At 70.2% G+C, this 230,686-nt stretch carries 210 protein-coding genes, 4 tRNA genes, 1 pseudogene and 1 riboswitch (1 of these 216 cut by a window edge); of the genes and pseudogenes, 138 read left to right on the forward strand and 77 right to left on the reverse strand.

All coding sequences use genetic code 11. The features are described from left to right. From H036_RS22390 to H036_RS0109860, 3 genes are all read right to left on the reverse strand, one after another. On the reverse strand, positions 1–485 hold a 485-nt coding region (locus tag H036_RS22390), incomplete at its 3' end, for a radical SAM protein (RefSeq protein WP_036488051.1). 149 nt (positions 486–634) lie between these two features. Beyond that, positions 635–2,239: an Ig-like domain repeat protein gene (locus H036_RS0109855; RefSeq protein ID WP_017934620.1), complete on the reverse strand. Its 1,605-nt coding sequence runs from the start codon at positions 2,237–2,239 to the stop codon at positions 635–637. Positions 2,240–2,404: 165 nt separating this feature from the next. Further along, entirely contained in the window at positions 2,405–4,387 is a 1,983-nt protein-coding gene (locus H036_RS0109860; RefSeq protein WP_017934621.1) for an Ig-like domain repeat protein, read from the reverse strand. 150 nt (positions 4,388–4,537) lie between these two features. Between H036_RS0109860 and H036_RS0109865 the strand changes: the two genes are divergently transcribed. Next, on the forward strand, positions 4,538–5,488 hold the full coding sequence (locus tag H036_RS0109865) for a hypothetical protein (RefSeq protein WP_017934622.1): 951 nt from the start codon (positions 4,538–4,540) through the stop codon (positions 5,486–5,488). A 9-nt stretch (positions 5,489–5,497) separates the two neighbouring features. Here H036_RS0109865 and H036_RS0109870 read toward each other — a convergent pair whose 3' ends face one another. After that, positions 5,498–6,529, reverse strand: coding sequence for an LLM class F420-dependent oxidoreductase (locus H036_RS0109870; RefSeq protein WP_017934623.1), 1,032 nt, complete (start codon positions 6,527–6,529; stop codon positions 5,498–5,500). A 39-nt stretch (positions 6,530–6,568) separates the two neighbouring features. Further along, a complete protein-coding gene (locus tag H036_RS0109875; protein ID WP_017934624.1) occupies positions 6,569–7,183 on the reverse strand; it encodes a DUF6328 family protein in 615 nt (204 codons plus the stop codon). Between H036_RS0109875 and H036_RS0109880 the strand changes: the two genes are divergently transcribed. Both H036_RS0109880 and H036_RS22395 read left to right on the forward strand, forming a co-directional pair. Next, positions 7,182–7,919 (forward strand): acyltransferase, encoded by a 738-nt coding sequence (locus H036_RS0109880; protein WP_017934625.1) that lies wholly within the window; start codon positions 7,182–7,184, stop codon positions 7,917–7,919. The genes H036_RS0109875 and H036_RS0109880 overlap by 2 nt on opposite strands. Before the next feature lie 73 nt (positions 7,920–7,992). Beyond that, positions 7,993–8,835 (forward strand): glycerophosphodiester phosphodiesterase family protein, encoded by an 843-nt coding sequence (locus H036_RS22395; RefSeq protein ID WP_017934626.1) that lies wholly within the window; start codon positions 7,993–7,995, stop codon positions 8,833–8,835. 77 nt (positions 8,836–8,912) lie between these two features. Here H036_RS22395 and H036_RS0109890 read toward each other — a convergent pair whose 3' ends face one another. The 3 genes from H036_RS0109890 to H036_RS0109900 are packed head-to-tail and all read right to left on the reverse strand — an operon-like array spanning position 8,913 to position 10,532. Then, positions 8,913–9,242 carry a hypothetical protein gene (locus H036_RS0109890; RefSeq protein ID WP_017934627.1) on the reverse strand — a complete coding sequence of 110 codons (330 nt, stop codon included), beginning with the start codon at positions 9,240–9,242 and terminating at the stop codon, positions 8,913–8,915. After that, positions 9,235–9,927 carry a hypothetical protein gene (locus H036_RS0109895; protein ID WP_017934628.1) on the reverse strand — a complete coding sequence of 231 codons (693 nt, stop codon included), beginning with the start codon at positions 9,925–9,927 and terminating at the stop codon, positions 9,235–9,237. Before H036_RS0109895 ends, H036_RS0109890 begins: the two co-directional genes overlap by 8 nt. Beyond that, entirely contained in the window at positions 9,918–10,532 is a 615-nt protein-coding gene (locus tag H036_RS0109900) for a PspC domain-containing protein (RefSeq protein ID WP_017934629.1), read from the reverse strand. The genes H036_RS0109895 and H036_RS0109900 overlap by 10 nt, the downstream gene beginning before the upstream one ends. A gap of 132 nt (positions 10,533–10,664) precedes the next feature. Between H036_RS0109900 and H036_RS22400 the strand changes: the two genes are divergently transcribed. Beyond that, positions 10,665–11,921 carry an ATP-binding protein gene (locus tag H036_RS22400; protein WP_017934630.1) on the forward strand — a complete coding sequence of 419 codons (1,257 nt, stop codon included), beginning with the start codon at positions 10,665–10,667 and terminating at the stop codon, positions 11,919–11,921. A gap of 28 nt (positions 11,922–11,949) precedes the next feature. After that, positions 11,950–12,594: a LuxR C-terminal-related transcriptional regulator gene (locus tag H036_RS0109910; protein WP_017934631.1), complete on the forward strand. Its 645-nt coding sequence runs from the start codon at positions 11,950–11,952 to the stop codon at positions 12,592–12,594. Positions 12,595–12,681: 87 nt separating this feature from the next. Here the strand turns inward: H036_RS0109910 and H036_RS0109915 are convergent, their stop codons facing one another. Then, positions 12,682–13,200 carry a MarR family winged helix-turn-helix transcriptional regulator gene (locus H036_RS0109915; protein ID WP_017934632.1) on the reverse strand — a complete coding sequence of 173 codons (519 nt, stop codon included), beginning with the start codon at positions 13,198–13,200 and terminating at the stop codon, positions 12,682–12,684. Positions 13,201–13,256: 56 nt separating this feature from the next. On the opposite strand from H036_RS0109915, the gene H036_RS0109920 reads away from it, so the two are divergent. Continuing rightward, a complete protein-coding gene (locus tag H036_RS0109920) occupies positions 13,257–14,474 on the forward strand; it encodes an MFS transporter (RefSeq protein WP_017934633.1) in 1,218 nt (405 codons plus the stop codon). A 50-nt stretch (positions 14,475–14,524) separates the two neighbouring features. Continuing rightward, a complete protein-coding gene (gene pcrA / locus H036_RS0109925; RefSeq protein ID WP_017934634.1) occupies positions 14,525–16,954 on the forward strand; it encodes a DNA helicase PcrA in 2,430 nt (809 codons plus the stop codon). A gap of 183 nt (positions 16,955–17,137) precedes the next feature. Here the strand turns inward: pcrA and H036_RS0109930 are convergent, their stop codons facing one another. From H036_RS0109930 to H036_RS24370, 3 genes are all read right to left on the reverse strand, one after another. After that, positions 17,138–17,941, reverse strand: a complete 804-nt coding sequence (locus tag H036_RS0109930) for a dolichyl-phosphate beta-glucosyltransferase (RefSeq protein WP_017934635.1) — start codon at positions 17,939–17,941, stop codon at positions 17,138–17,140. Continuing rightward, the gene (locus tag H036_RS0109935; protein WP_017934636.1) at positions 17,938–20,028 is read right to left on the reverse strand and encodes a glycosyltransferase family 39 protein; all 2,091 of its coding nucleotides are present in this window, start codon (positions 20,026–20,028) and stop codon (positions 17,938–17,940) included. The genes H036_RS0109930 and H036_RS0109935 overlap by 4 nt, the downstream gene beginning before the upstream one ends. A 97-nt stretch (positions 20,029–20,125) precedes the next feature. Continuing rightward, entirely contained in the window at positions 20,126–21,412 is a 1,287-nt protein-coding gene (locus H036_RS24370) for a M23 family metallopeptidase (RefSeq protein ID WP_051068656.1), read from the reverse strand. Between the two features lie 264 nt (positions 21,413–21,676). Here H036_RS24370 and sucC point away from each other — a divergent pair, with 264 nt between their 5' ends. Next, the gene (gene sucC, locus H036_RS0109945) at positions 21,677–22,843 is read left to right on the forward strand and encodes an ADP-forming succinate--CoA ligase subunit beta (protein WP_026145932.1); all 1,167 of its coding nucleotides are present in this window, start codon (positions 21,677–21,679) and stop codon (positions 22,841–22,843) included. 16 nt (positions 22,844–22,859) lie between these two features. Continuing rightward, entirely contained in the window at positions 22,860–23,756 is an 897-nt protein-coding gene (gene sucD / locus H036_RS0109950) for a succinate--CoA ligase subunit alpha (RefSeq protein WP_017934638.1), read from the forward strand. A 588-nt stretch (positions 23,757–24,344) separates the two neighbouring features. On the opposite strand, the gene H036_RS0109955 is transcribed toward sucD, so the two are convergent. Continuing rightward, a complete protein-coding gene (locus tag H036_RS0109955; RefSeq protein ID WP_017934639.1) occupies positions 24,345–26,183 on the reverse strand; it encodes a sigma-70 family RNA polymerase sigma factor in 1,839 nt (612 codons plus the stop codon). Positions 26,184–26,288: 105 nt separating this feature from the next. Between H036_RS0109955 and H036_RS22410 the strand changes: the two genes are divergently transcribed. The 6 genes from H036_RS22410 (at position 26,289) to H036_RS0109985 (ending at position 32,050) form a co-directional block, all read left to right on the forward strand. Then, positions 26,289–27,629, forward strand: coding sequence for a cell division protein PerM (locus H036_RS22410; RefSeq protein ID WP_017934640.1), 1,341 nt, complete (start codon positions 26,289–26,291; stop codon positions 27,627–27,629). 21 nt (positions 27,630–27,650) lie between these two features. Continuing rightward, positions 27,651–28,259, forward strand: a complete 609-nt coding sequence (gene purN / locus H036_RS0109965) for a phosphoribosylglycinamide formyltransferase (RefSeq protein WP_017934641.1) — start codon at positions 27,651–27,653, stop codon at positions 28,257–28,259. Between the two features lie 12 nt (positions 28,260–28,271). After that, a riboswitch (ZMP/ZTP riboswitch) is annotated at positions 28,272–28,349 on the forward strand. Positions 28,350–28,373: 24 nt separating this feature from the next. Then, the gene (gene purH, locus H036_RS0109970) at positions 28,374–29,960 is read left to right on the forward strand and encodes a bifunctional phosphoribosylaminoimidazolecarboxamide formyltransferase/IMP cyclohydrolase (protein WP_017934642.1); all 1,587 of its coding nucleotides are present in this window, start codon (positions 28,374–28,376) and stop codon (positions 29,958–29,960) included. Positions 29,961–30,091: 131 nt separating this feature from the next. Beyond that, the gene (locus H036_RS0109975) at positions 30,092–30,943 is read left to right on the forward strand and encodes a bifunctional methylenetetrahydrofolate dehydrogenase/methenyltetrahydrofolate cyclohydrolase (protein ID WP_017934643.1); all 852 of its coding nucleotides are present in this window, start codon (positions 30,092–30,094) and stop codon (positions 30,941–30,943) included. 10 nt (positions 30,944–30,953) lie between these two features. Further along, positions 30,954–31,361, forward strand: coding sequence for a DUF3017 domain-containing protein (locus H036_RS0109980; RefSeq protein ID WP_232421843.1), 408 nt, complete (start codon positions 30,954–30,956; stop codon positions 31,359–31,361). A 2-nt stretch (positions 31,362–31,363) separates the two neighbouring features. After that, positions 31,364–32,050 (forward strand): hypothetical protein, encoded by a 687-nt coding sequence (locus H036_RS0109985; protein WP_157417238.1) that lies wholly within the window; start codon positions 31,364–31,366, stop codon positions 32,048–32,050. 78 nt (positions 32,051–32,128) lie between these two features. Here the strand turns inward: H036_RS0109985 and H036_RS22415 are convergent, their stop codons facing one another. Further along, on the reverse strand, positions 32,129–33,232 hold the full coding sequence (locus H036_RS22415; protein ID WP_017934646.1) for an MIP/aquaporin family protein: 1,104 nt from the start codon (positions 33,230–33,232) through the stop codon (positions 32,129–32,131). Between the two features lie 170 nt (positions 33,233–33,402). Here H036_RS22415 and H036_RS0109995 point away from each other — a divergent pair, with 170 nt between their 5' ends. After that, positions 33,403–35,604, forward strand: coding sequence for an NADP-dependent isocitrate dehydrogenase (locus H036_RS0109995; protein ID WP_017934647.1), 2,202 nt, complete (start codon positions 33,403–33,405; stop codon positions 35,602–35,604). A 61-nt stretch (positions 35,605–35,665) separates the two neighbouring features. Here H036_RS0109995 and H036_RS0110000 read toward each other — a convergent pair whose 3' ends face one another. After that, entirely contained in the window at positions 35,666–36,289 is a 624-nt protein-coding gene (locus tag H036_RS0110000; protein WP_017934648.1) for a TetR/AcrR family transcriptional regulator, read from the reverse strand. A gap of 119 nt (positions 36,290–36,408) precedes the next feature. Between H036_RS0110000 and H036_RS0110005 the strand changes: the two genes are divergently transcribed. From H036_RS0110005 to H036_RS0110045, 9 genes are all read left to right on the forward strand, one after another. Then, a complete protein-coding gene (locus H036_RS0110005) occupies positions 36,409–37,830 on the forward strand; it encodes a cytochrome P450 (RefSeq protein ID WP_081615511.1) in 1,422 nt (473 codons plus the stop codon). A gap of 9 nt (positions 37,831–37,839) precedes the next feature. Then, on the forward strand, positions 37,840–39,432 hold the full coding sequence (locus H036_RS0110010; protein WP_017934650.1) for a succinic semialdehyde dehydrogenase: 1,593 nt from the start codon (positions 37,840–37,842) through the stop codon (positions 39,430–39,432). Positions 39,433–39,549: 117 nt separating this feature from the next. Continuing rightward, positions 39,550–41,076, forward strand: coding sequence for a class I adenylate-forming enzyme family protein (locus tag H036_RS0110015; RefSeq protein ID WP_232421844.1), 1,527 nt, complete (start codon positions 39,550–39,552; stop codon positions 41,074–41,076). Between the two features lie 157 nt (positions 41,077–41,233). After that, the gene (locus H036_RS0110020; RefSeq protein ID WP_017934652.1) at positions 41,234–44,821 is read left to right on the forward strand and encodes an ATP-binding cassette domain-containing protein; all 3,588 of its coding nucleotides are present in this window, start codon (positions 41,234–41,236) and stop codon (positions 44,819–44,821) included. Between the two features lie 161 nt (positions 44,822–44,982). Continuing rightward, positions 44,983–46,200 (forward strand): MFS transporter, encoded by a 1,218-nt coding sequence (locus H036_RS0110025; RefSeq protein ID WP_026145933.1) that lies wholly within the window; start codon positions 44,983–44,985, stop codon positions 46,198–46,200. 58 nt (positions 46,201–46,258) lie between these two features. Continuing rightward, a complete protein-coding gene (gene trpS / locus H036_RS0110030) occupies positions 46,259–47,287 on the forward strand; it encodes a tryptophan--tRNA ligase (protein WP_017934654.1) in 1,029 nt (342 codons plus the stop codon). Between the two features lie 9 nt (positions 47,288–47,296). Continuing rightward, a complete protein-coding gene (locus H036_RS0110035) occupies positions 47,297–47,821 on the forward strand; it encodes a 2'-5' RNA ligase family protein (protein WP_017934655.1) in 525 nt (174 codons plus the stop codon). Further along, the gene (locus H036_RS22420; protein ID WP_017934656.1) at positions 47,821–48,858 is read left to right on the forward strand and encodes a YihY/virulence factor BrkB family protein; all 1,038 of its coding nucleotides are present in this window, start codon (positions 47,821–47,823) and stop codon (positions 48,856–48,858) included. The genes H036_RS0110035 and H036_RS22420 overlap by 1 nt, the downstream gene beginning before the upstream one ends. Next, positions 48,855–49,076, forward strand: coding sequence for an SCO4848 family membrane protein (locus H036_RS0110045; RefSeq protein WP_017934657.1), 222 nt, complete (start codon positions 48,855–48,857; stop codon positions 49,074–49,076). Before H036_RS22420 ends, H036_RS0110045 begins: the two co-directional genes overlap by 4 nt. A 236-nt stretch (positions 49,077–49,312) precedes the next feature. Here H036_RS0110045 and H036_RS0110050 read toward each other — a convergent pair whose 3' ends face one another. Genes H036_RS0110050 through H036_RS0110060 form a run of 3 tightly spaced genes read right to left on the reverse strand, consistent with a single transcriptional unit; the run spans position 49,313 to position 52,832 of the window. Beyond that, positions 49,313–50,056, reverse strand: coding sequence for a succinate dehydrogenase/fumarate reductase iron-sulfur subunit (locus H036_RS0110050; protein ID WP_017934658.1), 744 nt, complete (start codon positions 50,054–50,056; stop codon positions 49,313–49,315). Beyond that, positions 50,053–52,116, reverse strand: coding sequence for a fumarate reductase/succinate dehydrogenase flavoprotein subunit (locus H036_RS0110055; protein ID WP_017934659.1), 2,064 nt, complete (start codon positions 52,114–52,116; stop codon positions 50,053–50,055). Before H036_RS0110055 ends, H036_RS0110050 begins: the two co-directional genes overlap by 4 nt. An 8-nt stretch (positions 52,117–52,124) precedes the next feature. Further along, the gene (locus H036_RS0110060; RefSeq protein WP_017934660.1) at positions 52,125–52,832 is read right to left on the reverse strand and encodes a succinate dehydrogenase cytochrome b subunit; all 708 of its coding nucleotides are present in this window, start codon (positions 52,830–52,832) and stop codon (positions 52,125–52,127) included. 192 nt (positions 52,833–53,024) lie between these two features. Here H036_RS0110060 and H036_RS0110065 point away from each other — a divergent pair, with 192 nt between their 5' ends. Beyond that, positions 53,025–53,909, forward strand: a complete 885-nt coding sequence (locus tag H036_RS0110065) for a LysR family transcriptional regulator (protein ID WP_017934661.1) — start codon at positions 53,025–53,027, stop codon at positions 53,907–53,909. Between the two features lies 1 nt (position 53,910). On the opposite strand, the gene H036_RS0110070 is transcribed toward H036_RS0110065, so the two are convergent. Beyond that, the gene (locus H036_RS0110070; RefSeq protein ID WP_017934662.1) at positions 53,911–54,951 is read right to left on the reverse strand and encodes a glycosyltransferase; all 1,041 of its coding nucleotides are present in this window, start codon (positions 54,949–54,951) and stop codon (positions 53,911–53,913) included. 75 nt (positions 54,952–55,026) lie between these two features. After that, a complete protein-coding gene (locus H036_RS22425) occupies positions 55,027–56,040 on the reverse strand; it encodes an SPFH domain-containing protein (protein ID WP_017934663.1) in 1,014 nt (337 codons plus the stop codon). Positions 56,041–56,191: 151 nt separating this feature from the next. On the opposite strand from H036_RS22425, the gene H036_RS0110080 reads away from it, so the two are divergent. From H036_RS0110080 to H036_RS0110125, 10 genes and pseudogenes are all read left to right on the forward strand, one after another. Continuing rightward, positions 56,192–57,955 carry a methylmalonyl-CoA mutase family protein gene (locus tag H036_RS0110080; protein WP_017934664.1) on the forward strand — a complete coding sequence of 588 codons (1,764 nt, stop codon included), beginning with the start codon at positions 56,192–56,194 and terminating at the stop codon, positions 57,953–57,955. Then, positions 57,952–60,120, forward strand: coding sequence for a methylmalonyl-CoA mutase (gene scpA, locus H036_RS0110085; RefSeq protein ID WP_017934665.1), 2,169 nt, complete (start codon positions 57,952–57,954; stop codon positions 60,118–60,120). The genes H036_RS0110080 and scpA overlap by 4 nt, the downstream gene beginning before the upstream one ends. A 278-nt stretch (positions 60,121–60,398) precedes the next feature. After that, positions 60,399–60,671: pseudogene (locus H036_RS26165) on the forward strand (hypothetical protein); the annotation flags it as partial. Between the two features lie 82 nt (positions 60,672–60,753). After that, positions 60,754–61,764, forward strand: a complete 1,011-nt coding sequence (gene meaB, locus H036_RS0110095; RefSeq protein ID WP_017934666.1) for a methylmalonyl Co-A mutase-associated GTPase MeaB — start codon at positions 60,754–60,756, stop codon at positions 61,762–61,764. A 145-nt stretch (positions 61,765–61,909) separates the two neighbouring features. Next, entirely contained in the window at positions 61,910–63,007 is a 1,098-nt protein-coding gene (locus tag H036_RS0110100) for a BMP family lipoprotein (RefSeq protein ID WP_017934667.1), read from the forward strand. 98 nt (positions 63,008–63,105) lie between these two features. Continuing rightward, positions 63,106–64,689: an ABC transporter ATP-binding protein gene (locus tag H036_RS22430; RefSeq protein ID WP_017934668.1), complete on the forward strand. Its 1,584-nt coding sequence runs from the start codon at positions 63,106–63,108 to the stop codon at positions 64,687–64,689. After that, entirely contained in the window at positions 64,686–65,921 is a 1,236-nt protein-coding gene (locus H036_RS0110110) for an ABC transporter permease (protein WP_017934669.1), read from the forward strand. The genes H036_RS22430 and H036_RS0110110 overlap by 4 nt, the downstream gene beginning before the upstream one ends. 64 nt (positions 65,922–65,985) lie before the next feature. Then, complete coding sequence (locus H036_RS0110115; RefSeq protein ID WP_017934670.1) at positions 65,986–67,263, forward strand: ABC transporter permease; 1,278 nt, start codon at positions 65,986–65,988, stop codon at positions 67,261–67,263. Further along, a complete protein-coding gene (locus tag H036_RS0110120; RefSeq protein WP_017934671.1) occupies positions 67,250–67,654 on the forward strand; it encodes a cytidine deaminase in 405 nt (134 codons plus the stop codon). The genes H036_RS0110115 and H036_RS0110120 overlap by 14 nt, the downstream gene beginning before the upstream one ends. Then, positions 67,651–68,946, forward strand: coding sequence for a thymidine phosphorylase (locus H036_RS0110125; RefSeq protein ID WP_017934672.1), 1,296 nt, complete (start codon positions 67,651–67,653; stop codon positions 68,944–68,946). Before H036_RS0110120 ends, H036_RS0110125 begins: the two co-directional genes overlap by 4 nt. A gap of 280 nt (positions 68,947–69,226) precedes the next feature. Here the strand turns inward: H036_RS0110125 and H036_RS0110130 are convergent, their stop codons facing one another. Beyond that, on the reverse strand, positions 69,227–69,682 hold the full coding sequence (locus H036_RS0110130; protein WP_017934673.1) for a MaoC family dehydratase: 456 nt from the start codon (positions 69,680–69,682) through the stop codon (positions 69,227–69,229). A gap of 25 nt (positions 69,683–69,707) precedes the next feature. Here H036_RS0110130 and H036_RS0110135 point away from each other — a divergent pair, with 25 nt between their 5' ends. After that, positions 69,708–70,787 (forward strand): adenosine deaminase, encoded by a 1,080-nt coding sequence (locus H036_RS0110135; protein ID WP_017934674.1) that lies wholly within the window; start codon positions 69,708–69,710, stop codon positions 70,785–70,787. Positions 70,788–70,807: 20 nt separating this feature from the next. Here H036_RS0110135 and H036_RS25675 read toward each other — a convergent pair whose 3' ends face one another. Together H036_RS25675 and H036_RS25680 are read right to left on the reverse strand one after the other, a co-directional pair. Beyond that, on the reverse strand, positions 70,808–71,161 hold the full coding sequence (locus tag H036_RS25675) for a VOC family protein (RefSeq protein WP_017934675.1): 354 nt from the start codon (positions 71,159–71,161) through the stop codon (positions 70,808–70,810). Between the two features lie 21 nt (positions 71,162–71,182). Beyond that, complete coding sequence (locus H036_RS25680) at positions 71,183–71,713, reverse strand: VOC family protein (protein ID WP_017934676.1); 531 nt, start codon at positions 71,711–71,713, stop codon at positions 71,183–71,185. A gap of 156 nt (positions 71,714–71,869) precedes the next feature. Here H036_RS25680 and H036_RS0110145 point away from each other — a divergent pair, with 156 nt between their 5' ends. Next, the gene (locus H036_RS0110145) at positions 71,870–72,433 is read left to right on the forward strand and encodes a Uma2 family endonuclease (protein WP_157417242.1); all 564 of its coding nucleotides are present in this window, start codon (positions 71,870–71,872) and stop codon (positions 72,431–72,433) included. Positions 72,434–72,461: 28 nt separating this feature from the next. Here H036_RS0110145 and H036_RS25905 read toward each other — a convergent pair whose 3' ends face one another. Continuing rightward, positions 72,462–73,538, reverse strand: coding sequence for a hypothetical protein (locus H036_RS25905; protein ID WP_017934678.1), 1,077 nt, complete (start codon positions 73,536–73,538; stop codon positions 72,462–72,464). Positions 73,539–73,602: 64 nt separating this feature from the next. Continuing rightward, positions 73,603–74,274 (reverse strand): deoxyribose-phosphate aldolase, encoded by a 672-nt coding sequence (deoC, locus tag H036_RS0110155; protein WP_017934679.1) that lies wholly within the window; start codon positions 74,272–74,274, stop codon positions 73,603–73,605. Positions 74,275–74,299: 25 nt separating this feature from the next. On the opposite strand from deoC, the gene H036_RS0110160 reads away from it, so the two are divergent. Next, a complete protein-coding gene (locus H036_RS0110160) occupies positions 74,300–74,887 on the forward strand; it encodes a hypothetical protein (protein WP_017934680.1) in 588 nt (195 codons plus the stop codon). A 75-nt stretch (positions 74,888–74,962) separates the two neighbouring features. After that, the gene (locus H036_RS22445) at positions 74,963–76,693 is read left to right on the forward strand and encodes a putative bifunctional diguanylate cyclase/phosphodiesterase (protein ID WP_017934681.1); all 1,731 of its coding nucleotides are present in this window, start codon (positions 74,963–74,965) and stop codon (positions 76,691–76,693) included. 79 nt (positions 76,694–76,772) lie between these two features. Here H036_RS22445 and H036_RS0110170 read toward each other — a convergent pair whose 3' ends face one another. Then, positions 76,773–78,446: a phospho-sugar mutase gene (locus H036_RS0110170; protein WP_017934682.1), complete on the reverse strand. Its 1,674-nt coding sequence runs from the start codon at positions 78,444–78,446 to the stop codon at positions 76,773–76,775. 30 nt (positions 78,447–78,476) lie between these two features. Here H036_RS0110170 and H036_RS0110175 point away from each other — a divergent pair, with 30 nt between their 5' ends. After that, a complete protein-coding gene (locus H036_RS0110175; RefSeq protein ID WP_017934683.1) occupies positions 78,477–78,944 on the forward strand; it encodes an SRPBCC family protein in 468 nt (155 codons plus the stop codon). A 28-nt stretch (positions 78,945–78,972) separates the two neighbouring features. On the opposite strand, the gene H036_RS0110180 is transcribed toward H036_RS0110175, so the two are convergent. Continuing rightward, positions 78,973–79,773, reverse strand: a complete 801-nt coding sequence (locus tag H036_RS0110180; RefSeq protein WP_017934684.1) for a purine-nucleoside phosphorylase — start codon at positions 79,771–79,773, stop codon at positions 78,973–78,975. Between the two features lie 233 nt (positions 79,774–80,006). Here H036_RS0110180 and H036_RS24375 point away from each other — a divergent pair, with 233 nt between their 5' ends. Next, positions 80,007–80,414, forward strand: a complete 408-nt coding sequence (locus H036_RS24375) for a hypothetical protein (RefSeq protein ID WP_017934685.1) — start codon at positions 80,007–80,009, stop codon at positions 80,412–80,414. Positions 80,415–80,468: 54 nt separating this feature from the next. Next, a complete protein-coding gene (locus tag H036_RS0110190) occupies positions 80,469–81,518 on the forward strand; it encodes an ABC transporter permease (protein WP_017934686.1) in 1,050 nt (349 codons plus the stop codon). A 1-nt stretch (position 81,519) separates the two neighbouring features. On the opposite strand, the gene H036_RS0110195 is transcribed toward H036_RS0110190, so the two are convergent. Continuing rightward, on the reverse strand, positions 81,520–81,972 hold the full coding sequence (locus H036_RS0110195; protein WP_017934687.1) for a gamma-glutamylcyclotransferase: 453 nt from the start codon (positions 81,970–81,972) through the stop codon (positions 81,520–81,522). Positions 81,973–82,042: 70 nt separating this feature from the next. Between H036_RS0110195 and lpdA the strand changes: the two genes are divergently transcribed. Continuing rightward, the gene (lpdA, locus tag H036_RS0110200) at positions 82,043–83,443 is read left to right on the forward strand and encodes a dihydrolipoyl dehydrogenase (protein WP_017934688.1); all 1,401 of its coding nucleotides are present in this window, start codon (positions 82,043–82,045) and stop codon (positions 83,441–83,443) included. Between the two features lie 113 nt (positions 83,444–83,556). Beyond that, the gene (locus H036_RS0110205) at positions 83,557–84,966 is read left to right on the forward strand and encodes an NAD(P)H-quinone dehydrogenase (protein ID WP_017934689.1); all 1,410 of its coding nucleotides are present in this window, start codon (positions 83,557–83,559) and stop codon (positions 84,964–84,966) included. Positions 84,967–85,082: 116 nt separating this feature from the next. On the opposite strand, the gene H036_RS0110210 is transcribed toward H036_RS0110205, so the two are convergent. Continuing rightward, positions 85,083–85,373, reverse strand: coding sequence for a DUF1540 domain-containing protein (locus tag H036_RS0110210; RefSeq protein WP_017934690.1), 291 nt, complete (start codon positions 85,371–85,373; stop codon positions 85,083–85,085). Positions 85,374–85,546: 173 nt separating this feature from the next. Between H036_RS0110210 and H036_RS22455 the strand changes: the two genes are divergently transcribed. Beyond that, positions 85,547–86,809, forward strand: a complete 1,263-nt coding sequence (locus tag H036_RS22455; RefSeq protein WP_017934691.1) for a SpoIID/LytB domain-containing protein — start codon at positions 85,547–85,549, stop codon at positions 86,807–86,809. A gap of 59 nt (positions 86,810–86,868) precedes the next feature. Here H036_RS22455 and H036_RS0110220 read toward each other — a convergent pair whose 3' ends face one another. Both H036_RS0110220 and H036_RS0110225 read right to left on the reverse strand, forming a co-directional pair. Beyond that, the gene (locus H036_RS0110220) at positions 86,869–90,279 is read right to left on the reverse strand and encodes a pyruvate carboxylase (protein ID WP_017934692.1); all 3,411 of its coding nucleotides are present in this window, start codon (positions 90,277–90,279) and stop codon (positions 86,869–86,871) included. 150 nt (positions 90,280–90,429) lie between these two features. Then, positions 90,430–92,220: an acetyl/propionyl/methylcrotonyl-CoA carboxylase subunit alpha gene (locus H036_RS0110225; protein WP_017934693.1), complete on the reverse strand. Its 1,791-nt coding sequence runs from the start codon at positions 92,218–92,220 to the stop codon at positions 90,430–90,432. 113 nt (positions 92,221–92,333) lie between these two features. On the opposite strand from H036_RS0110225, the gene H036_RS0110230 reads away from it, so the two are divergent. The 3 genes from H036_RS0110230 (at position 92,334) to H036_RS0110240 (ending at position 95,501) form a co-directional block, all read left to right on the forward strand. After that, positions 92,334–92,900 carry a GtrA family protein gene (locus H036_RS0110230; RefSeq protein WP_157417244.1) on the forward strand — a complete coding sequence of 189 codons (567 nt, stop codon included), beginning with the start codon at positions 92,334–92,336 and terminating at the stop codon, positions 92,898–92,900. A 49-nt stretch (positions 92,901–92,949) separates the two neighbouring features. Further along, positions 92,950–93,984 carry an Lrp/AsnC family transcriptional regulator gene (locus H036_RS0110235; RefSeq protein WP_017934695.1) on the forward strand — a complete coding sequence of 345 codons (1,035 nt, stop codon included), beginning with the start codon at positions 92,950–92,952 and terminating at the stop codon, positions 93,982–93,984. Between the two features lie 260 nt (positions 93,985–94,244). Beyond that, entirely contained in the window at positions 94,245–95,501 is a 1,257-nt protein-coding gene (locus tag H036_RS0110240) for an amidohydrolase (protein WP_017934696.1), read from the forward strand. A 32-nt stretch (positions 95,502–95,533) separates the two neighbouring features. Here H036_RS0110240 and H036_RS0110245 read toward each other — a convergent pair whose 3' ends face one another. Both H036_RS0110245 and H036_RS0110250 read right to left on the reverse strand, forming a co-directional pair. Next, positions 95,534–96,151, reverse strand: coding sequence for a Maf family protein (locus tag H036_RS0110245; RefSeq protein WP_017934697.1), 618 nt, complete (start codon positions 96,149–96,151; stop codon positions 95,534–95,536). Positions 96,152–96,186: 35 nt separating this feature from the next. Further along, positions 96,187–96,609, reverse strand: a complete 423-nt coding sequence (locus H036_RS0110250; RefSeq protein WP_017934698.1) for a hypothetical protein — start codon at positions 96,607–96,609, stop codon at positions 96,187–96,189. Positions 96,610–96,712: 103 nt separating this feature from the next. Here H036_RS0110250 and H036_RS0110255 point away from each other — a divergent pair. Both H036_RS0110255 and H036_RS0110260 read left to right on the forward strand, forming a co-directional pair. Beyond that, positions 96,713–96,786, forward strand: a tRNA-Leu gene (locus H036_RS0110255). A 70-nt stretch (positions 96,787–96,856) separates the two neighbouring features. Further along, the gene (locus tag H036_RS0110260) at positions 96,857–99,745 is read left to right on the forward strand and encodes an aminotransferase (protein ID WP_017934699.1); all 2,889 of its coding nucleotides are present in this window, start codon (positions 96,857–96,859) and stop codon (positions 99,743–99,745) included. A 49-nt stretch (positions 99,746–99,794) separates the two neighbouring features. Here H036_RS0110260 and H036_RS25350 read toward each other — a convergent pair whose 3' ends face one another. After that, the gene (locus H036_RS25350) at positions 99,795–99,947 is read right to left on the reverse strand and encodes a hypothetical protein (RefSeq protein WP_017934700.1); all 153 of its coding nucleotides are present in this window, start codon (positions 99,945–99,947) and stop codon (positions 99,795–99,797) included. 116 nt (positions 99,948–100,063) lie between these two features. Between H036_RS25350 and H036_RS0110270 the strand changes: the two genes are divergently transcribed. Next, positions 100,064–100,732 carry a TetR/AcrR family transcriptional regulator gene (locus tag H036_RS0110270; protein WP_157417246.1) on the forward strand — a complete coding sequence of 223 codons (669 nt, stop codon included), beginning with the start codon at positions 100,064–100,066 and terminating at the stop codon, positions 100,730–100,732. Between the two features lie 10 nt (positions 100,733–100,742). Here H036_RS0110270 and bcp read toward each other — a convergent pair whose 3' ends face one another. Then, positions 100,743–101,210 carry a thioredoxin-dependent thiol peroxidase gene (gene bcp / locus H036_RS0110275; RefSeq protein WP_017934702.1) on the reverse strand — a complete coding sequence of 156 codons (468 nt, stop codon included), beginning with the start codon at positions 101,208–101,210 and terminating at the stop codon, positions 100,743–100,745. A 35-nt stretch (positions 101,211–101,245) separates the two neighbouring features. Here bcp and H036_RS0110280 point away from each other — a divergent pair, with 35 nt between their 5' ends. Beyond that, positions 101,246–101,506, forward strand: a complete 261-nt coding sequence (locus H036_RS0110280; protein WP_017934703.1) for a DUF3618 domain-containing protein — start codon at positions 101,246–101,248, stop codon at positions 101,504–101,506. Continuing rightward, positions 101,503–101,829 carry a chaperonin gene (locus H036_RS0110285; protein ID WP_017934704.1) on the forward strand — a complete coding sequence of 109 codons (327 nt, stop codon included), beginning with the start codon at positions 101,503–101,505 and terminating at the stop codon, positions 101,827–101,829. Before H036_RS0110280 ends, H036_RS0110285 begins: the two co-directional genes overlap by 4 nt. Before the next feature lie 13 nt (positions 101,830–101,842). On the opposite strand, the gene H036_RS0110290 is transcribed toward H036_RS0110285, so the two are convergent. Beyond that, positions 101,843–102,265, reverse strand: coding sequence for a PPOX class F420-dependent oxidoreductase (locus H036_RS0110290; protein ID WP_017934705.1), 423 nt, complete (start codon positions 102,263–102,265; stop codon positions 101,843–101,845). Positions 102,266–102,435: 170 nt separating this feature from the next. Here H036_RS0110290 and H036_RS0110295 point away from each other — a divergent pair, with 170 nt between their 5' ends. After that, on the forward strand, positions 102,436–102,810 hold the full coding sequence (locus H036_RS0110295) for a YciI family protein (protein WP_036488128.1): 375 nt from the start codon (positions 102,436–102,438) through the stop codon (positions 102,808–102,810). A gap of 23 nt (positions 102,811–102,833) precedes the next feature. Next, a complete protein-coding gene (locus tag H036_RS0110300) occupies positions 102,834–104,126 on the forward strand; it encodes an RNA polymerase sigma factor (protein WP_017934707.1) in 1,293 nt (430 codons plus the stop codon). 31 nt (positions 104,127–104,157) lie between these two features. Here H036_RS0110300 and H036_RS0110305 read toward each other — a convergent pair whose 3' ends face one another. Beyond that, positions 104,158–104,508, reverse strand: a complete 351-nt coding sequence (locus tag H036_RS0110305; RefSeq protein WP_026145937.1) for a UBP-type zinc finger domain-containing protein — start codon at positions 104,506–104,508, stop codon at positions 104,158–104,160. A 119-nt stretch (positions 104,509–104,627) separates the two neighbouring features. On the opposite strand from H036_RS0110305, the gene H036_RS22460 reads away from it, so the two are divergent. The 3 genes from H036_RS22460 to H036_RS22465 all read left to right on the forward strand — a co-directional run bounded on the left by H036_RS22460 (position 104,628) and on the right by H036_RS22465 (position 108,357). After that, positions 104,628–106,337, forward strand: a complete 1,710-nt coding sequence (locus tag H036_RS22460) for an FAD-dependent oxidoreductase (protein ID WP_017934709.1) — start codon at positions 104,628–104,630, stop codon at positions 106,335–106,337. Positions 106,338–106,417: 80 nt separating this feature from the next. Beyond that, a complete protein-coding gene (locus tag H036_RS0110315; RefSeq protein WP_017934710.1) occupies positions 106,418–107,215 on the forward strand; it encodes an alpha/beta fold hydrolase in 798 nt (265 codons plus the stop codon). 5 nt (positions 107,216–107,220) lie between these two features. Then, positions 107,221–108,357: a PP2C family protein-serine/threonine phosphatase gene (locus H036_RS22465; protein ID WP_017934711.1), complete on the forward strand. Its 1,137-nt coding sequence runs from the start codon at positions 107,221–107,223 to the stop codon at positions 108,355–108,357. A gap of 60 nt (positions 108,358–108,417) precedes the next feature. Here the strand turns inward: H036_RS22465 and H036_RS22470 are convergent, their stop codons facing one another. After that, complete coding sequence (locus H036_RS22470) at positions 108,418–109,593, reverse strand: ROK family transcriptional regulator (RefSeq protein ID WP_017934712.1); 1,176 nt, start codon at positions 109,591–109,593, stop codon at positions 108,418–108,420. Between the two features lie 197 nt (positions 109,594–109,790). On the opposite strand from H036_RS22470, the gene H036_RS0110330 reads away from it, so the two are divergent. The 5 genes from H036_RS0110330 to H036_RS0110350 all read left to right on the forward strand — a co-directional run bounded on the left by H036_RS0110330 (position 109,791) and on the right by H036_RS0110350 (position 118,028). Continuing rightward, positions 109,791–112,847 (forward strand): glycoside hydrolase family 3 C-terminal domain-containing protein, encoded by a 3,057-nt coding sequence (locus H036_RS0110330; protein ID WP_017934713.1) that lies wholly within the window; start codon positions 109,791–109,793, stop codon positions 112,845–112,847. A 252-nt stretch (positions 112,848–113,099) separates the two neighbouring features. Beyond that, complete coding sequence (locus H036_RS0110335; protein ID WP_017934714.1) at positions 113,100–114,296, forward strand: CaiB/BaiF CoA transferase family protein; 1,197 nt, start codon at positions 113,100–113,102, stop codon at positions 114,294–114,296. Continuing rightward, the gene (locus tag H036_RS0110340; RefSeq protein ID WP_017934715.1) at positions 114,293–115,105 is read left to right on the forward strand and encodes a cyclase family protein; all 813 of its coding nucleotides are present in this window, start codon (positions 114,293–114,295) and stop codon (positions 115,103–115,105) included. The genes H036_RS0110335 and H036_RS0110340 overlap by 4 nt, the downstream gene beginning before the upstream one ends. Then, on the forward strand, positions 115,102–116,553 hold the full coding sequence (locus H036_RS0110345; protein ID WP_017934716.1) for an MmgE/PrpD family protein: 1,452 nt from the start codon (positions 115,102–115,104) through the stop codon (positions 116,551–116,553). The genes H036_RS0110340 and H036_RS0110345 overlap by 4 nt, the downstream gene beginning before the upstream one ends. A gap of 5 nt (positions 116,554–116,558) precedes the next feature. Beyond that, entirely contained in the window at positions 116,559–118,028 is a 1,470-nt protein-coding gene (locus H036_RS0110350) for a dihydroorotase (protein WP_017934717.1), read from the forward strand. A gap of 114 nt (positions 118,029–118,142) precedes the next feature. Here H036_RS0110350 and H036_RS0110355 read toward each other — a convergent pair whose 3' ends face one another. The 3 genes from H036_RS0110355 to H036_RS24380 all read right to left on the reverse strand — a co-directional run bounded on the left by H036_RS0110355 (position 118,143) and on the right by H036_RS24380 (position 121,429). Further along, positions 118,143–118,985, reverse strand: coding sequence for an HpcH/HpaI aldolase/citrate lyase family protein (locus tag H036_RS0110355; RefSeq protein WP_017934718.1), 843 nt, complete (start codon positions 118,983–118,985; stop codon positions 118,143–118,145). A 27-nt stretch (positions 118,986–119,012) separates the two neighbouring features. Continuing rightward, entirely contained in the window at positions 119,013–119,792 is a 780-nt protein-coding gene (locus H036_RS22475; protein WP_017934719.1) for an IclR family transcriptional regulator, read from the reverse strand. A 179-nt stretch (positions 119,793–119,971) separates the two neighbouring features. Then, positions 119,972–121,429, reverse strand: coding sequence for an MmgE/PrpD family protein (locus H036_RS24380; RefSeq protein ID WP_081615514.1), 1,458 nt, complete (start codon positions 121,427–121,429; stop codon positions 119,972–119,974). A 271-nt stretch (positions 121,430–121,700) separates the two neighbouring features. Between H036_RS24380 and H036_RS0110370 the strand changes: the two genes are divergently transcribed. Genes H036_RS0110370 through H036_RS0110430 form a run of 13 tightly spaced genes read left to right on the forward strand, consistent with a single transcriptional unit; the run spans position 121,701 to position 133,972 of the window. Continuing rightward, positions 121,701–122,927 (forward strand): ABC transporter substrate-binding protein, encoded by a 1,227-nt coding sequence (locus H036_RS0110370; RefSeq protein ID WP_017934721.1) that lies wholly within the window; start codon positions 121,701–121,703, stop codon positions 122,925–122,927. Positions 122,928–122,980: 53 nt separating this feature from the next. Beyond that, positions 122,981–123,952, forward strand: a complete 972-nt coding sequence (locus tag H036_RS0110375) for a branched-chain amino acid ABC transporter permease (RefSeq protein ID WP_017934722.1) — start codon at positions 122,981–122,983, stop codon at positions 123,950–123,952. Then, entirely contained in the window at positions 123,949–124,995 is a 1,047-nt protein-coding gene (locus tag H036_RS0110380) for a branched-chain amino acid ABC transporter permease (protein ID WP_017934723.1), read from the forward strand. Before H036_RS0110375 ends, H036_RS0110380 begins: the two co-directional genes overlap by 4 nt. After that, positions 124,977–125,723: an ABC transporter ATP-binding protein gene (locus H036_RS0110385; protein WP_198289948.1), complete on the forward strand. Its 747-nt coding sequence runs from the start codon at positions 124,977–124,979 to the stop codon at positions 125,721–125,723. The genes H036_RS0110380 and H036_RS0110385 overlap by 19 nt, the downstream gene beginning before the upstream one ends. Then, positions 125,716–126,417, forward strand: coding sequence for an ABC transporter ATP-binding protein (locus H036_RS0110390; protein WP_017934725.1), 702 nt, complete (start codon positions 125,716–125,718; stop codon positions 126,415–126,417). The genes H036_RS0110385 and H036_RS0110390 overlap by 8 nt, the downstream gene beginning before the upstream one ends. Positions 126,418–126,431: 14 nt before the next feature. Then, entirely contained in the window at positions 126,432–127,817 is a 1,386-nt protein-coding gene (locus H036_RS0110395; RefSeq protein ID WP_157417248.1) for an MmgE/PrpD family protein, read from the forward strand. Positions 127,818–127,843: 26 nt separating this feature from the next. After that, positions 127,844–128,476: an aspartate/glutamate racemase family protein gene (locus H036_RS0110400; RefSeq protein WP_017934727.1), complete on the forward strand. Its 633-nt coding sequence runs from the start codon at positions 127,844–127,846 to the stop codon at positions 128,474–128,476. Continuing rightward, positions 128,473–129,861 carry an FAD-dependent oxidoreductase gene (locus tag H036_RS0110405; protein WP_017934728.1) on the forward strand — a complete coding sequence of 463 codons (1,389 nt, stop codon included), beginning with the start codon at positions 128,473–128,475 and terminating at the stop codon, positions 129,859–129,861. The genes H036_RS0110400 and H036_RS0110405 overlap by 4 nt, the downstream gene beginning before the upstream one ends. Beyond that, positions 129,858–130,376 carry a hypothetical protein gene (locus tag H036_RS0110410; RefSeq protein WP_017934729.1) on the forward strand — a complete coding sequence of 173 codons (519 nt, stop codon included), beginning with the start codon at positions 129,858–129,860 and terminating at the stop codon, positions 130,374–130,376. The genes H036_RS0110405 and H036_RS0110410 overlap by 4 nt, the downstream gene beginning before the upstream one ends. A 41-nt stretch (positions 130,377–130,417) precedes the next feature. After that, positions 130,418–130,777, forward strand: a complete 360-nt coding sequence (locus tag H036_RS0110415) for a hypothetical protein (RefSeq protein WP_017934730.1) — start codon at positions 130,418–130,420, stop codon at positions 130,775–130,777. Next, entirely contained in the window at positions 130,774–131,532 is a 759-nt protein-coding gene (locus tag H036_RS0110420) for a hypothetical protein (RefSeq protein ID WP_017934731.1), read from the forward strand. The genes H036_RS0110415 and H036_RS0110420 overlap by 4 nt, the downstream gene beginning before the upstream one ends. Beyond that, positions 131,529–132,515: an LLM class flavin-dependent oxidoreductase gene (locus H036_RS0110425; protein ID WP_017934732.1), complete on the forward strand. Its 987-nt coding sequence runs from the start codon at positions 131,529–131,531 to the stop codon at positions 132,513–132,515. Before H036_RS0110420 ends, H036_RS0110425 begins: the two co-directional genes overlap by 4 nt. 8 nt (positions 132,516–132,523) lie before the next feature. Further along, positions 132,524–133,972: an MmgE/PrpD family protein gene (locus tag H036_RS0110430; protein ID WP_017934733.1), complete on the forward strand. Its 1,449-nt coding sequence runs from the start codon at positions 132,524–132,526 to the stop codon at positions 133,970–133,972. Positions 133,973–134,114: 142 nt separating this feature from the next. Here the strand turns inward: H036_RS0110430 and H036_RS0110435 are convergent, their stop codons facing one another. The 3 genes from H036_RS0110435 to H036_RS0110445 all read right to left on the reverse strand — a co-directional run bounded on the left by H036_RS0110435 (position 134,115) and on the right by H036_RS0110445 (position 136,765). Further along, a complete protein-coding gene (locus H036_RS0110435) occupies positions 134,115–134,465 on the reverse strand; it encodes a VOC family protein (protein ID WP_017934734.1) in 351 nt (116 codons plus the stop codon). A 146-nt stretch (positions 134,466–134,611) separates the two neighbouring features. After that, positions 134,612–136,276: an APC family permease gene (locus H036_RS0110440; RefSeq protein ID WP_017934735.1), complete on the reverse strand. Its 1,665-nt coding sequence runs from the start codon at positions 136,274–136,276 to the stop codon at positions 134,612–134,614. Positions 136,277–136,312: 36 nt separating this feature from the next. Next, positions 136,313–136,765, reverse strand: a complete 453-nt coding sequence (locus tag H036_RS0110445; protein ID WP_017934736.1) for a hypothetical protein — start codon at positions 136,763–136,765, stop codon at positions 136,313–136,315. Positions 136,766–136,978: 213 nt separating this feature from the next. Between H036_RS0110445 and H036_RS0110450 the strand changes: the two genes are divergently transcribed. Together H036_RS0110450 and H036_RS0110455 are read left to right on the forward strand one after the other, a co-directional pair. Further along, positions 136,979–137,446 (forward strand): hypothetical protein, encoded by a 468-nt coding sequence (locus tag H036_RS0110450; protein ID WP_232421845.1) that lies wholly within the window; start codon positions 136,979–136,981, stop codon positions 137,444–137,446. Positions 137,447–137,708: 262 nt separating this feature from the next. Further along, positions 137,709–138,122 (forward strand): hypothetical protein, encoded by a 414-nt coding sequence (locus H036_RS0110455; RefSeq protein ID WP_157417250.1) that lies wholly within the window; start codon positions 137,709–137,711, stop codon positions 138,120–138,122. A gap of 57 nt (positions 138,123–138,179) precedes the next feature. On the opposite strand, the gene H036_RS0110460 is transcribed toward H036_RS0110455, so the two are convergent. The 9 genes from H036_RS0110460 to H036_RS24385 form a co-directional block, all read right to left on the reverse strand. Beyond that, positions 138,180–138,255: transfer RNA gene (locus H036_RS0110460), tRNA-Lys, on the reverse strand. 78 nt (positions 138,256–138,333) lie between these two features. Beyond that, on the reverse strand, positions 138,334–139,899 hold the full coding sequence (locus tag H036_RS0110465; RefSeq protein ID WP_017934739.1) for a phytoene desaturase family protein: 1,566 nt from the start codon (positions 139,897–139,899) through the stop codon (positions 138,334–138,336). Positions 139,900–139,950: 51 nt separating this feature from the next. Then, complete coding sequence (locus H036_RS0110470) at positions 139,951–140,394, reverse strand: hypothetical protein (protein ID WP_017934740.1); 444 nt, start codon at positions 140,392–140,394, stop codon at positions 139,951–139,953. A 231-nt stretch (positions 140,395–140,625) separates the two neighbouring features. Continuing rightward, a complete protein-coding gene (locus H036_RS0110475) occupies positions 140,626–141,123 on the reverse strand; it encodes a GNAT family N-acetyltransferase (protein ID WP_017934741.1) in 498 nt (165 codons plus the stop codon). Positions 141,124–141,137: 14 nt separating this feature from the next. Next, entirely contained in the window at positions 141,138–141,824 is a 687-nt protein-coding gene (locus H036_RS0110480) for an N-acyl homoserine lactonase family protein (protein ID WP_017934742.1), read from the reverse strand. A gap of 69 nt (positions 141,825–141,893) precedes the next feature. Continuing rightward, positions 141,894–141,969: transfer RNA gene (locus H036_RS0110485), tRNA-His, on the reverse strand. A gap of 45 nt (positions 141,970–142,014) precedes the next feature. Further along, positions 142,015–142,659: an oligoribonuclease gene (orn, locus tag H036_RS0110490; protein WP_017934743.1), complete on the reverse strand. Its 645-nt coding sequence runs from the start codon at positions 142,657–142,659 to the stop codon at positions 142,015–142,017. Positions 142,660–142,684: 25 nt separating this feature from the next. Next, complete coding sequence (locus tag H036_RS22490) at positions 142,685–143,380, reverse strand: vitamin K epoxide reductase family protein (protein WP_017934744.1); 696 nt, start codon at positions 143,378–143,380, stop codon at positions 142,685–142,687. A 74-nt stretch (positions 143,381–143,454) separates the two neighbouring features. Then, a complete protein-coding gene (locus H036_RS24385) occupies positions 143,455–144,396 on the reverse strand; it encodes a DUF929 family protein (RefSeq protein ID WP_051068658.1) in 942 nt (313 codons plus the stop codon). Positions 144,397–144,561: 165 nt separating this feature from the next. On the opposite strand from H036_RS24385, the gene H036_RS0110505 reads away from it, so the two are divergent. From H036_RS0110505 to H036_RS0110550, 10 genes are all read left to right on the forward strand, one after another. Further along, positions 144,562–145,293 carry a DsbA family protein gene (locus tag H036_RS0110505; protein ID WP_017934746.1) on the forward strand — a complete coding sequence of 244 codons (732 nt, stop codon included), beginning with the start codon at positions 144,562–144,564 and terminating at the stop codon, positions 145,291–145,293. Between the two features lie 41 nt (positions 145,294–145,334). Next, positions 145,335–145,607 (forward strand): hypothetical protein, encoded by a 273-nt coding sequence (locus H036_RS0110510; RefSeq protein WP_017934747.1) that lies wholly within the window; start codon positions 145,335–145,337, stop codon positions 145,605–145,607. Next, positions 145,604–146,608 carry an adenosine deaminase gene (locus tag H036_RS0110515; protein WP_017934748.1) on the forward strand — a complete coding sequence of 335 codons (1,005 nt, stop codon included), beginning with the start codon at positions 145,604–145,606 and terminating at the stop codon, positions 146,606–146,608. Before H036_RS0110510 ends, H036_RS0110515 begins: the two co-directional genes overlap by 4 nt. Positions 146,609–146,674: 66 nt before the next feature. Next, positions 146,675–148,081 (forward strand): ferredoxin reductase family protein, encoded by a 1,407-nt coding sequence (locus H036_RS0110520; RefSeq protein WP_017934749.1) that lies wholly within the window; start codon positions 146,675–146,677, stop codon positions 148,079–148,081. Beyond that, positions 148,075–148,554 (forward strand): FMN-binding protein, encoded by a 480-nt coding sequence (locus tag H036_RS0110525; RefSeq protein WP_017934750.1) that lies wholly within the window; start codon positions 148,075–148,077, stop codon positions 148,552–148,554. The genes H036_RS0110520 and H036_RS0110525 overlap by 7 nt, the downstream gene beginning before the upstream one ends. Continuing rightward, positions 148,551–149,333 (forward strand): FAD:protein FMN transferase, encoded by a 783-nt coding sequence (locus H036_RS0110530; protein ID WP_017934751.1) that lies wholly within the window; start codon positions 148,551–148,553, stop codon positions 149,331–149,333. The genes H036_RS0110525 and H036_RS0110530 overlap by 4 nt, the downstream gene beginning before the upstream one ends. A 61-nt stretch (positions 149,334–149,394) precedes the next feature. After that, positions 149,395–149,838, forward strand: coding sequence for a MarR family winged helix-turn-helix transcriptional regulator (locus H036_RS0110535; protein ID WP_017934752.1), 444 nt, complete (start codon positions 149,395–149,397; stop codon positions 149,836–149,838). A 10-nt stretch (positions 149,839–149,848) separates the two neighbouring features. Then, the gene (locus tag H036_RS0110540) at positions 149,849–151,540 is read left to right on the forward strand and encodes an MFS transporter (RefSeq protein ID WP_017934753.1); all 1,692 of its coding nucleotides are present in this window, start codon (positions 149,849–149,851) and stop codon (positions 151,538–151,540) included. A gap of 67 nt (positions 151,541–151,607) precedes the next feature. Then, on the forward strand, positions 151,608–152,153 hold the full coding sequence (locus tag H036_RS0110545) for an isochorismatase family protein (RefSeq protein WP_017934754.1): 546 nt from the start codon (positions 151,608–151,610) through the stop codon (positions 152,151–152,153). Then, positions 152,153–152,707: an isochorismatase family protein gene (locus tag H036_RS0110550; protein WP_017934755.1), complete on the forward strand. Its 555-nt coding sequence runs from the start codon at positions 152,153–152,155 to the stop codon at positions 152,705–152,707. The genes H036_RS0110545 and H036_RS0110550 overlap by 1 nt, the downstream gene beginning before the upstream one ends. A gap of 107 nt (positions 152,708–152,814) precedes the next feature. Here the strand turns inward: H036_RS0110550 and H036_RS22500 are convergent, their stop codons facing one another. Further along, a complete protein-coding gene (locus tag H036_RS22500; RefSeq protein ID WP_157417252.1) occupies positions 152,815–153,957 on the reverse strand; it encodes a CDP-glycerol glycerophosphotransferase family protein in 1,143 nt (380 codons plus the stop codon). Between the two features lie 178 nt (positions 153,958–154,135). Further along, positions 154,136–154,208 (reverse strand) — tRNA-Arg (locus H036_RS0110560). Positions 154,209–154,270: 62 nt separating this feature from the next. On the opposite strand from H036_RS0110560, the gene H036_RS0110565 reads away from it, so the two are divergent. Both H036_RS0110565 and H036_RS24390 read left to right on the forward strand, forming a co-directional pair. Next, positions 154,271–155,122: an EAL domain-containing protein gene (locus H036_RS0110565; RefSeq protein ID WP_017934757.1), complete on the forward strand. Its 852-nt coding sequence runs from the start codon at positions 154,271–154,273 to the stop codon at positions 155,120–155,122. Positions 155,123–155,174: 52 nt separating this feature from the next. Next, on the forward strand, positions 155,175–156,041 hold the full coding sequence (locus H036_RS24390; protein WP_051068659.1) for a zinc ribbon domain-containing protein: 867 nt from the start codon (positions 155,175–155,177) through the stop codon (positions 156,039–156,041). Position 156,042: 1 nt separating this feature from the next. Here H036_RS24390 and H036_RS0110575 read toward each other — a convergent pair whose 3' ends face one another. Further along, positions 156,043–157,512, reverse strand: coding sequence for an aminopeptidase P family protein (locus H036_RS0110575; RefSeq protein ID WP_017934758.1), 1,470 nt, complete (start codon positions 157,510–157,512; stop codon positions 156,043–156,045). A gap of 57 nt (positions 157,513–157,569) precedes the next feature. Between H036_RS0110575 and H036_RS0110580 the strand changes: the two genes are divergently transcribed. The 10 genes from H036_RS0110580 to ettA all read left to right on the forward strand — a co-directional run bounded on the left by H036_RS0110580 (position 157,570) and on the right by ettA (position 168,818). Beyond that, on the forward strand, positions 157,570–158,691 hold the full coding sequence (locus H036_RS0110580) for a PrsW family intramembrane metalloprotease (RefSeq protein WP_017934759.1): 1,122 nt from the start codon (positions 157,570–157,572) through the stop codon (positions 158,689–158,691). Further along, entirely contained in the window at positions 158,688–160,418 is a 1,731-nt protein-coding gene (locus H036_RS22510) for a dynamin family protein (protein ID WP_036488074.1), read from the forward strand. The genes H036_RS0110580 and H036_RS22510 overlap by 4 nt, the downstream gene beginning before the upstream one ends. A 123-nt stretch (positions 160,419–160,541) precedes the next feature. Then, positions 160,542–162,185 carry a YfjP family GTPase gene (locus tag H036_RS22515; RefSeq protein ID WP_017934761.1) on the forward strand — a complete coding sequence of 548 codons (1,644 nt, stop codon included), beginning with the start codon at positions 160,542–160,544 and terminating at the stop codon, positions 162,183–162,185. Between the two features lie 63 nt (positions 162,186–162,248). After that, positions 162,249–163,190 (forward strand): rhodanese-like domain-containing protein, encoded by a 942-nt coding sequence (locus tag H036_RS25910; protein ID WP_017934762.1) that lies wholly within the window; start codon positions 162,249–162,251, stop codon positions 163,188–163,190. Positions 163,191–163,197: 7 nt separating this feature from the next. Next, the gene (locus tag H036_RS0110605; protein WP_017934763.1) at positions 163,198–164,007 is read left to right on the forward strand and encodes an ABC transporter ATP-binding protein; all 810 of its coding nucleotides are present in this window, start codon (positions 163,198–163,200) and stop codon (positions 164,005–164,007) included. Beyond that, on the forward strand, positions 164,004–164,648 hold the full coding sequence (locus tag H036_RS0110610; protein ID WP_017934764.1) for an ABC transporter permease: 645 nt from the start codon (positions 164,004–164,006) through the stop codon (positions 164,646–164,648). Before H036_RS0110605 ends, H036_RS0110610 begins: the two co-directional genes overlap by 4 nt. Beyond that, positions 164,645–165,298: an ABC transporter permease gene (locus H036_RS0110615; protein ID WP_017934765.1), complete on the forward strand. Its 654-nt coding sequence runs from the start codon at positions 164,645–164,647 to the stop codon at positions 165,296–165,298. The genes H036_RS0110610 and H036_RS0110615 overlap by 4 nt, the downstream gene beginning before the upstream one ends. Positions 165,299–165,312: 14 nt before the next feature. Beyond that, positions 165,313–166,260 carry an ABC transporter substrate-binding protein gene (locus H036_RS0110620; RefSeq protein WP_017934766.1) on the forward strand — a complete coding sequence of 316 codons (948 nt, stop codon included), beginning with the start codon at positions 165,313–165,315 and terminating at the stop codon, positions 166,258–166,260. Positions 166,261–166,484: 224 nt separating this feature from the next. Then, the gene (locus H036_RS25690; protein WP_017934767.1) at positions 166,485–167,057 is read left to right on the forward strand and encodes a single-stranded DNA-binding protein; all 573 of its coding nucleotides are present in this window, start codon (positions 166,485–166,487) and stop codon (positions 167,055–167,057) included. Positions 167,058–167,135: 78 nt separating this feature from the next. Beyond that, positions 167,136–168,818: an energy-dependent translational throttle protein EttA gene (gene ettA, locus H036_RS0110630; protein ID WP_017934768.1), complete on the forward strand. Its 1,683-nt coding sequence runs from the start codon at positions 167,136–167,138 to the stop codon at positions 168,816–168,818. 117 nt (positions 168,819–168,935) lie between these two features. Here the strand turns inward: ettA and H036_RS24400 are convergent, their stop codons facing one another. The 3 genes from H036_RS24400 to H036_RS0110645 form a co-directional block, all read right to left on the reverse strand. Then, complete coding sequence (locus H036_RS24400) at positions 168,936–170,249, reverse strand: ScyD/ScyE family protein (protein ID WP_017934769.1); 1,314 nt, start codon at positions 170,247–170,249, stop codon at positions 168,936–168,938. Between the two features lie 107 nt (positions 170,250–170,356). After that, positions 170,357–170,836: a MarR family winged helix-turn-helix transcriptional regulator gene (locus H036_RS0110640; protein ID WP_017934770.1), complete on the reverse strand. Its 480-nt coding sequence runs from the start codon at positions 170,834–170,836 to the stop codon at positions 170,357–170,359. Positions 170,837–170,923: 87 nt separating this feature from the next. Beyond that, the gene (locus tag H036_RS0110645; RefSeq protein ID WP_017934771.1) at positions 170,924–172,147 is read right to left on the reverse strand and encodes an acetyl-CoA C-acetyltransferase; all 1,224 of its coding nucleotides are present in this window, start codon (positions 172,145–172,147) and stop codon (positions 170,924–170,926) included. Between the two features lie 106 nt (positions 172,148–172,253). Here H036_RS0110645 and H036_RS0110650 point away from each other — a divergent pair, with 106 nt between their 5' ends. The 7 genes from H036_RS0110650 to H036_RS0110680 all read left to right on the forward strand — a co-directional run bounded on the left by H036_RS0110650 (position 172,254) and on the right by H036_RS0110680 (position 181,023). Continuing rightward, positions 172,254–173,159 carry an acyl-CoA thioesterase gene (locus H036_RS0110650; RefSeq protein WP_026145943.1) on the forward strand — a complete coding sequence of 302 codons (906 nt, stop codon included), beginning with the start codon at positions 172,254–172,256 and terminating at the stop codon, positions 173,157–173,159. Between the two features lie 102 nt (positions 173,160–173,261). Then, positions 173,262–173,468: a hypothetical protein gene (locus tag H036_RS0110655; RefSeq protein WP_017934773.1), complete on the forward strand. Its 207-nt coding sequence runs from the start codon at positions 173,262–173,264 to the stop codon at positions 173,466–173,468. Continuing rightward, entirely contained in the window at positions 173,465–175,129 is a 1,665-nt protein-coding gene (kdpA, locus tag H036_RS0110660) for a potassium-transporting ATPase subunit KdpA (RefSeq protein ID WP_017934774.1), read from the forward strand. The genes H036_RS0110655 and kdpA overlap by 4 nt, the downstream gene beginning before the upstream one ends. After that, a complete protein-coding gene (gene kdpB / locus H036_RS0110665; protein ID WP_017934775.1) occupies positions 175,126–177,171 on the forward strand; it encodes a potassium-transporting ATPase subunit KdpB in 2,046 nt (681 codons plus the stop codon). The genes kdpA and kdpB overlap by 4 nt, the downstream gene beginning before the upstream one ends. Positions 177,172–177,176: 5 nt before the next feature. Continuing rightward, positions 177,177–177,788, forward strand: coding sequence for a K(+)-transporting ATPase subunit C (kdpC, locus tag H036_RS0110670; RefSeq protein WP_026145944.1), 612 nt, complete (start codon positions 177,177–177,179; stop codon positions 177,786–177,788). A gap of 5 nt (positions 177,789–177,793) precedes the next feature. Further along, the gene (locus tag H036_RS0110675) at positions 177,794–180,346 is read left to right on the forward strand and encodes an ATP-binding protein (RefSeq protein WP_017934777.1); all 2,553 of its coding nucleotides are present in this window, start codon (positions 177,794–177,796) and stop codon (positions 180,344–180,346) included. Next, entirely contained in the window at positions 180,343–181,023 is a 681-nt protein-coding gene (locus H036_RS0110680; protein ID WP_017934778.1) for a response regulator transcription factor, read from the forward strand. Before H036_RS0110675 ends, H036_RS0110680 begins: the two co-directional genes overlap by 4 nt. Here H036_RS0110680 and H036_RS0110685 read toward each other — a convergent pair. Beyond that, positions 181,005–181,376, reverse strand: a complete 372-nt coding sequence (locus tag H036_RS0110685) for a hypothetical protein (protein ID WP_017934779.1) — start codon at positions 181,374–181,376, stop codon at positions 181,005–181,007. The genes H036_RS0110680 and H036_RS0110685 overlap by 19 nt on opposite strands. Before the next feature lie 146 nt (positions 181,377–181,522). On the opposite strand from H036_RS0110685, the gene H036_RS0110690 reads away from it, so the two are divergent. Beyond that, positions 181,523–183,415, forward strand: coding sequence for a hypothetical protein (locus tag H036_RS0110690; protein ID WP_017934780.1), 1,893 nt, complete (start codon positions 181,523–181,525; stop codon positions 183,413–183,415). 52 nt (positions 183,416–183,467) lie between these two features. Here H036_RS0110690 and H036_RS0110695 read toward each other — a convergent pair whose 3' ends face one another. Next, positions 183,468–183,833: a globin gene (locus tag H036_RS0110695; protein ID WP_017934781.1), complete on the reverse strand. Its 366-nt coding sequence runs from the start codon at positions 183,831–183,833 to the stop codon at positions 183,468–183,470. A gap of 58 nt (positions 183,834–183,891) precedes the next feature. Here H036_RS0110695 and H036_RS0110700 point away from each other — a divergent pair, with 58 nt between their 5' ends. Continuing rightward, positions 183,892–184,317: an OsmC family protein gene (locus H036_RS0110700; protein WP_017934782.1), complete on the forward strand. Its 426-nt coding sequence runs from the start codon at positions 183,892–183,894 to the stop codon at positions 184,315–184,317. Positions 184,318–184,387: 70 nt separating this feature from the next. Here the strand turns inward: H036_RS0110700 and H036_RS22540 are convergent, their stop codons facing one another. Further along, positions 184,388–185,344 (reverse strand): mechanosensitive ion channel family protein, encoded by a 957-nt coding sequence (locus H036_RS22540; RefSeq protein ID WP_017934783.1) that lies wholly within the window; start codon positions 185,342–185,344, stop codon positions 184,388–184,390. Between the two features lie 44 nt (positions 185,345–185,388). Between H036_RS22540 and H036_RS0110710 the strand changes: the two genes are divergently transcribed. Next, positions 185,389–185,673 (forward strand): hypothetical protein, encoded by a 285-nt coding sequence (locus H036_RS0110710; protein ID WP_017934784.1) that lies wholly within the window; start codon positions 185,389–185,391, stop codon positions 185,671–185,673. Positions 185,674–185,796: 123 nt separating this feature from the next. Here the strand turns inward: H036_RS0110710 and H036_RS0110715 are convergent, their stop codons facing one another. Both H036_RS0110715 and pepN read right to left on the reverse strand, forming a co-directional pair. Beyond that, a complete protein-coding gene (locus H036_RS0110715) occupies positions 185,797–186,528 on the reverse strand; it encodes a hypothetical protein (protein WP_017934785.1) in 732 nt (243 codons plus the stop codon). A 179-nt stretch (positions 186,529–186,707) separates the two neighbouring features. Continuing rightward, a complete protein-coding gene (gene pepN / locus H036_RS0110720; protein ID WP_017934786.1) occupies positions 186,708–189,272 on the reverse strand; it encodes an aminopeptidase N in 2,565 nt (854 codons plus the stop codon). 148 nt (positions 189,273–189,420) lie between these two features. Here pepN and H036_RS26080 point away from each other — a divergent pair, with 148 nt between their 5' ends. The 4 genes from H036_RS26080 (at position 189,421) to metG (ending at position 194,330) form a co-directional block, all read left to right on the forward strand. After that, positions 189,421–191,172 carry a CHAP domain-containing protein gene (locus H036_RS26080; RefSeq protein WP_157417256.1) on the forward strand — a complete coding sequence of 584 codons (1,752 nt, stop codon included), beginning with the start codon at positions 189,421–189,423 and terminating at the stop codon, positions 191,170–191,172. Between the two features lie 57 nt (positions 191,173–191,229). Beyond that, positions 191,230–191,835, forward strand: coding sequence for a DsbA family protein (locus tag H036_RS0110730; protein ID WP_017934788.1), 606 nt, complete (start codon positions 191,230–191,232; stop codon positions 191,833–191,835). Continuing rightward, positions 191,835–192,374 carry a maleylpyruvate isomerase family mycothiol-dependent enzyme gene (locus tag H036_RS0110735; RefSeq protein ID WP_017934789.1) on the forward strand — a complete coding sequence of 180 codons (540 nt, stop codon included), beginning with the start codon at positions 191,835–191,837 and terminating at the stop codon, positions 192,372–192,374. Before H036_RS0110730 ends, H036_RS0110735 begins: the two co-directional genes overlap by 1 nt. 135 nt (positions 192,375–192,509) lie before the next feature. Then, positions 192,510–194,330, forward strand: coding sequence for a methionine--tRNA ligase (metG, locus tag H036_RS0110740; protein ID WP_017934790.1), 1,821 nt, complete (start codon positions 192,510–192,512; stop codon positions 194,328–194,330). Positions 194,331–194,458: 128 nt separating this feature from the next. Here metG and H036_RS0110745 read toward each other — a convergent pair whose 3' ends face one another. Further along, positions 194,459–196,132 (reverse strand): DUF885 domain-containing protein, encoded by a 1,674-nt coding sequence (locus H036_RS0110745; RefSeq protein WP_017934791.1) that lies wholly within the window; start codon positions 196,130–196,132, stop codon positions 194,459–194,461. Between the two features lie 10 nt (positions 196,133–196,142). Further along, complete coding sequence (locus H036_RS0110750; protein WP_017934792.1) at positions 196,143–197,087, reverse strand: helix-turn-helix transcriptional regulator; 945 nt, start codon at positions 197,085–197,087, stop codon at positions 196,143–196,145. An 85-nt stretch (positions 197,088–197,172) separates the two neighbouring features. Between H036_RS0110750 and H036_RS0110755 the strand changes: the two genes are divergently transcribed. Then, the gene (locus H036_RS0110755) at positions 197,173–198,300 is read left to right on the forward strand and encodes an epoxide hydrolase family protein (protein ID WP_017934793.1); all 1,128 of its coding nucleotides are present in this window, start codon (positions 197,173–197,175) and stop codon (positions 198,298–198,300) included. A 63-nt stretch (positions 198,301–198,363) separates the two neighbouring features. Here the strand turns inward: H036_RS0110755 and H036_RS0110760 are convergent, their stop codons facing one another. Then, positions 198,364–198,615 (reverse strand): acyl-CoA carboxylase subunit epsilon, encoded by a 252-nt coding sequence (locus H036_RS0110760; protein WP_017934794.1) that lies wholly within the window; start codon positions 198,613–198,615, stop codon positions 198,364–198,366. Next, positions 198,612–200,234 carry an acyl-CoA carboxylase subunit beta gene (locus H036_RS0110765; protein WP_017934795.1) on the reverse strand — a complete coding sequence of 541 codons (1,623 nt, stop codon included), beginning with the start codon at positions 200,232–200,234 and terminating at the stop codon, positions 198,612–198,614. The genes H036_RS0110760 and H036_RS0110765 overlap by 4 nt, the downstream gene beginning before the upstream one ends. 52 nt (positions 200,235–200,286) lie before the next feature. Between H036_RS0110765 and H036_RS0110770 the strand changes: the two genes are divergently transcribed. From H036_RS0110770 to H036_RS25360, 8 genes are all read left to right on the forward strand, one after another. Continuing rightward, complete coding sequence (locus H036_RS0110770) at positions 200,287–201,081, forward strand: biotin--[acetyl-CoA-carboxylase] ligase (RefSeq protein WP_036488079.1); 795 nt, start codon at positions 200,287–200,289, stop codon at positions 201,079–201,081. Positions 201,082–201,102: 21 nt separating this feature from the next. After that, on the forward strand, positions 201,103–201,606 hold the full coding sequence (locus tag H036_RS0110775) for a PH domain-containing protein (RefSeq protein ID WP_017934797.1): 504 nt from the start codon (positions 201,103–201,105) through the stop codon (positions 201,604–201,606). Between the two features lies 1 nt (position 201,607). After that, positions 201,608–202,600 (forward strand): adenylate/guanylate cyclase domain-containing protein, encoded by a 993-nt coding sequence (locus H036_RS0110780; RefSeq protein ID WP_017934798.1) that lies wholly within the window; start codon positions 201,608–201,610, stop codon positions 202,598–202,600. Positions 202,601–202,743: 143 nt separating this feature from the next. Further along, positions 202,744–203,043 carry a winged helix-turn-helix domain-containing protein gene (locus tag H036_RS0110785; protein WP_017934799.1) on the forward strand — a complete coding sequence of 100 codons (300 nt, stop codon included), beginning with the start codon at positions 202,744–202,746 and terminating at the stop codon, positions 203,041–203,043. A gap of 111 nt (positions 203,044–203,154) precedes the next feature. Then, positions 203,155–204,402, forward strand: a complete 1,248-nt coding sequence (locus tag H036_RS0110790; RefSeq protein WP_017934800.1) for a fibronectin type III domain-containing protein — start codon at positions 203,155–203,157, stop codon at positions 204,400–204,402. An 18-nt stretch (positions 204,403–204,420) separates the two neighbouring features. After that, positions 204,421–205,581: a 5-(carboxyamino)imidazole ribonucleotide synthase gene (locus H036_RS0110795; RefSeq protein ID WP_017934801.1), complete on the forward strand. Its 1,161-nt coding sequence runs from the start codon at positions 204,421–204,423 to the stop codon at positions 205,579–205,581. A gap of 69 nt (positions 205,582–205,650) precedes the next feature. After that, the gene (purE, locus tag H036_RS0110800) at positions 205,651–206,142 is read left to right on the forward strand and encodes a 5-(carboxyamino)imidazole ribonucleotide mutase (RefSeq protein WP_017934802.1); all 492 of its coding nucleotides are present in this window, start codon (positions 205,651–205,653) and stop codon (positions 206,140–206,142) included. 31 nt (positions 206,143–206,173) lie between these two features. After that, positions 206,174–206,335, forward strand: coding sequence for a hypothetical protein (locus tag H036_RS25360; protein WP_017934803.1), 162 nt, complete (start codon positions 206,174–206,176; stop codon positions 206,333–206,335). A gap of 15 nt (positions 206,336–206,350) precedes the next feature. On the opposite strand, the gene H036_RS0110810 is transcribed toward H036_RS25360, so the two are convergent. Further along, positions 206,351–206,776 carry a CoA-binding protein gene (locus tag H036_RS0110810; protein ID WP_017934804.1) on the reverse strand — a complete coding sequence of 142 codons (426 nt, stop codon included), beginning with the start codon at positions 206,774–206,776 and terminating at the stop codon, positions 206,351–206,353. A 125-nt stretch (positions 206,777–206,901) separates the two neighbouring features. Here H036_RS0110810 and H036_RS0110815 point away from each other — a divergent pair, with 125 nt between their 5' ends. Both H036_RS0110815 and H036_RS0110820 read left to right on the forward strand, forming a co-directional pair. Beyond that, positions 206,902–207,726 (forward strand): DUF6801 domain-containing protein, encoded by an 825-nt coding sequence (locus H036_RS0110815; RefSeq protein WP_017934805.1) that lies wholly within the window; start codon positions 206,902–206,904, stop codon positions 207,724–207,726. Positions 207,727–208,056: 330 nt separating this feature from the next. Then, positions 208,057–208,815, forward strand: coding sequence for a dienelactone hydrolase family protein (locus H036_RS0110820; RefSeq protein WP_017934806.1), 759 nt, complete (start codon positions 208,057–208,059; stop codon positions 208,813–208,815). On the opposite strand, the gene H036_RS0110825 is transcribed toward H036_RS0110820, so the two are convergent. Beyond that, positions 208,812–209,540, reverse strand: a complete 729-nt coding sequence (locus H036_RS0110825; RefSeq protein ID WP_017934807.1) for a FadR/GntR family transcriptional regulator — start codon at positions 209,538–209,540, stop codon at positions 208,812–208,814. The two genes, H036_RS0110820 and H036_RS0110825, sit on opposite strands and share 4 nt — an antisense overlap. Positions 209,541–209,683: 143 nt before the next feature. Between H036_RS0110825 and H036_RS0110830 the strand changes: the two genes are divergently transcribed. Continuing rightward, on the forward strand, positions 209,684–210,181 hold the full coding sequence (locus H036_RS0110830) for a gluconokinase (protein WP_017934808.1): 498 nt from the start codon (positions 209,684–209,686) through the stop codon (positions 210,179–210,181). A gap of 1 nt (position 210,182) precedes the next feature. Next, positions 210,183–211,574, forward strand: coding sequence for a GntP family permease (locus H036_RS0110835; protein WP_017934809.1), 1,392 nt, complete (start codon positions 210,183–210,185; stop codon positions 211,572–211,574). 57 nt (positions 211,575–211,631) lie between these two features. Here H036_RS0110835 and H036_RS25365 read toward each other — a convergent pair whose 3' ends face one another. Genes H036_RS25365 through H036_RS22550 form a run of 3 tightly spaced genes read right to left on the reverse strand, consistent with a single transcriptional unit; the run spans position 211,632 to position 213,949 of the window. Then, positions 211,632–211,775, reverse strand: coding sequence for a hypothetical protein (locus H036_RS25365; RefSeq protein WP_017934810.1), 144 nt, complete (start codon positions 211,773–211,775; stop codon positions 211,632–211,634). 36 nt (positions 211,776–211,811) lie between these two features. After that, the gene (locus H036_RS0110845; protein WP_017934811.1) at positions 211,812–212,687 is read right to left on the reverse strand and encodes a crotonase/enoyl-CoA hydratase family protein; all 876 of its coding nucleotides are present in this window, start codon (positions 212,685–212,687) and stop codon (positions 211,812–211,814) included. Then, positions 212,684–213,949, reverse strand: a complete 1,266-nt coding sequence (locus H036_RS22550; protein WP_157417260.1) for an LCP family protein — start codon at positions 213,947–213,949, stop codon at positions 212,684–212,686. Before H036_RS22550 ends, H036_RS0110845 begins: the two co-directional genes overlap by 4 nt. 233 nt (positions 213,950–214,182) lie before the next feature. On the opposite strand from H036_RS22550, the gene H036_RS0110855 reads away from it, so the two are divergent. From H036_RS0110855 to H036_RS0110890, 8 genes are all read left to right on the forward strand, one after another. Next, positions 214,183–215,652: an LCP family protein gene (locus tag H036_RS0110855; RefSeq protein WP_017934813.1), complete on the forward strand. Its 1,470-nt coding sequence runs from the start codon at positions 214,183–214,185 to the stop codon at positions 215,650–215,652. Positions 215,653–215,713: 61 nt separating this feature from the next. Continuing rightward, positions 215,714–216,679, forward strand: coding sequence for a glycosyltransferase family 2 protein (locus H036_RS0110860; RefSeq protein ID WP_017934814.1), 966 nt, complete (start codon positions 215,714–215,716; stop codon positions 216,677–216,679). Next, positions 216,676–217,623, forward strand: coding sequence for a glycosyltransferase family 2 protein (locus tag H036_RS0110865; protein ID WP_017934815.1), 948 nt, complete (start codon positions 216,676–216,678; stop codon positions 217,621–217,623). Before H036_RS0110860 ends, H036_RS0110865 begins: the two co-directional genes overlap by 4 nt. A 6-nt stretch (positions 217,624–217,629) precedes the next feature. Continuing rightward, complete coding sequence (glf, locus tag H036_RS0110870; protein WP_017934816.1) at positions 217,630–218,835, forward strand: UDP-galactopyranose mutase; 1,206 nt, start codon at positions 217,630–217,632, stop codon at positions 218,833–218,835. Beyond that, positions 218,835–220,865, forward strand: a complete 2,031-nt coding sequence (locus H036_RS0110875; RefSeq protein WP_017934817.1) for a glycosyltransferase — start codon at positions 218,835–218,837, stop codon at positions 220,863–220,865. The genes glf and H036_RS0110875 overlap by 1 nt, the downstream gene beginning before the upstream one ends. Then, positions 220,858–221,739 carry an ABC transporter permease gene (locus H036_RS0110880; RefSeq protein ID WP_017934818.1) on the forward strand — a complete coding sequence of 294 codons (882 nt, stop codon included), beginning with the start codon at positions 220,858–220,860 and terminating at the stop codon, positions 221,737–221,739. The genes H036_RS0110875 and H036_RS0110880 overlap by 8 nt, the downstream gene beginning before the upstream one ends. Continuing rightward, entirely contained in the window at positions 221,739–222,518 is a 780-nt protein-coding gene (locus tag H036_RS22555) for an ABC transporter ATP-binding protein (RefSeq protein ID WP_017934819.1), read from the forward strand. The genes H036_RS0110880 and H036_RS22555 overlap by 1 nt, the downstream gene beginning before the upstream one ends. 226 nt (positions 222,519–222,744) lie before the next feature. Then, entirely contained in the window at positions 222,745–225,540 is a 2,796-nt protein-coding gene (locus tag H036_RS0110890) for an FG-GAP-like repeat-containing protein (protein ID WP_157417264.1), read from the forward strand. A gap of 13 nt (positions 225,541–225,553) precedes the next feature. On the opposite strand, the gene H036_RS0110895 is transcribed toward H036_RS0110890, so the two are convergent. Continuing rightward, a complete protein-coding gene (locus H036_RS0110895) occupies positions 225,554–226,303 on the reverse strand; it encodes a TIGR03089 family protein (protein ID WP_017934821.1) in 750 nt (249 codons plus the stop codon). A gap of 50 nt (positions 226,304–226,353) precedes the next feature. On the opposite strand from H036_RS0110895, the gene H036_RS0110900 reads away from it, so the two are divergent. Both H036_RS0110900 and dinB read left to right on the forward strand, forming a co-directional pair. Next, entirely contained in the window at positions 226,354–227,466 is a 1,113-nt protein-coding gene (locus H036_RS0110900) for a mannose-1-phosphate guanylyltransferase (RefSeq protein ID WP_017934822.1), read from the forward strand. Positions 227,467–227,533: 67 nt separating this feature from the next. Next, positions 227,534–228,751, forward strand: coding sequence for a DNA polymerase IV (dinB, locus tag H036_RS0110905; RefSeq protein WP_017934823.1), 1,218 nt, complete (start codon positions 227,534–227,536; stop codon positions 228,749–228,751). A gap of 61 nt (positions 228,752–228,812) precedes the next feature. On the opposite strand, the gene H036_RS0110910 is transcribed toward dinB, so the two are convergent. The 3 genes in view from H036_RS0110910 to cofD are tightly spaced (at most 40 nt apart) and all read right to left on the reverse strand, a layout consistent with a single transcriptional unit that may run on beyond the window. Next, complete coding sequence (locus H036_RS0110910) at positions 228,813–229,568, reverse strand: DUF3105 domain-containing protein (protein ID WP_017934824.1); 756 nt, start codon at positions 229,566–229,568, stop codon at positions 228,813–228,815. A gap of 40 nt (positions 229,569–229,608) precedes the next feature. Beyond that, positions 229,609–230,631: a coenzyme F420-0:L-glutamate ligase gene (locus tag H036_RS22560; protein ID WP_232421847.1), complete on the reverse strand. Its 1,023-nt coding sequence runs from the start codon at positions 230,629–230,631 to the stop codon at positions 229,609–229,611. Further along, a protein-coding gene (cofD, locus tag H036_RS22565; protein ID WP_036488085.1) for a 2-phospho-L-lactate transferase crosses the window boundary here: on the reverse strand, positions 230,628–230,686 show its end. 952 nt of this gene lie beyond the right edge of the window; the window shows 59 of its 1,011 coding nt (coding positions 953–1,011); the start codon falls outside the window, past its right edge; it ends in the stop codon at positions 230,628–230,630. The genes H036_RS22560 and cofD overlap by 4 nt, the downstream gene beginning before the upstream one ends.

The following is a 230,686-nucleotide window of genomic DNA, read 5'->3' on the forward strand; positions in this document are numbered from 1 at the left end:
AACACCCGGATCGCCATCGCGCGCACGTAGGACAACGTCGAGTCATAGCCCCGAGACTCCAACCACGCCGCGGCCTCGGGCCAGCGGTCCTCGGGCCGATCCCCCAGGGTGAACAGCGCCTCCAGGCAGCCCAACTGCGCGCCCTGGGCCGCGATCGCGAGGATCTCATCAGGGGAGAGGAACGGCTCGCGGCCCTCGCGTGCCGCCTGCGCCGGGGTCTCCACGAACGTGCAGTAGTGGCACCGATCCCGGCACAACCGCGTGATCGGGATGAACACCTTGGGCGAGTAGGTCACCACCCCCGGGCGGCCGGCCGCGACCAGGCCGGCATCACGGACCTTCGCCGCGGCGGCACACAACCGGTCGAGATCCTCACCCCTAACAGCCAGCAACACCGTCGCTTCGGCTACGTCGAGGGCGGCGCCACGCTCGGCGCGCGCAAGCGCCCGGCGTACCTGCTGGGGAGTGGGGGCTGGCTGCGACATCTCTGCCAGGCTAGCGTCCTGCGGAACCCGTCCGGGTAGCCCGGTCCAAATGGCTGAGGGGTCCGGAGCCCCCACACGGCTCCGGACCCCTCAGCGGGACCAAGTAAACGCGCTGATCCTGTCCTGTTCCGGACACCGTCAGCGATCGGTCACTTGACCTTGACCTTGACGGTCTTGGTGAACTTGGCGACGGTGGCCGACCCGGCGTACTTCGCCGTGATCGTGTGGGTGCCCTTGGTGAGCCTCTTCTTGAGCTTGAGGACGATCCTGCCGTTCTCCACCGTCGCGGAGCCGATCAGCTTCTTGCCGTCGTAGACCTTCACCTTGCCCGGAACCGCGCTGGCGCCGCTCAGGGTGAGGATCAGCTTCTTGGAGCGGGTGGTGAGCGCCGCGGCCTTGATCGAACGCACCTTGGCGGCCTGTGCGGCGAGCGTTCCGCGGGCTGCCACGCTGCTGAGGATGCCGTTGATCGCGGTGACGGTGATCGTGTACGCGTCACCGGCGACCAGGGGCACGTCGTCGTACCCGAGCATGACGTCGGTGGGATCGGTCTCGTCGTCGGTGACCAGGTCAGGCCGCGCCGGGTGGGTGGTGTCGTGCAGGGCGACGGTGTAGGTGATCAGGTCGTCCACATCGGCGGGCCAGGCCGAGGACCCGGTGACGGCCGGCGGGGTGAACGCGACGTCAGCGGTGGTGGCGTCCCGCTGCGCCGTGACGTGCGAGGGCGCGCTGGGGGCGGTGATGCGGTCGATCACCGGAGCCGAGTCGTCCGAGGGCGTCTCGACGGCCGTCAGGGCCCCGCGGTCGAGGGTCACGGCGAGGCCGTCGACATCGGGCGTGTACGCCGGAGCCGGGTGCTCGTCGTCGTCATAGCGGCCGAGCGAGGCGACGGCGTAGGCAGTGATCTCGCTGTCGCCGGCGGCATAGACCGTGCGGCCGTCGAGCGAGACGGTCAGGCCGTCGGCGCCGTCGATCGGCTGCGCGGCGCGGCGGGTGCCGCCCCTGACCGCGTAGAGGGTGGGGTCGTCGCCAGTGGTGGCGACGTAGCTCGTGCCGTCGGCCGCCACCGCCAGCGCGGTCGGCGGCGTGTCCACGTCGCCCGGTCCGAGCGAGACCGTCGTCGGCGTCGTCGCCGCGGCGTGCGAGCCGATCGACCAGAGCCGGGAGGTGCCGTCGGACGAGGTGCCGGAGAACTCGAAGGTGCCGCCCGTCGGGTCGAAAGCCGCCGAGCCGACGTTGGCCAGCGTCGTCACCGGCGTGGTGGCCGTGGGGACCGTGGCGTCGCCGAGACCCGCGACCGGGTAGACAGCGGCCTCGGCGGAGCCGACCACGCCCAACTCGGTGCTGTCGGCGGAGATGGCGAGGGCCACCGGCTCGGTGGCATCGCCCGGCAGGGCCGTGGTGACGACGGTACCGTCGTCACCGATGGTCCACAGCGTCGCGACGTCGTCGCCGTCCTCGTCGGGCAGCGTGCCGACGACGTATGCGGTGGTGCCCTTGACGGCGAGGTCGGCCAGGCTCGCATCCTCGCCGAGGTCGACCAGGCTCGGCGTGCCACCCGTGACCCGGACGAGATCCGCGTTGCCGTCGCCGTCCTCGCCGGCGACGAAGAGAGCGCCGCTGGTGGTCGCTGTCACCTTCAGCGGCGTGAAGCCGGCGGGCCACGCCGAGACGGCGTGGACCGGAGGGACGGAGCAGGCGATGGTGGTGGCCGCGAGAGCGGCGGCGGCGATGCCGGCGGACAGCTTCCTCATCCGGGTCTTCCTCCCTGGTGCCGGCTCGCGCTGAGCCGCCTCATCGCACGTGATCGGCACCGTGGGAGGGCGGCTGAGGAGACTGCCGGGCGACGAACAGCGCCGGCGCCCGTCGAGACGGACACCGGCGCTGCTTCGCAAGGAACGTGACCAGGGGTCAGGCGGTTACTTGACCTTCACCTTGACGGTCTTGCTGAACTTGGCGACGGTGGCCGAGCCGGCGTACTTCACCGTGAGCTTGTGCTTGCCCTTGGCGAGCTTCTTCTTGAGCTTGACGACGACCTTGCCGTTCTTCACCGTGGCGGTGCCGATCAGCTTCTTGCCGTCGTAGACCTTGACCTTGCCGGGCACGGTGGTGACGCCGGCCAGGGTCAGGGTCAGCTTCTTGGAGCTGGACTTGACCGGCGCGACCTTGACCTTCGTGACCTTCACCGGCTGGGCGGCCGCCCTCACTGCGACGACGTTCGACCTGACGGTCGCCGGGGTGTACCCGCCGAGGTCGGCGGTGACGATCACGCCCACCTTGAGGCCGACCAGGTCGGCCGTGGGCGAGAACGTCGCCTTGGTCGCGCCCTCGACCGCGCCACCGAACTCGCCGCCGGTGTAGAACCACTGGTAGCTCAGCTTGGCCCCGGTCTTGAAGGTGTTGTTGCTGACGGCTGCGGTAAGCGTGGAGCCGACGACGGCATTGCCCGTCACGGTGACGGTGGCGCTTCCGGGAACGACCGCCTGCGGGGCCGCGATCGTGCCGGTCGCCGCCTCGCTGGTGAACAGGCCATTGGTCGCGGTGACAGCGACCGTGTAGGCGTCGGTGGCGACCAGCGGGGTGTCATACCCGACCGTGATGTCCGTGGACGAGGTGTCCTGCACGATGTCGTGGGCGGCCGGGTTCGTGGTGTCGTGCAGGGTGATCGTGTAGGTCACCAGGTCCTGGAGGGCGTCCGGCTGCGCCGAGGAGCCCGTCGAGCCCGCAGCGGTGAAGGAGACGTCGGCCGTGGTCTCCTCGCGGTCCGTGGCCGTCACATGGGACGGCGCGCTCGGGGCGGTCACCACGTCGATCTTCTGATCGGTGACGGTGCTGGTCTCGGTGGCGTCGTCATAGCTCTGCTGGCTCTCGGCGATCACGACGTCACCGTCGGCATCGAGGGCCACCGCGTCAGCGCTGTCGTCCCCGGTGCCGTAGTCGGCGTTGGGGTTGTCGCCGTAGGTCCCCAGAGCGTCGGTGGCGAGGGCGATGATGCCACCGAAGAGGGTGACGTACGCGGTCGAGCCATCGGCAGTGAGCGCCAGTCCCTGGGCGCCACCCAGCGCCTGGAAGACGGGCGCGCCGTCGCCAACCGCATAGAGGCCGCCCCCGTCACCGTTGACCGTGGTGACGTAGGCGGTGCCGTCGGGGCCCATCGCGATGCCGCTCGCAGAGGAGTTGCCGTCCGCAGTCTCGACGACCTGCGAAGCCACGTCGCCGAAGGCGACGTCACCGCCATCGGTGTCGAGCGACCAGAGGTCGACGGCGCCGGCATAGGTGGAGGCGGCGACGTCCAGGGTGTCGCCGCTCGGTGTGAAGGCGATGCCGCCGATGCCGCTGATGCCGACCGGCTCGTCCGTGTCCTCGTCCACCCCGCCGGTGGGCATCGTGGCGGTCGGGTCGAGGTCGCCGTCCAGCACGACCACACTGTCCCAGCCGGCGACGGCGATGCGGTCGCCGTCGGAGGAGACCGCGACGGCCTGAGGCGTTCCCGTGTCGGGAAGGGTCTCGGCGGCGCTGGCGGTGCCGCCGGTGACGGTCCACAACTCGGCATCGCCGGTCAGGTCGTCGGTGCCAACGACGAACACGGTGTTGTCGTGCACGGCAAGTGCGGTCGGGTCGGCGTTGGAGCCGAGGTCGAGCGTCGTCACTGCGCCGTCCACTACCTCGACGAGCGCGCCCGCGGTCGCCTCCCAGGTGTCGCCGCTGTCGTCGGACTGCTGGACTCCGGTGTCGTAGGTTCCGACCAGGAACACTGCGCCGTCGGTCGTGGTGACGAGATGGCTCGCGTGGAACTGGTCCGGCCATGGTGACGGCGTTGTCGCGCTGGCAGCGCCGCCCGAGCAGACGATCCCGGTCGTGACCAGGGCAGCGGCCGCAATGCCGCCGTACAACTTCTTCATCAATCCTCCAGCTATGGGTCTCGACCTGAGACCACACATCATCGATCGGGCCGTGACCCGCGGGCGGCAGGAGAACCTGTGGCCGGGGCCGGACATGGCCGAGATCGGACGATGCGCATGCCCGACGCCCTTGCGTGAAACCATCACGGCATGCCACCTCGCCATCTGGAGCTGCTCGCGATCGCGCTGCGGGCCAGGCCCCGCACTGTCGCCGCGCTCAGCGAGGTGGCGATGCGCGACGAGCGGACGGTGCGAGACCAGTTGTCCGAGCTGGCAGCCGAGGGTTATCTCGCCGTGCACGGCGAGGACATCCACTACCTCGCTCCCGACGAGGCCGTCGCCGAGGTCGTACGCCGCCGGTCGCACGAGGTCAGCCAGGAGGTGAGCAGCCGTCTGGAGGAGCTGGTCGATCTGGTCGCCAAGCTCCCGGCGCTGGCCCGCGACTGGGAGATCGGTGGGGCCAGCCACGGCATCCTCGACGTCGAGGTGTTCCACGGCTGGTCCGCTGTCACCGACCTGTGGCACCAGGTCATCCAGAAGCAGGACCTGCGGCGTACAGACATCGTGCTGCCGGACGCGTCTCGGCTCTATGTCGCCGATCCCGAGATGCAGACGGTGTGGCACAACGTCGTCGGCCGCGAGGGCAACCGTGCCCGCATCATCGGCAACCTGGCCGACACCGCACGCCCCGAGGCGGCCGACCGGATCGGTCAGGAGCTCAGTGCGGGGGTGGAGATCCGCATCACCGCGGAGCCGATCAGCTGGTTCTGGGTCGCCGACGGGGAGGTGGTGGCGCTCCCACTGAAGTGGGGCGAGGGGTGGCCGACCTCGACGATCGCCATCCGCAGCCCCGCGGTGGCGGGGTTGGCCCAATGGGTCTTCGACGAGATGTGGGCCGAAGCCGTACCCGTGCGCGAGGAGCCCGCCAGCTGGGATCCGCTGCTGCGGCTCATGTCCCGTGGCGCCACCCTGGAGGCGGCGTCACGGGCGCTCGGCATCTCCGATCGGACCGGCCGCCGCCGGGTTGCCGACGCCATGGACCACCACCGGGTCTCGAACCTCTTCGCGCTCGGCGCGGCCTGGAGCCGCAAGCGCGGCTAGGCATCAGAGCTAGGAGAGCCACTCCTTGACCTGGCCGACGGCGGCGAGGGCGTCGGTGCCGGCCGCGGGCGTGACCTGCAGGCTGGTGATGCCGGCCTCGTCGAACGCGGCGATCCGCTCCTTGATGTAGGACGCGGGGCCGACCAGGTTGCCCGCCTCCAGCCACTCCATCGGCACCAGCGCCTCCGCGTCGCGCTTGTGACCGTCCAGGTAGAGGTCCTGGATCTGCTTGGCCTCCTTCTCGAAGCCGAACTGGCAGGCCATGTCGTAGTAGAAGTTCTTGCCGCGCGCACCCATGCCGCCGACGTAGAGCGCGTAGATCGGGCGCATCTGGTCCAGCAGGCCCTTGACGTCCTCGCCGATGGCGAGCAGGCCCCCTGCGCTGATCTGGAGCGGACCCAGCTCGGTGCTGCGCTTGGCCTTGCCGGCGGCGAGTGCGTGGCCCCAGACCGTCTGGACCTTCTCCGGGTAGACCATCAGCGGCAGCCAGCCATCCGCGACCTCCGCGGTCATCTCCACGTTCTTATTGCCGAGGGCCGCCACCCACAGGGGTACGTCGGAGCGCTCGGGCCGGTTGAGCAGCTTGAGCGGCTTGGCCAACCCGGTGCCCTGGCCCTCCGGCAGCGGCAGCTTGTAGAGGCCGTCGCTGGTCAGCGTCTCGCGGCGCAGGCCGCGGCGCAGGATGTCGATGATCTCGCGGGTGCGTGCCAGCGGGCGGTCGTAGGGAACACCGTGGAAGCCCTCGATCACCTGGGGGCCGCTGGCACCCAGCCCGATGATCGCGCGCCGCCCGGAGACGTTGTCGAGACCGGCAGCGGTCTGCAGCAGCGCGGCGGGGGTGCGGGAGAAGATGTTGAGGATGCCGGCGCCGAGCTCGACCCGCTCGGTCTTGGCCGCCAGGTAGCCGAGCAGCGAGACCGCGTCGAAGCCGTAGGCCTCCGCCACCCACAGCTGGTCCAGGCCCGCCTTCTCCAGGCCGACCACCTGATCGGCGGCCTCGCGCGGGTTGCCGGAGTAGGCCAGTTGCGTCGAGAGCTTCATGACAGCGATTCTGTCAGGTTGCCGGAGTGCCGGCCGCGCCTACCGCGGTGAACGGTCGGTGTTGCGCAGCAGCCACTGCGGCAGCACGCCCAGCAGTCCGACCAGCGCCAGGGCGAGGACCCCGGCACTCACCCACGCCCAGGTGCGGTCGCCGACCACGTCCACCACGAAGAACCCGATGCCCGTCACCAGCAGCGCGAGCGTGACCAGCACGGCCGCGATCAGGCGGCGTCCTGCCACCACGACGCGATCCTTCAACAGGCGGCCCGAGAGGCGTTGGTGCACCGCGACCGCCGACATCACCAACGAGGTGGTGAGCAGGGAGAGCGCGACCAGGATCAGGTAGGTGACCCGCTGGGTGGTGTCGAGGGTCGCGAACCGGCTCTGGAACGGCAGCGTGAGCAGGAAGCCGGAGGTGAGCTGGGCACCGGTCTGCATCACCCGCAGCTCTTGGAGCAGGTCGTCGAAGAGCCGGTCCATCCGCTCCGCGTGCGTCTCCTCGCGGCCGTCGGCCCGGTCGTCATGTGCGTCCTCACGGCGCGCCTGCCCCGGCACGCCGGGCTCGCCGCGCTCCGGGTGGTGGTCCGGGTCGTGCTCCGCCGACGTGTCCATCCCCTCCGGGTTGCCCAGTCCGGGGTGGTAGAAACCCCGCATGTCTACTGCCACCGCGTGGAGCCGGGGCGAGGCCCTCAGCGCGCCTCATCGGCACCGGCTGCTGGGCGCCGGCGTCGACCCGGACATCCTCGGCGTACTCGACCTGCGGCGGGTGTTGGACCCGATGCCGGCGTGGTGGCACGAGGGCGGCAACGCGCTCTACCTCAGCGACGAGGCCGTGCTGGCACCCGCGCTGGTCGAGAGGCTGGCGCTCTATCCCTTCGCCGACGTCGTGCTCGTGGTCGCCGCGGATCTGACCAACCTGGTCTCGCTGTTGGTCGGCGGCGACGGGGCCACCGTGTTCTTCGGCCCGCGCACCGAGCTGACCGCCGGCGACGTCTACTGCGGCGCCCGCTCCTCGGTGATCCTCAACGGCGAGGTCGTCGCGACCCGGTGCGCGGTGATCGACGCCCGCAACGGCGGCGGCATCGTCGCCGAGACCGACCAGCTGTGGGCGGCCGACGTCTATGTCGCCACCGACGACATGCACCGGCTCGAGGACGTGCTGACGGGGGAGCGGATCAACCCGTACGGCGCCACCATCCGACTGGGCCGGCACGTCTGGCTGGGCCGTGACGTGGTGCTGACCGGCCACGTGGAGATCGGCGACGGTGCGGTCGTCGGCGCACGCAGCCTCGTGCGCGGTCAGAAGGTGCCGGCACAGACGGCCGTGGCCGGTACGCCGGCCCGGATCATCCGCGAAGGGGTCACCTGGCGCGCCGACGACGCCCCCTGATGGTCACCAACGGTTAACACTCCATCGTCCGGGGAGCGTTCCGCGCTTCAACCCGGCTCGGGACCGTGGTGGCATGCCTCTCGTGATCGGCCACCGCGGTGCCCCGGGTCACCTCCCCGAGCACTCCCTGGAGTCCTACCGCCTCGCCATCCGGATGGGTGCCGACGCGGTCGAGACCGACATCGTGATGAGCAGCGACGGCGTCCTCGTCGTACGTCACGAGAACGAGCTCTCCCGCACCACCGACGTGGCGTCGCGGCCGGAGTTCGCCGAGCGCCGTACGGTCCGGCACGTCGGCGACAAGGTGCGCGGCGGCTGGTTCACCGAGGACTTCACCTTCGCCGAGCTGCGCACCCTGCATGCCCCGACGGTGCACGAGCCGATCATCAGCCTTGATGAGCTGCTGCTCCTCGTCGCCGAGGAGTCGGCTCGCGCGGGCCGCCGGATCGGGCTGCACATCGAGGTCAAGCACCCTGCCTACTTCGCCGCCGCGGGCCTCCCCATGGTCCAGCCGCTGCTGCAGACGCTGCGTGACCACGGCGTCGATCTGCCCGGCAAGCGAGTCTGGATCCAGTCCTTCGACCCGGAGTTCGTCCGGCGGATGGATCCGCTCACCTCGCTGCCGCTCGTCCAACTGGTCGATGAGACCTGGAGCCGGATCGACTGCCATGCGATCGCCGCGTACGCCGACGCGATCGGACCGCGTCGCACGATGGTCCTCGGCGCCGACGGCGCGGTGCGGCCGCTGCTCGCCGAGGCGCACCGTGCCGGACTCAAGGTCTTCGTCTGGACGCTGCGCGGCCCGGTCAGCGCACACCGCGCCATGCTCGCCGCCGGCGTGGACGGGGTCTTCACCGACTATGCCGACCGTGCCGTCGAGGCGCTGGCACGCAGTGTGGTCGGCGAGCCCGCCTAGCAGTCGAGAAGTCACATTCTGCGGGTTGAGTGTCCACCATCGTGGACACTCAACCCGCAGAATGTGACCTCTCGACATCAGCGGCCCACGCCGTGGCGGCGAAGGCCCGAGACCGCCACCGCGATCAGGCCGACCCCGCCGCCGATCACCCACGGCAGCGGCAACAGCCAGCGGATGTCGGTCCCGGTCACGGTGTCGCTCTGCACCAGCGCCCAGCCGCCGACGATCGCGAGGAAGACCAGGCCCATCACGAGGTGGCCGACGTTGACCGGGTGCGAGCCCGTACGCCGCGCACCCTCGTCGTACCGAGGCTGTTCTGTGGGCTCGACCTCGACCGCCTCCTCGAGCAGCTCGGTGTGCTCCGGCTGCTCCGGCTCGCCGGGCAGGAATCGGGTCTCGTCACTCATCGCTGGTCTCCACGGTGATCTGGCCGACGTTGAGGTTGGCGTGGATGTACAGGGGAACGGTGGTCAGGCTGCCGGTGACCGAGCCGCTGTTGCGCGGGTGGATGCCACCGTGGCCCTCGCCGAAGATCTCGACCTGGCCCGGCCCCTTGACCACGCCGTCGGCCGTGGTCGAGATCTGCGGTGGGACGACGATCTCGATGCTGCCGACGTGCCCGGTCACGGAGATGGACCGACCAGCCAGAGCAGTGGGGTCGCTCACCTGGGACAGGTCGAGCCGGAGCTCGCCGGTGGCGAGGCGGTAGTCGGTGCGAAGGGCCGCCGTCGAGGTGGGGGCGTAGTGCACGCTGCGCCCGTGTCCGTCGAGCTGCCACTTGTCCGCGGCCAGGCTGCCAACGAGCACGAAGCTGGCCAGGAAGCCGAGCAGGATCAGGCCGCCTGCCCGGCCCCAGAACGCGCCCAGGACCAGCATCAGGCCGATGATCCCGACCGCGAGCGCCGGGTACGCCGGACCGGCGACCGAGGCGCCAGCCAGGTCGACGATCCCGAGCACGCCCTCCGCCAGCGCGATCAGCGCGATGGTGAACCAGAACAGGATCGGACCGCGCTTGCGGGGATTGACCGGAGCGGTCGGTACGCCGATGGGCGCGGCGCCGGTCGCCGAAGGCTGCAGCTGTGTCAGCGCCACCGGGTCGGTCGAGCGCAGCTGCGTCTGCTCCGGGGCCCACGGCGTCTGCTGTGCGGCGGCATAGGCCCGGGACGAAGGCTCGGGGCGATCCCCGAGCCGGCACCGGGAGCGGTGGCACCGGGCGCCGGGGCGCCGGTGGCGCTGACCGGCTCCCGACGCCCCGGCAGCCGGAGCTCGCCGCGGCGCTCGCCGATGATGAGCAGCGCGATCACCGCGATGACGAAGACGGGCCACGGTGCGTGCAGGTGCCCGGCCGTCTCGCCGAGCAGGGCGAGTGCGGCCAGGCCCGCGACGAGGTAGAGCAGGAACGACCGGCTGCGCTCGTCCAGCCGCACGATCGCCGAGGCCTTGCCCTCCTCGGGCACCAACAGCCAGACGCCGATGTAGAGGATCAGGCCGGCTCCGCCGAAGAAGATCAGCACCACCAGGGCGACCCGGACGATGATCGGGTCGATGCGGAAGTGCTGGGCCAGGCCGCCGCCGACTCCGGCGATGTGCCGGTCGCCGACACTGCGGCGCAGGGCGCCGAGGTGGTGCGGTTCGGGTGCCCCGGGTGGTGTGCCCGGACCTGGCTCGTGCGGAGCATCGGTCGGAGTCGTGGTCATGGCTCAAGCCTCCCGGGACCGCCGCCGTACCGCTATCGGGGAGTCCCCTGATCCGTGCGGGGGGCCCTGAGACGCGCATCAGGGACCTTCCGCATGGAACCGCGTGCGCGCGCGTGTGACGATGGCACCACGATGAGCGAGCTCCCGATGCCCCCCAAGGCCTATCGCGACACCGAGACGGGGATCGTCGGCGGGGTGGCTGCAGGCCTGGCCGACCACCTGCGGGTGTCGGTGATGTGGGTGCGCGTCTTCTTCGTCGCGGCCGCGCTGCTCAGCGGGCTGGGCGTGTTGCTCTATGCGGGGCTGTGGCTCTTCCTGCCGGCCGCGCCGACCCACGAGCCCAACACCCCCGGTGCGGAGAGCGCCACCCGCGGCGGCCGCCGGCCGGGCCGGATGCGCCGGCTCACCGACGCCGGTCCCGCGATCGCGCTGGCCGTGCTGGGCTTCGGCGCGGTGCTGCTGGTGGAGTCGGCGCTCGGCATCGGGACGCTGTTCTGGCCGGTGGCCATCGCGGTGGCAGGGGTCGCGCTGCTGTGGCGTCAGGCCGACGAGGCGCAGCGGGAGCGCTGGCTGGACGCGGGGGAGCGGCTCGACCCGGCCGCGCTGGTCTTCGGCCGCGGCGGCTGGGCCTCCTACCTCCGGGTCGCGGCGGGCGTGCTGCTGGTGCTGGTGGCGTTCGCGCTGTTCTCGCTGCGCGGTGGCTCGGTCGGCGATGCCGGTCAGCTCCTGGTGGCGTTCCTGCTCGGCTTCGCCGGCATCGGCGTCATCGTCGGCCCGTGGGCGCTGCGACTGGTCTCCGACCTCGGCGCCGAGCGGGCCGAGCGGGTCCGTACCCAGGAGCGCGCCGACGTCGCTGCCCACCTGCACGACTCGGTGCTGCAGACGCTGGCGCTGATCCAGAAGAACGCCGAGGACCCCGCGACCGTCGCGCGCCTCGCCCGCTCCCAGGAGCGCGACCTACGGTCATGGCTGTACGCCGACGTGGTCTCGCCCGATGCCAGCATCGCCGCTGCGCTGCGGCAGGTCGCGGCCGAGGTGGAGGACGTGCACGGGGTCGCCGTGGACGTGGTGGCGGTGGGGGACGGTCCGCTGACGGCGAGGCTGCAGCCGCTCGTCGCGGCGACGCGTGAGGCCCTCACCAATGCGGCCAAGCACGCGGGCGTGGCGCGGGTGGACGTCTACGCCGAGGTGAACCCCGGCACGGTCGAGGTGTTCGTCCGTGACCGAGGTGTGGGCTTCGTGCTCGACGAGGTCTCCGAGGACCGTCACGGCGTACGCGACTCGATCCGGGCGCGGATGGAGCGGCACGGGGGCAGCGCCCAGGTCAGGACGGGGCCCGGCGAGGGCACCGAGGTGCGGCTGCAGATGCCGTGCGAGGAGGAGCAGTGAGCGAACCGATCGTCAGGAGCCGGGTGTCATGAGCGTACGAGTGCTGGTCGTCGACGACCACGCGATGTTCCGCAGCGGCGTGCGGGCCGAGCTCGCCCAGCAACCGGGCATCGAGGTGGTGGCCGAGGCCGAGGACGTCGACACCGCGGTCAAGGCGGTGGCGGCGCACCAGCCCGAGGTGGTGCTGCTCGACGTACATCTGCCCGGTGGGGGCGGCGTCGAGGTGATGCGACGGGCACCCAGCATCGAGGGCCGGCCGCGCTACCTGGCGCTGTCGGTCAGCGACGCCGCCGAGGACGTGATCGGCACCATCCGTGGTGGTGCGCGGGGCTATGTGACCAAGACGATCACCGGGCCAGAGCTGGCCGCCGCCATCGAGCGGGTGGCCGGGGGAGACGCGGTCTTCTCGCCGCGGCTGGCGGGCTTCGTGCTGGACGCCTTCTCCGGCGTCATCGAGGTGGCCGCCGTCGACGAGGACCTCGATCGGCTCACCGAGCGAGAGCGCGAGGTGATGCGGCTGATCGCGCGCGGCTACTCCTACAAGGAGGTCGCCAAGGAGCTGTTCATCTCGATCAAGACGGTCGAGACCCACATGTCCAGCGTGCTGCGCAAGCTGCAGCTCTCCTCGCGCCACGAGCTGACCCGCTGGGCCAACGACCGGCGGCTGCTCTGATGCCGAGTCGTCCCATCTAGAGGGTTGAGAGGTCACTTTCGGCGGGTCGAGTGGCCGCGCGACCCGGCCGGTCGCAGGCTGCTTCGCTCAGCCCTCCTCGATCCTCAGGGTCAGCTCCTTGAGCAGAGCTGCCAGCGTGTGCCTCTGATCGGGGGTCAGTACGCCGAACAGCTCGTCCTCGGCGCGGCCTCGCAGCCGCATCGCCCGGCGCCAGATGTCGCGGCCCGCCGCGGTCGCCTCGACGTGCACCCGACGGCGGTCGGCGGGGTCGGTACGGCGCTGCACCCAGCCGGACCGCTCCAGGATGTCGAGGCGGCCGGTCATGCCCGCGTTGCTGATGTCGAGGTCCTCGGCGAGCTCCGAGGGGCCCGCCTTGCCAGGGGTGTCGCGGATCATCAGGGCGTGCAGGGTGTCGTACTCGAAGTCCTGCAGTCCGACCTCGGTGACCGCCTGCTGCTTGGCGCGCTGCAGGTGCTTGCGCACCCGCAGCAGCCTGACCGTGATGGCCTCGACGTCGTCGTCGAAGTCGATGTCGATCCAGTGGTCGCGCCAGCGCTCGACGTGCCGATCGGCCCAGTCCTCGCGCGCATCGCTCTGGCTTCCCATGGCGAGGATAATAGTTCGGTAGCGAATATTTCGTTAGCGAACTAATATCTGTCGCCGTGACCACCGTTGCCATCGAGCGTGCCGGCGTCCTGCGCCACCGGGAGTTCCGGCTCCTGGTCAGTGGCAGCACCGTCAGCTCGTTCGGCAACGGCATCACGCCGGTGGCGCTGGCCTTCGCCGTCCTCGACCTCGGCGGGAGTGCAGCGGAGCTGGGTCTGGTGGAGGCCGCCTTCAGCGCCGCGGAGGTGCTCACCACGCTGCTCGGCGGCGTGCTGGGCGACCGAGTCTCGCGCCGCATCATGATGCAGGGCTCCTCGCTGGGCAGCGCGCTCGTGCAGGCGGTGCTCGCGCTCACGCTGGTGCTGCACCACGCCTCGATCGGCAGCCTCACCGTGCTCGGCTCGGTGGCCGGCGTGCTCTCTGCGCTCAGCGGACCGGCGTCCAAGGCGGTGACCCGGATGACGGTGCCGGAGGCGGATCTGGCCGGGGCCGTCGCCACGCGGGCACTGCTGCAGCAGCTCGCCATGACGATCGGGTACGCCGTCGGCGGGATCCTCGTGGCTCTCGTCGACGCAGGCTGGGCGATCATGATCGACGCGGCGACCTTCGCGGTCGCGGCGGCCTGCTTCTCCCGGCTGCGGATCCCCGAGGTGACCGCCAGCCCGCGCGGCACCGTGCTGGCCGAGCTGGGCGACGGCGCCCGCGAGGTGCTGCGGCACGCCTGGTTGTGGATCCTGATCGGCCAGGCGATGCTCTACCACCTGTTCTACGGCGGCGCACAGAACGTCCTGGGGCCAGTCGTGGTCGGCCAGCAGATGGGCCGGGCCGCCTGGGGTGCGGCGCTGGCCTGGCTGATGGTGGGCTTCGTGGTGGGTGGCCTGGTCTGCCTGCGCTGGCGTCCGCGCCGTTCACTCTTCGCCGGTACGGCCCTGCTCGCCACGACCGCGCTGCTCCCGCTCGCGATGGCGTTCGCGTCCTCGCCGCCGCTGGTCTGGGCCGGTGCGCTGCTGCACGGGATCGGGCTCTCCATCTTCTCGGTCTTCTGGGACCTCGCGATCCAGCAGAACGTCCCCGACGACAAGCTCTCGCGGGTCTACTCCTTCGACATGGTCGGCTCGTTCGTGGCCCGGCCGCTGGGGCTGGCGCTGACCGGTCCGATCGCCGAGGCGGTCGGCTTCGACCGGTGGCTGGTGGTCGTCGCAGCGGTCATCGGCGGGTCGAGCCTGCTGGCGCTGCTCTCCCGCGACGTACGCCGGCTCGAGCTGACTCGCTGACCCCCGCCGGGGCCGCTTCTGTCGGTGGCTCGACATAGGGTTGTTGCAGCATGAGACCACCCCAAACGCCTGCCACCGACGCCGCCGCTCTGTTCGCCCTGCCCGAGGAGCGCCCTGCCCGTCGCGGCCCGAGCCGCGAGGAGCTGCTCGCCGGGCTCAACGAGCCGCAGCGCGCCGCCGTCACCCACGAGGGTGTGCCGCTGCTGGTGGTCGCCGGTGCGGGATCCGGCAAGACCCGCGTGCTCACCCGCCGGATCGCCTGGCTGATCAGCGAGCGCGGCGCCCACCCGGGCTCGATCCTGGCCATCACCTTCACCAACAAGGCCGCGGCCGAGATGAAGGAGCGCGTCGAGAACCTGGTCGGCCGGCGTGCGCGGATCATGTGGGTGAGCACGTTCCACAGCGCCTGCGTGCGGATCCTGCGCAAGGAGATCGACAAGCTCGGCTACAAGTCCAACTTCACGATCTACGACGCCCAGGACCAGAAACGGCTGATGGGCCTGGTGGTCGGCGATCTCGACCTCGACCCCCGGCGCTACCAGCCGGCGCAGGTGCTCAACTGGGTCAGCGACCAGAAGAACGAGCTGCGCGACGCCGAGGACGCCGCCAAGGATGCGAAGAACCAGCTCGAGGAGAGCTACGCCGCGGCGTACAAGCTCTATCAGAGGCGCCTGCGCGAGGCGAACGCCCTGGACTTCGACGACCTGATCATGACCACGGTGCACCTGTTCCGGCAGTTCCCGGACGTGCGCGAGACCTATCGGCGACGGTTCCGGCACGTGCTGGTGGACGAGTATCAGGACACCAACCACGCGCAGTACGCGCTGATCCACGAGCTGTGCGCCGACAGCCCCGACCCGGGAGGGTTGGTCGAGCCTGTCGAGACCTCGCCCCGGACCGCACCCGCCGAGCTGATGGTGGTCGGCGATGCGGATCAGTCGATCTACGCGTTCCGCGGCGCCAACATCCGCAACATCCTCGACTTCGAGCAGGACTTCCCCAACGCCACCTCGGTCCTCCTGGAGCAGAACTATCGCTCCACCCAGACGATCCTGACGGCCGCCAACGCCGTCATCACGCACAACAAGGGCCGCAAGGAGAAGCGGCTGTGGAGCGAGGCCGGCGACGGCGAGCGGATCGTCGGCTACGTCGCCGACGACGAGCGCGACGAGGCCCGCTTCGTCAGCGACGAGATCGACAAGCTGGTCGACGGCGGTCACAAGGCCAGCGACGTCGCCGTCTTCTACCGCACCAACGCCCAGAGCCGGGTCTTCGAAGAGGTCTTCATCCGCACCGGCCAGCCCTACAAGGTCGTCGGCGGCGTGCGGTTCTACGAGCGTCGCGAGGTGCGCGACGCGCTCGCCTACCTGCGCACGCTGGCCAACCCGGCCGACCAGGTGTCGCTGCGGCGGATCCTCAACACCCCCAAGCGCGGCATCGGCGATCGTGCGGTGGAGTGCGTCGACGCGCTCGCCCAGCGCGAGGGCCTGACGTTCTGGGAGGCCCTCCAGCGCGCCGACGACGCGCCCGGCCTGGCCACGCGGAGCGCCACCAACATCCGGGGCTTCGTCGCCATGATCACCGAGCTGCAGTCGATGGTCGAGGGCGGCGAGCGCGCCGACGTCATCCTCGAGTCGACCTTGGCCCGGTCGGGCTATCTCGAAGAGCTCGAGGCCAGCGACGACCCGCAGGACGCCACCCGAGTGGAGAACCTCGCCGAGCTGGTCGCCGTCGCCCGTGAGTTCTCCGACGACCCGGTGGCGGGGCCGAGCGCGGATCCCGCCGATGTCGACGCCGGCATCCTCTCGCCGGGCCTGACCGACTTCCTCGAGCGGGTCGCGCTGGTCGCTGACTCCGACTCGATCCCGGAGGGCGAGGACGGCGTCGTCACGCTGATGACGCTGCACACCGCCAAGGGGCTGGAGTTCCCGGTGGTCTTCCTCACCGGCATGGAGGACGGCGTGTTCCCGCACTCGCGCGCGCTCGGCGACACCGCCGAGCTCGAGGAGGAGCGCCGCCTCGCCTACGTCGGCATCACCCGCGCCCGCGAGCGCCTCTACATCTCCCGTGCCGTGGTGCGGTCGGCCTGGGGCGCGCCCGCGCACAACCCTGCGAGCCGCTTCCTCGACGAGCTCCCGGTCGACCTGGTCGACTGGCGGCGTACTGAGGCGGCGATGACGAAGTGGGGCAGGCCCGACCTGGGTGGCGAGCGGTTCGGCAGCGGTCTCGGCAGCATCACCGGCACCGGCCGCCGCAACTTCTCCTCGGCCGCCATCCGCGCAGACGCCGCGGCCAAGTCCAAGCCGGCCCGCGAGGTGCCCTCGCTGGCACCCGGTGATCGGGTCACGCACGACACGTTCGGCCTCGGCAGCGTGGTCACCATCGAAGGCGTCGCGGAGAAGACCGTCGCCTCGATCGACTTCGGCACCCAGGGGGTCAAGCGACTTCTTCTCCGCTACGCCCCGGTGCAGAAGCTCTGAGCATCGCCGGCCGACCCGGCTGAGCATCCCTCCAGGTGTCGGGTCGGGGTGAGCGGAGGGCGCCGCCGGAGCGCTGCCGGACGACGCGCCGGCGAGGAACGAGCCGCCGCGCGGCGGGAGGCCTGCTCCAAGGTGCCACTCCGCTCACCCCGACCCGACACGCGGCGGCACTCAGACCGAGCCTCAGCCGGCCAGGCTCTGCACCCAGCTGGAGGCCGGCGGATCGGTACGACGCAGCCGGTGGATGCCGCGCAGATCCTCCAGCACGGTGGACACGATGTCGACGCGGGAGTCGGGGTCGTCAGTCCAGAGCACCGGTACCTCGTGGATCCGAAGGCCGGAGCGCTGAGCGAGCACCAGCAGCTCGGTGTCGAAGAACCAGCCGTCGTCCTGCACGCGGGGGAGCAGCTGCTCGGCCGCCTCCCGACGGATCGCCTTGAAGCCGCACTGCGCGTCCGCGAATCGCGCGCCGAGCCGCCAGCGCAGCAGTCGGTTGTAGCCGCGGGAGAGCAGCTCGCGCCTCGGGCCACGGCGTACCCGACTCTCGGGATGCAAGCGTGAGCCGATCGCCAGGTCGGCCTGGCCGTTGAACAACGGCGTGACGAGCGGCAGGAACGAGCGCAGGTCGGTCGAGAGGTCGACGTCCATGTAGCAGAGAACGTGGGCGTCGGACACCGACCAGGCTGCCTTGAGAGCGCGGCCGCGGCCCTTCTCCGCCAGCCGGACAGCTGTCACGCTGTCCAGCTCCTCGACCAGCTCCTGCGCGACGGCCCAGGTGTGGTCGGTGCTGGCGTTGTCCACCACCACGATCCGGTAGTGGGAGGAGAGCCCGCCGAGGAAGGCGTTGACGCGGCGTACGGACGCGGCCAGCTGCAGCTGTTCGTTGTAGACCGGGATCACGACCTCGAGAGCGGGCGCGACCATGCTTCCCACGAGTGCTGCATGCAGGTGCGCGCTGGTGCCTTCGGGCCTCTCGAGGGTGCTCACGTGTTGTCTCCCGTCGTGGTGGTGGAGTCGGTGGTCCCGGTACTGCTGCTGGGCTGGGTGAGGTCGTAGACGGTGGTGCTGCCGACCGTCTGCGCGGTGTAGTGCGAGCTGACCCACTGCTCGATCGAGGAGCTGGAGCCGCTGCTGCCGGTGCCGCCGGCGCGGCCTGCGAAGCCGCCGCCGAAGCCGCTGCTGCTGGCGACGTAGTAGTGGATCTTGCCCTCGGAGACCCACGCCTCGAACTGCGCCAGCGTCGGGCCGTCGGCGGTGCCGTTGAATCCGCCGATCGCGATCACCGAGGTGCCGGTCGCCAGCTCGTAGCTCGCCGCGTTCTGGGAGCCGCTCACGGCCGCACTCCACGTGTACGACGAGGCGTCCTTGGTCAGCAGGCTCTTCAGCTCGCTGCTCACCGACGCGCCCTCGAGCAGGCCGCCGCCACCAGCACCGCCACCACCAGCGGCCCCGCGGCCGCCGAAGCCGCCTGCGCCGGGGAGGCTGTTCTGGCCGGTCGTGCCACCTTGGGCACCACCCGGGGCACCGCCCGGGAAGCCGTTGCCGAAGCTCGGCCGGCCGCCGGCCCGGCCGCCCGGCGCGCCGCCCGGACGACCGCCGGGTCCGCCCATCCCGCCGAAGCCTGTCGAGGAGACCGGGCCGGCCGTCACGATGGAGCCGGTGTGCGGGGTCCGCACCGTGTCGATCGTGTACGCCGCCGGCCCGACGAACATCCCCAGCACGGCCCCGACCAGCACCGCGTTGGTCAGGCGGCGGCGCCACGGGAGCAGGAGTGCCGCAGTGCCGGCCAGGCCGAGGATGAGCGCTACCCAGCGCAGCGCGTCGTACGGCTGCTCGTGCGCCTGGTGCAACAGCACGAACGCCCAGACGGCGCTACCGCCGAGAGCGATCGCGAGCGCGGCCCGCGCCTGCCAGGCGGTACGGCGCTGCCACAGGATCGCGGCGCCGATGGTTGCGGTCATCGCGATCCACGGGGCCAGTGCGACGGTGTAGTAGTCGTGGTAGATGCCGGCCATGTAGGAGAAGACCAGGCCGGTGGCCAGTATCGAGATGCCGGTCATCAGCAGCGCCGCGCGCGGCAGGTCCGTGCGTGGCGCCCGACCCCGCGCGATTACGCCGGCGACCAGCACGATCAGTGCCCCCGGCAGCAGCCAGGCGACCATGCCGCCCGAGACGCCCTCGAAGAGACGCAGCAGACCGACGCCGCTGCTGAAGCCGGCGTTGCCGTGGCCGCCGGTCTCGTTGCCGTTGAGTCGGCCGAGGCCGTTGTAGCCGAACGCGAGCTGGAGGATCGAGTTGTCGGTGGAGCCGTCGACGTAGGGCCGCGACGACGCCGGCACCAGCTCCACGATCGCCACCCACCAGCCCAGGCTCACGACCATCGCGGCGAAGCCGCCGAGGAGGTGGAGGATCCGCTTGCGCAGCGTCGTCGGGGCAGCCAGCAGGTAGATCAGGCCGAACGCGGGCAGCACGAGGAACGCCTGCAGCATCTTGGTCAGGAACCCGAAGCCGAGGAGTACGCCGGCGAGCAGCACGAGCCGACCCGAGGCCTTCTCGGTGGCGCGCAGCACGACGTACCCGGCGGCGGTGAGCAGGAAGAGCAGCATCGCGTCCGGGTTGTTGAACCGGAACATCAGGGCCGCGGCAGGGGTCAGCGCTGTCGCCGCACCGGCGATGATGCCGGCGGTGTGACCGTTGACCCGACGAACGGTCAAGAAGACCAGGTAGACGCAGCCCACGCCCAGCAGCGCCTGCGGCACCAGGATGCTCCACGAGCTCATCCCGAAGATCCGCGCCGAGAGGCCCATCAGCCACAGCGAAGCGGGCGGCTTGTCCACCGTGATCGCGTTGCCGGCGTCGAGCGAACCGAAGAACCAGGCCTTCCAGCTCTGCGAACCGGCCTGGGCGGCGGCGGCGTAGAAGGAGTTGGCGTAGCCCGACTCCGAGAGGGTCCACAGGTAGGTGAGCGCGGTGCCCGCCAGGAGCGCGAGGAGCGAGCCTCCACGCCAGCCGAGCAGGCGGCTGCGGGTCGTGGCGGGTGCGACCGGCGTGATGGGAGGGGCGAAGGTCGTCATGCCTCCACGGTGACAACCAGGCCTGATATCCGGGTGAGCCGTTCCTGAAGGCTGCCCTCGAATAGCGTCAAGTCTTCGTCAAGGACGAAGGCCCGACTCAGCTCTGGTTGGCGTCGGGGTCGATGCCGTGTGCCTTGAGCGCGGGGTCCGGGTCGACCGGGTCGCCGCCGCCGGGGCGGACCTCGAGGTGGACGTGCGGGCCCGTCGTGTTGCCGGTGGAGCCGACGAACCCGATGGTCTCGCCCTCGGTGACCTTCTCGCCGACGGTCGCGCCGAAGCGGACCTGGTGGGCGTACCAGAGCTCGGTGCCGTCGGGGAGGGTCTCCACGGTGCGGTTGCCGTAGGCCCCTGCCCAGCCGACCTCGGTGATGGTGCCGCCGGCCACGGCATGGATCGGGGTGCCGGTGGGGCAGGCGAAGTCGAGCCCGGTGTGGACGGTGGCCCAGAGTCCGCTGACGTCGTCGAAGCGGCCGGTGAGGTGGTAGCCGCCCGCCGTGATCGGCAGGCCCCACTGGTTGGCGGCCTTCCACTTGTCCTGCGAGGCGGCCTTGTCGTTGATCTGGTTCAGCGCCTCATTGCGCTCCTGGACCGCCTGGTTGGCCTGGGCGGTGACCGTGCGGTCGAAGCTGCGCGAGACGGTGGCGTTGCGCTGGGCGGAGGTGCCGACCTGACCGACGTCGCTGGCGCCGGCCAGCGCGCTGGCCGCGACGAAGCGGCCGCTGTCGCCGGCGTGGGCGGGAGCGTGGGCAGCGGTGACAGCACCACCGACCGCGATCGCGAGCGAGGCCACCCCGAGGGCGAGCGGCGCCGAGGGAAGCCGCTTGATCAGCGGGTTGCCGGTGCGCGTGGCGGTGCCTGCGCCGGCACGGCGCTTGCCGGTGGCGATGACCGGGATGTGCGAGGTCGTCTCGGTGCTGAAGTCGGTGGCGTAGGCGGCCGTCTCCTCGAAGGGCGGCAGCGAGCCGGTGTCGATCCGCAGGTCGCGCCAGGCGGTCTCGAGCGTGGTCTCGACGGCTGCCTCGGCGAGGTGCTCCAGCGGCTTCTCGACATCGATATCGAGGATGGCGATGGCGGTAGGCAGCTGCGCCTCGGCCACCCGCCGCGGCATCGGTACGCCGAGGGCGGGGGCGGCTGCCGCAGCGGCGACGGCCGTCGGACCGGCGGGATGCGCTGCCGGGGGCTGCGCCTCGATCGGCTGCTCGTCGACGGCAACCGCCGCGCGGCGCTTGCCGACGTAGGGCTTGGGCTCGGGAGTTTGAGGCTCTACCTGGGCGGGAACCTCGAGCGCCGGAGCGGCACGGCGCTTCCCGACGTACGAGATCGGCTCAGGGGTCGCTTCCGAGGGTTGGCTGTCGACGACGACATCCGCTCGGTGGTTACCCATGTATTCATCGCTCCGCTGCTCGGGGTTCAGACGGCGAGCCATGACTCTAACGGACCGGTCTGGACCGTCAAGAATCGCCTCACCCGAGAATCGGCAGCACGCGCTTAGATCTGACCGTATGGCGTGCGTCACGTCAAGCACCCCAGGGCTCGTCGCTGGCGCTGAGCAGGACTAGTGTGCCGGAGGATCACCGAGCGACCGCGCCCGCCTTTGCGCGCCCGCTGCTCGCCCGACGTACAACCGACATAGAGACATGGTGGATCAGTGGATCTGATGGAGTACCAGGCGAAGGAGCTCTTCGCTAAGCACGGTGTCGCAACCACCCTCGGTGTGGTCGTGGAGACCGCCGAGGACGCCAAGGCCGCCGCCGAGCAGATCGGCGGCGTCACCGTCATCAAGGCGCAGGTCAAGGCCGGCGGCCGCGGCAAGGCTGGCGGCGTCAAGCTCGCCAAGACCCCCGATGAGGCCTTCGAGCACGCCAGCAACATCCTCGGCATGGAGATCAAGGGCCTGCGCGTCAACCGCGTCCTGGTCACGCCGGCGACCCCGCCCCAGGAGGAGTACTACTTCTCCTTCCTGCTGGACCGGTCGAACCGCCAGTACCTGTGCATCGCCTCGGTCGAGGGCGGCGTGGAGATCGAGGAGGTCGCCAAGACCAACCCCGACGCCGTCAAGCAGATCGGCATCGACCCCGGCAAGGGTGTCGATGCGGCCAAGGCCCGTGAGATCGCCACGATCGCGGCGTTCCCCGAGCCCGTCTTCGAGCAGGCCGTGGAGCTGATCCAGGCGCTCTACAAGACGTTCGTCGAGGAGGACGCCACCCTCGTCGAGGTCAACCCGCTGGCCCGTCTCGAGGGCGACAAGCTCGAGGCGCTCGACGGCAAGGTGTCGCTGGACGACAACGCCTCCGAGGTGCGTCACCCCGACCACGAGCAGTTCGAGATCCGGGAGGAGGCCGACCCGCTCGAGGCGAAGGCCAAGGACCTCGGCCTCAACTACGTGAAGCTCGACGGCCAGGTCGGCATCATCGGCAACGGCGCTGGCCTCGTCATGAGCACCCTCGACGTCGTCGCCTACGCCGGCGAGGCACACGGCGGCGTCAAGCCCGCCAACTTCCTCGACATCGGCGGTGGCGCGAACGCCCAGGTGATGGCCAACGGTCTCGACGTCATCCTCAACGACGCGCAGGTCAAGGCCGTGTTCGTCAACGTCTTCGGCGGCATCACCGCCTGTGACGAGGTGGCCAACGGCATCAAGGGCGCGCTGGAGCTGCTCGGCGAGAAGGCGACCAAGCCGCTCGTGGTCCGTCTCGACGGCAACAACGTCGACCTCGGCCGTCAGATCCTGACCGACCTCAACCACCCGCTCGTGACCGTCGTCGACACCATGGACGGCGGTGCCGACAAGGCCGCCGAGCTGGCGAACGCCTGAGACGGGGAGAAGAAGAATGAGCATCTACCTCAACAAGGACAGCAAGGTCATCGTCCAGGGCATCACCGGCGGCATGGGTGCCAAGCACACCGCCCTGATGCTCGACTCCGGTGCCCAGATCGTCGGCGGTGTCAACGCTCGCAAGGCCGGCACCACCGTCACCCACAAGGACGCCAACGGCGCTGACGTCGAGTTGCCGGTCTTCGGCACCGTTGCGGAGGCCATCAAGGAGACCGGCGCGAACGTGTCGGTGCTCTTCGTGCCGCCGGCCTTCACCAAGGCCGCCGCCATCGAGGCGATCGACGCCGAGATGCCGCTGATCGTCGTCATCACCGAGGGCGTTCCGGTCCAGGACAGCGCCGAGGTGTGGAGCTACCTCCAGGGCAAGAAGACCCGCATGATCGGTCCGAACTGCCCCGGCATCATCACCCCGGGTGAGTCGCTGGCCGGCATCACGCCGCACACCATCACCGGCAAGGGCCCGATCGGTCTCGTCTCCAAGTCGGGCACGCTGACCTACCAGATGATGTACGAGCTGAAGGACTACGGTTTCTCGACCGCCATCGGCATCGGCGGCGACCCGATCGTCGGTACGACGCACATCGACGCCCTCCAGGCCTTCCAGGACGACCCGGAGACCAAGGCGATCGTGATGATCGGCGAGATCGGCGGCGACGCCGAGGAGCGCGCCGCGGCGTACATCAAGGAGCACATCACCAAGCCGGTCGTCGGCTACGTGGCGGGCTTCACCGCGCCGGAGGGCAAGACCATGGGTCACGCCGGCGCGATCGTGTCCGGCTCGGCCGGCACGGCTGCCGCGAAGAAGGAGGCCCTCGAGGCCGTCGGCGTCAAGGTCGGCAAGACGCCGTCGGAGACCGCTGACCTCATGCGGGAGATCATGAAGAACCTCTGAGCCTCGGCTCGGTGCAGGGCGCCTCGGCTGCTTCGGCGGCCGGGGCGCTCTTCATTTTCTGGGGTGTGGCTGTGCTGGGTGTGGCTGCGCTGGGTGCTGGGCCGGTGTACGAGGAGCGCCCCGGGGCAGGCCTTCCGCCGCGCGCGGCTCGTTCCTCGCCGGCGCGTCGTCCGGCAGCGCCCCTCTGCGGCGCCCCTCGTACACCGGCCTGCGTTCGCGCGCCGCGACTCGCCCTGACCGCCCCGGGGTGTCTGGTGGCGTGACAGATCGCGCATGTGCGTGGGTGTGCTGGCTGGAAGCCGGGTTGGGGCGTACCAGATCCCACACGTGCGTGGTCTGACACGTGTCGTTGCGGATCCGGCTGCGCTGGGTGGGGGCGGTGACGTCCCCGGTGACGTCCCGGGGCTGCGCCGGGTGTGGGGCGGGAATCGGGGCCGGGTCCTCGAAGCAGGCCTCGCTCCGCACCCGCTCGTCCCTCACGGGCGCTCCGGCTGCGGCAGCGCCTCCGAGGACCTCGCCCCGATCCCCGCCGCGCGTCGGCCCCGCCGACGACCGTAGATAGCCGGGCAGCCAGGCGGACGGGGGACGTTACTTGAGGTAGGTGAGCCGCTCGGCGGCGCGGTGGGCGAGGGCGGTGAAGTCGGCGTCGGTCATGGTGACCTTGCCGGAGGGGACGAAACCGACCTGGGTGACACCTGTGCGGTTGCGCACGATGGCCATCAGGTAGACGACCGAGGCGGTCTGGGAGGTCTCCACGCGCACCCGCCAAGCGGTGATGTCGGTGGTGGCCGACGACGTGGTGGTGAGCTGGGTGACGTGGCTGCCGAGGTCGGTCTTCGGGCAGGTGGTCAGCTTCTTGCGGATGCCGTCGACGAACGTCGAGGCGGCCTTCGCGGTGCCGAAGTCGCCGAGCGTCTGGGTGAGGCCGAACTGCGGGGCCAGTCCCTGCGCGGTGGGGATCACGAAGGAGCGCGTGATCGCGTGCGAGATGCCGGCGCCGGTGAAGCTCGCCTCGTCGCAGCGGGTCGCGGCCACGTTCGAGGTGGCCGGGGCGGGGTTGGTGCCGACCCAGGGCTGGTCGACGCCGGTGACGGGCGGGAGGTCGACCTCGTTCATCAGCGCCGGCTCGGTGCCGGACGCCGGTGCCGGCGCGGCGACGGCGGAGACGGGCTGCGTCGTACAGGCTCCTGCTCCAGGGAGGTGGCACAGCTGTTGGACGGCGGTGCCCAGCAGCGAGGTCACTCCCGACCTGGCTGGGGCGTCGCTCTTGCCCGGCGGGATGGTCCCGGCGACAGCCGTGGTCAGCACGCCGGTGCGGGCGACGCCCACCGCGATGGTGCGCTCGGGGGAGGTCCAGTTGTGCAGCAGCAGCACGGTGGCCTGGTCGCCGATGCCGCCGACGGTGGCGGTCGACAGGAGCTGCACCCGGCTGTCGCGACAGCCGCCGTACCAGCTCAAGGTCTTGGTGTAGGCCGACTGCGCCGCGGTGGAGCTGCCTGAGGCCAGCGTCGTCTGCGCGGCGGTGATCGTCTTCTTGTCCCCGACGAACGTGCGCGCCAACGCGGCCCGCGGGTGCGGGTCGGCCAGGGCGCCGCGCTGGCACGGGAGCGCGAGGGTGCCGTTGTCGTCGTCGGAGGTCAGCGTGGTCATCCAGGCGCCACCGAGGGCGGCGCCGATCTGCTCCGGACTGAGCAGGGTGTCGGTGCTGAGGTGATAGCTCTCCGCGGCGGCGCTGGTGGCGCTGTCGCGGTGGTGCAGGGAGAGGTTGCCCAGGCTCGGCCGGTCGCCCGCCGCGTCGGTCACGGCGAAGCCCGAGCCGGCGAAGGCCGCCACCGCCAGGACCAGCCCCACCGCGGTGTGGGTACGCCGCCGCGCGGCCCCGGCGCGGGTCAGGATCGTGGGCCGCGGCCAGCGCACCGCCTCGACGGTCGTGACCAGCGACTCGAAGCTCGGCTGCACGTCTGCCGGCAGCGCACTGCGGGCGAGCATGAAGTCGCCGGTGGCGGCGCGCAGCGCCTGCTCGGCGCGGAGCTGGGTGATGCCGACCTCGCGGGCGAGCACGTCCTCGCTGATCGTGGTCAGGTGTGCGAGCAGCAGCACCTTGCGCTGCTCGAGGGGGAGTCGACTCAGCGCCTCGAGGGTCGCCTGGGCGTCCTCGTCGCCGTCCTTGCTGCGGTGGAAGTGCGGCACCGAGTGCCGCCGCAGCGCGTGCCGCCAGGCGATCGGGCGCACCCAGTTCTCCCGCTCGACGGGGTCGAGCCGGCCGATCTTGCGCCAGTGGTGCCAGCCGATGATCAGGGCGTCCTGGACGGCCTTGCGGCCGGCGGTCAGGTCCCCGGTCAGCGCCCAGGTCTGGAGCAGCAGACGGCTTCGGACGTCCTTGTAGAACGTCTCGAACTCGGTGGCGTGGCGCTGCTTGGTGCTCATGGGCAGGGGACACGTTAGCCGCGGCCCGGTGACGGCGCCCCATCGGTGAAGGTCGTGCGGCGAGTCTCCCCGGCCGGGTCCCACGCTCGGGCGAGGATGGTCGCGATGTCCTCCTTGCTCACCCCGTCCACCCGCCGACGTACCGATGCGGAGCTGCGCGCCGACCTGCGGCTGCGCCGTCCGCTGGCGCTGGTGGCGACCTTCGGAGGCATCGCGGCAGCCGTCTCCACCCTGCTGGTCTGCCTCGCCGTCGGCGTGGTGGGCTGGTTCCTCACCGACGCCGGCGCGCACGGGACTCCGTCGGGAGCGCTGCGTGTCGGCGCGCTCGGATGGCTGGCCGGGCACGGCTCGGGCGTGGTGGTGCAGGGCGTGCGGCTCACCGCCGTACCGCTGGGTCTGACCCTGCTCTTCGCCTGGACGACGTGGCGCTTCGGCCTGCGGGTGGGTGACTCGGTCGCCGAGCACGGCCCCGACCACCACGGCCTCGGCGACGGCGAGCGGGACTGGACGGTGCCTGCCGCCACCGGCCTGTTCACGCTCGGGTACGTCGTGACAGCACTCGTGGTCGCCACCTTCGCCGGCTCCGCGGCCACCGCTCCGGCGGACAGCCACGTGGTGCTCTGGTCGCTGCTGCTGTGCGTGCTCGCCGGCGGCAGCGGGATCGCGGTCGGCTCCGGCCGGGCGGCCGTCCGGATGGCGCTGATGCCGCCGGTGGTCCGCTCGACGTTCGCGATGGTGCGGATGCTGCTGGTGGTCTGGCTGGGCGTCTCCGCGCTGGTCTTCGCGATCGCCTTCCTGCTCGACGGCGACACCGCGCTCAACGTCATGTCGCAGCTGCACCTCGGCGCCGGGCCGGGAGTGCTCTACGTCGGCCTGATGATCCTGGTGCTGCCCAACGCGACGCTGTTCTCCAGCTCCTACCTGCTCGGGCCCGGCTTCACCGTCGGCACGCACACGCTGGTCACCCCGACGGTGGTGAGCCTCGGGCCGGTGCCGATGTTCCCGCTGCTGGCCGCCCTGCCCGACAACGGCCCCACGCCGGCGTGGACTCCCTACCTGCTGGCGCTGGGGCCGATCGCCGCGATCGTCGCGGTGGTGCTGGTGCAGCGTCGGCAGCCGACGCTGCGCTGGGACCACGGTGCGGTGCGCGGTCTGGCCGCAGGCGTGCTGAGCGGCATCGTGATCGGGATCCTGGCCGGCCTGGCCGGGGGAGCGGTCGGACCGGGCCGGATGGCCGATGTCGGACCGCTCGCCTTCGACACCCTCGTGCACGGCGTCACCTCCTTCGGCATCGGCGGCCTGCTCGCCGGTACGGCGATGACCTGGTGGCAGCGCCGTCGCGCCAAGGTCGGCGCCGACGGCCTCGCCGACGAAGCCGCCGGCGAAGGCGTCGCCATGGACTCCGCTGCGGTCACCGGACCGAGCGGGGACTCCGCCGAGGCGTGAGCCCGGCTCTAGACTCCCGGCGTGACCGCACGCCTCGTCGTCCTCGTCTCCGGTTCCGGGACCAACCTCCAGGCTCTCCTCGACGCCTGCGCCGACCCGGCGTACGGCGCTCAGGTGGTGGCCGTCGGCGCCGACCGTGACGGCATCCTCGCTCTCGAGCGTGCCGAGCAGTCGGGCGTGCCGAGTTTCGTCACGCGGGTCAAGGACTTCACCGACCGCGAACGCTGGGACGAGGCACTGGCCGACAAGGTCGCTGCCTTCGAGCCCGACCTGGTCGTCTCGGCCGGCTTCATGAAGCTGCTCGGCCCGGCGTTCCTGGCCCGCTTCGGCGGACGCACGATCAACACCCACCCGGCGCTGTCGCCGTCGTTCCCCGGCATCAGCGGGCCCGCAGACGCCCTGGAGTACGGCGTCAAGGTCACCGGCTGCACCCTGTTCGTGGTCGACGAGGGCGTGGACACCGGTGCGATCGTCGCGCAGACGGCGGTGCCGGTGGAGCCGGACGACACCGTCGACGTACTCCACGAGCGGATCAAGGTCGCCGAGCGCGCGATGCTGGTCGACACCGTCGGCCGGATGTCCCGGGAAGGCTTCACCGTCGACGGGCGACGGGTTCGCTTCGGGGGTTGAGCCCTCGCTAAGATGCAGGCACACGACTGGCGCGGGTGGGTCAACCACCAGGGAGTGTGCGAGCCGGCATCGTCCGCCTGGGTGCCGTCCTTCATCGACTAACAGGAGTCAGTGATGGCCGGACAGCAGGACAGAATCTCCATCAAGCGGGCACTCGTGTCCGTCTTCGACAAGACCGGGCTGGACGACCTCGTCCGCGGTCTGCACGAGGCCGGCGTCGAGCTGGTCTCCACCGGGGGCTCGGCAGCCCTCATCACCTCCCTCGGCCTGCCCGTCACCAAGGTCGAGGACCTGACCGGCTTCCCGGAGTGCCTCGACGGCCGGGTCAAGACGCTGCACCCGCGCGTCCACGCCGGCATCCTGGCCGACCGTCGCCTGGACGACCACGTGCGGCAGCTCGCCGATCTCGGTGTTGAGCCGTTCGACCTGGTCGTGGTGAACCTCTACCCGTTCGCGGCGACTGTCGCGGCCGGCGGCACGGTCGAGGAGATCATCGAGAAGATCGACATCGGCGGCCCCTCGATGGTCCGCGCTGCGGCCAAGAACCATCCCTCCGTCGCGATCGTCACCGACGGCGCCGACTACGCCCGGGCACTCGAGGCCGCCCAGGGCGAGGGCTTCACCTACGAGGAGCGCAAGGCCCTGGCCGCCAAGGCGTTCGTGCACACCGCCTCCTACGACGTGCACGTGGCCTCGTGGATGGGCTCGGTGCTGGTCGACTCCTCGGAGGGCAGCGGCTTCCCGGCCTGGATCGGCGCCACGTGGGACAAGCAGTCGGTCCTGCGGTACGGCGAGAACCCGCACCAGAAGGCCGCGCTCTACGTCAACGGCAGCGGTGCCACCGGGCTGGCCCAGGCCGAGCAGCTGCACGGCAAGGAGATGTCCTACAACAACTACGTCGACACCGACGCCGCCCGTCGCGCCGCGAACGACTTCGCCGGGCCGGCGGTGGCGATCATCAAGCACGCCAACCCGTGCGGCATCGCTGTCGGTGCCGACATCGCCGAAGCGCACCGCAAGGCGAACGCCTGCGACCCGGTCAGCGCCTTCGGCGGCGTGATCGCCTCGAACCGGCCGGTCTCGGTCGCGATGGCGCAGCAGGTGGCCGAGGTCTTCACCGAGGTGATCGTGGCTCCGGCGTACGAGGACGGTGCGGTGGAGATCCTCCAGGGCAAGAAGAACATCCGGATCCTCGTCGCACCGGTCGACGCTGGCGCCGCGGCGGAGACCCGCTCGATCTCCGGCGGCCTGCTGGTCCAGGAGGTCGACCACGTCGACGCCGACGGCGACGATGTCTCCAGCTGGACCCTCGCGACAGGTGAGCCGGCCGACGAGCAGACCCTCGCCGACCTGGCCTTCGCCTGGAAGGCCTGTCGGGCGGCCAAGTCCAACGCCATCCTGCTCGCCAGGGACGGTGGCAGCGTCGGCATCGGCATGGGCCAGGTCAACCGGGTCGACTCCTGCAAGCTCGCGGTCGAGCGCGCGAACTCGCTCGCCGGCGACGACGCCCGCGCCGAGGGCGCTGTCGCGGCCTCCGACGCGTTCTTCCCCTTCGAGGACGGCCCGCAGATCCTGATCGACGCCAAGGTGCGGGCGATCGTCCAGCCGGGCGGCTCGGTGCGCGACGAGCTCACCATCGAGGCGTGCAAGAAGGCCGGCGTGACCATGTATTTTACCGGCACCCGCCACTTCTTCCACTGACGAGAGCCGTCGGGCGGGCGCCTCGCTGCGTTCTCCTCGGTCGCGGGTCGCTCCGCTCCCCAGACCCGCTCCCTCGTCGGCCTTGCGATGCATCCCGCCCGGCGACTCTCGTACGATCCCTAGGAGATGACATGACTGCACAGAAGCTCGACGGCACCGCCACCGCCAAGGCGATCAAGCAGGAGCTGGTTGAGCGGGTGGCCGCTCTGCACGCCCGCGGGATCAGGCCCGGGCTCGGCACCATCCTGGTCGGCAACGACCCCGGCTCGACGTGGTACGTCAACGGCAAGCACAAGGATTGCGCCGAGGTCGGCATCGAGTCGATCCGGATCGACCTGCCCGAGACGGCCAGCCAGGACGAGATCGAGGCGGCGGTCCAGACCCTCAACGACGATCCGGCCTGCACCGGCTACATCGTCCAGCTGCCGCTGCCCAAGGGCATCGACGAGAACCGCGTCCTCGGTCTGATCGACCCGGCCAAGGATGCCGACGGCCTGCACCCGACCAACCTCGGCTGGCTGGTGCTCGGCCACGAGGCGCCGCTCCCGTGCACGCCCTTCGGCATCGTCGAGCTGCTGCGCCGCCACGGCGTCGAGCTGAACGGGGCCGAGGTCGTGGTGGTCGGCCGCGGCGTCACCGTCGGTCGCCCGCTCGGCCTTCTGCTGACGCGGCGCAGCGAGAACGCCACGGTCACGTTGTGCCACACCGGCACCCGCGACCTGGCGTTCCACACGCGCAAGGCGGACATCGTGGTGGCTGCCGCCGGCGTGCCGGGGATCATCACAGGTGAGATGGTCAAGCCGGGTGCCGCGCTGCTCGATGTCGGGGTCTCCCGCGTAGACGGCAAGATCGCCGGCGACCTGGCCGCGGACGTCTGGGACGTCGCCGGCTGGGTCTCGCCCAACCCCGGCGGTGTCGGCCCGATGACGCGTGCGATGCTGCTCTCGAACGTGGTGCTCAACGCGGAGAAGGCGAACGCGTAACTTGGCTTCTGTGACTCCTCTCTCCGACGGCTCGGCGCACGAGCCCCGGCCGGCGGTGCGCGAAGGTGCGCCGTCCGGGACCGGGGACGGCGCCGCGGCTGGGGCGGCCGTGCCGCCGCAGCTCGCGCTCGTCGAGGAGGACTCGCGACGTTATCCCTCCACCATCGGAGGGCTGTTCTACCTCGGCATCCTCAGCCTCACCGTGCTCGCCCTCGTCGTCGTCGGCCTCGGCCACTGGCGCGGTGGTGTGCACATCCTGGCCGCGGCGATGGTCGCGGCATCGGCGCTGCGGGCGGTGCTGCCCCGTCGCGACACCGGGATGCTGGCGGTGCGCAGCCGCTGGTTCGACGTCTCGCTGCTCGGCGCGGTCGGGATCGCGCTGTGGGTGCTGGCCAGCACCATCCCCGCCCAGGGCTAGGCGTGCGGCTCAGGCGCCCCGCAGCGGGCCGGGGGAGGACCGCTCTGTCCGCGTGCCTGGCCGCCGGCGTGCTGGCGGTCGCGCTCGCCGGCTGCGGCACCGGCGCCAAGCCCTATCCGCCGACCGGCGTCGACGAGCTGGTCATCCCGACCCCGTCGCCGCGGGCGCAGGACTTCGTCGACCGGATCGACAACGCCTGGCTGCCACTCCGACCCGGCCGCACCTGGGTGTACGACGTGACGCGCACCGGACACCCGAACGCCGTACGGACGGTGAGCGTTCTGCGTGCTCCGGTGATGGTCGACGGAGTCAGCACGACCGCGGTGCGGACCGTCGTGACCCGACCGGGCGAGTCGGCCGCGAGCCGGACGGACTTCTACGCCCAGGACACGCGCGGCAACGTGTGGTGGTTCGGCCAGGACGGCCTGTGGCGGGCGGGCCAGGGGGGTGCCGAAGCGGGCCTGGTCATCACCGCGACGCCGCGGCTGGGCGACGGCTACCGCGCCGGGTATCGCAAGGGTGTGGTCGAGGACGTCGTCACGGTCGTCCAGGCCAAGCCGGTGGTGGCGTTGGAGTGGACCTCGGCGCTGAGCCCCAACGCCTCGGTCTGGGACACCTACCGCAGGGGCGTCGGGCTGATCGACCGCCTGGACAACGGCACGGGGGAGCACGACACGCTGCGGCAGTAGCCCTGGTCGACCTGCAAGCGAAGCGAGCCTCGAGGCCACCGGTTCAGGTGGGCTCGAGGCTCGCTCGGTGCGACTGCGTCAGGCCTGCGGCGGGTCGTTCTTGATCACCGTCTTGCCCTCGGGCTCGTCCGCCGGAGCGGCTGGCGGCTCGATCGGACGCCACTGCTGGGCGGCGTAGTCCCAGCGCCAGCCGTCCTGCTCGATCACCGGAAGGTCGCCGGGTGCCTGCGGCTGGCCGGTCGCCTGGCCGGTCGCCTGCCCAGCCACCTGGCCGGTCGTCTGCCCGGTCGTCTGGCCGGGCCCGGGCTGGCCCCAGCCCTGCTGGCCCCAACCCGCCGACTCGGGCGCCGTACCGGCAGCCGTCTTGGGCGGCAGGATCAGGCCCGAGCCGGGGACCGGGTCGCTGGCCCGGCCGAAGACGATCGGGTAGGTGATGCCGGCGATGGCGCCACCGATGAGCGGCGCGAGGATGAACAGCCACAGCTGGCCGATCGCGTGTGTGCCGGCGAAGAGCGCCGGGCCGATCGAGCGTGCCGGGTTGACCGAGGTGCCGGTCGCCGGGATGGCGACGAAGTGGATCGCGGTGAGCGTCAGGCCGATCGCCAACGGCGCTGCCGCGGAGTAGGGGTTGCGCTCATCGGTGGTGCTGAGAATGACGTAGACGAACACCGCGGTCAGCACCATCTCGAGCACGAACGCTGCCCACCAGGCGTAGCCACCGGTGCCGCCGAAGCTGTTCTGCCCGATGCCGATGACGGAGTGGGACGCGTAGCCGTCGTACCCGTGGGCGAAGATCCACAGCACCAGCGCGCCCACGATCGCGCCCACGATCTGGGCCACGGCGTAGAAGCCGGCGGTGATCCAGGCGATCCGCCCGCTGATCGCGGCGCCGAGCGAGACCGCGGGGTTGAAGTGTCCGCCGGAGACCCGCCCGAAGGCGTAGACCGAGACCACGATCGCGAGCCCGAAGGTGAACCCGACGGTGGTGATGAAGGCGACGCCTGTCGGCTCCCGCTGCTGGAGGGCGAAGATCTTGGCGAAGACCACCGCGCCGCAGCCGAACAGGACAAGGATGAAGGTGCCGAGGGTCTCGGCGGCGAGCTTCTGCGTCAGCGTCGGCTCGGTGGTGGTGTCACTCACGATCTCTGCTGCGGTGGTGTTGGCGCCGCTGTCAGCGGTCATGTCCGAGCCCCCTCGTCGATACAGATGGATCCGATGTCTTGGCTCAGCCCTTAGCCGAGCATTTGGCACTCTAGTACTTCCAGTCCCCCGCGTTCGGATGCGAAGGTGGGCGGCGAGCAGGCGTCAGGTATCTTGACGTCGAGAAAGAGTTCCGAGCCGAAGCAGGAGCCATGGCTGCAGACAACGCCAAGATCATCTACACCTACACCGACGAGGCGCCGCTGCTGGCGACGTACTCCTTCCTCCCGATCGTCGAGGCGTACGCCGCGAAGGCCGGCGTGGAGGTCGAGACGCGCGACATCTCCGTCGCCGCGCGCATCCTGGCGCAGTTCGGCCTGGCCGACGACGCGCTGAGCGAGCTCGGTGAGTTGGCCAAGACGCCGGCCGCCAACATCATCAAGCTGCCCAACATCTCCGCCTCGATCCCGCAGCTCAAGGCCGCGATCAAGGAGCTGCAGGAGAAGGGCTACGCCGTTCCCGACTACCCGGACGCGCCTGCCACCGACGAGGAGCGGGAGATCCGCGCCAAGTTCGACAAGGTCAAGGGCTCGGCGGTCAACCCGGTCCTGCGCGAGGGCAACTCCGACCGCCGCGCGCCGCAGTCGGTGAAGAACTACGCGAAGACCCACCCGCACCGCAACAAGCCCTTCGCCGACGGGTCCAAGACCAACGTGGCCACCATGGGCGAGCACGACTTCAAGTCCAACGAGAAGTCCGTGACCATCGCCGCCGACGACACCCTCTCGATCGTGCTCGAGACGGAGTCCGGTGAGACCAAGGTGCTCAAGGACGGCCTTGCGGTGCTGGCCGGCGAGATCGTCGACGCCACCAAGATGCAGGCCTCCCACCTGCAGGCCTTCCTGGTCAACGCGATCGCCGAGGCCAAGGCGCAGGACGTGCTCTTCTCGGTGCACCTCAAGGCGACCATGATGAAGGTCTCCGACCCGATCATCTTCGGCCACGTGGTGAAGGCCTTCTTCAAGGACGTCTTCGCCCAGTACGGCGACGATCTGGCCGCCGCCGGCCTCTCCGCCAACGACGGCCTCGGCTCGATCCTGGCCGGTCTGGACAAGCTGCCCAACGGCTCGGAGATCAAGGCCGCCTTCGACGCGGCCCTGGCCAACGGCCCGCGGCTCTCCTACGTCAACTCCGACAAGGGCATCACCAACCTGCACGTCCCCTCCGACGTCATCGTCGACGCCTCGATGCCGGCGCTGGTCCGCAACGGCGGCAAGCTGTGGGGGGCCGATGGCGGCGAGGACGACACCCTGGCCGTCATCCCGGACAGCTCCTACGCCGGCGTCTACCAGACGGTGATCGAGGACGTGAAGGCCCACGGCCCGCTCGACCCGGCCACGATCGGCTCCGTGCCGAACGTCGGTCTGATGGCGCAGGCGGCCGAGGAGTACGGCAGCCACGACAAAACCTTCGAGATCCCGGTCGACGGCACCGTGCGCGTGCTCGCCGCCAACGGCGACGTGCTGATCGAGCACGACGTCGAGGCCGGCGACATCTGGCGCGCCTGCCAGACTAAGGACATCCCGATCCAGGACTGGGTGAAGCTGGCCGTCGACCGCGCCCGCGCCTCGCAGACCCCGGCCATCTTCTGGCTGGACGAGACCCGGGCCCACGACGCCGAGCTGATCAAGAAGGTGCTCTCCTACCTGCCGCTGCACGAGACCGACGGCCTGGAGATCAAGATCCTGGCCCCGTCGCTGGCCACGGCGTACTCGCTGGAGCGGATCCGCAAGGGCGAGGACACCATCTCGGTGACCGGCAACGTGCTTCGCGACTACAACACCGACCTCTTCCCGATCCTCGAGGTCGGCACGTCGGCCAAGATGCTCTCGATCGTCCCGCTGATCGCCGGCGGTGGCCTCTTCGAGACCGGTGCCGGCGGCTCGGCGCCCAAGCACGTGCAGCAGCTGGTCGAGGAGAACTACCTGCGCTGGGACTCCCTGGGCGAGTTCTTCGCCCTGGTCCCCTCGCTGGAGAAGTACGCCGAGCAGGCCGGCAAGCCGGCCGCGAAGGTGCTCGCCGACACCCTCGACCGTGCCACCGGCACCTTCCTCAACGAGGACCGCTCGCCGGGGCGCAAGCTGGGCACGATCGACAACCGCGGCTCGCACTTCTACCTGGGCCTCTACTGGGCCCAGGAGCTGGCGGAGCAGACCGAGGACGCCGACCTGGCGGCCACGTTCAAGCCGCTCGCGGAGAAGCTGAGCGCCGCCGAGAGCGCGATCGTCGAGGAGCTTCTCGCCGTGCAGGGCAAGCCGGCCGACATCGGCGGCTACTACTTCCCTGACGCCGAGAAGACGTCCGCGGTGATGCGGCCCTCGGCCACGCTCAACGAGGCCATCGACTCGTTCTGAGTCTGAAGCTCCACCCCGATGCCCCGGTCGCCAAGCGGCCGGGGCATCGGCCATTCTCGCCTCAGCCGTAGACGCCGAGGAAGCAGTGCGCGGCGGCCTCGACGATCTCGTCGGCCGTCGCCTCCAGCACGCCGTCGAGCCAGGCCGTGATCAGCTCGGCCATGCCGCCGATGAAGAGCAGGCCGGAGAACTCGTCCGCACGCTCGCCGCGGGCGGGTAGCAGTCCCAGGTGGGTGCGGGCCTCCTCGGCGGAGCGGTGTGCGAGATGCCGCAGGAGATCCGTACGCCGCTGGCGCAGGGCGGGGATGCTCGCGGCCTCGATGATCGCGACACGCCCCTTGCGGGGATCGTCGACCAGCAGCTGCACGAATGCACGGACGGTGGCGTAGACCCGGGCCGCCGGATGCTCGCCGGCCGCATCGGCGGCGTCCGCGGCGGCCAGCGTGATCTGCTCGATCTCCTCCGCGACACCGTCGAGCACCGCGGTCAGGGCGTCGTCCAGACCGGTGAAGCTCTCGTAGAAGTAGCGCTCGGTGAGCCCGGCCTCGGCGCAGACGGCCGTCATCGTGGTCCGGGTCTCGGGGTCGGCCCACACCGCCAGGGTCGCGTCCAGGAGCCGCTGGCGTCGCTCCGCGACGCGCTCCTCGGTGCTCATCCCGCGGTAGACGCCCGACTGCACTGCCATGGTCCCAGCCTGTCAGCCGATCCGGGCCGGGACAAGGTTGACAGGGCGTCCTTCCTGAATCAGGCTGAGCATGACGCAGGTCACATCCAGTCCCAGGCGCAGCCAGCGAGGTGCAGGCGATGACGATCCAGTCCACCCGAACGAACGACCCGGCAGATCCGGCCGCAGGGGCGGCCCCAGAGAGGGACGCCGGCCGGGGCGCAGCGTCGCGGCGTACGACCGAGGTGCACGAGCTGCCGCCGATCGTCTCCTCGGACAAGGGTCTGCCGGTGCTGGGTCGCATCCTGGTCTACGCCAAGGACCCGGTGGCGTTGATGCGGCACCAGTGGGAGACCTACGGCGCCGTCTCTCCGTTCAACTCCCTGGGCGAGACCGGCGCGATGGTGCTCGGCCCGGATGCCTGCGCCGAGGTGCTGCAGAACAAGGACAAGGCGTTCGCGAACGGCTGGCGCAAGATCGTCGGACCGTTCTTCAACGGCGGCCTGATGCTGATCGACTTCGACGAGCACCACGCGCACCGGCGGATCATGCAGGAGGCGTTCACCCGGCCGCGGCTGGAGAGCTACGCCGATCACATGCAGCCGGCGATCGCCAAGGGGATGGCCGACTGGGGCGACGATGCGTCGTTCAAGTCCTACTGGCGGCTCAAGCAGCTGACCCTCGACATCGCCGCCGACATCTTCATGGGCGGTGCGGCCGACACCAGCCGGGCCGAGATGGACCGGGTCAACAAGGCGTTCATCGCCTGTGTGCAGGCCGCATCGGGCATCGTGCGCGCCGACGTACCGATGACCCGGTGGGGGCGGGCGTTCCGCGGCCGCAAGGTGCTCGAGGAGTTCCTGCGGCACTACCTGCCGGCCAAGCGCGCCACCGCCACCGACGACATCTTCTCGGTGCTGTGCCACATCGAGACCGACGATGGCGAGCGGTTCAGCGACCAGGACGTCGTCAACCACATGATCTTCCTGATGATGGCCGCGCACGACACCTCCACCATCACCACCTCCACGATGATCCAGCTGCTCGGCCAGCACCCGGAGTGGCAGGAGCGCTGCCGGGCGGAGTCCGAGCAGTTCGGCGACGCCCCGACGATGACCGAGCTGGAGGGCCTGACCTCGCTCGACCTGGTGATGCGGGAGGCGCTGCGGCTGCACGCGCCGGTGCCGGTGCTGATGCGCCACGCCGTCAAGGACGTCGTCGTGCAGGGCGTGCGGATCCCCGCCGGATCCGACACCATCGTCGGCGTCCAGTTCTCCCACCTGATGGAGGAGTACTGGACCAACCCGACCGTCTTCGACCCCGAGCGCTTCTCCGAGGAGCGCCGCGAGGACCGGTCCCACCGGTTCGCGTGGGAGCCCTTCGGCGGCGGCGTGCACAAGTGCATCGGGCTCTACTTCGGCGGCCTGGAGGTCAAGTCGATCATGCATCGGCTGCTGCGGACCTATCACTGGACCGTCGTGCCGGGCTACCGACCGCCGATGGACAACCACTCCCTGCCGTTCCCCAAGGACGGTCAACCGATCAAGCTCGTCCGGAACTGAGGTCCCGACATGACATCGACGCTCCCGCAGGCTGCCTCCGGGCTGCGCCCCGCCTGGGTCACCGGTGCACGGGTCGCCTCGTGGCTGCGCTGGGTGCACACCTCCGTGTCGGGCGGCACCGAGACCCGGACCGCGCTGGCGCCGTACGACGCGTTGCCGACGGTGCCGGTGCCAGTGAGCACCGTGGCCGACCTGCAGGCGGCCGTGGTGGCGGCGCGGGACGCCCAGCCGGCCTGGTCGGCCCTGCCCTACGGCGCCCGCGCCGAGGTGATGCTGCGCTTCCACGACCTGCTGCTGGAGCGGCAGGACGAGGTGATGGACCTGATCCAGTGGGAGATGGGCAAGGCCCGCTTCCATGCGTGGCAGGAGGTGCTGCAGGTCGCCAACCTGGCCCGGCACTACTCCCGGCACGGCGAGACCTACCTCAAGACCCGCAAGGTCCGCGGCGTGATCCCGGTGGTGACCAGCGCCAAGGAGGTGCGGGTGCCCAAGGGCGTCGTCGGCTTCATCTCGCCGTGGAACTACCCCTTCTACCTGGGCGTCGGCGACCTCATCCCGGCGCTGCTGGCCGGGAACACAGCCGTCGGCAAGGCTGACCCGCAGACGCCGCTGACCCTGTTGTGGGCGCGGGCGCTGCTGGCCGAGGCCGGCCTGCCCGAACACGTCTGGGAGGTCGTCGCCGGCGACGGTCCGACGCTGGGCCAGGCGCTGATCGAGGAGGTCGACTACCTCTGCTTCACCGGCTCCACCGCCACCGGCCGGATCGTCGCGCAGCGGGCGGCGCGGCGGCTGATCGGTGCCTCGCTCGAGCTAGGCGGCAAGAACCCACTCATCGTCCGAGCCGATGCCAAGCTCGACGTGGCGGCGCGCGGCGCCGTCGAGGCGGCGTTCGCGAACACCGGCCAGATGTGCATCCACATCGAACGGGTGATCGTCCATCAAGACGTCTACGACGACTTCGTGGCGGTGTTGCTGGCTGCCACCGGCGCGCAGCGGATCGGGCAGTCGTTCGACTTCGGCCACGACGTCGGGTCGCTCGCCTCGCAGGCCCAGCTGGAGAAGGTCGTCGCGCACGTCGACGATGCGGTCGCCAAGGGCGCCAGCGTGCTCGCCGGCGGCAGGGCCCGCCCCGACCTGGGTCCGTACGTCTACGAGCCGACCGTGCTCGCCGATGTCACCGAGGAGATGGACCTGTGCCTGGGGGAGACGTTCGGGCCGGTGGTCGCCCTCTACCGCGCCGCCGATGACGAGGACGCGATCGCGATGGCCAACCGAGGCCGGCAGGGCCTGTCGGCGAGCATCTTCAGCAAGGACATCGCCGCGGCCGAGGCCCTGGCGCCACGCATCCGCGCCGGCTCGGTGAACATCAACGACGGCGCGTCGCTGGCAGCCGGCACGGTCGAGGCCGGAATGGGCGGGATGGGCGAGAGCGGCCTGGGGCGACGACACGGCGCGGAGGGCATCAAGCGGTTCACCGAGTCCCAGACGGTGGTCTCCTCCAAGATCGGTCCGGTCGGGCCACCGCCGGGGATGTCGGTGGAGAGGTTCATCGCGCTGGGCAACGGCCAGCTCAAGCTGTTGCGTCGGCTCCGGGCCAGGTGAGCGCGGAGCGGCGCGCCAGGTCGACCGTTCGCATCTCAGGGACGACGTGGCAGCCTTCGACGAGGTAGCACGTATCGCAAGGCACACATCTCACGACGAAGAGACGGCGGTGGCGCAGTGACGGCAGTGACCGAGGGCCCGGGGGAGCACAACCTGGCCCTGCTGGCCGAGCAGAGCTTCGAGCGGTTGGGCGACTACGACTCGCTCCACTTCGAAGGCAGGTGGCACACCTCAGGCCAGATCCACGACCGGTCCACCCGGGTGGCCGAAGGACTGCGGGCGCTCGGCATCGGACCCGGCGACCGCGTGCTGGTGCTGACGATGAACACCCCCGAGGTCTTCGTCTCCTACCGGGCCATCTGGCGCGCGGGCGCGGTGGTCACCCCGGTGATCTTCCTGCAGACCCCACCTGAGCTGCGCCACATCCTGGAGGACTCCGGCGCCAAGGCCGCGATCCTCACCCCCGAGCTGCTGCCGCTGTTCCACGGCGCCAGTGCGGGGCTCGACATCGCGGCCATCGTGGTGGACGGGGACGGCGCGGGCGGGACGACGCCGTACGCGGAGCTCGAGCACGCGGACCCGGGGCAGATCGTGCCGCGCGCCGACGACGACCTGGCCGCGCTCCTCTACACCGGCGGTACGACGGGGCGTGCCAAGGGCGTCATGCTCTCCCATCGCAACCTATGGGAGGCGGGCCGCGGGATGGAGGCGGTGGCGCGCTCGACCGGCTCGACCCGGTCGCTGCTGCCGCTGCCGCTCTCGCACGCCTTCGGCCTCAACGTCCTCGTCGCCGGCCTGCACTCGGACGAGCGTCAGGTCTCGGTCATGCAGCGCTGGTTCGACCCGGCGGGCTGGCTGGAGCTGGTCCAGGAACACCGCCTGGAGAGCAGCCCGGTGGTGCCCTCGATGATGCAGATGCTGCTCGACCAGCCCTACCAGGACTACGACCTCGGCTCGTTGGTCTCCTTCGGCTGCGGGGGCGCGCCGCTGCTGCCGGCGCTGCGCGACAAGGTCGAGAAGGCGTTCGGCGTCGCGATCCTGGAGGGCTACGGCTGCACCGAGACCAGCGCCATCGTGACCGCCTCGACCGTCGATGCGAGCCGGCCCGGAAGCGTCGGGCGCCCGACACCGCACGCCGAGGTGGCGATCATGTCGCCCGAGGGAACGCCGCTGCCGGTGGGCGAGGAGGGCGAGATCTGCGTGCGCGGTACCGGTGTGATGCTCGGCTACTGGCACGCCCCCGAGCTCACCGCACAGACGATCCGTGACGGCTGGCTGCACACCGGCGATGTCGGCCGCCTCGACGCGGACGGCTACCTCTACGTGGTCGACCGGGTCAAGGACCTGATCATCCGTGGCGGCTTCAACGTCTATCCGCGCGACGTCGAGGACGTCCTGGTCGAGCATCCCGCGGTGGCGTCGGCGGCGTGCGTCGGCAAGCCGGACGCGGAGCGCGGCGAGGAGGTTGTCGCGGTGGTACAGCTCCGCCCGGGCATGACGGCGACCTCGCAGGAGCTGATCGACTTCGCCAAGGAGCGGATGGCCAAGTACAAGTACCCCCGCGAGGTGCTGGTGGTGGACGCGGTACCGCTGACGAGCGTCGGGAAGATCAACCGCAAGGCGGTGCGCGACCTCGTCCGTTGATTCGGGGAATTTGCAGGCTCGAGTCCGGAAGTAGCTCCGGACTCGAGCCTGCGGAATCCACGACTCGACGAGGACGCGAGTGACGTTCGGCGCTTTTGCGGCGATGGCCAATATCGAGAGGAAAATTGTCGGCTGTCGGGCCTAGGGTCGACCTGACATGACCGAGACGATCATCGCCCCCATCACCCGGGCCTCAGGGCCGGTTCCTCCCTCCGACGACCCTGCCCGCCACGTCGATTGGCGCCGGATGCGCACGCCCGTGGCCGGTGCCTCACTGGTTGCGCTCGCGATCGCCGCGCTGGGCCAGGCGCTCGGCACCGTCGTCGCCGGGCGCCTGGCCGAGGGGCCGACCGGCCGGCTGGTCGGGCTGCTGGCGATGTTCGTGGTCGGCGGAGCGCTGCTGGACACCGCCGGGCGGGTCGCCTGGGCGGGCGTGGTCGACCGGGCCGAGGGTCGCTTGCGGGGTGACCTCCTCGACGCGGCGCTGCACCAGCCGCTCGCGGAGCTCACCGAGCAGGCGGTGGGGGAGATCCTCGACCGGGTCGACGACGACACCCACGAGGTCGGCACCCTGCTGCGGATGCAGCTGTGGATGGCAATGCGCACGGCCTTCGGCATCGTGCCGATGTGGATCGTGGCCGGGCTGAGCTGGTGGCCGGCCTGGCTGCTCTTCCCCGCCATGGGAGTGGTCGTGGTGGTCGTGATGCGGCCGTTCCTCATCGAGATCGCCCGCCGCAAGGTGGTCGAGGAGGCCGCCTGGACCGATCACGCGGCCGTCCTCGAGGAGGGCATCGCCGGGCGCGACGACCTGCGCACCAGCCTCGGGCAGGCCTTCGCCGTACGGCGCCTCGCGCAGCTCTCGGCGAGAGTGCACGCCCGGTTCTGGGAGGTCGTCTCGGTGGAGGCGCGGCTGGCCACCCGCGCCGGGCTGCTGCTCAACGGCCTGCTCATCATCATCGCGGTCTGGGGCGTCGCGCTGGTCGGCGGCGGTCACCTCGACGTCGCGCGTCTGGTCACGCTGTTCCTGGTCACCACCAGCTTCGTCGGCCAGATCAACCAGCTCGCCCACCAGCTGCCCGACATCCAGGCCGGCCTCGGTGCTGTCATCCGGCTGCGCCAGATGCTCGCCGTCGAGGCGGAGCCGCGCGGCGGCGAGCCGGTCCCGTCGGGGCGGCTCGACCTGTCGATCCGCCACCTCGACTTCTCCTACGCCGAGGGCACCTTCGGGCTGCGCGACGTCGACCTCGAGGTGGAGGCCGGGCACACCATCGCGCTGGTGGGCCGCACCGGCTCCGGGAAGTCCACCCTCGCCTCGCTGCTCTCCCGGGCCGTCGAGCCTCCGGCCGGCACGGTCTTCCTCGGTGGCGCCGACATCACCACCCTCGACCTGCACGAGCTGCGCGCTCGCGTCGGCGTGGTCACCCAGCGCACCGAGATCCTGGCCGGCACGCTCGCCGAGAACATCACCCTCTTCGCTGCCACCCCGCGTGCCGAGATCGAGGCGGCCATAGCCGAGCTCGGCCTGACCGACTGGGTCACTGGCCTGCCTCAGGGTCTCGACACCCTGCTCGGCCCCGGTGGCACCAGCCTGTCGGCCGGCGAGGAGCAGCTGGTCGCCTTCGCCCGGCTGCTGGTGCGCCACGTCCAGGTGGTGGTGCTCGACGAGGCCACCGCGCGGATGGACCCGCTCACCGAGAGCCGTGTGGTGGCGGCCGCCGACCGGCTGCTGGCACACCGCACCGGGGTGCTGGTCGCCCACCGGCTCTCCACCATCGAGCGCGCCGAGATGGTCGCTGTGCTCGACCACGGTCGGGTCATCCAGCAGGGCCTGCGGGACGAGCTCGCTGCGGTCGAGGGACCGTTCCGGAGGCTGTTGGTGGCCAGCGCGACCGAGGAGTTCGACGCCGCTGCCGAGATCGCGGAGCTGGAGGAGCTCGAGGAGGCGGTCGCGCAGACGGCTCAGCAGGGAGGGGACGACGCCGGAGCGGCTGCCGCGCTCGTCGGGGTCGGCGGCCGCCGGCGTACGGGCGAGCCTCCGCAGCGTCCCGAGATCGCACCCGGCCTCTCGCTGGCGCGCGGCACCTGGCGCGCCATGATCATCAAGCCCTGGTGGGGGCTGTTCTCGGTGGTCGAGTTCCTGCTCGGCACCATCTTCGCCCCGCTCGGCGCGCTCACCGGCTTCGTCTGGGGCCGGATGGTGCAGGACCTGACGGACGGGCGCACTCCGACCGGCCTGACGGTGATCCTGGTGATCATGCTGCTGTTCGCGCCGGTCGTGCTCGCCGATGCGTTCCGCCGCTACCCGCGCTGGTGGATCGAGGTGATGCTGCGCGTCCGGATGGCGGTCCTGGTGGGCCAGATCCGTCCGCGTCGGCTGCCCCGCACGCCTCCGGGAGAGGTGGTCGCACGCACGATGGACGCCGACCGCCTGGCCCGCTACTCCGACCGTTGGATCGACTTCGCCAACGGCGTGCTGATCTCCCTGGTCACCATGGTCGCCGGCGGCACCTGGCTGGCGGGCGCCATCCTGCTCGCCGTGATGGCCAGCAGCGCGCTCGCCTCCTCGATCGGCCGTCCGATCGCCGGCCGGTCCGCGGCCAGGTCGTCCACCGCTCGCGCACGCTTCGGCCGTGCGGTGGTCTCCGCGGTGGAGTCTGCGCGCACCGTCAAGCTCGCCGGCCGCACGCCGGAGGTGCACGCCCACCTGCAGGAGGTGGACTCGGGCCGCGTCGACGCCGCCGTCTTCGAGCACCGCATCCAGACCCTCCTCGACGGCATCCCGATCGTGCTGGTCCAGGTCGGCGTCGTGGTCGCCTGGGCGTGCTTCCTCGGCGATGTGTGGGGGCTGGCGACGGCGCTGCTGGTGTCCAACGCCGTCAACGGCTTCGACTGGTTCGGCCGGGTCGCCGGTGCCGTGGTCACCGAGGCGCCGGGTGTGGCCGCCTGGCAGCGGGCGACCAGCAGATTCGCCGGGGGCGGCGACATGATGCAGCTCTCGCCGGGGGTCGATCTGGTGACGGGCGAGGCCCCGGACCCGGTCCGCCCCGAGCGCGAGCCGCTGGACGAGCTGCACGTGCGCGACCTGACCGTCGTGCACGACGACGGCACCATCGGGGTCAGCAATGTCGACCTCACCGTCACCCGCGGCGAGCTGGTGCTGCTGCTCGGCCAGGTCGGCTCGGGCAAGTCCAGCCTGCTCTCAGCGCTGGCGGGCCTGCTCAGCCACACCGGCGAGATCCGGTGGAACGACGCGACGGTGACCGAGACCGAGACCTTCCTGCGGCCGGCACAGGTCGCCCACGTCGCCCAGGTGCCGCGGGTGCTGTCGGGGACGTTCCGCGACAACGTGGTGCTCGGCTTCGACAGCGATCGCGATCTCGACCGGCCGGTAGCCGATGCGCGGCTCTGCAGCGACGTGGAGGAGGCCGGTGGGCCTGACGCACTGGTCGGGCACCGCGGCGTACGCCTCTCCGGCGGGCAGATCCAGCGCCTGGCCCTGGCCCGTGCGCTCGCGGCCGACAGCGAGCTGCTGCTCGCCGACGACGTTTCCAGCGCGCTCGACGCGGCCACCGAGATCGAGCTGTGGCAGGCGTTGCGTGAGCGGCACACCACCGTCATCGGCGCCACCTCCAAGCGGGCGGCGCTGGCACAGGCCGACCGGGTCGTGGTCCTCGTCGACGGTGAGGTGGCCGATGTGGGACCGTGGCAGGAGATCGCGACGCAGTGGGCCCATCTCGCCGGCTGATCCGCGAGAGGTCACCTTTCGTCGGCCGATGAGTCACTTTCCGCACCTTGAGGGGTCAACTTCCGCCCCGTGAGTGGCTCGACCCGGACAGCGGCGGAATAGTCGCCGACCCGGCCCGGGTTACAGACTGCTGTCCCCTGATCACGTGAGAAAGCGAGCCCATGACCGCCACCGCACCGTTAGAGGCGGTAGAGCCGAGGACCCGCGACTACCGGTTGGCCATCCTGGCGCTGGCTATCGGCGGCTTTGCGATCGGCACCACGGAGTTCCAGACGATGGGCATCCTGCCCCAGGTCGCCGACGGCGTCGGCGTCTCGGTGCCGCAGGCCGGCCACGTCATCTCGGCGTACGCGCTGGGGGTGGTGGTGGGCGTGCCGATCCTGGGGATGTTCGGCGCGACGCTGCCCCGCAAGGGGCTGCTGCTGGGCCTGATGGGCGCGTACGGCGTGTTCAACCTGCTCAGCGCTCTTGCCTCCTCCTACGGGCTGCTGATGCTGGCTCGGTTCCTCGACGGCCTGCCGCACGGCGCCTACTTCGGCGTCGCGTCGCTGGTTGCCGCCGAGCTGGCCGACCCGCGCCACCGCGGCCGCGCGATCGCCCGGGTGATGCTCGGCCTCTCGATCGCCAACGTCGTCGGCGTGCCGGCCAGCACCTGGCTGGGCGAGCACGGCGGCTGGCGGGCGTCGTACGTCGTCTCGGCGCTTCTCGCGGCCCTGACCGTGGGGATGATCTGGCGCTTCGTGCCCAAGATCGCGCCGCGGGAGGGCTCCAGCGCGCGCAACGAGGCGAGCTCGTTCTTCACCAACAAGCAGGTCTGGCTGACGATGGTGGCCGGGGCGCTGGGCTTCGGCGGCCTGTTCGCGACCTACTCCTACATCGCCAAGACCGTCACCACTGTCGCGCACCTGTCCTCGGACTGGACGCCCGTCTTCGTGCTCGGCTACGGGCTGGGCATGGTCGTCGGCACCTGGCTGGCCGGCGAGCTGGTGCGCTGGTCGGTGCTGCGCACGCTGGTGCTGTTCAGCATGGCGAGCATCGTGATGATGCTGATCTTCTGGCTGGCGGCACCGGTCGGATGGCTGCTGTGGCCGGTCGCCTTCCTGGTCGCCCTGGTCGGCTCGGTGGTCGCGACCTCGATGCAGGTCCGGCTGATGGACGTGGCCGGCGATGCTGTCACGCTCGGCGCCGCGATGATGCACGCCGCGCTCAACGTCGCCAACGCGCTCGGTGCCTGGATCGGCGGCGTGGTGATCGACGCCGGCTACAGCTACCGCGCACCGGCGCTGGCCGGTGCGGGCCTGGCCATCGTGGGGGTCGCCATCTTGATGGCGAGCGTGTCGCTGCACCGCGCCACCGCCGGCGCGGCCGTCCCCGACTGACCCCAACGGCCTGAGCCGGGTTCGGGGCGAGCCCCGTCGTACTGTCACAATGGACGGCATGTCCGACAGCACCGCCCCCGCCACGCGGCCGCGGGTCCTCTCCGGGATCCAGCCGACCGCGGACAGCTATCACCTCGGCAACTACCTCGGTGCCGTGCGCAACTGGGCGGATCTGCAGGAGGGCTACGAGCCGTTCTTCTTCATCGCCGACCTGCACGCACTGACGGTCGAGCAGGATCCGAAGGTGCTGCACCGGCGTACCCGCGTGGCGGCCGCGCAGCTGCTCGCCGCTGGTGTCGACCCGGAGCGCAGCGCGATCTTCGTGCAGTCGCACCTGCCCGAGCACGCTGAGCTGGGCTGGATCATGCAGTGCATCACCGGCTTCGGCGAGGCCCGCCGGATGACCCAGTTCAAGGACAAGTCCGCCAAGGGCGGCGAGGGTGCGGCAAGCGTCGGACTGTTCGCCTACCCGATGCTGATGGCGGCCGACATCCTGCTCTACCGGCCGGCCTACGTCCCGGTCGGCGAGGACCAGCGCCAGCACCTGGAGCTGACCCGCGACCTCGCGCAGCGGTTCAACAGCCGCTACAAGAAAACGTTCCGCGTGCCGGAGCCGTACATCCTCAAGGAGACGGCCAAGATCTACGACCTGCAGGACCCGACCAGCAAGATGTCGAAGTCCGCATCAAGCCCCGGCGGCCTGATCGAGATGCTCGACGACCCGTCGGCGAGCGCCAAGAAGATCCGCTCGGCCGTGACCGATTCGGGCACGGAGGTGCGCTTCGACGAGACCGAGAAGCCCGGTGTCTCCAACCTGCTGCGGATCTACTCCGCTCTGACCGGCACGGAGATCGCCACCCTGGAGGAGAAGTACGCCGGACGCGGCTACGGCGACTTCAAGAAGGACCTTGCCGACGTCGTGGTCGACTTCGTCACGCCGTTCCGCAGCCGCACCCACGAGCTGCTCGAGGACAACACCTACCTCGACCAGGTCCTCGCTCAGGGCGCCGAGCGCGCCCGGGCGGTCGCGTCGCGGACCTTGGCCGACGTGTACGAGCGGGTGGGCCTCGTACCCGCCGGTCGCTAAGGTCGACTCGTGCGCACGATCGGCGTAGCCATCCCGATCCCGGAGCCGTGGGGCAGCCAGCTCCAGCGCTACCGGGAGTCGATCGGCGACCCGATGGCCGAGCACATCCCGCCGCACATCACGCTGGTGCCGCCGGTCGACCTGGCGCCCGCCGTGGCGACCGAGGTCGAGCGACACCTGCGCGAGGCGGCGCAGGCGGTGACCCCCTTCACCGTGCACCTGCGCGGTACGGCGACGTTCCGGCCGCTGTCGCCGGTCGTCTTCGTCGCCCTGGCCGAGGGCATCTCGGGCTGCGAGAGCCTCGAGCAGGCGGTGCGTAGCGGCCCGCTCGGCGTGGACCTCAACTACCCCTACCACCCGCACGTGACGATCGCGCACGGTGTCGACGAGGCGGTCCTCGACCGGGCCTTCAGCGATCTTGCCGACTTCGAGGCCCGCTTCGAGGTGGACTCCTTCACGCTCTACGTGCACGACGACGTCGACGGCTGGGTCCCCGGCCACACCTTCGAGCTTCGAGCCGTCGTCGCGCGCTGATGGCCCTCAAGGACCGGATCAGCGCGCGGATCGAGCGTGTCCGCGCGCGCCGGCCCTGGGTGGACCACCTGGTCCGGATGCAGGAGCACTACGGCCGGGTCGGGGCATCCCAGCAGGCCGGCGCCGCGACGTACTTCGCCTTCTTGTCGTTCTTCCCGATCATGGCGCTGGCGTTCTTCGTCGTCGGCCGGGTGGCTCAGGTCTACCCGGAGGCCAGGCACGCGCTGCACCAGGCGATCAACGACGTGCTTCCGGGCCTCATCGGCGGGGGAGACGGACAGATCTCGATGGCCCAGCTGGAGGGCGCCGCCAACGCGCTGGGGATCTTCGGCCTGGTCGGTGTGCTGTACGCCGGGCTCGGGTGGCTCTCCTCGCTGCAGTCGGCGCTGCTGATCGTGTTCGAGACCCCGGCCCAGGAGCGACCCAACTTCGTCATCGGCAAGGTGCGCGACCTGGCCGCCCTGGTCGTGCTCGGCATCGTGATGCTGATCGCCGTGGCCGCCACCGGGTTCGTCCGCGGCTTCTCCTCCGACGTACTCGACTGGATGGGGGTCTCCGCGGAGCTGGGCTGGCTGCTGACCTTGCTCACCATCGTGGTCGGTCTGGCCGCCAACGCGCTGCTGTTCTTCGCCATGTTCACCCTGCTGGCCCGCCCCGATCTGCGGCAGCGCTCCCTGTGGCGGGGCGCGCTGCTGGGCGCCGTCGGCTTCGAGGCGCTCAAGCAGCTCTCCGGGCTGCTGCTGGGCGCCATCCAGGGCCAGCCCGCATTCCAGGTCTTCGGCATCGCGCTGATCCTGCTGGTGTGGATCAACTACTTCTCCCGGCTGACCCTCTACGCCGCCGCCTACGCCGTGACGGCCGAGCCGCCGCCGACGGTCATCGCGCCACCGGTGCAGGGCCCGTCCTCACCGCCGGCCGAGTTCCTGCCCGCCCTCGCCCGTACGGCGACGCCCTCCCCGGTCCGTTCCTTCGCCGCGGGGGCTGCGACGATGGCAGCACTCGCCGGCATGTTCGCGATCCTGAGGAGGAAGAAGTGAAGCTCGAGAAGCGCCACGGCGCGCTGCTGCTCGTCATCGGCATCTGGAACCTGGTGACCTGGTCCAACTTCGCCAAGAACCTGGCCAAGACGGCTCAGGACCCCGAGCAGCACCGCCCTCGGCCGTACTACGTCGCCCACGCCGTACTGATCGTGGTCAATGCGGTCATCGGGGGAGTGCTCGGCAGCCTCGGCCTGAAGGCTCTGCGCTCCCGCTGACCCGTCGAGAGGTCGGTTCCGACGGACCGAGAGGTCGGTTTCGACGGACCGAGAGGTCACTTCCTCGGCGTGCAGCCACGCCGTCGCCTGGGCGGTCAACTCGCCTCAGACAGCAGTGCCCCCGCCCGGAGGCGGGGGCACTGTTGTTGAACTGACTATTCAACCCGCGAAAGGTGACCCATCAACCCGCGAAAGGTGACCCATCAACCCGCGAAAGGTGACCTCTCAACGCAGGCTCAGTGGCCCTGCTTGATAGCGGTACGCAGGTCCTTGTTGAGCTGCGAGATCACGTCGAGCGGGATCTCCTTGGGGCAGGCAGCGGCGCACTCACCGATGTTGGTGCAACCGCCGAAGCCCTCGTGGTCGTGCTGGGCGACCATCGTGGAGACGCGCGAGTAGCGCTCCGGCTGACCCTGCGGCAGCTCACCCAGGTGGGTGATCTTGGCGCCGAGGAACAGCGAGGCCGAGCCGTTGGGGCACGCCGCGACACACGCGCCACAGCCGATGCAGGTGGCGACGTTGAAGGCGCGCATGGCCTTGTCACGCGGCGCCGGCACCGAGTTGGCCTCGGGGGCCGAGCCGGTGTTCGCCGAGATGTAGCCGCCGTTCTGGATGATCCGGTCGAACGCGGAGCGGTCGACGATCAGGTCCTTGACGACCGGGAATGGGTCGGCGCGCCACGGCTCGATGGTGATCGTGTCGCCATCGGAGAAGGAGCGCATGTGCAGCTGGCAGGTCGTGGTGACCTCCGGGCCGTGCGCCTGGCCGTTGATCATCAGCGAGCACATGCCGCAGATGCCCTCGCGACAGTCGGAGTCGAACGCGACCGGCTCCTCGCCGTGGGTGACCAGCTTCTCGTTGAGCAGATCGAGCATCTCGAGGAAGCTCATGTCCTCCGAGACGCCCTCGAGAGGGTAGGTGTGCATCGCACCGGCGGAGGTCGCGTCGGCCTGTCGCCAGATCTTCAGGGTCAGGTTCACTTGTAGCTCCGCTGCTTCATCTCGATAGCCGTGTAGATCAGGTCTTCCTTGTGCAGGACAGGCTTGGCGCCCTCGAGCGAGTCGCCGCCCCACTCCCAGGCCGCGACGTAGGCGAACTCCTCGTCGTGGCGCAGCGCCTCACCCTCGGGGGTCTGCGACTCGCCACGGAAGTGGCCACCGCAGGACTCGCGACGGTTCAGCGCGTCGATGCACATGAGCTCGCCCAGCTCGATGAAGTCGGCCACCCGGCCGGCCTTCTCGAGATCCTGGTTGAGGGAGTCGGCCGAGCCGAGGACCTTGACGTTGGTCCAGAACTCCTTCTTGAGGTCGCGGATCTTGGCGATGGCCTCGGTGAGGCCCTCCTTGGTCCGCTCCATGCCGCAGTACTCCCACATGATCTGGCCGAGCTCCTTGTGGATGGACTCGACCGAGCGGGTGCCGTTGATCGACAGGAACTTGTCGATCTGGGCCTGCACGCCGGCGCGGGCCTCCACGACTGCCGGGTGGTTCTCGTCGATCTTCTCGAACGGGCCGTCGGCGAGGTAGTCGCGGATGGTGTTCGGGAGCACGAAGTAGCCGTCGGAGAGGCCCTGCATCAGCGCGGAGGCACCGAGACGGTTGGCACCGTGGTCGGAGAAGTTCGCCTCGCCGGTGCAGAACAGGCCGTCGATGTTGGTCTGCAGGTCGTAGCCGACCCACAGGCCGCCCATGACGTAGTGCACGGCCGGGTAGATACGCATCGGGACCTGGTAGGGGTCCTCACCGGTGATGCGGGCGTACATGTCGAGGAGGTTGTCGTACTTCTCCTCGATCGCCTCCTTGCCCAGCCGGGCGATGGCGGCGGTCAGGTCGAGGTAGACGCCACGGCGGCGCTTGACCGGGGTGCCGTCCGTGCCCGTCTCGTCGACCTCGGGGCCGACGCCGCGGCCCTCGTCGCACATGTACTTGGCCGCACGCGAGGCGATGTCGCGGGGGACCAGGTTGCCGAAGGAGGGGTAGATCCGCTCCAGGAAGTAGTCGCGGTCCTCCTCCGGGATGTCACGCGGGTCCTTGGCGCAGTCGGCGGCGTTCTTCGGCACCCACATCCGGCCGTCGTTGCGCAGCGACTCCGACATCAGGGTCAGCTTGGACTGGTGCGCGCCCGTCACCGGGATGCAGGTCGGGTGGATCTGCGTGTAGCAGGGGTTGGCCATGTAGGCGCCCTTGCGGTGCGCACGCCACGCGGCGGTGACGTTGGAGCCCATCGCGTTGGTCGAGAGGTAGTAGACGTTGCCGTAGCCGCCGGTGGCGAGCACGACCGCGTCGGCGAGGTGGGTCTCGATCTCGCCGGTGACCATGTCGCGGGCGATGATGCCGCGGGCCTTGCCGTCGACGAGGACCACGTCGAGCATCTCGTGACGGCTGTACGGCGTCACCGTGCCGGCGGCGACCTGACGCTCCAGCGCCTGGTAGGCACCGAGCAGCAGCTGCTGGCCGGTCTGGCCGCGGGCGTAGAACGTGCGCGAGACCTGGACGCCGCCGAAGGAGCGGTTGTCCAGGAGGCCGCCGTACTCGCGGGCGAACGGGACGCCCTGCGCGACGCACTGGTCGATGATGTTGGCCGAGACCTCGGCCAGGCGGTAGACGTTCGACTCGCGCGAGCGGTAGTCGCCGCCCTTGACCGTGTCGTAGAAGAGCCGGTAGACCGAGTCGCCGTCCTCCTTGTAGTTCTTCGCCGCGTTGATGCCGCCCTGAGCAGCGATCGAGTGCGCGCGGCGCGGGGAGTCCTGGTAGAAGAACGACTTGACGTTGTAACCGGCCTCGCCGAGGGTCGCGGCCGCGGCGCCACCGGCGAGGCCGGTGCCGACGATGATCACCTCGAGCTTGCGGCGGTTGGCCGGGTTGACCAGGCGGTTTTCGAACTTGCGGTTGGTCCAGCGGGTGGCGATCGGACCGGTGGGGGCCTTCGGGTCGACGAGCTTCTCGCCGAGCACGTAGAAGCCGGCCGCGTCGTCGGAGACCTGCACGGACGCCTCGTTGTGGGCGACCAGGCCGGAGAGATCTGCAGTGGAGGATGCCATGGGATGCCTTACTTCGTGATGACGCCGAAGATGGTGAACAGGGGGACCAGCGAGAAGCCACCGGCGATCACGATCGCGACGACCCAGCCGGCGATGCGGGCTCGCGCACGGGACGCAGCGCTGTTGGTCAGACCCAGGGTCTGGCACGCGCTGAAGGTGCCGTGGTGGAGGTGGAAGCCGAGGCACAGCATCGCGATCAGGTAGATGACGCCCATCCACCACGAGGTGCCCGAGAAGCTGTCCACGAGCAGGTTGTAGGGGTCGTTGGTCGCGCCGCCGGAGATGTTGATCTTGCCGATGGTGAACTCGAGCAGGTGCCAGATGACGAAGAGCAGCAGCGTCACGCCGCCCCAGCGCATGGTGCGGCTGGAGAGCGAGGAAGCGACGTTCTTCTTCACCTGGTACTTGGTGCTGCGGGCGGCACTGGCGCGCTTCCACAGAGCCACGGCCGAGCCGACGTGCACGACGAGCGAGAGGATCAGGACGACGCGGATCACCCAGAGGGCGCCGCTACGGGGCAGCATCGGTGTGCCCAGCGTCCGCAGGTGCTCTGCATATGTGTTGTAGGCATCGTGGCCGGAGAAGGCCTTGAGGTTGCCGTACATGTGCAGTAGCACGAAGAGGATGAAGATGATCCCGCTGGTGGCCATGGCCAGCTTCAGCGCGATCGTCGAGCGCGTCGCGCGCACTCCCTTGACGAGTTCGGTCGTTGCCACGGGACGACACCGTACTCTTTGTGACGCTCGTCGCGATGCGGGGGGCAGTGTGAGATACGCCCGGTTACCCGCGGGTAGTCGCGCCGGGGCTTGCTCGGGGCGCCGGCGATCATCAGCGGGGATCGTGGTGAGCAGTCTGCTGTGCCTGCATTCGTTCCGTCCAATGAACGATCAGGTCAGTATGATCCGAACATGGATCGATGGTCGCCGAAGCTCGCTCCGCACGTCGCGGCGCTGGTCGCCCTGGCGGAGAACGAGTGCCACATGACGCGCGCCGCCTCGGCGCTCGGCATCCCCCAGTCCTCGATGAGCCGCCGCATCCATGCCCTGGAGGAGGAGCTCGGGCTCCCGCTGCTGATCCACGATGGTCGGATCGTCCGACTCACCCCTGCAGCCCAGCAGTTCGCCCGTCAGGCCCGTGAGCCGTTGCGCGATCTCGAACGGTTGGTCGGGGCGATCACCGGCGCGGCGGATCCCGACACCGGGACGGTCCGGTTCGGCTTCCCGCTGACGATGGGCTCGGGGCTCGTTCCCGACCTGCTCGTGGAATTCCGGCGGCGCTTTCCCGGCATCCGGGTCGCGCTCAAGCAGGCGCACGGTGCGCAGCTGGCTGCCGACCTGCTCGCGGGCAGCCTCGACCTGGCTCTCACCATCCCGGCACCCGACCGCCTGCAGCACACGGTCGTCGGCACGCAGGAGATCCACGTGCTCCTGCCGGAGGACCACCGCTTCGCCGAGGAGGATGAGATCCGGCTCGAGGATCTTCGGGACGAGACCTTCATCGCCAACCCGGCCAGCTACAACCTGCGCCAGCTCACGGAGTCCTGGTGCCGCAAGGCCGGGTTCAGACCCGATGTCGCGCTCGAGGTCACCGAGTTCGCCACCATCCGCGAGCTCATCAGCCGAGGGCTCGGGATCGCGCTGCTGCCCCACGACGAGCGCACCCCGCCGGGGATCGTCGAGCGACCGCTGGTCGGCGAGGGCCATCACCGCGACATCGCGCTCGTGTGGGGTGCCGCGGTCGAGGCACCAGCCACGCGGCGGCTCTCCACGTTCCTCCGCGGGGAGCTCGCCTGACCTACGCCGGCGTGAGCGCGTACGGCGCGACCAGCTCGTCGACCGCGTCACGCCACGTGCGCTCCAGCGCCAGCTCGCGTCCGCGCTCACCCAGCAGCCGGCGGCGTGGGTCCGCTGCGACGGCCGCGACCGCGTCGGCGAGGCCGCCCTCGTCGGAGGGGTCGTAGAGCAGACCGGTCTCCAGGTGGCGCGCCACGCCGACGGCGCCACCCGATCGCGGTGCCACCACCGGCAGCCCGGAGGCGGCCGCCTCGCGCAGCGCGTGGCTGCAGGTCTCCTCGGTGCCCGGGTGGACGAGTACGTCGAGCGAGGCCAGCGCGGTGGCCAGGTCGCCGCAGGTCAAGGGGCCGGTGAAGCGGGCCTCGGGCAGCCGCTGCTCCAGCCAGCCGCGCTGGGCCCCGTCGCCGATGATCACCGGCCGGATGCCGGGCACGGTCCGCAGCGCCGCGAGCTGCCGTACGCCGTGGCGTTTGGCGAGCGCTCCGACGTACCCGACGACGATCCGGGGCCCGTCGGGGCGGCGGGCGCGCGACCACTTCTCCGCGAGCCACTGGTCGCGCAGGGCGGGGGAGAAGGCCGCACCGTCGACGCCGGGCAGCCACAGCTCGGCCTCGACGTCGAGCTCGGCGAGCCTCTCGACCATCCAGCGGGCGGTGACGACGAGCCGGTCGGCGCGATCAGCGACGCGGGAGCGCCAGTACTCGATGAGAGGGTCCGGCACCGGCGACTGCTGCACCACCACGGTGCGCACGCCGAGCGCGCGGGCGTGCTTGAGCGCCTTGCGGCCCAGCCGGCCGGGATTGGCGACATGGACGAGGTCGGGCTCGAACTGCGCCAGCGCCGCCCGCACCTGTCCGCCCGGCTTCGCGACGGGGTTCACTCGGACCACCCGGCTGCGGTTGTAGCTGCTCAGTCCCGGACCTGGGGCGATGAAGCGCACCTCGTGGCCGGTCTCGATGAGTCGATCGGCGATCGCCTTCAACGTCGTGGTGGCGCCGTCGGTCGCGGGATAGAACGTGTCGGTGACCAGCGCGATCCTCATGTGAACGACGGTGGCCCGATGAGGTGGCGGTACGGCGAGCAGCGGGTGGATGTCGCCTGAACTCCTCGGCCGCCCTCACTTCGTGGAGCTGCTCGACTTGTCCGCGGAGCCGGACGCCGACGTGCCCAGGACGAGGTTGCTGCCGCTGCCGGGCCAGCACGAGAACCCGGCCGGGATCGTCTGGCCCGCCTTCACGATCTCCTCCAGCGTGTCCAGGCACTTGCTGACCAGGACGTTCGGGTCGTGCGACACCGACGCCGCCAGGGCCTGGTTGGCGGCGGCCTCGGCAGTCGCGGTCTTCTGCCGCTGCTCGGCGATCCGGGTGTTTCCGACCTCGGCCTGGTAGGCATTGATCTTGGCCTGGGTCGAGTCGGCCAGCCGCAGGAACGACAGGGTGACCGAGTCGATCAGGATCTGGCTCGTGCCGTGGTTCATCGAGGCCAGACGCTGGTTCATCTGGTCCTCGATCTGCTGGCTGAACTTGTCGAGGTTCGGAGCGGCACTGATCTGCGTGTTGTCCTGGCTCGAGTTGGCGGCGGTGTTGACGTTGGCGAGCGGGTTGAAGGTGCCGAGCACGTCGTTGACCGCGCCCTTGAGCTGGGTGACGACGAGGCTGTCGCGGATCGTCTGGTTGACGTCGTTGCTGCGGTAGTTCTGGAACAGCGTGCTCGCCTCGTCCGGGGCGATGTGCCAGCGGATGGTCAGGTCGGCACACGCGGTCGAGGAGTCGCCGATCCGGACCTGGATGCACGAGTTGCCGGCGAACTCGTCCGGCTGGATGGCTGCATCCATCTCGGTGACCTTCTGCCACGGTGCCTTGAGGTGGACGCCGTTGGAGAGGTCCCGGCCGGTCGGCTTGCCGAAGGAGGTCACCACGCCGACGTCCTTGGTCCCGACGGTCGTGACGCAGTCGGCGACCACCCACACCACCGCCAGCACGACGATGGCCGCCAGGCCGATGCCGATCACCCTGCCGGTGCGGAGCGGGGCGGCCGGCCTGCCGCCGCTGCGCTTGGCCTGCCCGCGGGTGCGCTCCCAGACCAGGTAGCCGGCGACGGCGAGGACGACGAGGAGGATCAGGATGCCCACGGGGACCCTTTCGAAAAGTGTGCGGATGGATGTTCGCGGCGACGAGCGCTCAGGATGCCGGATCGCGGGCCGGGCCGTGGCCGATGTCCTCGACAGGTCGGGAACGTCACACTCTGTGGCGCAGGCCACTAGCCCTGCCTAATGTGCGCGCATGACCTCCATCGAGCTCACGCAGCCCGAGGACGCTCACACCCGCGAGGAGTGGGAGCAGGGCGCCGCCGGCGTCCTGCGCAAGAGCGGCCGCATCGGCGAGGGCGACCCCGACAGCCTGGTCTGGGCGAAGCTCACCAGGACCACTCTCGACGGCATCGGGGTGACCCCGCTCGGCATCCCCGGCGGCGACAGCGTCTCGGTCCGTCCCGCACGGGTCGGTGCCTGGGACATCCGTTCGCTGATCGCCGACCCCGACGCCAAACGGGCCAACGAGGCCGCACTGGTCGATCTCGACGGTGGTGTGACCAGTCTCTGGGTCAGCGCCGATGCGCAGACCGACCTGGCCGCGACGCTCGACGGCGTACTGCTGGACCTGGCGCCGGTCGTGCTCGACGCGCCGGCCGCGCCGCTGGCTCTCGCCCAGGCGTTCCTCGCGTACGCCGATGAGCGCGGGGTCGACCCCCATCCGGGCAGCAACCTCGGCGCCGACCCGATCGGGGCCGCACTGCGGGCCTCGGCTGTTGGGCAGGATCGGGCCTCGACAAGTTCGGCCGACGACGCTGTCTCGTTCACCGGCGCTGTTTCGTTCACCGAGCTTGTCGAGGTGGCACGACTCGCCCACGGCCACGGCATCCTCGGCGTGGTCGCCGACGCCACCGCCGCCCACGACCTCGGTGCCAGCGACGCCCAGGAGCTGGGCTACGGGATCTATGTCGCCACCCAGTACCTTCGTGCGCTGGCTGGGGCCGGGCTCTCCATCGAGGAGGCTGCCGGGCTGATCGAGTTCCGCTTCGCCGCCACCGACGAGCAGTTCCCGACGATCGCCAAGCTGCGCGCGGCGCGCCAGCTCTGGACGCGCGTGCTGGAGCTGTCGGGGGTCTCGACCGGCGTCGACACCCGGATCCACGCTTGCACCTCGCGGCCGATGCTGAGCAAGTACGACCCCTACGTGAACATGCTGCGCGGCACGGTCGCCGCCTTCGCTGCCGGCGTCGGGGGAGCGGACGCCGTCACCGTGTTGCCGTTCGACTCGGCCAACGGCCGACCCGAGGGCTTCGGCCGCCGGATCGCCCGCAACGTCAGCCACCTGCTCATCGACGAGTCGCACGTCGCCGCCGTCACCGACCCTGCCGGAGGTGCGTACGCCGTCGAGCAGCTCACCTCCGACGTAGCCACTGCCGGTTGGGCGCAGTTCCAGCTGCTGGAGCGCGAGGGTCTGGAGCCGTTCAGGGGCCGCGTCGCCGAGATCGTCGCCAAGCGCGAGCTCGAGATCGCCAAGCGCAAGCGCCCGATCACCGGCGTCTCGGAGTTCCCCAACCTTGCCGAGACGCTGCCCGAGCGGGCGGCGGACCCCCTCAACGACCGCGTACGCCGCTACGCAGGCTCCTTCGAGCAGTTGCGCGACAACCCGCCGGCCGGGCACGTCTTCCTGGCCACGCTGGGCCCGGTCGCTCAGCACACCGCCCGGGCGACCTTCGCCAGCAACCTGTTCGCCGCCGGCGGGGTCGGCGTCGACGTCGCCGGCGCGACCGCCTCGCCGGCCGAGCTGGTCGCGGCCTACCAGGGACAGCCGGTCGTCTGTCTCGCCGGCGCCGATCCGGCCTACGCTGAATGGGGCCAGGCTGCGGCCGAAGCACTCCGAGGCGCCGGCGCGACGTACGTGATCGTGGCGGGGCGGCCGGTGGACTACACCGACGACTCCTGCGCCGTGGGCGCGGACGCCCTTGCCTTCCTCCACCGAGTCCGGGAGAAGCTGTCGTGACGATTCCTGATTCCTTCGCCGACCTGCCGCTGCAGGGCCCCTCGACGGACGCCGAGCCTGTCGAGGCGCCGATCGCGAGCCCCTCGACAAGCTCGGGGAACGTGTGGCAGAGCCCCGAGGGCATCGACGTACGTCCGCTCTACACCGCTGCCGACCTCGAGGGCCTCGACGGCCTCGACACCTGGCCCGGCCTCTCGCCGTTCCTGCGCGGCCCCTATCCGACGATGTACACCAGCCAGCCGTGGACCATCCGGCAGTACGCCGGCTTCTCCACCGCGGAGGAGTCCAACGCCTTCTACCGGCGCAACCTGGCGGCCGGGCAGAAGGGCCTCTCGGTCGCGTTCGACCTGGCCACCCACCGCGGCTACGACTCCGATCACCCGCGGGTGCGGGGCGACGTCGGCATGGCAGGGGTCGCGATCGACTCGATCTACGACACCCGCACGCTGTTCGACGGCATCCCGCTGGACCAGATGTCGGTCTCGATGACGATGAACGGCGCGGTCCTGCCGGTGATGGCGCTCTACATCGTGGCCGCCGAGGAGCAGGGTGTGAAGCCCGAGCAGCTCGCCGGGACGATCCAGAACGACGTGCTCAAGGAGTTCATGGTCCGCAACACCTACATCTACCCGCCGGCCGGGTCGATGCGGATCATCGGCGACATCTTCGGCTACACCGCCCAGCACATGCCGCGGTTCAACTCGATCTCCATCTCCGGCTACCACATGCAGGAGGCTGGGGCGACCGCCGATCTGGAGCTCGCCTACACGCTGGCGGACGGCGTCGAGTACATCCGGACCGGTCTCGCAGCAGGCCTCGACATCGACGCGTTCGCCCCCCGGCTCTCGTTCTTCTGGGCGATCGGGATGAACTTCTTCATGGAGGTCGCCAAGCTGCGCGCGGCCCGGGCGCTGTGGTCGCGACTGGTGCGTGAGTTCGACCCGAAGAGCGCCAAGTCGCTCTCGCTGCGCACCCACAGCCAGACGTCCGGCTGGTCACTGACCGCGCAGGACGTCTTCAACAACGTCGGGCGTACGGCGATCGAGGCGATGGCGGCGACCCAGGGTCACACCCAGTCGCTGCACACCAACGCGCTCGACGAGGCGATCGCGCTGCCGACCGACTTCTCGGCCCGGATCGCGCGCAACACCCAGCTCCTGTTGCAGCAGGAGAGCGGCACGACCGGCACCATCGACCCGTGGGGCGGCTCCTACTACGTGGAGCGGCTGACCCACGACCTGGCCGAGCGCGCCTGGGCGCACATCCAGGAGGCCGAGGCCGCTGGCGGCATGGCCAAGGCGATCGAGCAGGGCATCCCGAAGATGCGCATCGAGGAGGCCGCCGCCCGCACCCAGGCACGGATCGACGCAGGGACGCAGAAGGTGATCGGCGTCAACACCTACCGGCTCCCGGTCGAGGACCCGCTCGAGGTGCTCAAGGTGGACAACGACGAGGTCTACCGCCAGCAGGTCGCCAAGCTGGAGCGGCTGCGCGCCGAGCGCAACGGCGAGGATGTCGAGCGCACCCTCGCCGCGCTGACGAAGAGCGCCGAGACGGGCCAGGGCAACCTGCTCGAGCTCGCTGTCGACGCAGCCCGGGCCAAGGCCACGGTCGGCGAGATCAGCGACGCGATGGAGAAGGTGTGGGGTCGCCACCAGGCGGTGATCCGTACGATCTCCGGCGTGTACCGCGACGAGGCCGGTGAGGCAGGCAACGTGAAGGCAGTGCTCGACGCCACCGCCGACTTCGAGGAGGCGGAGGGCCGTCGTCCTCGCATCCTGGTCGCCAAGATGGGGCAGGACGGTCACGACCGCGGTCAGAAGGTCGTCGTCTCCGCCTTCGCCGACCTCGGCTTCGACGTCGACGTAGGCCCGCTGTTCAGCACCCCCGAGGAGGTCGCCCAGCAGGCGGTGGACGCCGATGTCCACATCGTGGGGGTCTCCTCGCTCGCGGCCGGACACCTGACGCTGCTGCCCGCGCTGAAGCAGGCGCTGGCGGACCAGGGCCGGCCGGACATCATGATCGTCATCGGCGGCGTGATCCCGCCCGACGACGTACCGACCCTGAAGGAGATGGGTGCGGCCGAGGTGTTCCTGCCCGGCACGGTCATCGCCGACTCTGCCCTCGACCTGCTCGAGCGGTTGCGCGGCCAGCTCGACCACTGATCCTCAGCACCTCCTCCTACGCCCTGGCTGCCCCGGCAGCCGGGGCGTAGGACGTATCTGCGGGCCCTGATCTCGGGCCGAGAGGTCGGGACTCAGGTCTTTCCGGGCCTCGTTCACCAAACGGACGGCTGTAGTCCGCCGAGGTGAATCTTTACTTTTCGCGATCGGACGCCGGTCGTTCATTCCCGGTCCTTAGCGTCGGCGCGGCTCCTTGGAGCGCCCCACGTGAGATCGAGGAAAGCAGCCGCATGCCCACATCACCGCACCGAGGCACCCACATGCCTCGACTGGTCCGACCACTCCTCGCCGCGACCGCTCTGGTCACCGTCGGCGGACTCGCCCTGACACCGTTGGCCGCCCAGGCCGCCGGCCCCCTGCCTTCGGTCGCCGCGGCGACCGCCGACATCGATGCGACCGACAACACCCAGTACGTCGATCCCTTCATGTCGACGCAGGGCGACGACGGCCAGAACCTGCCGGGCGCCCAGGTGCCGCACGGCCTGGCCAAGCCCAACCCGATGACGTCACCCGGTCGCTCGCACTCGGGCTACGACTACTCCCAGGCTGCTCGGCCAGCCGGGGCGTACCCGCGTCTACGACCGGATCCTCGAGCGGGCCAGTACCCTCAGGCGCATGCCTGCCGATCTCGTGACCGACCTGCTCGATGGCATCACGAGAGGGCAGCGGGCCGCCGTCTCCCGGGCGATCACGCTGGTGGAGTCCACCAAGCCGGCCCACCGCGAGCAGGCGCGCGAGCTGCTGACCCGGCTCTCGCAGCGTGACGTCCCGACCGGCACGCAGCGACCGCTCGGCGTGGTGCGGGTGGGCATCTCCGGGGTGCCGGGGGTGGGCAAGTCGACCTTCATCGAGTCGCTCGGCACCCTGCTGACCGGGCAGGGCCACCGTGTCGGCGTGCTCGCGGTCGACCCGTCCAGCGTTCGCACCGGCGGGTCGGTCCTCGGTGACAAGACCCGGATGGCCCGGCTGGCGGTCGACCCGAACGCCTTCATCCGGCCCAGCCCCAGCGCCGGCACCCTCGGGGGAGTGGCCCGCGCGACGGTGCAGGCGATGACGGTGCTGGAGGCCGCCGGGTACGACGTGGTCCTGGTCGAGACCGTCGGGGTCGGACAGTCCGAGGTGACGGTGGCCGGGATGGTCGACACCTTCCTGTTCCTCACCATCGCCAACACCGGCGACCAGTTGCAGGGCATCAAGAAGGGCATCCTCGAGATCACCGACGTGGTCGCTGTCAACAAGGCCGACCCGACCGACGAGGCGCGCGCCCAGCAGGCCCGGGCCGCGGCGCGCGAGCTCGCCGGTGCGCTACGGCTGGTCCGCGGGCGCGGCGAGTGGGTGCCGCCGGTGGTGACCGCCTCGGGGCTGACCGGACACGATGTCGAGGGCGTATGGGAGCAGGTGCTCGGCCACCGCACCCATCTCGGCGAGCAGGGCCTGCACGACAAGCGCGCCCAGCAGCAGCTGGAGTTCACCTGGGCGCTGGTCCGCGACGAGCTCGACCAGCGGCTGCGGCACTCGCCCGGCGTACGCGCGATCCGTGGCGACGTCAGCGCTCAGGTGCTGGCGGGGGAGCTGCCGGCGACGGTGGCGGCCGACCGCCTGCTGGCGGCGTACGACGCCGAGTAGGCCGCCTCGGAAGGCCGCTAGCGCACTGCTGCGTAACAAACATGTATCCGTCCGCGCAACCGTGTGTCCCGTGGCTGAGCGCTGCCTTAATGTTGGCCGCATCGGTGCGGCGCCGGTCGGGCTGCCGCGATCCCAAGGAGGACCTTTGCGTCACGTTGCCAAGACCATCGCCGCGATGGGCGCAGTCGCGCTGATCGCGGCCGGCTGCTCCAGCAAGGCGGACAACAACGCCTCCGGCAGCTCCAGCGCGGGCTCTTCGACGAGTGCTGCCACCGGCGCCAAGATCAAGGCCTGCATGGTGCTCGACACCGGCGGTGTCGACGACAAGTCGTTCAACCAGTCCTCGTGGGACGGCCTGCAGGCCGCGGCCAAGACCAACCCGAACATCACGCCCTCGTACGTCGCCTCGAACACCAGCAACGACTACACGCCCAACCTGACCGCGCAGACCAACGCCGGTTGCGACACGATCATCGCGGTCGGCGGTCTGATGGCCGACAACGTCAAGAAGATCGCGACGGCCAACCCGAGCCAGCACTACGCGGAGATCGACAACCCGTCGACCGCCGGCAACGTCTACGGCCTCGAGTTCAACACCGCCCAGGGCGGCTTCCTCGGGGGCTACCTCGCCGCGGCGATGAGCAAGTCCGGCACCGTCGGCACCTGGGGCGGTCTCAACATCCCCCCGGTGACGATCTACATGGACGGCTTCTGGGAGGGCGTCCAGTACTACAACCAGCAGAACAAGAAGAGCGTCAAGGTCCTCGGCTGGAACGAGAAGGACCAGAAGGGCGGCACGTTCTCGGGCTCCTTCACCGATCAGAACAAGGGCAAGTCGATCACCCAGGCGATGATCCAGCAGGGCGCTGACATCATCTTCCCGGTCGCCGGCGGCTCGGGTCTGGGCGCCGGTGCCGCGGCCGAGGCCTCGGGCGGCAAGGTCAACCTGATCTGGGTCGACACCGACGGCTACGAGAGCGCCGCTCAGTACGGCAAGTACTTCATCACCTCGGTGACCAAGGGTCTCTCGCAGTCGGTGCAGGACTACATGAAGCAGGTCGGCACCGGGACCTACCCGACCGGCAACTACGTCGGCACCCTGCAGAACGGTGGCACCGGCCTCGCGCCGTTCCACGACTTCGACTCGAAGGTCCCGCAGAGCGTCAAGGACTCGCTGAGCAAGGTCACCACCGACATCGAGTCGGGCGCCATCAAGATCACCTCGCCGAGCCAGCCGAAGTGACGCTGATCTGAGCAGTACGACGAATCGTCGCGGGGGAGCCCTGGGCTCCCCCGCGACGCTTTCGTGCCCATTAGTGTGAGATCGACCAAGGAGGTGCGGTGAAGCTCGAACTTCGGGGGATCACCAAGCGCTTCGGCTCTCTGACCGCCAACGACCACATCGATCTGGTCGTCGAGCCGGGGGAGATCCATGCGCTGCTGGGCGAGAACGGCGCTGGCAAGAGCACGTTGATGAACGTCCTCTACGGGCTCTACCAGCCGGATGAGGGCGAGATCCTCGTCGACGACGAGCCGGTCACGTTCTCCGGCCCCGGCGACGCGATGGCCGCGGGCATCGGCATGGTGCACCAGCACTTCATGCTGATCCCGGTCTTCACCGTCGCGGAGAACATCGAGCTCGGGCACGAGCGTGTCCGCGGACTGCTGCCCCGCATCGTCGGCAGGCTGGATCGCCGACGCGCACGGCGCGAGGTGCAGGAGGTCTCGCAGCGCTACGGCCTGGCCGTCCCCGTCGACGCGCTCGTGCAGGACCTGCCGGTCGGCGTGCAGCAGCGCGTGGAGATCCTCAAGGCGCTGGTCCGCGACGCCAAGGTGCTGATCCTCGACGAGCCGACGGCCGTGCTGACGCCGCAGGAGACCGACGACCTGATGAAGATCATGGTCTCGCTGAAGGAGAGCGGCACGGCGATCGTCTTCATCACCCACAAGCTGCGGGAGGTCCGGGCGGTCGCCGACAAGATCACCGTGATCCGTCGTGGCAAGGTCGTGGGCACCGCATCGCCGGAGTCGAGCCCGGCCGAGCTGGCCTCACTGATGGTGGGGCGCCCGGTCAAGCTCAACGTCGACAAGACGCCCGCGCAGCCGGGGGCCGACGTGGTCGAGGTCTCCGGCGTACGCGTCCTCGACGAGGCCGGCGCGGTCACGGTCGACGACGTCAGCTTCACCGTCAGGTCCGGCGAGATCTATGCGCTCGCCGGCGTCCAGGGCAACGGCCAGACCGAGCTCACCGAGGCGCTGGTCGGCCTCGACCGGGCATCGGAGGGCAGCATCCGGGTCGCCGGTGTCGACGTCACCCGGATGAGCACCGACGACATCCTCGGCCTCGGCGTGGGTTACGTCCCCGAGGACCGCCTGCACGACGGCCTGGTCTCGAGCTTCACGGTCGCCGAGAACATGGTGCTCGACCTCTACGACGTGGAGCCCTACTCGGGCCGGCTCAACCTGGACCTGAAGCACATCCGGCAGCACGCCGAGAGCAAGGTCGAGGAGTACGACGTCCGCACCTCCTCGATCGACCACGCCGCCTCCACGCTATCCGGCGGCAACCAGCAGAAGGTCGTGCTCGCGCGCGAGATGTCGCGGCAGCTGAAGCTGCTGATCGTCGCCCAGCCGACCCGCGGTCTGGACGTCGGATCGATGGAGTTCGTCCACAAGCGGATCGTCGCCGAGCGCGACAACGGCGCCGCGGTCATCCTGATCTCGAGCGAGCTCGACGAGGTCCTCGGCCTCGCCGACCGGATCGGCGTGATGTATCGCGGCAAGATCATCGGTGAGGTGCCCGCGGGCACCGACGCAGAGGAGATCGGCATGCTGATGGCCGGCCAGGCCGACGGCCCCCACCCGGGCGCGCAGAACCCGGGCGCGCAGAACCCGGGCGAGCAGAGCACGGGAGAGACCCGATGAGCGCCACCACGGCGGAGACCCCCGCCCCCGCGCCGGCTCCGGACACTGCTTCGGCCAAGCGCCGAAGCCAGGCCTGGGACACCGCCCTGGTCACGGTGCTCTCATTCGTGACGGCACTGGTCATCTCGGCGGTCCTGATCGCGATCTCCGACAAGCAGACCCGCGACTCGTTGCAGTACTTCGCGCACTACCCCGGTGACACCTTCCGGTACGCCTGGTCCGCCATCTGGCATACCTACCAGGCGCTGTTCTACGGCGCGATCTTCAACCCGCACACCGCCGCCAACGGCACCATGGCCGGCTACCTCGGTCCGATCTCGGAGACGTTGACCAACGCCACCCCGCTGATCGCCGGCGGTCTTGCCGTCGGTGTCGCGTTCCGGGCCGGTCTGTTCAACATCGGCGGTCAGGGCCAGATCATCATCGGCGCCGTCTTCGCCGGTTTCGTGGGCTTCCACTGGCACCTGCCCGCCGGCATCCACCTGGTCGCGGCGATCCTGGCCGGCATCCTGGGCGGGGCGCTGTGGGGCGGCATCGCCGGCTTCCTCAAGGCCCGCACCGGCGCGCACGAGGTCATCACCACCATCATGCTCAACTACGTCGCGATCAACCTGCTCGGCTACCTGCTCTCGGTCAAGGGCTTCCAGGCCCCGCCGTACGGCCAGGCGATCGCCAACCCGGTCGACCACAACGCCACCCTTCCGCTGCTGCTCGGCAGCAGCCTGCGGGTGCACCTCGGCCTGATCCTGTCGCTGGCCGCGGCCTGGCTCGTCTGGTGGCTGCTGAAGTACAGCCGGCTCGGCTTCCGGCTCAGGGCGGTCGGGGCCAACCCGTTCGCGGCCCGGACCGCCGGCATGCACGTGGAGAACAGCTACATCGTGGTGATGCTGATCTCGGGCGCGCTCTGCGGTCTCGCCGGTGTCTCGCAGGTCCTCGGCACCAACCCGCAGATCACCAGCGACATCGACGGCGGCATCGGCTTCGACGCCATCACCGTGGCGCTGCTGGGTCGGGCGAACCCGGTCGGCACCGTCTTCGCCGGTCTGCTTTTCGGCGCCCTGCGGGCAGGCGGTCCGCTGATGCAGCAGTACGCGCCGATCGAGCTGGTCCAGGTGATCCAGTCGCTGATCGTCCTCTTCATCGCCGCGCCGGCGTTGATCCGCTCGATCTACCGGCTCAAGACGTCCGGGCCCTCCGTGGGAGCCGAGCTCGCGAAGGGGTGGAACGGATGAGCCACCCCACGCGATTCAGCTCCTCCGCTTCGCTCCTCCGCCAAACAATCGATCGGGGACCCCGATGAGCGCCGCCGTGCAGACCGAGGACCTCACCGTCGACCATCGGGTCGTCGACACCTCGCTCAGCCCCCGCACGCGACTGCTGCGTGCGGCTGCCTACGCCGTACTCGGGTTGATCTCGCTGGTGTGGCTCGGCCTTGACGTGGACGGTGGCACCGCCCACCTCGTCTTCGATACTCACACCGTCTCGCTCCCCGCCAAGGCGACCGTCATCGTCGTCGGCGTCGTGCTGCTCGGCATCGCCGCCTGGCAGGCGGTGCGCGGCTTCGGCAAGCGGGCCACGCCGTGGGTCGCGGGGATCGCGTTCGTGCTGTTCATGGTTGCGTTCTTCTGCTGGGTCTCCACGCAGGGCAACAATCCCGACATCGACGTCGTCGGCCTCCTGCAGAACTCGATCGGGCTGTCGGTGCCGCTGATCCTGGGTGCGCTCGCCGGCGTGATGTGCGAGCGCTCCGGGGTCATCAACGTCGCCATCGAGGGACAGATGCTGGCCGGCGCCTGGGCCGCCGCCCTGGTCGGCAGCGTCGCGGTGACCTGGGTCGGCCTGTTCGGTGCGCTCGCGGCGGGCGCCTTCATGGGCGTGCTGCTGGCGGTGTTCGCGATCCGCTACCTGGTCAACCAGGTGGTGCTGGGCGTGGTGCTCAACGTGCTGGCCGCGGGTCTGACCGGCTTCCTCTTCGACGCGTTCATGCAGACCGACAGCGAGAAGTTCAACACCCCGGGCGTGCTCGGGGAGATCGACATCCCGCTGCTGCACTCGATCCCGGTGATCGGCCCCCTGTTTTTCGAGGCCAACATCGTGGTCTACCTGACCTACATCCTGATCTTCGGTGTCGACGTGGCGCTCTTCCGCACCCGCTGGGGCCTGCGTACCCGCGCGATCGGCGAGCACCCGAAGGCCGCCGACACCGTCGGCATCAAGGTGCTGGCGCTGCGCTACCGCAACGTCCTGATCGGGTCGGCCATCGCCGGGCTGGGTGGTGCCTACTTCACCATCGGATCGGTCGGCGGCTTCGCCAAGAACATCACCTCCGGCAACGGCTTCATCGCGCTGGCGGCGGTCATCTTCGGGCGCTGGTCGCCGCGCGGCGCCACCGCCGCGGCGCTGCTGTTCGGCTTCGCGATCGCGCTGCAGAACAACCTGTCGATCAACACCCACGCGATCCCGTCGTACTTCCTGGCGATGCTGCCCTACGTCGCCACCATCGTGGCCGTGGCCGGCCTGGTCGGGAAGGTGCGCGCCCCGGCCGCTGACGGTGAGCCCTATGTCAAGCAGTGAGCCGTCGGCCCAGGTCTGGGCCACCCTGAGGGCGGCCGCCGAGAGCGCCGCCGAGCACGCGTACGCGCCGTACTCGGGCTTCTCGGTGGGTGCTGCCGCGCTCGTCGAGGACGGCCGGATCGTGAGCGGGTGCAACGTCGAGAACGCCGCTTACGGCGTGACGCTCTGCGCCGAGTGCGGCCTGGTCTCTCAGCTGCACCTGACGGGTGGTGGCCGGCTGACGCACTTCGTGTGCGTCAACGGCGCCAGCGAGCTGATCATGCCGTGCGGCCGCTGCCGCCAGCTGCTGTGGGAGAACGGCGGCCCTGCCCTGGTGTTGCTGACCCCGCGCGGCGAGCGCACCATGACCGACGTACTGCCCGATGCCTTCGGACCAGAGGATCTGACATGACGACCGAGACCTCGCACGACGTGATCGAGGTGATCCACACCAAGCGCGACGGTGCGGAGCTGAGCGACAGCCAGATCGACTGGGTGATCCGCGCCTACACCGACGGGCGGGTCGCCGACGAGCAGATGGCGGCGCTCAACATGGCCATCCTCCTGCGCGGGATGAGCCGCCGCGAGATCGCCCGCTGGACGGCGGCGATGATCGCGACCGGCGAGCGGATGTCCTTCGCGTCGCTCTCGCGCCCCACCGCCGACAAGCACTCGACCGGGGGAGTGGGCGACAAGATCACCCTCCCGCTCGCGCCGCTGGTGGCCGCCTGCGGGGTCGCGGTGCCACAGCTGTCCGGCCGGGGCCTGGGCCACACCGGTGGCACGCTCGACAAGCTCGAGTCCATCCCCGGCTGGCAGGCGTCGCTGAGCAACGAGGCGATGTTCGCCCAGCTCGAGGACGTCGGTGCCGTGATCTGCGCCGCCGGCGCGGGCCTGGCCCCGGCCGACAAGAAGCTCTACGCACTGCGCGACGTCACCGGCACCGTCGAGTCGATCCCGCTGATCGCCTCCTCCATCATGAGCAAGAAGATCGCGGAGGGCACCGGCGCGCTGGTGCTGGACGTGAAGGTCGGCAGCGGTGCCTTCATGAAGTCGCTGGCCGACGCGCAGGAGCTGGCCCGCACGATGGTCGATCTCGGCACCGACGCCGGCGTCCACACCGTCGCGCTGCTCACTGACATGTCCACCCCGCTCGGTCTGACCGCCGGCAACGCACTCGAGGTCGCCGAGTCGGTCGAGGTGCTCGCCGGCGGCGGACCCGCCGACGTGGTCGAGCTGACCGTCGCGCTGGCGCGGGAGATGCTGCTCGGCGCCGGCGTCACCGACGTGGATCCGGCCGAGGTGCTCGCCTCCGGCCGCGCGATGGACGCCTGGCGGGCGATGATCGCCGCCCAGGGCGGCGACCCGACCGCGGCGCTGCCGGTGGCCCGCGAGACGCACGTGGTCAATGCTTCGGCCACCGGTGTACTGACCCGGCTGGACGCGCTCGCGGTCGGCCTGGCCGCCTGGCGGCTCGGCGCTGGTCGCGAGCGCAAGGAGGACCCGGTGCAGTACGGCGCCGGCGTCGTCTGGCACGCCCGTCCCGGCGATCGGGTGACCGAGGGGCAGCCGCTGTTCACCCTGCATACCGACACCCCGGAGCGGTTCGAGCGGGCGCTGGCGGCGCTGGCGGGCGGATATGACATCTCGCCCGCGGGGGCGGCGTACACGGCTTCGGCGCTGATCCTCGACCGGATCTCCTGACCACCGGTTGAGTCGGGCCCCCGTACGGGTTGAGTCGGGCCTCCGTACGGGTTGAGTCGTGCCTCCGTGCCGCGTGGCGGGGCGCGCCTGCCGGTGGTGTGGTGCCGCGGGGCGCGCCTGCCGGAGGGACACCTGGCGGCAGGCCTCGCTCCGCTCCCCGCTCGTCCCTCACGGGAAGCTCCGGCTGCGGCAGCGCCGCTGCGGTGTCCCTCCGTCCGGCGCGCCCCGCGGCGTGTCCCTCCGTCCGGCGCGCCCGGCGGCAAGTCGTTCCGGCCGGCGGTCAGCTGTCGAGGAGGAGGACCAGGGTCTCGGCGACGCAGGCCGGTTTGGTCTCGCCCTCGATCTCCACGGTGTAGGAGATGGTCGCCTGGAGGCCGGCGGGGAGGGGGGTGACGTCGGAGAAGGTGGCGGTGCCGCGGAAGCGCTTGCCGACCAGGAGCGGGTTGGGGAAGCGGACCTTGTTCAGGCCGTAGTTGAGCTTGGCGCCTGGGGTCTCGAGGGAGAAGAGCTGGGCACCGAGCCAGGGGACCAGCGACAGGGTGAGGTAGCCGTGTGCGATCGTGCCGCCGAACGGGCCGGTCGCAGCGCGATCGACGTCGACGTGGATCCACTGGTGATCGTCGGTGGCGTCGGCGAAGGCGTTGACCCTCTCCTGGGTCATCTCGACCCAGTCGGTGCTGCCCAGCGGCTCGCCTGCGGCTGCGGTGATCTCGTCGTAGGTGGTGAAGACGCGCATCGGTTCCTCCTGCTTGGATGGTCCTGTGCGATCCAACCAGCAGCAGCCCACTCCTGCCCAGATCGTCCAGGCACCGAAGGTCCTCCTGCACGATCACCTCGACGGCGGCCTGCGCGCGGCCACCGTGCTCGAGCTCGCTGCCGGCATCGGGCACGCGCTGCCGGCGACCACCGCGGAGACGCTCGCGGACTGGTTCGCCGAGAGCGCCGACTCGGGGTCGCTGGAGCGCTACCTGGAGACCTTCAGCCACACGGTCGCGGTGATGCAGGACGCCGACGCCATCACCCGCGTCTCGCGCGAGGCGGTCGAGGACCTGGCCGATGACGGCGTCGTGTACGCCGAGATCCGCTACGCACCCGAGCTCCACCTCGACGGTGGGTTGGAGCTGGAGGAGGTCGTCGCAGCGGTGCATCGCGGTTTCGAGGAGGGCATGGCGACCCGCCCCGGCATCCGGGTGCGGCAGCTGCTCACCGCGATGCGGCAGGCAGCCCGCGCCTCCGAGATCGCGCTGCTGGCCATCGACTGGCGCGACCGGGGTGTGGCCGGCTTCGACATTGCCGGGCCCGAGGCGGGCTTCCCGCCGACCCGGTTCCTGGCGGCGTTCGAGCTGCTCGCCGCCGAGAACATGCGCTACACCATCCACGCCGGCGAGGGCTTCGGGCTGCCGTCCATCTGGGAGGCGGTGCACCCCTGCGGTGCCGACCGGCTCGGTCACGGCGTGCGCATCGCGGAGGACATCACGGTCGCGCCCGACGGCACAGCCACCCTGGGTCGGCTGGCGGCGTACGTCCGTGACCGGCGGATCCCGCTGGAGATCTGCCCTCGCTCCAACGTCCAGACCGGGGCCGCGGCCTCGATCGGTGAGCACCCGATCGGGCTGCTCGCCGATCTCGGCTTCCGGGTCACGGTCAACACCGACAACCGGCTGATGTCCCGCACCTCGATGAGCGCGGAGATGGCCGGCCTGGTCGACGCCTTCGGCTACGACCTGGCCCAGCTGGAGAAGCTGACCACCAACGCGATGAAGTCGGCGTTCCTGCCCTACGACGAGCGGGTCGACCTGATCCACCGGATCAAGGAGGGGTACGCCGCGCTCGCCGACTGAGACATGACGTCAAGAGCGAGTCACCCCGCGTAGGCGGCCTCCAGCGTGGCGAGATCGATCTTGTGCATCGGCATGAAGGCCTGCACGACTCGGTCGACCTGCTCGGGCGTGCCCTGGGAGAGCATGGTGTCCATCGCTGCGGGCACGATCTGCCACGAGACGCCGAACCGGTCCTTGAGCCAGCCGCACTGCTCGGCCTCGGGCACTGCCGAGAGCGCCTGCCAGAGTCGGTCGACCTCGGCCTGATCGGCGCAGCGCACCACCAGCGAGACCGCCTCGTTGAACCCGAAGGCGTGTCGCGGATCGGCGCTGTCCATCGCGGTGAACCAGGAGTCGCCGAGTCGGAAGTCGCTGAACATGATCGTCTCCGGCACCGTGTGCTCGATGCCTTCGGGTCAGCGCACCAACCGGCCGGGGCGCGAGTCGGGGAACAGGTCCCGGTAGGTGGCGCCGGCCTCCTCCGCTCGCCCGGCGGCGTTGCCGACGAAGAGCAGCGAGGTCAGGATCGGTGGCCGCGGCTCACCGGCCGGGTCGGTCAGCATGATCTGCCAGGAGACGCCGAAGGGGTCGTCGACCCAGCCGTAGCGCTTGCTGAACGGGTACTCGCCCAGCGGCATCCGCTCGCTGCCACCCTCGCTGAGCGCGCCCCACAGCCGGTCCACCAGCGCCGGCGCGTCCTCGACCCGGCTGGGATCGACGTTCACGGTGAAGGAGATCGACGGGTTGATCGAGAACACGGGGCCGGCGCTGATCGCCATGAAGTCCTGTCCCCAGAGCGTGAACGCGACCACGTCGCTGTCACCGCTGGGGGTGTCGTGCAGGGTGGCGCTGCTCGTGACCTGGGCCTCGGGGAACACGGAGGCATAGAAGGCGGCCGCCTCGGCGGCCTGCGTGTCGAACCAGAGGTGCGGCGTGATCGTCGACATGCACCCAGCATGCGCCGGGGCCGGGTCGGTTTTCCACAGATCCGCCCGGGGTGCTTTCGCGGAACGGTCGTGCACAGCAGGCTGATGGTGCCCCGAGAGCTCGGGATCGGTGTCACCATGGGGGAGTCGGATGTGTCCGGTTCGCAGGGGGTCGTCATGCCAGCCGCTGTCGAGGAGCCCGTACGACGGGTGCCGATGTCGCTCGCGAGCTTTCTCGCGCTCGATCCGCCCGAAGGCGTGCGAGCTGAGTGGGTGGACGGGCTCGCCGTCATGAGCCCGACCGGTACGCGGCCACATCAGCTGGTGGCGAAGCGGCTGGTGCGTCTGATTGAGGACGCCCTCGACGGCGTCGAGGCCTACCAAGAGGGCGGGATCAGTCTTGCTCGGTCCCGGCGGATCGCCGATGTCTTCGTCGAGGTCGTCGGGGCCGACAGTGGTGACGAGGTCTGGAACACGGTCATGCCGTTGCTCGTCGCCGAGGTGATCTCGCCGAGCAGCCGCACCGAGGACAGGGTCCGCAAGCTCGACGAGTACCTTGCCGGCGGGATCGGCTACTACCTGCTCGTCGACCGCTTCGAGAACACACTGGTGGCGCTGCGCAACGACGGTGGCGTCTGGACGCCGGTCCTCGAGCTCGACACGCAGACGCCCGCGGGCCGGCTGGTCGTCGGCGAGCACGGCACGGTCGACCTGGACCTGACGGCGCTGTTCGCATTCTGACGCTCGTCGCGGCAGTGGCGTCGGGACCTCAGCGTGGTACGACGATCGACCAGACCCGCGGCCAGCCGCCCAGCCCGGTCCGGTGCGCGGTGAACTGCTCGCGGGTCAGGGTGCGGACTGCTCCGTCCGCCGGGTCGAAGACCTGCAGCGCGTCGCCGTCGGTGCTCACCACCAGGGTCACGTGCCGCGGCAGCAACCGGGTGCCGACGTAGAGGCCGGAGAAGAAGCCGCGGGTCGCGGCAGCGTGCAGTCGGTCGAACGCCCTGCCGGGGGAGAGGTAGCCGAGGCCGAGGGTGTAGCGCACGCCCTCGATCTCGTGCAGCTGGTGTGCCACCGACCAGAAGGCCGTGCCCAGCCGCCGCGGCCAGCCGTGGAAGCTGCGGTGCGTCTCCTGCACCACCCGGCCGAACCGCGGCCTGATCTCGGCTGCCCAGGCCGGATCGCGCAGCATCCGCGCCACCACCACGGCCGTGGCGCCGCAGGAGTCGTTGTCGGGCTGACGCAGCCCGGCGGGCAGGATCGCCGTCTGCGGGCGCAGGCGGGCTCGGAGCTCGCGGTAGGCCTGCTCGGGCGTCGCCACCCGGCAGCCCTTCGCCAGTGCGTCGGCCACCACCCGCCGCTGGGCGCGCATCAGGGCCAGCCCGCGGCGCACGAGGACCAGCGGCGGCTTGCGCCGCTCGCGCAGGTCACGCACCAGTCGCCGCCAGAACGTCACGACCGGCCGCTGCGTGATGCAGTACGCCGCCAGCAGGTGCCCGGCGTGCTCGCATGCGGCCACGATCTCCTGGGCGAAGATCCCCTCGGCCACGAACGCGGCGTGCTCGTCCAGAGTCAGCGTCTGCACCCCGGTGCGGCCGTCGTGCGCGATCTCGTAGACCGGGACCTCGGCGGTGCCGGTGGCGCACAGCTCGCCGATCGCCCGCATCGCATCCGCCCGCAACCAGGACTCGGGGTCGTCCCAGTCGACCAGGCCGGCGTTGGGGCCGGTCCGGATCCGGGGCAGGGAGGGGTCGCCGCCGTCCTTGTAGAAGTCGTCCAGGCGCAACACCGGCAGGCCGAGGCGGCGGCTCAGCCGCGACTTGCCCGAGCCGGACGGTCCGGCCACGACGATGACCCTTCGCGACGCCTCGTTCCTCGGCTCCTCAGGGACCACCCGAGCGGTCACAGGGTCAGTAGCCGGAGCCGACGTCGGAGCCCGCGTCCGCGAGCAGCGCGCGCGAGCCGGAGACACCCAGCCGGGTGGCGCCGGCGGCGATCATCGCCTCGGCCTGCGCCAGCGTGCGGACGCCGCCGGAGGCCTTGACCCCGAGGTCCGGGCCGACGGTCTCCCGCATCAGCCGGACGGCGTGCTCGGTGGCACCGCCGGCCGGGTGGAAGCCGGTGGAGGTCTTCACGAAGTCGGCGCCCGCCGCGACCGCGGCGGTGCAGACGCCGACGATCTCCTCGTCGGTGAGGGCGGCCGACTCGATGATCACCTTGAGCACGGTGGGGCTCGGCGCCGCGGATCGCACGGCGGCGATGTCGGCCTGCACGTCGTCGTACCGATGCTCGCGTGCGGTGCCGATGTCGATCACCATGTCGATCTCGTCGGCGCCCAGGGCGACCGACTCGGCGGCCTCGGCGGCCTTGACGGCGGAGGTGTGCTTGCCGCTGGGGAAGCCGCACACCACGGCGACCTTGAGCCCTTCGGGGACCGCGAGCGGCAGCATCGAGGGAGAGACGCACACGGAGTAGGTGCCCAGCTCGACCGCCTCGGCGATCAGCGCCTCCACGTCGGCGCGGGTGGCCTCGGGCTTCAGCAGGGTGTGGTCGATGATGCGGGCGATGTCGGCGGCACTCACCGGGTCAGTCTATGGTGACGGCACGATGAGCGAGGAGTCAGCGAAGCAGGTGCGGTGGTTCACGGCCAACGGGCGCACGACCGGGGTCCTGACGCTCGTGCTCTGGGCGGCCGTGGCGGTCTTCGCCGTGATCGACGGCGCACCCCTGGTCGTCTTCGGCGTACTCGTGCTGGCCGCTGTCCTGACCTACGTCACGCTGCTGCGTCCTTGCGTCGGTGTCACCGAGGACGACCTGGTCTACCGGCAGATGTTCTCCGACCTCCGGATCCCGCTGGCGTCTGTCGACAGGATGCGCGTGGTGCGGTTCTTCGAGGTCACCGTCGACGGGCGGCGCTACGTCTCACCGGCGCTGGCGCGCCGCCGGCAGCGACGGCCTCCTGGCCGCCTCGCCCTGAGCGGACCGGAGCGTCCTGACACCGAGACGATCTATGTCGACATGGTCGAGGACACCCTCCGCACGGCGATCGCCGAGGCGAGGGCACGCGCCGCCGTCGACGGCAGCGACGGCCGCGACGGCGCTGCGACGCCAGGGGTCCGGCGTACGTGGGTCTGGCCGGAGATCACCGCGATGGTCGTTGCCGTGATCCTCCTCGTCGTCCTCATCGCCATTTGAGGCGATATTCCCGCGTCCTCCTCGACATCACCCCGCGATACCGGCAGTATCCGGAACGATGACAGGAGTGGTGTGATGGTTCGGTCGGCTGCTGGCGACGCATGGTCCTTCGACCTCGCACGCGCCTGGCGTGAGCCGCCGGCCCTGGCGACCAGCCGCACGCGGCGGATCAGCGGCGCGTTCTTCCTGACCTTCGGCGGCGTCCTGCTGATGCTGTGCGCGCCTCTCGTCCCGGGATCCCACGCTGCGCACCTGTGGCGCTTCGTCGCCGGAGCGGTCGCGGTGGGCTCCGCTGTCGGCTGGTACGTGCTCGGCGCCCGGGCACCGAGGTGGCTCTTCGTCGCACTCCTCGTCACGGTGGTCATCGGCGTCGCGACCCTGGTCAGGACGGCCGCCAGCTCGCTGAACGCCAGCTCCTTCAGCGCCTGCTTCCTGCTGCCGCTCACGGCGGCGGCGCTGCTGCTGCCGTTGCGGCGCGCCGTACTCGTCCTGCTGCTCACCATCGTGCTCGGCTCGTGGGCGTTGCACACCCTCGGCACCACCGCCAGCGACGTGGTCATGCGGGCCGGCTGCGCGCTGGGCATGTTCGGCATGGTCGCCTGGCTGGCCCGGGTCGCGGACGGCGCGCACCAGGACCCGCTCACCGGGCTGCTGAACCGGCACGGGTTCGAACGACGGCTGGAGGAGCAGCTGGCGCGCCTGGAGCGAGGGGGCGGTCAGGGTGCGCTCGTGGCACTCGACCTCGACTACTTCAAGCGGGTCAACGCCAGCGGCGGACACAGGTACGGCGACAGGATCATCGTCGAATGCGCCGCGGCATGGCGCGCGATGCTTCCCCCCGACGCCCTCCTGAGCCGCTACGGCGGAGACCACTTCGTGGTGATGCTTCCCAGCACGCCGCTCGGTCGCGCTGCCGACCTCGCCGACCGGCTCCGCGCCGCGATCGTCGAGGGCACCACCGTCTCAGCCGGCGTCGCCGCCTGGCAGTACGGCGACTCGGGCTCGATGCTGCTCAACCGCGCCGACGTGGCGCTCTACGACGCCAAGGCAACGGGTCGCGACCGCACCGTCGTGTACGGCGATCCCGAGCGCGCGGCCAGCGAGCTCGAATCGGCGATCTCCAACGGCGAGATGCGGGTGATGCTGCAGCCGATCGTCGATCTGCCGACCGGAGAGACCGTCAGCTACGAGGCGCTGGTCCGCTGGGAGCGCCCCGGCCGCGGCGAGATCGCACCTCTCAACTTCGTCCCGCAGGCCGAGCGCACCGGTGCGATCCACTCCCTGGGTGCCTGGGTGCTGGCGGAGTGCTGCCGGCTGGCGACGATGGTGCGCAACTCGAACCGCTCGATCGGGGTCAACGTCTCGGTGCACGAGCTGCGCGGGGCCGACTACGCCGAGAACGTCCGCAGGCTCCTGGAGGAGTGGGCACTGCCCGGCGAGATGTTCATCTTCGAGGTGACCGAGAGCGTCTTCGAGGACGAGGACCCGCAGGTCGCGCTCAACCTGCACGGCCTGCGCGCGCTGGGGGCGCAGGTGGCGATCGACGACTTCGGCGCGGGCTACTCCTCGCTGCGACGCATCGAGCTGTTGCCGATCGACCTGATCAAGGTCGACGGTGCACTGGTCTGCACGATCCGAGAGGGTCACGACGTCCCGATCCTGCGAGCCGTGGTGACCATGGCCAAGAGCCTCGGCGTCCGGCTGGTGGCCGAGCACGTCGAGAACGAGTATCAGGCCGCCACCCTGCAGAACCTGGGCTATCACCTGGCTCAGGGCTACTACTTCGGCCGGCCGGCGATCCCCTGAGGGCCGCGTGAACCAGGCGTGAACCCACCGTGCGGGGGCGCGCCGCAACGCTGACCACCCGCCCGGTGAGAGGGCCGGGTCACAGGGCCAGCGCGGCCCCGACGTCGGCCTTCAGCCGCTCCAGCCGGTTCACGGCCTCGGCCCTGGCTCGCGGGAGGTCGTCGGCGACGTCCACGACCACCTCGAGGTAGCACTTCAGCTTCGGCTCGGTGCCGCTGGGCCGCACGATCACGCGCGCCCCGCCCTCGAGTCCGTAACGGAGGCCGTCGGTCGGCGGCAGCGTCGCCGTACCCTCGCTGAGGTCGTCGGTCGACAGTACCGCCCGGCCGCCGAGTGAGGCCGGGGGAGCGGCTCGCAGCCGCTCCATGGCGCGGGTGATCTCGGCCAGATCGACGACGCGGACAGAGAGCTGGTCGGTGGCGTGCAGACCGTGTTGCAGCGCGATCTCGTCGAGCCGGTCGAGCAGGGAGCGTCCCTCCGCCTTCAACAGGGCGGCGAGCTCCACGATCCGGATCCCCGCGGAGATGCCGTCCTTGTCCTTGACCACATCGGGGTCGACGCAATAGCCCAGCGCCTCCTCGTAGCCGAACGCGAGCCCCTCGACGCGGCCGATCCACTTGAAGCCGGTCAGCGTCTCGGTGAACGGCTGCCGGTGTGCCGCGGCCAGCTTGGCCAACAGCGAGGAGGAGACGATCGAGCAGGCATAGGTCCCGCGGGTGCCGGTGCGCAGCAGGTGGTCGGCGAGGAGCGCGCCCACCTCGTCGCCGCGCAGCATCCGCCACCCTTCAGGCGCAGGTACGGCGACGGCGCACCGGTCGGCGTCCGGGTCGTTCGCCACGACCAGGTCGGCACCGACCTCGGCGGCCTTGGCCAGCGCGAGATCCATCGCGCCCGGTTCCTCGGGGTTGGGGAAGGCCACCGTCGGGAACGCCGGGTCGGGCTCGGCCTGCTCGGCCACGCTGATGGCCTCCGGGAAGCCGGCCAGTCGCAGGGCGCGAAGCATCAGGTCGGAGCCGACACCGTGCAGCGCGGTGTGCACCACGCTGATCTGACGGGGGCCGCACGTGTCGACCAGGGACGAGACACGGGCGAGGTAGCGACCGACCAGGTCGTCGCCGAGCACGGTGCCGGCGTCGCCGCGGGGGACGTCGGCGAGCGCGCCCACGGCGTCGATCTGCGCGGCGATCCCGGCGTCGGCCGGCGGCACGATCTGGGATCCGTCTCCCAGGTAGACCTTGTAGCCGTTGTCCTGCGGCGGGTTGTGGCTGGCGGTCACCATCACACCGGCGACCGCGCCCTGGTCGCGGATCGCGAAGGCGAGCACCGGGGTGGGCAGGGCGCGCGGCAGCAGCAGTGCCTCGAAGCCCGCGCCGGTCATCACCTCGGCGGTGTCGCGGGCGAAGACGTCGGAGTTCTTCCGCGCGTCGTACCCGATCACGACGGGGCCGTGCGCGCCGGTCTTCTTCAGGTAGGCGGCCAGGCCGGCGGCCGCGCGGATCACCACCACCCGGTTCATCCGGTTGGGGCCTGCGCCGAGGGCACCGCGCAGCCCCGCCGTACCGAACTGCAGCGTGCCGCTGAACCGGTCGGCGAGGTCGGCGGCGGCGTCCTCGTCGGCCGGCGCCGCCTCGACCAGGGCGGCGAGCTCCTCGCGAGTCTCGGGGTCGGGGTCGTCGGCCAGCCAGGCGCGTGCGGTCTCCAGCAGCGACGTGGTCCCTGAGGAGCCGAGGGACGAGGCCTCACGAAGGGTCATGGTCGAACGCTATCCCGGCAGGATGGGGTCATGGCTACGCCGTACGTCTTCCGCGAGCACTGGACCGTGACGGGTCCGCCGGAGCGGGTCCGCGATCTGCTGGTCGACCTCGAGCACTATCCCGAGTGGTGGCCGCAGGTGGTGGCGGTGGCCAAGGCGGGGGAGGACGACGCGGTGGTGCTGTGCCGCTCGGCGCTGCCCTACACGCTGGAGCTGCGGCTGCACGCCGTCAGCCGCGAGCTGCCGACCATCGAGGTCGCCATCGACGGCCACCTGCGCGGCTACGTGCGCTGGACGCTGACGCCGTACGGCGAGGACACCGAGCTGGTCTGGGAGCAGCGGGTGACCGTGCATGGCTGGCTGGCGCCGGTGGCCGCCCTAGCACGGCCCTTCCTGCGCTGGAACCACGCCCGGATGATGGCCGGGGGACGCGCGGGGCTGACCCGTCGTCTCGGGGCGTCAGGCCCGCACGACGACGCCGGCTCCCAGCGCCGGTAGGCGTCGATCTCCTCGCCGAGCCCGCAGGTCAGATCTCGGGGACGATGCGCGCGAGCAGCTCTCCCATCCGGCTGGCAGCGGCGCGACCGGCCTCGAGGACCTCTGCGTGGTTGAGCGGCTGGTCGCTGATGCCGGCGGCGAGGTTGGTGACCAGGCTGATGCCGAGCACCTCCATCTTCGCCTCGCGGGCGGCGATCGCCTCGAGCGTGGTGGACATGCCGACCAGGGTGCCGCCGATGATGCCGGCCATCCGGACCTCGGCGGGGGTCTCGTAGTGCGGTCCGGGGAACTGCACGTAGACGCCCTCGTCCAGGCTCGGGTCGAGCTCCTTCGCGCGGGCACGGAGCCGGGGGCTGTAGAGGTCGGTGAGGTCCACGAAGTTGGCACCGACCAAGGGGCTGGTGCCGGTGAGGTTGATGTGGTCGCTGATCAGCACCGGCGTACCAGGCGACCACGTCGGCTTGAGACCGCCGCAGCCGTTGGTGAGCACGATCGCGCGGCAGCCGGCCGCGGCTGCGGTGCGGACCGGATGCACGACCGCGGCCACGCCCTTGCCCTCGTAGTAGTGGGTGCGGCTGAGGAAGACCAGCAGGTTCTTCTCGCCGGCTCGGACGCTGCGGATCTTGCCGCTGTGGCCGGCGACCGCTGCGGCGCTGAACCCAGGCAGGTCGGTGGTGTCGATCTCCGCGTTCGGCGTGCCGAGTGCGTCGACGGCGGGCAGCCAGCCGCTGCCGAGGACCAGCGCGACGTCGTGGCGCTCGACGCCGGTGATCCGGGCGAGCTCGGTGGCCGCCTCCTGGGCGAGCTGGTAAGGCGTTCCCTCGGTCATGGGTGCGACCCTACGGCTTCACCCGACCATGGGCGGAAGCAGCCGACGGGTGGCGCCGCAGGTCGTCACGGTTCGGGCTGAGCGCGACGTGGCTGTGGACGACGGTGCCGGAGGCTGCCCTGTGGACCGAACACGACGTCGAGCGCCCCTGCTGTGGAGGACCGTTTGCGGCTCCCGCACCGGCGAACGAGCGTGGGAGCCATGACTGATTCGACAAGGAGCCGTTCGCTCCGATGCTTGTGTCCCAGGCCGACGTGGAGCAGATGTGGCGCACACTGATGCAGCCGCTCGGCTGGAGGCGTCGAGCGTTGTGGTTCTCCCTGGTCGCGCCCGATGGCCGTCCGCTGCCACAGGTGTGCGAGGTCGCCGACCTGCCGGACGAGATCGATGGGGAGGGGCACGCCGCCGCCGCGACGCTCTGGCGCGACCTGCTCGCCGACCTGGTGCCGGGTGGGCGGATCGCGCTGCTGTTCGTGCGTCCGGGCGGCGGAGGGCCGAGCGCTGCCGACCGTGCGATCGCTGGCGGGGCCTACGCGGCGTGCCGTGCTGCCGGAGTCCCCTTGGAGGTGATCCACCTGGCCACTGACGACGATGTCTGGCCGCTGCCCGCGGACGACGTCGTCGACCGGCGGGCATCATGAGATGCGCGCCACGATCGACGACAGGCAGCCGCGGTCCACCGTAGGGTCGGGGCCGTGACGAGCCCAGAGCAAGAGACCGCCGAGAAGCCGGATGTCGGACTGCTGGAAGACCTCAAGGACGCGGTGTCGGTGCGCACCGTGCTGCTGGTCCTCGGGGTGCTGTTCGTCCAGCTGGCCTTCGTCGCCTCCTACGTGGGCGCCTTCCACAACCCGACCCCGCACGACGTGCCGATCGGCGTGGTCGCGCCCCAGCAGCAGGCCGCCCAGCTGAAGCAGCAGCTCGACGCCGCCGCCGGGCATCCGCTCGCACCCGAGATCGTCACCGATCGGGCGACGGCGGTCCAGCGCGTCAAGTCGGCCGACCTCGCCGGTGTGTTGGTCGTCGACCCCACCTCGACGACCGACGAGCTGATCGTCGGATCCGGCGGGGGCGCCTCGCTGGCGACCGCTCTCGAGGAGCTCGCCAACCAGGTGGGCGCCCAGCACGGCCGCACCGTCAAGGTCACCGACGTCGTGCCGCTCCAGTCGGGCGACGCACGGGGCCTCAGCGGCTTCTACCTGGTCGTCGGCTGGCTCGTCGGGGGCTATCTGGTCGCGTCGCTGCTCGGTGTCGCCAAGGGCGCTCGACCGGCCACGCCGCGTCGGGCGGCCATCCGGCTCGGTGCCACCGTGCCCTACGCGCTCGCGTCGGGGCTGGGCGGCGCTCTGATCGTCGACCAGTGGCTGGGCGCGCTGACCGGGCACTTCTGGGCGCTGTGGGGCCTCGGCACCCTTCTCGTGCTCTCCGCCGCGACGGTGACGATGGCCTTCCAGGTCCTCTTCGGCACCATCGGAATCGGCCTGACGGTGCTGCTCTTCGTGGTCATCGGCAATCCCAGTGCGGGCGGTGCCTACCAGGCCCGGCTGCTGCCTTCGCTGTGGCGCGGCGTCGGCGCCTGGATCCCCAACGGCGCCGGCACCGACGCGGTCCGGCGCATCGTCTACTTCGGAGGCGAGGGCGTCGCCAGCCGCGTGTGGGTCATCGTGGTCTACATCGTCCTCGGCGTCGCGGTCACGCTCGGCGCCTCGGTCCTGCGCGAGCGTCGGCTCCGCAGGACCGCCTAGCTCACTGCTCGATCGAGCGGCACGGGCGGGTGCGTAGCCACCGCACGTAGTCGGCGGGCGCGTCGGCTGCCTCCGCGGCGGCCGCGATGGTGCCCAGGTAGTGCGCCGAGGGCAGACCACCCTCGTAGGCGTCCAGGACGTAGGTCCACGCCACCACATCGCCGGTCAGCGTGTTGATCCGGACCTTCGTACGCCGGTAGAGCCCGGTGTCGGTCGACTGCCACTCGTCGAGGGTGTGCTCGTCCTCGCGGGTGACGTCGTAGATGGCGATGAAGACCTGTTCGAACGGGTCCGGCACGATCGTGGCCAGCGCGCCGTCCCAGCCGTGCTCCTCGCCGCCGAAGGTGAGTCGCCACTCGCCCAGCCAGCCCGTGGTGCGCAGTGGGGAGTGCGGGCAGCGTTGCGCCATGAGGGCGGGGTCGAGGTTGGCCCCGTAGGCGGCGTACAGGCTCACGGAGCGAACGTTACCGGCGGGTGTCGAAGGCGACACCGGGTGGGAGGCTCGTGCCGTCTACCCTTGAGCCGTGACCCACTTCGATGTCCTCGTCCTCGGCGCTGGCCCCGGTGGCTACGTCGCCGCCATCCGCGCCGCCCAGCTCGGCAAGACCGTAGCCGTGGTGGAAGACAAGTACTGGGGCGGGGTGTGCCTCAACGTCGGCTGCATCCCCTCCAAGGCCCTGCTACGGAACGCCGAGCTCGCGCACGTGCTGACCCACGAGAAGGCGAAGTTCGGCATCGAGGGCGATGCCACGATGTCGTTCGGCCCGACGCACGCCCGCTCCCGCCAGGTGAGCGCCGGCATCGTCAAGGGCGTTCACTACCTGATGAAGAAGAACAAGATCACCGAGATCGACGGCTGGGGGACGCTGAGCGGCCCGAAGGCGATCGACGTGAAGGGGCACGACGGCGCGACCGTCTCCTACACCTTCGACAACCTGATCATCGCCACCGGCGCGACCGTGCGCAGCGTCCCGGGTGTCACGCCCAACGGCCAGAACATCGTCACCTACGAGGAGCAGATCCTCGACGCGAACCTGCCGAAGTCGATCATCATCGGCGGCTCGGGCGCGATCGGTGTCGAGTTCGCCTACGTCCTGAAGAACTTCGGGGTCGACGTCACCATCATCGAGTACGTCGACCGGATGGTCCCGACCGAGGACGCGGACGTCTCCAAGGAGCTCGCCCGGCACTACAAGAAGCTCGGCGTCAACGTGCTGACCTCGACCGCCGTCAAGGGCGTCGAGGACACCGGCTCGGGCGTGCGCGTCACGGTCGCCCCGGCGGCCGGCGGCGAGGAGCAGGTGCTCGAGGCCGACAAGTTCCTGGCTGCCTTCGGCTTCGCGCCGCGGGTCGAGGGCTTCGGCCTGGAGAACGCGGGCGTCGAGCTGACCGAGCGCAAGGCGATCGCGATCGACGGCCGTGGCCAGACCAACGTCGAGGGCGTCTACGCGATCGGCGACTGCACCGGCAAGTTCATGCTGGCCCACGTCGCCGAGGCGATGGGCATCGTCGCCGCCGAGACCATCGCGGGCGCCGAGACCATGGAGATCAACTTCGACATGGTCCCGCGGGCGACCTACTGCCAGCCGCAGATCGCCTCCTTCGGCTACTCCGAGGCGCAGGCCAAGGAGAAGGGCTACAACGTCAAGACCTCGTCGTTCCCGTTCTCGGCCAACGGCAAGGCGCAGGGCCTGGGCGAGGCCGTCGGCTTCGTCAAGGTGATCGCCGACGCGGAGCACAACGAGATCATCGGTGCCGCCATGATCGGCCCCGACGTGACCGAGCTCCTGCCGGTGCTGACCTTGGCCCAGCAGTGGGACCTCACCGCCGACGAGGTCGGCCGCAACGTCTTCGCTCACCCGACCCTGGGCGAGGCGGTCAAGGAGGCCATTCACGGCATCGCCGGCCACATGATCAACCTCTGAGTCGAGAGGTCACTTTCTGCAGGTTGAGAGGTCACTTTCCGCGCATCTCGATGCGCGGAAAGTGACCTCTCGGCCATTTCGGGCGCGCACGAGGCTGATGAGAGGATGACGCCATGCCAAAGGTCGTGATCATCGGTGGAGGACCCGGCGGATATGAGGCCGCGCTCGTCGCGCAGCAGCTGGGAGCCGAGGTCACCGTCGTCGACCGCGACGGCATCGGCGGCAGTGCGGTGCTCACCGACTGCGTGCCGAGCAAGACCCTCATCGCCACCGCCGAGGTGATGACCGACATGGCCCAGGCTGCCGAGCTGGGCATCAGCTTCGCCGACAGCGAGGGTGATGCGGCGACCCAGCTCAGCGTCGACCTCGCCAAGGTCAATGCGCGGGTGAAGTCACTGGCTACCGCGCAGTCCGCGGACATCGAGGGTCGGCTCACCCGTCGCGACATCCGGATCGTCAAGGGGCTCGGCCGGCTCGGCAAGCGTGCCGGGGTCGGCGGCGGTGAGGTCATCGCGACCAAGCCGGACGGCAGCGAGGAGGTCCTCCACGCCGACAGCGTGCTGATCGCCACCGGCGCACGTCCGCGCGTGCTCGCGTCCGCCCAGCCGGACGGCGAGCGGATCCTCACCTGGGAGCAGGTCTACGACCTCGACGAGCGGCCCGAGCACATGATCGTGGTCGGTTCGGGCGTCACCGGTGCCGAGTTCGCCAGCGCCTATCTCGCGCTCGGGAGCCAGGTCACCCTGGTCAGCAGCCGTGACCGGGTGCTGCCGGGCGAGGACGCGGACGCGGCCGAGGTGCTCCAGGACGTGCTCGAGCGGCGCGGCATGAACATCCTCGGCAACTCGCGGATGGCCTCGGTGACCCGGGACGGCGGCGTCGTCACCGTCACCCTCGCCGACGGCCGCACCGTCACCGGCAGCCACTGCATCCTCGCGCTGGGCTCGATCCCCAACACCGAGGGTCTCGGCCTCGAGGAGGCCGGTGCGCAGCTCGACGAGAGCGGCTTCATCAAGATCGACAAGGTCAGCCGCACCTCGGCCCCGGGCGTGTACGCCGCGGGTGACTGCACCGGCGGCTTCATGCTCGCCAGCGTGGCCGCGATGGCCGGGCGGGTGGCGATGCGACATTTCCTCGGCGACGCGGTCCAGCCGGTCGACCTCAAGGAGATCAGCTCCAACGTCTTCACCAGCCCCGAGATCGCCACCGTCGGCTGGTCGGAGGCCGCGCTGGCAGAGGGGGAGATCGAGGCCGACGTGGTCAAGCTCGACCTCAGCGGCAACGCGCGCGCCAAGATGCAGGGCATCACCGACGGGTTCGTGAAGGTCATCGCCCGACGCGGCAGCGGCGTCGTCATCGGCGGCGTCGTGGTCGGCCCGCGCGCCAGCGAGCTGATCCACCCGATCAGCCTCGCGGTCAAGGCCAACCTCACGGTCGATCAGCTCGCCAACACGTTCACCGTCTACCCCTCGCTCAGCGGCTCGACGGCCGAGGCCGCGCGCCGCCTGCACCGGGTGGACTGACAGCCGCCAAGCACCCAGCGGTACGGCGCGACGCTCGGCGTACCGCGTCGGCGGTGCTGACCCCTCGACCGGCAGAAACTGACCTCTCGACCGGCAGAAACTGACCTCTCGACGTCTCAGTTGGCGCTGGCGAAGGTCAGGCAGTCCGCGACGTCGCCGCCCATCCCGACCTCGACGCCCGTGGCGGTGCACTCGAGGTCGGAGTTGTGCATGCAGTCGGTGCGGTGGCACGCGCCGACCATGCCCGTCCCCTGCGTCCCGCCCTTGTCACCGTGCGCGTAGTAGGTGCCGCACGCGGCGGTGTCCTCCATCACGGTGATGGCGCCGGCGTGGCAGTCGTGGTCATGGTTGTAGGAGCAGCCTTCGACGCTGCACGTGCTCACGATCGGCAAACTCAGGGTGGTCATGCGGAACCTCCGGTGCTGGGATGCGTGGACGTTGATCCCACGGTGCTCCGCTTCACCCGCCGGCGTCTAGCCAGGTGAGGCTGGCCTTCCCAGAATGTCTTTACTCCTCTCCCGTCCCAACCGGCCGATGGGTTAGCGTCGCCGTACCGCATCTCTCGAGGGAGCAAGCCACGATGTCAGTACGCCGCCGGCTCGGCTCGTCCGCCGGCCTGCTCGCAGCATGCACCGCGCTCCTCCTCGCGCTGATGCCGCTCGCCGCACCTGCGGCGCAGGCCAAGGCCCCCGGCGCGGTGATCACCACCGCGCTGACGGTGCGGGGCAACGGCTACGGGCACGGCCACGGGATGTCGCAGTGGGGTGCCGAGGGTGCGGCGCGCAAGGGCCTGAACTACCGCCAGATCGTCGGCTTCTACTACCCCGGCACCGCCTGGGGCAGCGCCACCGGCAAGGTGCGGGTGCTGATCACTGCCGACACCAGCCGATCGGTCGTGGTGCTGGCGCGTGCCGGGCTCCTCGCCCGCCGGGTCGGCCACGCCCGCACCTGGAAGCTGGCACATCGCCAGCCCCGTGCCACCCGGTGGCGGATCGTGCCGGTTTCAGGTGGCCGCAGCAAGGTGCAGTACAAGCTCAAGTCCTGGCACAAGCTGGCCACCGTCAGCGGAGATCTGGAGTTCACCGCCGGTGGCGCCCCGATCTCGCTGGTGCTACCCGGACACCGCACCGTGGCCTATCGAGGTGTCCTGCGCGCTGCCAGCCCGCACGCCGGCGGCATGGACCGCGACACGGTCAACATCCTCCCGCTCGACAGCTACCTGAAGGGTGTGGTGCCCCGGGAGATGCCGGCGCTGTGGCACACCGCCGCGGTCGAGGCGCAGGCGATCGCGGCCCGCACCTATGCGGCCTTCGAGCGCACCGGCCAGCACGGCTACTACCAGATCTGCGACACCTCCGCCTGCCAGGTGTACGGCGGCTACAGCGGCGAGAACCCCGCCTCCAACGCGGCCGTCGAGGCCACGGCCGGACAGATCCTGACCTACGGCGGCCAGCCCGCCTTCACCCAGTTCTCGGCCAGCAACGGCGGCGCGAGCCTCGCCGGCGGCCAGCCCTACCTGATCTCCCAGACGGACCAGTACGACGCGGCCGTCTCGCCGTACCGGGGCTGGACCACGACCGTGACCCCCGCCTCGATCCAGGCGCGCTGGCCCAAGATCGGCCATCTGACCGGGCTGAAGGTGACTCCGTCCACGGCGAACGCACCCGGCGCGGGCTACGTCGCCACCGTGACGATCACCGGCACCGGTGGCAGCGTCAGCGTGAGCGGCGATGCGTTCCGCAGCTTCGCGGGGCTGCGCTCGACGTGGTTCAGCATCACCCTGCCGGGCGGGACCACCACGCCGAGCCCGAGCACGACCGGGAGCACGACTCCGGGTACCTGACCTTCCTCACCCCGCCGCGGCGGGTCGGTGTGAGGAAGGTCAGGTACGTCGGGACCGGGTCAGCCGAGCACCAGCACCAGGTCGCCGCCCTCGACGGGCTGGGTGCCGCTGAGTGCGATCCGGCGGACGGTACCGCCGACGGGTGCGGTGATCGCCGCCTCCATCTTCATCGCCTCGATGGTGGCCACGGTGTCGCCCGCGGCGACGGTGTCGCCGACGCTGACACCGACCGTCACCACGCCCTGGAACGGAGCCGCGACCTGGCCCGGCACGGCGGTGTCGGCCTTCTCGGCGGCCGCGACCTCGGCGGAGACCGAGCGGTCGCGTACCGAGACCGGTCGCAGCTGGCCGTTGAGGGTGGCCATGACGGTGCGGTAGCCGCGCTCGTCGGGCTCGGAGACGGCTTGGAGGCCGACGAACAGCTGCACGCCGGGCTCGAGCTCGACCACGTGCTCCTCGCCGGCGCGCAGGCCGTAGAGGTAGTCCAAGGTGGTCAGCACCGACACGTCGCCCCAGGTGGAGCGGGCTTCGGCGAAGTCGCGCGTCGGGCCGGGGAAGAGCAGCCGGTTCAGGGTGGCGCGGCGTCCGGGGATGGTGGTGGCGGCATCGCCGGCCAGGGCCGCCTCGTCCTCGGGCGCGAGCTCCTCCGTGGGCGGGGTCCAGGGCCGCCCCTCGATGGCGCGCGAGCGGAACGGCTCGGGCCAGCCGCCCGGCGGGTCACCGAGCTCGCCGTGCAGGAACCCGATGACGGAGGCGGGTACGTCGTAGCTGGCGGGGTCCTGGGCGAACGCAACCGGATCCGCGCCCGCGGCGACCAGGGCCAGGGCGAGGTCGCCGATGACCTTGGAGGAGGGGGTCACCTTCGGGACGCGGCCGAGGATGTCGTTGGCGGCGGCGTACATGTCCTCGATGTCCTCGAACCGCTCGCCCAGACCCAGCGCGATGGCCTGCTGGCGCAGGTTGGAGAGCTGACCGCCGGGGATCTCGTGGCGGTAGACCCGGCCGGTGGGGGCGGGCAGGCCGGACTCGAAGGGTGCGTAGACGCGGCGCACGGCCTCCCAGTAGGGCTCGATCGCGTTGACCGCGGCCAGGTCCAGGCCGGTGGCGCGCTCGGTGAAGTCGGTCGCGGCGACCAGGGAGGACAGCGGCGGCTGGGAGGTGGTGCCGGCCATCGCGGCGCAGGCGGCGTCGACGGCGTCGACCCCGGCCTCGATGGCGGCGGTGAGGGTGGCGAGCTGGCCGCCGGGGGTGTCGTGGGTGTGCAGGTGCACCGGCAGGTCGAAGTTCTCCCGCAGGGCGGTGACCAGCGTCCGGGCGGCGGGTGCGCGCAGCAGGCCTGCCATGTCCTTGATCGCCAGCACGTGCGCTCCGGCCTCGACGATCTGCTCCGCGAGGCGCAGGTAGTAGTCGAGGGTGTAGAGCTTCTCACCGGGGTTGGACAGGTCGCCGGTGTAGCACAGCGCGACCTCGGCCACGGTCGTGCCGGTGGCGCGGACGGCCTCGATCGCCGGACGCATCTGGGAGACGTCGTTCAGCGCGTCGAAGATCCGGAAGACATCGATGCCGCTCGCGGCGGCCTCGGCCACGAACGCGTTGGTCACCGTGGTCGGGTACGGCGTGTAGCCGACCGTGTTGCGGCCGCGCAGCAGCATCTGCAGGCCGATGTTCGGGACCGCCTCGCGCAGCGCCGCGAGCCGCTCCCAGGGGTCCTCGGACAGGAACCGGAGCGCCACGTCGTACGTCGCACCGCCCCAGGCCTCGAGGGACCACAGCTGCGGGGTGGTGCGGGCGACGTGGCCGGCCACGTCGAGCAGGTCGCGGGTGCGCACCCGGGTGGCCAGCAGCGACTGGTGGGCGTCGCGGAAGGTGGTGTCGGTGACGGCCACGGCGGTCTGGGCGCGCAGCGCCGCTGCGAAGCCCTCGGGGCCGAGCTCGAGCAGCCGCTGCCGGGTGCCGTCGGGGACCGGCGCGGTGACGTCGAGCGCGGCCAGCTTGGTCATCGGGCTGACCGAGACCGGCGCCTCGCCGTGCGGCTTGTTGACGGTGACGTCGGCCAGGTAGGTCAGCAGCTTGGTGCCACGGTCGCCCGATGCCCGCGCGGTGAGCAGCTGCGGGTGGGTCTCGATGAACGAGGTGGTGATCCGGCCCGCGTCGAAGTCGGGGTCGTCCAGCAGCGCCTGCAGGAACGGGATGTTGGTGGCCACGCCGCGGATGCGGAACTCCGCGACCGCACGCCGGGCCCGCTTGACCGCGTCCTCGAAGGTGCGGCCACGGCAGGTGAGCTTGGCCAGCATCGAGTCGAAGTGCGGGCTGATCTCGGCGCCGGTGAACGTCGTACCGCCATCGACACGGACACCCGCGCCACCGGGGGAGCGGTAGGTGGTGATCACGCCCGTGTCCGGGCGGAACCCGTTGGCCGGGTCCTCGGTGGTGATCCGGCACTGCAGGGCCGCACCGCGCAGCTGCACGCTGTCTTGCGAGAGGCCCAGGTCGGCCAGGGTCTCACCGGACGCGATCCGCATCTGGGACTGCACCAGGTCGACGTCGGTGACCTCCTCGGTCACCGTGTGCTCGACCTGGATGCGGGGGTTCATCTCAATGAAGACGTAGTTGCCGGCCGGGTCGAGGAGGAACTCCACCGTGCCCGCACACGAGTAGCCGATCGCCTGGGCGAAGCGGACCGCGTCCGCGCACATCCGCGCGCGCAGCTCCGGGTCGAGGTTGGGCGCCGGGGCGATCTCGACGACCTTCTGGTGGCGGCGCTGGACCGAGCAGTCGCGCTCGAAGAGGTGGATGACGTTGCCCGCCCCGTCGGCCAGGATCTGGACCTCGATGTGGCGCGGCTCGACGACCGCCTGCTCGATGAAGACGGTCGGGTCGCCGAACGCGGCCTCGGCCTCGCGCATGCAGGTCTCGACCGCCTCGCGCAGCTTCGCGTTGTCCTCCCCGGCCTCGTCGACCCGGCGCATGCCGCGACCGCCGCCACCGGCCACGGCCTTGACGAACAGCGGGTACGGGATGGCCTGGGCGGCCTCGATGAGAGCATCCACGTCGGTGGACGGCTCGACGCTGCGCAGGGTCGGTACGCCGGCGGCCTTGGCGGCCGCGATCGCGGTCGCCTTGTTCCCGGTCAGCTCCAGCACCTTCACCGAGGGGCCGATGAAGGTGATGCCCGCCCGAGCGCAGGCTTCGGCCAGTGCGGGGTTCTCCGAGAGGAAGCCGTAGCCGGGGTAGACCGCGTCGGCGCCGGCCTGCACGGCCGCGGCCACGATCGCCTCGGGGTCGAGATAGGTGCGGACCGGGTGACCGAGCTCACCGATCTCGTAGGCCTCGTCGGCCTTGAGACGGTGCTCGGACCCACGGTCCTCGTAGGGGTAGACGGCGACGGTCTTGGCGCCGAGCTCATAGGCCGCGCGGAAAGCTCGGATCGCGATCTCACCACGGTTGGCCACCAGGATTTTCCGGAACATGCGGGCCAACGTATTGGTCGCGGCGGGGCCGGGACAGGGGCGTCTCACTGGGTGCGACGGTGGTGCCCCACGTTACTGGTGAGTTAGGTCTGAGTTGTGAGTGTGGGCGAGGCGCCGGCGCCTCGCCCACACTCACAACTCGCCAGGCTCTCAGTCCTTGATCTCGCAGATGACCGCACCGTTGCCGACGGTCTCGCCCACCGCGGCGGAGAGACCGGTCACGGTGCCGGCCTTGTGGGCCTTGAGCGGCTGCTCCATCTTCATCGCCTCGATGACCACGATGGTCTCGCCCTCGGCGACCTCCTGGCCCTCCTCGACGACGACCTTGACCACGGTGCCCTGCATCGGCGAGGTGACGGCGTCGCCGGAGACGGCGGCACCCGCCTTCTTGCCGCCCGCCCGCTTCGGCTTCTTGGCCGCGCCCGCGGCGGGACCGGCGGACAGGCCGCCCAGCCCTGCCGGGATCACCACGGAGAGCCGCTTGCCGCCGACCTCGACCACGACGGTCTGACGCTCGCCGGCCTCCTCGGCCTCGCCCACCTCGCCGGCGTACGGCGGGATCTGGTTGTCGTAGTCGGTCTCGATCCAGGTGGTGTAGACCGTGAACGCGCCCTCGCCGGTCGGGTTCGAGGCACCGACGTAGGCCGGGTTGGTGAGCACGTCTCTGTGGAACGGGATCACGGTCGGCATGCCGGCGACGACGAACTCGCTCAGCGCGCGGCGCGAGCGCTCGATCGCCTGGGTGCGGTCGCGGCCGGTGACGATCAGCTTGGCGATCAGGGAGTCGAACGCGCCGGGGACGGTCTCGCCCTTCTCGTAGCCACCGTCGACGCGGACGCCCGGGCCCTGCGGCGGGTTCCACTCGGTCAGGGTGCCGGGGGCCGGCATGAAGTTGCGGCCACCGTCCTCGGCGTTGATCCGGAACTCGATCGCGTGGCCCTTGATCTCCGGGTCGCCGTAGCCGAGCTCCTCGCCGGCGGCGATCCGGAACATCTCGCGGACCAGGTCGATGCCGGTGACCTCCTCGGAGACGCAGTGCTCCACCTGGAGGCGGGTGTTGACCTCGAGGAAGCTGATGGTGCCGTCCTTGGCGACCAGGAACTCGCAGGTCCCGGCGCCGACGTACCCGGCCTCCTTCAGGATCGCCTTGGAGGAGTCGTAGAGGCGCTTGAGCTGGTCATCGCTGAGGAACGGCGCGGGGGCCTCCTCGACCAGCTTCTGGTGGCGGCGCTGCAGCGAGCAGTCTCGGGTGGAGACCACCACGACGTTGCCGTGGCTGTCGGCCAGGCACTGGGTCTCGACGTGGCGCGGCTGGTCGAGGAACTTCTCCACGAGGCACTCGCCGCGGCCGAAGGCGGAGATCGCCTCCCGGACCGCCGACTCGTAGGCGTCGGGGATCTCCTCGAGGGTGCGGGCGACCTTGAGACCGCGGCCGCCACCGCCGAAGACCGCCTTGATCGCGACCGGCAGGCCGTTGGCCTTGGCGAACTCGACGACCTCGTCGGCGTCCTTGACCGGGTCCTTGGTGCCCGGCGCGAGCGGGGCGTTGGCCCGCTGAGCGATGTGCTTGGCCTTGGCCTTGTCGCCCAGCGCGTCGATCGCTGCGGGGGAGGGGCCGATCCAGATCAGCCCGGCGTCGATGACGGCCTGGGCGAAGTCGGCGTTCTCGGCGAGGAAGCCGTAGCCGGGGTGGACCGAGTCGGCGCCGGACTGCTGCGCCGCCGCGATGATCTTCTCGATCGAAAGGTAGGAATCGGCCGGTGTCGCGCCACCGAGGGAGTAGGCCTCGTCGGCCAGGCGCACGTGCAGCGCGTCGCGGTCCGGGTCGGCGTAGACGGCGACGGACCCGATGCCCGCGTCCTTGCACGCGCGGATCACGCGGACGGCGATCTCTCCGCGGTTGGCGATCAGCACCTTGGCCAGCGGCTTGCTCAACGTCACTCCTCAATCGGCTCATCGCGCCCAGTCATGGGCGAACGGGGCGACTGTACCGGCCCGACGACTGCGCGGGGTGTGACAGAGGTTACGTACGCGCGACCCGTAGGGTTGGCCCCGTGTCAAGGGTGAGCCGCATCGTCGGCGAGGCGGGGCGGTTCATGGCGGTCGGGGCAGTCTCGACCGCCGTCGCCGTGCTGCTCTACAACTGGCTGGCCTACGAGCCGTACAGCCTGTGGTCGCCGTTGGACCGCCACATCACCACCTCCTACATCGTCTCCCACGCCGTCGGCATGCTTGTCTCCTACGAGCTCTCCCGGCGGTGGACGTTCAAGGACCGCGCCGAGCGCAAGCCGGGCGAGGGCTTCCTCTCCTATGCGGTGATCAACTTCCTCACGATGATCACCATCCCGGTGGGCTGCCTCTGGTTCAGCCGGCACGCGCTCGGCCTGCAGAGCGGCCTGGCCGACAACGTCTCGGGCAACGTGGTGGGGCTGCTGATCTCACAGGTGGCGCGGTTCTACCTGTTCCGCCGGTTCGTCTTCCGCCGGCCGATCCACTACACGGAGGTCTACGACGACCCCCACGTCCTCTCCGGTACGGCGGAGGGCAGCGGGGCCAGTGTGCTCATGGAGGAGCCCACCGTGCAGTCCACGTGTGGCTCGGTGCGGCGACCAGGTTCCTGACCCACGGCAGGCTGACGCGTGGTCCTAGGGTGCTCTGCGAGGAGGACGCATGCGTGAGTCGAAGGAGTCCGCCGAGATCACCGAGACCGACCTCGTGATCATCGAAGCACTGCAGCTGAGCCCGCGGGCCACCTGGGCCCGGATCGGGTCCGCGACCGACGTCGATCCGACGACGGCCGCTCGTCGGTGGCGCCGGCTGGCCGAGTCGGGGATGGCCTGGATCACCGCGTACCAGGTCTCCCACGCCCAACGCCCTTTGCGGGCCGGGTTCGTCGACATCACCTGCCATCCCGAAGCGGTACGGCGGGTGGCCGATGAGCTCGCAAGCTGGCCCGCGGTCGCGAGCGTCGAGCGCACCACGGCGGCGGCGCAGCTGTTCTGCCTGACCTTGGCCGAGAGTCTGTCTGATCTCGACGACCTCGTGCACCGCAACGTTGCCGAGATCCCCGGTGTGACGGGGACCAGCGTGCGCATCGCTACTCGTCCCTATCGCGAAGGCAGCGAGTGGCTGGTGCGCGCGCTCAGCGGCGCGCAGCGCGCACAGCTCACCGACGGCAGCCCCGCGAAGCCGACCACCCGCGACCTCCTGCCCGAGGAGCAGAGCATCGCGATGCCGCTCGGCATCGACGGTCGACGCAGTAGCGCTGAGATCGCCGCCGCGCTCGGCTACCCCGAGGCGCTGGTGCGTCGCCGGATCAGCCGCCTCGTACGCGACCGAGTGCTGCGGTTCCGCTGCGACGTCTCCCATGTGCTCGCCGGTTGGCCGGTCATCGCGCAGCTACGACTGAGGGTTCCCGGTGACAGGCTCGACACGATCGGGAAGGCGTTGGCGACCCTGCCGCAGACCCGGTTGTGCCTGGCCACCACGGGCGCGGAGAACCTGCTGGTGCAGGTCTGGCTGCGATCTCCCGACGAGGTCGCCGACCTCGAGCACACCATCACGCGGCGATTCCCCGAGGTCAGCGTGGGATGCCGCGACATCACCCTACGAGCGGTGAAGCGGATGGGGCGGCTCTTGGACGACCGCGGTCGCAACATCGGCTACGTACCGGTCGCCTCGTGGAGTGCTTCGGCGCGCGCTTGAGCCGTCGCGGACGGGCGGCGGTGTCGGATCGGTGCGTGGCACGAGCACCGGGTGACCGAATCGTGCATCGCGGCCCCGGGTCCGACCAGTTTGCGGCAGGAGAACCTCGACATCGCCCGGCCTGATGAGACTCAGGGAGCCAGGTGGGGCAGTAGCGCCGCGTCGACGCCTCCCCGGCCGGCCATGCGACGGCCGCGGAGGTCTGACCCCCGGGCACGCACCACCACCGGCATCTCTGACACCGAAAGAGGAACCGCACCATGACCCAGACCGCCCGGGACGACACACGCGCGAGCGCCCACCACGACACCGTCCAGCGCGTCCTCGACAGCTGGCGCGACCGCCTGGTGGAGACCAGCCACGAGCTCCACGACGATCCGGAGCTGGCGTTCGAGGAGCACCGCTCGGCACGGGCCGTCGCCGGGCTGCTGGAGTCGGCGGGTCTCCGCACCACCGTCGGCGTCTACGGGCTCGACACCGCCGTCGAGGCGGTTGCCGGATCCGGCTCGCTGACCGTGGTGATCTGCTCGGAGTACGACGCCCTCCCCGGTGTGGGCCACGCCTGCGGTCACAACATCATCGCGACGGCGGGGGTGGGCGCCGCGATAGCCCTTGCGGGCCTCGCCGACGAGCTCGATCTCACCGTCAAGCTGCTCGGGACCCCCGGAGAGGAGGTCGGCGGCGGGAAGGCGCTCATGCTCGAGGCGGGCGCTTGGGAGGATGCCACCGTCTCCGTGATGGTCCACCCCGGGCCGTCGCTGTCGGTGCGCACGCGGGACATGACCACCCAGGGCCGCGACCGCTTCCGCGTCACGTTCACGGGTCGCGCCTCGCACGCCGCGGCGGCACCCCACGTGGGCATCAATGCTGGTGATGCGGCCACCATCCTGCAGGTCGCGGTCGGGCTGTTGCGGCAGCAGCTTCCTGACGGGGTGCGGGTCAGCGCCGTCACCATCTCGGGCGGCGAGGTGTCCAACGTCATCCCCGCCTCTGCAGTGGTCGAGGGCGAGGTGCGCTCGGTCTCCGCCGGCCAGCTGCGCGACCTGAAGACGAAGTTCCTGGCCTGTGTCGAGGGTGCCGCGATCGCCTCCGGCTGTGCTTACGACGTGGCGCCGGTCGACCCGCCGTACCTGCCGCTGGTGCAGCACCCCTTCCTCGCCGACCGCTATGACGCAGCACTGGAGCGTCAGGGTCGCGAGATCGTCGAGCTGCCGCGAGGGATGGGCGGTGGCTCGACCGACATGGGCAACGTCAGTCAGGTGCTTCCTGCTCTTCACCCGGTGATCGCCGTGCTCGGGGCAACCGGCATGCCGCACACCGCCGCCTTCGCCTCCGAGACCGACTCCGTCGCAGCGGACGAGGCGATCGTCGTGGGTGCCTATGGCCTCGCCTGTGCCGTGGTCGACCTCGCCTGCGACCCCGACGCCCGCGCCGAGGTCCTCAAGCTGCAGGGTGAGCGCCCCGTCGGCGCCACCCGGGTTCCGGCGTACCCGTCGGTGGAGGTCGTTGGCTCGTGACGCGGCGCCAACGCTGTAGCGAGGTCAGCTGCTCACGCCGGAGCCCACAGCGCGGTCCACTGGTGGCCCAGCGCGGCGACCAGGTTCCTGACCAGCGGCAGGCTGACGCCGACCACGTTGTGGTGGTCGCCCTCGATCCCGGTCACGAACGCGCCACCGAGACCGTCCACGGTGAAGGCGCCGGCGACGTGCAGTGGCTCGCCTGTCGCGACGTACGCCTCGATCTCGGCGTCGGTGACCTCGGCGAAGTGCACGGTGGTGCTCGCCGAGCGGCTCTCCATCGCCCCGGTCGCGGTGTCGATGAGGGCGTGCCCGGTGACCAGGACGCCGCTGCGGCCGCGCATCGAGCGCCAGCGCTCGACCGCGGCCTCCGCGGTGTGGGGCTTGCCCAGCGGACGGTCCTCATACCCGGGGGCGTCGAGCTCCAGCACGCTGTCGCAGCCCAGCACGAGCGCGCCCGTCGGCACGTCCGACCGCTCGGCCACCGCACGGCACTTCAGCTCGGCCAGACCGAGCGCGAGCTCGCGCGGCGGCAGGCCGTCGAGCTGACTCTCGTCGACTCCGCTGACGAACACCACGGGCTCGATCCCGGCGCTGCGCAGGGTCTGCAGGCGGGCGGGGGACTGCGAGGCCAGCACGAGGGTGGTCATGGCAGTCAGTGTGTCAGTCCTGCGCCCGGAGTCGGTCAGCAGTCGGCGAGGGCTGCGGCGTACACCGTGTCCTCGGCGAACGTGGTCTTGCTCCGGTGGACGTGCTGGCCCGGCTCGGCCCACCACTGCCCCTGGTAGCCGACGAGGCAGTGGTCGGTCTGCGGCTTGACGACGGCCCCGCCGCGCTGGCAGCCGTGGTAGTCCGTCGGCAGCATCGTGCCGGCCTGCCACACGTTCGAGCACAGCGGTACGGCGTCCAGTGCGGGCGTGGTGCCCGAGGCCTTCGGTGCCGCGCTCGGGGCCGCCGTAGGACCGGTCGTGGCGCTCGGGCTTGGCTCGGGCGCCAGCGGATCGGCGGTGGTGCTGCTCGAGCCGCGGGTCGCGAGCACGATGACCGGCAGTGCGATCAGGGCGAGGATGGCGACGGCCCAGCCGGCATACCAGCGCACGTTCGACATGGCGCGCAGGCTAGGCCGAGATCGCGGGTCCGGAGTCGGTCGTGAACCGCTGTTCACCCGATGTTCGTCCGGGCGCTGGCGGGGCCCCTAGGATCTGCCTTGAGCGCCCGTAGCCCAACTGGCAGAGGCATACGGTTTAGGTCCGTACCAGCGTGAGTTCGAATCTCACCGGGCGCACTCCTCAAGGGGCCGCCGCTGTGGAACACTCTGGAAGTGAATGCCATTCATTTTGCAGGAGGAGCGTCCCGTGACCGCTGAACCGTTCGAGCTCGGTGGCCTGTCCCGGCCACGGGTGACGGCCGCCCAGGCCGAACAGGTGGCGGCCCGTTACGGCACCGTGATCGCACCCCTCGTCGAGCTCGGCAGCCAGCAGGATCGCAACTTCCTGATCGAGACCGCGCAGGGCCGGTTCGTGCTCAAGCTGGCCAACGCTGCGACCGGTGCGGCCGAGCTGGAGGCGCAGCACCTGGCGCTGCGCGAGCTGGCCGCGGCCGGCCTCGGCGTACCGCTGCCGGTGGGGGACGCGGACGGTGCCGAGCTGACCGCGACCGAGGTGGAGGGGGAGCGGCTGCTGACCCGGCTGCTGACCTTCGTCGAGGGCGAGCCGCTGATCGACGCGGAGGACTTCGGCGCCGAGCACGCCGCCGTTCTTGGCGACACCGCCGGCCGGGTGGTCGCAGCCCTCATGGACTTCGACCATCCCGGCCTGCACCGGCGCAACCAGTGGGATCTGCGGCTCGCCGGCGACGTTGTCGCCGCGCTGCTCGACCACGTGCCGGACCAGGGTCGTCGGGCACGCCTCGCCGCGGCCCGCGAGGAGGCGCTGCGGCGGCTCGCTCCCGTCGCGGGCCGGCTGCGCGAGCAGACCATTCACGCCGACATCACCGACGACAACGTGGTGCGCGACGCCTCGGGGCGAGTCGGCGTGATCGACTTCGGTGACCTCCAGCGCAGCTGGCGGATCGCCGAGCTCGCCGCCACCTGCGCAGCCACGCTGACCCGCGACCCGGACCCGATGCTGCTGCTCAGCGCGGTGGAGGCCTTCGCCGCCCACGTCGCGCTGGACGACGACGAGCTCACCGCGCTGTGGCCGCTGGTGTGGCTGCGCACCGCCGTGCTGGTCGTCAGCGGTGAGCAGCAGGTCGCCCTCGACGGCGACAACGAGTACGCCGACATCCGCCGTGCAGCCGAGTGGCGCTCCTTCGCCGTCGCCACCTCGTGGGACCCCGACGAGATGGATGCCTTGATCCGGGCCGCCGCCGGCCGGCTCGGCACCCACCAGCACAGCATCGGCCGGCTGCTGCCGGCCACGATGACGCCCGCGATCCTCGATCTCTCGGTGCTCAGCCCTCTTCTGGACGGCGGGGCGTGGTTGGAGGAGGACGTCGAGGACCGGCTCCTCACCGAGAGCGTCGATGCGGGTCGGGCGGCCGTGACGCGTTGGGCCGAGCACCGACTGACCCGGGGCCGGCCGCTCACCCCGCGACATTCCGCTCCGACGCTGGCACTCGCCGCCGACCTGGCCCTGCCCGCCGAGACGGTGCTGACCGCGCCATTCGCCGGCGGTGTCGAGCCGACCGACGACGGGCTGATGCTGCTCGGCGACGGCATCGCGCTGTTCCTGCACGGCGCCCTGGTGCACGCGCCCGTCGGCAGTGCTGAGGGCGCTGTCGCGCAGGGCGCAGAGCTGGCCCGTGCGATCGGTCGGATCCGTGTGCAGCTCAGTGCGCTGTCCGGCGTACGCCCGCCGGCGTTCGTCACGCCGCGCTGCGAGCAGCTGTGGCGCCGGATCAGTCCTGACCCGTCGACGCTGCTCGGCATCGACGTGGCGGCCGAGCCGGTCGATGCCGACGGTGTGTTGCAGCGGCGGGACGCCGCCTACGCGCAGGTGCAGGAGCACTACTACCGCCGACCGCCGCAGATCGAGCGCGGCTGGCGCGAGTTCCTCGTCGACACCACCGCGCAGGTGTACGTCGATGCGGTCAACAACGTCGCCACCCTGGGGCACTCGCACCCGCGCCTCGTCGAAGCGGCATCGCGGCAGTGGGCGCTGCTGAACACCAACTCGCGATTCCACTACGCCGCCGTGGCCGAGCTCGCCGAGCGGTTGGCCGAGCTCGCGCCCGAGGGGCTGGACCACGTCTTCCTGGTCAACAGCGGCAGCGAGGCGGTGGACCTGGCACTGCGGCTGGCCCTGACCGCGACCGGGCGCTCACGGATCGTGGCTGCGCGGGAGGCCTACCACGGCTGGACGATCGGCTCGGACGCCGTCTCCACCTCGCTCGGCGACAACCCCCGCGCGCTGGAGAGCCGACCCGCCTGGGTCGAGCTGATCGACGCGCCCAACCCGGTCCGCGGCACCCACCGCGGCGCCGGCTCGGCGGCCGCCTACCTGGCCGATCTCGACGCCCAGCTCGACGCGCTCGGGCCGGACGGTCGCGGCGAGCTGGCCGGCGTGATCCTGGAGCCGATCTTCGGCAACGGCGGCGGTGTACTGCTCCCGGAGGGGTACGTCGCGGGTGTCTACGAGCGGGTGCGCGCACTGGGCGGGCTGTGCATCTCCGATGAGGTGCAGGTCGGCTACGGCCGGCTCGGCGACCACTTCTGGGGCTTCGAGCAGCAGGGCGCCGTACCGGACATCATCACGATCGCGAAGGCGATGGGCAACGGTCAGCCGCTCGGCGCCGTACTGACGACGCGGGCGATCGCGGAGGCGTTCGCCGCGGAGGGCAGCTTCTTCTCCTCCGCCGGCGGGAGCCCGGTCAGCGCGCGGGTCGGGCTGACGGTGCTCGACGTGCTTCGCGACGAGGCCCTGCAGGACAACGCCCGAGTCGTCGGAGGTCACTTCCGCCAGCGGCTGCTGCAGTTCGCCGAGCGGCACCCGTCGATGGGTGCCGTGCACGGCATGGGCCTCTACCTGGGCGTGGAGCTCGTCTCCGACCGTGCCGCGTTCACGCCCGACGGCGTCCTGGCCGACCGGGTCTGCGAGGAATTGCTGATGCGCGGTTGCATCGTCCAGCCCACCGGAGACCACAAGAACGTGCTGAAGATCAAGCCACCGATGGTCATCACCCGGGAGAGCGTCGACCATGTCTGCGACGCGCTGGACGAGGTGCTGACCGAGCTGGGTGGGTGATCGGCGGTCCGCCGGACGTGTTGCCCCCAACGGATGCCGCCAGCTCCGCTCAGGCCTCCACCGCGTTCTCGCTGAAGTCGAGGACCGGCGGCTGACGCCGGAACATCCCCGTCGAGAGGGCCAGGTAGGCGGCGCCGGTCGCCAGCCAGATCAGGCCGAGGGTGAGGGTGTGGCGCGACAGCGAGGTCCACAGCCACACCATTGATGAAGACCGGCACGACATAACGGAGCGCCCTTAAATGAAAGGTATTCGTTTTCTCGCGGGACACTAGTATTTCCGGACATGACTGTGAAGACCCCTGTGGCAACGGACTTCGCGTGACGGGTCGACGCAGGGTGGGCCGACCGCTCACCGCGGTCCTGAGCGTCGACGGCATCGCGGCGGCAGGACTGGAGCTGCTCGACGAGCGCGGCGACTTCTCGATGGCCGAGCTGGCCCGAGCCCTCGACGTACAGGCCTCGGCGCTCTACAACCACGTCGCGGGCAAGGACGAGGTGCTCGCGCGGGTGCGTGAGCTGGTCAGCGACCGGATCGACGTCGGCGTCTTCGACCGGCTGTCGCTGGAGGAGGCGCTGCCGGTGTGGGCGCGCTCGTACCGGGTCGCCTTCGCCACCCACCCGGTGACGGTGGCGCTGTTCGCCACCCTTCCGGTCGTGCGCGCCGACCGCACGATCGCGATGTACGAGCGCGTGATCCGGGCGTTCGCGGAGTCGGGATGGCCCGAGGACGACATCCTGACCACCGTGGTGGCCCTGGAGAGCCTGATCCTCGGATCGGCGCTCGACGTGGTCGCGCCCGACGACATGCTGGATCCGGTCGGCGCCGACGGCGCGCCGGCGTTCACCGCGGCGTACGCCGCCCAGCGCGCGGCTCTGGGGGAGATCCGGCCCGCCGACGCCGCGTTCGAGGCGGGGCTGAGCGCCATGCTGGTCGGCCTGCGCGCCCGGCTGGCGTCGCTCCGCGGCGCCCCAGGCGCGACGCCTTAGGCGCGACGCCTCAGTCGAGCTTCAGGTCGCGGCGGAGCTTGGCGACGTGGCCGGTCGCCTTGACGTTGTACTGGGCGACCTCGACCTTGCCGTCCTCGTCGATGACGACCGTCGAGCGGATGACGCCCTCGACCACCTTGCCGTAGAGCTTCTTCTCACCGAACGCGCCGTAGGCCGTGAGGACCTCCTTGGCGGGGTCCGAGAGCAGCCGGATGGTCAGGCCGTCGCGCTCACGGAACTTCGCCAGCTTCTCGGGCTTGTCGGGCGAGATGCCGACCACCTCGTAGCCGGCCGACTGGAGCGAGGCCAGCGAGTCGGTGAAGTCGCACGCCTGCTTGGTGCAACCAGGGGTCATCGCAGCGGGGTAGAAGTAGACGATCACCTTGCGGCCCCGGAAGTCCGCCAGGGAGACGGTCGCACCGGTGTCGTCGGTGAGGCTGAACTCGGGGGCGGTGTCGCCCGGGGAGAGACGGCTCATGGGAGCAAACCTACCGGTCCGTTATCTTGTGCAGCATGGCGAACGCAGACCGCAACTCAAAGCTGGAGCGCGAGATCGAGGAGACGCGTGAGCAGTTGGCCGGCACCATCGACCAGCTGATCTACCGCGCCAGCCCCAAGACCATCGCGTCGCGTCAGGCGGCCGCGGTCAAGGCGCTCTACGTCGACCCGCGGACCGGCGAGCCCAACATGGCCAACATCGCCAAGACTGCCGGCGGTGTGCTGGGCGTGGTCGTGCTCTTCATCACGCTGCGGAAGCTCGCCTCGCGATCGTGAGCACGGCCAAGACTCCGATCAAGATGCTCCACGACCGCATCCTCGTGGAGCTGGACCGAGAGGCCGGGGAGCGGCGTTCCTCGGGCGGCATCGTCATCCCCGCCACGGCGGCGATGGGTGCGCGCCGGCTGGCGTGGTCGCGGGTCGTCGCGGTCGGCCCGCACGCACGGGCCGTCGAGATCGACGACCGGGTGCTGTTCGACGCCGAGGACAAGGCCGAGGTGGAGGTCGCCGGCGAGCTCTACATCGTGATGCGCGAGCGCGACGTGCACGCGGTCGCCGCGGACCGGGTCGCCAGCGAGTCGACCGGGCTCTACCTGTAGCCGCGCCTCTTGATCAGCGCAGCAGGCCGTAGGCGCGCTGCGGCCGCAACCGCAGCACGACCCGCTGGTCGGTGACCATCGCCCGCCGATACTCCTCCCAGTCGGGGTGGTCCCTGCCGGCCACCGCCGGGTAGAGCGCGACCAGCTCGTCGGCGGCCGCGTCGTGCGGGTCGGTCGCGACGGCGGAGAGCTCGGCGTCGCACTCCAGCACCGCGTAGGACCAGAAGTCCTGCCCGTTCACGTGCAACGCGGCCCACGGCGTACGGCGGAGATTGTGGTATTTCGCCCTCGTCGCCGTGATCGAGACCCGGATGATGCCGTGCTCGCCGACGGCGTGCACGACGTTGGACAGCTGTGGCAGGCCGTCGCGCTTGATGGTGGTGAGCACGGACTCGTGGCGTGCCCGAGCGGCCTCGAGGGCCTGGGAGATCTCCATGCCCCCAGCATGCCCGGTGCGTGGCAGCGCTGGCGTCCTGCGGCCGTGCGGTCGATCCTGAGGGGTGTCGACAGGCTCGAGAAACTTCGGGAGTCGATGTCGAAGAGGCGGGCGGCCGTTCGACGTACGTGCGAGAAGCAACCTTCCAGCAACCAACAGGAGTGATCGAGATGCCGCGTTTCATGGGATTCGTGCGGATGGAAGAGGGCGTCGGTACGCCGCCGCAGGAGCTGTTCGACGCGATGGACACCTACATCGGCGAGCAGGCCGCCAAGGGCGTCTTCCTCGACGGCGGCGGCCTGTACGGCACCGAGGACGCGGTGAACTTCATCTCCCGCAAGGGTGAGGTCAGCCGGGTCGACGGGCCCTACGCCGAGGCCAAGGAGGTCGTCGGAGGCTGGGCGATCATGCAGTACGACAGCCTGGAGGACGCCTTGGCCGACCAGCAGGAGTTCGCCGAGCTGCACGCGAAGTACTGGCCCGAGGTCACCGTGATCTCGACCTTGCGGCAGATCTCCACCGGCCCGGAGGAGCCCGGAGCCTGAGCCGGACTCACTACGCTGGCCTCGTGCCGGCACAGACCAGTACGGATGATCCCCACGGGGCCATCGTCGCCGCGTGGCGGGCCGAGTCGGCCCGCCTCGTCGGCGCACTGACCCGGATGACCCGTGACGTGGAGCTCGCCGAGGACCTCGCCCAGGACGCCCTCGTGGCCGCGCTCGAGCAATGGCCCGTCGACGGCGTACCGGTGAACCCGGGCGCGTGGCTGATGACCACCGCGAAGCGGCGGGGCATCGACCACTTCCGGCGTGCCGACAGCCTTCGTCACAAGCTCGCCGAGCTGGAGCGCGCCGGTGGGGGAGAGGAGGACGAGATGCCGGACCTCGACGCCCAGGTCGACCACATCGAGGACGACGTCCTCCGGCTCATCTTCCTGTCCTGCCACCCGTCCCTGACCGCCGAGTCCCGGGCCGCGCTGACGCTGCGGCTGGTCGGCGGCCTCACCACCGCCGAGATCGCGCGCGGGTTCCTGGTCAGCGAGTCCACCATGGGCCAGCGCATCTCGCGGGCCAAGCGGACGCTGGCGGACGCGCACGCTGAGTTCGAGCTGCCGACCGGCGCCGAGCGGACCAGGCGCCTCGACGACGTGATGGCCGTGATCTACCTGATCTTCAACGAGGGGTACGCCGCCACCGCCGGCGCGGACTGGATGCGCCCCGAGCTGGCGAGCGAGGCGATGCGGCTCGCCCGCATGCTGGCCGCGCTCGTGCCCGACGATCCCGACGCGCTCGGCCTGCAGGCCCTGCTGGAGATCCAGGGCTCGCGGATGCCGGCCCGACTCGACCAGGACGGCACCCCGGTCCTGCTGGAGGCACAGGACCGCACCCGCTGGGATCCGTTGCTGATCCGGCGCGGACTAGCCGCGCTGCAGCGGGCCGAGTCGATCGCCGCGCGCGGGACACCGGTCGGGACCTACTTCCTGCAGGCCTCGATCGCCGCCCAGCACGCCCGCGCCGGGCGCGCCGAGGACACCGACTGGCGCCGGATCGCGGCTCTCTACGACGTCCTGGCCCAAGCAGCACCGGGTCCGGTCGTCGACGTCAACCGGGCCGTCGCCCACGGTCGGGCGTTCGGCTCGGACGCGGGGCTCGCGGTGCTGGAGGCGCTCGATCCCGAGGCCCTCGGCGACTCGCCGTTGCTGCCGAGCGTGCGCGGCGACCTGTTCGAGCGGGCCGGGCTCCATGCCGAGGCGCACGTGGCCTTCACCGAAGCCGCCGGACGCACCAGGAACGAGAGCGAGCGGGCGATCCTGCGCGGTCGGGCCGAGCAGAACCTCCGGCGTACGCCGCCGTCGGAGTGAGCCGCCCGGGCCGGTCGGTCGCGACGTCTGCTCAGGGATGCAGTCGCTGCTGCCAGTCGGCCGGGACCCGGCCCGCGGGGCCAGGGGCCGGCTGGGAGATCGGGTGACTCTGCGGATCGGGCAAGCGGGGCCCTTCGGCGTACTGCTCGTGCGGGTAGTCCCAGAACCAGTCCTCGCCCGGCTCGAAGCTCTGCACGTAGGGATGCCCGGCGCTCGCCGCGTGCTGGCTGGCGTGCTCGCCCGGTGAGGAGTCGCAACAGCCGATGTGTCCGCACTGGGCGCAGCGGCGAAGGTGCAGCCACCAGCCGGCGGTCTCCTCACACTCGACGCAACCGGTCCCGCTCGGCACGGCCGTCAGGTCGATGCCCTGGTGAGTGCTCACAAGATCCCTCTCGCTCTCGTCCGCTGTGCGCGGCGCTGCCACCATCCTCGCCCGGATCCTCCGTCAGCGACAGCAGCGAGCAGGGCGAACTGCCTGGACATCGCACCTACGCTGGAGTGGTGGAAGGCGATCCCGCGATCATCCTGGTCTCCGCCGAGCACGGCGACGTGCTCCTGGAGGAGTTCCGGAGCCGCTACGAGCGCGACTACGACCTCCGGGTGGCTCGCAGCGCGGCCGGGGCCGAGGCCGTCGGGCAGGAGATCGTCGCCGGTGGCGGCACGATCGCGCTGTTCGTCAGCGACTCGCGACTGCCCGACGTCGACCACATCTTCACCGCCATCCTCCGGTGGCGTCAGGTGATGCCGACGGCCCGCAAGGTCATCGCCGCGCACTGGGACAACTTCGTCGAGGACGGGCCGCCGCTGCGGATCGGGCTGGCCAAGGGCAAGTACGACGCCTACCTCCTGATGCCCCGCGGCCGCCGCGACGAGGAGTTCCACAACGCGATCACCGATCTCCTCTCCGACTGGGGATCGACGGTGCCGCAGCCCGAGGTGGTCAGCGCCAAGATCCTCTCGCCCCGCCACGACGCGCTCACCATGGGGATCCGTGACTTCCTGGACCGGATGGGCATGCAGAACAAGGTCTGGCACCCCGACGACCCGGCAATCCAGGACTACATCGGCATCGTCAAGGAGCGGCTCGGTGTCGAGGAGCTGCGCTACCCGGTCGTCTACGCCGCCAACCGGGTGCCGGTCCAGGCCACCAGCGTCCGTGACGTGGCAGTCTCGATCTACGGCCGGCCCGGAGACTTCGAGGTCGACGGCGTCGTCGACCTGGCGATCGTCGGCGGCGGACCCGCAGGGCTCGCAGCGGCGGTCTACGGCGCCTCGGAGGGGCTCTCGGTCGTGGTCCTCGAGGCGGAGGCGATCGGCGGTCAGGCGGGCACCAGCTCGATGATCCGCAACTACCTCGGCTTCCCGCGCGGCATCTCCGGCATGCGGCTGGCCCAGCGTGCTCGCAACCAGGCGCTCCGCTTCGGCACCGACTTCTTCACCGGCTGGGAGGTCAACGCGCTGGTCCCGGGAGCCGACGGGGAGCCGCACCGGCTGTGCACCGACGGCGGCGACGTACGCGCCCGGGCGGTGCTGGTCGCGAGCGGCGTCGCCTACCGCAAGCTCGGCGTCCCGCCGATCGAGGAGCTGGTCGGCGCCGGCGTCAACTACGGCGCCGCGATGACCGCCGCACGCGAGATGGAGGGGTACGACGTCGTCGTGGTCGGCGGAGGGAACTCCGCGGGCCAGGCCGCGCTGCACCTGGCCAGGTTCGCGAGCTCGGTCACCATCGTCGTGCGCCGGCCCGGCCTCGAGGAGACGATGTCGCGCTACCTGATCGACGAGATCAGCTACAACGAGCGGATCCGCGTCCTGCCCTGCACCCGCGTGGTCGACGGCGGCGGCGAGGCCCAGCTCGAGTGGCTGTGCCTGGAGGACATCAACACCGGGCGGCGCACCACCGCCCCGGCACGCGGTCTGTTCCTTCTGCTCGGCGCGGAGCCGCGCTGCGACTGGCTGCCGCCGGAGCTGGCCCGCGACAGGTTCAGCTTCGTCCTCACCGGTCGTGACGTCCCCCGCGATCGGTGGGTCGACGGGCTGCCGCCGGCGAGCCTGGCCACCACCGTTCCGGGGATCTTCGCCGCGGGAGACATCAGGTCGGGGTCGATGAAGCGCGTCGCCGCGGCCAGTGGCGAGGGTGCCTCCGCCGTACCGCTGGTGCACGCGTATCTCGCGCCGGTTCCGGAGGAGGTCGGCGCCGCGCCGGTCTCCTGAACCCGCGGCCCGAGGGGTCGCAGGCGGTGGTGTCATCGCCGACAGCAATACCTGGGCCTCTACCTGGATACTCTGCGGTCATGAACCTGTCCGGCCGGTTGAACGTCACCATGCACGGACCTGTCGGTGCACCTCCGATCGTGTTCGTGCACGGGTTCGGGTGCGGCCAGGTGATGTGGCGCCACGTCGCGCCCGCGTTCGCCGACGACCACCGGGTGGTGCTCCTCGACCTGCCCGGCTCGGGTGACTCCGACCTGTCGCTGTACCGGGCAGAGCGCTACACCAGCCTCGAGGCATACAGGGACGATCTCGTCGAGCTCTTGGACGAGCTCGACCTGACCGATGTGGTGTTCGTCGGTCACTCCGTGTCGGCCATGATCGGCGTGCTGGTGGCCAATGCCGCCCCCCAGCGCGTCGGCCGGCTGGTGCTGGTCGCACCCTCCGCCCGCTACCTCGACGACGACGGGTACGTCGGCGGCTTCTCCGAGCGCGACATCGACGAGCTGCTCGGTCTCATGGAGCGCAACCACCTGGGTTGGCAGGACCCGCTCGCTTCGCTGGTCGCCGGTGCCGCACCGGCCGACGTCAAGCGGGAGCTCGAGGACAGCTTCTGTCGCACACGTCCTGACATCGCGGCTCAGTTCGCAGCCGTCACCTTCCGAGGCGACAACCGTGCGGACCTCGCCGACGTAGGGGTTCCGACCCTCGTCCTCCAGTCGCGCAACGACTCGGTGGCGCCGATGGCCGCCGGTGCGTTCATCCGCGACCACACCGAGGGTTCGCGGATGACCGTCATCGACACCTACGGGCACTGCCCCCATCTCAGTGCTCCCGCCCAGACGATCAGCGCCATCCAAGAGTTCCTGGAGGAGCACTGATCTCGATGGATCTCGACCACGGTGCCGACGACCTCTTCGAGCATGCTCCGTGCGGCTACGTCGTCACCGACCGTGACGGGGTGATCGTCCAGGCGAACGCGGAGTTCCTCCGGATGGTCGGTCGTGAGGCCGATGAGGTCATCGCGGTGCGCATGCTGTCGAGCCTGCTGACGGTCGCCGGGCGGATCTTCGTCGAGACGCACCTGTTCCCGATGCTCGAGCACAGCCGGGTCGTTCGCGAGATCGACCTCGACCTCGTCGCCGCGGACGAGCGTCGGGTACCGGCGCTGCTCAACGCCAGCCTGGTCTCGCCCGAGACGGGCCGGGCCGTGCTGGCGGTGTTCATCGAGGCGCGCGACCGGCACCGCTACGAGGACGACCTCCGCCTCGCCACCCGCTCTGCCGAGCTCGCCCGCGAGCAGGCGGCGTCCCTCGCCGAGACGCTCCAGAAGACCCTCATCCCGCCCGCCCCGCCGCACATCCCGCACCTCGACATCGCCGCTGCCTACCGCCCGGCGGGCACCGGCCGCGAGGTCGGCGGCGACTTCTACGACGTGTTCCAGGTCAGCCCGACGGCGTGGATCGTCGTCCTGGGGGACGTGAGCGGGAAGGGCGTCCCTGCAGCCCTGGTCACCTCGCTGGTGCGCTACACGGTGAGGTCGTTCGCCATCGAGCACCCGGATCCCGCCGAGCTGCTCGGGCAGGTCGACGCCGTACTCACCGCCAACGAGACCCGTCACTACTGCACGCTCGTGGTGGCGCGCCTCGACCGCCACGACGGCGAGTGGGAGCTTGCCCTGAGCCTCGCCGGCCACCCGCCCGCGCTCCTGCGCGGTCCGGGCGGAGAGGTGACCGAGCTTGGCCTCTTCGGCACCCCGATCGGACTCGTCGACGTACCGGGCTTCGTCACGGTCCGGCACCGTCTCCAGGGTGGAAGCAGCGTCATCCTCTACACCGACGGAGTCACCGAGGGGCGCGGACCGAACGGCATGTACGGCGAGAAGCGCCTCCACGAACTCATCCACGGCCTCCCCGACGACGTGCATGCCATCACCGACGGCATCGCCCGCGCGGCACTCGACTTCCAGAACGGCGACGCCAGCGACGACATCGCGATCGTCACCTTCGCTCCGCATCGCTGAGCCACGAACACCGCACCGATCGGGAGCCTCGACGCGGGGGCAGTCTTCGGACCGCCCGGCCTACAGGACGTCGACAGACCTGACGCGGGACCCCGCGAGGAGGGCCGCGCCCAGGGCCTCGGCCCGCGCGCCGAGACGTGCCCGGACGATCTGGACGTCGTGGTTCGCCACGGGAGGCAGCGCCGCGTCGAGGGCGCGGCGCGCCGCCGTCAGCAGGGCATCGCTCGCGTCCGGGCGCGCGGTCAGGTCGCCGCCGACGACGACACGGCGCGGGTCGGTGATGGTGCACACGCCCGCGAGAGCGGTGCCCAGCACCTGCCCCGCGTCGGCGAGCAACCGCAGCGCTCCCCGGTCGCCTGACTCAGCAAGGTCGAGCAGTGCCTCGACCGTGGCGCTCGGACCCAAGGTGTGCGCGAGGGCAGAGACGAGCGCTCTCTTGCTGACGAGCGTCTCGAGGCAGCCGCGGCTTCCGCACCGACAGATCTTGCCGTCGCTGACCATCGCGAGATGACCCAGCTCGCCCGCGGTGCCGGTCGCACCCGTGTAGAGGCGGCCTCCGAGGATCAGGCCGCTCCCGACGCCCTCCCCGAGCATCACGTAGACCAGGTCGTCGACACCGGCGCCTGCCCCGAGGCGCCACTCGGCCAGCGCGCCCAGGGTCGCGTCGTTGCCGAGATGGACAGGAAGACCGGTGCGCTCGGCGAGGATCCCGCCGATGTCGACGCCACCCCAGTCCAGCAGCATCGGTGGCGAGCCCAGCAGCCGGGCGCCGACCACCGGTGCCGAGATCGCGACCCCCACGCCGCGAACGCCTGACGCGTCCACGGCGCCGTCCGCGAGCAGGTCGGCGGCGCTGCGGGCCACCCGGTCCAGGGAGGCGGCGGGCGCATGATCGACGTCGAGGACGTGACGTCTCTCGGCCAGAAGGGTGCCGTCGAGCGTGGTGAGCACCACGCGCAGATCGGCGTGCCCGAGGTGGATCCCGATCAGGGAGCCGGCTCGGGGCGCCACGCCGAGCGAGACCGACGGCCGGCCACCTCCCGCAGACGGGTTGATGCCCAGCTCGACGAGCAGCCCCGCTCCGATCAGGTTGCCCACCAGCGTAGAGACGGCGGAGGTGGACAGGCCGGTCGCGCGCGCCACGTCGGCCCGGCTGCAGCGCGGTCGGGATTGCACGGCAGCGAGGACCGCCCGGCCGTTCCGGCTCAGCAGCGGCTCTAGACCTTCCTCGTTCACGCAGGCAGCCTAGCCAAGAGGGTTCATCCGCGAGAAGGACAAACGCGGCGAGGAAAGCTAGGTAATTGGTCCTTGACCCGGATAAAGACCGCGACATACGGTCATGAGACCCAGGTCACACTGTCTGTCTGTCTCGGGCAGCTGGGAACCTATCGGCGCGCACCCCTGGTGGGGGTGTGCCTTCTCTCGGAGCACACATGGTCAGCAGACAACGTCAGCGTGCCGTCGCCACGCTCGGCATCGCGGTGATGGCAGGGGCATTCGCCACCACCGCCCTGCCCAGCACAGCATCGGCGACATCACCCGCCCCCCACTCCGCGTCGGTTTCCCGGACGCCATCGACCCCGGTCTACCTCAACCGCACGTACACCCCGGCTGAGCGAGCCGCCGACCTGGTCTCGCGCATGTCCCTGGACGAGAAGGCCCAGGAGATGAACAGCAGCCAGGCGCCGGCGATCCCGCGGCTCGGGATCGCGGCCTGGGGCTGGTGGAACGAGTCGAACCACGGCGTCAACGCCTCCACGATCACGCCGACCGGCAACGCCACGACGCTGACGAACACCACGTCGTACCCCTCGGACCTGTCCTTGGGAAGCAGCTGGGACCCGAAGCTCGTCTATCGCGAGGCTTCCAAGATCGGTGACGAGGCGCGTGACACCGCACCCGACAATCGGCTCAACCTCGACTTGTACGCACCCACGGTCAACCTCTCGCGCGACCCGCGTTGGGGCCGCAACGACGAGAGCTGGAGCGAGGACCCGACGCTGACCGCCGCGCTCGCCGGGCAGTACGTCGATGGTCTGCAGGGTCAGACCCCGAAGGGCGTGCTGCCGAAGTCCGCCAACGGCTACTACAAGGCCATCGCGACGCTGAAGCACTACGCAGCCAACAACAGCGAGGTCAACCGCCGCACCGGATCCTCCGACATGGATCAGCGGACCCTGCGCGAGTACTACACCAAGCAGTTCGCCGACATCATCGAGCAGGCGCATCCCGGCTCCATCATGAGCTCCTACAACGAGGTCAACGGCGTCCCGGCCGCCGCGAGCGTCCAGCTGATGAGCGACCTGGCCCGCGACACCTACGGGTTCAACGGCTACTTCACCTCCGACTGCGACGCCGTCTACGAGATCCAGGCCGGACACCACTGGCAGCCGCCGACGGCCAGCGCGCCACTGGACCAGTACGGACGCTCGGCGTACGCGATCTCCGCGGGGGAGGACCTCGACTGCAACTGGGGCTACCACGACCAGTACAGCTACGGGAACACCGTCCCGACCGCGATCGCCCAGAAGATCAAGACCGAGACCGACACGTTCAACGTCGGTGACGTCGACACCTCGTTGACCCGGCTGTTCACGGCTCGGATCGAGACCGGGGAGTTCGACGACGAGAACCAGGTGCCCTGGGTCCGGGCGGCCCGCCAGCGCCTCGGCGGAGCCACCTGGACGAGCTCGGTCGACAACAACGCCGTCACCGAGACGCCCGCACGTCTCGCCCAGGCGCAGCAGAGTGCCGAGCACAGCCTCGTCCTGCTCAAGAACGACAAGGTCGGCAACGCCCCGCTCCTTCCGCTGAGCGTGCCGCGCAACAAGCCCTTCAAGGTCGCCGTGGTCGGCTACTTCGCTCACCCGCAGCAGCTCTTCACCGGCGGCTACTCCAGCATCCAGGCGGGCGCGGGCGCCGCGAACAACATCGACGCCTACACCGGCATCAAGAGCGCCATCGAGGCTCGTGACCCCGGCGCCCAGGTCGACTTCCTGCCCGGCGTCACCGGCGGCACCACGGCTGCGAAGCTGACCACCGTCGACCCGGCCACGATCGCAGCGGTCAAGGGGTACGACGCCGTCGTGGTCGTCGCCGGCACCGATGCCAGCACGGCCTCGGAGGACCACGACCGCACCACCACCGCGCTGCCCGGGGCCCAGGCCTCGATGATCAGCCAGGTGGAGGCGGCCAACCCCCGCACCGTGGTCTACCTGCAGACGGTCGGCTCGGTCGACGTGCGCAGCTTCCAGGCGACGAGCCCCGCGATCTTGTGGAGCTCCTACCTCGGCCAGCGTCAGGGGCCGGCGATCGCCAACGTCCTGCTCGGGACCGTGAACCCCAGCGGACACCTGCCCTTCACGTGGTACTCCGACGACAGCCAGCTTCCGCCGATCACCGACTACGCGATCCGGCCCAGCCAGTCCGAGCCCGGCCGCACGTACATGTACTACACCGGTACGCCGAGCTACTCCTTCGGCGACGGCCTGAGCTACAGCAGCTTCCGGTTCTCGGACCTCAAGGTGGCCAGGACGAGCGTCGATGCGTCTGGCACCATCTCGGCGACCGCGACGGTGACCAACACGGGCGACGTCACTGGTGCGGCGACTCCGCAGCTCTACGTGACCACCCCGTTCGCGTCGGCCGCGGCGGAGCGACCGACCAAGCGACTGCTCGCCTTCGACCGGGTGGTCGTCAAGCCCGGCAGGTCCGCCCGGGTGCACTTCTCCGCACCGGCCTCCCAGCTGGCCTTCCTCGACGAGGACAGCCAGACCATGAAGGTCGACCGCGGGGCCTATGGCCTCCAGCTGGCAGCGTCGTCCTCCGACGTGCGGGCCCGCGCTTCGGTGCAGGTCACCGGCCAGCTGGGCCGGGTGCCCACCACGGTCTCGGTCCGTCCGGTGCAGGCCGGGGACGCCGCAGCGGACGTGGCTCAGCGCGTGGCCTTCGATGCGGGCGTCCGCATCGATCCGCAGGTCACCGTCGCCACCGACGACGAGGCGCTGCACGGCTACATCAGCAAGGGCCGCAGCACGCCGCTCCCGCAGGGGATCCGGATCCGCTACCAGTCCGACCGGCATGACGTCGTCGCCGTGGAGCAGGGCGGCAGCGCGCTGCGCGCGGTCGGCTCCGGGGTGGCCACGGTAAGGGTGACGGCGACCTACCACGGCGCCACCGTCTCGACGTCCTTCGTCGTGAACGTGGCGCCGCTGCAGATCACTTCGGACCCGGCGGCGGCCTTCACGGTCGGGTCGGCGGGCACGTTCACCGTCACCACGGCGACCACCCAGTCGCCGACCGCCCAGGAGGTGCCGAGCCTCTCGGTCCTCGGCAAGCTGCCCGCGGGCCTCACCTTCACCGACCGAGGTGATGGCACGGGCACCATCGCCGGTACGCCGGCTGCCGCCGGGACGTACACCGTGCAGCTGCGTGCCAGCAACGAGGTCAGTCCCACGGCCACGCAGAAGGTGACCATCACGGTCGGCTAGTGCGGCACTAGACACCACCGGATGCGGTCGCGGGCCTCGGCCCGCGGCCGCTTCTGCGTTGGCGTGCTCCACCGCCGCGCATGTGGCCCTTCGAGCGAGTCGATGGAAGGCACCCGCCTGCAAGTCGTTCCGCTAAAAGAAACGCTCAATCTCTCTAGATCGCGCGAATATCCGTCGTGACCCTTCCGGTGAGCGGTGTTCTTCGCTACAGTCCTGAGCAGAAGATGTTTCTCTTAGCGGAACGAGGTTGGAGTGAGTTCGACGGCACCGCTCGACGGCGTCCGGGTGCTCGACGTCTCGACAATCCTGGCGGGACCTCTGTGCTGCCAGATTCTCGGCGACTACGGCGCCGACGTGATCAAGGTCGAGCACCCCCGTGGCGGCGACAACATGCGGGGCCACGGCCGCAGCAAGGACGGCGTTCCGCTGTGGTGGAAGGAGATCAGCCGCAACAAGCGGACGGTCGCCCTCGACCTCAAGGCCGAGCGCGGCGCCGAGGCGTTCCGCGCGGTCGCCCGCACCGCCGACGTGATCGTGGAGAACTTCCGTCCTGGCACCTTCGAGCGCTGGGGGCTAAGCCCCGAGGTGCTCATGGAGGAGAACCCGCGCCTGGTGATGGTGCGGCTGACCGGCTTCGGCCAGGCCGGCCCCTACGCCAGCCGGGCTGGCTTCGGCACCCTGGTCGAGGCGATGAGCGGCTTCGCGGCCCTCACCGGCCAGCCCGACGGCCCGCCCACGCTGCCGGCCTTCGGGCTGGCAGACAGCATCTGCGGCATCGCCGCCTCCTCGGCCGTCCTGATGGCGCTGCGCCACCGCGACAGGACCGGGGAAGGCCAGGTCGTCGACATGAGCCTGCTCGAGCCGATCATGGCGGCGGTCGGTCCCGGGCCCACGATCTACCAGCAGCTCGGCGAGGTCGGGAAGCGTCACGGCAACCGTTCGACCAACAACGCGCCGCGCAACACCTACCAGACCTCGGACGGCGGCTGGGTCGCCGTCTCCACCAGCGCCCAGCGGATCGCTGAGCGCGTCCTCGACCTGGTCGGCCACCCCGAGGTGATCGACGAGCCGTGGTTCGCCACCGGCGGCGGTCGCGCCGAGCACGTCGACATGCTCGACGAGTACGTCGGCAGCTGGATCGCGCAGCGCACCCGTGACGAGGTCATCCGCGCCTTCACCGAGGCCGGCGCCGCCATCGGCCCCGTATACGACGCCAAGGACATCGTCGAGGACCCGCACGTCCGTGAGACCCAGATGCTCGTCGAGGTCGACGACCCCGACCTGGGCCCGCTGCTGCAGCACAACGTGATGTGGCGGATGAGCGCCTCGCCCGGGTCCATCCGGTTCACCGGCCGAGGCCTGGGCGAGAACACCGATGAAGTACTGACCGAGGTCGGCCTCAGCGCCACCGAGATCACCGAGCTCAAGGAGAGTGGGATCATCCGATGACCGATGCATTGCTCGGGGTCGTGCAGCAGGGTGTGGACGTCGTCGACCTGGGTCGACAGCTCCGCGTGGGGATGCCGCAGTCCCCGAACCACCCGCAGTTCTGGCACACCTTGCCCCGTCGCCACGGGGACATGAAGCGAGCCGACGGCGGTAGCGCGGCCAACGACATGATCACCATGGGCACCCACGTCGGGACCCACATCGACGCGCTTGCGCACGTCTCGCACGACGGCAAGATGCACGGCGACGTCGACGCGGTCGAGGCCGGCATCGGCGGGAAGTACGTCGAGCTGGGCGTCCACACCGTGACGCCGATGCTGCGCCGCGGCGTCCTGCTCGACATCGCCGGCCTCCGAGGGGTGGACTGTCTCGAGGGTGGCTACGAGATCACCGTCGAGGACCTCGAATCGGCCGCCAAGCGTGCCGGCGTCGAGGTCGGCGAGGGCGACGTCGTCCTCATTCGCAGCGGCTGGGGGACCAAGTTCGCCGAGGGGGCGCCGTACGTCGGCGGTCCCACGGGCGTCCCTGGCATCGCCGAGCCCGGTGCGCAGTGGCTGGCCGAGCGGCGCGTCCACGCGGCCGGCGCCGACACCATCGCCTTCGAGCGGCTGGCCCCGGGCGGCGGCCACGCGCTTCTGCCGGCCCACCGTGTGCTCCTCGTGGAGAGCGGCATCTACATCATCGAGGCGCTCGACCTCGAGGCTCTGGCCGGCCAGGGGTGGGGGGAGTTCACCTTCGTCCTCGTGCCGATGAACATCTTCGGGGCCACTGGCTCGCCGGTGCGACCGCTGGCGGTGCGTGCCCGATGACCGAGCTCACCCTGGCCCAGCAGCTCGGCCGGTTCGCTGCCACGACGGGCTACGACGACCTGCCGGTCGACGTGGTTGAGAGCGTGAAGATGCGCATCCTCGACATCCTCGGCATCGCCGTCGCGGCCAGCACACTGGATACCAGCCGCGCTGCCCGCACCTGGGCGCGCGAGCAGGGGGCCACCGGCCCGGCCACGGCCGTCGGCGTCTCCGGGGGCCTGCCGGCGAACCTGGCCGCCTTCGTCAACGGCGTGCTCGCGCACTCCCTCGACTACGACGACACGCACCTGCCGTCCGTGCTCCACCCGAGCGCCTCGGTCGTCCCGGCTGCGCTCGCGGCCGCCGAGCGCTCGGGTGCCAGCAGTCGCGAGCTGATCCGCGCCGTCGCGATCGGGCTCGAGGTCTGCGTCCGCATCGGCATGGCCGGGTACGACGAGGCGAGCAACAACTCGATCTTCTTCGAGCACGGCCAGCACGCCACCTCGATCTGCGGCGGCATGGGTGCCGCCGTCGCGGCCACCTTGCTGGCCGGGGGAGACGAGCAGGCCGTCGTGGACGTGCTCGGCGTCGCCGCGTCCCTGACCTCCGGGATCATCGAGGCCAACCGCACCGGCGGCACCGTCAAGCGGATCCACTGCGGCTGGGCCGCACACGCCGCCGTCTCGGCCGCCGAGCTGGTGGCGCTCGGGCTGACCGGGCCGCCGACAGTCCTCGAGGGCCGCTTCGGCTTCTTCCAGGCCTGGCTGCACGGCACCTTCGACGCCTCGGCCATCACCGAGGGCCTCGGCACGCGGTGGTCCGTCCCGGGCATCTTCTTCAAGCCCTATCCGGCCAACCACTTCACCCACGCCGCTGTCGACGCGGCCACCCAGCTGCGCGAGCGGGGGGTCGCGATCGAGGACATCGTCTCCCTCACCCTCGGCGTACCGGCGCAGAACCACCGCACGATCGGCGATCCGATCGAGGTCAAGCGCCAGCCGGAGACCGCTTACATGGCCCAGTTCAGCGGTCCGTACGCTGTCGTGCTGGGTCTGCTCGGTGGGTCGGGACTGGGTGCGGGCCTCGACGACTACACCGACGAGCTCGCGCGGGACCCACAGCGGCGGGCGCTGATGGCGAAGGTGGACGTGGTGGCCGACGAGCGGTGCACCCAGATCTTCCCGCACCAGTTCCCCGCGGTGCTGACCGCGCGGCTGGTCGACGGGCAGGACGTGGTGGCCGAGGTGCTCACCACGCGCGGCGGCCCCCAGCGGCCGCTGTCGTTCGAGGAACTCGCAGCGAAGTTCCAGGACAACGCCGGCCGCGCGCTGGCGGCCGATCAGGCAGAAGCGCTGGCGGCGGCCTGCCGCCAACTCGAGGACTGCACCGATCTCGGCGGGGTCCTTGCCCCGTTGGCCACGGTCGATGTGCTGACGCCCACTGCTGTGGGTGGAACAACGGAAGGATGAGGGAAATGGCTGAATTCGACCTGGTGATCCACAACGCCCAGGTAGTGCGTCCAGGGAGCGAGGCGCCCGAGCGTCTCGACGTGGCGGTCAAGGACGGCAAGTTCGCCGCCTTCGAGCCGTCCATCGACGCCGAGCGTGGTGCCGAGGTGCTCGACGCCGGTGGCAAGCACCTCTTCCCGGGTGTCGTCGACGTGCACCAGCACTGGGGCATCTACAACGAGCTCGGGGAGGACGCTGCCACCGAGAGCCAGGCCTCGGCGCAGGGTGGTGTCACCTCCGGCATCACCTACATCCGCACCGGTGCCTACTACATGAACCGGACCGGCCCCTACCGCGAGGTCTTCCCCGACGTCCTCGCTGCGTGCGAGGGCCGCTCCTACATCGACTACGCGTTCCACGTGGCGCCGATCCTGTCCGAGCACATCGACGAGATCCCCGACCTCATCGGCGAGTACGGCGTGCCGTCGTTCAAGATCTTCATGTTCTATGGCAGTCACGGGCTGCACGGCCGCTCCAGCGACCAGAGCTCGTTCCTCATGATCCCCGAGGACCAGTCCTACGACATCGCGCACTTCGAGTTCGTGATGCGTGGGATCGAGAAGGCGCGTCGCGATCCCCGCTTCGCCGCCGACAAGGAGCACATCTCCCTCTCGCTGCACTGCGAGACCGCGGAGATCATGCGGGCCTACACCAAGCTCGTCGAGCAGGAGGGCAAGCTCACCGGCCTCGAGGCCTACAGCGCCTCGCGTCCGCCGCACTCGGAGGGCCTGGCGATCACGATCGCCTCCTACCTCGCGCACGAGACCGAGCTGCCGAAGATCAACCTGCTGCACCTCACCTCACGCAAGGCCATCGAGGCCGCCATGATGATGCAGCAGACGTTCCCGCACATCGACTTCCGTCGCGAGGTCACCGTCGGCCACTTGCTCGCCGACTTCAACACCGCCAACCTCGGCGGCAAGGTGAACCCGCCGCTGCGCTCGCGCGAGGACGTCGAGTCGCTGTGGGAGCACCTGCTCGCCGGCAACTTCTCGTGGGTCACCTCCGACCATGCCTGCTGCAAGGACGAGACGAAGTTCGGCGAGCCGCGCGAGGACGTCTTCGTGGCGAAGTCCGGCTTCGGCGGCACCGAGTACCTCCTGCCCGGCATGGTCAGCGAGGGCCGCAAGCGAGGCCTGTCCTACCCGCGGATCGCCGAGCTCGTCGCCAAGAGCCCGGCCGAGCGCTTCGGTCTGACCACCAAGGGCGACCTGGCGGTCGGCTTCGACGCCGACTTCTGCCTGCTTGACGACACGGTCGACTACACCGTGCACGCCGAGGACTCGCTCTCCACCCAGGAGTACACGCCGTTCGAGGGCTTCCAGCTCACCGCTAAGGTGACGGACACCTACGTGCGCGGTGCGGCGGTGCTGCGCGAGGAGAAGATCGTCGGCGACCCGAAGGGCAACTACGTGCGCCGCTCCGGCCAGGCCTGAGCCATCTAGTCACGCAGGAGAGAATCGAAGGGGGCGCAGCATCGCTGCGCCCCCTTCGGCGTACCCCGGCTCGGGTAGGTCGTGTCGGACCAGCAGCCGATGCGCCGCAGAAGGTCAGGCGGAGGAGTGCCGCGCGAGGGTCTCCTTCGCGGCCCGAATGACCGCAGCGTCGATCAGGCGGCCGTTGGCGTCCACCGTCACGCCACCGGCGGCCGCGACGAACCGGTCGACGACGTCCTGAGCGGCGGCGGCTTGAGCCTGGTCCGGCGCAAGCACCTCGTGGATGACCGGCACCTGCGCCGGGTGAACGGCGGTGCGGGAGCGGAAGCCGAGGTCGACGAGCTCGTGCGTCGTACGCCGGAAGGCCTCGAGGTCGCGGAAGTCGGTCGACGTCGGTGCCACTGGTGCAGCCAGGCCGGCCGCGGCACAGTGCAGCACGATCTGCAGGCGCAGCTGGTTCACGGCGTGGACGGTGCTGGGACCGCGGGTCAGGCGGAGGTCGCCGAGCAGGTCCACTTCGCCGACGCCGAGGGTGGTGAGACGAGGGTGAGCCGTGATGGCCGCCAGGTCCACCAGCGCCGCCGCGTCCTCGACCAGGCCGACGACCGGGACGGGTGCGAGGTCGTGCTCGGCCTCCCGCTGCTCGAGCAGGTCGGCGACATCGGCGAGGGCGGCGCGGGAGCACTTGGCCACGATGAGGCCGTCGATCCCGGGACGCACGGCCGCCGCGACGTCCGGGGCCAGCGCGGCGGCATCGACGCGCACCCACGTCGGCGGCCCGCCCGCAGGCCGCTCGCCGTCCAGCCAGGCGGCGACAGCGGCGCGTGCCTCGTCCTTCTCAGCCGTCGGCACGGCGTCCTCGAGGTCGAGGATCACGGCGTCGGCCCCGCTCGCGGCGGCCTTGGCGAAGAGGGCGGGGCGCGAGGCCGGGACGTAGAGGAAGGAGCGGGGCAGCATAGGTTCTCCGAGGGTCGAGACGGGGGATCAGCCGCGCAGGCGCTGCGTGATGGCCTTCGCTGCGTCGATGACCAGCGCGGCGTGCTCGTCGTGCTCGTCGATCGCGTAGCGGAAGGCAGGCCCGGACGAGCTGATCGAGCCCATCACGTTGCCGGCTGCGTCGAAGAAGGGTGCGGCGATCGAGGCGGCACCGGTGTTGCGCTCGTTGAGCGAGGTGGCGTAGCCGCGCACGCGGATCTCGGTCAGGTTCTTGCGGTAGGTCTCCTCGTCCAGATCCGGGCGCTGACCACGCAGCTGCCGGATGGCATCGTCGATCAGTGAGTCGGGGAGGAAGGCCAGGATCACACGGCTGGAGGCGCCGGAGTGCAGGGCGTAGCGCGGGCCGATCTCGATGACCATCTTCACCTCCTCCGGTGACTCGAACTGGTCGAGGTAGACCCGCTGGTTGCCCACGAGCACCGACAGCGTCGTCGTCTCGCGCGTGACGTCGCGCAGGTGACGCAGGATCGGGGAGGCGACCGAGCGCACGTCGATCTGGCTGAACGCGCGGGCCGAGAGCCCCATCGCCGCCGGCCCGAGGATGTAGGCCGAGTCGCCAGGCACGACCTGGACCAGTGAGCGGGACACCAAGGACTGCAGGATGCGGTGGACGACGGCCTTGCTCAGGGACAGCGAGCGGGCGATCTTCGAGACGCCGAGCGGGCTGTCGGAGCGTGCGAAGAGGAGCAGCACGTCGGCAACCCGGTCGGCGGCCTCCGTGCCGCCTGGCGTCTCACCGAGGACCTCCGGGGACTGGTCGGCGACCATCGGCTCTCCTTCGCATGACTGGGGTTGTTTCGTAAGGCGGAACGTCTTTGGCATGGTGTCTGTCGGCGGCCGCCGCGCCGTCCCCGTGAGAATCGCCCAGAGGCACTGGGTGGGGGCCGATTCCTCAAGCGCAAGAAGGACTTCGACGATCCGCTAGACGGAACGTTAGTGGAGTTGGCCTATCTGAACTGTGCCGTGGCCGGGGCGTGCTGTCCAACACCGATCCCACGCAGTTCACGTGCGAGTGGCGCTAGGCCTCGATCCGCGAGGGCCGCTACTGCCGCAAGCACGGCGTCGGCGGTCTCCGGGTCCACCGCCCGGCGCAGCAGCACCCCCGGCTTCGAGACCACCGTCGGGTCCGCCAAGGCCGCCGGTCCGTCACCGCGCGGTGCCGTACGGCACCCGGCCTCGACCCATGTGCCGTCACGGAAACGGACCGTCACGACGGCCGGTCGGCCGGCGGGATAGCCCGCGTCGAGCTCCGGGTCGTGCTCGATACGCACTCGGCCGGCCAGCTCGCGCACCCGCGCGTCGTCCAGGGTCGTGGCGGTGAACGCAGTCTCGTCGAGGGTGCCGAGGGTCAGTGCAGCGGCGACGGTCCACGGGATGCTGAAGCGGGCCGCCATGTCGTTGGTCGGTGCGATCTCGTCGAAGTCCGCGGCCGCACCGTAGGTCCGTACGAGCACCGTGTCGATCCGGTCGATCCGGTCGAACCGGTCGGTCTCGCCGAGCGCCTCCTCGAGCAGGTCCTCGACGGCGTCGTTGATGCCGTGCAGGAGCGCGCAGGTCGGGTGCCGCTTGAGGTAGCCGTCGAGCACCGTCCAGCCTTCGGGTGAGCTCGCCGGCGGGACGAGCAACCGTTGCATCCGGTCCGTGAGGCCGGCCGGGTCGCCCGCCACCTGAGAGGCGAAGTGCCGCTCCAAGGTGCCCGGGGCGGCGCGGAGACCCGCCGCGGCGGCCTGGCCGTGCAGGACCGCGGCCTGGACGGCAGTGGGCAGGTAGAGGTTCTGGGCGGTGAAGCCGGCGAACACGCTGTGGGCGTCGGGAGCGATCGGCAGCGTGGCGGCCGAGTCGATGGCGGCGGCGATCGTCTCCGCGTGGCCGTCGCTGAGCAGGTGGGCGACGCCGGCCGCTGCACCGAGGAGCGCCCACGTGCCGATGTCGTGCACGCCGCGCGGGGTGCCGGCCATGGCGAGGCCGATGCGCACGCCCGTCTCGTAACCGGCGAGGACCGCCGACAGCGTCGCCGTGCCGGAGGCCCCGTGGGCCTCGGCGACGGCGAGCACCGCCGGGACGACGTGGGAGGCCGGGTGGCCACGGGCGCGTCGGTGGCCGTCCTGGAGCTGCTCACGAGCGATCGGGACGGCGTTGACGAAGCCGGCCATGGCGGGCGGTAGGCCGCCAGCGCGTCCGATGACCGTGCTCGGGCCCTCGCCGACGGCGACAGCATCGCGGAGCGCGACCACGTCCGGCCGTTCCAGCGCAGCGACGGCGGTGGCCAGCACGTCGGCGGTGAGCGCAAGGACCCGTGCCCGCACGACCTCTGGGGCGTCGTCCCACCGCACAGCGGCCGCGAGCTGGCCCAGGTGGGCGGCTAGCTGCCTGGTCCCGTGGGGGCCTGTGGTGGGCGCTGGCATCGGCTCTCCTGTTGGTCGTTTCCGCTACCGGAACGATTTCAACATTCGCGGGTGGCGTGGTCAAGACCCAGCTCGTTCCGTGTTTCGGACGGAAAGTAGCCGTAATCTCGCGGAAACAGCCGGTAGTTGAACGCTTTTCCTTCGACCCTTGACGTGAGAGCCCTCACATGTCACAGTCGGGACATCCCATAGGCTGTTCCGATTAGCGGAACACAGAATCGACGAGGCCTGTCAACAGGTCAGGAGCCACAGGATGCGAACTAGAACCAGCGTGAACGTAATCGCCGCCGGCATCGGCGTCGCCCTCCTCGCGGGTTGCGGAGGGGGTGGCAGCGCTGACTCGGGCTCCAGCGGTGGCGACCCCAAGGTCATCAAGATCGGCACGCTGCACCCCTTGACCGGCCCGTACGCCGGCGATGGCCAGCAGCTCGAGAACGGTGCGAAGCTGGCGATCAAGGCGATCAACGACGCCGGCGGGATCAAGTCACTCGGCGGCGCCCAACTCCAGCTCGACGCGGGCGACACCAAGGGTGCGCCCGACACCGGCCAGAGCGAGGCCCAGCGCCTGATCAGCAACGGTGACGTAGCCCTCGTCGGCACCTACCAGAGTGCGGTCAGCGCGAACGTCGCCGCCGTGGCCGAACGCAACAGGACGCCGTTCCTGATGGACGTCAGCGGCGACGACTCGATCCTGTCGCAGGGCTACAAGTACTCCTTCAGGATGCAGCCGAAGAACTCACGCTTCGGCACCGCGGCCGCCGACTATGTCGACCAGATCGCCAAGGCCTCGGGCCACCCGGTCACCAAGGTGGCCTACCTGCACGAGAGCACCGCGTTCGGCACCGGCGCCTACAACGCGTTCAAGGCGGAGGCCGGCAAGCTCGGTCTGACCATGGGTCCGGAGATCACCTACGACGCGGCCAGCGTCTCCGACCTCACCACCCAGATCGCCCAGGTGAAGGCCAGCGGCGCCAACGTGCTCGTCGTCTCCGGCTACTACCGCGACGGTGTGCTCGCGGCGAAGGCGGTCCAGACGGTCAAGCCGAAGCTGGATGCCGTGGTGGGTGCTGCTGACGGTGCCTTCGACCAGCCGCAGTTCCCGACCGACGCTGGCTCGGCGGCCAACGGCTTCTTCGACGTCAACTACCACCTCGACGACAGCGCCGCCGCCGCTCAGGCATTCGTGAAGCTCTACAAGACCACCTACAACGCCGACGCTCGCACCGAGGCGGCGCTGGCCTACGACGCGGTCCGCACGATCGCCGCGGGGCTGGAGTCGGCCAAGTCCACCGACAAGACGAAGCTGCGCGATGCCATCGCCAAGGGCGGGATCACGCCCCTGACGATCTCCACCGGCCCGGTCACCTTCGACGAGAAGGGCGAGAACACCACCGCGCTGCCGGTGCTGACCCAGGTCCAGAACGGTGCACCCGTGGTGGTGTATCCCAAGGAGTACGCCGCGAAGAGCCCGATCTACCCCGCGAACCCGGGCCAGTGACGGGTCCGACCAACACGGCTGGAGTGGCCTCGTCCGCGGATGAGGCCACTCCGGTGGCCGTCAGTACACGCCGCCAGCTGAGCCTGCGGCCCTCGCCCTTCGTGGCGACGATGCTTCTCGTGCTTGCCCTGTTCGTCGTCGCGCTGCTGCGCTCGGGCAGCATGTCGATCACCGGCCAGGCCCTTCTCACCGGCCTGATCGCGGGCGGTGTCTACAGCCTGCTCGCGATGGGCCTCTCGCTGATCTTCGGCGTGCTCGACATCGTGAACTTCGCGCACGGCTCGTTCCTGGCCATCGGTCTCTTCGTCACCTACGAAGTGGTCCACCAGACCGGCGCGAACCCCTATGTCGCGCTTCCGGTCGCGATCGTCGTGCTGTTCGTGCTCGGCGCGCTGCTCCAACTGCTGGTGCTCAACCGCACCATGGGTTCCAGCCTGGAGAGCCAGCTGCTCATCACGCTGGGCCTCTCGCTGCTGATCAGCAACGCGCTGCTGCTGTTCTTCGGCGGGGACCCGCTCTCGGCCAACCTGCACAACGACCCCGGCGTCCACATCTTCGGGGCTGTCGCGAACCTCTCGCGCGTGATCGCGTTCGTCGGCGCGCTCGTGCTCGCGCTGCTGCTCTACGTGCTGCTCGAGAAGACGTCCTTCGGCCGCGCCATCCGCGCGGTGGCCGCCAACCGGCAGGGTGCCGGCCTGGTCGGCATCGACGTGCGGATGATCTACGCCGTCACCTTCGGACTCGGTACGGCGTGCGCGGGCGCGGCCGGCATGTTCATCGCGCCGTTCACCACGATCACGCCCACGGCGGGGGACCAGTTCAACATCCTCGCGTTCGTGGTCGTCGTGATGGGCGGCCTGGGCAACATCATGGGCGCGCTGGTCAGCGGCCTCATCGTCGGGCTGGTCGAACAGCTGGGCGGCGTGGCGATCGCCGGGCAGAGCCCGCTGCTGAGCGTCTTCATCCTGTTCCTGCTCATCCTGCTGATCCGCCCCCAGGGCATTTTCGGAGCGAAGAGTTCATGACCATCACCACGCCCGACGAGGCGCTCGACGCGCCCGTGGAGAGGGAGAAGTCGCGCTCGCTGGTGCGTCCTCTCCTCGTGCTGGCCGTCATCACGGTGCTGGCCGCACTCGTGCCCAGCGTGCTGTCGGAGTCGCGCCAGTCCATCGCCGTACGCGTCCTGATCTTCGCGATCATGGCGCTTGGCTGGAACCTGATGAGTGGCTACGGCGGCATGTTCAGCTTCGGCCACGCGGCCTATTTCGGCATCGGCGCCTACACCGACAGCTATCTCCTGGTGCACCACAACGTGTCGCCTTGGATCTCGTTGTTCATCGGCGCCGCGCTGGCCGCCCTCGTAGCGGTCGTGACCGGCTACCTGGCCTTCCGCTACAAGCTGCGTGCGGCGTACTTCGCGCTGGCGACCTTCGCCTTCGCCGAGATGCTCCGCCTGCTCGCCACCAACACACACTGGGTAGGGGGCAGCACCGGTCTGCACGTGCCGCTGCTCACTGCCGACTCGTGGTGGAAGCTGCAGTTCGCCGCCAACGCGCCGCAGTACTACTACATCGGCCTGGCGATGGTCGTCATCTGCGTGCTGATCACGCTGCTCTACCTGCGCTCGCGGTCCGGCATCTACACCGTCGCCATCCGTGACAACGAGGACGCCGCGAACTCGCTCGGCGTCCCGGTGATGCGGGTCAAGCTGACCACGATGGCGCTCTCGGCCGCGATCACCGCCGTCGCGGGCATGTTCTACGCGCAGTACTTCATGTTCGTCGACCCCGACATCGCGTTCGGCCAAGCGCAGTCCGTGCAGGCGATCACGCCCGCCGTCATCGGCGGTGTGGCCACCGTGTGGGGCCCGCTCGTCGGTGCCCTGATCCTGGGCCCGTTGTCGGACCTCACGTCGAGCTGGCTGCGCAACCCGCCGGGCTTCCTGGACTTCCTGGCCGGGCGCAGCGGCCTGGACGTGATCGTCTATGCGGTGCTGCTCATCGTGATCGTGGTCGCGCTGCCCAAGGGCATCGTCGGCACCGTCAAGCAGTGGTGGAGGAACCGATGAACAACGTCCTCGAAGTGCGCGACGTCAGCAAGTCGTTCCGGGGCGTGCACGCGCTCAGCGACGTCGAGCTGGACGTCGAGGAGGGCTCGATCCTCGGGGTCATCGGCCCCAACGGTGCCGGCAAGACGACGTTCTTCAACGTCATCGCCGGCGCGTTGAAGCCTGACACCGGGCGCGTCCACCTGTTCGGCAAGGACATCACCGGTCATTCGCCGCACCGTGTCGCCCACGCCGGCATGGGCCGGACCTTCCAGCTGATGCGTCCCTTCGGGTCGATGACGGCCCGGGAGAACGTGATCACCGCGGCGCTCACCCGTGGTGGCAACCACCGTGCTGCAGCCCGCCGCGCGGACGAGGTCATCGAGGCGACCGGCATGGGCACGTGGGCCGACGCCGTCTCCGACTCGCTGCACACCGCCGCGCTCAAGCGGCTGGAGCTGGCCCGCGTGCTCGCCACCAGCCCGCGGTTGCTGCTCCTGGACGAGGTGCTCGCAGGGCTCGTGCCCTCCGAACGTGCGCCCGTCGTGGAGCTGCTCGCCGAGCTGCGCGAGAAGGAGGGTCTGACGCTCGTGTTCGTCGAGCACATCATGCAGGCCGTCATGCGCCTCTCGGACTCGGTCGTCGTCTTCGACCGTGGTCGCATCATCGCCTCGGGGGCCCCCGCCGACGTTGTCGCGGACCCGGTCGTCATCGAGGCCTACCTCGGACAGGAGTTGCCCGGTGCTTGAGCTCGACAACATCGCCGCCGGCTACGGCAAGCTGCAGATCCTGCACGAGCTGAGCATCCACGTCCGACCTGGCGAGCTCGTCTCCGTGGTCGGGGCGAACGGCGCGGGGAAGACCACGACGCTGAGGGTGATCAGCGGCCTGATCGGCACGATGGGGGGCCAGGTCCGCTACGACGGCGAGGTCATCACCGGCCTGCGTGCCCACCAGCTGGTCAAGCGCGGGATCGTGCAGGTTTCGGAGGATCGCGACCTCTTCGGCCCGATGACGGTCGAGGAGAACCTGGTGCTGGGCGCCTGGACCCGCCGCAAGGCAGCGATCAACGAGGAGCTCGAGCGCATCTTCGAGCTGTTCCCGATCCTGCTCGAGCGGCGCCGCCAGGCGGCGCAGACCATGAGCGGCGGTCAGCAGCAGATGCTGGCCATCGGCCGGGCCCTGATGGCCAAGCCGAAGGTGCTCATGCTCGACGAGCCTTCGACCGGTCTGTCGCCGAAGATGACCTGGGACGTGCTCAACGCCGCCTCGGCCATCCGCGACTCCGGCGTCTCGGTCCTCCTCGTGGAGCAGAACGCCGCCCAGGCCCTCGCGATCTCCGACCGTGCCTATGTGCTCGAGAGCGGCAGCGTGGTCCTGGAGGGCCCGGGCCGCGAGCTCGCCGGTGACGAGCGGGTCAAGAAGGCCTACCTCGGCCTGTGATGGGAGAGACGCAGATGACCGACACCAGCACGACGCAGGAGGCGGGTCTCGCACCCGCACAGCAGGCGGCGCTCGACGCCCTGGGCGAGCTGTCGGCCTGGGCGACCGGGCTGACCTGGGACGCCGTCCCCGACGCCGTCCGCGAGCGGCTGCGGCTGATCCTGGTCGACACCTTCGGCGTGACACTGATCGGTGCGCGGCTCCCCGAGCGTGGACCGCTCGTCGAGGCATGGGCCCTCAGCGAGGGGCCGGTCCCCGTGATCGGCGTCGGCGTCAGCACGACCACCGAGGCCGCGGCGTGGCTCAACGCCACCGCTTTGGTCAGCCTGGAGATGGACGAGGGCAACAAGTACGCCGCCGGCCACCCCGCAGCCCATGGCTTCCCAGCCGTGCTGGCGCTCGCGGCGGCGCTGGACGCCGACGGTCCCACGACCGCCACCGCCCTCCTGGTCGCCTACGAGGTGGCCGCCCGATACGGCCGCGCCAGCCGCGGCAATCCCGGCCTGCACCCGCACGGCAACTGGGGGATCACCGGGGCCGCTGCTGGCTGCGCTCATCTGCTGGGCCTGGGCGCGGACGGTCTGGCCGCAGCCATCGACACGGCGAGCGGGATGCCGATCGCCGGGCACTTCTCGGCCGCCATCGACGGCAATCCCGTGCGCAACGAGTGGATCGGGGCGGGCAACGTCGCCGGCCTGGCCGCCGCCCGGCTGGCCAAGGCCGGCATGGCGAACGCGACCGGCATCGCCGCGCACAGCCTCGGCGGCCTGCTCGGCTCCTTCGAGCCGGCCGCGCTGGTCGAGGACCTCGGCGAGCGCTGGGACATCCTGCTCGGCTACTTCAAGCGACACGCCTCCTGCGCGTTCACCCACCCCAGCGCCGACGCGACCCTGGTGCTGCGCGAGCAGCTGGCCGCCGACGGGCTGAGCGCTGCCGACGTCACCGCCGCGCGGATCACTACCTACACGATGGCGGCGGCGCTGGACCGGCCGCACTGGAACAACCGGCTGGCCGCGATGTTCTCCATCCCCTACGTCGTGACCACCGCCCTGCTGCACGGCCGGGTGGCGCCGGACGGCTACACCGCCTCGCACGAGGAGGCGTTCCGTTCCCTCGCCGAGCGGGTGACGGTCTGCGCCGGCGCCGAGTTCGACGCCCGCCTGCCCGACGCCCGCGGCGCGTCGGTCGAGCTGACCCTGACCGACGGCCGGGTGCTTCGGCACGAGGTCGCCAACCCCATCGGCGACGTGGCGACGGAGCCCTTCGACGAGGAGCGCACCAAGGCACTGCTCCTCGACCTGCTGGGAGACGCCGAGGCTCTCGACCGGGTGGTTGCCGCCGCCGACGCGCTTCCGCAGGCGGCCGGCGTTCGCGACGTGCTGCGCACCCTGCAGTCCTGATCTTCCACAACCCGAACGGAGTCCCCATGCGCATCTTCGCGAGCACGCCGCTCTACGTCGGCACCGAGGAGCTGGCCCGCCGCCAGCAGCGTTACGACCAGATCAGCCCCGAGGGCGTGACGATCGAGCTGCACGACCTGCCCGCCGAAGCCCCCAGACAGCTCAACAACGCCGAGGACATCGCGCGCTCGGAGGAGTTCGTGCACGCCGCGCTCGCCGCGGCGCCGGACGGCTTCGACGTGCTGCTGGCCGACTGTGTGCTCGACCCGGCGGTCGGGCGCCTCCAGGACGAGCTGGACCGGCCGGTCATCGGCATCTTGCGGATGAACCTCGCCTACTGCGCGGCCGTCGGCGTACCGATGGGCGCGGTGGTGCGCAACGAGGCGATCGCCGCCGAGATGCATCGTGTCGCCAAGTCGTACGGCTGGTCTCGGTGGCTCACCGACGTGGAGGTCCTGGACCTGTCCTTCGACGCCATCAGCGAGGGCACCGCCTGGCAGGAGCAGCTCGACGCTGCGGCCGTGCGGGTCTCGACCAAGGGGGTCCGGTCGCTGTTCAACGGCTGCTCGGCCGTCGACGTCGACCCCGACCATCCCAGCGTGGTCCCTGTCTTCGACCCGGTCATCCGTGCCCTCGAGCTGGCGGCGGTGGGTCGATGAGCGAGCACGGACCCGACCTCGTCGTCGCCGGCGCCGGCGGCGGCCTCATCGCCGCCCTGCGCGCCGCCCAGCTCGGCCTCGACGTGCTGGTCGTGGAGGCCAGCGAGCACTTCCTGCGCGGCAACAACACCTCGATGTGCACGGCGATGGTGCCGGGCGTGAACAGCCGCTTCCAGCGCGAGCAGGGCATCGAGGACTCCGTCGACCTCTTCGCCGGCGACGTCGAGCGCAAGACCAAGGGCACCGGCGACCAGCGCCTCGCGCGCGCGCTGGCCGGTGTCAGCGGCGAGCTCGTCGAGTGGATGGCCGACGAGGTCGGGCTCGAGATGTCGGTGATGACGGACATGCACTACCCCGGCCACTCGGTCGACCGGTGCCACACCATCCCCGAGCGCCACGGCACCGCGCTCATCGACCACCTCGCCCGCAAGGCGCGCAGTCACCCGAACATCGACATCCTCCTGCCGGCCCGGCTGACTGACGTCGAGCTCGACGCCGACGGCCGTGTCTGCGCCGCCGTCGTCACCGATCCGAGTGGCAACGAGGAGCGGATCGAGACCTCTGCGGTGCTCCTCGCCACCAACGGGTACGGCGCCGACAAGGCACTCGTGGCCGAGTACATGCCCGAGATCGCCGCTGCGATCTACCACGGGAGTGAGACCTCGCGTGGCGACGCGCTCCGGATCGGCGAGAAGCTGGGCGCCGCGACGGCCTTCCTCGACGCCTACCAGGGCCACGGCGCCCTCGCCGCCAAGGGCGCGACCCTGCTGGGCTGGGCGACGATCATGCACGGAGCGATCATGCTCGACACGACCGGCCATCGCTTCGCCAAGGAGACCAGCGGCTACTCCGAGTTCGGGCACTACCTGGCCGGGCGCCCCGGCGCGACCGGCTGGGTGGTCTACGACCGCCGGGTCCACGACCTGTGCGAGCCGTTCACCGACTTCCGTCAGACCGTCGAGTCGGGTGCCGAGGTATGGGCTGAGGACGCCGCCAGCCTCGCCGCCGTTACCGGGCTCCCGGAGGACGCCGTCGTCGAGGAGCTCGCCGAGTCCGCCCGCGCGGCCCGCGGCGAGATCGAGGATCGCTTCGGCCGGGAGTACGAGGCGCCCCTGGAGCCTCCGTACGCCGCCGTCCGCGTCGTACCCGCCCTCTTCCACACCCAGGGCGGTCTGGTCGTCGACGGCTCTGCGCGCGTGGTCGACGCCGACGACCGGCCGATCCCGGGCCTCTACGCCTCGGGTGGAGCCGCTGCCGGCATCTCCGGCCACGGTGCCGGCGGCTACCTGGCCGGCAACGGCCTGCTGCCGGCGTTCGGCCTCGCCTACCTGGCCGCAACGGCCGTCGCCGAGACCCTCGACGCGGCCGGCGCCGGCGCGTCGTGACCACCGGTGACGAGCGAACACGGGCTCTGCGCTTCGTGCGCGAGGACGCCGGGTTCGCTCGGGTGCTGACGTCCGACGCGGCCGGCCACCTGGTCGGGCGCACCGCCAGCGCGTTCCTGAACGACGATTGGACGGTCGACACGGTGCAGCGTGCCATGCACCGCCGCGTCAAGCAGCTCGAGCGCGACGGGCGCGTGCTGGTCATGTGGAGCGGCGAGCCAGCGGCCGACTCGGTCAACGACTCGCCGTCGACCTTCGACCTCGGGCTGACCATCCCACGCGTGGTGTTCGTGCGCGGCGTCGCGCGACCGCTGGACGCCGATGCGACGTGGGAGGTCTATCACCGGCACAGCGAGCGGCTGCGCGCGGCGGGCCACACCAAGGCACCGGTGCGTGACCGCGCCGACATCGACGAGAACTTCGCCGGTGTGCGCATCGAGCCGCGCTGGATCCGCCTGGAGGGCTTCGGCCGGGGCGCCGAGAGCTTCACCTGGACCATCCGACCGAGCAGCTGAGCGACCACCCGCTCAGGCACCCACAGCAAGGAGACCCGCACGTGATCAAGGCGATTCTGGGCTACGACATCGTCGAGGGCGTCAGCGCGGAGGAGTACGAGCGCTGGCTCTTCGAGATCCACGCCCCCGACCTGCTGGCCAACCCGAACCTCGACCGCATCGTGTTCAACAAGGTGCTGCGGCCGGTCACCACCGCGTCTGGTGGGACGGCCGAGGTGCCGCCGAGCCAGCTCTTCTACCGCATCGCGGAGATGCACTTCCGGGACGAGGCCGCCTACGAGGCCTACCGCGCGTGGTTCACTGACAACCCGCTCCCGGCCGAGCGCGGCCCGGGCGGCCGCACGGCCTTCAAGTTCTACCTGATCACCGAGAGCGTCACGGTAGAGCGGTCGCCCGCGTGACCGCTGCGGCCGGCACCCTCAGCGCACCAGCCCCCGAGGTCACCGCGGAACTGGCGGAGGCGGCGCTGGCTGCCTACCGAAAGCCCGCCGTCCCTCGGTACACGGACGTCGACGCGCTCACCGGGTTCGCGCGCGAGCCGGTCGACGCCGGACTGCAGAGGTGGGCCCAGCAGATCGCCACGCCGGAGGGGTTTCCGCTGATCGGCACCGGACTGCACGCTCCGACGTACCCAGCGCTGCTGTGGAACGGCGCGCGCTTGGACGCGGCTGCTCCGGACGTGAGCTGGGCGCCGTTGCTTGCTGCGCTCGCGGCGGCTCCCGACAACGACCAGGGACTCGGCCGACTCTTCCGCGCGCTCCAAGCCGCTGAGACGGTCCGGCAGGACGCGGCACGACTGCTCGTCGGAGCGACGATGCCCATCGCTTGGCCGACCCTGTCGACGCTCGCGTCGGCGACCGCGGCGCAGCTGATGGGTCCGCACGAGGGGGAGGGGCTGGTGCGGGTCCTGGACCTGGCCGCCAGCCTCACCGTGCTCACGACGGGTGATCGTCGCAGCGTTGCCTCCGGACTGTGGACCGGGCACGGCGCCGCGTCCGGCTGGCTCGCCGCCCGGCTCCCCGAGGGTGCTGTCTCGCCGATGGCGGGCAGTGTCGTCCACACGCTCTCCGCCGCGGCCGGCCGCCCCCTCGCCGCCTCAGATGGAGTTGAGCCCGGCCTCCGCTCCGTCGCCGACCTGCTCGCCCGGCTGCGGTGAGCGTCGAGCGGCAGGGCCCACGCATCCTGCTCAACCTGGCACGCCCGCGCGGCGTCCAGGCCCCGGTCGCTGCCGCGGAGGCTGCCGTGGTGGCAGGTGTCGACGGCGTGGGATTCGCCGACAGCCCACGGATGTTCCCGGACCCGTTCCTGACGGCCGCCCGCGTGCTGAGCGCCACCGGCGCCACGGTCTGCGGGCCGTGCGTCCTCGGTCTCGGGCTGCACCACCCTGCGGTCGTCGCGCAGGCGCTGGCGACCCTGGCCGAGCAGCACCCGGGCCGGACCATGCTGGCGGTCGCCCGCGGCGAGAGCTCGCTGGCCAACGAGGACCTACCCGTGCCTTCGCTAGCGGCGTACCGATCCTCCTTGGAGCGGCTGCGCGCGCGCCTCGACGAGCTCGAGCCGTACGTCCCCGGCGGGCTCGGGCCGGTGATCGGCGCAGCCTCCGGGCCCCGGACGATCGCCGTCAACGCCGGCACGCTGGGCGGTGTGCTGCTCGACGTGGGGGCCGAGCCGACGATCATCGCCCGCGCGGTGGAGGTGGCGCGGACCGCCGCGCCCGAGGTGCGGTGCTGGCTCTTCGTCCGGGCCGTCGTGACCGAGACCGAGGAGGAGGCCACCGCCGCGGCAGTCCCGATCCTCGGATCCTGCGCGACCCGGCTGCTGCGCTCGCCGCAGTGGTACGACGTGGCGCCCGAGCAGATGACTCGCGTCGGCGCGGTCGCAGCGGCGCACGACTACCGCCGTCACGGCACCGCCGAGGCGTCGGGTGAACGCGCGACCGACGCCGGGATCGACGCGCTCATCCGCGACCGTTTCGTGCTCACCGGCAGCGGGGACGAGATCATTCGGCGGCTGCGGCCGCTCGCGACGCTCGGCATCGAGGGCATCGTCCTGGCCGGTGCCACCGCCGGCATCGAACAGCGGCTCGCGCCGACAGCCGCCGCCGTCCGCGCCGGCTTCGCTCCGTCCACCACGATCTGAGGACGCACATGACCACTTCCGCCACGACGCCCAGCAGTGCGGCTGGCACGACGCCCAGCACTGCGGCCGGCACCACGCTGACGCTGGACCTGGCCGCCCTGGGCGAGTTCGCCGCGACCTCCACCGCCACCGACCTTCCCGAGCAGACCTGGCGCTTCGGTCGGATCCTCTTGCTGGACTCGCTCGGCGCGCTGCTCGGCGGCCTGCGCTACCCGGCCGTGCGCAGCCTCGGCGCGAGCACCGGTACGGCGCCGCAAGGCTCGACACCGTTCGGCTGGCTGACCACGCTCGGTGCAGCGGCGACCTGGCTGGATGCCGATTCGGGCGGGTCCTTCCACCCGGCCGGTGCTCGGATCCCTCCGGTGCCGACCGCGCACCCCGCGCCGCATGTGCTGCCGCTGCTGCTGCATGCCCTGCTGCAGGACGGCACCGTCGACGACACCACGGCGGTCCACGCATTCATCGTGGGCTGCGAGGTCGGGCTTCGCTTCGGCGCCGGCACCTCGCTGCGTGTCGGCCTGCACCCGCACGGCATCCACGGTCCGATCGCGGCAGCCGTCGCCGCCGGCGTGCTGGCGGGTGACTCCGCGGAGACGATCACGCGGGCGATCGAGTTGGCGGGCTCACTGCCGATGGGGGCAACCCTCGCCGTACCGATGCACGGCGGGACGGTGCGCAACGTCTGGACAGGGCTGGGCTCCTACTACGGCGCGCTGGCGGCCGAGCTCGCGCGTCTCGGCCACCCGAGCGACCTCGACCTGCTTGTGCGCCTGTACGGAGGCGTCGTCACGACCGACGCCGACTCGGAGGAAATCGTCGGCAGCCTGGGGGAGCGGTGGCGCCTGCGTGACAGCTACCTCAAGCCGTACGCCTGCGCCCGCTGGGTCCACCCCACGCTCGACGCGCTGCGCCTAGCGCTCGCCGACGCCGCGTCGCCGACACCGGACGAGGTCAGGGCGATCGAGGTCGAGACGTTCGCCTTCGCCGCCTCGCTCGACACCTCGGGCGACGAGTCCGATCTGCACGCCCGCTTCTCGGTGCCCCGCTGCGCCGCCTCGGTGGTGGTCGACGGGCACCTCGACGCCGACGGCTTCCTCCCCGAGAGCTTCGACCGGGCGGAGGTCATCGACCTGATCGGCCGGATCCGGCTGAGCGAGGTGGCGGAGTTCAGCGCCGCATTGCCGGCCGAGCGGCCCGCGCGTGTCACCGTCCGGACGGCCCGGGGTGTGGGTGTCGGGGAGGTCCGCAACGCACGCGGAAACCCCGACAGCCCGCTCACCGACGCCGAGGTGGTGGCGAAGTTCCTCGGCAACGTCGGTCCGTACCTTCCGGACGAGGTGCTCGATCCGGTGGTCGCCACGCTCACCGCACGTGAGACGGTCGATTCGAGGACTGCTGGCGGCGCAACCCTGCGTCACCTGGCCCAGGCGCTCGACGCCCGGCTCGTGCAGGACTGACGGTTTGCCTGACCGTGCCGGGAAGCGACCCGAGCGCACGCTCTGGCAACTGGTCACCTGTCCCCATCCCTTCGGGGCGACCACCTTCGGCATGTCGACCTCGGCGGGCTCGCGGGGACGAGGCCGGACACGGTTCGCTCGGTCAGCGCACCCGCCGCTCGACCAGCTCGTAGAGGTGTCCGTCAGGCGCCCTGAAGTGGACGTACCGCTCGCGCTCGTTGCCGCCAGGCTCGCCGACCGACGTTCCCGACGCCTTCAGCTCGGCGATCGCCTCATCGAGATCCGCGACCAGGAATCCGAGAGATCTGGCGGTGTCTCCCATGCCGCCGGGTGCCGCGACGGCGAACGAGCTCCCGTCCGGCAGGTCGAAGAGGTCGGCCTCGACGCCCTCAACCACTCGTCTGGACAGTCCGAGTACGACGTCGACGAACCGTGTCATGTCCGTGCGCTCGGGGGTCGAGGTGCCGGCGAAGCAAAGTCCCAGGATGCGCACCGGCGCAGCGTAACGCGCTGGACCGTGGCGAGGTCCCGGAGTTCGAGGCCGCGCTGGACCTGAGGCTGCTGTTGCGGATGACCTCCGCGACGTCAGCATGAAGCGAGTCACGAGGCCGGCATAGCACCTCCCTGCCGGGCGTGTGCTCAGGTGGTCGGTGCGCCTTCCGCGGCCTCCTCGCTGGTGTCCGCACGCAACCTGTCGAGGAGGCGGGGGTGCCCCTTCAGGTACTGGGCCCCAGCTCGAACGCCCCAGAAGAAGGCGGCAAGCGCACCAAGGGCGACGATGATCGAGTCCCAAGGATGGGCCAGCCACCCGGCTCCGCCGTAGCTGCCGATCGCCGCGACGAGGTAGACGAACGAGATGTAGACGACCAGCCAGGTACCGCCGGCGAGGTCACCGGGGTCCCGTTCGCCGCGGATGAAGCTGACGACGAACCAGACCAGCCCGACCAGCAGCGCGATGACCGTCTTCCAGAGCGTGGACCAGTCCTGCCAGAGGATCACCAGCGAGGCCACCACGAAGGCGACCGGGGCGATGACGGCCATGCCGCGCAGCCTGCTCGAGTCGTCCCCGAGCCCGACGCGCCGGAAGACCAGCACCGAGACCGAGCCGATCGAGAAGGTGAGTGCGGCCAGGGCGCTGAGCACCTCGACGATGCTGTGCCAGCTGGGGAGCAGGATGATCGTGCCGGCACCGAGGACGAAGTTGACCAGGAGCGCGACGACCGGCACTCCGGTCCGCTCGCTCACCCGCATCACGACGTGGGGGAAGAAGCCGTTCTTGGCGAGGCCGAAGACGTTGCGAGCGTTGGCTGCGGTGTAGACGATGCCCGACCCGGACGGGGAGATCGACGAGTCCGCGATGAGCAGCCAGGACAGCCAGGTGAAGCCGAGCATCTTGGCAAGATCGGCGAAGGGGGAGTCCAGGTTGACCCCGTGCCAGCCCGCCTTCGCGAGCTCGGAGGCCGGCAGGCCGCCGAGGTAGCCGACCTGCAGACCGAGGTAGAGCACGATGCTGAAGCCGATCGTCACCACCATCGCCCGCGGGATGTCCCGATGCGGGTTGCGGGCCTCGCCGGAGAGCTCGATGACGTTGCGGAAGCCGGTGTAGGCGAAGATGAGGCCGCCGGAGGCGATCGCCGAGAACGCCGCCGAGAGGCCGTACGGCGCGAAGCCGTGCGCACTGATGTTGTGCGAGATGCCGCCGGCCTTGTCGTTGGCGCCGAACCCGCTGGCGAGCAGCAGCACGACGGTGATGGTCGGGATGGCCAGCTTCACCACGGTGACGATGTTGTTCGACGTGGCGAACCACTTCACGCCGAAGTAGTTGATGACGACGAACACAGCCATGAGAAGCACCGCGACCGCAGTGCCGAGGGTGGTCAGGTCCCCGGTCGTCGTGTCGTAGACGCCGTCCCACCAGGAGGAGGCGTACTGCACGACGGCGGACGCCTCGCTCGGAGGGTTCGCGACGTAGGAGAGCCACATCGCCCACCCGATGATGCTTGCTGCCAGCCGCCCGTTGGAATAGAGCGGGTAGCGGACCAGACCGCCCGATTCAGGTCGAACCATGCCGAGCTCCGCGAAGACCAGCGCGATCATCAGCATCAGCGCTCCGGCGATCACCCACGCGATCAGCGCAGCGGGCCCCGCCTCCTGGGAGGCGTACATCGCCGAGAACAGCCACCCGGAGCCGATCACGCTGCCGATGCCGGCCGCAGCGAGCGACCAGAACCCGAGTTCACGGCGGAGCTTGCTGTCCTCGCGGTCGGCCGCTCCCTGCCGGTCCAACTGATCGCTCGCACTCATCTGCCGCCTCCTGTGTCGCGAGTGTCGGGACACGCGCTACCCGTTCGGCGGCGGCGGCAAACCCTGGTGACCAGTCGCAGCCCGCGCATCGGGGGCGTCGGGTGACATCGAGTCGGTGGGGCAGACCCGAACCGGGTGACGGCGACGCTGGAGCATGCGTTCCTGCGTCTCGGCCTCCCGGGAGGTGGCCGCGGTGTCGTTCCCGTCCATGCCGACCAGCCACACGAGGCCACGCCCGCGACCGGGATTTCGTTCGTCCTCAGCGTTGTCGTCATAGACGAGCGCGACTGCGTAGGTGAGTGAGTCGCCTGCCTGCTTCTGGGCCCAGTCGATCACCTGGAGGACGTCGGCACCCGTGATGTCGTAGGTGTCGGTCCACCCATAGGTGGACGAGTCGCCGCTTCCGTGCAAGTACACGCGGAAGCGAGGCTCATCGTTCTCCCAGTTGCTATCGCGCTCGTCGACCTGCTCGATGTGCACCCCGCTCATGCACCGAAGCCTCGCATCTTGGGCCCCTGTCATTAGTGGATCCGTGCATCGGGAAAACACATCGGAAGGCGAGAGAACGACGTACGCCGCCCTTGCAACCAATTCGTCGCCCCATGTGGCGGTCTTGGGTCTACGGTCCAGTCGTGGCGCCGGGGTCGTTCGACGAACAGCCGTTCGCCGCTGCGGGGAGACCAGCAATCGAAGGGTGAGAACGTGCGGCGACGGCAGGTAATGCTTTCGGTGATCGCCGCGGCGTTGGTAGGCACCGGGGTGACCGGTTGCAGCCACTCACCCAGCGGGCGGTCCGAACCGCCCATGGGGGCATCTCCCGCGGCCTCCCGTCATCCGAGCGTGCCGATGACCGCGAATGACGAGCTGCTGGCAGCGGTCCAGGCGGCGGTCAAGCCAGCGAGCAGCACCTTGTACGTCGGGTTCGGGGCGGGAACCCGCGTCTTCGATGTCACCGACAACGACGCCAAGAGCTTTCACATCACCGTCTCTTGCGTGGGTGACAATGCGACCTTCAACTCTGGGCGAACGAAGTTCTTCCAAGTTACCGGGTGCAGTGGCCAGCGCTCTGTTTACGGCGCTGACGTTCCTCTTCGGTATGTGCACGCAGGGAAGATCACCATCGTCGCCTCGTCCCGAACGCAGTGGGCGGTCGAAGTAACGGCCTCCTAGCGGCACGAAGGGCTGAGCGGAAACGAGCAAGAGCGTGATCACCCGATGGATACAGGCGGGGACCGCGGTCCTCGCCTGCGTCCTCACCTTGGCTGCCTGCGGCAGCGGGCCAGGTCCTCGAACACCCGTGGACGACGGTCGGGGACCACTGTCATTCGTCGGTGGCAGCGGCGGCCAGAGCATCTACGAGCCCAAGCATGCTCAAGATGGCTGGTATGCCACGTTCGCCTTCGAGCCATGCCGGAACGGAACCGGCCACACGTTGATCCTGGAGGATCTGCGCACCACGACCTCGTCTGGTGCGGCCGTCGCCGACGTCTGGTGGCGCCACGTACCCGATGTCGCGGGACGCGTTGGCGGCACGACTGACGAGTGGGACCCGTTCGCGAGCACCAAGGGCTACCCGGGCCACTGGAACGAGACGCAGTTCCGCGGGACCTTCGCTCACGGCATCGCCGGTCGCTCCGTGACGGACAGTTGCACGGCGGATGTGGTTGCCGATGCCTTCGACTCTGTCATCATCGCGCTGCGTGTTCCGCCCATCGGCATCATGGTCAAGAACTTCACCGTCACCTACACGGACAACGGCGAGACCAAGACGCTCCAGGTCCCGTGGAAGCTTGTCGGATGCGGCAGCAGCATCACCGATCCCGAGTGGTGCAATCCGGACGCCTGAGCCGGAGAAGCAGTTCAGCCCCGGACCTGCTTCCGCAGGCCAGGGGCCGAATCTGGTTGGTACGCCATGTAGGACTTGAACCTACAACCCGCTGATTAAGAGTCAGCTGCTCTGCCAATTGAGCTAATGGCGCATGTCTTGGCGACCGCGAGGCGTTCGCTGCAACGACGAGAACACTACCAGCGCGTCGAAGGCGTGCGAAATCGAGGCATCAGCGCGTGTCCAGGACCGCTTGGGCGGCGTTGTGACCACCGATCCCGGAGACCGCGCCGCCGCGGCGGGCGCCCGAGCCGCACAGCAGCACGCTGTCCAGGTGGGTCTGCACGCCCCAGCGTTGCGCCGGCGTCTCCAACCGCGTCCGGTACGGCGCCCATGGCCATTCGAGGTGACCGTGGAAGATATGGCCACCCGGCATCGCGACCTCTGCCTCGATGTCCTGGGGGATCTTCGCCTCGATGCAGGGACGCCCGTCGCCGTCGCGGGCGACCACCGAGGCGATCGGATCGAGCAGGTGCTCGTCGAGCGAGGCCATCGCCCGGGCGACCGCCTGGGCCTTGGCCGCGGCCGGGTCGGCGTCGAAGAGCGAGGCGGGGGTGTGCAGGCCGAAGTAGGTGAGCGTGTGGGAGCCCTCCGGCGCTTCCGCCCCGAGGATCGACGGGTCGGTCAGGGTGTGGCAGTAGACCTCGCCGGGCAGGCGCGAGGGCATCGATCCCGAGGCTGCCTCGGCGTACGCCCGATCCAGGTCCGGATAGTCCTCGCTCAGGTGCAGGGTGCCGGCGAAGGCGACGCGTGGGTCCACCTCCGATCGCAGCCGGGGGAGTCGGTCGAGCAGGAAGTTGACCTTCAGCTGCGCCCCGACCGGCTTGGTGGCTGGGTCCTCGGGCTCGCCGAGCAGGATCCGCAGCACCCAGGGGGCGACGTTGGCCAGCACGACCGACGCGCCGACGGTGTGGGCGCCGTAGGGGTCGTCCCAGGTGATCTCGGCGCCGCCGTCCGCTGCTCGGATCTGCCGCACTCCCGCCCCGGTGAAGAGCTCGGCGCCGGCGTCCACCGCGGCACGGGCGAGGGCGTCGGTCACCGACCCCATCCCGCCGACGGGCACCCGCCACTCGCCGGTGCCGTTGCCGATCAGGTGGTAGAGGAAGCAGCGGTTCTGCACCAGCGACGGGTCGTGCAGCGAGGCGAACGTGCCGATCAGCGCATCGGTCGCGACCACGCCGCGGACCGTCGGATCGGTGAAGCGGCGCTCGATGGCCTCGCCGATCGGGCGCTCGACCAGGTCGTTCCAGATGTCCGCGGGGACGCGGTCGCGCAGGGAGCGGTCGGTCGGCAGGGGCTCGGTCAGGGTCGGCGCGACCACCTCGGCGACCGCTGCCACGCCGGCGTAGAAGGCACGCCAGGCGTCGTACTCCTCCTCGCCGCCGGTCAGCGCCCGGAACGACGCCGCGGTGGCCGGTCCCTCCGGCCGTTCGACGAGCAGGCCACTCGCGCGCCCGGCGCGGCTCACCGGCGTGTACGACGCGATCGAGCGCGACTCCAGCCGCAGGTCCAGGCCGAGGTCGGCGAGGATCCGGTCGGGCAGCAGCGAGACCAGGTAGCTGTAGCGCGAGAGCCGCGTCGCGCGACCGGGGAACGCCTGTGCGGACACAGCGGCGCCGCCGACGTGGTCGAGCCGCTCGAGCACCAGGACCTGCAGGCCTGCACGGGCGAGGTAGGCGGCGGCGGTCAGGCCGTTGTGGCCCCCGCCGACCACCACCACGTCGTAGTGACTGCGCACGCCCCCACCTTAGTGACGCGGCGCTAGCCGCTCCCGGCCGATGGCTTCGGGTCAGGTCCGCTTGCGGTTCGCGATCTCGTCGGAGAGCTGCTGCACCTGGGCGGGGTCCGCGTCCCGGGCAAGGGCGACGCAGTGGTCCAGGACGTTCGGCCGGTAGCGCACGGGGAAGGTCTGTCCTGGGGCGAGTCGGGTCAGCTCGGTGATCGTGAAGTCTTCGTCGGCGATACCGCGGAACGAGATGCCGTCGGCGGTCTCCACGTCGATCATCAGGACCACACGCGGATTGCTGTTGACCTCCCGCCAGTCGACGAGGACGCCGAGCGCGAGCGCCCCCGTGCGCAACTCCGCATTGCGCTTCATGGCAGCCCTGCTCAGGAGCGGGTTCGGGGCGACGCCGGGGAAGTCGGGGCCGACACCGAGCGATTCTCGACTCAGGTCGGGCCTGAGCTGCGCCATCAGACCGTCGAGCTCCTGCTTCTTCTTCGAACCGAACATCCTGATCCCTCCCTCACGCCAGTGCCGGAGTCTCGGCTTGGCGCTCCGCGCTCACGGCGATCGTATGGCACGGCCGTTCCCGACCTCCGTCACATCGCTCCGTCCCGATGGCGTCGCCGGCTGCGGTCGAGGACGGGGTCTTTCGAGAGCGACGGACGGGACACGACACCAGAGTTCCAGTCAGAACGCTCACGCTTTGTCAGACCCCGTCCTAGGTCTAGGAGCCGGCCACTAGACGGACAGGAAGATCTGCTTCTCGAAGAAATGCCGAGCGTAGGGGTTGTCGTTGTAGCGCTCGATCTCCCGGTAGCCGGCGCGGCGATACATCCGGACCGCCTCGACCAGGGTGTCGTTGGTGTCCAACCGCACCACGTGGTGCCCCAGCCCCGCGGCGACCGACTCCAGGTGTCGCAGCAGCCGTGTGCCGAGCCCGATGCCGCGCCAGTCGAGGTCGACCCACATCCGCTTGATCTCGGCGTACCGGATGTCGGCGGTGATCGTCTGGACGCCTCCGCAGGCGACCGCCGGTGCGTCGGGCCGGCCCTCCGGGAGGACCACCACGAACGCACCGGTCGGCGCGCTGAGCAGCTCGGCGTCCTTGGTGCTCTGTTCGCCCGCGTCGAAGCCGTCGGGGAAGCGGTCGTCGAGCTCGGCGAAGTACGCCGCCATCGCCGCCGCGGCGACCGTGGACGTGGGATCGACGGTGTGGAAGGTGACGGCTGCGGCCATGCCGGGCACTGTAGTCAGGCCTCCCAGACGGCAGCGTCATGAGCGAAGACCACCCGGCGCGGGTCGAAGGCCAGCAGTCGCTCCATCCACACCGGGGCCGTCGGCAGCGGCTCGCCGTGACCCAGCGCCCGAGCGCGGGCGGCGAGCGCGTCGGCACTCCAGGCCGAGGCGGTGTCGTGTGACTGACCGGCGAGCACCACCGTCCCGTCGGGCGAGACCACGACCACCGACTGGTGGCCCTCGACATGGCCGGGCGTCGGGATCACGTGCACGCCCGGCAGAGGCTCGGCCTCGCCGTCGAGCGCCTGGTAATTGCTGCCCGGGTGGTCGAGCAGCTCGGTGAAGGTGTAGTCGCCCGACCGTGCCGTGGTCAGCTCGGTGCGCTGGGCCAGGATCGGGGTGGCACCGAGGAGTGGGTTGCCGCCGCAGTGGTCGAAGTGCAGGTGGCAGTTGACGACGATGGCCAGGTCGCTGACCGCGACCCCGGCGCCGGCGAGTGCGTCGGGCAGCTCGATCCGACGGGGTCGATACCAGTGCTCGGTCTCCTCGTCGCCGCGACCGATGCCGGTGTCGAGAAGGACCAGGCCGTCGCGGTGGCGAATCAGGTAGCCATAGACCGCCTCGACCCGCGGCGCGCCGCTCCCGGTCTCCGCGGCCGGACGCACGAAGGTGCCGAGCAGCAGCCGGTGGACGCTGGTCACGACGTCAACCTACGCCGTACGACGAAACGGCCCCTGGCCCGCGTCTCCGCAGGCCAGGGGCCGTTTCCTTGGGGTGAGCGACGGGGCTTGAACCCGCGACCCTCGCGACCACAACGCGATGCTCTACCAGCTGAGCTACGCCCACCACGCGCACTGACTGACGTCAGGCACGACCGGAACTATAGGGGAATCAGTTCCCGGTTGTGGAATCGGTATCGGCCTTCAGGCCGGTGATCGAGCCGCCGTGCCGCTCGGCGATCGCCTTGGCGGCGTCGCTGTCGATGCCGGGGAGGGGGAGGAAGACCGCCTCGCGGTAGTAGCGCAGCTCCTCGATCGACTCCTGGATGTCAGCCAGCGCGCGGTGGTTGCCGCGCTTGGCCGGAGCCTGGAAGTAGGCGCGCGGGAACCAGCGCCGGGACAGCTCCTTGATCGTGGAGACGTCCACGTTGCGGTAGTGCAGCCAACCCTCGAGGGTCGGCATGTCGCGGGCCAGGAACGACCGGTCGGTGCCCACGGTGTTGCCGGCCAGCGGCGGCCGCGCGTCGGCACCGCACTGCTCCTGGACGTAGGCGAGCACCTTCGCCTCGGCCTCCGCGAGCGTCACGCCCTCGTCCAGCTCCGGCAGCAGCGCCGAGTTGGTGTGCATCGTGCGGACGAAGTCGTCCATCTGCGCCAGCGCGTCGGCCGGCGGCTTGATCACGATGTCGACGCCCTCGCCGAGCACGTTGAGGTCGTAGTCGGTCACCAGGGCGGCGACCTCGATCAGGGCATCGGCCTCGAGGGAGAGGCCTGTCATCTCGCAGTCGATCCAGACGAGTCGGTCAGAGGTGGACACGAAGAGCACCTTAGTCCGGACCCGCTCAGGCCCAGAGTCGGCTGCCGAAGTGGGCGTAGATGATCCCGATCAGGACCAGGAAGTGCAGCACGATCCACACCGGCGTGACCTCGTAGACGAGCTTGGCCACCGCGTTGTCGTAGGCCCAGCTGCGCAGGTTCCGGGCGGTGACCGCCCAGAAGGTCGGGATCATGACCGCCCACGTCACCATGCACCAGGGGCAGAGCGCGTTGATGTGGAAGATCGTCTGGAACTGCAGCCAGCTGACCATCACGATGCCGCCCACGACCCCGACCTCGAGCGCGATCCAGTGCCAGGCCCGCAGCCTCACGTCTGAGATCAGCAGCACGCCCAGCGCCGCGACCACGGGCCAGGCGGCCACGCCGATGACGGGATTGGGCAGGTTCCAGAAGATCGAGGCCTGCGGCGTGTTGATGACGTGGCCGCAGCCGACGATCGGGTTGAGGTTGCACGAGAGCGTCGGGTTGTGGCCGGCCGCGAGCTGCTCGAAGTAGGAGAGCTTGTCCAGCACGAGGCTGGCGGCGGCGTACAGGCCGACCAGACCGGCGACCAGCAGCCACCATCGCAGCACCCGGCCCTCGCCCGCGTGCCGGCGCTCGTAGTCGTCGGTGGCGAGCAGGTAGGCCCGCCAGGTCTCCTCGTCGGCGTCGGCGTCGGGCTCGACCGGCGGGTCGACGTGAGAGTCGGCGTGGTTCTGCACGGCGCTGCTACTCCTTCATCGGCGGACGGATCCGCACGTTCCTCACTCCATCTTCGCCGACCAGCAGCCGGCTGTCAGGCGGCTGCCTTGACGCCGGCCGCGCTGCAGACGTTCGCAGGCTTCTGATCGGTGAGCTGGCACAGCGTGGAGGTGATGGCGTTCGCGGCACCGACGATCGACTTCGTCACCGTGCTGCTCGGGTCGGAGAGATCCTTGGCGATGTCCTGGTGGCTCAGTCCCTGCAGGGTCGCGGGGTCGTACGCCGCGCCCGAGGAGGCGAACTTGCCGCCGTAGTCGATGAACGGGATGCCGCCGTCGCTGCCGACGTACTGCTTGGTGTCATAGGTGTCCAGGATCTTCTGGTCCTCGGGGCTGAGCGTGTCGAGTGGCTGCCGGTCCCGGTCGGTCTGCTCGACGCCGGTGAAGGAGAGATAGTCGCTCTTGTACGTCGAGCCGTGGAAGCTCAACGTCGCGGTGTCGGGATCGGTGTCGGTCGAGGACGACGTCGTCTGGCCCAGCCCGGTGAAGGTGCCGAACCGGGAGAGCGCGTTGACCACGGCCCAGCGCTGCGCGGCGCAGTAGGGGCAGTACTCGGCCCCGACGTAGAGCACCCGGGGCTTGCCATCGCTGGTGAGCGGCGTGGCTCCGGTCAGTGCCACCGGCTTGGAGATGTCGCTGCCACCGGCACCGACCGCGTCGATGACGCTCGGGGAGACGTTGGTGATGGCCTTCTCCGCCTGCGGATCCAGGGAGGTCGAGGCTGACCCGCCGCCCCCGCCACCTCCGCTGCCGCTGATGCTCAGCCCGATGCCCGTCCCGACAGCGGCGACGATGACCACCACGATCGCGACCACACCGGCCAGCTTGAGGCGCGCCGTACGGCGGGACTTGGCCTGGTCGCGCAGCATCTGGGCGCGCATCGCCTCGCGGCGCGCCGCCTTCGCCGCGTTCTTGCTCGGGGTCCCGTCAGAAGGCGGCGTCGCGCCCTGTGGTTGGTCATTCGCCTTGCCACTCATGCTCCGCATGCTAGATCGCCTCGATGAGAGCAGGTTGAGAGCCGGCTTGAGGGGCGGCTTGGCAACACGACCGGTCGGAGGTCGTCCACCCTGCTCGCGGCTGGGCGCTGCGTGGCAGGATCTCGGTCGACGCACCGCTCTTCCGACGTACGAATGAGGCCTGACATGTCCAAGCGCGACGAACGCGCCACTGCCGCTGCCAAGCTCGCCGAGGAGGCCCGTCGCACGGAGCGCCGCGCCACCATCGTGAAGGTGAGCGCGCTGGTCCTGGCGCTCGCCGCGATCGTCGCGATCTGCGTCGTGATCGGGCTGAACGCCGGTGGCAACGACAAGGTCGACACCGACGCCGCGAACAGCAGCGACGCCTCGACCTACAGCCTCAGCGTCGGCGACCCGAACGCCCCGCACAAGATCGTCATCTACGAGGACTTCCTCTGTCCCTTCTGCGACCAGCTCGAGCTCGCGTCCCGCGACAAGCTGGCGCAACTGGCCGCCGACGGCAAGGTCTACGTGCAGTACCGGCCGTTCCGGCTGCTCTCGCCCCAATACTCCGGACAGGCGCTCAACGCGTTCGCCGTGGTGCTGGCGAAGTCCGGCCCCGACGTCGCCAAGAAGTTCCACGACCTGCTCTACGAGAACCAGCCCGACGAGTCGGGCCCGTTCCCGCCGGTGAGCTCCCTGGTCGACCTCGCCGTCAAGGCTGGTGCCGACGAGAGTGCGGTGCGGGCGGGCATCGAGGACACCACCTCGCAGAAGGCCTGGACCGACGGCGCCACCAAGGCGGCCCAGGCGGCCGGCGTCGAGGGCACGCCGACGATCCTGCTCGACGGCAAGCAGTTCCAGGACGGCAACACCGTGCCCGAGCTCGCGGCCAACCTGATCAAGGCCGTCTCCTGACCCCGTCGCGACCCTGCGGGTGAGCGTTTAGGCTCACGCCCGTGCACATCGAGCGGGTCAAGAAGTACGTCCTCTCGATCCTCGCCTGCGCGGTGCTGATGCTGCACTCGCTCGCGGTGGCGGTGCTCGGCACCCAGACCAACGGCGCCGGTGGCTCCCGGCCCGGACTCTTCGTGATGTCGGTGCTGCTCGGTGCCTTCGGGATCGTGCTGGTGCGCGCGATCAATCGGCTGCCGGTGCTGACGCCCTGGCTGCTCACCGCGCCGGTCATCCCGACCGTCGTCTACGTCCTCTACTTCCAGGTGATCGCATGAAGGACTTCATCGCCGGGCTCCCCAAGGCGGAGCTGCACGTCCACCACGTCGGGTCGGCCTCGCCGCGGATCGTCGCCGAGCTGGCCGCCCGCCACCCTGCGGCAGGCGTGCCGAGCGATCTCGACGAGCTGCGCGGATTCTTCACCTTCCGCGACTTCGCCCACTTCATCGAGGTCTACCTCGCGGTGGTCGACCTCATCCGTACGCCGGAGGACATCCGCTACCTCACCTACGAGATCGGCCGCGAGATGGCGCAGGGCCAGAACCTGCGGTACGCCGAGCTGACGTGCACGCCGTACACCTCGGTGCTGGCCGGCGTCCCGATCGAGGCCTACACCGAGGCGATCGAGGACGCCCGGGTGGCAGCGATGCGTGACTTCGGCCTGGTGCTGCGCTGGATCTACGACATCCCCGGCGAGCTCGGCATCCCTGCCGCCGACGCGACGCTCTCCTACGCCCTCGACCACCGGACCGACGCGCTGATCGGCTTCGGGCTCGGCGGCCCGGAGATCGGCGTACCCAGGCCGCAGTTCGCGCCGCACTTCGACCGGGCCCGCGCAGCCGGCCTGCACTGCGTCCCGCACGCCGGCGAGACCACCGGTCCGCAGACGATCTGGGACGCGCTGAACCTGCTCCACGCCGAGCGGATCGGTCACGGCACCTCTGCCGCGGCCGACCCGGCGCTGCTGGAGCACCTGGCCACGACCGGCATCCCGCTGGAGGTCTGCCCGTCGTCCAACATCGCTACCCGAGCCGTCGCCACCTTGGCCGAGCACCCGTTGAAGACGTTCGTGGAGGCCGGCGTGACGGTCACGATCAACTCCGACGACCCGCCGATGTTCGGCACCACACTGAACCGCGAGTACGAGATCGCCGCCGAGCTGCTCGACCTGGATGAGGCCGGGCTGGCAGAGCTGGCGCGCGGCGGCGTACGGGCCTCGTTCGCGCCGGCCGACGTGCAGCAGCAGGTGCTCGCGGAGATCGACTCCTACCTCGGCTAGGCGCTCTCACCAGTTCCTCAAGAAAGTCCCCAGGAGGACGTCAGGTTCGGCGCGCATGCTCGTCGCATGGCAGCAGTGATCCCGTCGGCCCCGGCGCCGAACGTCTCCTCGACGTTCGGCAGGCTCGCGCGCCGGGACGCGGTGGTCCGCACGGCGCTGATAGCGGTGCTGTGGCTGGGCGTGCTGCTCGTGGCCTACTGGTGGGCGGCGGGCGGCGGCTTCCAAGACCTCGGCTCCTCGCTGACCGACGCCCTGATGTCACTCGGTCGACTCAGCGGCCTGGTCGGCTCGGCCCTGCTGCTGGCGCAGGTGCTGCTGATAGCGCGGGTGCCGCTGCTCGAGCGCGCCTACGGCCAGGACCGGCTGGTGCGGATCCACCGGATCGTCGGGTTCACCTCCTTCGACCTGATCGTGGTCCACGTCGTCCTCATCACGTGGGCGTACGCCGCCGGCAGGCTGTCCTCGACCCCCGCCACGTTGTGGAACCTGACCTGGGACTACCCCGGCATGCTGCTCGCGGTCGCCGGCACGCTGCTGCTGATCCTGGTGGTGGTCACCTCGCTGCGCGCGGCCCGACGCCGGCTGCGCTACGAGTCTTGGCACCTGTTGCACCTCTACGGCTACCTCGGCGCCGGGCTGGCGCTGCCGCACCAGCTGTGGACCGGGCAGGAGTTCCTCGCGAGCCCGCGGGCGACGTACTTCTGGTGGGCGGCGTGGGCCGCCGTGGCCGCGACGGTGCTCGTCTTCCGGGTGCTCGCGCCGCTGGTGCGCAACTACCGGCACGGGCTGCGGGTGGCGGCCATCTTCCCCGAGGGCCCGGGGGTCGTCTCGGTCCACCTGATCGGCCGCCGGCTGGACCGGCTGCGCGCCGAGCCGGGGCAGTACTTCACCTGGCGCTTCCTCGACCGGGAGGGTTGGACCCGGGCCAATCCGTTCTCGCTCTCGGCGGCGCCCGACGGACAGACGCTGCGGATCACCGTGCAGAACGACGGCGACGGCAGTGCGTCGGTGGCGGCGCTGCGACCGGGGCAGAGGGTGCTTGTCGAGGGCCCGTTCGGCCGGATGACGCCGAGGGCGCGGACCCAACGCAAGGTCGCCATGATCGGGGCCGGCGTGGGTCTCGCGCCGCTGCGGGCGCTGGCCGAAGGGCTCGGATATGCCCAGGGGGAGGCCGTGCTGCTGCAGCGCTATCGCAGCCACCCGCTGTTCTCCGGCGAGCTCGGTGGCCTACGCGAACGACGCGGGCTGAACGTGGTCGCGATGCCGGGACCTCGACGCAGCCTGGGGTCCTGGGTGGGCGAGGGCTATGACGGCTACACCGACACGCAGGTCCTGCTCGGCTGGATCCCCGACCTGGTGCAGCGCGATGTCTACGTATGCGGCCCGCCCGCCTGGACGGCCGCGGTACGGAAGGCGGCCGAGCAGGCCGGCCTCCCCCGGGAGCAATGGCACGAGGAGGCGTTCGGATGGTGAGGGGCGTGAACCGGATCGTCTTCTGGTTCCTCTCGACGGTCACGGTGCTGGTGCTGCTCTTCGGTTACCACACCTCCACCTCGGGGCCGGCGGCCTCGGCGCCGCTGAGCGCGATCGCCTCGGTGACGCCGGGCGCGACCAGCGACGCGACGACGGAGGACTCGGGAAGCTCGAGCGGCTCCAGTGGCTCGTCCGCCACGACCACCGTCACCGGGGACGAGGCTCAGACGCAGTGGGGACCGGTCCAGGTGCAGCTGAGCATCGCCGACGGCAAGATCACCGACGTGGCGGTGCCGACCTACCCCAACGGCAACGGCCGCGATGCGGAGATCAACTCCTACGCGCTCCCGCAGCTCGTCAAGGAGACGATCGCCGCGCAGAGCGCCGACATCGACATGGTCAGTGGCGCCACCGTCACCAGCGACGGCTACCTCCAGTCACTGCAGAGCGCACTCGACAAGGCCGGCCTGTGAGCACCTCCGTCGACAGCACGCGAACCACGCCCGTGATGCGGTACGTCGACCACGTGATGGGGATGCCGGTCAGCCTCGCCCTGCGCGGCCGACACGCGGACGACGCCAGGGCCCAGGATGCGTGGGCCGAGGCGATGGCGACACTGCGCGACGTCGACCGGGTGTTCTCCACCTACCGTGCCGACTCGCACGTCTCGCGGCTCGATCGCGGCGAGATCACCTTGGTCGCCTGCCCGCCGGAGGTGCTCGAGGTGCTGGCGCTGGGGGAGCGGTGGCGGCAGGAGTCGGGCGGGGCCTTCGACGTACGGCGTCGGGGGGAGGACGGTGAGCTGCACCTCGATCCGAGCGGCGTGGTCAAGGGCTGGGCCGTCGCGCGGGCGGTGCGGCCGCTGCGGCACCTGGAGGAGACCGGCTTCTGCCTCTCCGCAGGTGGTGACATGGTCTGTGCCGCCGCACCCGGATCGGCGCCGTGGCGGATCGGCATCGAGGACCCGCACGACCCCACCCAGGTGGTGGCGATCGTGCCCGTGCACAACGGCGCCGTGGCAACGTCGGGCCTGGCCCACCGCGGCGCCCACATCACCGATGCCCGGACCGGGCGGGTGCCCTCCGCCGTGGCGTCGGTGACCGTCGTCGCCGACGATCTGGTCCACGCCGACCTGGACGCCACCGCAGCTCTCGCGCTCGACGAGGACGCGGTCTCCTGGCTGGCCGGGCGACGCCGTACGGCGGTGGTGGTGTGGGCCGACGGGCGGCGGGAGGTGCTCGGGCAGGAGTAACGGATGACGTGTTACCCACCCATCTCGTCCGGGCAGATTGATCAGGCTAGACTGATCAACCGTGACTGATCATGCTGCCCTGGAGGAGATCGCCTCCGGCCTCGCGATGAGCGTCAGCCTGCTTCGCCGCCGACTCCGGCAGCGCCCCGTCGAGGGCGTTGACGGCATGCCGACGGTGCCCGAGCTGTCGGCACTCGTGCGACTCGACCGGTTCGGGCCGGCGACCAACGCCGACCTGGCGAAGGCCGAGCAGATCAGTCCGCAGGCGATGAGCGCCACGCTCGGTGGCCTGGAGCGGCGAGGCCTGATCGGCCGGACGGGCGACCCCGCCGACGGCCGCCGCATCCTGCTGGCGATCACCGACCACGGCAAGCAGATGATCGCGGCCAAGCGCGCCGTCCGGACCGAGCAGCTCGCCGCCGCGTTGACCCAGCTCGATGCCGACGAGATCGCCACGCTACGGGCCGCCGTACCTGCCCTCGAGCGGCTGGCAGCCCACCTGTGAGCGTCGCGCTGTGACCACCGTGCAGGAGCGGAGCCGCTCGCAGAACTACCACTGGATCGCGCTGGCCAACACCACCGCCGCGGTCTTCATGAGCGCTCTGGACGGCTCGATCGTGTTGATCGCGTTGCCGGCGATCTTCGGCGGGATCCACATCGACCCGCTCGACCCGCACAACTTCAGCTATCTGCTGTGGATGATCATGGGTTATCGCCTGGTGCAGGCAGTACTGGTGGTGACGGTGGGTCGTCTCGGTGACATGTTCGGCCGGGTCAAGATCTACAACTCCGGATTCCTGGTCTTCACCATCGCCTCGGTGCTGCTCTCCTTCGACCCGTTCGACGGCGGCCGCGCGGCGATCTGGCTGATCGCATGGCGGGTGCTGCAGGCCCTCGGCGGCTCGATGCTGATGGCCAACTCCGCGGCGATCCTCACCGACGCGTTCCCGGCAGAGCGACGCGGTTTCGCGCTCGGGGTCAACCAGGTCGCCGGCCTTGCCGGGCAGTTCATCGGCCTGACGCTCGGCGGCCTGCTCGCCGTCTGGGACTGGCGCGCCGTGTTCTGGGTCAACGTCCCGGTCGGCATCTACGGCACCATCTGGGCCTACACCATGCTCCACGAGACGGCCGTACGCCGTACGCACCGGCCGCGCTTCGACTGGTGGGGCAACCTCACCTTCGCCGGCGGCCTCTCGGCGATCCTGATCGGCATCACCCAGGCGCTGCACCCCTACGGGAACCACACCATGGGCTGGACGAACCCGGTCGTGCTGGCCGAGCTGATCGGGGGAGTGGCGCTGCTGGTCGCGTTCGTGGTCATCGAGCAGAACGTCCCCGAGCCGATGTTCCGCCTCGGCCTGTTCAAGATCCGCGCCTTCACCGCCGGCAACATCGCCGGTCTCACCGCCTCCATCGCGCGCGGCGGCATGCAGTTCGTGCTGATCATCTGGCTGCAGGGCGTGTGGCTGCCGTTGCACGGCTACGACTTCGACAGGACGCCGCTGTGGGCGGGCATCTTCATGGTGCCGCTCTCGATCGGCTTCCTGGTGGCCGGCCCGATCGCCGGCACCCTGTCGGACCGGCTCGGCTCGCGCGGCATCGCAACGAGCGGGATGGTGCTGTTCTCGGCGACGTTCCTGGGACTGGCCGCGCTGCCGATCGACTTCCCGTACTGGCTCTTCGGCACCCTGATCTTCCTCAACGGCATCGCCAACGGCATGTTCACCGCGCCCAACACCTCCTCGATCATGAGCTCGGTCCCGGCCTCGTACCGTGGGGTCGCGTCGGGCATGCGCGCCACCTTCCAGAACACCGGTACGGCGCTGTCCATCGGCGTGTTCATGTCGCTGCTCACCGCCGGCCTGGCCGCCAAGCTCCCGCACACGTTGTCCACCGGGCTGGTCGCCCACGGGGTCTCCTCCGACGTCGCCCAGCAGGTCGGCTCGCTGCCGCCGGTCTCCTCGCTGTTCGCGACCCTGCTCGGGGTGAACCCGATCCAGCACCTGCTCGAGCCCACGGGGGCGCTCGACCATCTCACCGCCGCCCAGCGTGCCCAACTGACCGGCCACACCTTCTTCCCACAACTGATCGCGGGGCCGTTCCACACCGGTCTGGAGATCGTCTTCGTGACCGGCGCCGTGCTCGGCCTGGTCTCGGCGTTCGCCTCGCTGCTGCGTGGTGGCCGCACCGTGAACCTGCCCGACTGATCAAGGCCCTCGACCCGGTCGAGGTCCCACCTGCCTGTCCTATCCAGCCACTCGAAGGGAAACCCCCATGCCGCTCACCACCGTCGACCCCACGCCGGCCCTGATCGTCGTCGACCTCCAGGCGGGCATCGCGCCGCACGCCGACGCGTCGGTCATCGCGAACAACGTCACGCTCCTCGACGCCTTCCGGGCGCAGGGCCACACCGTGGTGCTGGTCAACGTCGCCGGCGGCGCGCCCGGCCGCACCGAGCTGAACCCGGCCGGCGGCGCCGGGGCCATCCCGGAGGAGGCCACCGTGCTGATCTCCGAGCTGGGCGTCACCGAAAGCGACATCCTGGTCACCAAGACCACCTGGGGCGCGTTCGGCAGCACCGACCTGCACCAGCAGCTCCAGTCCGCGGGCGTGACCCAGGTGTTCGTCACCGGTGTCGCGACCTCGATCGGGGTGGAGTCGACCGCGCGCGAGGCACACACGCTCGGCTACCACGTGGTCACGGTGCCGGACGCGATGGGCGACCTCGCGCCCGAGCCGCACGAGGCCGCGATCTCGCTGGTCCTCCCGCGACTGAGCCAGGTCGCCTCGACCGCCGAGGTCGTCGAGGCGCTGGCCTGATGCCGTTGAGCATCCTCGACCCGAAGCCCGCGCTGGTGGTGGTCGACCTGCAACGGTCGATCGTGGCCATCGGCGTACCGGGGACCGCCGAGGTCGTCGCCCACTCGGCGCGCCTCCTCGAGGCGTTCCGTGCGGCCGGCCACCTGGTCGTGCTGGTCAACGTCGATGCCTCCCCGGGAGGGCGCAGCGACCACAACCCCGGCGGGGTGCCGACGCGACTGACGGGCGACCAGCTGGAGCTCGTGCCCGAGCTCGGCCGGCGCGACACCGATCTGGTGGTCACCAAGCACACCCGTGGCGCGTTCCACGGGACCTCGCTGGAGAAGGAGCTCGCCGAGCGCAGCGTCACCCAGGTCTTCGTGACCGGGATCGCGACCGGCTCAGGCGTCGAGGAGACCGCTCGCGAGGCCTATGCCCGCGGCCTCAACGTCGTCGTGGTGACCGATGCGGTGGCCGACCGCGACCCGGAGGTGCACGCCTTCGTGCTGACCCGAGTGCTGCCGAGGTTCACCGAGACCGCGACTGCGGACGAGGTGCTGGCAGCGCTGGGATGAGGCGTTCGGTTTTGACCCCCAGGGGTCAAAACCGAACGTTGGGGGTCAAAACTTTGCCCCCCAACCTGCGGTTCTGACCCCCAGGGGTCAAAACCGCAGCCGCACGCTCAGGCCGTGACAGCCACCGCAGCCGGCACGCCGAGCAGCCGGTCCCGCAGCTCGACCAGCTCGGTGACAGCAGCCGTGAACCTGCGGGTGCTGTCGCCGACCGCGAGGTCGTCGAAGTAGTGGTGCCGCATCGCCGTCCTGGCCAGCTGGTGCTCGTCGTGCGCCAGGCGGGCGGTCACCAGCTCGGTCAGGTCGGCGAGGTTGCTGGAATCGACCACGTCGGCGACCCGACTCACCGGTGCCTCGGTACGCAGCAGCTCGCGGTCCTCCCACCTGTCGGTGATCAGGATCGGCTTCTCGGTACGCAGGTAGAGCCAGTCCAGACCGACCGACGACACGTCGGTCACCATGGCGTCGCAGTGTGCGAAGACCGCCAGGATGTCGCCGTCGGGGATCGCCAGATGGCCAGCGGTGGGATCGCGCACAGCTCCCCAGGCCAGTACGTCGAGGATCGCGCGGTGCCCGGCCGCGACGGCAGGCACCTCGCTGGTGGTGACCTTGGGGTGCGGCTTGTAGACGATCCGCACACCCGGCACCGCGAGCAGCGCCCGGACGATCTGCGGCCCGAAGACGTCGACCGAGGTGTAGCAGTTGTAGTCGGCGTCGCCCTCCCAGGTGGGCGCGTAAAGGACGGTCTGCCGGTCGCTGGGCGGCAGGATCGGCTCGGGTCGCAGGTCCAGCTGCGGCCGACCGATCCGGACCAGCTTGGACTCCTCGAGCTCCATCAACGCGCCGCGGTGCCGCTGCACCGCCGCCTCGCCGGCGACGAAGACGCGGTCGTAGGCCTTGGCGTTGTTGCTGACCATCGACTGCTTGTCGCTCTCGCCGTGGTTGATGTGCACGTGCAGCATCCGGGCGTTGATCAGCGAGTTGAAGTTCCGCACGCCGTTGTTGCAATAGAGCACGACCTTGGCGTCGAGCTCGGCGTAGAGCTCGCTCAGGTCGTTGAACTCCTCGGCCACGAAGACGGGCAGCGTCGTGCGCTCGCGCACGACCGTCGCCGTCTCCGGATCTCGCAGCACGACTCCCACCGGATGGCTCTCGTCGAGCAGCTCCAGGACCGGCAGCCACTGCAGCAGCTGGTAGACCCGGGTCGGGTCGTCGGAGAAGTAGCTCAACACAGAGGGGCGGGGGGTCGTCACCGACGGATCATACGGCTCCGGACGGGCCTTCAGGAAATAGGTGCTGACCTGCGTAAACGCGATGTTTCGGAGAGGCTTCGTCCAGGCCTCCGCGGTGCTTCCCGAAGCCCTCGCGGAGGGGGCCGTGCCGCGTCGTGCAGCACGGCCCGCTCCGCGTCGGCGAAGGGATTCCGACGAGCGCCCTCGGCAGGAGTCGAACCCGCAACCAGCCGGGTAGAAACCGGATGCTCTATCCATTGAGCTACGAGGGCCAGGCGGCAACATTCTGGACCATGGACCTCAGGTGAATGGCCCCAGGGCCGAAGGATCGGGGGTGGATTCCGAACTCACGGCGGCCGGCCTGCCCATGGTCGCCGTGCCCCGGCCACCTGTGGGGGATCCGGTGACACTCAGTAGAGCCACGATCTGCTGGCTGCTGGAGAACGGCGGCGTGGCGACGGCTTACCAGCCGATCATCGACGTACGGCGCAACCGGGTCATCGGCTGGGAGGCCCTGCTGCGGGCGCAGCACCCGGAGATCGGTGCGATCTCGCCGATCGCCCTGGTCGAGGCGGCCAGCGAGCACGGCCTGATCGACACCCTCACCCGCCGGGTGGTCGAGGACGCCTGGCACACCATGGCGCTGGCGCGCGACATCGTCGCCGAGCCGCTGACGATCCACCTCAACCTCGAGCCCGCCCAGCTCGGTCCGGACCAGCCGCTGCTGCAGTGGATCTCCGACATCGCCTGGCCCGACGACGTGCGCGTGATCGCCGAGATCACCGAGCGCGGCGCCGACCGTTGGCTGCCCGTCCACGAGTCCGGTGCGAGCACCCTCACCTCCGGCGGTCTGGCGCTCGCGATCGACGACTGCGGCGCCGGCTCCTCGCGGCTGGGGTTCCTCAACAGCCGGCACTGGGACATGGTCAAGCTCGACCGCAGCCTGATGGCCGAGAGCGGGGAGCGTGCCCTGCTGGTGCTCAAGCACCTCGTCGAGATGCTGGCCGCGCTCGGCACCGTCAGCCTCGCCGAGGGGATCGAGACGGTCGATCAGTACCGCACGGCGCGGGGCCTGGGCATCGACGAGGCCCAGGGCTACCTCCTCGGCATGCCGGTCCCCGGAGCCGTCATGCTGGCGGCCCTGGCCAAGAACGGCCTGGATATCGACATCGACATCGACATCTGATTCTGGCCGGCGACCGCGCGGACGGAGGGGACACGGCTTAGGGTTTCGGCTCGTGGACCAGCACTTCTGCACCGCCTGCGGCCACCGGGTCGGCTCGGGTGACCTCTTCTGCACCGGTTGCGGCACGCGGGTGACCGCGGAGGCCCAGGCTCCTGCCCAGTCGGACGCATCGCCCGAAAGCACCGCCGTACGGCCGTCGGTCCTGGACCAGATGATGGCCGAGCCAGCCGATGCCACGGCCGTACGCCGAGCAGTTGCGCCCACCAGGCCGCGCAAGCGCCGCTCCCGCCCGCGCTTCTGGGGATGGGTCGCAGCCGCGGCCGTCCTGGTCGCGGCGGTGTCCTACGGCCTCGGCACGATCGCCGACGGAGGCGACGACACACCCGCCGCGACCGCCCCGGGGAGCCGCGCGTCCACCGGCGCGAGCGAGACCGGGCAGCCCTCGCCGAGCGCGTCCACGGCGGACCCGCAGGCGCTCGCCCAGGCGAAGGCGCTGCACATCCTGCTCGGCCGATCCGCCGCCGACAAGGAGAAGATCGCCGTCGCCGCCTCCGAGCTGGAGACGTGCCGCCACCTCCCGCAGGCGGTCCAGACCTTCGAGGACGCGGCCGCCTCCCGCGACCGGCTGTTCGAGCAGGTCGCGGACCTCCAGGTAGGGCTGCTGCCGGGCGGCGGCGCGGCCGTCGCCAGCTTCAGCGACGCGCTGCGCGCCGCCGCTGACGCCGACCGCGCCTTTGTCGCGTGGGGACAAGCCCGGCACAAGGGGCGGCACCACACGTGCAAGGGCGGCAAGCCGCTGCAGCGCGCCGCCGTAGGGCTGAGCTCGGCCTCGCACGCGCCCAAGCAGCAGACCGCTCAGGCGTGGAACGTGATCGCGACCCAGTTCGGGCTCGCGAAGATCACCTGGAACAGCCTCTGAATCAGAGGTGGCGGCCCATCCACGCCTCGACGTCGGCGGCCGCCCGCGGGAGGGCCGAGGACAGGTTGCGATAGCCGTCGGCGGTGACCAGGATGTCGTCCTCGATCCGGATGCCGATGCCGCGCAGCTCCTCGGGCACGAGCAGGTCGTTGTCCTGGAAGTAGAGCCCGGGCTCGACGGTGAGGACGTAGCCCTCGTCCAGCGTGCTCTCCCTGCCGTAGGCGGCCTGGCCGGCCTGGGCACAGTCGTGCACGTCGAGGCCGAGCATGTGCGAGGTGCCGTGCAACGTCCAGCGGGCGTAGGTGCGGTTGTCCTCGCTGAGCGCCTCGTCCACCGAGACGGGCAGGAGACCGAGGTCGTCGAGACCGTGCGCCAGCACCGTCATCGCGGCGTTGTGCGGGTCGCGGAACCCGGCGCCGGGGCGGACAGTGTCGATGCCGGCCTGCTGGGCGTTGAGGACGAGCGTGTAGAGGTCCTTCTGCAGCGGCGAATAGGTGCCGGAGATCGGCAGCGTCCGGGTGATGTCGGCGGTGTAGAGATTGCGGTTCTCGACGCCCATGTCGAGCAGCACCATCTCGCCGGGGACGATCGGGCCGGTGTTGTCGACCCAGTGCAGCGTGGTCGCGTGCCGTCCGCCGCCCACGATCGAGTCGTAGCCCAGGTCGTTGCCGTGCGCGCGGGCACGGCGGAAGAACGTCCCCTCGATCCAACGCTCGCCGTACTTGATCGCGTTCGCCCAGTCGGCGACCGAGTCCTCGAAGCCGAGCGCGGTGATGTCGCACGCCTCCTGGAGCTGCTCGACCTCCCAGGCGTCCTTCTTCAGTCGAAGCTCGCTGGCCACCCGGGCCAGGTCGGCGTCGAGGCTCGCGTCGGGCGCGACCAGGCCGTCGACGTACGCCGACGCTCCGCGGAGCACGCGCGTCTTGGTCGACCCCTTCAGGGCGTCCTCGAGGCCGTCCACGTGGCGTACCTCGATGCCGAGCGACTCCGAGAGCTCGCCGAGGGAGGGCCTGCGGCCGACCCAGAGCTCGCCGTAGGTGGCGTTGCGGAAGAACTCCTCGGAGTCGCTGCCGGCGCTGGGGCGCGCGTAGAGAGCGGCCGAGCCGTCGGGCTCGATGACCAGCACTGCATCCGAGGTCTGGTTGCCGGTGAAGTAGGCGTGGGCGGTCTCGGGGCGGAAGCGGTAGTCGGTGTCGTTCGCGCGGACCTTGTAGCGGCCCGAGGGGATCACCAGCCGCTCGCCCGCGAACGCCTCCGCCAGCCGGGCGCGACGAGCGGCCGCGTGCGTGGCCACCGGATGCGCCGGCAGGTCGAGCGCGCGCTCGCCCCAGCCCTGCATCATGAAGGAGCGCCACGCCTCGGGCACCTTGTCGTCGTGGGGCCTGGTGCCGTCCTGGGTGCCGTCCTGGTTCTCAGTCGGCAGGTCGGTGGGGTGAGGGGTCGCCTCGGGGGTCACCGTCTGGTCGCTCATGCTCGGAATGCTACGCGAGCCGCCCCGTCGCCGACCTGCACCGATAGGCTTCGCCCCATGGGGGTGACACCGCCGCGCAACCGCGCGTTCACGATCGTCGTCAGCGTGCTCGTCGCGCTGGCAGCGGTCCCTGTGCTCATCCTCGTCGCAGCGTCCGGCGCGCCGACGCACACCGTGCTCGCCGTCGTCCTGGCGAGCGTGCCGGTGGTGCCGCTCGTGCTGTTCTTCCTGTGGCTCGATCGCTACGAGCCGGAGCCTCGGGTGCTGCTCGCACTGGCACTGACCTGGGGCGCGTTCGTCGCGTGTTTCGCCGCGATCGTGCTCGAAGGTGTCGGCGGTGTGGTCACCGGCCTGCGCGACAACGCCTCGATCGCGATCGTCGCGCCGGTGGTCGAGGAGGCCTGCAAGGGCTTCTTCCTGGTGATGCTGTTGTGGTGGCGCCGCGACGAGCTCGACGGCGTTCTCGACGGCATCGTCTACGCGGGCATGGTCGGCATTGGCTTCGCCTTCATCGAGAACATCCTCTACCTCGCGGCGGCCTACAACGGCACCAGCGGCGTCGGGCCCGGGGGAGTGCGTGGGCTGGCCGGGACGTTCGTCGTACGGTGCCTGCTGAGCCCGTTCGCCCATCCGCTGTTCACCGCCTTCACGGGCATCGGCGTCGGCATCGCGGTCGGCTCCCGCTCCCGATCGGTGCGATGGCTGGCCCCGCTGGGCGGGTACTGCGTGGCCGTGCTCACCCACGGCATCTGGAACGCCTCGACGATCTTCGGCTTCGGCAGTGTCGTGGTGGTCTACCTCGTCCTGATGCTGCCCGCCGTGGGCGGCCTCGCGGGCGTGGCCGTCTGGGCACGGCGCTCCGAGCGACGGATGCTGGCCGTGGCGCTCGACGATGCCGCCCGCCGAGGCCTGCTTCCTGCCACGGACATCGGCTGGGTGGTCGATCTAGGAGCCAGGCGCAGTGCTCGTGCCTACGCTCGCAGGTGGGGCGGTCCCGCGGGTGAGCACGCGATGCGGGAGTATCAGCAGGCAGCGATCGAGCTCGGATTCCTGCACTCACGATTCCTGCGTGGCACCCCGCCACCCAACTTCGCCGCCCGCGGGGCGGAGTACGTCGCGAGAATCGGTGCGGTCCGGCCCCGGATCGCCTTCCCTGGACAGGTGGTACCCACGAGATGACAGCCGCTGGGGAATTCGACAGCACCCGGATGGTGACGGCCCTGGTCCGTCTCCACCAGGCGCTGCAGGACATCGCGCTACCCCTCGACCTGGCCGGCGTGAACGAGCAGCGCCGGTCCCACTCTGCGCTCGTGGACCAGCTCGAGGACTACGTCATCCCGCGGATGATGACCATCGACGCGCCGCTGCTCGCGGTCGTCGGCGGCTCCACCGGCGCCGGCAAGTCGACGCTGGTCAACTCCCTGGTCGGCAGGCGCGTCACCGCGCCCGGCCTGCTGCGCCCGACCACGCGGTCGCCCGTCCTGGTGCACAACCCGGCCGATGCACACTGGTTCGGCCAGGACCGGCTGCTGCCGGAGCTCAAGCGGGTCGAGCACGCCACGGACGACCCGAAGGCGCTGCAGCTGGTCGCCTCCGACGACGTCCCGGCGGGGTTGGCGATCCTCGATGCGCCCGACGTGGACTCGGTCGAGGAGCAGAACCGTCTGCTCGCCGCTCAGCTGCTGGCAGCCGCCGACCTGTGGATCTTCGTCACCTCCGCTGCGCGCTATGCCGACCAGGTGCCGTGGGAGTTCCTCAAGGCCGCGGCCGAGCGCTCCACGGCCGTCGCCGTGGTCCTGGACCGTACGCCGCACGACGCGGTGCAGACCGTCGCCACCCACCTGGCCCGGATGCTCGCGGCCAGGGGCCTGAAGGACTCGCCGCTGTTCATCGTGCACGAGGGCCAGGTCACCAGTGAGGGCCTGCTGCCCGCGCAGCACGTCGCCGAGGTCCGCGGCTGGCTCGACATGCTCGCCGACGATGCGGCCGCCCGGCACGCGGTGGTCACCCAGACCCTCGACGGTGCCGTCCGCGCGCTCACCTTCAACGTGCACCCGATCGCCGATGCCGCCGCGGCCCAGGCCGACGCGCTGGTCCGTCTGCGCAGCGACGCGGAGGCGGCGTACGCGAACGCGCGCAGCGCCATCGTCGCGGCCACTGCCGACGGCACCCTGCTGCGCGGCGAGGTGCTGGCGCGCTGGCAGGAGTTCGTCGGTACCGGCGAGCTGCTCAAGTCGCTGGATAACAGGGTCGGCAAGCTGCGCGACCGGATGGTCAACGCGGTCAAGGGCAAGCCGCAGCAGGCCGAGCGGGTCAGCGTCGCTGTGGAGTCGGGCCTCGAGCTGCTCATCCTCGAGCACGCGGAGGCGGCCGCCGAGCGTGCCGAGGCCGCGTGGCAGCAGACCGAGGCCGGTCGTGGCCTGCTCGCCGACGCGCCGGGCGACCTCGGTCGAGCCAGCCGCGCACTGCGCAGCAAGGCCGAGCGGGCGGTCCGCGACTGGCAGCAGGACGTCCTGGAGATGGTGCGCACGGAGGGCGAGGAGAAGAAGTCCACCGCCCGCTTCCTCGCGTACGGCGTCAACGGCCTCGGTGTCTCGCTGATGGTGGTGGTCTTCGCCGACACGGTCGGCCTCACCGGTGCGGAGGTCGGCAGCGCCGGAGGTTCGGCCGCGGTCGGGCAGAAGCTGCTCGAGGCCGTCTTCGGCGACCAGGCCGTGCGCGACCTCGCCGCCCGGGCCCGCGCGGCCCTGGAGCAGCGGGTCGAGGCACTGCTCGCCGAGGAGGAGTCGCGCTACACCGGCGTGCTCGACGTACTCGCTGTCGACGTGGCTGCACCGGACCGGCTGCGCCAGGCGGCTCGCGGTGTGGATGATGTGCGCTACGCGATGCAGCGCACGTTGGACTGAGCGCTCGGGGTCGCTCGGGGTCGCTCGGGGCCGCTCAGGTCCCACGCGATGACGCTCGCTGACCGATTGAGGAGTCCGGCCACTAGGCTGGGCCGCATCCGCACGTACCGCTGAAGGGGAAGCATGTCGTCGTCGCTCGAGGGAGCCCAGCACCTGCAGGCCTTGGGCTCCGACATCGGTGACCGACTCGGCGGGCTCGCCGAGGCCGCCGACGCCGCACAGGGTCGGCTCGACGAGGAGATGGTCGGCGAGGCCCGGGCCATCGCGGAGCGTGCCGGCAGCCGGATGAAGCTCTCCTCCGAGCACACCGTCGTCGGCATCGCCGGAGCGACCGGGTCGGGCAAGTCCTCGACGTTCAACGCGCTGACCGGCCTGGAGCTCTCCGCCGTCGGCGTACGTCGCCCCACCACCTCGTGGGCGACGGCGTGCGTGTGGGGCTCGAACGGCGCCCGCGAACTGCTGGAGTGGCTCGGCATCCCCGACCGGCACCAGACCACCCGCGACTCGATGCTCGACACCCGGCGGGAGTCCAACGAGCTCGACGGCGTCGTGCTGCTGGACCTGCCCGACCATGACTCGACCGAGCTCTCCCACCACCTCGAGGTGGACCGGCTGGTGGGGCTGGCCGACATGCTGGTCTGGGTGCTGGACCCGCAGAAGTATGCGGACGCCGCGATCCACGACCGCTACCTCGAGCCGCTGAAGACCCATGACGAGGTCATGGTCGTCGTGCTCAACCACATCGACAAGGTGCCCGAGGAGCGGCGCCAGTCGATGATCGACGACGTCCGCCGTCTGCTCGACAACGACGGCCTGCAGAAGGTCCCGGTCATCCCGGTCTCGGCCCGGCTGGGTTGGGGCGTCCCCGAGCTGCGCGCCGAGATCGCGCGCCGGGTGGCGGACAAGAAGGCGACCAAGGGTCGGATCGAGGCCGACGTGAAGACGCTGGCGGGCCGGATGCGCGACGCATCCGGTGACGCCGCGCCCAAGAAGCTCGACCAGAGCCGGATCGACGCCCTCGACGATGCCATCGCCGAGGCGGCGGGCGTGCCCACCGTGGTGGACGCGGTCGAGCGGTCCACCCGGCTGCGCGCCGGTCGGGCGACCGGGTGGCCGCTGGTCTCCTGGCTCTCCGCGCTCAAGCCGGACCCGCTCAAGCGGCTCCAGCTCGATCTCGGTGCCGAGGGCAAGGTGCTCGCCGGCCAGGGTCGCGCCTCCGTGCCGGAGGCGACCTCGGTGCAGCGTGCCCGGGTCGACAGCGAGGTCCGCGCCTTGGCCGATGAGACCGGCTCCGGTCTCGGCACACCCTGGCAGGAGTCGATCCGGACCGCATCGGTCTCCAGGATCGGCGAGCTCAACGACCGCATCGACGCCGCCCTCGGTCGCGTCGACCTCGGTGCCTCCAAGATCCCGGTCTGGGCCGGCCTGGTCCGGGTGCTGCAGTGGCTGCTGATCATCGCCGCCGTCGGTGGAGCGGTGTGGACCGTCGCGGCCGCCGTCTCCGGTGGTCTCGGTGACACCTCCAAGGTGGCCGGTGTCGCCCTGCCGCTGGCGCTCCTGATCGGGGCCGTGGTCCTCGGCATCGTGCTCGCGCTGGTCTGCCGCATCCTCGTCGGCCGTACGGCGAAGACGCGCGCGGCGACGGCCGACGAGCGACTGCGCACCGCCGTCGCCGAGGTCTCCGACGAGCTCGTGGTCAAGCCGGTGCAGGCCGAGCTGGCCGCCTACGCCCGCTTCCGCGACGGCGTGACCAAGGCGCTGAAGTAGGCGAGACGCGCGGAGAGCGACGAAAAGTTTCTCTACTGATTAACTAGAGTTATAGTAGGCGGCATGTCCGCCGTCTCGATCATGCGCCCGACCCTCTCCCGGGCCGAGCTCGCAGCGCTCACGCAGCGCTATGCCCAGGAGGTCCTCGAGGGCCGTCACGAGGTGCACGCCGACCCCGACGAGCGTTGGCACGTCCGGCTGCACTGCGACGACGACGTCGACGTCTGGCTGATCAGCTGGACGCAGTCCCAGGGCACCGAGCTGCACGACCACGGCGGTTCCTGCGGTGCCTTCACGGTCGTCGAGGGCGCGCTGACGGAGTCGGTCTGGTCTGGACCGGTCGAGAAGGGGCGTCTACGCGACCTCGAAAGGGGTATCGGTGACACCGTGACCTTCGGCGACCACTACATCCACGACGTGCGGAACACCGAGGAGCAGGTCGCTGTCAGCGTCCACGTCTACTCGCCACCGCTGAGCCTGATGAACTTCTACGACGTCAACGACGGCGCCCTCGAGCGGCTGGCGACGAGCTGGACCGACGACCCGGAGATCGCCACGCCGACCTACCGCACCGTCGACGAGCTGCTCCAGGCCGCTCGTGGCGGCATCACCAGGCTCCAGCCCGCAGCCGCTGCAGAGGCCGTGGAGCAGGGCGCGCTGATCGTCGACATCCGGCCGGCCTGGCAGCGTGAGGCCGACGGCGAGGTGCCGGGCGCGTTCATCGTGGAGCGCAACCACCTCGAGTGGCGGCTGCACCCGGCATCCGACGCGCGGCTGCCGCAGGCCGTCGCCGGGCAGCGCTGGATCGTGATGTGCACGGAGGGTTACACGTCCTCGCTGGCCGCCGCATCGCTGGCCTCACTCGGCATCCCGGCCGCCGACATCGAGGGTGGGATCAAGGGGTGGGAGGCCGCCGGGCTTCCCGTCGTACCTGGCCCGACGCCGGTCGAGCAGGTCGTCCCGCACGGTGGAGCCGCAGACGCAGCGGCCCCGCGCGCGTCATGATGACCGCATGATCGAGTACCGATCCGTCGCGAAGACGTTTCCTGACGGGACCGAGGCGGTCCACGACTTCAGCCTCGTCCTGCCCTCGCGCAGCACCACGGTCCTGGTCGGCTCCTCCGGGTGCGGCAAGACCACACTGCTGCGGATGGTCAACCGGATGGTCGACCCCTCCAGCGGCCAGGTGCTGATCGACGATGCTGATGTCGCCAGCCGCAACCCGGTCGAGCTGCGCCGTTCCATCGGCTACGTGATGCAGCACTCCGGGCTGCTTCCGCACCGCAAGGTGGTCGACAACGTCGCCACGCCGCTGCGGCTCGGGGGAGTGGGACGACGAGATGCGCGCAGTCGTGCCCTCGCCGCGCTGGAGACCGTCGGGCTCGACCCGACGCTCGCCGACCGCTATCCCGGCCAGCTCTCCGGCGGCCAGCAACAGCGCGTCGGCGTCGCCCGCGGGCTGGTCGCCGATCCCAATGTGCTGCTGATGGACGAGCCGTTCGGCGCGGTCGACCCGATCGTGCGCGCCGAGCTGCAGCAGGAGCTGCTGCACCTGCAGCGTGACCTCGGCAAGACGATCGTCTTCGTCACCCACGACATCGAGGAGGCATTCCTCCTCGGCGACCAGGTCGTGATCCTGCGCAAGGGCGGCGAGATCGCCCAGGTCGGCACCCCGGCGCAGATCCTGGCCGATCCGGCGGACGAGTTCGTGCGCAGCTTCGTCGGGCTGGACCGCGGGCGGCGTACCTTGCGGATCCAGGAGGTCGACGGGAAGCGCGTGGTCGTCGACGCCGACGGCCGCGCGGCAGGCGTGCTGGCGTGACCTGGTTCTTCGACAATCTCTCCTACATCCGCGAGCTGGCCTGGCGCCACCTGTGGCTCTCGGTCATCCCGGTGGTGCTGGGCTTCGTGATCGCCCTCCCGATCGGGTACGCCGCGAGGCGCTGGCGGCTTGGCGGCAAGACCCTGCTGAGCCTGGCCAGCGTGCTCTACACCATCCCGTCGCTGGCGTTGTTGATCATCATCCCCGGCCTGCTCGGCACCTCGTTCCTCGACCCGACCAACGTGCTGATCGTGCTGACGGTCTATGCGGTCGCGCTGATGGTCGGCACGGCGGCGGGTGCCTTCGGCAGCGTCTCGGAGTCCGTGGTGGACGCTGCCCGCGCGAGCGGCTACTCCACCTGGCAGCGGATCGTCCAGGTCGAGCTTCCGCTTGCCGGGCCGGTGCTGCTCGCCGGCGTACGCGTCGTCTCGGTGAGCACCGTCAGCCTGGCGACGATCGCGCCGCTGATCGGGGTCAGCAACCTGGGCTCGCTGTTCACCGACGGGTTCCAGCGCTACTTCGCCACCGAGATCATCATCGGGATCCTCTGCGTCGTGGTGCTCGCCCTGCTGCTGGACGTGCTGTGGGTGCTGATCGGGCGGCTCACGATGCCGTGGCTGCGGGTCAGGGGGAGCCGATGAGCGGCATCTCCGAGGGCATCTCCTGGCTCACCGACAGCGCGCACTGGCACGGCGACGACGGCTTCCCGCACCGGATCGCCCAGCACCTGGGCTACACCAGCCTGACCGTCGTGATCGCCTCGGCGATCGCGATCCCGCTGGGGCTGTGGATCGGCCACACCGGCCGGTTGCGTGGCCTGGCGATCGCGCTGACGGGTGCGCTGCGAGCGCTGCCGACCCTGGGGCTGCTGACGCTGGTGGTGATCTGGCGCGGCATCGGCCTGACGCCGCCGATCGTCGCGCTGGTCGTGCTCGCCATCCCGCCCCTGCTGGCTGGAGCGTACGCCGGACTCGAGTCGGTCGACCGCGCCACCATCGACGCTGCCCGCGCGATCGGGATGAACGAGTGGCAGGTGCTGGGCAAGGTCGAGGTGCCGCTGGCGCTGCCCTTGATCATCGGCGGACTTCGGGCCGCCGTGCTGCAGGTGGTCGCCACGGCGACTGTCGCGGCGTACATCGGACTGGGTGGTCTCGGGCGCTACCTGATCGACGGGCTCGCGGTCCGGGATTATCCGCAGATGGTTGCGGGTTCCATCGTCATCGTGGTGCTCGCCCTCGTCCTCGACGGCATCTTCGCCGTCGTCCAACGCGCTCTCTCCATCCAACGATGAGTAAGGAACAAACCATGAAGGTCACTCGACTGGTCGCTCTGGCCGCCGCCTCAGGACTCGCCCTGACCCTGGCCGCCTGCGGCAGCGACCCGACCAACACGTCGGCAGGATCAGGCTCGAAGGCGTCTGCTTCCTCCTCGGCGTCCGGCTCAACCACCCAGCCGATCGTGGTCGGCTCCGCCTCCTTCGGGGAGAGCGAGATCCTTGCCGAGATCTATGCCCAGGCGCTCACGGCCAAGGGCTTCGATGCCTCCACCCACCTCGACATCGGCCAGCGTGAGGCCTACATCGGCGCGCTGAAGGACGGCTCGATCTCGCTGTTCCCGGAGTACACCGGCAACCTGCTGACCTACTTCGACCCCAAGGCCACCGCCACCGCGCCCGCGGACGTGGATGCCGCGTTGAAGGCGGCGCTGCCCGACACGTTGACGACCCTCACGCCCTCGGCGGCCGAGGACAAGGACTCCTACAACGTCACCGCCGACTTCGCCAAGAAGAACAACCTGCACACGATCGCCGACCTCAAGGGTGTCTCCGGGCTCTCCCTGGCGGGCAACCCCGAGCTCAAGACCCGCTCGTACGGTGTGCCGGGCCTGGACAAGGTGTACGGCATCTCCGGCATCTCGTTCACCCCGATCAGCGACAGCGGCGGCCCCGCGACCGTGAAGGCCCTGACCTCGGGCAAGGTGGACGTCGCCGACATCTACTCCACGACCCCGTCGATCTCGCAGAACCACCTGGTCACGCTCAGCGATCCGAAGAACCTGGTGGCTGCGCAGAACGTCGTCCCGCTGATCCGCAAGGACCACGACAGCGCCGATGTCGACGCCGTGCTCAACGCGGTCTCGGCCAAGCTGACCACTGCCTCGCTGCTCGAGCTCAACACGAAGTTCAACGGCCCGGACAAGCCGAAGGCCGCCGACGTGGCGGCGGACTGGCTCAAGGCGAACGGCCTGGCCTGATCCGCAGCCTGATCCGCAGCTGAGGCGGCCGGAGCGGTCACGCTCCGGCCGCCTCAGCTGTTTTTTGAGACCGATATCGCCGAAATCCGGACGCTCGCTGTCCACAGAGCCGGCTCGGGGAGGGATATCCCCAGGCTGAGCGACGACGACGGCTTCGTGTCGGTGGTGCTCGGCAGGCTCGCAGGTGCAGCGCCTGCTGCTGAACCTGACAAGGAGCCAGAGAAATGAACGAGTCCTACATCACCGTGCACGGCTACGTGGTCGCCACGCCCGTCGTACGCACGGTCGGAGAGCACTCCGTCGCCAACTTCCGCATCGGCGTCACGCCCCGCAAGCTCGAACGATCCTCGGGGGAGTGGCGCGACGCAGAGACCCAGTGGTACTCGGTGAGTGCCTGGCGCGCACTGGGGGACAACGTCGCCCGCTCGCTGCGCAAGGGCGACCCGGTGATCGTGCAGGGGCGGCTCAGCGCCCGCACCTGGGTCAATGCCAACCGCGCCGAGGTGGTGGCCCACGAGATCGAGGCCGCGGTCGTCGGGCACGACCTGCGGCGCGGCTTCAGCACCTTCGCCAAGACCGCCTCGGCAGCCGCCACCGGCTCGGAGGTGCCCCAGGACGACACGTACGACGAGGCCAGCCAGCCGGCTCCGCTGACACCCGCTGACCTGGAGAACCTCATCGACGGCGCCGGTCGGTCCTCCGACGTCCAGCCCGATGCCGTGCCGGTCGAGTCGGCGCGGAGCTCCGACTGGAACCCGCCGCTCGCGGACGCCCCGGGCTGGGCCGGAGCCGCCTGAGCAGTCGCACCGGTCGGGGGCTGTCCGACGGCAGCCCCCAATCGGGTCTCGGCGGCCGATTCCAACTAACCTAGCCGCATGGCCGAGTACATCCTCTCCCTGCGCAATGTGCGCAAGGCCCACGGCGACAAGGTCGTCCTCGACAATGTCACCCTCTCCTTCCTGCACGGCGCCAAGATCGGCGTCGTGGGTCCGAACGGCATGGGCAAGTCCTCGCTGCTCAAGCTGATGGCCGGCTTGGACCACCCCAACAACGGCGACGTCGTCCGCGACCCCGACGCCACCGTCGGGATGCTGCAGCAGGAGCCGCCGCTCACCGAGGGCAAGACCGTCCTGGAGAACGTCCAGGAGGCTGTCGGGGAGATCAAGGCGAAGGTCGATCGCTACAACGAGATCTCCGAGCTGATGGCGGACCCGGACGCCGACTTCGACACCCTGCTGGCCGAGATGGGCAACCTGCAGGAGGAGCTCGACCACGCCAACGCCTGGGACCTCGACTCGCGTCTCGACCAGGCCATGGACGCGCTGCGCTGCCCGCCTGCGGACGCGCTCGTGGACAACCTCTCCGGTGGTGAGCGGCGCCGCGTCGCGCTGTGCAAGCTGCTCCTCCAGCAGCCCGACCTGCTGCTCCTCGACGAGCCCACCAACCACCTCGATGCCGAGTCGGTGCAGTGGCTCGAGGGTCACCTCAAGAACTACCCGGGTGCCGTCCTGGCCGTCACCCACGACCGCTACTTCCTGGACAACGTCGCCGAGTGGATCGCCGAGGTCGACCGCGGCGCCATCCACGGCTACGAGGGCAACTACTCCACCTACCTGGAGACCAAGAAGGACCGCCTCAAGATCGAGGGGCAGAAGGACGCCAAGCGCGCCAAGATGCTGGAGAAGGAGCTCGAGTGGGTGCGCTCGAACGCCAAGGCCCGGCAGACCAAGTCGAAGTCGCGTCTGGCCCGCTACGAGGAGCTCGCGGCTGAGGCCGACAAGGCGCGCAAGGTCGACACCGCCGACATCAACATCCCGCCGGGCCCGCGGCTCGGTGACGTCGTCCTCGAGGCCCATGACCTGACCAAGGCCTTCGAAGGCCGCACGCTGTGGAACGACATCTCGTTCACCCTGCCGCGCGCCGGCATCGTCGGTGTCGTCGGCCCCAACGGCGTCGGCAAGACCACGCTGTTCCGGATGATCACCGGCGGCGAGGCCCCGGACGCCGGCGAGCTGAAGGTCGGCCAGACGGTCAAGATCTCCTACGTCGACCAGAGTCGCGGCGGCATCGACGCCAACAAGAACGTATGGGAGGTCGTCTCCGACGGCTTGGACTTCATCAAGGTCGCCAACTTCGAGATGAACAGCCGCGCCTATGTCGCCTCCTTCGGCTTCAAGGGCCCGGACCAGCAGAAGAAGGCCGGCGTGCTCTCCGGTGGTGAGCGCAACCGCCTCAACCTGGCGCTGACGCTGAAGCAGGGCGGCAACATGCTGCTGCTCGACGAGCCCACGAACGACCTCGACGTGGAGACGCTGTCCTCGCTCGAGGATGCGCTGCTCGACTTCCCGGGCTGCGCCGTGGTCACCTCGCACGACCGCTGGTTCCTCGACCGCATCGCCACCCACATCCTCGCCTGGGAGGGCGACGACGAGGACGGCGGCAAGTGGTTCTGGTTCGAGGGCAACTTCGCGGCCTACGAGGAGAACAAGATCGAGCGGCTCGGCATCGAGGCCGCCCGGCCGCACCGGGTCACGCACCGCCGCCTGACTCGCGACTGACCCTGAGCGTTGGCGCTCGGCGTTCGGGCTCGCCGGTTGAGGTCCAGACAATGATCCGGCGGTGGCCGGGGCCGCAGATTGCCCCGGACCACCGCCGGACCTGTCATGTGGGACCGCTCAGCGGCCGTACCTGATCAACTGACCCGCCGGCGTGGTGGTGTTGCCGTGCGGATCCTCGGGCGTGCCGGAGAGCACGTCGCTGGTGAAGTACAGCCCACGGGGTGTCCACTCGACCTCACCCGGCGAGGGTGTGGAGATGACGTCGGTGACCTTGGCGCCCCACCGGCCTAGCGTCACCTTCGAGATCGTGTCGCCGAAGAGCTGGGCGACGTACAGGCTCCCGTTCGGAGCCACCGCGAGTCCGGTCGGACTCGACAGACCGGTCACGACCTGGCGCGCCTGGCCGTTGTGGCCGTGGTGCCCCTTGCCTTGGTGGCTTCCGGGGTGGAGCCGGAAGTTGCCGTGGTAGGCCGCGTTCGCGCTGATCGAGAAGACACTGCCGCGTGCACCAGACTGCGGGCCCTCGGGACCGCCCGGCAGGCTGGTGACGTAGACGGTGCCGTTGCTCCCCACCTCGACGTCGGTCGGGACCGGCTCGAAGTAGTAGGTCAGCCCGACGAAGCAGGGATCGAGCCCCAACCCGGTCGCTGTCGCCGAGTCGATCGTCATCGGGATGCCCGGCAGGGTGGCGACCGTCCTGATCTGGCCACGCGGCGAGACGAGGAACACCGCGTTCGCGCCCGCGTCGGCCACATAGGTCCAGCCGTTGCTCAGCACGTAGGTGGCGTAGGGGTGCGAGTCCACCATGCCCGTGTAGGTCGCCGGTCCGTTGTCCGCTGTGTCCCACTTGGCCAGGCACGCTGCCGTGGCCGGGTCGGACATGTCGGCGTCGCGGAATCCGTACGTCGTGCCTTGGTCCGGATTGTTCGCTGCCTCGTAGGCGTGGATGTCGGCGATGGTGCGGACGTTCCCCGACGGGGTGAGCACCTTCAGCCAGCTGTCGACGTTCTCGCCCTCGCCGACGCTCTGGGTGACGGTGAAGACGACGTACCGACCGGCCACCGAGAGGCCCCCGACCTCATAGCCGTTCGGATCGGTGTAGACGGTCGTCTTGGTGCCGTTGCGGCTGATCCGATCGATCTTGCCGGCGAAGTTCTCCGAGACGTAGGCGGTGCCGCCGGGGGTGACCGCAGCACGCAACGGCGAGAGCAGACCGCTGGCCAGCACATGCTTGGTCGCCGCCTTCTGGTGGTGACCGCGGTGTCCCCGCTTGTCGTGGTTGACCTGCTTGCCGTGCTGGCTCTTGGCGTGCACGGCCTGCTGGTTGTGCTGTGAACCCTGGTGGGCGGAAGCCGCTGGTACGGCGATCAACGAGGCTGCCGCGAGCGCGATGACCGCAGCGGCAGTGGTGAGTCTGGGAATGTTCGACATGCTCTGCCTCCTTGCAGAAGATGACTCACTCCAGACGCTCCATCAGCGGGCGCGGACCGGAAATCCCCCGACATGGGTATTCGACAGATGCGGGCGGGGGTATGGCCTCAGCGGATCTCGATGTCCGGCCGGTCTCCGATGAGGTGGTCGGTAACCGTGTTCATCACCCGGCCGAGCGCTGCGAAGTCGTCCGCGGAGACCAAGTCCACCAGGTTCTCCCGTACGCCGCCGACGTGCAGCGGGGCAGCCTCGCGCAGCACCTGCCAGCCGCGCTCGGTGAGGACCGCGTCGACGCCCCGCCCGTCGACCTGCGACGTACGCCGCTCGACCAGCTGGGCCTTCTCCATCCGCGCGATGGTGTGGGTCACCCGTGACCGGGAGTGCCCCAGGGCGCTGGCCAGCTGCGCCATCCGCAGGGTCCCCTCGGCCTCGGAGAGACGCACCATGATCTCGTACTCGGCCAGCGACAGGTCGAACCTCCGGCGCAGGTCGTCGTCGAGGCGGTCGACGAGCAGCGTCATGCCGATCACGAGTCCGCGCCAGGACCGCTGTTGGGTGGCGTCGAGCCAGCGCGTCTCCTCGGTCATGTGCTGATCCTAGGAGATGTTGAATCGTGGAAGTATCAGGTCCGAGTCCGGAGTGCCCTCCGGACTCGGACCTGCAAGATCCACGAATCAACAGCGCTCGAGGATGAGGGCCATGCCCATGCCGCCGCCGACACACATGGTGATCAGGCCGGTGGTCTTGTCGTGCCAGTCCAGGCTGTTGAGCATGGTGTTCTGCAGCCGGGCACCGGTCATGCCGAAGGGGTGACCGACGGCGATCGCGCCGCCGTTGACGTTGAGCTTCTCGTTGTCGAAGGGGTCGACGCCGAGCTCACGGGCCGAGGGGATCACCTGGGCGGCGAAGGCCTCGTTGATCTCGACCAGGTCGATGTCGTCGATGCTCATCCCGGCCGACGCGAGCGCGCGCCGGGACGCCTCGACCGGACCGAGGCCCATGATCTCGGGGGAGAGGCCGGAGACGCCGGTGGCCACGATCCGGGCGAGCGGTGTGAGACCCAGCTCGGCGGCGCGGGTGTCGGACATGATCACGACGGCGGCGGCGCCGTCGTTGAGGGGGCAGCAGTTGCCCGCGGTGACGGTGCCGTCGGGGCGGAAGACCGGCTGCAGCCCGGCCAGCGCCTCCAGGGTGACGCCGGCGCGCGGGCCGTCGTCGGAGGCGACCACTGTGCCGTCGGTGAGCGTCACGGGGGTGATCTCGCGGGCCCAGAAGCCGTCGGCGATCCCCTTCTCGGTGAGGTTCTGCGAGCGCACCGCGAACTCGTCCTGCTCGGCGCGGGTGACGCCCTTGAGCTGGGCGACGTTCTCGGCGGTCTGACCCATCGCGATGTAGACATCCGGCAGCGCGCCGTCCTGGCGCGGGTCGTGCCAGACCTGGCCGCCGGCGGCGTAGGTCTTGGTCCGCTCCTTGGCCTCCTCGAAGAGAGGGTTGTGGGTGTTGGGGATGTGGTCCGAGGTGCCGAAGGCGAATCGTGAGACGGCCTCGACGCCGGCCGAGACGTAGACGTCGCCCTCGCCGGCCTTGATCGCGTGGAACGCCATCCGGGTGGTCTGCACCGAGGACGAGCAGTAGCGCGTGATCGTCGTACCGGGGACGTTGTCGTAGCCCAGCAGGACCGGGACGTTGCGGCCCATGTTGCTGCCGGACTCGCCGCCGGGCAGACCGCAGCCGAGCAGGTAGTCATCGATGGTGTTCGGATCAAGAGCCGGAATCTTGTCCAACGCCGCCCGGGTGACCAGCGCGGCCAGGTCGTCGGGCCGGAAGTCCTTGAGGGACCCCTTGTTGGCTCGGCCGATCGGCGAACGGGTGGCCGAAACGATGACTGCCTCAGGCATGACACTCTCCAGTTACTCGCGAGTATGAAACAGGTTCCAGAGACCATAGTGCCCGCCTGTCGAGTACGACGACAGAGGGCGGCCGGCCGTTTGGCAGGATCAAGGTGTGCGACATCGTTACGAGTGCCCCATGCGCTGGGCCGATCTGGACATGCTCGGTCACGTCAACAACGTCGTCTACGCCGACTACCTGCAGGAGGCCCGGGTCGACATGCTGCGGGTCCATGCCCGCAGCCCGCACACCGACGGTCTTGCCGAGGGTCTGCTGGTGGTCAACCACCAGATCACCTACCTCGAGCCGCTGCACTTCGACCACGACCCGGTCTTCGTCGACGTCTGGGTCACCGAGATCCGGGCGGCTTCCTTCACGCTGGCCTACGAGGTCTACCGCGAGCACTCCTCGGACCACGGCGACCAGCGCACCGTGTACGTGCGCGCCTCGACCCTGCTCACGCCGTACGTCTTCGAGCATCGCTCACCCCGCCGGATCACCGCCGAGGAGCGCACGGCGCTCGAGGTCTACCTGCACCCCGAGGACGTGCTGCACCCGCATGCCGTCGAGGTAAGCGAGGCCAGGCACAGCGAGCTCGGGCACTACCCGGTCAAGGTGCGCTTCTCCGACGTGGACGTCTACGGGCACGTCAACAACGTGAAGTACTTCGAGTACTTCCAGGAGAGCCGGATCGCGATGATGGCCAAGCTGGTCGAGGAGTTCAGGCTCGTTGATCGGCCGGGCGTCGTGGTTGCTCAGGCCGAGGTGACCTATCGCGCGCCGATCGTGCTCCGACCCGCGCCGTACGACATCTACACCTGGGTGGCGCGGCTGGGCTCCAAGTCCATGGTCTTCGACAGCGAGATCGTCGACAACGACGTCGACATCGCCGGTGGGGAGAAGCCGGTCGTGCTCAGCCGCAGCCGGATCGTGCTGGTCTTCTTCGACGTCGCCAGCGGCCGCTCGATCACGCCGCCGGATGACTTCCGCACCGCGCTGGAGTCGTTGACCCGCTCCTGACGACGGCGCCCGGTCAAGGATGCGTCAGTCCCGTCGCGCGCATCGTCAAGGAAGCATCAAGGCGCCACCGCACGCCCCATCTGCGCCACTAGACCTGGAGTCGTGTCCGACTTCGTCTATCTGGCGCTGACCCTGCTCTGCTTCGCGGGTCTCGCCCTCCTCGTCGGGATCATCGACTCCCGTCTCGAGCCCGATCCCCACCACGACCCGACCGACCTCGACGCCGATGAGCCCCAGGCCGATGAGCCCCGGGCCGACGAGTCCCAGGCCGATGAGGCCACCGACCTGTCCGGGGCGGTGCGCCGATGAGTGCCACCACCGCCGCGGTCCTGGAGCTCCTGCTCCTGGTCGCGGCCCTCGCCGTCTCAACGCCGTTGCTGGGTCGCTACCTCGCGCACGTCTACACCAGCCCGCGTCACCTCAAGGTCGAGCGGGCGGCGTACCGGATCATGCGCGTCGACCCCGACGCCGACCAGCACTGGCGTTCCTACGCCATGTCCGTGCTCGGCTTCAGCATGGTCGGCCTCCTCATCGTGTACGCCGTCGCACGCCTTCAGCTACACCTGCCGCAGAGTCTCGGCTTCGCCGGGTTCGGCCCGGCGGGCGCCTGGAACACGGCGGTCTCCTTCGTCTCGAACACCAACTGGCAGTGGTACTCCGGTGAGGCCGCCGCCGGCTACCTGCTGCAGGCCACCGGCCTGACGGTGCAGAACTTCGTCTCCGCCGCCGTCGGCATGGCGGTCGCCGCGGCCCTCGCCCGCGGCCTGGCCCGGTCGCGCAACGGCGGCCGTCTCGGCAACTTCTGGACCGACCTGGTCCGCGGCACCGTCCGGGTGCTGCTGCCGATCGCCTTCGTCACGGCGCTGGTCTTCGTGGCCGGAGGCATGATCGAGAACTGGAACGCCTTCCACACGGTGACCACGCTCGGCGGCGGCCACCAGACCATCACCGGTGGTCCGGTCGCCTCCCAGGAGTCGATCAAGCTGCTCGGCACCAACGGCGGCGGCTTCTACAACGCGAACAGCGCCCATCCGTTCGAGAATCCGAACGCCTTCATCAACCTGGTGCAGGTCTACCTGATCCTCCTCGTCCCGTTCGCGATGGCCTGGGCCTTCGGCCTGATCGTGAAGGACAAGCGACAGGGTGGCGCGATCGTGGCCACCATGGCTGTGCTCGCCACCGCCGCCGTCTCCTTCATGACGTGGGCCGAGATGTCGGGCGCCGGCACCGCCACCCGACTGGCCGGCGCGGCGATGGAGGGCAAGGAGACCCGCTTCGGCGAGGCCGCCAGCGCGATGTTCGGCTCCGCCACGACGCTGACCTCGACCGGTGCCGTCAACTCCATGCACGAGAGCTTCACCGCGCCGGGCGGCGGCATCGCGATGTTCAACATGATGCTCGGCGAGGTCGCACCCGGCGGGGTCGGCTCGGGGCTCTACGGCATGCTCATGCTCGCCATCGTCACCGTCTTCCTGTGCGGCCTGATGGTCGGCCGGACGCCGGAGTACCTGGGCAAGAAGATCGGCCAGCACGAGATCGTCCTGGTGGCCCTCTACATCCTCACCACCCCGACGCTCGTCCTGCTGGGCGCGGCCGTCGCCGTCACCGCCTCGTCGGGACTCGCCGGACTCTCGGTCGGCGGTCCACACGGCCTCTCCGAGGCGTTGTACGCCGTCACCTCGGCCGCCAACAACAACGGCTCCGCCTTCGCCGGCATCACGTCGGGCACCACGTTCTGGAACACCCTTCTCGGTCTGTTGATGCTCCTCGGCCGCTTCCTGCCGATCGTCTTCGTGCTAGCGCTGGCCGGGCGTTTCGCCACGGCCCGGCACCAGCCCGCCGGCGCCGGCACCCTCCCCACCCATCGCCCACTCTTCGTGGCATTGCTCACCGGCGTCGCGCTGGTCGTGGTCGGTCTGACCTACGTGCCGGCGCTCGCCCTCGGTCCGATCGCGGAGTCCCTCTCGTGAACAGTCCTCACACCGTCTCCCAGCCCAGCATCCTGACCGCCGAGCAGCTCCTGCAGGCGCTGCCGGGCGCCGTACGCAAGCTCGACCCGCGGGCGCTGCTCGCCACACCGGTGATGCTGATCGTCGAGCTCGGCGCCATCGCCACCACCGTCCTCTCGATCGTGAACCCGTCCGTGATGGGCTGGCTGGTCACCGTCTGGCTGTGGCTCACGGTCCTGTTCGGCAACCTCGCCGAGTCGGTCGCCGAGGGTCGCGGCAAGGCGCAGGCCGCCAGCCTCCGTGCCCTGCAGGAGGAGACCACCGCCCGCCGGCGGCGTACCGACGGCGGCGTCGAGACCGTCGCCTCCACCGAGCTGCGCAAGGGCGATGTCTGCATCGTCGAGGCGGGGGAGCGCATCCCTGGCGACGGTGACGTCCTCGAGGGCGTGGCCAGCGTCGACGAGTCGGCCGTCACCGGCGAGTCCGCACCCGTGATCCGCGAGTCCGGCGGCGACCGCAGCGCCGTCACCGGCGGCACCACGGTGCTCTCCGACCGCATCGTCGTGCGAATCACCTCCGACCCCGGCCAGTCGTTCGTCGATCGGATGATCGCCCTGGTCGAGGGCTCCGAGCGACAGCGCACCCCCAACGAGATCGCGCTCAACGTGCTGCTCTCCACGCTCACCGCGATCTTCGTGGTGGTCTGCGGCACGCTCTACTACATCGCCGACTACAGCCACGCCCACCAGTCCTGGCTGGTCCTGACGGCACTGCTGGTCTGCCTGATCCCGACCACGATCGGCGCCCTGCTCAGTGCGATCGGCATCGCTGGCATGGACCGGTTGGTACGCCGCAACGTGCTGGCGATGTCCGGTCGCGCGGTGGAGGCGGCCGGCGACGTCGATGTCCTCCTGCTCGACAAGACCGGCACCATCACCTACGGCAACCGACAGGCCAGCGAGCTGCTGCCCGTCGGCGGCGTCGAGCTCCGTGAGCTGGAGGACGCGGCAGTGCTCGCCAGCCTGGCCGACGAGACGCCCGAGGGCCGCAGCATCGTCACGTTGGTCGAGGGCGGTGAGGGCCGCGAGCACGCACCTCGGCCACCGGCGGGCGCGACGCTGGTGGAGTTCTCCGCGATGACCCGGATGAGCGGCATCGACGCTCCCGGCCTGCGGCTGCGCAAGGGCGCCGGCAGCGCCGTCGCGGCCTGGGTCGCGGAGACCGGCGGCGTCGTACCGGCGGACACCGAGATCCTGAGCACGCAGATCAGCGGCACGGGAGGCACACCGCTGGTGGTCGCCGAGCAGCGTGGCGAGGCGCCGGCCCGGGTGCTCGGCGTCGTCCACCTCAAGGACGTCGTCAAGGAGGGCATCCGGGAGCGGTTCGCCGAGCTGCGCGCGATGGGCATCCGCACCGTGATGATCACCGGAGACAACGCCATCACGGCCAAGGCGATCGCCGAGGAGGCGGGCGTCGACGACGTCCTGGCCGAGGCGACGCCGGAAGACAAGCTCGCCCTGATCCGGCGCGAGCAGCGCGGCGGCCGGATGGTGGCGATGTGCGGGGACGGCACCAACGACGCTCCGGCGCTGGCGCAGGCCGACGTCGGGGTGGCGATGAACACCGGCACCACCGCCGCGAAGGAGGCCGGCAACATGGTCGACCTCGACTCCGACCCCACCAAGCTGATCGAGGTCGTCGAGATCGGCAAGCAGCTGCTCATCACCCGCGGCGCGCTGACGACGTTCTCGGTCGCCAACGACGTGGCGAAGTACTTCGCCATCCTGCCGGCGATGTTCGTGACCGCGTTCCCGCAGCTGCACGTGCTCAACGTGATGCGACTGTCCAGCCCGCAGTCGGCGATCGTCTCCGCGGTCGTCTTCAACGCGCTGATCATCGTCGCGCTCATCCCGTTGGCACTGCGCGGCGTGAGCTACCGGCCCTCGTCGGCGGTGGAGCTGCTGCGTCGCAACATCCTCATCTACGGCGTCGGCGGTCTGATCGCACCCTTCGTGGGCATCAAGCTGCTCGATCTCGTTGTCTCGCTGATTCCAGGACTGTGATCATCATGAAGGACATCTACGCGCTCTATCGGCACAGCCTTGCTGGGCTGAGGGTGATGATCGGCGCCATCCTCCTGCTCGGGGTGGCCTACCCGCTGCTGGTCACCGGCATCTCGCAGGTGAGCATGCCGTGGCACGCGAACGGGTCGCTGATCACCTCGACCGGCGCCCACACCACCTCCTCCTCGCACGCCGTCGGCTCGCAGCTGCTCGGCCAGGTCGACGACAACCCGAAGCTCTTCTTCAACAGGCCTTCGGCAGCGGGCGACGGTTACGACCCCACCAGCAGCTACGGCAGCAACCTGGGTCCCAACGACCCCCGTCTGGTTAAAGCGATCAAGGCGGTCCAGCGGACGATCGCGGCCCGTGAGGGCGTGCCGGTCTCGGCGATCCCCGCCGACGCGGTCACCTCCAGCGGGTCGGGTCTGGACCCGGCGATCTCGCCGGCGTACGCCGATCTGCAGGTGGCCCGGGTGGCGAAGACCAACGGGCTCTCGGAGGCCACGGTGCGCCGGTTGGTCGCGCAGAACACGCACGGTCGCGCCCTCGGCGTGCTCGGCGCGGCCTATGTCAACGTGCTCACTCTCAACATCGCTGTCGAGCACGCGGCAGACTGACCCACATGGAGGCTAAACGGGGGCGGCTGACCGTCTATCTCGGCGCCGCCCCCGGCGTCGGCAAGACGTTCGCGATGCTCGACGAGGCACGTCGCCGGGCGAGCCGGGGCACCGACGTCGTGATCGGGTACGTCGAGACCCACGACCGGCCCAAGACGCAGAGCCAGATCGAGGGCCTCGAGGTGCTCCCGCGCAAGCGGGTGGGGTATCGCGGGGGCACCTTCACCGAGCTCGACCTCGACGCGGTCCTCGCGCGCAAGCCGCAGGTGGTCTGCGTGGACGAGCTCGCCCACACCAACGTCCCGGGCAGCCGGCACCTCAAGCGCGCCCAGGACATCGAGGAGCTGCGGGCGGCCGGGATCGACGTGATCACCACCGTCAACATCCAGCACCTGGAGTCGCTCAACGACGAGGTCGAGCGGATCACCGGCGTCCGGCAGCGCGAAACGGTGCCCGACGAGGTGGTCCGCACCGCCGACCAGATCAACCTGGTCGACATGGCCCCGGATGCGCTGCGTCGCCGGATGGCGCACGGCAACATCTACCGAGCCGAGAAGATCGACGCGTCGCTGACCTCGTTCTTCAGGGTCGGCAACCTGACGGCGCTGCGCGAGCTCGCGCTGCTGTGGCTGGCCGACCGGGTGGACGACGCGCTCGGGGACTACCGCCGGGCCCAGGGCATCCGCAGCCCCTGGCCCACCAAGGAGCGGATCGTGGTCGCCGTCACCGGCGGCCCGGAGAGCGAGACCCTGCTGCGCCGCGGCGCCCGGCTGGCCCAGCGTGCGGCCGGCTCGGAGCTGCTGGCCGTGCACGTCCTCACCGCCGACGGCCTGCAGGCGCCCGAGGCCGCCAGCCTGGCCCGGCTGCAGGAGCTGACCCGCTCCCTCGACGGCACCTTCCACTCGGTGGTGGGGGAGGACGCCGCGGAGGCCATCGTGGACTTCGCGGTGGGCAGCAACGCCACCATGATCGTGGTCGGGGTCTCCCGGCACGGTCGCCTGCGCCGGCTCCTGGCGGGCACCACCGGCGACCGGATCGCCGCTGCGGCGGGCTCGATCGACGTGCACCTGGTCACCCATGAGCAGACGCCCCGCACCGTACGCCGGCGGATGTCGATGTCGCCCCTGAGTCCGCGGCGACAGGCACTCGGCTGGGCGATGGCGGTGGCGGTGCCACTGCTGCTGGCCTGGTGGCTGAACCGCACGGCGCAGACGGCCGGTGCGACCGACCAGCTGCCGCTCGCCAGCCTGCTGCTCCTCGCCACCACGGTGCTCGTGGCGCTGGTCGGCGGTCGTTGGCCCGCGGTGGTGGCGGCGATGTTCGGCTTCATCAACCTCAACTGGTGGTTCACCCCGCCGGTGCGCCGACTGACGATCGCTGAGCCGCGCAACCTGCTCGCGCTGGTCGTCTTCGTGCTCGTCGCGGTGGCCGTGGCGACGGTCGTCGACGGCGCGTCGCGGCGTACCGAGGAGGCGGTGCGGGCCCGGGCCGAGGCCGCCACGCTGGGTGCGCTGTCGCGCTCGGTGCTCACCGGGCAGGACACCGCCGACGCCATCGTGGAGCGGGCACGGGAGACGTTCGGGCAGCGCTCCGTGGTGCTGTTGCGGCGTACGGCCTCGGGGTGGGTGCGGCTCGCGGGCGCGGGGATCGGCTATGCCGACACGCCGGACCAGGGTGACAACCAGGTCGCCGTGGACGGCGACCACGTGATGGTGCTGATCGGTGACCCGCTGCGCGCGGCCGACCAGCGGGTGCTGGAGGCCTTCGCGGTGCAGACCTCGTTGGTGCTGGAGTATCGGCGGCTGCGCGAGCACGCCGACCGCACCGTCGCGCTGGAGCGTGCCGAAGCCACCTCGACGGCGTTGCTGCGCGCCGTCTCGCACGACCTGCGTACGCCGCTGGCCACGGTGCGCACCGCCGTCGACGGGCTGCGCAGCGGGGTGCTCGACGATGCCGATCGTGAGGTGCTCGCCAGCTCGGCCGCCACCTCGGCCGAGCAGTTGGAGCACCTGATCGACAACCTGCTCGACCTCTCCCGGGTGCAGGCCGGCCTGGTCCACCCGGTGCTGCGACCGGTCAGCCTGGAGGAGTGCGTGCCCCTCGCGCTGGCCGGCTTCTCCGCCGAGGAGGTCAGCAACGACGTGGCCGAGGACGTGCCACTGGTGCGCACCGATCCCGGCCTGTTGGAGCGGGTGGTGGCCAACCTGGTCTCGAACGCGGTCCGCGCCTCCGCCGGTGTCGCGCCGGTGCGTGTGCTGGCCAACGTGCGTCGCGAGGAGGTCGAGATCCTGGTCGTCGACCGTGGCCCCGGGGTGCCGGAGGAGCAGCGCGAGCAGATGTTCGAGCCGTTCCAGCGGCTCGACGACTCCTCGCCCGGTGGTCTCGGCCTCGGGCTGGCGGTGGCCCGGGGGCTGGCCGAGGCGATCGGCGGCAGACTGTCCGCCGAGGACACCCCCGGCGGTGGCCTGACGATGGTGGTGGCGGTGCCGCGCGCAGGCGTGGCGCCGGGCGCCGCCAGCGGCAGCATGCAGGCGGGGTCGAGCGAGGGAGAGCGGTGAACAAGATCCTGGTGATCGACGACGAGCCGGCGCTGGCACGGGCGCTCGCGGTCAACCTTCGCGCCGCCGGCTGGGAGGTCGAGGTCGCCCACGACGGCCGGTCCGGGTTGTCGGCGGCTGCCGGGTTCCACCCGGACGTGGTGCTGCTCGACCTCGGCCTGCCGGACCTGGACGGGACCGAGGTGCTCGCCGGCCTGCGCGGCTGGACGTCGGTCCCGGTGGTGGTGCTCAGCGCGCGCCAGCACGGTGACGACAAGATCGAGGCGCTCGACCTCGGCGCCGACGACTATGTGACCAAGCCGTTCGCGATGGACGAGCTGATGGCTCGGCTGCGGGCCGCCGTACGGCGCGGGCAGGAGACCGCTTCCCCCCAGACCTCCAACCTGAGCGTCGGAGAGTTGGAGATCGACTTCGCCCGCAAGCGGGTGGCCAAGCGCGGCGAGGACATCAGGCTGACCCCGACCGAGTGGGCGTTCCTGGAGCTGCTGGCTCGCAATGTCGGCCGGCTGGTCTCCCGCGAGCAGATCCTCAAGGAGGTGTGGGGCCCGGTCTACGCCAAGGAGACCCACTACCTCCGGGTCTATGCCGCCCAGCTGCGGCGCAAGCTGGAGGACGACCCGTCCCACCCGCGCTACCTGGTCACCAGCAGCGGGCTGGGCTACACCCTGGAGCCCTGAGCCCGACGCGACCGCGCCGCCCGCATCCGAGACGCCCGCTGCGGTCGCAGTACGGCGACGGCAACCGACAGCGTGACCAGCACCGCGAGGTGGTCGAGGTCCGTGGCGGCGAAGGTGAGCTGGCCGCCGACGTTGACCACGAAGCCGGTCAGCAGGCCCCAGCCGGAGAGGCCGAGCAGGGCGGCGTAGCCGAACGGCACCGAGAGCGCGGCGATCGCACAGGCGCCGAGGTAGCCGATCAGGCCGGTGGTGAGGTCGGCGTGCGTGCGGGTGAACACGGCCGCCAACGCGAGCAGGACCACGAGGCCGAGTCCTGCCCGGACGGCCGCGAGGTCGGTGAGGCGTGGCTCCATGCCCTCCAGTCAACGACCGTGCCGACGCCGCGGCGCCGGCCACGATGTGTTCTTGACGACGTACGGGGTCCTCTTTACGGATTCTTTACGCCTCCAGACCCCTTCTCGATGAGGGCGCCGACGGCCCGGCGCGTCAGGCTGACCCTGTGTCATCAGCGACCCTGAACGTGCCGACCGGTTCGCCGGCTCCCGAGCAGCACGAGCCGCGCCAGAAGTGGTACCGGGTGATGTGCCTGACCGGCGTGGACTACTTCTCCAGCCTCGGTTACGCCCCCGGCATCGCCGCACTCGCCGCGGGCCTGGTCTCGCCGCTGGCGACGATCGGCCTGGTCATCCTCACCCTCGGTGGCGCGCTGCCGGTCTACCGCCGGGTCGCGCTGGAGTCGCCGCACGGCCAGGGCTCGATCGCGATGCTCGAGCGACTGCTCGGCTTCTGGAAGGGCAAGCTCTTCGTCCTGATCCTGCTCGGCTTCGCCTGCACCGACTTCGTCATCACCATGACGCTCTCGGCAGCCGACGGCGCCGCGCACCTGCGGGAGAACCCGCACGTTCCCAGCGGCATCGGGGACCACCCGATGCTGGTCACCTTCGTCTTCCTGCTCGCGCTCGGCGCTGTCTTCTTCCGGGGCTTCAAGGAGGCGATCGGGATCGCGGTGGTGCTGGTCTGCCTCTACCTCGCGCTCAACGCGGTCGTGGTGGTGGTCGGCGTGGCCGAGGTGCTCAAGGATCCGTCGGTCTTCAGCCATTGGCGGACCGGCCTGACCCAGGAGCACGGCAGCCCGCTGGCGATCGTCGGGGTCTCCCTGCTGGCCTTCCCCAAGCTCGCGCTGGGCATGTCCGGCTTCGAGACCGGCGTCGCGGTGATGCCGCAGATCCAGGGCGATCCGACCGACACGTATGACCGGCCGTTCGGCGTGGTCCGGGAGACCCGCAAGCTGCTGGCGACCGCCGCGATCATCATGAGCACGTTCCTGATCTTCAGCTCGTGGATCTGCACCCTGCTGATCCCGCAGGACGCGTTCAAGGCAGGCGGTGAGGCCAACGGCCGTGCCCTCGCCTACCTCGCGCACGAATACCTCGGCAGCGGCTTCGGATCGATCTACGACATCTCGACCATCACGATCCTGTGGTTCGCCGGCGCCTCGGCGATGGCGGGCCTGCTCAACCTGATCCCCCGCTACCTGCCCCGCTACGGCATGTCGCCGGAGTGGGCCGGCGCGACCCGGCCGCTGGTCGTGGTCATCATGGGGGTCGCCTTCCTGATCACCTGGATCTTCAACGCCAGCGTGGATGCGCAGGGCGGCGCGTACGCGACCGGCGTGCTGGTCCTGATGAGCTCGGGTGCGGTCGCGGTGACGCTCGCTGCGCGCAAGGCCGGACAGAAGAAGCGCACCATAGCCTTCGCGGTGATCGCGCTGATCTTCTGCTACACCACCATCAACAACTGCATCGAGCGTCCCGACGGACTCAAGATCGGTGCCTGCTTCATCGTCGCGATCGTGCTGGTCTCGCTGCTCTCGCGCGTGGGTCGCTCCTTCGAGTTGCGCACCACCTCGATCGAGCTCGACGCCACCGCGGAGCGATTCGTCCGCGACTGCGCGCGCCGTCGGATCCGGCTGGTCGCCAACGAGCCCGACGCGCTCGACGCCCAGGAGTACGACGACAAGATCCGCCAGGTCGTCGCCGACCACGACCTCGCCGACGAGGGCGACATCATCTTCGTCGAGGTCACCCTCACCGACCCCTCCGACTTCGAGGGCCGGCTCTCGGTGCACGGTGTGGTGGTGCACGGTCACCGCCGGGTGCTGCGGATGGAGTCCGCGACGGTGCCCAATGCGCTCGCCGCGCTGCTGATGCACACCCGCGACGTCACCGGCGTCACGCCGCACATCTACTTCGAGTGGACCGAGGGCGGGCCGGTGATCAACCTGCTGCGCTTCCTCTTCCTCGGCATCGGCGAGGTCGCCCCGACCACCCGCGAGGTGTTGCGCCGAGCCGAGCCGGACCGGTCACGGCGTCCACACGTGCACGTCGGCTGAGCGCTGCGACCGGCTCGCCGGGAAGTCCTTCTCCCGGTCCTGCGTCGAGCGCTCAGGCGTTGACCATGAAGTCCGCGGCGCGCACGACGTACGACCAGAACTCGGCGTCCTGCTCGGGAGTCAGGTCGACGGCGTCCAGGCCGTCGCGGAAGTGCTTGAGCCAGTGGTCCTTGGCCTCGTGGGTGACCGGGAAGGGCGCGTGCCGCATGCGGAGCCGAGGATGGCCGCGCTGCTCGGAGTACGTCGTCGGGCCGCCCCAGTACTGGCACAGGAAGAGGAAGAAGCGCTCCTCCGCCGGCCCGAGGTCCTCCTCGGGGTACATCGGCCGAAGCAGCTCGTCCTCGGCGACGCCGGCGTAGAAGGTGGACACGATCGCGCTGATCGTCTCGGCGCCGCCGATCTCCTCGTAGAACGTCACCTCACCATTGTGAGGGGTGAGCGTTGAGACACCAGCCTCCACCCGCAAGGATGGGGTCATGGCTACTACTCGCACTGCAACCACCGTCTGGGAGGGCACCCTCTTCGAGGGCGCCGGCAAGGTCACCCTCGACTCCTCCGGCCTCGGCACCTACGACGTGTCCTGGCCCTCGCGCGCCGAGGCCGCCAACGGCAAGACGAGCCCTGAGGAGCTCATCGCGGCCGCGCACTCCTCCTGCTTCTCGATGGCCTTCTCCAACGGTCTGGCCAAGAACGACACCCCGGCCACCTCGCTCACCACCTCGGCCGAGGTCGAGTTCACCCCCGGGACCGGTATCACCGGTATCAAGCTCACCGTCCGCGGCGTGGTTCCCGGCATCGACAACGACACCTTCGTCAAGCTCGCCCAGGAAGCCAAGGCCGGCTGCCCGGTCAGCCAGGCGCTGGCCGGCACCACGATCACGCTGGACGCCGCGCTCGCCTGATCGCCACGACGCTCGCCGAGCTTGTCGAGGCGCCTCGACAAGCTCGGCGAACGCCACGCGTCGCTCCGGCCTACTCGCCCGACGCCTCGCTCGCGCCGTCGTGGGCCGCAGGCGTGGTCGTCGGGGGAGTGGCGCCGGCGTACGGCGGGGCCGGGAAGAGCACCTTCTGGGTGAACGGCATCGCGATGCCCTCGTGGTCGAAGCGTGCCTTGATCCGCTGGCGTAGTTCGCGCGCGACCGCCCACTGCCGCATCGGCGCCGTCTTGATCAGCACCCTGACGGTGATCGCGTCGGGAGTCATGGTCTCCACGCCGGTCACCTCGGGCTCCTCGATGACGATGTCGCGGTAGTCCTCGTCCTCCCAGATGTCGTGCGCGACGGACTTCAGGACGCGCTGCACCCGGGCGAGGTCCTCGCCGTACCCGATGCTGACGTCGACCACCGCGCGAGCCCAGTTCTGGCTCATGTTGCCGACCCGCAGGATCTCTCCATTGGGTACGTACCAGACGGTGCCGCTCTGGTCGCGCAGCCGGGTGACCCGCAGCGAGACCGCCTCGATGGTGCCCGAGGCGACGCCGACATCGACCACGTCGCCCACGCCGTACTGGTCCTCGAAGATCATGAAGATGCCCGACAGGAAGTCCTTGACCAAGGACTGGGCGCCGAAGCCGAGCGCGATGCCGACGATGCCGGCACTGGCGATGATCGGGGCGATGTTCAGCCCGAGCTCGCTGAGGATCATGGTGCCGAAGATGGCGACCAGCAGGCCGCCGATGATGCTCTTGAGCAGGTCGCCCATCGTCTTCGCGCGCTGCACCCGACGGGTGTTGTGGCTGGTGGTGAAGCGGTCGGGCAGGACGCCGTCCTCAGCGTGGCGCACCAGCCGGTCGACGAGCTTGCCGAGGACCCAGCGGATCACCACCGCCAGCAGGATCAACCCGACGATGGCGACCGGCTTGCCGATCACGACGTCGGCGTTGTGGCGCCAGTCGATGGGGGAGGACCTGGACAGCAGCTGGACGAACATGGGGCCCATTCTTAACAGCCCCGATCAACCGGTACGCTGACTTCGTGACCAACTCCTTCGCCCGCCGCGCCCTGACCCTCGGTGCCGCTGTCGCCGCCGTCACCGCGGCTGTCGCCGGTCCCGCCGCCGCCGATGTTCCGACCGGCTGGAGCAACCCGTCGAACGTGAACCCGCTGCACTTCATCACCCTGATCGTGTTCATCCCGGTCGCCGCCGCACTGGTCATCTCGTTCCTGGTGCTGCTGCCCGGCGTCCTGCGTGGCGAGGGCCTGATTCCCAAGGCCCACAAGCCGAGCAACCAGCCGCCGGTCGAGCGATCGGGTCACTGATCCACTGAGCTGTGCCAGAAGGCCCCCGGGTGATCCCGGGGGCCTTCTCGCGTCTGCAGGTGCCTCGGCCTGGGTGAGCTGAGGCGCATCACCCACGCCGCAGCTCACCCAGGGTGGTGGCGGTTACTTGCTGGACTTCGCGAAGCAGACCAGGAACCGGTCGCCGGCCCTCCAGGTGGCCTCGGGAGACCACCCGACGTGCCGGGTCCTGTCCGGGCACAGCACGGCGCCGGCCTCGCGCCGCTCGGAGCGAGTCGGGTAGGCGACCGGCTTGAACTGGACCACGTGGATCGGCCGGTAAGCGTGCTTGGTCGAGCACGGGGTGCCGTAGTAGGCGCTGGTCAGACACCGCTCGGTGCTGTCGGAGCGGTGCTTGGGGATGGCCGGATGGGACAGGTGCTTCGGCATCGGCAGTAGCCGAGTGGGGGCGAAGATGACCAGATCGCACCGGAACCACTCGGCTCCTGCCTGCATCTGCGCGACCGTCGGCTGGAAGAAGAGGAAGTCGTAGACCGTGGTCGCGCGCCGGATCACGCTGCGACCGAGGGTCTGGATCTCGAGCTTGGTGCAGGCGTCGGTGCCCATGCTGGTCAGCAGGGGCTGGCTCAGGCCCGCCAGGGGCGTCTGGACCTGCGCCACCCCGAACGTGATCGAGGTGTGCGGCTTCGAGCACGGGACCGGCTTCCTCGGGTCGGCGTAGTCGCCCACGCGCTTGAGCGACATTGCATGGCACTCACCGACCTTGGGCGTCTGGACCGACGTGGTCGCCTGAGCAGACGTCGCACCGAACGCGACGAGGGATGTCGCGAGCATTGCTCCGATCGCGATGAGTGCGTGCGCAGTGCGCCTGGCCATGACGGTCCTCCCGCGAAATGTCCTGAGTGCGCGTCAGGATGGCACGGTGTGCGGCTCGATGCCGCCGAATTCAGGTTGCCGCCAGGTGGTGCCGTGTGGCGGGGCCGCCGGCCCGCGGACGCAGCAGGGGCGCGGCGCCTGATGGCACCGCGCCCCTGCTGCTGATCAGGCAGACGCTGCTACTCGGCGTCCTTGGCCTGCGCGGCGAGCGCGCGGGCCGCGGAGTCGCGGCCCTCACGGACGTAGCGCTTCGCGGCCGGCTCGGCCTTCGAGCCCGCCAGCCAGGCGTCGGCCTTCTCCAGCAGCGCCGGGGAGGCGGCGTACTTCGGGAAGAGGCCGGCCAGGGCGACCGAGGCCTTGTGCGTGCCGAGGTGCTCCCAGAGGCTGTCGGCCGCAGCGAAGTAGCGGTCGACGTACGGCGCGAGAACCTCCTCCTGCCGCGGCTCGTTGAAGGCCAGCGAGATCTCCCGCGAGGTCTCGTTCGGCGTAGCCGTGCTGGCCACGACCGCGTCCCAAGCCGCCGCCTTCGCGTCGGCGTCGGGTCGCGAGGCGCGGGCGGCGGCTGCCTTCTCCTGGCCGGAGATGGTGTTGTCCCGCTCGAGCTCGGCGGCGATCTCGGCCTCACCGAAGGCGCCGGCACGCGCCAGGCCCGCGATCAGCGACCAGCGAAGGTCCTGGTCGATCTCGAGGCCGTCGAAGGAGAGCGAGCCCTCCAGCAGCGCCTTGAGGTCGGCGATGGCCGCGTCGGTGTGCGTCGCGGCCGCGAACGAGCGGGCGAAGGTCAGCTGGTGGTCGCTACCGGGAGCGGCCTGGACGAGCAGCTCGCGCAGGCCCTGCTCCCACCGGGCGGCCAGCGCCGCGCGCTTGGCCGGAGCCGAGTACGTCGCCACCGCGAGCGCGGTGTTGGCCGGGATGCGGGTCACGCCCCAGGCGTCGGTCTCCTGACCGATGTTGGCCAGCACCAGGTCGACGTACGCGCTGACCGACATCTCGGCGTCGCGGGTCATGTCCCACGCCGCGCTCCACACCAGGGCACGGGGCAGCGAGTCGTCCAGCTTGGACAGCGAGGAGAGGGCGGTGGTCAGCGACCGCTCGTCGAGGCGGATCTTGGCGTAGGCCAGGTCCTCGTCGTTGAGCAGCAGCAGGTCGGGCTGCTGCTTGCCGACCGCGTCGGCGACGTCGGTGTGCTCGCCCTCGACATCGATCTCGAGATAGTCGGTGCGCGTCAGCGCGCCGGCCTCGGTGAAGTTGTAGAAGCCGATGCCGAGGCGGTGGCGACGCAGCGTCGGCCAGTCCGGGTGCGCGGTCTGGCGCACGGCCAGAGAGGCGTAGCTGCCGTCCTCGGCGAGGGTGAACTCCGGCGCCAGCGTGTTCACGCCAGCGGTCTGCAGCCACTCCTGGGCCCAGCTCTCCAACTCGCGACCGGATGCCTTCTCCAGCGCGGCGAGCAGGTCCTTGAACTCCGGGTTGCCGTACTCGAACTCCTTGAAGTACGCCCGCAGGCCCTCCAGGAACGGGTCCAGCCCGACCCAGGCCACCAGCTGCTTGAGCACCGAGGCGCCCTTGGCGTAGGTGATCATGTCGAAGTTGACCTCGACCGCCTGCAGGTCGTAGTTGTCGGCGGCGATCGGGTGCGTGGTGGGTAGCTGGTCCTGGGTGTAGCCGGTGATCTTGCGCGCGTTGGCGAAGCCGGTCCACGCGTCGGTGAAGTCGGTGACCTCGGCCTCGGCCCAGTAGCAGGCCCACTCGGCGAAGGACTCGTTGAGCCAGAGGTCGTCCCACCACTTCATCGTCACGAGGTCGCCGAACCACATGTGCGCCATCTCGTGCAGGATGACCGAGGTGCGGAACTCGTAGAACGAGCGCGGCTGGCGCGAGCGGGGGAGGTACTCATCGCGCAGGGTCACGCAGCCCGCGTTCTCCATCGCGCCCATGTTGTACTCGGGCACGTAGAGCTGGTCGTACTTGCCGAACGGGTAGGGATAGGCGAACTTCTCCTCGAAGAACGCGAAGCCGGCCTTGGTGGTCTCCACCAGTGCCTCACGGTCGAGGTAGGGGACCAACGACTGGCGGCAGTAGTGGCCGAGCGGGATGGTGCCGTGCTTGCCCTCGTAGACGTCCTGCACCTCGTGATACTCACCCGCGACCAGAGCCGTGATGTACGTCGACATCCTCTTGGTCGGTGCGAAGTCCCAGCGGGCCGTGCCCGGCCCGCCGCTCGTGCCCGTCGACACCGTCGTCGGCTCGGGGGAGGGGCTGTTCGAGACGACCTTCCAGTCCGCCGGGGCGGTCACGTGGAAGGTGAAGCTCGCTTTGAGGTCGGGTTGCTCGAAGGTGGTGAAGACCCGCCGCGCGTCCGGCACCTCGAACTGCGTGTAGGTGTAGACGCGATCGTCGACCGGGTCCACGAAGCGGTGCAGTCCCTCGCCGGTGTGCGAGTAGGGGCAGTCCGCCTTGACCACGAGGACGTTCTCCGCGGCCAGCCCGGGCAGGGCGATGCGGTTGTCGACGTACGCCGTGGCCGGGTCGAGCGAGGTGCCGTTGAGGGTGATCTCGTGCACCGTCGCGCCGACCAGGTCGGCGAAGGTCTCTGCGTCCGTCTCCTTGCTGGTGAAGGTGATCGTCGTCGTCGAGGCGAAGGTCTGGTCACCCGTGGTGAGGTCCAGCACGATGTCGTACGACGTGACGTCGAGCAGTCCGGCGCGGGTGCGCGCCTCGTCCCGAGTGAGGTTGGTTCCTGGCATGCGGCGATCCTCTCACCCGAGGAGTGAGATTGCCGACGAGCCCTAGGAGCACTGCCCGTGAGGCGCTGATCGATGGCCGCAAGAATTACATCTATGTAGTTATAGACCCGGCGTGTCGCGTTGACTTTTTTGTCTCTAGAGTGCTCACGTGCCTCACCAGTCACAGCAGTCACGCCGACCCCTGGCGCGCGTCGCGATCGCCGCGGGGCTGGCCTCCGTTGCCTTTGCCACGACCCTCGTGCCGACGTCCAGCGAGCCCGCCTCGGCGGCGACCGTCGGCGTGCTCTGCACCGGTTTCGGTCCGTGCACCGACGCCGGCATGAGCGCCCAGGGCTATCACGCGGTGTGGGACACCATGTTCTGGGGCATGTACGCCGGCCAGAACTGCACCAACTACGTCGCCTACCGGATGATCAAGGCCGGGATGTCCTCGGCCCGACCCGCCCAGCTCAAGGCGGGCAAGGGCAACGCGAGCTACTGGGGCGGATCGTTCGGCACGCTGACCAACAAGGTGCCGACGGTCGGGTCGGTGGCGTGGTGGAACGCCAACGTCCCCGGCGCGGGGTCGGGTGGCCACGTGGCCATCGTCGAGAAGGTCTACTCCGCCACCGACATCGTCGTCTCGGAGTCCAACTGGTCAGGCAACTTCGACTGGCGCCGGATCACCACGGCGGCGAACTGGCCCAGCGGCTTCATCCACCTGCGCGACTCGGGCACGACCACACCCACGCCTACGCCGACCCCCACGCCGACTCCGAAGCCGACTCCCACGCCGACTCCCACGCCGACTCCCACGCCGACTCCGACTCCGACCGCCACGATCCCGGTCAACACGGCGCGGCCGACGGTCAGCGGCACCGTCGCCGTCGGGAAGACGCTCGCGGCGACCCCTGGCAGCTGGTCGCGCAGCGGCCTGAGCTTCGCCTACCAGTGGTACGCGAACGGGGCGGCGGTGAGCGGCGAGACAGCGAGCACCATCGCCGTGGGCAAGAGCAAGCTCGGGGAGACGATGTCCGTTCGGGTGACGGCGACCGCCAGCACCGGCTCGGCCAGCGCGACATCCGCGACCACGGCAGCGGTGATTCCCGGCACCATCGGGGTCACCACGCCGCCGCAGATCACCGGTACGCCGCGGATCTCCTCGACACTGACCGCCGTACCGCCGAAGACGACCAACGCGCTGACCAGCAGCTCCGTGCAGTGGTACGCCGACGGCCAGGCCATCCCGGGGGCCACCGGCTGGACGCTCATCCTCGGCGCCGCCCAGGTCGCACGGCAGATCACCGTCCAGGTGCACGGCAGCAGGGCCGCCTATAACGACCTGACGGTCGCCAGCGCCGCAACCGACCCGGTGCAGGCGCCGGCGTTGCAGGTGGCCAGCCGCGGTGGCGTGAGCGGAGATCCGCACGTCGCCGGGCGACTGATCGCGAACCCCGGCGCGACCCAGCCGGCGTCGGCCCAGACCACCTATGCCTGGCTGCGCGACGGCCAGCCGATCGCCGGGGCGAGCGCCGCGACGTACACGCCGACCACCGCCGACGTCACCCACCACATCTCGGTCAGGGTCGGCCTGAACGCCAGCGGCTACTACCCGATGTCCGCCGACTACCAGGTCGCCCAGCCGATCACCATGCCGGTCAAGCTGAAGGTGCATGCCGCGGCCGGACGCCGTGCCGCGACCGCGGTGCTCAAGGTCAAGTCGTTGGGAGCCCTGATCAAGGGCGGCTTCGTCACCGCCCGGGTCGGCAAGCACCAGGTCACGGTGAAGGTCAGGGGCAAGCGACTGGTGCTGCACCTGCACGGCCTGCCGACGGGGCGCCGCACCCTGAAGATCGAGTACGGCGGCACCAAGCGCTATGCCGGCGTGACGACGACGGAGAAGGTGCGGATCAGCCGCTGACCCGGTCGCAGGAGCCCCTCGGGCATAACTGTCGGTGCGGGCTGGTTGACTGCCAATATGACGACCACTGAGGCAGAGTTCTGGTTCGACCCGATGTGTCCGTTCGCGTGGATCACCTCGCGCTGGATCCTCGAGGTCGAGAAGGTCCGCGACGTCAAGGTGACCTGGCGGATCATGAGCCTGGCCTATCTCAACCAGGACAAGGACATCCCCGATTCCTACCGTGAGCTGCTCGCGGACGCGTGGCAGCCGGTCCGCGTCTGCATGGCGGTCAACGAGAAGTTCGGCCAGGAGAAGCTGGCCGAGCTCTACACCGCGCTCGGCACCCGCCGTCACGTGGAGAAGAAGGACTTCACCCGCGAGGTGATCCAGGACGCGCTCGCCTCGGTCGACCTGCCGGTCGAGCTCGCCGATGCGATGGACGACACGTCCTACGACGAGGCGATCAAGGCCTCGCACCACCTCGGCATGGACCAGGTCGGCAATGAGGTCGGCACGCCGACGATCGCGATGAACGGCTCGGCCTTCTTCGGTCCTGTGATCGCCAAGGCGCCCAAGGGCGAGGAGGCCGGCAAGCTGTGGGACGGCTTCCAGCTGGTCACCGCCTACCCCTACGTCTACGAGCTGAAGCGCGCCAGGACGCACGACCTGGACTTCAGCTGATGCCGGTCGACCAGGTCGGCATCCTGGCGCTGCAGCGCGCGCTCACCCAGGCGGCCGACCTGCTCGACGACGTCACTGCGGCCGACCTCGACAAGTCGACGCCCTGCACGGAGTGGGACGTCCGCAGGCTGGCCAACCACCTGATCGCCGCGCCGCGGATCTTCGTGACGATGCTGCAGGGAGCGCCGCCGGGGTGGAACGGTCGGGAGGACTATGCCGTCCAGCTCGGCGAGGAGCTGCGCACCCGCGGCAACACCCTGATCAACCTGTGGCGGGAGATCGCCGGATCCGGCGAGGAGACGATGGCCGATCCCGACTGGCAGGCCGCGGAGATCGCGACCCACACCTGGGACCTGGCCACAGCGCTCGGCCGCTCCACCGACGGGCTCGACCAGTCGGTCGCCCAGCGTTCCCTGGTCGCGATGGACCGCATCCTCGGCCCGACCCGCAAGGGCCGGGCGTGGGCCGACGCTCGCTCGGCACCTGACGGCGTCGATGCCTACACCCACCTCGCCGCTTACGCCGGGCGCGAGGTCTGACCCGAGCGCGTTGGGCGCTCGACCGGGCAGATCCGTCGGGCGGGCGCCTCAGCCGACCTCTTGCAGGTGGTCCGCCGCGCTGCGAGGAGCGGCACGAATCGGGGCGGCGGGCCGACGCTCACTAGGATTCACCGCATGAGCAAGGTCGCCCCGAAGAATGTGCTGAGCGCTGTCGCCTGGCCCTACGCCAACGGCCCGCGTCACATCGGGCACGTCGCCGGGTTCGGCGTACCGTCCGATGTCTTCTCGCGCTACATGCGGATGGCCGGCCACCAGGTGCTCATGGTCTCGGGCTCGGACGAGCACGGCACGCCCATCCTGATCGCTGCCGACGAGGCCGGTCTGAGCGCGCAGGAGCTGGTCGATCAGAACCATCGGCTGATCGCCGAGGACCTGGTCGCGCTCGGCCTCTCCTACGACCTCTACACGCGGACCACGACGCGCAACCACCACGCGGTCGTGCAGGAGCTGTTCCTCGGCGTCTACGAGAACGGCTACTTCGTCGAGCAGACCTCTTTCGGCGCCATCTCGCCCTCGACCGGGCGGACGCTGCCCGACCGCTACATCGAGGGCACCTGCCCGATCTGTGGGTACGACGGGGCGCGCGGCGACCAGTGCGACAACTGCGGCAACCAGCTCGATCCCGACCAGCTGATCAACCCGAAGTCGAAGATCAACGGCGAGACCCCGGAGTTCGTGGAGACCACGCACTTCTTCCTCGACCTGCCCGCGCTCGCCGATGCGCTCGGTGAGTGGCTCGACGGACGCGAGGCGACAGGGCTGTGGCGACCCAATGTCATCCGGTTCTCGCAGAACATCCTCAAGGAGATCCGTCCGCGTGCCATGACGCGCGACATCGACTGGGGCATCGCGGTGCCGCTGGACGGCTGGCGGGAGAACCCGACCAAGAAGCTGTATGTCTGGTTCGACGCTGTCGTCGGCTACCTCTCGGCCTCGATCGAGTGGGCCCGCCGCACGGGTGACCCGGACGCGTGGCGCAGTTGGTGGAACGACCCCGAGGCGCTGAGCTACTACTTCATGGGCAAGGACAACATCACGTTCCACAGCCAGATCTGGCCGGCCGAGCTGCTCGCCTACAACGGCGAGGGCTCGCGCGGCGGCAGGCGGCGCGACCTGGCGAGCCAGGGCGACGGGCTGAACCTGCCCACCGAGGTGGTCTCCTCGGAGTACCTCACGATGGAGGGCAAGAAGTTCTCCTCCTCGCGCAAGATCGTGATCTACGTGCGCGACCTGCTGGCCCGCTACCAGGCGGATGCCTTCCGCTACTACGTCGCGGTCGCCGGTCCGGAGACCAACGACGCGGACTTCACCTGGGCCGAGTTCGTGCGGCGTACCAACGACGAGCTGGTCGCCGGCTGGGGCAACCTGGTCAACCGCACCGCCAACCTGATCGCCGCGAACTTCGGCGAGATCCCGGCCGCCGGTGAGCTCACTGCGCAGGACCAGGCGGTGCTCGACGCCGTCGAGGGGGCGTTCGACGTCGTCGGCGGCCTGATCGGAGCGCATCGTCAGAAGGCGGCCATCAGCGAGGCGATGCGCACCGTGGGCGAGGTCAACAAGTACCTGGCCGACCACGAGCCGTGGAAGCTGGTCAAGGTCGAGGAGACCCGAGCGCGGGCAGCGACCGTCCTGCACGTCGCAGCCCAGTGCGTGGCCGATCTCAACCTGATCCTCGCGCCGTTCCTGCCGTTCTCCGCCAACGCGGTGGACCAGGCGTTCGGCGGCAAGGGAGAGGTCGCACCGCTGCCGCGCATCGAGGAGGTCCACGATCTCGACGGCGGTGCCGGGTATCCGATCATCACCGGTGACTACACAGGCGCCCCGAACTGGGAGCGGCACCCCATCACGGTCGCTACGCCGATCAGCAAGCCCACCCCGGTCTTCACCAAGCTGGACCCGTCGGTGATCGAGGAGGAGCTGGACCGGCTCGGTTGAGTGATGGCTCCGACCGGCTTGAGTGATGGCTCTGACCGGGTTGAGTGATGGCTCCGGCCTCCGCTTTGGTCCAGGCGTGACGACTCGACGCTGCGAAAGTACCGACTCGACGCTGCGAAAGTCCCGACTCAACCCAATCGGGAGAGCGCCGTCTTGAGCGGATCCAGCCCGAGCGAGCCCAGGTCCAGTGCAGCGGTGTGGAAGGCCTTGAGGTCGAACGAGGCCCCCGCTCGGGCGCGGGCCTCCTCGCGGGCTTCGAGCCAGATCTTCTCCCCGACCTTGTAGGACGGGGCCTGCCCCGGCCAGCCGAGGTAGCGGTTCACCTCGTAGCGCAGCGACCCGTCGTCCATCCGCGAGTGCGCGCGCATGAACTCATAGACCTTGTCGGCATCCCACACCTCGCCGCCGCGCCAGCCGAACGGGTTCGAGGCCGGGATCGTGAGCCCGAGGTGTACGCCGATGTCGACGATCACCCGAGCCGCCCGGAAGCCCTGCATGTCGAGGAACCCCATCCGATCGCCGGGATCGGCGAAGTAGCCGAGCTCGTCCATCAGCCTCTCGGCGTAGAGCGCCCAGCCCTCGCCGTGGCCGCTGACCCAGCACAGCAGCCGCTGCCACCGGTTGAGCAGGTCGGCCCGGTAGACCGCCTGAGCGCACTGCAGGTGATGCCCGGGGACGCCCTCGTGGAACACGGTGGTCGTCTCGCGCCAGCTGGAGTAGACGCTGTGGTCGTCGGTGAAGGAGAACCACATCGTGCCGGGGCGGGAGAAGTCTTCGGTCGGCGGCGTGTACCAGGCGCCGCCGTCGTTGATCGGCGCCACCTTGCACTCGATCCGCCTGATCGGCTCCGCGATGTCGAAGTGGACGCCGTCGAAGCTCGCGATGATGTCGTCGGCGCGCGCCTGCATCCACTCGGCGAAAGCCTCCCGGCTGCCCAGGTCGCGCGCCGGATCCGCGTCCAGAGCCGCTACCGCGTCGGCCACGGATCCACCGGGCACCACCCGCTGGGCTGTCGCGGCCATGTCGTCCTCGATGCGCTTGAGCTCCTCCCAGCCCCACGCGTAGGTCTCCTCCAGGTCGACCGCCGCGCCGAGGAAGTAGCGCGAGGCCAGCTCGTAGTGCTCGCGCCCGACACCGTCTCGGTCCCGGCCACGCGGACGCAGCTCCGTCTCGACGAACCTCCCGAACTCCGCGTACGCCGCAGAAGCGCCCGCAGCAGCCCGCGCCAGCCGCTCGCGCAGCTGGTCGGGGGCGGCTGCGACGGTGTTGGCGAAGTAGTCACCGGCCTTGCCCTCCTGGCCGGTCCAGCCGCGGATCTGGGCTGCCACCTCGGCGTACTGCCGCTTGGCCGCCACCCGTCCGGCCGCGGCCTCCTCGGCGAGGGTCATCCGGTAGCCGGCGAGCGCGTCGGGCACGGCCGAGAGTCGCTCGCCGATCGCCTCCCAGTCCTCGGCGGTGTCGGTCGCCATCACGTCGAAGACCTCACGGATGGCGTGCGCCGAGCTGCTGATCACCGACATCTCGCTGCGCTCCAGGCCGGCCTCGGAGCGGGCGACCGTCAGTCCGATCCGCTCGCAGAACGCGTCCTGGGCCACCTGCTCGCGCTCGTCGGCGGCGGTCATCGCGGCGACGTCGGCGAGCGCCCGTCGGTTGAGCTCCTCGCCGGCGGCGAAGCCGTCGGGGGTGAGGTCGGGCAGCCTGCCGTCGTGGCCGGGGATGCCGACGAACGTCGCGGCGAGCGGGTCGAGCCGGGCGTAGTCCTCGACGTACTGGTCGGTGCGGGCGTCGACGCTGCGGGTCATGCCTCCGACCCTAGGACACGGCCCGCCGGTAACGCTCGGCCAATACCCGGAGGTGCTCGACGAGCTCGTCGGGGGACTCGACCCGGAAGTCGAGACCCAGCATGCCGATCCAGATCGCGACCGTCTCCAGGCTGTCGCCTCCCGTGACCAGGACACTGGTCCCGGGCCCGATGGCCTCGACGGTGCCGACGGCCGGGTTGATCCGTGCGATGACCTCCTCGGCGGGCGCGTCGATCGCGAGTCGGGCGTGGACCGCCCACCCGGTGCGCGCGACCTCCCGCACCACGAGCTCGGTGAGGTCCTCGGGCGGCCGGCGTGGCGCGAACCGCCGACCGCCCGGCGTCCGCAGCCTGAGCCAGTCCACCCGGTAGGGCGCCCAGCCCGCGGCGGCGTCCTCGTAGGCGACCAGGTACCAGCGCCGCTGCCAGGCGATGAGCCGGTAGGGCTCGAGCTCGACGGGCGCGTCACGGTAGTAGGTCCGTAGACCCTGGTGGTCACGGATCGCATCGGCGAGCTCGGCCAGCAGTCGTGGCTCGACGGGCCGGTCAGGGAACCGGCCATCGGTGTTGGGTCCGGTCGTCGTGGCAGCGCGCAGCGACTCGAGTCGTCGGCGCAGTCGATCGGGCAGGACGTGCTGCAGCTTCGCCAGCGCGCGGGCACCGCTCTCCTCGAAGCCTGAGACGCCGGTCGTCGCCTGGAGCCCGACCGCGACGGCGACGGCCTCCTCGTCGTCGAGCAGCAGCGGCGGCATCTTGGCTCCGACGCCCAGGCGATACCGCCCGCCCGGCCCACGCACGGCGTCGACGGGGTAGCCGAGCTCGCGCAGCCGCGCGACGTCGTTGCGCACGGTCCGGTCCGTGACGTGCAGTCGGGCGGCGAGCTCGGCGCCGCTCCAGTCGGGCCGGGACTGCATCAACCCGAGCAGCTCGAGCAGCCTTGCCGAGGTCTCTCGCACGCGGTCGAGAATAGCGGAACCTAACGTTCCTGAATCCCTCCTAGCGTGATGATCACCAACCAAGCCCAGCTCATCGGAGGACCTGATGACCACCACCGACACCGCGATCCAGCGCTTCACCATCGACGTGCCGCAGTCCGATCTCGACGACCTGTCCGCTCGGCTCGGGCGCACCCGGTTCGCCCCGGCCGCGCCGGACGACGCGTGGGAGTACGGCGCTCCCTCGGCGTACCTGCACGACATGGTGGCGCGCTGGAAGGCGTTCGACTGGCGCGCCGTCGAGCGCCGCGCGAACGCCCTTCCGCAGTTCGTGACCGACATCGAGGGGCAGCGGGTGCACTTCGTCCACGTGCGCTCGGCGGTTCCGGGCGCGACCCCCGTGCTGCTCGCCCACACCTACCCGGGCTCGTTCCTGGAGTTCCTGCCGATGATCGGTGCGCTGACCGATCCGCTCGCACACGGCGGCCGGGCCGAGGACGCCTTCGACGTGGTGATCCCCTCGATGCCCGGATTCGGCTTCTCCACCCCGATGTCAAGGGGTCGCTGGACGATGGCCCGGGTCGCCCGGACCTACGACGCGCTCATGCGCGGCCTCGGTTACGAGTCGTACGGCGTGCACGGCAGCGACGCTGGAGCGATGATCGGCCGCGAGCTCGCCGTACTCGATCCTGAGGGCTTCCGCGGAGCGCACGTGCTCCAGCTCTTCTCCTTCCCCTCGGGTGCGCCGGGGGAGATGGACGGCTTCGGCGAGAAGGAGTACGCCGCGCTCGCGCACCTGCAGTGGTTCGCCTCCGTCGGCGGCTACAACGCGATGAACGGGACCCGTCCGCAGACGATCGCCGCGGCGGTGTCGGACTCTCCGGTGGGGTGGCTCGCCTACAGCGAGCTGTTCGAGAGCTTCGGCAACGGCACCAGCCTGGTCAGTGCCGAGCAGGTGCTCGAGCAGGTGTCGCTCTACTGGCTGACGAACACGATGGCGACGGCCGTTCGCTACCACTACGAGGAGCAGCACGCGGGCACGACGCCGGTCGTCAGCGGTGGTCGGCTCGGGGTGGCCGTGTTCGCCGACGACTTCCGGACCATCCGGCAGCTCGCCGAGCGGGACAACACGAACATCGTGCACTGGTCGGAGTTCGACCGCGGTGGACACTTCGCGGCGATGGAGGTGCCGGCGGATGTCGTGAGCGATCTGCGGGAGTTCTTCGGCCGCTGACGCGGCGGCGTCTCGGACGTCACCCGGTGACATCACAACTCCTCACCGGGTGACGTCTCGACGTCAGTGGGGCAGGGACGTGGCCCGCCAGCCGCCACGACCATGGGCGAGCGCGGGCCGCATCTGCCGGCCCGGGTGCGCCCACTGCGAGCGCTGCGGCTTCGGGGCCGGCGCGGTGCCACCCAGCGAGGAGAGCACGGTGACGATCGCCGCGATCTCCTCGGGCGTCGCGTGCGCGTCGACCACCCGCAGCGTCGGCGCTGCGGGCGCCGTCGCCTCGATGGTCTCGATGTCGTCGATGTCCTTGGCGCTCACAGCGGGATGTTCCCGTGCTTCTTGGCCGGCAGGCTGCCGCGCTTGGTCTTGAGCAGCCGCAGTGCCTTGACCACCTCGACGCGGGTCTCGTGCGGCGCGATGACGCCGTCGATGTAGCCGCGCTCGGCCGCGATGTAGGGGTTGGAGAGCTCGGTCTCGTACTCGTCGATCAGCTCGGCGCGGCGAGCCTCCACCTGCTCCGGGGTACCGCCGCCGTCCGCGATGCCCTTGAGCTCGCGGCGGTGGATGATGTTGGCCGCGCCCTGCGAGCCCATCACCGCGATCTGCCCGGTTGGCCAGGACAGGTTGATGTCGGCGCCCAGGTGCTTGGAGCCCATCACGTCGTACGCGCCGCCGAAGGCCTTGCGGGTGATCACTGTGACCAGCGGGACGGTGGCCTCCGCGTAGGCGAAGATCAGCTTGGCGCCGCGGCGGATGATGCCGGCGTGCTCCTGGTCCGAGCCGGGCAGGAAGCCGGGGGTGTCGACGAAGGTCAGCACCGGGATGTTGAAGGCGTCGCAGGTGCGCACGAAGCGGGCGGCCTTCTCCGAGGCGTCGATGTCGAGGCAGCCGGCGAACTGCATCGGCTGGTTGGCGACCACGCCGACCGGAGAGCCCTCGACCCGGCCGAAGCCGACCACGATGTTCGGGGCGAACAGCGGGTGCACCTCGACGAACTCGCCGTCGTCGAGCACCGTCTCGATGACGGTGTGGATGTCGTACGGCTGGTTCGGGCTGTCCGGGATGAACGTGTCGAGCGCCAGGTCCTCCTCGGACGGCTCGAGGTCGGCGACGGTGTCGTAGACCGGGAGCTCGTCGAGGTTGTTCTGCGGGAGGTGGTCCAGCAGCGCCTTGACGTACTCCATGGCGTCGTCCTCGTCGGAGGCCATGTAGTGGGCCGCGCCCGACTTGGTGTTGTGCGCCCGCGCGCCGCCCAGGTCCTCCATCGAGATGGACTCGCCGGTGACGGTCTTGATCACGTCGGGACCGGTGATGAACATCGCCGAGGTCTTGTCGACCATCACGGTGAAGTCGGTGACGGCGGGGGAGTAGACGTGACCGCCGGCGCAATTGCCCATGATCAGGCTGATCTGCGGGATCACGCCCGAGGCGTGCACGTTGCGCTTGAAGATCTCGCCGTAGAGGCCCAGGGAGACGACGCCCTCCTGGATGCGGGCACCGGCGCCCTCGTTGATGCCGACGATCGGCGAGCCGGTCTTGATGGCCAGATCCATGATCTTGCAGATCTTCTCGCCGTAGACCTCGCCGAGCGCGCCGCCGAAGACGGTGAAGTCCTGGGAGAACACGCAGACCTGGCGGCCGTTGACGGTGCCGTAGCCGATCACCACGCCGTCGCCGTAGGGACGGTTCTTCTCCAGCCCGAACGCCGTGGAGCGGTGCCGCGCCAGCTCGTCGATCTCGACGAAGGAGCCCTCGTCGAAGAGCATCTCGATGCGCTCGCGAGCCGTCTTGCGGCCGCGGGCGTGCTGCTTCTCGACGGCCTTCGCCGAACCCGCATGGACGGCCTCGTCGAGCCGTCGCCCGAGGTCGGCGAGCTTCCCGGCGGTGGTGTGGAGATCCGGCTCGACCGGGTGGGCGTCGGCGGGCTGCGCGCTCACGTGCTGCTCCCTGGGTGTGTAGACGACAAGTGCGTGCGCCAATCTAGTGCCCATGACCACGGATGGAGTGAGACGCGAGTCACTCGATGCTGCTCGGCTGGCCGAACTGGCGCCGACCTGGCGGATCGAGATCCTGCCGGAGACGCCGTCGACGAACGCCGTCTGCGCCGACCGCGCCCGCGCCGGAGAGCCGGCAGGGCTCGTGGTCACGACCGAGCACCAGTACGCCGGACGTGGCCGCCTGGACCGGGTCTGGCAGATGCCGCCGCGGTCCGCGCTGGCGGTGTCGGTGCTGCTGCGCCCCGACCTGCCTGCGGCGCGCTGGCCGTGGCTGCCGTTGATGACAGGTGTCGCCGTCGCGCGGACCACCGGGGGCCGGGTGAAGTGGCCCAACGACGTGCTGATGGGGGAACAGCTGAAGAAGGTCTGCGGGATCCTGGTCGAGCGGATCGAGACCGAGGACGGTCCGGCCGCGATCCTCGGCATCGGGCTCAACACCTCGCTGAGCGCCGCGGAGCTGCCGGTGCCGACAGCCACCTCGCTGAGCATCGAGCGTGGGGTGGAGGTCGACCGGACCGCGGTGCTGATCCAGCTGCTGGCCGACCTGTCGGCGGCGTACACGCTGCTGGTGGCGGATCCGCAGCAACTCGCTGCCCAGTACGTGGCGCTGAGCGCGACGATCGGCGAGCGGGTCCGGGCCGAGCTTCCGGGTGACCGTGAGCTGACCGGGACGGCCAGCGGGATCGACGAGTTCGGGCGGCTGCTGCTGGACGTGGACGGCGATGCGAGCGGGCAGCCGACCGCCGTCGGTGCCGGTGACATCGTCCACCTCCGCCCCGCCCGGTGAGCCGGATGGGATGATCGCCCCGTGGCCATCTCCTCGAAGCTGCTCAACGACGGTGAGCACGTCGTCGTCAGCACCCGTACGCATCCCAAGGCGCTGATCCTTCCGCTCCTCGTCCTGGTCGTGCTCCTCGCCATCGGCGTGGCGGCCCTCGTCGTGGTCGACTCCCGCCCGACCCACGGGGTGGTGTGGGTCCTGGTGATGATCGGCGCCATCTGGTTCTTCGTGCGACCGCTGGTGGTGTGGGCCTCTGCGACCTACACGGTGACCAACCGGCGCCTGATCACCCGGCGTGGTGTGATCACGCGTCGCGGCCACGACATCCCGCTGAGCCGGATCAGCGACGTCGAGTACGAGATGGGGCCCATCGACCGGATGCTCGGCTGTGGCACGCTCAAGATCAGCGATGCCAGCACCGACGGCGAGGTCACGCTCTTCGACATCCCTCACGTCGAGGACTTCCAGCGCCGGCTCAACGAACTGCTCCACGCCGGCGACTCCGGCAGCCGCGACGGCCGGGGCGACTGACGTGTCGCTGTTCGACCCGCAGGCAGGCACCTACACCGCCGATGAGGTGGCGGAGCGCGCCGGCGTCACGCTCGACCAGGCCAAGCGGCTGTGGCGCGCGCTGGGCTTCCCCGAGGTGGGCGGCGAGGCGATCTTCGGTGACCGTGACGTCGCGGCGCTGCGGATGCTCACCGAGAACCTCAGCAACGACGCCCTGGTCGACTTCGACCTTGCGGTGAACCTGACGCGGGGGCTCGGCCAGACCATGGCGCGCCTGTCGGACTGGGAGATCGCCGCGCTGGTGCACCAGGCCGAGACGCGCCACGGCAGTGTCGCTGCCGGCGACGATGCGGAGGACGGTTCCGAGGCGGCCGTCGCGGGCGAGGGCGGCGCGGCCGCGCTCGCCGCCGCGACCAGGGTGATGGTCGGCTTCAACGATGCCTTCGAGCAGCTGATGCTCTACGTCTGGCGCCGTCACCTCGGCGCTGCCGTGGCGCGTCTGGAGGCCGCGACCTCCGGGGAGCTCGGCACCACCCAGCTGACGGTCGGCTTCGCCGACATCGTGCAGTTCACCGCCCTCTCCAACACCCTGACCGAGCAGAAGATCGGCGATCTCGTCGAGCTGTTCGAGTCGCGCTGTGCCGATGTCGTCGCGGTCCAGCACGGCCGGGTGATCAAGTCCTTGGGCGACTCGGTGCTCTTCGTCAACGACGACCCGATCAGGGCCTATGACACCGCCGAGGGGATCATCAACGTGATCGGCCGCGACCCGCGGATGCCCGACGTACGTGTGGGGCTGGCCAGCGGATCCGTGGTCACCAGGCTCGGCGACGTGTACGGGCCGCCGGTCAACATGGCCGCCCGTCTCACGGCCGTGGCCCGCAAGAACCGGATCATCATCGACGAGACCACAGCCGCGCTGCTGCCCGCCGACCAGTTCGAGACCCGGCGGCTACCGGCGCGTCCGGTGCGTGGGTTCGGGATCGTCGAGCCCGTCGCCGTACGCCGCAACTGACAGCCTGTCGGCGGGCGCTCAAGCCGGCTCCTGAAGAGGACATGGCAGGTACTGACGGTCGCCTGCCCCTGGCAGCAAAGTGCCAATGGCCGTGATGGGTCAATCGCTTGGGTTAAGGGCTTTACGTTTCCTATGGTCGGCCTGTGATCACCGTTCAAGACGTTCGCCTGGATCCTGTCGATCGTCGCGCTTGGCGTGGCGAGGAAGAGATCTCGTTCTCCCGCAAGGAGTTCGATCTCGTGCACGCGCTCATCGCACGGGCCGGCGACATCGTCACCCGCGAGGAGCTCATGCGTGATGTCTGGCACGCCAGCTTCTGGACCTCCTCGAAGACGATCGACGTCCACCTCGGCTGGGTCCGGCGCAAGCTCGGCGACGACAGCCGTCGCCCCCACCTGATCTCCACCATCCGCGGCAAGGGCCTGCGCTTCGAGACGGAGTGATCGGTCCGGCGGACAGCGGCGCCTGGCAGGTGGTTCGGAATCGCTGAGCCTGGGTAAGAGGCCCGCGTGATGCGTCTAGGGGGTTCTCGCTGGTCTGCTCGTCTGCGTGGGGTGCCGGTGGCGCTCGCCCTGGTCGCGGGGGTGCTTGCGATGGAGGCTGGTCCCGCGCAGGCGGCGACGCCCGCGGAGAACGCGTTCGTGCAATGCAGCGATCTCGGCGGCGCCATCTACGTCAACGCGGGTGGAGCGCTGCTGCACGTGAAGAGTTGGAAGGACTACGGCTACGACGGCACCGCCAACGGGGTTGCCGAACCCGCCCACAGCACCGCGACCATCACCAGCAGCAGCTCGTGTGCGACGCGCGCTACCAAGACGCCGGCGAACGGCACCTTCGTGCGCGCGGTCGTCGCTGACAGCGCCCAGGCCGACGGGTGGAAGTGGAGCGGGGACATCTACGAGATCGTCGGCGGTGCGCCGATCACGGTGCATGCCTGGGCGAACATCGGCGTCACCACAGCGCCGACTCCGGTTGCGGTGTCGGCAGGCGTCCTATCCGCGCTCGCCGCTCCTGGCAGCTGCCCCGACGATCTGGCCGGCTGCTTGTACGCACGCCCAACGACCAACACGGTATTCGCCGGTTACAGCACGACTGCCAAGGCGCCCAAGGCTTTCTACAGGATTGACTCGGTGGGCCATCCCGTCCCGCAGGCCGCGGCGACGGCAGGCGAGAAGAACGTCGACCAGACCAGCATCAACGCCTGCGAGCGGATGATCTGTGCTCCCAACGGCAACATCGTCAACGCGTACGGCGCCGGCTACGGCGTGCTGCACGTCGACGGCTGGGCCCAGGACTATCCGTCGGCAGCCGCTGTCTCCGTCCAGCTGAGTGCCGGGACGTCGGTCTTCGTGGTGCCGGCCAACCGGCCCACCTCCTACGTGCCGGCTGGCACCGCGGGCAACCACGGCTTCGACGTCAACCTTTCCGTCCCGGCGGGGACCTACGACCTGTGCGGCACGGTGCTCGGCACGAGCCCCGGCGCGACGACGCAGGCACTCGGCTGCAGCCCCGTGGTCGTGCCGGGCGCCAAGCCCGGCAAGGTGCACCGGCCGAAGGTGAAGGCCGAGGGGCGCGGCCGGATGCTGGTGAAGTGGAAGCGTCCGAACACGCACGGCAGCCCGATCTCGGCGTACATCATCAAGTTCAGCACGGGGAAGAAGAAGCAGGTCTCCGGCTCGCTGCACTCCTACGTCGTCAAGCACCTGCCCCGGGACCATCGGGTCACCTTCAAGGTGCGTGCGATCAACGCCGTCGGGCTCGGTTCCTACAGCAAGTCCTCGAAGTCGGCCACGGTCAGGTGAGCCGATAGGCTCACCGCCGTGCCGGAACTCGCTCCCACCCTCGCCGTCATCGGCGGCGGACAGCTCGCCCGGATGATGGCCCAGCCGGCCATCGCGCTCGGACTGCCGCTGCGTCTGCTCGCGGAGGCCGAGGGCGTCTCCGCAGCCCAGGTCATTGCCGACCAGCTGGTCGGCGACTACCGGGACCTTGCCACCCTGCGCCGGGTCACCGCGGGCTGCGCGGCAGTGACGTTCGACCACGAGCACGTACCGACCGAGCACCTGCACGCCCTCGAGGCCGACGGCATCGCGGTCCGCCCCGGCCCCGATGCCCTGGTCTACGCCCAGGACAAGGGCCTGATGCGGGAGAAGCTCGGCGAGCTGGACATCCCCTGTCCGCGCAACGCCATCGTCGGATCGGTCGCCGAGGTCGAGGAGTTCGGCTTCCCGTGCGTCCTCAAGACCACCCGCGGCGGGTACGACGGCAAGGGCGTCTGGGTGGTCTGCTCCGCGCAGGACGCGATCGAGCCGTTCGATGTCGCGGCGCGCACCGGCGTGCGGATCCTCGCCGAGGAGCTCGTCGACTTCCGCCGCGAGCTGTCGGCGATCGTGGCGCGCTCGCCCAGCGGCCAGGCGGCCGCCTACCCGGTCGTGCAGACCACCCAGCTCGACGGCATCTGTCACGAGGTGATCGCCCCGGCGCCCGAGCTGAGCGAGACGCTCGCCGGTCAGGCGCAGCAGCTCGCGCTCACGGTCGCCGGTGAGCTCGGTGTGACAGGCATCCTCGCCGTCGAGCTGTTCGAGACCGTTGACGGCCGGATCTTGGTCAACGAGCTGGCGATGCGACCGCACAACACCGGCCACTGGACCCAGGACGGTGCCGTCACCAGCCAGTTCGAGAACCACCTGCGCGCCGTGATGGACCTGCCCCTCGGCTCGCCGGCGCCGCGCGCCCGCTGGTCGGTGATGGTCAATATCCTCGGCGGCCCCGACGCCGGGGTCGGCCGTCTCTATGACGGCTTCCCGCACGCCCTGGCCCGTGACCCGCACCTGCGGGTGCACCTCTACGGCAAGGAGCTGCGGCCTGGCCGCAAGGTCGGCCACGTCAACACCTACGGCGAGGACCTGGACGACTGCCTCGAGCGGGCCCGGCACGCGGCGGCCTGGTTCCGCGGCGACCTCGGCAACGAGAGCGAGTAAGACTCGTGTGAGTGTCACCGTGACCCATGGGTCACGGTGGCACTCACACGAGCACTAGGCTCGCTGCCCATGAGCGCAGCTGTAGGCATCGTGATGGGGTCGGACTCCGACTGGCCGACGATGAAGGCGGCCGGCGAGGCGCTGGCGGAATTCGGCGTGGCCTACGAGGCCGACGTCGTCTCCGCGCACCGCATGCCGGAGGAGATGATCGACTACGGCAAGCGCGCGCACGAGCGCGGGCTGTCGGCGATCATCGCGGGTGCCGGGGGAGCCGCACACCTGCCCGGGATGCTCGCCGCCGTGACGCCGCTGCCGGTGATCGGCGTGCCGGTGGCGCTGAAGTACCTCGATGGCATGGACTCGCTGCTCTCCATCGTGCAGATGCCGGCAGGCGTCCCGGTCGCCACCGTCGCGATCGGGAACGCGCGCAACGCCGGCCTGCTCGCCGTACGGATCCTGGCGGCGTCCGACCCGGCGCTGCAGCAGCGGATGATCGACTTCCAGGCCGACCTGAAGCGGATCGCCCAGGAGAAGGGCAAGGTCGTTCGCGGCGAGGCGTGATGACCTCGCGCGTCGGGGTTACCGGGCGAGCATGACCACTGCACCATTCGAGCCCGGCACCGAGCCGTTCCCGGACCCCGACGCTCCGGCGATCCCCGATCCCATGACCGACCCGATCGATCCGGATGTCGTCCCGCCCGAGCCCGGCGCTCCGACGCCGGCCGAGCCGGAGACCCAGCCCGAGCCTGTCTAGCCCGCTGCGCCTTCCTCAGTCGCCGCGCCGGCGCCACTCGATCGCCGGGCAGGTGTCCATCACCATCCGTACGCCGGCGGCGGTGGTGCGCTCGTAGGCTGCCTCGTCGACCACGCCGAGCTGGAACCAAACGCCCTTGGCTCCGACCGCCACCGCCTCGTCGGCGAACTGGCCGGCCGCCTCGGAGCGGCGGAAGACGTCGACCACATCGATCGGGAACGGTACGTCGGCCAGCGTCGGGTAGGCCTTCTCGCCCAGCACGACGAGCTCGCCCTCGGCCGCCGCGGGGTGGATCGGCACGATCCGCTTGCCGCGCCTCTGGAGCAGGTCCGCGATCTCGTAGGCGGTCCTGCTCGGGTCGCCGGAAAGGCCCACCACCGCCCACGTCTGGGTCTGGTCGAGGAGGTGGTCGACGTCCGCTTGATCCGCCCAACGACTCATGAACACAACGTATCTGGGGTATGAAGTGACCTGTGCCACTACTGTCGAGTAATGTTCGGCGAGCGCCCGCTTCTGGGCGTCCGTGTCTGGGAGGCACGTTCTCAACGGAGAGAGGGAAAAACTCCATGAAGTTTGTTTCGAAGGCCGCCGCGTTTGGCGCTGCTGCTGCCATCAGCGCCACCGGTCTGGTTGCCGCCACGGGGACGACGGCCAACGCCGCAACCGTCACCAAGACCTACACCTGCTCGCTGCCGGTCGGCTCCCCGTTCGCGGTCCCGGTAGCGTTCACCCTTCCGGCACTGCCTACCACGGCCCCGGCGGGCGCTTCCGTACCGTCGCTGCCGGTGTCGGCGACGATGACCCTGTCCCAGGTCGAGACCGCAACCATCCAGGCTGAGGTGGCCGCCCTGACCGGTACCGCGCCGACCGCCTTCGGAGGCCCCGTATCCGGTGCGGGCAGCATCGGCTCGACCGCGCTGCCGATCAACCTGACGGTGCCCTCGACGACGATCAACACCACCGGCGACACGGTGCTGAACGCCACCGGCGCTACCGGCGCGGTCAAGGCCCCGGGTGCGGCGGGCACCTACACGGTTTCGCTGCCCCAGTCGATCACGGCGAAGCTTCTCGGTTCCAGCGTGCCGGGCGCCGTCTGCACCCTGCCTGGATCCGATGCGACCGTCGGCTCGCTCGCCGTGAAGGCCGCCCCGGCGACCCTCGCCGTCAGCGCCCCGAAGAAGGCCAAGCTGCACCACGCCATCAAGGTCAAGGTCACCACCAACCTGACCGGCAAGGCCGTCGCCAAGATCAAGGGCAAGAAGGTCGCCTCGGCGACCATCAAGTCCGGCAAGGCCACCCTCAAGATCAAGAAGGGCCTGAAGAAGGGCGCCAACAAGATCGTGGTCTCGGTCGGCTCGCTGAAGAAGACCGTCAAGGTCAAGGTCAAGTGACCTCTGCTCACTGAGCGCTGAAGGGCGCGCCTCCCTCGGGAGGCGCGCCCTTTCCCATTTCCACACCGGGCCAAGCAGCTGACGGCAAGGCCTCAAGGCTGACCCTAGGCAGCCGGACATGCGTGGGAGGGGACACGCCTCGATGACGTCTTCACGACCGAAGTCCGCTCCGGCGGCCGAACAGTTGTCCGGCCCCGACACACATAGCCCGCACCGCCGAACGAACGTTCGGGACGCCAGCGGTGCGTCCTGCTGGCGGCCATCGACTTCTGGCGCCCCGCCACGGACCCCTCGTTAGCCTTGCTAACGGCCTCGGGTAGCGTCGGAGCCATGGCTGAGCTCATCGAGATCCCCGCAGGCGACGGCACCGCCGAGGCTTACCTCGCCCGACCCGACGGCACTCCGAAGGGCGGCGTGCTCTTCTTCATGGACGCGATCGGGCTGCGGCCCCGGATCGCCGAGATGGCCGACGAGATCGCTGCTTGGGGCTACCTGGTGCTGGCGCCGCACGTCTTCTACCGGGAGGGCAGCGCCGCCGAGCTCTCGCCCACGGGAGACCTGCGCGATCCCGAGCAGCGGGAGAGCTTCTTCGCCACCTCCAACGTGGGGCAGCACATCGCCAACCTCACCCCGGACCTGGCCGCGCGTGACACCGCGGCGTACGTCGAGAAGCTGCAGGCGCTGCTCACCGAGGCGGGTGCCGCCGGTGCCAAGCTGGCAGCCACCGGCTACTGCATGGGCGCCCGGCTGGCGATCCGCGCCGCCGGTCAGTTCCCCGGCCTGGTCGTGGCGGTCGGAGGCTTCCACGGCGGGGGCCTGGTCACCGACGACCCGCAGAGCCCGCACACCGTCGTGACCGGCCAGGCCGAGTACGTCTTCGGGCACGCCGAGAACGACCGATCACTCAGCCCGGAGAACGCCGTCGACCTGGACAAGGCCCTGGAGGCGGCGGGTGCGACGTACACAAGCGCCATCTATCCCGACGCCCCGCACGGCTACACGATGAGCGACACCTCGTCCTGGCACGAGCCGAGCTACCAGCGGCACCTGACCGAGCTGAAGGCGCTGCTCCAGCGCCGCCTCGGCTAGGCCGGACCGGCCTCCAGCTCGGCCTCCGGGCCGAACTGGCTCCTCACGGCTGCCGCCGCCTCGTCGATGATGGCGCGCATCGCGCGCTCGGCGGAGGCGGCGTCGCCGTGACGCACCGCCCGGGCGACCTCGTCGTGCAGGTCGATCGCCTCGCTGTTGGGCTGCGAGGGCATCAGGTGATGGTGCGTTCGTCCCTCCAGCGCCTCCGCCACCAGGCCGGACAGCGCCGCGAACATGTCGTTGCCGCTCGCCTCGAGCAAGGTGTGGTGGAACAGCTGGTCTGCGCTCAGGTACGCCGCCAGGTCGCCCTGGCGACCCGTCATGACCATGTCGGAGACTGCCGTGGCCAGTGCCCGGCACTGCTCGGCGCTGGCACGCTCGGCGGCGAGTGCCGCAGCCTCCGGCTCGATGCCGCGCCGCAGCTCGGCCAGGGAGACGAGCTGCCGCGCCCGATCGACGCCCTCCAGTCGCCAGACGATCACCCGCGGATCGAACAGGTGCCACCCGTCCCGTGGCTGCACCGTCACGCCCACCCGCCGGCGGCTGGCAACCAGCCCCATCGACTCCAGCACGCGGACGGCCTCGCGCGCCACGCTGCGTGAGACGCCGTACTCCGTGCCGATGCCCTCGAGGGTGAGCACGGAGCCCACCGGACGCGTCCCCGCGGTGATCTCGGGGCCGATGCGATCGAGGACTGTCGCATGACGGTCTGGCGCACGGGTCACCAACACATCATGTCAGTCATCAGCTCTACTGGAAATAGGCCTCCCTTTGGTCATTTCTTGCACTAATGATATGACTTATTCATCTGCAGTGTGATGCGAGGCACAGACGGTGGCTCGCCGAACCAACACCGAAGGAGGCCCCGATGGGTGAGTTGCTCGTCGTCATGGGCGTCTCGGGCTCAGGGAAGTCAACCGTCGGCGCTGCCCTGGCCCAACGGCTGCGGGTGCCGTTCGCGGACGCGGACGACTTCCACCCCCAGGCCAACATCGACAAGATGAGCGCGGGCATCCCGCTCGACGACCACGACCGTCGTCCGTGGCTCGACGCCATCGGGGACTGGCTCGCCGCCCACCCGGGCGGCGGCGTGATGAGCTGCTCGGCCCTGAAGCGCAGCTATCGCGACCGGTTGCGCCACCACGCACATGGCGTGGAGTTCGTGCACCTCGCCGGCACCCCCGAGGTCCTCGCGCGCCGGATGGCCGGGCGTCCCGGACACTTCATGCCGGCCTCGCTGCTGAGCTCGCAACTGGGGACCCTGGAGCCGCTCCAGCCCGACGAGCGCGGCGTCACCCTCGACGTCGACCAGGGCGTCGATGACCTCGTCCAGCAGTACGTCGACCAGATCGCCAAGGAGCACTGACATGACCTTCTCCGCTCCGGTCGCCCTGGCGGCCACCTCACTGGTCGAGCCGGTGGCCGCCGGCTGGCAGCTCCTGGTGGCCGCGCTGGCGGGCATCGCCGTCATCGTCGGCCTGATCACCTGGCTGAAGGTGCATCCGTTCCTCGCTCTGATCCTTGGCGCCATCGTGGTGGGAGCGGTCGCCGGCCAGAACCTGAACGACGTGGTCACCAGCTTCTCCACCGGCTTCGGTGCGACCGCCGCCAGCGTCGGCATCCTGATCGCCCTGGGCGCGATGTTCGCCAAGCTGCTGGCAGACTCCGGCGGCGCGGACCAGATCGTCGACACCATCGTGGGGCACGCTTCGACGCGGATGCTGCCGTGGGCGATGGTCCTGGTCGGCGCCATCATCGGTCTGCCGATGTTCTTCGAGATCGGCCTGGTCCTGCTGATGCCGGTGATCTACCTGGTCGCCCGGCGCTCGGGGCTCTCCCTGATCACCGTCGGCATCCCGGCGCTCGCCGGACTGTCCGCGATGCACGGCTTCGTCCCGCCGCACCCCGGCCCGCTCACGGCAGTGCAGGCGCTGCACGCGGATCTGGGGCTGACGCTGGGACTCGGCGTCATCGTCGCCGTACCGACCCTGGTGGTCGCCGGTCCGCTGTTCGGCAAGGTCGCCGGGCGCTGGGTCGACGTACCTGCACCGACGACGTTCGAGAGCCGCGAGGACGAGTCCGCCGAGCACCGTCCGTCCTTCGGCGTCACCTTGGCGAGCATCCTGCTCCCGGTGGTGCTGATGCTGGGCAAGTCGCTCGCCGACATCGTCATCGACGACCCGGACCAGCGCGCGCAGCAGGTCCTCGACCTCCTCGGGACGCCGTTGGTGGCGCTGCTGATCGCGGTCCTGGTCGGCTTCTTCACCCTCGGTCGCCCGGCTGGGATGGGCCGCACGGCCATCGCCTCGGTGATGGATGCCGCACTGCCGCCGATCGTCGGCATCCTGCTGATCGTCTCGGCCGGCGGCGGCTTCAAGCAGGTGCTGGTCGACACCGGCATCGGCAGTCAGCTGGCCGACTGGGCGAAGGCCGCACACCTGTCGGTGCTCGTCCTTGCCTGGCTGCTCGCGGTGCTGATCCGGCTGGCGACTGGCTCGGCCACTGTCGCCACCATCACGGCTTCCTCGCTCGTAACCGGGCTGGTCCAGGGTGCGAGCAGCACCGAGCTGTCCCTGGTCGTGCTCGCGATCGGCGCCGGCTCGCTGTTCTTCTCCCACGTCAACGACGCCGGCTTCTGGCTGGTCAAGGAGTACTTCGGGCTGACGGTGGGACAGACCATCAAGTCCTGGTCGCTGATGGAGACGCTGCTCTCCGTCGTCGGTCTGGGCGTGGTCTTGCTGCTCAACCTGGTCGTCTGAGCCTCAAGGCATCGGGCGCGAGGCCTGAGTCGACCCGGCACGACCGGTGGCGTCGGCTCAGGCCTCGTCGTACTCCGGAGCGTCCAGCTCGATCGACTCCTCGCGATCCGGTCCGGTCTCGGGTGCCTGATCCGGCTCCGGCTCCGTCTGCTCGGCCCCGTGCCGGCCGTGGGCCGTCTCGTCTTCGCGTCCGTGTGTCATGCGCCCCGGTAGCCGTGGCCCGGTACGGACAAACGCTCAGTCGGGGAAGACCCGCGGGATCTGCGAGGCCTTGCCGGTGAAGGCCGCCGGACGCTTCTCCAGGAACGCCGCGACGCCCTCTTTCCCGTCGCCGACCGACGCGTGCCACATGGCGAGCGAGTCGGCCAGGTGTGCCTCGAACGGATCGGTCTCGGCGGCGTTGCGGTAGACCAGCTGACGCGCGAGTCCCAGCGCCACCGCGGAGTGACCCCGGACGAACGACCGGGCCAGCTCGTACGCCGCCGGCAGCAGCTCGTCCGGCTCGTGCACGCTGCGCACCAGCCGGCCCGCGTGCGCCTGCTCGGCGGTGAGGATGTCGGCGGTGTAGATCCATTCCAGTGCCTGGGGGATCCCCACGATCCGCGGCAGGAAGTAGGAGGAGCACGCCTCGGGAACCACGCCGAGGCGCCCGAAGACGAAGCCGATCCGCGCGGTCGTCGAGGCCAGCCGGATGTCCATCGCGCAGGTCATGGTGGCGCCGATGCCGACGGCGGGGCCGTTGATCGCGGCGATGACCGGCTTCGGCAGCCGGTGGATCGCGAGGGTCACCTGACCGCCGGTGTCGCGCACACCGGCATCCCAGGCCGGGTCGTCGATGTTCGCGCGCAGCGACTCGGGCGTCGGGTCGAGGGTCTCGTCGAGACCGAACACGTTGCCCTCGGCGGACAGGTCCATGCCGGCGCAGAACGCGCGGCCGGCACCTGTCACGACGGCGGCGCGGATGGCGTCGTCGTACGCGTCGTGCTCGAAGAACTGCCGGAGCTCGGCCGCCATCGTCAGGTCGAAGGCGTTGAGCGCGTCCGGGCGGTTGAGCAGCAGGGTGGCGATGCCGTCGTCATCGATGCTGACGGCGAGGGTCTCGTAGGTCGTCATCCGGTCACCGACTTCGGGAGGCCCGAGGGCGTGCAGAGACCCGCGGGGATGTTGGCGGTCTTGTCGGCCTTGAGGTAGCCGATGAGCTTGAGTGCCCGGGTCTTGTCCCAGTGGACGTAGAGGTCCGAGATCGGGATCCCGCAGGTGAGCGCCTTGCCGCTGGACACGGACTTCATCGCGAGCCCGAACCGGGCCAGCTGGACGTTGCCCATGCCCTTGCCGACGCTGATGCCCGAGGTCCCCTTCTTGAGCCGGTGCAGCTTGAACGGGTTGAGCAGCGTGCTCGGGCTGGCGGCCTTCTTGCCGATCTGGCCGATGACCTCGGTCTGAGCCTCCCCGCGACCGAGGTCGCCCAGTTGCTGGGCGTGCCGCGACCGGGAGTAGGCGAGTGCCTTGATCCCGCCGGCGTGCTGACAGCCCGCCTTCACGTGCAGGCCGGCCAGCGGGTCGTTCATGGCCTTGGTCGGGCAGATGGTGATCCCGCCGACGCCGTTGACCAGGTTGACCAGGCCACCCATCCCGATCTCCACGTAGCCGTCGATGTGGAGGCCGGTGTTCTGCTCGATCGTCTTCACCAGCAGCTGCGGGCCGCCGTAGGCGAAGGCGGCGTTGATTTTCGTGCTGCCGTGGCCCGGGATCGGCACGTAGGAGTCTCGGGGGATGGTCATGAGCAGGTTCGGTCCGCTGCCGGTGTGCAGCACCTTGATGGTGTCGGTGCGCTGGCCGGCGGCGTCGCCGGTGCTGAGCTTCCTGCGCTGCTTCGCGGTCAGGCCCTTGCGGGAGTCGCTGGCCACGATGAGGTAGTTGGTGCCGGGCTGGTCCGCCGGCCTGGTGCCGCTCGGTTCCCAGTCGACCCGCGCGACCGCGTTGGCGACGCCGAGGCCGACCCAGACCAGGCTGACGATGTAGGCCAGCACGAGTACGTAGATGATCCGTCGGGCGGTCTTGAAGCTGACGAAGCTGCGTCGGCTGCGACCTCCCGACGTACCGGTGCCGCCGGGCGTCGGCGCCAGGGGCGGGGGAGTAGGCGGAGTGGGCGGCCGGGTGCCGGTGTTGGCGTTGTAGGCGGCACCGGCGCGGGCCCGCCGTGCGTCGCGGTCATCGATCGGCATCGCGCGCGTCGCATCGTCGGACGGGGTCGCGGGCCGGCCCTGGGGCGCGCCGTCGGGGCGGCTCGAGGGCTGGGACGGCTGGGGCTGCTTCGAGGGGTCGGGCGAGGAGCCCTTGCCCTTGCCGAAGAGCCAGTCGTACTGGTCAGGCATGGCGGAGACGGTACCGTGCGGGCCACGATCGGAGCCGATCCTCGACATCCGACGACGGGCGGCGAGGCTGCCCGGCGGCCGTCACGCGTACGACGCGCGAGAAGGTCCTGCGAGACCGCAGCGCGTGACACGTCGACTCACGGCTCTCGGCGCGTCGTGGCCCCTGTGACTCCTGTGACTGGAGATACTGGCCGGGCCTGACCTTCCCCTCAGAGCACGAAAGGCCTCGTCCATTGCGGTCCATCGAAGAGCGCGCGGCCCGCGTCCGGTTCCGGCGCGCACTGGCCCTGATGGCGATGACGCTGATCGTCCCCGGCTCGGCCCAGCTTGCTGCCGGCAACCGCCAGGTCGGGCGGATCGCGCTCCGGATCTGGGTGGCGATCCTGGTCGGTGGGTTCCTCACGCTGGTGACCGCCGTCCTGTGGCACGAGCTGGTCTTCTGGGCGGCCACCACGCCCTCGATGCTGCTGACGCTACGGCTCGCGCTGATGGCCGCCGCAGTGGGCTGGGCCTACCTGTTCTTCGACGCCTGGCGGATCAGCCAGCCACTCACCCTGGAGATGGGCCACCGCCGCGCGATCATCTCGCTGACCGGCGTGGTGGCGCTCGGCATGTCGGCGGTGCTGCTCTTCAGCGCGCACCTGGTCGGTGTCCAGCGCGGTCTCGTGATGGCGATGTTCGCCGGCAACTCGGTCTCCGACGCCGCGGACGGGCGCTACAACGTGCTGCTCATCGGCGCCGACTCCGGCGTCACCCGCTGGGGCCTGCGCACCGACTCCATGACACTGGCCTCGATCGACGCCAAGACCGGTAAGACAGTGCTCATCGGGCTGCCGCGCAACATGATGAACTTCCCCTTCCCGAAGGGCTCCATCCTGGCCAAGCAATGGCCGCACGGCTACAACTGCTCGACCTGCGAGCTGAACAGCCTCTCGACCTACTCCGCGGACCACAAGGCGCTCTTCGATTCCTTCGACCAGCCCGGTGTCGAGGCGACGATGGAGGGCATCGAGGGGATCACCGGCCTCAAGATCAACTACTACGCGATGATCAACATGCCCGGCTTCCGGGACCTGGCCGACGCCATCGGAGGTGTGACGGTCAACGTGCGCCAGCCGATCGCGATCGGCAAGACCGGCGACGTCGTCGGCTGGATCAAACCGGGCGTGAAGAAGCTGTCGGGCGAGCAGCTGCTCTGGTACGCCCGCTCGCGCGCCACCTCCGACGACTACTCCCGGATGGCCCGGCAGAAGTGCGTGATGAACGCGATGCTGCACCAGGTCAGCCCGGCCACGGTGATGAAGCACTTCGGCAAGATCGCCAAGGCGTCGGCAGCCCTGTTCACCACCGACATCCCGACCAGCGAGGTGGATCACTTCGCCCAGCTGGCGCTCAGGGCCAAGTCGCAGAAGATCTCGACGCTCTCGCTGGTGCCGCCGCTGGTGAACACCAGCCACCCCGACATCGCCACCATCCGGTCCGCGATCGACGCGGCGATCAACCCGCCGGCCGCCAAGAGTGCCAAGAAGAAGACCTCGACCGCCAAGGGTTCAGGCAAGGGTTCCGCCAAGGGTTCTGCCAAGGCACCGTCGTCCTCGACCAGCACCGCGCCGTCGAAGGACGTGATGACCGAGGGCTCCTACGGCTCGCTGCGGACCGGGTACGTCGCGAACCAGACCAACGACCTCGCCGGCGCCTGCTGAGCCTGGCCGGCGGCCACTGACAGTTCTGGGCCGGGCACGGCGGGCCCTTAGGGTTAGCGCCGTGACCCAGCCCCGTCGTATCGCCGCCGTGGTGGTCACCTACAACCGCCTCGCCCTGCTGCAGGAGCTCTTGGAGCGGCTCGATGCCGTTCCCGAGCTCGAGGAGGTGCTCGTCATCGACAACGCCTCCACGGACGGCACCGGCGAGTGGCTCGCCGGCCTCGAGGGCGGCGAGACCGGTTCCCCCGGCGAGGACTGGCATCGCGCCGTACCAGTCCTCGCGCGGACGCTCACCACCAACAGGGGAGGGGCGGGCGGGTTCCACGACGGGCTGGCCTGGGCGATGGAGCGCGGCGCCGATCTCGCCTGGCTGATGGACGACGACGGTCTGCCCGACGTCGACTGCCTCGCCCGGCTGCTGCGTCTCGACGAGCTCGGCGACCGAGGTCTCGACTTCTGGGGCCCGGTCGTGGTCGACCGCGAGCAGCCCGAGAGGCTGGTCTTCCCCATCCGGCTGCCCGGCGGCACCAAGGTGGTGCACGACATGGTCGACGTGCGCCGCGCCGCCGATGCGACCGGCCGGATCGACGGCATCGTGATCCCGTTCAACGGCGTCCTGGTCACCCGTGACCTGGTCGCCAGGATCGGACTGCCGCGCGAGGAGTACTTCATCTGGGGCGACGACCACGAGTACCGGCTGCGCGCGGAGGCCGCCGGCGCCAGGATCGCCACCGTGGTCGATGCGCAGGTCAGGCACCCCGCCGTCGGCGCGCTCGGTACGCCGATGCTCGGCGGCCGCACTACCTACAACCACACGCCGAGCGATCTCAAGCACTACTGCATGGCGCGCAACAACCTGCTCAACCTGCGCGACTACAAGGGCTGGCCGCACGCGCTCGCGTTCGTGGCCAAGACGCTGTGGTTCTACACCTTCACCCACCGCCAGCCGAGGCGGCTGCTGCTCAGCGCCCGTGCATGGTGGGCGGCACTGTGCGGCGACTTCACCGGACATCGGAGGTATCTGTGAGCCACTCGACCAGCTCGGCGAACGTGCCGGCGATCGAGACGGTGGCCATCGTGGTGGTCACCTACAACCGTGCGGACCTGCTCCAGGTGATGCTGAAGGGCCTGGCCGAGCTCGACCGCCCGGCGGATGCGGTGATCGTGGTCGACAACGCCTCGACCGATCACACCGCCGACGTCCTCGGGGCGTGGGCCTCGGCGGGCTCGACCGACGTCGATCGCCAGGTGATCACCGCGGAGAAGAACCTCGGCGGCGCCGGCGGATTCCACCGCGGCGTCCGCGCCGCCTACGAGCAGGGCTTCGACCGGATCTGGCTGATGGACGACGACGTCGTACCCGCCCCGGACTGCCTCACGATCCTGCTGGCGCAGGACGAGGACTGCCTCATGGCGGTTCGGGAGAACACCGACGGCAGCCTGATCGAGCTTGCCGCCACCCGCTTCGACCTGGCCAACCCACTGGCGATCAAGCCCAAGCGCGCCAGCGTCGTGTCCACCTTCGCCACCCGCGCGCAGATGCCGGCGCGGGTGCGGCTGGAGAACGTCGCCTTCGAGGGCTTCATGGTGCGTCGTCGGGTGATCGAGGCGATCGGCCTGCCCGATCCGAGCTTCTTCATCTTCTACGACGACGTGGACTTCGCCCTGCGCGCCCGCCGCGCCGGCTTCGACATCTGGGCGATCCGGGATGCCGTCCTGGTCCGCCAGCTCGACTTCAGCCAGCAGCACGACCTCTCGAGCTGGAAGGGGTTCTACATGTACCGCAACCTCTTCGCCGTCCACTTCCGGTACGGCGAGAACTCGCTCGTGCGACTCAAGCCGTGGTTGATCATGGTTCTCGTGGTGCTGTTGAGCCCGGTTCGGGGTGGCCGCCAGGAGGCCCGGAATGTGATCTCCGCCGTACGTGCGGCGCGGGGAATGCGGCAGGCGCCCACCGTCTCCGTAGACTGACCGACCGTGTCTGACAGTGCTACTTCTCCGGATCTCGTCGTCGTCGGTTCGGGCTTCTTCGGCCTGACCATCGCCGAGAGGTGCGCGGCCGAGCTCGACCTCAAGGTGCTCGTGATCGAGCGCCGCCCGCACCTGGGCGGCAACGCCTACAGCGAATTCGACCCCGAGACCGGCATCGAGGTGCACAAGTACGGCACCCACCTCTTCCACACCAGCAACGAGAAGGTGTGGGACTACGTCAACCGCTTCACGACGTTCACCAACTACCAGCACCGGGTCTTCGGCAAGTACCAGGGCCAGGTCTACTCCCTGCCGATGAACCTGGCGCTGATCAACCAGTTCTTCGGCAAGGCGCACACTCCCGACGAGGCCCGTGCGCTCATCGCCGAGCAGGCCAGCGAGATCGACACCTCGGCCGCCGGCAACCTGGAGGAGAAGGCGATCTCGCTGATCGGTCGGCCCCTCTACGAGGCCTTCATCAAGGGCTACACCGCCAAGCAGTGGCAGACCGACCCGAAGGAGCTGAGCGCTGAGATCATCACGCGCCTCCCGGTCCGCTACACGTTCGACAACCGCTACTTCAACGACAAGTACGAGGGCCTGCCGACCGACGGCTACACCGCGTGGCTGACCCGGATGGCGGACCACCCCAACATCGAGGTCCGGCTCGAGACCGACTTCCTCGACCCGGCCACCGGGGTCGCCGAGCAGTTCAAGGGCCGGGTTCCGGTCGTCTACACCGGCCCGGTCGACGAGTACTTCGACAGCGCCGAGGGCAGGCTCTCCTGGCGCACCGTCGACCTCGAGTCGGAGACTCTTGACGTGGACGACTACCAGGGCACCGGGGTGGTCAACGCGAACGACCCGGACGTGCCGTGGACGCGCGAGCTGGAGTTCAAGCACTTGCACCCGGAGCGCGCCGCGGCGTACAAGCGCAACCGCACGATCGTGGTGCGCGAGTACAGCCGCTTCGCCGAGGAGGGTGACGAGCCCTACTACCCGATCAACACCGCCGAGGACCGCGAGAAGCTGCTCAAGTACCGCGACCGGGCGACCAAGGAGCCGATGGTGCTCTTCGGTGGCCGCCTCGGCACCTACAAGTACCTGGACATGCACATGGCGATCGCCTCTGCACTGTCGATGTACGAGAACAAGCTCAAGCCGCACTTCGCCGAGGGGGCGGAGCTCAAGTCCGGGGGTGTGGACGCCTGATGACCGCTGTGACCAGCACAGACAACAACGCCGAGACCAGCGCGGGGGGCACCGTCCGCCGTCTGCTGCAGCGCCAGATCCTGCCGCTCGACCGCGACTTCGAGGTCTTCTCCCTCTACGTGGACCCGAGCGAGGCAGACCTCGACGAGGACAAGTACGTCGTCGGCGGGACGCGGGCTGCCAAGGAGCTGAACAACACCAAGATCCGGCAGGGGACCGGCGAGGGCCAGCAGATCCGGCCCGATCAGATCCTCGACCGCACCAGCCTGCAGCTCGACGCCGGGCAGCGGCTCAGCTTCGGTGCCTACTTCAACGCCTTCCCGGCCTCCTACTGGCGTCGCTGGACGATCGTCGACCGGGTCACCCTGACCGTCACCGTGCAGGGCGCGGGCGCGACGGTGATCGTGAACAAGTCGCTGGCCAATGGGAACAGCCAGCGCGTCGACTCCGCCGTCACCGACGGTGAGGGCGCCAACACGCTCACCTTCGAGTTGAGCCTGGCGCCGTTCATCGACGGCGGTTGGTACTGGTACGACGTCGTCGCCGGCGAGCACCCGGTCGTGGTGAGCGCCGAGTGGCACGCCGAGGTGCCCGAGGAGCGCGCCGCGCACGGCACCGTCGACGTCGCGATCACCACCATGAACCGCCCGGAGTTCTGTGCCAAGCTCCTGCAGCAGTTCGGCGAGCCGGACCTGGCCGAGTACCTCGACACCGTCTTCGTGATGGAGCAGGGCACCAAGCTGGTCTCCGAGAGTGAAGAGTTCCCGGCCGCCGAGAAGGCACTGGGGGACAAGCTGCAGATCGTGGTGCAGGGCAACCTGGGCGGCTCGGGCGGCTACGCCCGTGGCCAGTTCGAGTCCGTCCGCAAGGGCACCGCCACCTACGCGCTGATGATGGACGACGACGTCGTCTGCGAGCCCGAGGGCCTCATCCGCCAGGTCACGTTCGGCGATCTCGCCAACCGTCCGACCATCGTCGGCGGCCACATGTTCAGCCTCTACTCACGCTCGCGGCTGCACAGCTTCGGCGAGATCGTGCAGCCGTGGCGGTTCTGGTGGAAGTCGCCCGAGGACACCTACAACCAGTGGGACTTCGCCACCCGCAACATCCGCTCGGCACGCTGGCTGCACAAGCGCGTCGACGTCGACTTCAACGGCTGGTACTCCTGCCTGATCCCGCGTGTGGTGATCGAGGAGATCGGCCTGAGCCTGCCTCTGTTCATCAAGTGGGACGACGCCGAGTACGGCCTGCGTGCGCGCGCACACGGCTTCCCGACCGTCACCCTGCCGGGCGCGGCGGTCTGGCACGTGCCGTGGACCGACAAGAACGACGCGCTGGACTGGCAGGCCTACTTCCACCTGCGCAACCGGCTGGTCGCCGCGCTGCTGCACTCCCCGTATCCGCGGGGCGGTCGGCTGCTGCGGGAGAGCCTCAACAACCAGATCGCGCACCTGGTGGCGATGCAGTACTCGACCGCACAGCTGCGCATCGAGGCGATGGAGGACATCCTGCAGGGCCCCGAGGCGCTGCACGCGATGCTGCAGACACGCCTGGGGGAGATCAACGCCGTACGCCGGGAGTTCAGCGACGCCCGTCTGGTCGCGGACACCGACGACCTGCCGCCTGTCCGCGTGCAGAAGCCGTCGAAGAAGGATCTCGCCGAGGTGCCCTCGCGCAGGGCGCAGCTGATCACCGCGGGCCTGGCGCCGCTGCGGCAGCTGCGTCGGCCGCGCGAGCTGTCCCGCAGCAATCCCGAGGTGACGGTGCCGGCGCTGGACGCGAAGTGGTACCGGCTCGCCTCGTTCGACTCTGCGGTCGTCTCGATGAACGACGGCACCGCGGCGGCGCTCTACCGGCGTGATCCGCAGCAGTACCGTGAGCTGCTCAAGCGCTCGGTCGAGCTGCACGCCCGCTTCCTGCGGGAGTGGCCACAACTTGCCGAGCGCTATCGCTCGGCCCTCGGTGAGATCACCTCGCCGCAGGCATGGGAGGAGACGTTCAAGCCATGGAAGGGGACCGCCGATGAGTGACGTCACCACAGCGTCGCTGCCGCCGCTGGTCGCACCGTCGTCGACGATGGGCCTGCTGTCGGTCTTCAAGCGCAGCTATCTGTTGCGCCTGCTGGTGCAGCGTGAGATCGCCGCCCGGTACGAGCAGTCGTTCCTGGGCTTCCTGTGGTCCTACATCAACCCGCTGACCCAGTTCTTCATCTACTGGTACATCATGGGCGTCGTCATGGGGGCTCACAACACCATCGACAACTACCCCGTGCACGTCTTCAGCGGCCTGGTGGTGGTCCACTTCTTCACCGAGACCTTCGGGGCCGGCACGCGCTCGATCGTGCGCAACAAGTCGCTGGTGCAGAAGATGCCGCTGCCGGCGGAGATGTTCCCCGTCGCGGCGATGCTGGTCTCCCTGTGGCACGTGCTGCCGCAGATGGCGATCCTGCTGATCGTCTGCATCCTCTCGGGCTGGCACCCGGATCTCGGCACCCTGATCGGCGGCACCCTCGCGTTCGCCATCCTGATGGTGCTGGGCACGGCGCTGGCCTTGATCTTCAGCGTGGCCAACGTGTTCTGGCGGGACTTCGGCTCGTTGGTCGGCATCCTGACCAACTTCGTCCGCTTCGGCTGCACCATGATCTACAGCTACGACATGCTTGCCCAGCACGCTGGCAGCCTCAAGTGGCTGGTCCTCGGCAACCCGATCGCGGTGGCCTGTCTGCTGTTCCAGCGAGCGTTCTGGGCGCTGTCGACCACCGACCCCGCTACGACGCTGAAGACCCAATTCCCGCCGCACCTGTACCACCAGGGTGTCATCGCGCTGGGGGCGTCGATCGTGGTGTTGCTGATCGCGCAGTGGTTCTTCACCAAGTTCGAGGCACGGATCCCGGAGCAGATCTGATGGCAGAAGCGATCATCGCCGAGCACGTCACGAAAGACTTCGTGCTCCGGCGCCACAAGACCTTCAAGCAGATGAGCGTCGCCAAGATGCGCGGGCAGAAGACCGTCGACCGCTTCAACGCGGTCGATGACGTCTCCTTCACCATCCAGCAGGGCGAGTCCGTCGGCCTGATGGGACTCAACGGCTCCGGGAAGTCGACGCTTCTCAAGGTCGTCAGTGGCGTGATGAAGCCCAACAAGGGGACGATGGTGACGCGCGGGCGCATCGCGGGCCTCATCGCGACAGGCGCCGGATTCCAGTCGCAGCTCTCCGGGCTGGAGAACATCTACCTCAACGCTGCGATCTACGGTCTCAACGAGAAGGAGACCAAGAAGGTCCTCGAGGAGATCATCGACTTCGCCGACATCGGGCAGTTCATCGACCAGCCTGTCGGTACCTACTCCTCGGGCATGACCTCGCGGCTCGGGTTCTCGATCGCCGTTCACGTGGACTGCGACATCTTCTTGGCCGACGAGATCCTCGCCGTCGGCGACAAGCCGTTCAAGCGCAAGTGCATGAACAAGATGGACGAGATCCGTGCGAGCGGCAAGACGATGGTCTACGTCAGTCACGCCGCTGCGTCGGTGCAGCGGATGTGCGATCGCGTCATCTGCCTCGAGCGCGGCCGGGTGATCTTCGACGGCGACGTCGACGAGGGCATCCGCGTCCTGCACTACGACGATGACGAGGATGGCGACGAGCTCGCCCTCAGCGACGCCGAGATGGGTGCCGACGTCTGAGGCCTTCCGGCCGACCCTGGAGGCCGTCAGCGCCCGCTGTACGCCCGAACTGCCCGCTTCCCGCCAGGGGAGCGGGCAGTGGCCATTTCCCCGTCGACCGGCGGGCAAAGAGAATTACAGCCTTGTAATTTTACTTTAATCTCGGATTCATCGGCGTGTCGAGTAGAAATTACAATGATGTAGTTACTCGCGAGACCTTCCCAAGGTGCTGTGACGGGTGTGAAAGTTGAGCCCTCGTGTGAACTTCCCCCACACCTGGAGCAATGGAATGCACCCCGGAAAAACTCGCTATGTCGCCACCTGCCAGCAGCTGCTCGCACTCGGTGTCGTCGTCGCCGCCCTCGTCCCCGCCGCCACCATCGTCACCCTCGACGTCGTCCGTGAGACGCCGTCCGGGACCGCCTCCCCAGGCCGAAGCGCTGGCACCACCGTTCCCGCGATCGCGCCGAGCCCGAGCGGGGCTCTGGCGGCGTACACCAAGGCGGCGCTGACGCCGTCCGTGGTCGCTACGGGCTCGGCGGACGCCTCCGTGGACGAGGTGCAGCTCACCGCTGCCGCAGGTCCCACGATCGGGCGCCGTGCGATCGGCAAGGCAACAGGCGCCGCCACCGCCAATGCCCGCCTCGCCACCAGGGCGAAGCGCACCACGATCACCAGTACGCCGCAACGGGTCACCGGGTTCGGCACGGTCGGTGTGACCTGGGAGCACGGCGACAACCTGAAGCCGAGCCAGATCCGGGTGCAGCTGCGCACCGAGAAGTCGGGCGCCTGGACCGGCTGGACCAAGGTCGACTACGACATCGACGGCCCGGACGCAGGCACGGCCGAGGGCAAGCGCTCACGTCCCGGCACGATGGAGGCCCTGGTCGGCCACGTCGACCGGGTGCAGGTCCGGATGGGGGTCACGGGGGCGAAGGTGCCGCCGGATCTCAAGCTCGCGGTGATCGCACCGGGACAGACGCCGACCGCCTCGGAGCGGCCGGCTCTCGACACGGCCACGATGGGCTCCGCCGGCAGTGCCGGCACCGCCGCTGCTGGCAACACCGCAGCTGCGGGCACGAGTACGGCCGCGCCGGCGGCCGGTGCCGACAGTGCCGGCGCCGCTGACGGCGTCGACGTGACCTCCGACGCGGCCGCGGGTCCGGCTGAGTCGTCCGACATCGCTGCCGCCGACCAGGCGGTTCTGGCGGCGGCGGCGTACACGCCCAAGCCGCAGATCTACAGCCGCGCCCAATGGGGAGCGGACGAGAAGATCCGCGAGCAGACCGCGCCGACGTACGCGGAGGTCCATGGCGGGTTCGTGCACCACACCGTCAACGCCAACGACTACACCGCCGCCGAGGTGCCCGGCATCATCCGCAGCATCTACGCCTACCACGTGCGCAGCCGCGGCTGGCGCGACATCGGCTACAACTTCCTGATCGACAAGTTCGGCCGGATCTGGGAGGGCCGCTACGGCGGCGTCGACCGGCCCGTGGTCGGAGCGCACACCGAGAACTACAACAACTACGGCTTCGGCGTCTCGGCCATCGGCAACTTCGAGATCGCCAAGCCCACCTCGGCGCTGATCCAGGCAGAGGGAGCTCTCTTCGCCTGGAAGCTGTCCCTGCACGGGGTCTCGGCCGCCGCGACCAACGTCGCGATCGGCCCGAGGACCTTCGCCTCCTCGATCATGGGGCACCGCGACACCAAGTCGACCGCGTGCCCGGGCAAGTACCTCTACGCCAAGATCCCCGAGATCCGTACGCTGGCCGCCTCCTTGCAGGTCGGCTGGTCGGGCCGCACCCTCGAATCGAGCTTCGTCGGCTCCGCGGATCCCGACATCGTGGTCCGGGACGCGACCACCAAGGAGGCCTACGTCGTGCCGACGGTCTCGGCGGCCTCCCGGACAGTGCCGGTCGCGGTGAGCGGCGCCGGGTCCTTCACCTCGCCCGATCTCACGGGTGACCGTCGAGCCGACCTGGTCAAGGTGTCGACGGCGGGAGTGGTGAAGGTGCGGCCGGGCGATGGCGCCGGCCACTACGGCAAAGCGGTGAGCAAGGACACGAAGCTGTTCGTGGGCCGCGCGATGATCACCGCCGTCGGTGACATCAACGGCGACGGCCGCAACGACCTGGTCGCGAAGATCACCAAGGCCGGGAAGAACCAGGGCAGGATGAGCGCCTACCTCGGACGCGGGAACGGCACGTTCGTCCGCAAGGCTCTGTCCGCCGTCGACCTCAGGAGCGTCACCGGCCTCGCCGGTCCGGGCGACGTCACCGGCGACGGCCATCCAGATCTGCTGGCCCGCAGGACCGACGGCTCGATCGTCACGCTGCCGGGCACAGGGACGGGCACGTTCGGTGTGCCGCGTACAACGTCCTCCGGCACCGGTCTCGGCGCCCCGATCGACACCGGTCTGAAGCTGCCCAACGCGACTCAGCTGCTCGATGCCGGTGACTGGAACCGCGACGGTCATTCGGACCTGATCACGCGCAACACCGACGGCAACCTCTACCTCTACCTGGGCAACGGCCAGGGCCGGTTCGCCAAGCCCACCGTGCTCGCCGGCGGCTTCGGTGCGGTCACCCTGCTCAGCGCGGCCGGCGACATCACCGGGGACGGCTGGCCGGACCTGCAGGGTCAGGTGAACGGCGCGATGCGGATCTGGCCGGGCAAGGGCGCCGGCGGCCTGGGGGCGTCGTACGTCTCGCACAGTGCGATCTCGGCCAAGAAGCAGGTCGCGGTCGGCCGCTGGACCAGCGACGGCGCTCCGGACGCGCTGTTCGTCAAGGCCAAGAAGACACTGCTCTACCCGGGCAACGGACCCGGCGGCCTGACCAACCCGATCACGGTGGGGGGCAGCCTGGCGGCCTACAGCTGGGTGATCGGCGTCGGCAACGTGCACGGCACGGGCACGTCCGCCCTGATCGTGCGCAACAGCGCCGGCGCGCTCTACCAGATCGCGCCGACCGCGACCGGAACGCTCGGAGCCCCCCAGCTGCTGGGCACCGGCTTCAGTCGCTACGACCTGGCCGACTAGGAGGAGAAGAGGCTCAGTCCTGGGACGATCCGCGCGGGATGCGTTGATCCCGACGAGGACCCGTGACCCGCTCGGCGACAGCGATCGCCTCGAGTCGGTCGGGGTCGGCGTGGACGACCAGGACGAGTGAGCCGCCGTTCGCGAGCGGCTCGCAGAAGGAGGCGGTTCCCGGTGGGGAAGCCGGGTCCGTCTCCGAGATGAGGCGGTCGCCGCTGGAGAGGGAAGCTCCGGCGGCGGCCGCCCACAGCTGTGCCTGGCTGGTCACCTCGCCGTTCCACTCCGTCGCCGCGTCCTCGGGAGTCGGCGGGTCCCAGGGCTCCCAGCCGTCGGGCTGACCCCACACCTCGATCCCCACGTCGTGTACGTCGGCAGGCAGCGGCTCGGCGAACCGCACCCCCAGCGGCAGCAGAGCGCAGGCCAGTGTCGGGCGGGTGCTCGCGGTCTGTGCCCAGATCCCCAGCGAGCCGGGTCCGCAGACCACCGCGTCGGCGTCCTCGGCGTCGGTGACGACCAGACCGGCGTTCCACGCGGCACCCAGGAAGACCACCGAGAGCCAGTGCGCCGGAAGGTCGATGTGCAGCCGTTGGCCGCGCTCGAGCCCGTGCTCCTCGACCAGGAGGCCGGAGACCTTGGCCACCCAATTGGCATAGGTGGTCACCGAGAGCTCCACCCGCTCGCCGGTCGCCTCGTCGTAGAACGTCACCAGCGGACGGCCGGGGTTGGAGCGCAGCTGGCGGGCCAGGACATCAGAGAACGTCGTCACACGCCCATCCTGCCCTGTTGGTCGGCGCGGCACTGGTTAGGCTGCGCCCTATGGCTGGACGGCTCTCGATCGACAACTTCTGGGCGGTCATCCCCGCCGGCGGCGCTGGTACTCGGCTGTGGCCGCTCTCGCGGGAGGCGGCGCCGAAGTTCCTGCGCGACCTCACCGGCAGCGGCCGGTCGTTGCTGCAGGAGACCTATGACCGGCTGCAGGTGCTGACGCAGGACCGGTTCCTGGTCGTCACCGGAGCGGTGCACCAGGAGGCGGTGCTCGAGCAGCTGCCGCAGCTCGAGGGCTGCGTCCTCGCCGAGCCGACGCCGCGCGACTCGATGGCCGCGATCGGCCTGGCCGCCGCCGTACTCGAGCTGCGGGACCCGGACGCGGTGATGGGCTCCTTCGCCGCCGACCACGTCATCACGCGTGCCAAGAAGTTCACCGAGGCGGTCCGGACCGCGGTCGCGGTCGCGCGCGACGGCTGGCTGGTCACGCTCGGCATCACGCCGACGTTCCCGAGCACGGCGTACGGCTACGTGCACGGCGTCGGCGAGCTGCCCGGACATCCGGCTGCCCGGTTGGTCGACAGCTTCGTGGAGAAGCCCTCGGAGGCTGTCGCCCAGTCCTACCTGGCCGACGGCGGCTACCGCTGGAACGCAGGCATGTTCGTGGTCCGCCCGACCGTCCTGCTCGACCTGCTGGCGACGTGGGACCCCGAGTTCGCCGCCACCCTTCGCGAGATCGCGGCGCTGGGCCCGACCAGCGGGGCCGAGCGGATGAAGGAGCTCTGGAGCCGGCTGCCCAAGATCGCCGTCGACAATGCCGTCGCCGAGCCCGCCGCGTCGGCCGGCAAGGTCGCGGTGGTGCCGGCGGAGTTCGGCTGGGACGACGTCGGTGACTTCGACTCGTTGGCGACCCTGCTGGACGCAGCGATGACCGTCGACTCCGAGGGGCCCACCGTGCTGGGGGACAGCGCACTGGTGCGTTCGATCGACGCCTCGGGACTGGTGGTGCCCTCCAGCGGCCGCACCATCGCGGTGGTCGGTCTGGAGGACATCGTCGTGGTCGACACCCCCGACGCGGTCCTGGTCACCACCAGGGCGCGTGCCCAGCAGGTGAAGCAGATCGTGGCCAGCCTCAAGGCGGAGAACCTCGACACACTGACCTGAGCGTCCGCTCCGGTCCGGGGCGGCCGAGGGCTGGACATCGCTCGAACAAGTGTTCGATCATGGTCGGGTGATCCTGCACGCCGACCTGGACTCGTTCTACGCCTCGGTCGAGCAGCGCGACGATCCGACGCTGCGCGGCCGACCGGTGGCGGTCGGCGGCGGGATCGTGCTCGCCGCCAGCTACGAAGCCAAGGCGTACGGCGTCAGCACGCCGATGGCCGGCGCCGAGGCACGACGGCTGTGCCCGGGGCTGATCACGGTGCGGCCGCGCTTCTCGGCGTACGTCGAGGCCAGCCGGCGGGTGTTCGACATCTTCCGCGACACGACGCCGCTGGTGGAGGGGCTCTCCATCGACGAGGCCTTCCTCGACGTCGGGGGCCTGCGCCGGCTGGTGGGCGAGCCGGCGGCGATCGCGGAATCGCTGCGCCGTCGCGTGCGCGTCGAGGTCGGCCTGCCGATCTCGGTCGGCGTCGCCCGCACGAAGTATCTGGCGAAGGTCGCCAGCGCGGTCAGCAAGCCGGACGGTCTGCTGCTGGTCGACCCCGAGCGGGAGGAGGAGTTCCTCCACCCGCTGCCGGTCGAGCGACTCTGGGGCGTCGGCAAGGTGACGGCCGCGAAGCTGCATGCCGACGGCATCCGCACCGTCGGTGACCTCGCGCGCCGTGAGGAGGAGGTGCTCGGTGGCCTGGTCGGCAGGGCATCCGGGAGGCACCTGTGGGCGCTGGCCCACCTGCGCGACCCGCGGCCGGTGGAGGTCGGTAAGCGGCGCGGCTCGGTCGGCGCCCAGCGCGCACTCGGCCGTCGGCACTGCACACCCGCGGAGCTCGATGCGCACGTCGTCGCGCTGATCGACCGGGTCGCCCGCCGGCTGAGGGCGGGGGAGCGGATCGGCCGGACCCTGACGCTACGACTGCGCTTCGACGATTACACCCGGGCGACCCGCTCCGCGACGATCGGCGCCACCGGCGAGGCCACCGGGGCGACCGAGGTCTGGGTCGCCACCGCGCGGAGGCTGTTGCGCGGTGCGCTGCCGCTCCTCGCCGAGCGAGGCTGCACGCTGGTCGGCGTCAGCATCTCCGGTCTCGCCGACTCGCACACCGAGCAGCTCGAGCTGCCGTTGGAATGGCCCGGTCCCGAGGGCGTGATCCGCCGCGGGAGCATCCTCGATGGGGCGCTGGATGCGGTGAAGGACAAGTACGGAACCGGGGCGATCACCCGTGCGGTGCTGCTCGGCGCCGAGCCGGGGATCGAGATGCCGACGCTGCCTGACCCTGGCCGTGGCTGAGCGCAAATGTCGTACGCCCTGACCGCTGGAGCGGTCAGGGCGTACGACGATCCGCGCTCGGTCACATGGCGCCCGGCTCCGGGCTGTCGGTGTAGGGGTAGGTCGTCATGAACGTCTTCAGCGCCGCGCCCGAGACGTCGGAGCAGTACTGGAACGCGCCGACCTGCTTGGTGGTGTCGGTCTCGCCGTTGCCGCCCGCCGACCAGTGCGTGAAAGCGACGTGGGTGCCCTTCGGGAAGCTCTTGCCGATCGACTTGGCGTCCGCGGGCAGCCACGGCACCGCGATGAACTTGTAGCGGAAGTTGGTGTCGCCGGGGAACTTCGCGCCGATCGCGCGGATCTCGTTGATCTGCGCGGCCGAGACGGTGTCGTCGTACCAGAGGATCGTGTAGCCGTGCTCGAGGTTGTGCACCAGCGCCTCGAGCGCGGGGCGGTCGCCGCGGGTGTAGAACTTGCGGCTCATCGCGACCGGAGCCACGCCCTGCTCGTTCCAGTGCGGACCGAAGGCCGGCGGCGCGGTGGTGTAGGTGACCAGCTGACCGGTCGGCACGTGCTGCTGGTTGCCATCCGCCTTCAGCGTGGTGACCTTCTGGCAGACCGCGGCAGGCTTGCCGATGCTGGCCAGCGAGATCGAGTTGAACTTCCGGGTGTCCCACCAGTCCTTCACGGGCTGGTAGGCCGCCAGGACCACGATCAGCAGTGCCACGAAGACGCATACGCCGACGATGGCGAAACCGCGGGACCGGTCGGCGCCGCGCTGCTGTTTGCGGATCGAGTCGACGACCGCGCGACGGTCGGACTTGGACGGCTTGGCCACGGGTACCTCAGGGGTTCGAGTCGGTCAGGTCGCGCAGAGTCTACGGAGTCGCCGGGCGCAGGTGTACAACACCGGCGTTCTTGGTCGCCGCCGCGGTGGCCTGCGCTGTCTCCAGGCTCCATCCGAAGGCGAACCCGAGCGCCCTCAGCGCGGTCAGCTGCGCCTCGTCGGCACCGGTCACTGCCAGCCCTGCCCCGTCCGGTACGGCGTCCAGCGCGGTCGCCTGCGCGATCGCCGCGGCCAGCTCCTCAGCGGAGGCGGGGGCGCCGAACGGCGTCCGGTCGGCCGCATCGCCGGTGAGTGCACGCAGCACCGCCTCGCGAGCGCCGTACCCGAAGAAGTCGCTGCCCTCCGCGCGGATCAGCGCGCCCGCTCCGGGACCGTCCTGCCCGGCCGGCAGGACCAGGTCGGCCCGGCCGCGGACGATCGCGAACGGCCGCCCGCCGAGCTTGCCGGTGGCGAGCTCGGCCAGGCCGGCGATCTCGTCGGCCACCGCCGGGGCGGTGACCACCAGTGCGTTGCCGTACTCGTCGACCTGTCCGGTGAAGTCCTCGGCGACGACCAATCCGGCGGCGCCGATCGCGATGTCGGTCTGTCCCTCGCGCCAGGCCCGGCCGGCGGTGTCGGTGACGATCACGCCCACGTTGACGCCGGCCCGCTCGGCGATGGCTGCCCGCAGGACGCCGGCCGATCCGTCCGGGTCCAGCGGCAGCAGCACCACCTGGCCCGGCGCGACGTTGGAGGCATCGATGCCGGCGGCGGCCATGGTCAGCCCCAGCCGGTTGCGCACGATCATGGTGGGGCCGCGGCGCGCGACGACGCGGCGGGTCTCGCCGGGGAGCTCGGCCTCGCGGGTGGAGGTACGGACCTGACCCTCTGCCTTGGCCACCACCTTGCTCGTGACGGCGACGATGTCGCCGTCCGCGAGGCGGGCACCGCCGGGCTCGCGTTCCAGCAGGGGCAGCAGCAGTGCGGCGAGGTCGTCGCCGGCGACGACCTCGCCGACTCCGTCCGGCGCCCAGACGACGAGGGTCGGCGTGCCGTTCATCCGATCCGTACTCATCCGACCAGGGAGATCGCGGCCGTCGCCATCGCGGCGGTCTGCTCGGAGGAGTGCA

The organism is Nocardioides sp. Iso805N (assembly GCF_000364605.1).
GTDB lineage: Bacteria > Actinomycetota > Actinomycetes > Propionibacteriales > Nocardioidaceae > Nocardioides.

Coding starts and splice junctions, on each gene's coding strand:
- H036_RS0110430 (WP_017934733.1), top strand. CDS start 132,524: ATGACCACTTCCGCCACGACGCCCAGCAGTGCGGCTGGCACGACGCCC.
- H036_RS22510 (WP_036488074.1), top strand. CDS start 158,688: ATGACAGCCGCTGGGGAATTCGACAGCACCCGGATGGTGACGGCCCTG.
- H036_RS22420 (WP_017934656.1), top strand. CDS start 47,821: ATGGCCCTCAAGGACCGGATCAGCGCGCGGATCGAGCGTGTCCGCGCG.
- H036_RS0110315 (WP_017934710.1), top strand. CDS start 106,418: ATGAACCTGTCCGGCCGGTTGAACGTCACCATGCACGGACCTGTCGGT.
- H036_RS0110445 (WP_017934736.1), bottom strand. CDS start 136,765: ATGAGCGGGGTGCACATCGAGCAGGTCGACGAGCGCGATAGCAACTGG.
- H036_RS0110545 (WP_017934754.1), top strand. CDS start 151,608: ATGCCGCTCACCACCGTCGACCCCACGCCGGCCCTGATCGTCGTCGAC.
- meaB (WP_017934666.1), top strand. CDS start 60,754: ATGCCTGCCGATCTCGTGACCGACCTGCTCGATGGCATCACGAGAGGG.
- H036_RS0110160 (WP_017934680.1), top strand. CDS start 74,300: ATGAGCGAGGAGTCAGCGAAGCAGGTGCGGTGGTTCACGGCCAACGGG.
- H036_RS0110575 (WP_017934758.1), bottom strand. CDS start 157,512: ATGAGCGACCAGACGGTGACCCCCGAGGCGACCCCTCACCCCACCGAC.
- H036_RS0110470 (WP_017934740.1), bottom strand. CDS start 140,394: ATGTTCGGTTCGAAGAAGAAGCAGGAGCTCGACGGTCTGATGGCGCAG.
- H036_RS0110330 (WP_017934713.1), top strand. CDS start 109,791: ATGGTCAGCAGACAACGTCAGCGTGCCGTCGCCACGCTCGGCATCGCG.
- H036_RS0110900 (WP_017934822.1), top strand. CDS start 226,354: ATGGCTGGACGGCTCTCGATCGACAACTTCTGGGCGGTCATCCCCGCC.
- H036_RS25350 (WP_017934700.1), bottom strand. CDS start 99,947: ATGGTGTGGCTGTGGACCTCGCTGTCGCGCCACACCCTCACCCTCGGC.
- H036_RS0110440 (WP_017934735.1), bottom strand. CDS start 136,276: ATGAGTGCGAGCGATCAGTTGGACCGGCAGGGAGCGGCCGACCGCGAG.
- H036_RS0110830 (WP_017934808.1), top strand. CDS start 209,684: ATGGGTGAGTTGCTCGTCGTCATGGGCGTCTCGGGCTCAGGGAAGTCA.
- H036_RS0109900 (WP_017934629.1), bottom strand. CDS start 10,532: ATGACCACGACTCCGACCGATGCTCCGCACGAGCCAGGTCCGGGCACA.
- H036_RS0110845 (WP_017934811.1), bottom strand. CDS start 212,687: ATGACGACCTACGAGACCCTCGCCGTCAGCATCGATGACGACGGCATC.
- H036_RS0110120 (WP_017934671.1), top strand. CDS start 67,250: ATGTCAAGCAGTGAGCCGTCGGCCCAGGTCTGGGCCACCCTGAGGGCG.
- H036_RS0110525 (WP_017934750.1), top strand. CDS start 148,075: ATGGTGAGGGGCGTGAACCGGATCGTCTTCTGGTTCCTCTCGACGGTC.
- H036_RS22550 (WP_157417260.1), bottom strand. CDS start 213,949: ATGCCTGACCAGTACGACTGGCTCTTCGGCAAGGGCAAGGGCTCCTCG.
- H036_RS0110250 (WP_017934698.1), bottom strand. CDS start 96,609: ATGTCGAACGTGCGCTGGTATGCCGGCTGGGCCGTCGCCATCCTCGCC.
- H036_RS0110700 (WP_017934782.1), top strand. CDS start 183,892: ATGGCTACTACTCGCACTGCAACCACCGTCTGGGAGGGCACCCTCTTC.
- H036_RS0110520 (WP_017934749.1), top strand. CDS start 146,675: ATGGCAGCAGTGATCCCGTCGGCCCCGGCGCCGAACGTCTCCTCGACG.
- H036_RS0109860 (WP_017934621.1), bottom strand. CDS start 4,387: ATGAAGAAGTTGTACGGCGGCATTGCGGCCGCTGCCCTGGTCACGACC.
- H036_RS0110715 (WP_017934785.1), bottom strand. CDS start 186,528: ATGGCCAGGCGCACTGCGCACGCACTCATCGCGATCGGAGCAATGCTC.
- H036_RS0110475 (WP_017934741.1), bottom strand. CDS start 141,123: ATGGCCGCAGCCGTCACCTTCCACACCGTCGATCCCACGTCCACGGTC.
- H036_RS0110675 (WP_017934777.1), top strand. CDS start 177,794: ATGGAGGCTAAACGGGGGCGGCTGACCGTCTATCTCGGCGCCGCCCCC.
- H036_RS25360 (WP_017934803.1), top strand. CDS start 206,174: ATGACCACTGCACCATTCGAGCCCGGCACCGAGCCGTTCCCGGACCCC.
- H036_RS22455 (WP_017934691.1), top strand. CDS start 85,547: ATGTCAGTACGCCGCCGGCTCGGCTCGTCCGCCGGCCTGCTCGCAGCA.
- pepN (WP_017934786.1), bottom strand. CDS start 189,272: ATGCCAGGAACCAACCTCACTCGGGACGAGGCGCGCACCCGCGCCGGA.
- H036_RS25680 (WP_017934676.1), bottom strand. CDS start 71,713: ATGTCGACGATCACGCCGCACCTCTGGTTCGACACGCAGGCCGCCGAG.
- H036_RS0110205 (WP_017934689.1), top strand. CDS start 83,557: ATGCCAAAGGTCGTGATCATCGGTGGAGGACCCGGCGGATATGAGGCC.
- H036_RS22540 (WP_017934783.1), bottom strand. CDS start 185,344: ATGTTCGTCCAGCTGCTGTCCAGGTCCTCCCCCATCGACTGGCGCCAC.
- H036_RS0110875 (WP_017934817.1), top strand. CDS start 218,835: ATGACCGCTGTGACCAGCACAGACAACAACGCCGAGACCAGCGCGGGG.
- H036_RS0110065 (WP_017934661.1), top strand. CDS start 53,025: ATGGATCGATGGTCGCCGAAGCTCGCTCCGCACGTCGCGGCGCTGGTC.
- H036_RS0110735 (WP_017934789.1), top strand. CDS start 191,835: ATGCCGGTCGACCAGGTCGGCATCCTGGCGCTGCAGCGCGCGCTCACC.
- H036_RS22555 (WP_017934819.1), top strand. CDS start 221,739: ATGGCAGAAGCGATCATCGCCGAGCACGTCACGAAAGACTTCGTGCTC.
- H036_RS0110170 (WP_017934682.1), bottom strand. CDS start 78,446: ATGACCCTTCGTGAGGCCTCGTCCCTCGGCTCCTCAGGGACCACGTCG.
- H036_RS0110080 (WP_017934664.1), top strand. CDS start 56,192: ATGACCTCCATCGAGCTCACGCAGCCCGAGGACGCTCACACCCGCGAG.
- H036_RS0109995 (WP_017934647.1), top strand. CDS start 33,403: ATGGCTGCAGACAACGCCAAGATCATCTACACCTACACCGACGAGGCG.
- H036_RS0110880 (WP_017934818.1), top strand. CDS start 220,858: ATGAGTGACGTCACCACAGCGTCGCTGCCGCCGCTGGTCGCACCGTCG.
- H036_RS0109935 (WP_017934636.1), bottom strand. CDS start 20,028: ATGACGACCTTCGCCCCTCCCATCACGCCGGTCGCACCCGCCACGACC.
- trpS (WP_017934654.1), top strand. CDS start 46,259: ATGTCCGACAGCACCGCCCCCGCCACGCGGCCGCGGGTCCTCTCCGGG.
- H036_RS0110175 (WP_017934683.1), top strand. CDS start 78,477: ATGGCTACGCCGTACGTCTTCCGCGAGCACTGGACCGTGACGGGTCCG.
- H036_RS0110395 (WP_157417248.1), top strand. CDS start 126,432: ATGACCGACACCAGCACGACGCAGGAGGCGGGTCTCGCACCCGCACAG.
- H036_RS0110810 (WP_017934804.1), bottom strand. CDS start 206,776: ATGAGTCGTTGGGCGGATCAAGCGGACGTCGACCACCTCCTCGACCAG.
- H036_RS0110605 (WP_017934763.1), top strand. CDS start 163,198: ATGATCGAGTACCGATCCGTCGCGAAGACGTTTCCTGACGGGACCGAG.
- H036_RS0110745 (WP_017934791.1), bottom strand. CDS start 196,132: ATGACCCGCAGCGTCGACGCCCGCACCGACCAGTACGTCGAGGACTAC.
- H036_RS0110645 (WP_017934771.1), bottom strand. CDS start 172,147: ATGCCTGAGGCAGTCATCGTTTCGGCCACCCGTTCGCCGATCGGCCGA.
- H036_RS0110290 (WP_017934705.1), bottom strand. CDS start 102,265: ATGGAGATCTCCCAGGCCCTCGAGGCCGCTCGGGCACGCCACGAGTCC.
- H036_RS22400 (WP_017934630.1), top strand. CDS start 10,665: ATGAGCGAGCTCCCGATGCCCCCCAAGGCCTATCGCGACACCGAGACG.
- H036_RS0110815 (WP_017934805.1), top strand. CDS start 206,902: ATGAAGTTTGTTTCGAAGGCCGCCGCGTTTGGCGCTGCTGCTGCCATC.
- H036_RS0110350 (WP_017934717.1), top strand. CDS start 116,559: ATGGCTGAATTCGACCTGGTGATCCACAACGCCCAGGTAGTGCGTCCA.
- H036_RS0110340 (WP_017934715.1), top strand. CDS start 114,293: ATGACCGATGCATTGCTCGGGGTCGTGCAGCAGGGTGTGGACGTCGTC.
- H036_RS22410 (WP_017934640.1), top strand. CDS start 26,289: ATGTCCTCCTTGCTCACCCCGTCCACCCGCCGACGTACCGATGCGGAG.
- H036_RS0109865 (WP_017934622.1), top strand. CDS start 4,538: ATGCCACCTCGCCATCTGGAGCTGCTCGCGATCGCGCTGCGGGCCAGG.
- H036_RS0110010 (WP_017934650.1), top strand. CDS start 37,840: ATGACATCGACGCTCCCGCAGGCTGCCTCCGGGCTGCGCCCCGCCTGG.
- H036_RS22415 (WP_017934646.1), bottom strand. CDS start 33,232: ATGACCGCTGACAGCGGCGCCAACACCACCGCAGCAGAGATCGTGAGT.
- H036_RS0110115 (WP_017934670.1), top strand. CDS start 65,986: ATGAGCGCCGCCGTGCAGACCGAGGACCTCACCGTCGACCATCGGGTC.
- H036_RS0110240 (WP_017934696.1), top strand. CDS start 94,245: ATGACCCAGACCGCCCGGGACGACACACGCGCGAGCGCCCACCACGAC.
- H036_RS0110025 (WP_026145933.1), top strand. CDS start 44,983: ATGACCGCCACCGCACCGTTAGAGGCGGTAGAGCCGAGGACCCGCGAC.
- H036_RS0109880 (WP_017934625.1), top strand. CDS start 7,182: ATGTCTACTGCCACCGCGTGGAGCCGGGGCGAGGCCCTCAGCGCGCCT.
- H036_RS22475 (WP_017934719.1), bottom strand. CDS start 119,792: ATGGTCGCCGACCAGTCCCCGGAGGTCCTCGGTGAGACGCCAGGCGGC.
- H036_RS0110295 (WP_036488128.1), top strand. CDS start 102,436: ATGCCGCGTTTCATGGGATTCGTGCGGATGGAAGAGGGCGTCGGTACG.
- H036_RS0110235 (WP_017934695.1), top strand. CDS start 92,950: ATGCGTGAGTCGAAGGAGTCCGCCGAGATCACCGAGACCGACCTCGTG.
- H036_RS0110220 (WP_017934692.1), bottom strand. CDS start 90,279: ATGTTCCGGAAAATCCTGGTGGCCAACCGTGGTGAGATCGCGATCCGA.
- H036_RS0110180 (WP_017934684.1), bottom strand. CDS start 79,773: ATGACCGAGGGAACGCCTTACCAGCTCGCCCAGGAGGCGGCCACCGAG.
- H036_RS0109975 (WP_017934643.1), top strand. CDS start 30,092: ATGACTGCACAGAAGCTCGACGGCACCGCCACCGCCAAGGCGATCAAG.
- H036_RS24385 (WP_051068658.1), bottom strand. CDS start 144,396: ATGAGTGGCAAGGCGAATGACCAACCACAGGGCGCGACGCCGCCTTCT.
- H036_RS0110110 (WP_017934669.1), top strand. CDS start 64,686: ATGAGCGCCACCACGGCGGAGACCCCCGCCCCCGCGCCGGCTCCGGAC.
- H036_RS0110620 (WP_017934766.1), top strand. CDS start 165,313: ATGAAGGTCACTCGACTGGTCGCTCTGGCCGCCGCCTCAGGACTCGCC.
- H036_RS0109890 (WP_017934627.1), bottom strand. CDS start 9,242: ATGAGTGACGAGACCCGATTCCTGCCCGGCGAGCCGGAGCAGCCGGAG.
- H036_RS0110685 (WP_017934779.1), bottom strand. CDS start 181,376: ATGGAGCCACGCCTCACCGACCTCGCGGCCGTCCGGGCAGGACTCGGC.
- H036_RS0110515 (WP_017934748.1), top strand. CDS start 145,604: ATGAAGGACTTCATCGCCGGGCTCCCCAAGGCGGAGCTGCACGTCCAC.
- H036_RS0110770 (WP_036488079.1), top strand. CDS start 200,287: ATGACCACGGATGGAGTGAGACGCGAGTCACTCGATGCTGCTCGGCTG.
- H036_RS0110210 (WP_017934690.1), bottom strand. CDS start 85,373: ATGACCACCCTGAGTTTGCCGATCGTGAGCACGTGCAGCGTCGAAGGC.
- H036_RS0110820 (WP_017934806.1), top strand. CDS start 208,057: ATGGCTGAGCTCATCGAGATCCCCGCAGGCGACGGCACCGCCGAGGCT.
- H036_RS0110000 (WP_017934648.1), bottom strand. CDS start 36,289: ATGGCAGTGCAGTCGGGCGTCTACCGCGGGATGAGCACCGAGGAGCGC.
- H036_RS0109870 (WP_017934623.1), bottom strand. CDS start 6,529: ATGAAGCTCTCGACGCAACTGGCCTACTCCGGCAACCCGCGCGAGGCC.
- H036_RS0110245 (WP_017934697.1), bottom strand. CDS start 96,151: ATGACCACCCTCGTGCTGGCCTCGCAGTCCCCCGCCCGCCTGCAGACC.
- H036_RS0110755 (WP_017934793.1), top strand. CDS start 197,173: ATGACCACCACCGACACCGCGATCCAGCGCTTCACCATCGACGTGCCG.
- H036_RS0110405 (WP_017934728.1), top strand. CDS start 128,473: ATGAGCGAGCACGGACCCGACCTCGTCGTCGCCGGCGCCGGCGGCGGC.
- H036_RS22515 (WP_017934761.1), top strand. CDS start 160,542: ATGTCGTCGTCGCTCGAGGGAGCCCAGCACCTGCAGGCCTTGGGCTCC.
- H036_RS24370 (WP_051068656.1), bottom strand. CDS start 21,412: ATGGGTAACCACCGAGCGGATGTCGTCGTCGACAGCCAACCCTCGGAA.
- H036_RS0110005 (WP_081615511.1), top strand. CDS start 36,409: ATGACGATCCAGTCCACCCGAACGAACGACCCGGCAGATCCGGCCGCA.
- kdpA (WP_017934774.1), top strand. CDS start 173,465: ATGAGTGCCACCACCGCCGCGGTCCTGGAGCTCCTGCTCCTGGTCGCG.
- H036_RS24380 (WP_081615514.1), bottom strand. CDS start 121,429: ATGCCAGCGCCCACCACAGGCCCCCACGGGACCAGGCAGCTAGCCGCC.
- purH (WP_017934642.1), top strand. CDS start 28,374: ATGGCCGGACAGCAGGACAGAATCTCCATCAAGCGGGCACTCGTGTCC.
- metG (WP_017934790.1), top strand. CDS start 192,510: ATGAGCAAGGTCGCCCCGAAGAATGTGCTGAGCGCTGTCGCCTGGCCC.
- H036_RS0109955 (WP_017934639.1), bottom strand. CDS start 26,183: ATGAGCACCAAGCAGCGCCACGCCACCGAGTTCGAGACGTTCTACAAG.
- H036_RS0109875 (WP_017934624.1), bottom strand. CDS start 7,183: ATGCGGGGTTTCTACCACCCCGGACTGGGCAACCCGGAGGGGATGGAC.
- pcrA (WP_017934634.1), top strand. CDS start 14,525: ATGAGACCACCCCAAACGCCTGCCACCGACGCCGCCGCTCTGTTCGCC.
- H036_RS24400 (WP_017934769.1), bottom strand. CDS start 170,249: ATGTCGAACATTCCCAGACTCACCACTGCCGCTGCGGTCATCGCGCTC.
- H036_RS0110070 (WP_017934662.1), bottom strand. CDS start 54,951: ATGAGGATCGCGCTGGTCACCGACACGTTCTATCCCGCGACCGACGGC.
- H036_RS22445 (WP_017934681.1), top strand. CDS start 74,963: ATGGTTCGGTCGGCTGCTGGCGACGCATGGTCCTTCGACCTCGCACGC.
- H036_RS0110145 (WP_157417242.1), top strand. CDS start 71,870: ATGCCAGCCGCTGTCGAGGAGCCCGTACGACGGGTGCCGATGTCGCTC.
- H036_RS0110505 (WP_017934746.1), top strand. CDS start 144,562: ATGTCCAAGCGCGACGAACGCGCCACTGCCGCTGCCAAGCTCGCCGAG.
- H036_RS25365 (WP_017934810.1), bottom strand. CDS start 211,775: ATGACACACGGACGCGAAGACGAGACGGCCCACGGCCGGCACGGGGCC.
- H036_RS22560 (WP_232421847.1), bottom strand. CDS start 230,631: ATGAGTACGGATCGGATGAACGGCACGCCGACCCTCGTCGTCTGGGCG.
- H036_RS0110125 (WP_017934672.1), top strand. CDS start 67,651: ATGACGACCGAGACCTCGCACGACGTGATCGAGGTGATCCACACCAAG.
- H036_RS25690 (WP_017934767.1), top strand. CDS start 166,485: ATGAACGAGTCCTACATCACCGTGCACGGCTACGTGGTCGCCACGCCC.
- H036_RS0110280 (WP_017934703.1), top strand. CDS start 101,246: ATGGCGAACGCAGACCGCAACTCAAAGCTGGAGCGCGAGATCGAGGAG.
- H036_RS0110345 (WP_017934716.1), top strand. CDS start 115,102: ATGACCGAGCTCACCCTGGCCCAGCAGCTCGGCCGGTTCGCTGCCACG.
- bcp (WP_017934702.1), bottom strand. CDS start 101,210: ATGAGCCGTCTCTCCCCGGGCGACACCGCCCCCGAGTTCAGCCTCACC.
- H036_RS0109915 (WP_017934632.1), bottom strand. CDS start 13,200: ATGGGAAGCCAGAGCGATGCGCGCGAGGACTGGGCCGATCGGCACGTC.
- H036_RS0110730 (WP_017934788.1), top strand. CDS start 191,230: ATGACGACCACTGAGGCAGAGTTCTGGTTCGACCCGATGTGTCCGTTC.
- H036_RS0110835 (WP_017934809.1), top strand. CDS start 210,183: ATGACCTTCTCCGCTCCGGTCGCCCTGGCGGCCACCTCACTGGTCGAG.
- H036_RS0110380 (WP_017934723.1), top strand. CDS start 123,949: ATGACCATCACCACGCCCGACGAGGCGCTCGACGCGCCCGTGGAGAGG.
- H036_RS0109910 (WP_017934631.1), top strand. CDS start 11,950: ATGAGCGTACGAGTGCTGGTCGTCGACGACCACGCGATGTTCCGCAGC.
- H036_RS0110055 (WP_017934659.1), bottom strand. CDS start 52,116: ATGGCATCCTCCACTGCAGATCTCTCCGGCCTGGTCGCCCACAACGAG.
- H036_RS0110640 (WP_017934770.1), bottom strand. CDS start 170,836: ATGACCGAGGAGACGCGCTGGCTCGACGCCACCCAACAGCGGTCCTGG.
- H036_RS25910 (WP_017934762.1), top strand. CDS start 162,249: ATGTCCGCCGTCTCGATCATGCGCCCGACCCTCTCCCGGGCCGAGCTC.
- H036_RS22395 (WP_017934626.1), top strand. CDS start 7,993: ATGCCTCTCGTGATCGGCCACCGCGGTGCCCCGGGTCACCTCCCCGAG.
- H036_RS0110615 (WP_017934765.1), top strand. CDS start 164,645: ATGAGCGGCATCTCCGAGGGCATCTCCTGGCTCACCGACAGCGCGCAC.
- sucD (WP_017934638.1), top strand. CDS start 22,860: ATGAGCATCTACCTCAACAAGGACAGCAAGGTCATCGTCCAGGGCATC.
- H036_RS0109855 (WP_017934620.1), bottom strand. CDS start 2,239: ATGAGGAAGCTGTCCGCCGGCATCGCCGCCGCCGCTCTCGCGGCCACC.
- H036_RS0110355 (WP_017934718.1), bottom strand. CDS start 118,985: ATGCTGCCCCGCTCCTTCCTCTACGTCCCGGCCTCGCGCCCCGCCCTC.
- H036_RS24375 (WP_017934685.1), top strand. CDS start 80,007: ATGCTTGTGTCCCAGGCCGACGTGGAGCAGATGTGGCGCACACTGATG.
- H036_RS0110580 (WP_017934759.1), top strand. CDS start 157,570: ATGGGGGTGACACCGCCGCGCAACCGCGCGTTCACGATCGTCGTCAGC.
- H036_RS0110400 (WP_017934727.1), top strand. CDS start 127,844: ATGCGCATCTTCGCGAGCACGCCGCTCTACGTCGGCACCGAGGAGCTG.
- purE (WP_017934802.1), top strand. CDS start 205,651: ATGAGCGCAGCTGTAGGCATCGTGATGGGGTCGGACTCCGACTGGCCG.
- H036_RS0110020 (WP_017934652.1), top strand. CDS start 41,234: ATGACCGAGACGATCATCGCCCCCATCACCCGGGCCTCAGGGCCGGTT.
- H036_RS22465 (WP_017934711.1), top strand. CDS start 107,221: ATGGATCTCGACCACGGTGCCGACGACCTCTTCGAGCATGCTCCGTGC.
- kdpC (WP_026145944.1), top strand. CDS start 177,177: ATGAAGGACATCTACGCGCTCTATCGGCACAGCCTTGCTGGGCTGAGG.
- ettA (WP_017934768.1), top strand. CDS start 167,136: ATGGCCGAGTACATCCTCTCCCTGCGCAATGTGCGCAAGGCCCACGGC.
- H036_RS0110550 (WP_017934755.1), top strand. CDS start 152,153: ATGCCGTTGAGCATCCTCGACCCGAAGCCCGCGCTGGTGGTGGTCGAC.
- H036_RS0110130 (WP_017934673.1), bottom strand. CDS start 69,682: ATGCGCGTCTTCACCACCTACGACGAGATCACCGCAGCCGCAGGCGAG.